This window comes from Streptomyces sp. BK022, assembly GCF_004217355.1.
Taxonomy (GTDB): Bacteria; Actinomycetota; Actinomycetes; order Streptomycetales; family Streptomycetaceae; genus Streptomyces; species Streptomyces griseoluteus.
This window is the reverse complement of the sequence record NZ_SHKU01000006.1, coordinates 228,125-456,521: the sequence shown is the minus strand read 5'-3', so window position 1 is coordinate 456,521 and position 228,397 is coordinate 228,125. Positions and strand designations below refer to the sequence as shown.

The window sequence follows — 228,397 nt, the reverse complement described above, 5'->3', positions numbered from 1 at the left end:
GGGTGGTGACCGCGGTGAGGCGGTCCTCGGTGTCCCACTCGTAGCGCCAGGTGTCCGGGCGGCGGGAGAGGCGGGTCTTCTGGCGGAGGACCGTGCGGCCGAGGGCGTCGTGTTCGTAGCGGATGCCGCCCGCCCGGGTGATGCGCGTGCCGGTGTAGGCGCGCGGGCCCCTCGCCTCGACGCCCGGGTGGGCCGAGGGCCAGCTCGCCTCGGTCTGGTTGCCCGCCTCGTCGTACACGTACCGCTCCGTCCAGCCGGCCGCGTGGACCGCCGTGACCCGGCCGGTGGCGTCCAGGGCGAAGGTGCGGGAGGACAGGTCGTCGTCGATGCGGGTGACATTGCCGTCCGCCCGGTACTCGTAGGCGCGATGGCGGAGGAGGCCGCCGCGCGCCGTCCGTACCGACTGGGCCTGGAGGCGGCCCAGTACGTCGAAGGTGTGCTCCAGGGAGAGTGACTCGCCTATGTGGCGGCCGACTTCGCGGCCCGCCGCGTCGTAGGTGAAGTCGATGCTGTGGCCGGAGGCGACCATGCCGGTGCGGCGGCCCGCCGGGTCGTAGGACCAGGTGGTCGTGGCGCCGGTGGGGGTGGTGCGGCCGGTGCGGCGGCCGAGGGCGTCGTACGTGTACGTCGTCGTGCGGCCGTCGACCGTCTCCGAAACCGTGCGGCCGTAGCGGTCGCGCAGGATGCGGAGAGTGCCGCCGTCCGGGCCGACCGCCTCGGCCAGTTGGTCGGTGAGGTCGAAGGCGTACGTGGTGACCGCGCCCGCCGCGTCCTTGCGGACGGTGCGGCCCAGCTCGTCCCGCTCGAAGGCGATGGTCTCGCCGAGCGCGTCGGTGCGGGCGGTGAGGCGGCTCGCGGGGTCGTAGGCGTAGCTGAGCGTGCGGTCGTCGAAGTCCTTCTCCGCCGCGAGGCGTCCCGCCGGGTCGTACGTGTAACTCCACGTCAGGCCCTGCGGGTTGGTGACCTCCGTCAGCCTCAGCTCGGTGTCGTAGGTGAAGGCGTGCCGTACTCCGTCCGGGCCGGTGCGGGCCGTCAGGAGGTCGAAGTGGGTGTACTCGAAGCGGGAGACCTGGCCGAGGGCGTCGGTGTGGGTGGTGCGGTTGCCCTCACCGTCGTACGTCCACGACTCGGCCGTGCCGTCCGCCGCCGTACGGCGGGCCAGGTGGCCCTCCACCGTCCACTCCAGGCGGGTCACCGCACCCGTCGGGTCGGTGACCGTGACCGGACGGCCGAAGGCGTCGCGCTCGTAGGACGTGGTCGCGCCCACCGGGTCGGTGACGCGCAGCGGGAGGCCGGCGCGGTCGGTGGCGATGGTGGTGGCGTGCCCGAGCGGGTCGGTGACGGAGATCAGGTGGCCGGCGTCGTCGTACGCGAGGTGCGTGGTCTGGCCCGCCGCGTCGGTGATCGAGGTGAGGTTGCCGTGGTCGTCGTAGGTCTGGCGGACGGTGGTGCCGTCGGGGCGGGTCACCTTCACCGGGAGGCCGCGCGCGTCGTACTCGGCGCGGGCCTCACGGCCGTCGGGGCGGATCACCTTCACCGGGTTGCCGTCGGCGTCGCGGTGGAACTCCGTGGTGTGGCCGAGGGGGTCGGTCACCGACAGGAGGCGGTTGCGGCGGTCGCGCCGGTAGCGGATGGTGGCGCCGAGCGGGTCGGTCTCGGCGACGACCTGGCAGCGGCGGTTGACGCGGTAGTGGCTGGTGTGGCCGAGGGAGTCGGTGATGGCGGTGACGGATTCGCCGGTGGCCGGGTCCGGGTCGCCGTAGGCGAAGGTGGAGCGCAGGTGGCCTTCGGCGCCGGACTGGTGGACGCAGCGGTCCTGGTCGTCGTAGCCGTAGGTGAAGTGGCTGTCGTTGGTGTCGGTCCAGGAGGTGATGCGGGCCGAGGCGTCGTAGGTGAAGCGGGTGGGGCGGCCGGAGGAGTTGGTGACCTCGGTGAGGTGGCCGCCGGTGTGGCCGTAGCGGATCAGCTCCTGGTCGGCGCCCGTGAGGCGGAGGGCGGTGACGCGGCCCTCCGCGGTGGCTATCCCCAGGTGGTAGCCGCCGCTGTGGACAAGCGCGCTGGGCGCGCCGTCGGCGTCGTACTCGAAGGTGATCCAGTTGCCGTTGCGGTCGTCGAGCTGTTCCAGGACCGCGAGGGTGTCGGAGCGGTCGGCGAAGTGCCGGGTGTGCCCGGACTCCGGGTCGGTGAGGGTGTAGCCGCCCTCCACCCGGTCCAGTGACCACCGCGGCCCGTGCGAGGGCAGGGTGGGCACGCCGGGCGCGGGGTGCGGAAAGGCCAGGACGAGGCCGTCCTCGCCGACGAACACCACGCCCTCGGTGTCCGTCTCCAGCCGCTGGTCGAGCGTGGAGGACCAGGAGGGGCCGAACCACCCGCCGAGCCGGTACGACGACTCGAACTGCCGCTTGACCAGCAGCGGAAGGACCCCCGGCAGGGCCACGTCGGTCTGCGGCAGCACCATGCGGCCGGTGGCGACGTCGACGGGGTCCTTCTCGCAGATCTTCTCGCCCGGACGCCGGGCCACGTCGTCCGCGTCCTTCTCGACGACGTTCCGTGCGGTACGGCGGATGCCCTGGCTCGCGGCCTCCTCCGCGCCCTCCTTCACGGCGAGCCGGAGCCCGCCGCGTGCCAGCCCCGCCCCCTTGGTGCCGATCAGCTCCGGGATCAGGCGGCCGACGAACTCCGACGGGTCCTTCTTGAAGCCGTCGACGGCCGCCTGGACCGTGCGCTCGGGGTGGGTGCCGGCGGAGACCAGACCGGAGAGCGTCATGCTGACGTTCTGCAGGTAGGCCGCCGGGTGCGTCAGGTTGTAGGGGTCCGTCGGGTTCAGGCCGCGGGCGAAGTTGACCAGGCCGGCCGTGCCCTTCAGGGCGCCCCCGACCACGTGGGTCAGTTCGGTGTTGGCGGCCTGGAAGCCGTCGGTGAAGTCGTGGCCCAGCCGTTCCAGCGGCGGGGGCTCCGCGGGGGCGTGTGCGAGGGCGGCCTTGATCTTGCCCTGGGCCTCGGCGGCGGCGGTGTTGCGCTGCTTGCGTGCCTCGGCCAGCTTGGCCACGGCCGCCTTGATGTCAGCCTTGCCCGCCCCTGTGTCCTGCACCGGCTTCACGCCCGGGTCCTCGCCCGCGCGGGCCTTCGCGTTGTAGGCGTCGGCCTTCTTCTGATAGTCGTCCGCCGCGTCGTCGAACGCCTTCGTGCCCTTCTTGTACAGCTCGACGGCCTCCGCCGCCTGCTTCTGCGCCCAGGTGACCGTGTCGGCGTACCGTTCCAGCGCGCCGGCCGCAGACCCGCACGCCTCGGCCGCGTGGGCCCACTTGGTGGGGTGGACACCGAACTTCTCACGGAAGGCGTCACCGCCCTCGCCCTTCCAGCCCGCCGAGTCGATCTTCTTCAGGCCCGAGCCGACCTTGTCGAACGCCCCGTGGAAGTCCGTCAGGTGCTTCGCGCTCTCGCGGATCTTCTCCGGCTTGCCGTGGACGAGCTCGTCGGCCTGTTCGGTCTGGCCGAGCTGCTGCTCGCCCGGCATCGCGCCCAGGTCGGAGGCGACCTCGTCGCCCCAGTCCTCCACGCCGTCGGCCCAGTCGTGCAGGCCGACGCGGTCCAGCGCACCGCCGAGCTTGTCCGTGCCCTCGTCGACGAGTTCGCCGACCTTCTTCTTGCCCTTGTCGTACAGGTCCTCGGCACCGCCCAGCACCGAGTTGGTGAGGTCCCCCAGCCCCATCAGCCCTCACCGCCCTGCTGCTCGGCCGCCTTGGCGCGGGCTTCCGGGGAGGGGCCGAAGGTGTCGTCGAGGAACTGGTCGTACTCCCCGTCGGACACGCCCGCCGCGCGGCGCACGTACTCCGGGGTGACGGGGATCGTGCCGACCATCTCCGAGGTCATCGCGTCCCGCCCGGCGTCCTTCCAGCCCTGCTTGCTGTTCTCCCACGCCTGCTCGAACGACTCCGGTGAGTAGTCCACCGTGCGGCCGGACTTGGCGATGTCCCCCCAGCCCATCCTCTCCACGTCCTCCTCGGAGGCGTACGGGTTGCCCACCGCCGAGTTCGCCACGATCTTGACGCTGCCCTTGAGGTACTGCTCGGTCTCGTAGTACGTGCCCGCCGAGAGGTTCGTCTTCAGCGCGAACGCGTTGCCCTCCGCGACCAGCGCGCGTACGCCCCACTCCCAGCGCTCGCAGAACGTCTTCAGCTCACCGGTCAGGCCCTCATGGCCCAACTCCAGCCCCGACAGCGCGATTCCGGAGAAGCCGCGCCCCGCCCCGGCCTCGCCGGCCATGCCCAGCTCGCCCAGTTCGCCCAGCGCCTCCGTCAGGCCCTTCGCGATCTCCTCCAGGCCCTGCGCCTGGAGATCCATCCCGCCCTCGCCGCTCATACCGCACCCCCGTGCCGTACCTCGTCGTCCAGGTCCACCGCCGCGCCGTCCGGCACGATGCCCGCCACCGGCGGGAACACCATCCCCTCCGAACCGTCCGCGCAGTCCAGCGCCACCCCGCACGGCACGCCCGCGGCGGGCACGGCCACATCCAGCAACCGCGCTCCCAGCACCCGCTGGTACGTCCACTCCCGCGCCGACTCCCCCCGCGCCGTGGCGTACCGGGCGAGCGCCTGCTCGTCGGAGAAGGCCAGGATGAAACGGATGCCGTTGAAGTCGGCCGTCAACATCGCCTGTTCGCCACCAGGATCACCACCCAGCGGCACGAGCACGGGAGTACGGCGGAACTCCCCCAACAGCTCGGCGAACTCCCGTCTCCGCGCCGCCACTTCCGCCGCCCGAGCGGGCGCTGTGCCCGACTCCGCCATGCGGTCCCCGTTCTCAGACATGCCGCCATCATCACGACCGCGACGAGAGCGGACAAGTTCCTACCCGTCACACCCTTGTCACGTGCGGGATGCGGCGGTCGCCGAAAACTACGCCCGGGGGTGGCCGGCGGCCTGGCCCCTGCTGCCCGGACCTGGTGTGTGGGAGCCGGCCCTGGCCGCCGTCATCCTCGCGCCGACGGACGCCGCGCTCGGGCGGCTCGGCATCACGGCCGGCTGGGCCGGGGCAAGTCTGCTGGGCCGGTCGCTGACCAGAGGGTGGAGCACCTCCGACTGGCGGCAGTTGCTGGTCCTTGCCGTTGCGGGTCGTCCGGGCGCGAACGTCACTCCTGGGCGTAGGCCCTCAGCGCCGCCAGGTAGACGGTCCGGGCGACCGCTTCGAGGGTGATCTCGGGGGCGGTGACGTGTACGGCGACCCCGCCCCCGACCGCCGTGAGGGTGACGTCCGCCGTGATCTCGGTGCCGAAACCGTGCAGGGTGAGGGCGCTCAGGCCGGTGAACGACAGCTCGATCTGCACGGTGTCGAAGCCCTGGGCAGCCCATTTCCGGGGCGGTTCGGCGGGATAGGGCAGGTCGAGGTGGAAGGTGAGGGCGGGGCCCTCGTCGCGGAGGTCGAGCCGGTGCAGGCGTACCGCGGTGAGGGGTGGGGGCGCCGCGCCGTAAACCGCCCTCAGACCCTGGGGGTTGACGAGGTGGGTGAGCCAGGGCTCAGCGGGCATGGGGGCGTCTCCTCCGAGGGATCCGGCGGGCATCGTACGAGTCGGCGTCAACCCCAGACCGCCGCTGCGCACGCCGTGCCCGCGAAAGCCGATCCCAGGCCCGCCACCACGCTCGCCGCCACGTTGGCCGCCGCCAGGAGGCGGGCGCCGTCCTCCGTGAGGCGGAGAGTCTCGTAGGAGAAGGTGGAGTACGTGGTGAGGGCGCCGCACAGGCCGGTGCCTATGAGGAGTTGGACGTGGGAGGAGGCGGCGCCCGCCGCGACCGCGCCGGTCAGCAGGCCGAGGATGAAGCAGCCGAGGACGTTGACGGTGAGGGTGCCCCAGGGGAAGACGGCGTCGTGGCGTTTCTGGACGGCGCGGTCGGTGAGGTAGCGCAGCGGGGCTCCGGCCATGCCGCCGATGATCACGAGGAGCCAGTTCACGCCTTCTTCTCCTTGCCCGGGTGACGCCGGGAGTGGCGGCCCGAGCGGCTGCCGGCGTAGCGGATGACCTGGCAGTCGTCCAGGATCACCAGCCCCGACTCCACCAGTTCGTCCAGTTGCGGCAGGAACGCCCGTACCCGGTCCGGGGTGTCGACGATGACGATCGCCACCGGCAGGTCCTCGTTCAGGGAGAGCAGGCGGGCGGTGTGGATCAGGGAGGACGCGCCGAAGCCCTCGATGCCCCGGAACACGCTGGCTCCCGCGAGGCCGGCCGCGTGCGCGCGGTGCACGATCTCGCTGTAGAGCGGCTTGTGGTGGTGGGTGTCGTGCTCGCCGACGAAGACCGTCACCCGGAGGGCGTCGCCGGTCAGCCGTGTCGCGGTCATCGCTGCCTCCAGGCCAGGACGCGGCGCGTGAGCGCGACCGCGAGTCCTACCGAGCCGAGGGCCGCGAGCAGGGTCGCGGCCAGATAGGCGAGGGCGGTGCGCGCCTCGCCGGCGTTCACCAGGCGCTCGATCTCGACGGCGTAGGTGGAGAACGTGGTGAAGCCGCCCAGCACCCCCGTCCCGAAGAACGGCCTGACCAGCCGGTGCGCCGTCCACACCTCGGTGATCAGCACCATGAAGACGCCGATGACCGCGCAGCCGGTCACGTTGACCAGCAGGGTGGTCCAGGGGAAGCCGGGGTTCGCCACGGGCCACAGCAGCGACGCCGCGTACCGGGCCGTCGCACCGATCGCGCCGCCGGCCGCGACCACCGCCACGACCGGTCCCTGACCGCGCCACGCCTCCTGCCGCTGGGCGGGAGAGCGCAGGTCGAGGTCGGGGTCGACGGGTTCGTTCGCCGTGGGTCGTGTCATGGGCGTACGTCTCCTACTCGCCGGGGCCCGCGCAGGCGGGCGCGCTCAGCCGCAAGTAGGGACTGTCGGCGGCGTCGATGCCGCGGTTCGGGTACGGCGAGCCCCACCGCCGCGCCGCGCGGGTGAGGCGCGGCCGGTCACCAGGGTAACGCGGGGGCGGAACGGGACGCAGCGCGGCGGTCGCGCCTACGACGGGGTCAGCGGGAGGTCGTCCGTGTACGCGTTGACCGGCTGGGCGATGGGGTGGGTCTCCCGGACGTCGAGCGCCGCCTCGGCGGTCTTCGTGCCGAGCCGGCCCGAGGGGTGCCAGGTGCCGGTGACCGCGAGCCAGGTGTCGGCGGGCGGGGCGTCGGTGCCGTGGACGCGGACCTTGACGGTCTGGGAGTCGGCGGCGCAGCAGGTGAAGATGATCCGGGTCAGGTACCAGCCGCCGCCTGCCCCGGCCGGGGTGACGAAACCGGTGAGCCGGACCTGCCGGCCCCTGATCGCCAGCGTGGGGTCCTGCTGGACGCGCTGGGTGAAGCCGGTGAGCGTCAGGGGGAGCGGGGAGGTCGCGGGGAGGTCGGGGAAACGCTCCTTCGGGGTGGTGGCGACCGGTTTCCCGTTGGCGTGGGCCGCCGTGTACGCGCCGAGGGCGGGCGGGGCGTAGAGGAGGAGGCTAAGGGCGGGGAGGGCGAGGAGCCAGGCGACCTTGGGGGCGGTGGAGTGGTCGTGCCCGTGGGCGTGCTCGTGCCCCGCGTGGGACGCGTGGGGCTCCCGGCTTCCGCGCAGGTCGAGGCAGGCGTTCACCGCGCCCAGGAGCAGCAGGACGACGCCGGACGCGATCAGGACGGGGCGCAGGCCCTCCTTGACGTAGCGCAGGTAGAGGTCGGTGAAGAGGGCCGTGTGCAGCAGGCCGGCGCCGACGAGGGCGAGCAGGGCGGTCTGGGGGAGGCGTCTCACAGCAGCGCTCCTCCGATCAGGGCGCTGGCGGCGACGGCGACGACCGTGGTCGCGGCGGAGAACCGTACGGCGAAGGCGCGGCCGAAGGTGCCCGCCTGAAGGGCGATCAGCTTCAGGTCCACCATGGGGCCGACCACCATGAAGGCGAGCCGGGCCGTGGGGGAGAAGCCGGTGAGGGAGGCCGCCACGAAGGCGTCCGCCTCCGAGCAGACGGCGAGCAGGACGGCGAGCCCGGCGAGGAACAGCACGGAGAGCCAGGGCGAGCCGGAGAAGGCGTCGAGCACGGTGCGCGGTACGGCGACGTTGAAGGTGGCCGCGGCCATCGCGCCGAGCACCAGGAAGCCGCCGGCGTGCAGGAAGTCGTGCTGGAAGCCCTGGCGGAACTCCGCCCAGCGGCTGTGCCCGTGCTGGTGGCCGGTGTGCCGTACCGCCGGGCGCAGCCACTTCTCCTTGCCGAAGCAGAGCCACAGCCAGCCCATCACGGCGGCGGTGGCCAGCGAGGCGACCAGCCGGGCGGCGACCATCGCGGGGTTGCCCGGGAAGGCGACCGCCGTGGCGGTGAGCACGATCGGGTTGATGGCGGGCGCGGACAGCAGGAAGGCGAAGGCGGCGGCCGGGGTGACACCCCGCCGGATCAGGCTGTTGGCGACCGGTACGGACGCGCACTCGCACCCCGGCAGCACGGCGCCGGCGACCCCCGCGACCGGTACGGCGAGCGCGGCCCGCTTGGGCAGCACGCGGGTGAACAGGTCGGCCGGTACGAACGCGTTGATCGCACCGGACAGCACGGTGCCGAGGATCAGGAACGGCAGCGCCTGCACGGTGATCGCCAGGCAGACCGTGCGCCACGCCTGGACGGCGGGCCGGTCGAGCACTCCGGCGCGGGCGAGCAGCAGCACCGTGATCCCGACGGCAGCGGCGGCGGTGAGGGCGAGCAGGGGGCGTACGGGGCTGGGGCGGGCCGGTGGAGCGGTGGGGGTGACGACCGTCGCCGCCCTGTCGACCACTCCCACCAGCTCATCCGTTTTTCCCATTTTCACTCCGGATGTCGGTGTGTGGCCGACGATAAGCGAGGGGCGTGCGCGCGGTGAGGTGCACACGCCGTCTCGCCTCCGGATGCCCCAGGAGGTTCCGGCCCCGGCCCGGGTCAGGCCAGCTGGCCGGCCTGGTAGTCGCCGGCGGGCATCCGGATCATGACGTTCATGCGGTTGTAGGCGTTGATGAGGCCGATCAGGAACACCAGGGCCGCGAGCTGGTCCTCGTCGTAGTGCTTGGCCGCGTCCGCCCACGCCTCGTCGGTGACGGCGCCCGGGGTGTCGGCGAGGCGGGTGCCCTGCTCGGCCAGTTCGAGGGCGGCGCGCTCGGCGTCGGTGAAGACGGTGGCCTCGCGCCAGGCGGCGACCATGTTCAGCCGGAGCTGGGTCTCGCCCGCGTGCGCGGCCTCCTTGGTGTGCATGTCGAGGCAGAAGCCGCAGCCGTTGATCTGGCTGGCGCGGATCTTCACCAGCTCCTGGGTGGCGGCGGGGAGGGTGGAGTCCGAGACCACCTTTCCGGCCGCGTTGATGTGCTTGATGATCTTGCCGGTGGCGGGGATGGCGAAGGGGTTGAGGCGGGCGGTCATGGTGCGCTCCCGTGGGTCGGTTCCGGTGGATTCACGGTTACGACGGGCGGGGTGGCGGGGGTGTGACATGCGGGGGTGTGAGCTGGGCCACCATGGGGTCGGGGTCCGGGCACATGGGGTGCGCCGACATGGGGCTCGGCCACATGGGGGTCGGCCACATGGGGGTCGACCACATGGGGGTCGACCACATGGGGCTCGGCCATTTTCCGGGCTAGGAGATCGCCCTTGGCTGTACATGCCGCAGGGCCGGGGCGGCTTCGCGGTCTCTCTCCCCCGCGCCGTTGCCGGTTCCGGGCTGAAACGTCTTCATTTGCGGTCGTTCAGGAAAATAGGGATCTCGTCGCGGGTCGGGTAGTTCGGCAGAGGTGCGGGCTTGCCCTGAAGGAACGCAGTGATGACGGCGACGGCCCGGTCGTTGTTGTCGTCCAGGCCGTTCCACATGTGGTGTCCGACTCCGGGCATGTACTGCGTGCGCTGGATGGCGAGGTCACTGGCAAGGACGGTGGTCTCCCATTGACGAAGCTGGGAGGAGCACTCGGCGATCATCAGCATCGCGGGAGTCCGGGAGTGCCTCAGCTTCGAGGCTATGGAGGGGGAGTCCTTGACCGTCTGCTGGATGCGGAGGCTGGCGGCGGGGCTGAACGAGAAGTTCTGGGCGGTGTCCTCGGCGGGGATGCGGTGCGCGTCGCGAGCGCAGTAGGCGGACGCGGTGTCGCTGCCGAGGTCTGCGGCGGTGAAGGCATTGTCGCCTTCGGCCTGTCCGATCAGTCCGGTGTCGGGGGTGAGGAGTCCGAGTCGCATAAGACCGAACGCCACGGCGTACCGGGGGACGTGCGTCGATCGCGGTCCGGTCATGGCCGGCGCGAGGCCCCGTGCGGATTTTCGGCCCTTGTGCCCGGTGATGCGGGCGGTGGAGCCGTCCATGGGGCCGGGCTCAGCGATGATCGCCCGGTGCAAGCGTGCGGCGATGCCCGGGTCGGCCAGGGCTCGGGTGAGCACGGCCCCGCCTGAAGAGAATCCGAGGATGTCGACCTTGCCCTTGTTCAGGCGGTCGGCGAAGGCTGCGAGGTCGCGGACCGGCCTGGAGATCGTGTACTGGCTCATGGGGATCAGGTCGCTTCGTCCGCCACCGGCCTGTTCGTAGGCGTAGACGTCGTAGCCCTGGCGTGCCAGGAGTTGCAGGAACCGGTGGTCGAGCACCGAGATGCCGCGGACCGGTCCGCCGTTGAGGTACACGAGCGGGATCGGATGCCGGGTGCCGGGGTTCACGGGCGGGTAGTGGTACACCGCTACCCGGCTGCCAGTGGCCAGGCTCCAGTGCTGCGTGGCCACGAAGGGTAGGGCGGGCGGGTATCGCCGGGCCGTCGGCACGGTCGGGATACAGACCGACGCCGTCAACGCTGCCGCGACAACCACCGGCAGGAGCGGCACCAGCCGCGCCGGCCAAGTGCGGCGCCGTCCCAGCCACATTGCCAGGACAGCTCCGATTCCAAGGGTCGTCAACCATGCGGCGAGCCCCGAGCCTGCTCCACCTGTGAGGGCGATCAGTGCGAGAAAGGCAACGACCAGCATCGTCACGGCGGCCAGGGCCAGCAGTAAGCGTCCGGTGAAGCGGACAAGACGTATGGCGGACATGGGCACGGCGGACCTCCGACAGTTTCAGAACACTGTTTCAAAACGACGTTATCAGAGGGAGTAGGCTGCTGGCCGTGGGTAGGCCGAGAACAAACGACGAGGCCGTCAAAGAGCGGCTTGTGGAGTGCGCGACCGAGATGCTCGCCACCCGTCCGCGGGAGTCGCTCACGGTCCGCGCTGTGGCCGCTGCCGCCGAGGCGTCGACGACGGCGGTGTACTCCCTGTTCGGCGGCAAGGACGGGCTGATCGGTGCCGTGCGCGACAAAGCCGTCGCCGGCCTGTTCCAGGACGTGTCGGCGGTGCAGACCTCCGCGGACCCGCTCGCCGACCTCTACGCGCTGGCCGTCGCCTACCGTCGCTGGGGGCGAGGACACAGCCACCTGTACACGGTGCTGTTCGGTGGTGTGCAGTCCTTCGACCCATCGGGGGAGGTCGGTGCCAGTGACCCGATCCGTCCGCTTCTCGCGGCGATCGATCGTGCCGTGACAGCGTCCGTCCTCGCCGGCGAGGCAACGTCGATCGCACTGTCGATCTGGGCCACCCTCCACGGGCTGGTGACTCTTGAACTGGCTGGGGCCTTCGACGCCGCGACGGCCGAGGCCGCATTCCGCTCGACGATTCATGCCACGTTGCGCGGATGGACGACCCCGGCGGTGTTCCGCGGCCTTCGCCAAGCAGAACTCGCTCATTGACAGGATCAGGGCCGGTTATGGGGGCCCGCCCTCCCGGTCCCTGCCGGGTCGAGGGTGCGTGGTCGGTGAAGACCGGCATGCCAAGGGTGACCAGCTGCGGCCGACCATCGGCCGGAGATCGCTGAGGCTGTTGAGCTTGGCCATCGCAGCGTCGAAGCTGACCTGGAGTCCCTCGACCTCGCCGAGCCAGCCGTTGGCGCGGGCTTCGCGGATGCGCTCTCGGAGGTTCTGGATGATCTCGATGAGGCGTGGTCTCTGGCGGGGATCCAGCTGGCCACTCGGAATCCGCTGGGAATGTGTGCAGGAGAGCCACATGGGGCGCACACACTCTGCTGATGGTCCCGTTACGGTGGCGGGCGCTCACCCGCGCCCGTCGACCCAGGAAGACCGCGAATGGACTACTGCTCCGCCTGCCGTCGGCATCTGAACGGCGCCCTGGTCTGCCCCGGCTGCGGCGACTGCGCCTCCCCGGATCTGGCCCCGATGCCGGTGCGCACCAGCCCGTACGCCGTGCGGCGGCCCGGCGGCGAGGACGTACCGGCGCCCCGGCGCGGCAGGTCGGTGCCCCCGCCGGTCGCCGCGCAGCGTCCGGCGGCGGTGCCGTCGGGCAGCGGCCGTGCGGCCCGGCGCCGTGAGCAGTCCCGCTGGAGGAAGACACGTCGCAGGGCCGCCCTGGCGACCGCCGTCGCCCTGGTCGGCGGTGGCTTCACCCTCGCCGCCGCCCTGAACCACCAGCCCGCCGACCGCACCCGCCCCACCGCGGCCCAGGGTGAGCAGCCGATGGGCGGCACGGGTCCCGAGGCCACGGCCGGCCTCCCGGTACCGGCGACCCCCGCGACCGGTCGCCCCACCCCCGCCCCGAGCACCCCGCACCACACGAGCGCCAAGTCCAAGGCCCCGGCCGCACCCCGCTCCAGCACCACCCCCGCCCCGCACAAGGCCACCCCGAAGGCCACCGCCTCCTCCCCCTCCGCGTCCCCCTCGACGCGTCCCCACTCCCGCCCCCTGCTCCCGCTCCCCCACGACCCGATCCCGGCCCCGGCCTCCACCACCCCCCTCACCCCGCCGCAGCAGTCCCCCACCTCCACGAAGCCCGCCCCCGCGACGGACGCCACGACGCCCACCCCCACCGAGCGCACCGGCCCCCCGTCGACCACGCCCTCCGCGCCCTCCGCGCCGCAGTCCCCGACGCCCACCGACTCGCACTCCCCCACGGCGGCCCCCTCCGCCTCCCCCTCCCACGTCTGCCTCCTGATCCTCTGCCTGAGCTGAGCACCCGGCCAGGCCGGACACCGCCGGGGCTGAACCCGGAGCCGCCGGTCAAGAGGTGAGCGAGCCCGGCCGGGCATCAGCCGTCCCTCGTGGACCAACCCCGGCCGGGCAGCAGCCTCTCCCCGCCCCCGGGTGGACCAACCCCGGCCGGGCATCAGCCGCCCCCGGTGGAGCAGCCCCGGCCGGACACCGCCCCACCCCTCCCAGGACGTACCGGAAGAAGACCCGCACCACCGGAACCGGTCACACCCCGACCAAACCAGCCCCAACACCCCTCACCTGTTCCACGTCTCGTCATAGGGGTCGGCCGGAGCGGCCACCGGCCGGGCGGACGTCACCCGGAGGTACGGGATCAGCCCGTTGTTCACCGGGTCCCGCGTCACGCGCGAGGCGTACACCCCCGTCACCTCCATCCACGCGTCCGGCCGCAGGACCGGCGGGAGTTGGCCGGTGAGGCCGATCTTGACCGGCTGGGCGTCGGCGGCGCAGCAGTTGAGGGCCATGCGGACCAGGTACGGGGAGCCGTGGGCGTCCAGGGCGAGGAAGCCGGTGACGCGGACGGTGCGGCCGCGCAGGGAGTGGGTGTAGGCGGCGCGGGAGGCGTAGTCGACGACGCTCAGCCGGACGGGGTCCGAGGAGGGCAACGGGTCGAGGCCGTAAGGGGGTTGGAGTGCCGTACCCGTGCGGATCGCGCTGTAGGAGCCGAGGGCGGGCGGGGCGATGAGGATGAGGGCGAGGACGGGCAGCACCAGGAGCCAGGCCACGCCGGGCTCGGGATGGCCCCCGTGACGTCCGGACCGTTTCCGCTCGTACCAGACCGTCGCCAGCGCGGCCGCGATCAGGACCGCTCCCGCCGCCAGCACCAGCGGCCGCAGACCCGACTTGACGTAGCGGAGATACAGATCCGTCGTCCCCGCGTGCAGCAGCGCCCCGCCGAGGAGGAACATGACGGCGGCCTGCGCCTGCCGGTTCACAGCAGCACCGCCCCGGTGACCAGCGCGCCCGTGACGGCCAGCGCGAACGTGGCCGGGGCGAAGCGCAGCGCGAAGCCACGGCCGAAGGTGCCGGCCTGCATGGCGAACAGCTTGAGGTCGATCATCGGGCCCACCACCAGGAACACCAGCTTGGCCGTCGGGGAGAAGTCGGTCAGCGAGGCGGCGACGAACGCGTCCGCCTCCGAGCAGATGGACAGCACGACGGCGAGCACGGCGAGGGCGAGCACCGCGAGGAACGGGTCGCCCGCGGCCGTGCGCAGCCACTCCGCCGGGGCGACCGCCTTCAGGGTGGCCGCGGCCATCGCGCCGACCACCAGGAAGCCGCCCGCGTGCATGGTGTCGTGGCGTACGGAGTTCCAGAAGGTCTCCGCCCTGGTCTCGCCCTCGTGCGCGCCGTGCGCGGGCGGGCGCAGCCAGTCGGCGCGGCCGAGCCGCTGCCACAGCCAGCCCATCGCGCAGGCGACCAGCAGGCTGGCGGCGAACCGGGCGAGGACCATCTCGGGGTTGTTCGGGAAGGCGACGGCCGTGGCGGTGAGCACGATCGGGTTGATCGCGGGCGCGGACAGCAGGAACGCCAGCGCAGCCGCCGGGGTCACGCCCCGCCGTACCAGCGCGCCCGCCACCGGCACCGAAGCGCACTCGCACCCCGGCAGCACCGCGCCCGCCAGCCCCGCGACCGGTACCGCGAGCGCGGTCCGGCCGGGCAGGGCGCGGGCGAAGAAGGCGGGCGGGACGAAGACGGCGATGGCGGCCGAGAGCAGCACCCCGAGAACCAGGAAGGGCAGCGCCTGCACGGTGACGGCGACGAACACCGTGGTCCAGCTCTGCATCACGGGGGTGCCGAGCGCGCCCCGGATCGGCGCCTGGGCGAGGACGGCGAGCAGCAGCACCAGGGTCAGGACGAGGGGGGAGCTGAGGCGGGTACCGGCACCGGCACCAGCACCCGTGCCGGTACCAGGATCAGCGCCGCCAGTACCCGGATCACTGCCAGGACCGGGCCGGGTACCAGGATCGGTACCAGTACCAGTACCAGTACCGGCACCCCCCGTCCGTTCGCCAGGCGGCGGTACGTCTTCGGTGATGGCCACGGGTGGAGACCTCCGGCTGGATGCGGCTGCCAGGGCGTACGCGGCCGCGGGTGGGGCCGTTCAGGTGATCGCTGGAACCGGGCGCCTTCTTGGGGCAGTCTTTTCCCTCGTGGCGAACAGCGTTCCGTACCAGGGCGGTTCAGGTGGCGCGTCGGCGCCGATGGTGGTGTGCGGGGACGACGGTCTCGCGCACCGGCTGTCCGCCGAGTTGCGCGGAGTCTACGACGAGCAGGTCGTGCTCGTCGTGCCGCCGAACGCCCGTACCGCGCGGCGGCCGGTGGTGGGGCGGCCCAGGTCGGCTCCGGCGGCGCTCTTCGACCGGGTGGTGTCGGTGGCGGTCGGCCGGGGCGGGCCCGTGCCGGGCGGGGGCGAGTCCGCCGCGTCCGGCCGACGGCCGGGCGGGGAGCGGGTGCTGGAGGCCGAGTTCCTCACCGAGCAGGTGCTCGCCGAGGCGGGGGTGGAGCGTGCGGCCGCGCTGGCGCTGGTCTACGAGGACGACGAGACCAACATCCGGGCGGCGCTCACCGCGCGACGGCTGAACCCCCGGCTGCGGCTCGTACTGCGTCTCTACAACCGCCGGTTGGGACAGCACATCGAGGAACTCCTCGATCAGGCGGCCGTGCTGGTGGGCGAGTCGGAGGAGGCGCTGAGGGACGCGGCCACCTCCGTGCTCTCCGACGCCGACACCGCCGCGCCCGCGCTCGCCGCGACCGCCGTCGCCGGTACCGGCAAGGTGATCCAGGCGGAGGGGCTGCTGCTGCGCGCGGTGGAACGGGTGGCACCTCCGGCCGGGAGCCCGGCGCCGCCCGGCCTGTGCACGCTCGCCCTGCTGTCCTCCGACGGGGACGACGAGGGGCCGGTGCTGCTGCCCGACGACGAGAAAGTACAGCGGGCCGGGGCGCGGTCGCGGGTGATGCTGGAGCGGTTCTCGGCGGCGGAGGGCGCGGGGCCGGGGAACGGCCTCGGCGTGGGCGGTGTCCCGCCGCTCTCCTCCCTGTTCTCCAAGCAGTTGAGGTGGTCGCTGGCGGTACTGGCGGGCTGTGTGATCGCGCTCGCGGTGGCCCTGTCGATCGTGACCCGTATCCACCCCCTACAGGCCTTCTACTTCACCCTGCTGGACCTGTTCGCCATCGACGACCCCGCGCTGGGGGAGCCGTTGGGGCGCCAGATCCTCCAACTCCTCTCCGGACTGGTCGGGCTGCTGCTGCTTCCCGTGCTGCTGGCCGCCGTACTGGAGGGGCTGGGCACCTTCCGTACGCAGTCCGCGCTGCGCAAGCCTCCGCGCGGACTGGGCGGGCACGTGGTCCTGCTGGGGCTGGGGAAGATCGGCACGCGGGTGCTGATCCGGCTGCGCGAGCTGCACGTGCCGGTGGTGTGCGTGGAGGGCAATCCGGAGGCGCGCGGGCTCGCGGTGGCGCGGCGGCTGCGGGTGCCGGTGGTGATCGGGGACGTCACGCAGGAGGGCGTGCTGGAGGCGGCGAAGATCCACCGGGCGCACGCCCTCCTCGCGGTGACCAGCGCGGACACCACCAACCTGGAGGCCGTGCTGTACGCGCGGGGCGTCCGCCCCGACCTCCGCGTGGTACTGCGCCTGTACGACGACGACTTCGCGACCGCCGTGTACCGCACCCTGCGCGTCGCCCACCCGCTGGCCACCACCCGCAGCCGGAGCGTCTCCCACCTGTCGGCCCCCGCCTTCGCCGGAGCCATGCTGGGCCGCCGCGTCCTGGGCGCGGTCCCGGTGGAACGCCGGGTCCTCGTCTTCGCGTCGGTCGACGTGGCGAACCGCCCCCGGCTGGAGGGCCGCACCCTGGCCTCCGCCTTCGAACCCGGCGTCTGGCGCGCCCTCGCCGTCGAGAACGCCCCCGACGCCCCACCCGACCGCCTCCTCACGAAGGACGACCGGGTGGTGATCGCGGCGACGCGCCGGGGCCTGGCGGAGTTCGGCTGAACCGTCCCGGCAGAGGCGCTCTACTCCCCGGCTCCCCCCAGGTGCCGCCGGGCGAAGTCCATCTCCAGCCGGACCTGCTTGATCCGCTCGTCCACCACCAGGGAGCCGTGGCCCGCGTCGTACCGGTACACCTCGTGGGGGGCGCCCCGGACGCGGAGGCGCTCGACGTAGTTGTCGATCTGGCGGATGGGGCAGCGGGGGTCGTTGACGCCGGCGGAGATGTAGACGGGCGCCTTGACCTGGTCGACGTAGGTCAGCGGGGAGGACGCGGCGAAGCGGGCCGGGACCTCCTCCGGGGTGCCGCCCAGGAGGGTGCGGTCCATGGCCTTCAGCGCCTCCATCTCGTCGTGGTAGGCGGTGACGTAGTCCGCGACCGGCACCACGGCGATGCCCACCGTCCACGCCTCCGGCTGGGTGCCGATGCCGAGGAGGGTGAGGTAGCCGCCCCAGGAGCCGCCGGTGAGGACGAGGCGCTCGGGGTCGGCGAGACCGGAGGAGACGGCCCACTCGCGCACCGCCGCCACGTCCTCCAGCTCGATCAGCCCGACCCGGTGCTTGAGGGCGTCGGTCCAGGCGCGCCCGTACCCGGTGGAGCCGCGGTAGTTGACGCGGACCACGGCGTACCCCTGGTCCACCCAGGCCGCCGGGCCCGCGGCGAAGGAGTCGCTGTCGTGCCAGGTGGGGCCGCCGTGCAGGTCGAACACGGTCGGCAGGGGACCGGTGGCCCCGGCGGGCTTCTGGACGAGGGCGTGGATGCGGCCGCCGGGGCCGTCCACCCAGACGTCCTCCACGGCGACCGAGGGCGGGCTCTTCAGGCCGGGCGGGTCGAGCACGACGTCACCGCTGGTGGAGCGGACCACCGGCGGCTCGGCGGCCGAGGACCACAGGTACTCGACGCTGCCGTCGGGGCGGGCGGTCGCCCCGGAGACGGTGCCGGGCGGGGTGGGGATGCGGTCCAGCTCGCGGGTGGCGAGGTCGTAGCGGAACAGCTCGCTGCGGGCCTCGAAGCCGTGCGCGATGAGCAGGGCGGAGCCGTCGGGGTACCACTCGGCGGCCACGTCGCCGGGCAGGTCCAGCGGGAGGTCCGTCTCCGCGCCGCTCGCCACGTCCCAGACCAGCGGCTCCCAGCGGCCCCGGCGCTGGTGCCCGATGAGGAGGCGGGTGTCGCCGTCGACGGGGGCGAAGCCCAGCACCTCCAGGCCCAGTTCCTCGGTGCCGCCACGGGTGTCGTCCAGGTCGGCGACGGCCGTGCCGTCGGGGCGCAGCACGCGCAGGGCGCTGTGCATGGCGTCGCCGTGCTCGGTGTGCTCGATCGCGATCAGCGTGCCGTCGTGCGAGAGGTCGCCGACGCCGGCGGACTCGCGGTGCCGGTAGATCTCCACCGGCGCCTCACCGGCGCGCGCCAGGTGGATCGTCGTACCGTCCTCGTCGGTCGACCGGCCGACCACGGCCGTCCGTCCGTCCCGGCCGAGGGCGAGGCCGGCCGGGTAGGAGGGCGCGAGGCCCGGTACGGCCGTCTCGTCGGGGCCGCCCCCGAAGGGCTGGCGGCGCCAGACCCCGAACTCGTCCCCGTCCTTGTCGTCGAACCACCAGATCCACTCGCCGTCCGGCGAGAGCACGCCGTCCGTGGTGCCGTTCGGCCGGTCCGTGGCCTGCCGCTGCGCGCCGCTCGCGCGGTCCCAGGCGTACAGCTCGTAGGTGCCGGTCGCGTTCGACACGAACAGCGAGCGGTCGGGCGCGTCCTCGGCCCAGTCCGGCAGCGAGACCCGCGGCGCGCGGAACCGCTTCTCCCAGTCGGGCATCTCCACAGCTTCGTCAGCTTTGTCCATGCCCCCTAGGATCACCTGTCCGACGCCCTACGGGACACCCCTGAGCTGGGCAAGGAGGTGCGGGGCCGGGCGGGGCCGGGCCCGGAGTGAAGGTGACAAAGGGGGCGCCGTACCTTTGGAGCGTGTACCGGTTTCTGCTGACACCCCGCTGGTGGGGCATCAACGTCTTCGTGCTGCTCGCCATCCCGTTCTGCGTGTTCATGGGGTCGTGGCAGCTCAGCCGGTTCGAGGGGCGGGTGCAGGATCATCGCACCGCCACCGAGCAGGCGGCGGACTCACGCCACGAGCGGGCGGTACCGCTCGCGCGGATGCTGCCCGTGGACAAGGCCACCTCGGGACGGCGGGTCGTGGTCAGCGGCGAGTACGGCAGGCAGCTGCTCTCGCCCGGCCGTGAGCTGGACGGGAAGACCGGCTTCTACGTCGTGACCCTGCTGCGCACCTCCACCGGCGAGTCCCTCCCCGTGGTCCGGGGCTGGCTGCCCGGTACCGCCGACGCGGCGAAGGCGCCCAGGCCCCCGGCCGGGAAGGTCACCGTCACCGGCGCGCTCCAGGCCCCCGAGTCACCGGGCAGCAACGGCGTCCCCGCGACCGGCGGACTGCCCGCCGGGCAGACCAACGCCATCACCCCGGCCTCCCTGGTCAACCTGGTGCCGGACCGGCTGTACGCGGCCTGGGTCACCCTCGACCGGGGTGACGCCGGGATGAAGGCGGTGCCCGCCCTCGCGCCCGTCGGAACCGGGCTCGACCTGAAGGCGTTCCAGAACCTCGGCTACACCGGCGAGTGGTTCGTCTTCGCGGGCTTCGTGGTCTTCATGTGGTTCCGCCTGCTGCGCCGCGAGGCCGAAGCCGTCCGCGACGCCGAACTGGGCCTGGTGACCGAGGGTGCCGGCGCCTCCGAGGACGCCGGCACCCCCACCGCTGTCTAACCCTCGGAGTGCATGCCGGTGTAGTACACCGTGCCCGCGCACGCGTTGGACACCACGGCCGACGACGCCGCACCGGAGGCCGCGCTGTAGGTGACCTGCACGCTGCCGTCGGCCTGGCCGTCGACGGTGAGGAGCTGCGGGGCCGCGCCGACCGTGCCGCCCGTGCCGCCCGTGCCCGAGGTGCCGGTCGTCGTGCCCGTGTCGCCGCTGGGCGAGGGGTCCGGCGAGGGCCCGCCGGTGGCCGAGCCGCCGCCGGTGGTGCTGTCGCCGCCACCCGACACCGGGCAGGTCTCCGAGGGCACGAAGGCGAACTTCTCCGCGTACGCCCCGCCCGGCCGCAGCACCAGCGAGGACACCGCCAGCGACGGATCGGGCAGCCCGCTCGCCGCGTCGCCGGACACATGCGCGACCACGCCCAGCTTGGCCTGGTCGGCCGCGCCCATCGCGATCGCGCCGACCTGGCCCGCGCCGGTGACCGTGCAGGCGGTGCCGGAGACGTTGGCGACCCGGAAGGTGCCGTAGAACACGCCGGCGGAGTCGGGCCCGCCCGCGCTGCCCGTGACGCCCAGCTGGGCCGGGGTGCAGCTCGCGGTGCCGGAGGCGAGGCTCGCCTCGGGGTTCGCGGCGCCCTTCCTGCCGGACTCGCCGCCGCCCTTCTTGCCGGGCGCGTCCTTCTCGCCGCCGTCCTTGCCGGTGCCGGGCTTGTCCCCCGTGGTGCCGCGGGTGTCGCCGGTGGCGCCGTCGGAGGCGTGGCCCTTGCCCTCGCCGCCCTGCGTCGACTCGGACTGGCCGGCCATCGCGGTGTTGGGGTCGGTGCCGCCGGTGTTGGAGACGTGCACCAGGGCCGGGATGGCGGTACCGAGCAGCAGGGCCGCCGCCGCCATGCCGACCGCCGCGTGCCGCTTGCGGGCCCGGCGCGCGGGAACGGCCCGCCGCAGGTGCTCCAGCGAGCCGGTACGGGGCTCCACGTCCTCCACCGCGGAGTGCAGCAGCCGCCGCAGCGCCTGCTCGTCCGCGCCGAGCCCGTCGTCCAGGCCGTCGGCCTCGATGCCCCGGCCGCCCCCGGAGCCGGACGACGGCGTGCCGCCCAGCTCCAGCAGCCGTTCGAGCCCGTCCAGTCCGTCGAACCCGTCGAGCTTTCGTGTCTCCGCGTCGGCGGAGGCGTCCGCACGGGCGGACTCCTCCCCGCGGCTGCCGTCGTTCACAGTTTCGTTCCCAGCGTGCGTCGGCTTGTCGTGTCGGTCTGCCCCCGTGGCGGACTCGTCGGCAGGCTCCTCGTGCTCGCTCACGTCTTCGCCCCCATGGACACCCGCAGCGCGGCGATGCCCCGTGAGCCGTACGCCTTCACCGAGCCCAGCGAGATGCCGAGCGTCTCGGCGACCTGGGCCTCCGTCATGTCCGCGAAGTAGCGCAGCACCAGCACCTCGCGCTGGCGGCGCTGAAGGCCCTTCATGGCCTTGATGAGCGAGTCCCGTTCGAGCTGGTCGTACGCCCCCTCCTCCGCGCTCGCCATGTCCGGCATCGGCTTGGAGAGCAGCTTCAGGCCGAGGATGCGGCGGCGCAGCGCGGACCGGGAGAGGTTGACGACCGTCTGGCGCAGGTAGGCCAGGGTCTTCTCCTTGTCCCGGACGCGTTTGCGGGCCGAGTGGACGCGGATGAACGCCTCCTGCACGACATCCTCACAGGAGGCGGTGTCGTCCAGGAGCAGGGCCGCGAGACCGAGCAGGGAGCGGTAGTGCGCCCGGTAGGTCTCGGTGAGATGGTCGACGGTCGTACCGGCGGCCGCGTCAGCCGCGGTGTCGTCGGCGCCGTCGCGCTGGCCGGGTATGCGGGTGGGACGCGCGGCGGGCATCGGCGCGATCACCGGCATGCCGCCGGGCACACGCGGACGGACCGCACGGGGCGGCCGGAGCGCCGCCGCGCCGCGAGCTGCTGGGGATACGCCCGGCTCGAAGAGAGTCGGTGCGAGTTCGAGTACCTCTGCCACGCCAGTTGGACACGCGTACCCCCGACAGGGTTGTACGTGCCGGGCGTCACATTCGCGACGACCGACAGTTCCTCAAGTGCCGCCATGCGTCCCGCTCTTCCCCTACGCCTAGTTGAAAGGGCGTCACCACGCCCCACCGCGACGCCCCGCGCCCGGAACCCACGTCCCGCCGCACCAGGGTGAGGGCAAAGACGCTCCCGGTGCTCGCGCGGTTGCGGAGGACTGGGAGGGAAATCCTCTGTCGTGACGAAGGCCGGGTACAAGTGGTTTGGACCATGGTTCCGGCCACATTTCCCAGGAGAATCCCACGAACGGCACAGGGTTCTCACATCATTTCAGCGGCCACCAGCTCGGCGATCTGGGCGGTGTTGAGGGCGGCGCCCTTGCGCAGGTTGTCGCCGCAGACGAAGAGTTCGAGCGCGGTGGGGTCGTCCAGCGCCCGGCGCACCCGGCCCACCCAGGTGGGATCGGTGCCCACCACGTCGGCCGGGGTGGGGTACTCCCCGGCGGCCGGGTCGTCGCACAGGACCACACCGGGGGCGGTGGCGAGGATCTCGCGGGCGCCGTCCACGGTGACCTCGTCCTGGAAGCGGGCGTGGACGGTGAGGGAGTGGGTGGTGAGGACCGGGACCCGTACGCAGGTGACGGCGACCGGCAGGGCGGGCAGGCCGAGGATCTTGCGGGTCTCGTCGCGGACCTTCATCTCCTCCGAGGACCAGCCGTCCTCGCGCAGCGACCCGGCCCAGGGCACCACGTTGAGCGCGACGGGCTCGGGGAACGGCCCGGTCAGCTCGCCCACCGCTCGCCGTACGTCGCCGGGCGCGGTGCCCAGGTCGGTGCCCGCGACCAGGGACAGCTGGGCGCGCAGCGTCTCGATCCCGGCCCGCCCGGCCCCGCTGACCGCCTGGTACGAGGAGACCACCAGTTCGCGCAGCCCGAACTCGGCGTGCAGCGCGCCGAGGGCGACGATCATCGACAGGGTCGTGCAGTTGGGGCTGGAGACGATCCCGCGCGGCCGCATCCGGGCCATGTGCGGGTTGACCTCCGGGACCACCAGCGGCACCTCGGGGTCCATCCGGAAGGCACCGGAGTTGTCGACCACGACCGCGCCGTGCGCGGCGGCGATGGGCGCCCACTGGGCGGCCACCTCGTCGGGCACGTCGAACATGGCGACGTCGACGCCCTCGAAGGCGTCCTCGGTGAGGGCGGCGACCTCGACCTCCTCCCCGCGTACGGTCAGCTTGCGGCCGGCCGAGCGCGGGGAGGCGAGCAGCCTGATCTCGCCCCAGACGTCCGCCCGTTGGGACAGGATCTGGAGCATCACCGCTCCTACGGCTCCGGTCGCCCCCACGACCGCCAGTGTCGGGCGACCGGTGCGTGCCATCAGCGGCCCGTGCCCCCGTAGACGACGGCCTCGTCGGTGTCGGAGTCGAGCCCGAAGGCGGTGTGCACGGCGCGGACGGCCTCGGGGACCTCGTCGGCACGGGTGACGACCGAGATGCGGATCTCGGAGGTCGAGATCAGCTCGATGTTGACGCCCGCGTCGCTGAGCGCCTCGAAGAAGGAGGCCGTGACGCCCGGGTTGGTCTTCATCCCGGCGCCGACCAGGGAGATCTTGCCGATCTGGTCGTCGTAGCGCAGGGAGTCGAAGCCGATGCCGGAGCGGTTGCGCTCCAGCGCGTCGATGGCCTTGCGGCCCTCGGTCTTCGGCAGGGTGAAGGAGATGTCGGTCAGGCCCGTGGAGGCGGCCGACACGTTCTGCACGACCATGTCGATGTTGATCTGGGCGTCCGCGATGGTCCGGAAGATGGCCGCGGCCTCGCCCGGCTTGTCCGGCACGCCGACGACGGTGATCTTGGCCTCGGAGGTGTCGTGCGCGACACCGGAGATGATGGCCTGCTCCACCTGCTGTTCCCCTTGCTCGATCGGCTCGCTGCTGACCCACGTGCCGCGCAGCCCGCTGAAGGAGGAGCGCACGTGGATCGGGATGTTGTACCGGCGGGCGTACTCCACGCAGCGGTGGAGCAGCACCTTGGAGCCGGACGCGGCCAGCTCCAGCATGTCCTCGAAGGAGATCCAGTCGATCTTCCGGGCCTTCTTCACCACGCGCGGGTCGGCGGTGAACACGCCGTCCACGTCGGTGTAGATCTCGCAGACCTCGGCGTCGAGCGCGGCGGCGAGCGCGACGGCGGTGGTGTCGGAGCCGCCGCGGCCCAGCGTGGTGATGTCCTTCTTGTCCTGGCTCACACCCTGGAAACCGGCGACGATGGCGATGTTGCCCTCGTCCAGCGCGGTGCGGATGCGGCCCGGCGTGACGTCGATGATGCGGGCTTTGTTGTGGACCGAGTCGGTGATGACACCTGCCTGGCTGCCCGTGAACGACTGGGCCTCGTGGCCCAGCTTTTTGATCGCCATCGCCAGCAGGGCCATGGAGATACGCTCTCCGGCGGTCAGCAGCATGTCGAATTCACGTCCGGCAGGCATCGGAGAAACCTGCTCGGCGAGATCGATCAGCTCGTCCGTCGTGTCGCCCATCGCGGAGACCACGACAACCACCTGGTTGCCGTTCTTCTTGGCTTCCACGATCCGCTTGGCGACGCGCTTGATGCCCTCGGCATCGGCTACGGAGGAGCCTCCGTACTTCTGCACGACAAGGCCCACGTGCGCTCCTCGCTCGGTTCGTTTGTGTCGGCTCAGTCTATCGAGCGTCCGAAATCCACCATCGCGCTCCCGCATGGTGAGACGTCGTCCGCCCGGTCCCGAACCTGCCCAGCGGTACGCGGGCCACGCGGAAAGTGCCCCGCGTCACAGCGTGTCAGTCGACGAACTCTTTCAGGGGGGCAGTGTCGAGGATGATGTCGACGGGGTCGGGCAGCTTGACGGAGGCGCCGAAGGGCGACTTCTCGGCATGGAGGTAGCGGCCGTTCTCCGGCTGGTTGTACACCACGACCGAGCCGTCGTCCCGGTCGATGAGCAGGTATACGGGGATACCTGCTGCGGCATAGCCGCCGGGTTTCTCGACTCGGTCTCGCTGGTTGGTGTCGGAGTCGTGCGACGTGACCTCCACGGGCATCAGTACACCCCCTGCGTCGGACCAGTCTCCGTGCCCCGCCGGGAATCCGAACGGCGCGAGAACACCATCCGGACGTGCCCGCCCCTTCCGATAGCGCTCGACCTTCATCCCTCGGTCTCCGTACAGCCAGAGCTCGGGGCGGTGCTGCATGCACAGCCGCTGCAACCAGGCGATGATGTGGTCGTGGTTGCCATCGGTCACCGGCTTGACCTGGACCTTCCCCTTGATGAACTCCAGCCGCACGGTCTCCGGGGCATGGCGTTCGAGCTCCTCGAACTCCTCGACGGACATCTGCGGCCGGTCCTCGGTCCTGGGGGTCATGGCGTCGCCTCCTCGACTCCATGGTGCCCCGGCCGGTGCCTCCTGCACGCTCATACGTCACTCCCCGCCCTGGGCCGCAGCCCGGCCGCCCTGCGCAGCTCGGCCGCCCACTGGGTCACGTCGACCACCCCGGTGTCGTCGGCCGGGTCGCGCAGGAACGTCTCCGGGAGGTACCCGATCGGCGGACCGCATGCCTCCGCCGCCTCCTCCGCCTCGATCTCGGCATGGCACTCGCGGCAGATCCCGTCGATGATCTCCGTCGTGCGCTCGTCCGCGTCGCAGGTGGCGCAGGCCATGATCACGCGGCTGACGCGGGCGCGGCGCCCACCGGCCTTCTGCCGGATCTTCGCCTTCGTCGGGGGCATCTTGTCCTCCAGTCGTTTACGGGCGAGTCCGCCCGGGTTGGTGACGGCGGGCGGGAGCCCGTCGGTCAGGGCCCTGGTGATCTCCTGCGGCGTCGCGCCGAGGCCCAGCCACTGCGCGGCGAGGGATTCGAGGGAACGGCAGTCCGACGCGGACAGGGACATGCGCGGGTCCGCGTCACGGAGGTCGGCGAGGGTGCGATAGGCGGCGCCGGGCTCGTCCGAGGGCTCCTCGGAGTGCTGCTCGGAGGGCTGTTGCGCGGGTTCCGCCGCGACGGCTTCGGCAGCCGCCTCCTCGGCCCGCGCCAGCCCCGACTCGTACCGGTCGGTGACGTCCAGGCCCTTGCGCCCGCGTACGAACTCCGCCCACCACTCCGGCGACCTGGGCGTACGTGACCAGTACGTCCGCGTCACCCAACGCATCGAGTTGTCCTCGATGGTGAGGTGCTCCCGGATGTGCCGCAGGTGGCCGGCCTCGGTGACGCGCTTCAGTGACGTGCGCACGGCCTGCTGGCCGTAGCGAGGGTGTACGGCGGCGATCGCCTTGTAGCCCATCGCGTGACCGTCGTCGAGATGGTCGACGAAGACGGCGATCTCGCGGTCGCGGGGGCTCAGATGTGCGAAGTCCGGTTCGCCGTGCGGGTTTTCGTCACCGGCAGAGCGCTTGCCGTAGCCCGATCTGGCCATGGGGTGCTGCGGGGACGGCAGGGCAGGGCTAGGGTGGGCGGAAGCCACGATCGAGTCTCTTTCGATCCGTAGGTCTAGGCCCCGGAGCCGGTGTTGGCGCACCGACCGGGGCCGATCTATTGCCGCGAACCTAGGGCGGCTTTACTCTCCAGCGCAAGCCGATCACAGAAAGTCACACTTTCGAGGTAGGCGGCTTCAACTCACCTGGAGATCTGGTTGGTTGGGTTGTTTTCACCCAGCCCGGAAACCCATGGAGAAGCTCGAAGCCCGAGGCTTGAGCCTCGGGCTGAACTGCGGCGACGAGTACGCGGCCGCTGTGTCCACGTCAGACGCGTCAGTTGCCTGTCGACGCCGAGCCGATGTCACCGCCCGCGGCGATGGACCCCGTACCGGAGGCGGTCACGCTGCCGGTTGCCGGTGCGCCGGACGCGGGCGCGCGAGGCGGCAGGGGGGAACCCGGCGAAGCCGCACCACCCGTGGACGCGACACCGATGTTCCCGCCCGCTGCGATCGTCCTCTCGCCGGAGGCGTGGACATCACGCGCTGAGGCCGAGGGGTTGGAGGGTGTGGTGGGGGAGGCGGACGCGCCACCGAACTGCGCGATCACCGCGAGCGCGAAGCCGATGAGACCGACGGCCCCTCCGCCCACACTCGCGACCTGATCCGCCGTGCCGAGATCCACGAAGGCGAAGCCGATCAGTGTGGCCACACCTGCTCCGCAGATCCCAAGTCCTGCCCACGCCCATGGCTTGAGTGTCATGCGGCCATTGTGGTGCAACGTCCGGGCGAGGAGGAGGCGTTGGAAGCAGATGACGTCACTCGTCAGGAGGCCCGGGAAGTTCGTCGATGACCGTGTGCAGTGCACCGAACACACGGAGCATGAAGGCGAGGGCGGACTCGTTCGCGCTGATGACCGAGAGCACTTCCATCAGGAGGTCTTTCGCAGGCTCGGCATAACGCGGATCCCGTGTCGCCGCGTACACCTGAAGCAACACGAGGCGGGCGACCACGGTTTCGGCGTGGTCGTCGCCGAGGACACGTCGACACGTGTCGAGATCCCGCTCCGCCGCGCTCACGTCTTCCTCCGTGGCACGCGTGAACTGCTCCGGGTCCACTGCCCCTATTTGTTGAATCAGGACACGGAGGGCGGCGATCAGACCCTCCTCGTCCCCTTCCCCGACGGAGTGGACCCCCGCCATGAGCTTGATCAGGGTTCCCGGGAGTTCCCGTTGGCCGGCCAGCGCGGTGCGCAGACTTCTCACCGAGAGGGTCGCAGGATCCTCCTCTCCCAAGGCCCGGGTGCAGTCAGCGAGAAGCTCGTCGCACAGGTCTCCGGCTCGCGTCATCTCACCGACCGCCGTCAGCGCCATGACCAGCCTGTTCCGCGCCTCGAAGGTCGAGCGTGCCTCCGCACCCCGCAGCCGGGCAACACCCGCGAGGCACGCTTCTGCCAGTCGCAAAGCTCGTTCCGTGTCCCCCTGCAACGAGGCGACCTGATGCATGTTCGACATGGCCGCCAAGGTCACCTCGTGGTCCGGCCCCAGGACTCGCGTGCAGTCGGCCAGAACCTCCTCCGCGACCGGGGCCGCCTCCTCGGCCGACTTCAGCATGCGTGTCGCCCGAGCCAATAGGACGCGGGCGACAAGCGTCTGCGCCCCTTCCGGGCCGTGATAACGAACGGACGCGACCTCCGCCCGCCCCAGCAGGTCGAACGCCCCGCCCGCGAGCCTCATCCCCGCACCCAGCATGTAGTCACCGGTCCGCGTCAAGAGGTACGCCATCGCGGCCGTGTCCTCCTCCGGCCGGACATGTTCGGCCAGTGCCTGGACATGTGGGAGCAGGGACCGCATCGCGGGCCACGCCGACGGGTCGCCGATGTCTTTGGGCACCGCGCGCGCAAGTGCCTCCACCGCCGCCGCACACGCGTCTCCGATCGCCTCCGGGCTCCGGTGCCGGTCTCCGTCGGCACGCGTGCGGGACACGGCCTGAACCAGTCGATGCACCGCCACCGTGTCACCCGAGAACGTGATCATGCTGTGGGCCGCCAGTCGCCCGAGTGCCCTGCGCACGGCCAGTGGCGTGCCCAGGTGAGCGAAGAGGCCGCGCGGAATGCCGTCGGGGGCGTACCAGGCCATTGTCAGCAGAATCCGGACTGCGAGGGGATCGTTCGCGAGGCGGTCCAGCGTGACGTGCCAGACGCGGGCGATCGTGCGTTCGTGGTCGCCGCCCTCGTGTGTTTCCGCGTACATCTCGCCGGGCGACGCGGCGAGGTCGTCCACATACACGCGGACCGTGCAGTCCGTCTGCAGGCAGTACGCCGCCGCCTGGGTGACGGCCAGCGGAAGAGAGCCCAGCTCCTCGCAAAGCTCGGCGGCATCGGGGTCCTCGCCGCCCCGGATGCGGGTGAAGAGGCGCACCGCGTCGTCGCCGGACAGGACGTCCAGCGGGATCTCTTCCGCGACACCGTGCCATCCGGTCGCTCGTTGGCTCGTGATCAGGAAGCGCCCCGAGGGGGCTCTGGACAACAGGGGCTCCACGTCGGCCGGGTTCGTGACGTTGTCAAGGACGAGGAGCCATCCGCTGTGGGACGCGAGCCATCGACTGCCCCACTCCGTTAGCTGCTCCGGGGGAAGAAGAGGGACGAGTGACGGCTGAAGGGCGGCCGCGAGGGCGGCGACACCCGCGTCGATCGCGCTGCGGCTGCCGGCCGGGATCCACCACACCGGCGCGTGGGTCGGTCCGCACTCGACGGCCCAGCGCGCGGCGAGCGTGGATTTCCCGATGCCGCCAAGGCCACGCAGCACCTGTGCGAGAGGCCGGCCTGGCGGGGCCGGGGCCGCCCGCAGCAGCCCGAGTTCATCGCTGCGCCCGACGAAGAGCTCCGCGCGGAAGGGAAGATTGGTGAGACGGGGCGGACAGCTCACCGACTCCGCGGGTGGGCACGCGTCCGGCAGCAGCATGCCTACGTTCTCGATGTGCAGGGCGATCGCACCCGGTCCCGTCATCGCCTGCGCGATGCTGCCGCCGGCGGCGATGGCACCGGCACCGGAGGCGTCCGTGGCAGGCCCGGGCCGACGGTCGAACAAGGCACTCATGCATCACATCATGACCGCCCGCAGGACCCGTCGTCAGGCGTACGGCGGGAGTTGGGCACCGTGCCCGGCACCGGCGCGCCTAGCGCACCTGGCGGATACCGAGCGGGGTGCCGATCTCCTCGGCCATGACCCGGCCCGCCTCCCGCTCCAGCGCCTCGTCGCCCAGGTCCTGGTCGGTGTCGAGGCCGTCCAGCTCCTCCAGCGGCTGGTTGAGGCGGACGTGGATGAGGACGGACTGCAGGGCGCGCAGCACGGCGGAGGCGGTGGAGCCCCAGTTGGAGAAGTAGGAGAACTGCCACCACCACAACGCCTCGGCGGTGCGGCCGGCCCGGTAGTGGGCCATGCCGTGGCGCAGGTCGGTGATGATGCCGGCCAGGTCGTCGGAGATCCGGGCGGCGACCGGCGCGGTGCGGGGCGCGTACGGGTCGAAGACCTCGGAGTAGACGTCGACCGGGTCCAGCAGGCGGGCCAGGTTCTCGCGCAGGCCGTCCGCGTCCGGCTCGGGGCCGGGGTCGGGCTCGTAGCGCTCGTCGGGGAGGAAGTCCTCGTGCGCGCCGAGGCGGCCGCCGGCCAACAGGAGCTGGGAGACCTCCAGCAGCAGGAAGGGCACGGTGGAACCGGGCTCGTCGCCCTTGGCGACCTCGGTGACGGCGACCAGGAAGCTCTCGATCTGGTCGGCGATCTGGACGGCGAAGTCGTCCGGGTTCTGCGACGTGGCGTGCAGCGTGGCGTCAGACATCTAGGAGTCGTCTCCCCTCGAAGGCGCGGCCGAGGGTGACCTCGTCCGCGTATTCCAGGTCCCCGCCGACCGGGAGGCCGCTGGCCAGGCGGGTGACCTTCAGACCCATGGGCTTGATCATGCGGGCGAGGTACGTCGCCGTGGCCTCGCCTTCGAGATTGGGATCGGTGGCGAGGATCAGCTCCGTGACGGCGCCGTCGGCGAGGCGGGCCAGGAGTTCCCTGATCCGCAGGTCGTCCGGGCCGACGCCCTCGATGGGGCTGATCGCGCCGCCCAGGACGTGGTACTTGCCCCGGAACTCACGGGTGCGCTCGATGGCCACGACGTCCTTGGGCTCCTCGACCACGCAGATGACCGAGAGGTCGCGGCGCGGGTCGCGGCAGATGTTGCACAGCTCTTCCTGCGCCACGTTTCCGCAGGTCGCGCAGAAGCGGACCTTGGCCTTGACCTCCATGAGGGCGTGCGCGAGCCGTTTGACGTCGGTCGGCTCCGCCTGGAGGACGTGGAAGGCGATCCGCTGCGCGCTCTTGGGACCGACGCCGGGGAGCCGCCCCAGCTCGTCGATGAGGTCCTGGACCACGCCTTCGTACAACGGACTGCCTTTCCTTCAAGACCTTGCGGTACGTACGGTAGTTGCCCCGGCGTCAGAAAGGCAGACCGGGGATGCCGCCGCCGCCGAGTCCCTCGGCCAGCGGGCCGAGCTTCTGCTGCTGGAGAGCCTGCGCGTTCTCGTTCGCCGCCTGCACGGCCGCGACGACGAGGTCCGCGAGGGTCTCGGTGTCCTCCGGGTCGACGGCCTTGGGGTCGATCTTCAGCGCGCGCAGGTCGCCGGAGCCGGTCACGGTCGCCTTGACCAGACCGCCGCCCGCCTGGCCCTCGACCTCCGTGTTCGCCAGCTCCTCCTGGGCCCGCTGAAGGTCCGCCTGCATCTTCTGGGCCTGCTGGAGCAACTGCTGCATGTTCGGCTGGCCGCCACCGGGAATCACGGGGTGTCTCCTGTCTGTCTTCGCCGCTTCACTGCTCGGCACGAGCCTACGTGGTCCGGGAGGCCCTCGCGCTGTCACTCTTTCGGGTGAGATCGCCTCCGGCCCCCTACCTGATCAACCCCCTCTTCCGGGCGTACCACCCCGCGAACGCCACTCCCCGCCACCCATTGGGCGGTAGGAAGGACACTTCGCGCCGCCACTGGCTGTGACGGCCGCGCGATCGGTGTTCGTGTTCAGTAGGGAGTACCGGGTGGGTCAGCCGGAGCAGCAACCCGAGCGTCCGCCGCAGGAGCGCCGCGACGGGCCCGCGGGTACTCCGCTTCCGGCGGGCCGGGGAGCCGCGGACCTGGACGTGAGCGGGCCTCTGGCCGGGGATCTGGTGGGGCGGGCGCTGCCGCTCGGGGACTGGGGGGAGCCCGCGGAGCGGTTGGGGGAGCTGTTCCGGTGGGTGGAGGCGGGGGCGCTGCGGACGGCGCAGTGGTACCTCGCGGACCGGGTGTGGCGGCGGCGGGCCGCGCGGGGCCTGCGGGGCGGTACGGCCGCGGGGGTGGTGGTGGGGGCTGCGTTGCCCCTGCTGGACGCGACCGGGGCGGTCGCGGGGTGTGCGCCCTGGGGGTACCTGGCGTTGCTGCTGGGGGCCGCGTGTGCCGGGGTGGACCGGGGATTCGGGCTGACCTCGGGGTGGATGCGGGACCTGGCCACCGCCCAGGCCGTCCAGCGGCGGCTGCAGGCGCTCCAGTTCGACTGGGCGTCGGAGAGCGCGCGTGAGGTGCTGGGTCCGGCGGAGGGCACGGCGGGGGAGGCGGCGGAACGTTGCCTCGGGATTCTGCGGCGCTTCTCGGAGGACGTGACGGAGCTGGTCCGCACGGAGACGTCGGACTGGATGCGGGAGTTCCGGGGCGGCCGTCCCCCGCTCACCCCTCCGCCGCCTCCGTCCCGCCCCGCCGACCCCGCCCCCGTCTCCCGCTACCTCCCCCCGCCTCCGGGCGCCCGCCCCAACATGCCCCGCCAGCGGCCCCCGGACCCCCGCTGACGGCTCCGCCGGGGTGCGGCGGAGCACCCGGTCTCCGGCCGGGGCGGGGTTCCCACCCGCACCCCTTCCGTCGCCGGGTGCGGACGGCCCAGGCGGGGCTGGACGCCGTAGCCGGATGCGGGCGGCCCGGACCCCCGGGGGACGGAATCGCCGTCGCCGCGTGCGAGTGCGCGTGGCCCGGGCCCGGAGGGACGGAATCGCCGTCGCCGGATGCGGGCGGCCCGCGCCCCGGAGGGACGGATTCGCCGCCGCCGCGTGCAGATGCGGGGCCCAGTCAGGCGGAATCGCCGTCGCCGCGTGCGGGTATCCCAGGCCGGGTCCGGTGGGGCGGAATCGTCGTCGGGTGCGGGGGCGGGGTCAGTCGGGGCCGCTCCGGCTGTAGGTCACGGCTCGCGTGCCGGGCTGTCCCGTCCGCTTCAGGTGGTCGTCCGGAGTAAGGGTGAGGGTGGTGGGGGTGGCGGGGGCGCAGGAGGAGAGGGGGGCGCCGGAGGTGACCGTGGCGGCGGAGAGTCGGAGCGTGCCGTCGGCGTCCGGCTTCCGTACCAGGGACGCGGTGAAGACGCAGTGCTGGTCGGCCCCGTCCGCTACCAGGGTGAGTACGCGCTCGCCGACCCGCCCCTGGATCAGGGTGAGCCGATGCGTACCGGCCCCGTCGACGCGCGCTTCCCACCTGCCGAGGTAGCCCTCCGGAACGACCCCTTCAGCGGGGGCCGGCACCACGGTCGCCGTGTCCGACACCCCGCCACCCCGTAACAAGGTGAACAGCGTCCCCCCGGCCCCGAGGGCGACGATCAGCGCGACCACGACGAGCAGCCACGTCGACCGCCGGTCCCGTACCTCGCCGTCCACCTCCGGGTGCCCGTACGCACCGGCCACCCACCCCCGCCCATCGCCCACAGCCCCATGCTCCGGCCCCTCACCGATGCCCCCCGCATCCGACGACGAAGGCCGCACGGGTGGTGCGGGTCGGAATCCGGACCCGGCCGGAGGCCGGGTGTCCTCCCCCGGACCTGGCCCCGGACCCGTACCCGCCCCGAACACCCAGTCCCAGTCCTCCCCCGGCCCCAACTCCCGCATCCCACAACCGCCTTCCCCCGAAGCGCGCCAACGGCCCGAGGATAGTGCGGGCGTCCGGGACAGCACCGCACCCCGCGAAAAGACCCCCACTCACGACAACCTGTCGCGCATCCCGCCCCCGCCCGCAACAGTCCGCCGATGTCGCGACGCCGCCCCCACCCCCTACCCTCACCCGCATGACGCCTCAGCCGAACCCGGAGCAGACCCCCACCCCCGACCCCGAGACCGGTGCCGCCGTGAAGGCCGCCGACCGGGCGCACGTGTTCCACTCCTGGTCCGCGCAGGACCTGATCGACCCGCTGGCCGTCGCGGGCGCGGAGGGCTCGTACTTCTGGGACTACGACGGCAAGCGGTACCTGGACTTCAGCAGCGGCCTGGTGTTCACGAACATCGGCTACCAGCACCCGGAGGTCGTCGCCGCGATCCAGGAGCAGGCGGCGAGGATGGCGACGTTCGCGCCGGCCTTCGCCGTGGAGGCCCGGTCGGAGGCGGCCCGACTGATCGCGGAGCGTACGCCGGGCGACCTGGACAAGATCTTCTTCACCAACGCCGGCGCGGACGCGGTGGAGCACGCGACCCGCATGGCCCGCCTGCACACCGGCCGCCCCAAGGTGCTGTCGGCGTACCGGTCGTACCACGGCGGCACCCAGCAGGCGGTGAACCTCACGGGCGACCCGCGCCGCTGGCCGTCGGACAACGGCAGCGCGGGCGTGGTGCGCTTCTGGGCGCCCTTCCTGTACCGGTCCCGTTTCTACGCGGAGACGGAGGAGCAGGAGTGCGCCCGCGCGCTGGAGCACCTGGAGACGACGATCGCCTTCGAGGGGCCCGGCACGATCGCGGCGGTGATCCTGGAGACGATCCCCGGTACGGCCGGAATCATGGTCCCGCCTCCGGGTTACCTCGCCGGGGTCCGCGAGATCTGCGACCGGCACGGCATCGTCTTCGTCCTGGACGAGGTGATGGCCGGGTTCGGGCGGACCGGTGAGTGGTTCGCGGCGGACCTCTCGGGGGTCGTCCCCGACCTGATGACCTTCGCCAAGGGCGTGAACTCGGGGTACGTGCCCCTGGGCGGCGTCGCCATCTCCGGCGCCATCGCGGAGACCTTCGCCAAGCGGCCGTACCCCGGCGGCCTGACGTACTCCGGGCACCCGCTGGCCTGCGGGGCGGCGGTCGCCACGCTGAACGTCATGGCCCGCGAGGGCATCGTGGAGAACGCCAAGCGCCTCGGCGAGAGCGTCCTCGGCCCCGCCCTCGCCACCCTGGCCGAGCGCCACCCCAGCGTGGGCGAGGTGCGCGGTACGGGCATGTTCTGGGCCCTGGAGCTGGTCAAGGACCGCGAGACCCGCGAACCCCTGGTCCCCTACAACGCGTCCGGCGAGGCCAACGCCCCCATGGCCGCCTTCGCCGCCACCGCCAAGAAGAACGGCCTCTGGCCCTTCGTCAACATGAACCGCACCCACGTGGTCCCGCCCTGCAACATCACCGAGCCGGAGCTGAAGGAGGGCCTGGCGGCGCTGGACGCGGCGCTGGCCACGGCGGACGAGTTCACGACGGCCGGCTGACCGGGCCGGACCCGGCCCACTGACAGAGGGCGGGTTCCAGACCGGCGGGGTCGGTGGTGTCGGAGGCCCACACCACCACCCCGTCGGGGCGGATCAGCGCGCCCGCGACCCCGGCGCCGTCGTCCCGGACGACCCGCGCCCGGCCGTCCGCCGACTCCGCGAACACCGCGCCCGGTGTGCGGTCCAGCAGCAGGAAGCCGCCCTCGTGGGCGTGGTCGGCCAGCCGGGTGCCGTCGCCCAGGGGTACGTCCGGGACGTACCGGCCCGTCCACGGGTGGGAGCCCGGCAGGGGGAGCCGCTGCGTCACGCCCGCGATCTGCTTCACCGCGTACGTCGTGCCGTCGCGCGTCGCCAGCAGGTCCGCCAGCACCCCCCGCAGCGCGCCCGACTTGGGGTCGCCGCGCAGGATGCCGATCTGGGCCCGCGTCCAGTCGAGGACCCACGCGCCCACGGGACGGCGTTCCGCGTCGTAGGTGTCCAGCAGGGCTTCCGGGGAGCGGCCGTTCACCACGGCCGCCAGCTTCCAGCCCAGGTTCACCGCGTCGCCCACGCCCAGGTTCAGCCCCTGCCCACCGAAGGGCGGGTGGACGTGGGCCGCGTCGCCGGCGAGGAACACGCGGCCCGCGCGGTACGCCGACGCCTGACGGGTGTTGTCCGTCCAGCGGGTCGGCGCCGCGCGCAGCCCCGTCAGCGTGACGTCCGTACCGGACACGCGGCGCAGGCTCGACCGGACGTCGTCCAGGGTGACCGGGGCCGAACGGTCGGCCGGGCCCCCGTCGAACTCGACCGTGACGACGCGGCCGGGCTGCGGGCCGTAGCGGTAGACGCCGTGGGGCGACCAGGACCAGCCGTCGGCGAGCTTCTCGGGGTCGGCGATGTCGACGACCGCCTGGTAGCCGGTGATCTCGGGGTCGGTGCCGGGGAACGGGATGCCCGCCAGGCGCCGCACGGTGCTGTGGCCCCCGTCGCAGCCGACGAGCCAACCGGCGTGCACCGGGCCGGAGCCGGTGCCGACCAGGACCCCCGCACCGGTGTCCTCCAGCGAGGTCACCTCCACTCCGCGCAGGACCGTCACGCCCAGCCGTTCCGCGTGTGCGGTGAGCAGCGCCTCCAGCCGGGGCTGCGGAATCATCCGCGCCCCCTCCACGGCGGTGTGCGCGGCCAGCTCGGGGTCGGCCCAGTCCACCAGGCCGGGGTCGAGGGACATCCCCGCGAAGTGCCCGGTGAAGCGGAACCCGGACACCCCCAGCGTCTCCCGCTGGACGCGCTCCAGGGCGGGCAGCAGCCCGCGCCGGTCCAGCGCCTCGGCCGTCGGCACGTTGACCGACTGCGCCCTCGGCGCGGGGTCGGGCTCGTCCCGCCGCTCCAGCACCCGTACCGACACCCCGGCGAGCGCCAGCTCGGCGGCGAGGGTGAGCCCGACAGGTCCGGCACCGACCACGATCACATCCACGTCTGTCACGAACACTGTTCTATGAACGAACAGCGTTCGTGTCAAGTTATAGTTGTCCCGTGAACGCGAGAGAGCGCCGCACCGCCCGCCACCGGCCCGCACCCGCCGAGGGTCCCCGGCCCCGTCGCCGCAAGGACCCGATCACCGTGGACCAGGTGGTCGAGACCGCGCTCGGGATCGTCGCCGCGGAGGGGTACGACGCCCTGACCATGCGCAGGCTGTCCGCCGCCCTGGACACCGGGCCCGCCTCGCTCTACGCCCACGTGGTCAACAAGGCCGACCTGGACGAGCTGCTCATCGGCCGCCTCTGCGCCCGCCTCACCCTCCCGGACCCCGACCCGGCCGGCTGGCGGGACCAGCTGCGCGGGATCTGCGAGGCGCTGCGGGACCAGTACCTCCAGTACCCCGGCATCTCGCGGGCCGCCCTCGCCATGGCCCCCACCGACCCCGAAGCCCTCCGCGTCAGCGAGGGCATGCTCGCGATCCTCCTCACCGCCGGCATCGCCCCGCAGCGCGCGGCCTGGGCCATCGACGCCCTGCTCCTGTACGTGGCCGCCTACTGCCTGGAGCTGGCGGTGGCCCACCGCAGGGCCGAGGAGGGCGACGAGGTCTGGCCCGCCGACCGGAGCGAACTCCTCCACCGCCTCGCCGCCCTCCCCCCGGCGGCCTTCCCCCACACCACCCGGCACGCGGCGGAACTGACGGCGGGCACCGGGCACGACCGCTTCGACTTCACGGTGGGCCTGATGATCGGTGGCCTCGCCTGAAGCGACCCACACAGCATCCCCCCACACATAAAGGGCACCGGGGCTGATGCCCGGCAGGGGTGAACGCGTAAGGTGACGTGCTCGTAAGGGGTTGTGAAGATAGGCACGGACGTACGAGAGCGGCCCCATTCGTGTGAGGAGACTCCGGGACGATGCCCGGCTACGGCGCTGTGACGCGCAGTACCTTGCGACAGCAGATCGCCGACGCGCTGCGCGACGAGGTGCTGGCCGGGCGGCTGCTGCCGGGGCGGGCGTTCACGGTGAAGGAGATAGCGGACCTGTACGGGGTCTCCGCGACGCCGGTACGGGAGGCGCTGGTCGACCTGTCGGCGCAGGCCCTGCTGGAGGCCGACCACCACCGGGGCTTCCGCGTCCCCGAGTACTCCCTCGCCGACTACCGGGGCATGATCGAGGCCCGCTCCCTGGTCACCGAGGGCATGTTCCGCGTCCTCGGCCAGGGCCACCCCGCCTTCGCGGACCCGAAGAACCCCGACACCAAGGCCGCGCTCGCGACGGTACGGCGACGCGGCGAGGAGGCCCAGCGGGCGAACGCGGCCGGCGACCTCACCGTCCTCATCGGCTACGACCTCCGCTTCTGGCGCGAGCTGAGCGTGCTGTTCGGCAACCCCTACCTCGCCGAGTTCCTGCACCGCCTCCGCGTCCGCTCCTGGGTCTGCGCGGTCCAGCACCTCCGCCGCCTCCCCGAGGTCCGCGGCCGCCTGTGGGCCGGCCACATAGACCTGGTCGACGCCCTCGCCGCCCACGACCCCGAGGCCGCCCGCGACATCGTTGCCGCGGCCAACGCCCACGCCCTGGAGATGGTCGAGGAACTCGCCGGGGGCTGACCGGGGAATCCGCGCCGCCGGGAGGGAGTTCCCCAGACGGGGGCTGACCCACAAAGGGACGGGACGCGAATGAGTCTGCGGCAGTTCGAGTACGCCCTGGCTGTTGCCGAGGAGGGGTCCGTCACGGCGGCGGCCGAGCGGTTGCGGGTGGCGCAGCCGTCGATGTCCCAGCAGATCAGGGGGCTGGAGCGGGATCTCGGGGTGGAGCTGTTCGCCCGGACGCCCACCGGGCTGACACCCACCGTGGTCGGGCGGGCGTTCCTGCGGGAGGCGCAGGTCGCCGTGAACGCGGCGCGGCGGGCGACGGCGACCGCGCGGGCCGGGGCCGCAGAGCTGGTCGGCGAGCTGACCGTCGCCGTGCAGATGGGCTTCGGGACGCGCCGGCTCCCCGAGGCGCTCGGCGCGCTGCGCCGCCGCTACCCCCGGCTGGAGATCACCCTCTCCGAGGAGCCCAGCTCCGCCGAGCTGGACCGGCTGTGCCGCCGGGGCGTGCTGGACCTCGCCCTGATGGCGAAGTGCGACCGGACCCCCGCGGAAGCGCACCGCCTCGGCGAGGAGGAGTTCGTCGTGGTGCTGCCCACCGGGCACCCGCAACTCACGGAACAGCGCATCGAGTTGCGCGACCTCAAGGGCGAGCCCTGGGTGCGCTTCGACCGGGACAGCGCGCTCGACGGCGTCCTGGTGGAGGCGCTGCGGGAGACCGACCCGGACCCGGGCACCGTCGCCCGCGTCTCCCAGACCGCGACCGCCGTCCGCTGGGCCGCCCAGGGACTCGGCGCCACCCTCGTCCCCGCCTCGGCGGTCCCCCCGGGCCACGAACACCTCGCCCGCCCGGTCTTCCCCGCCGTGGCCCAGCCCGTCATCGCCGTCGTCCGGAACCCGGCCGGCCCGGCGGAGACAGCTCTGCTGGAATTCCTCCGCCAGGAGAAGTGGGACACGAGGAATTCCCCGGCACCCGCCCCCTGAGAGAAATCCGGCTCAGCCCCTCGGGAATTCCCCGCCGTCGATGACGAAATTGCTCCCGGTCACCCAGCTCGCCTGATCGGAGACCAGGAACAGGACCGCCCGCGCGATGTCGTCGGGCAGCCCGTCCCGCCCGAGCGGTACGAGGGACTCGGGCCCGGCCTGCGTCGGGTCCAGGCGAGCCCACTCCTCCCGCACCTTGTCGCCGCCCGGGGTGGTCACCCGGCCCGGAGTGACCGTGTTGACCCGCACCCCGGCCGGGGCCAGCTCGGCGGCCAGCCCCCTGCTGTAGTTCTCCAGCCCCGCCTTGGCCACCGTGTAGTGCAGGAACGGCGGGAAGGCGACCGGCACGGCGGCGGAGGAGATGTGCACGATCGCCCCCGACCCCCGCTCCCGCATGCCCGGCGCCAGCAGCGAGTCCAGCCGCACCGAGGCCAGCAGGTTCAGGTTCAGCACGTCCAGCCACTCCTCGTCCGGAATGCCGAGCGCGGAGGCGTGCGGCTGGGCCCCGCCCGCGTTGTGGACCAGGATGTCCACCCCGCCGAGCAGCTCCACGGCAGCCGCCGCGAGCTCCTCCGCTCCCTCCCGGCTGCGCACGTCGGCGGCGACGAAGCGCGCCCCCTCCGGCACGGTCCCCGACGAGGACCGCGCGGTGGTGAGCACCTCCGCCCCCGCCTCCAGGAGCCGCCGCACGATCCCCGCCCCGATACCGCGCGTACCCCCGGTGACCAGCGCCCGCTTTCCCTTGAGTTCCGGTGTTCCCGTCCCGTTTTCCGTGGCGCCCATTTCAGCGTTCCTCTCTTGGCCGATTAACGTGGACTTCTCTTCGAGTCGCCTCACCGTAGGCTCGGAAAAGGGGGAGAATCAAAGACCGAATAGCAGCGGAGGCCATAGGGCTTTCCTATGGCCCGCCGTACGGACTACGCTGCCTGGTCCACCCGCGTGCGAGGAGACCCCCCGCACCGGACGATGCGAGGAGTCCTTTCTTGGCCTGTGACCTGTGGCTGGTGCCGCTCGTGGACGTGCTGTGCCACACGCCGGACAACCCGTTCGCCGAGGAACTCGCGGTGTACAACGACGCGTTGGCCGCCGCCGGGCTTCCCCCGGTGCCGGTCTACCAGTACATGCCGGGCCTGAACGGCGAGGTCGCCCCCGTCGCGGGATTCGACTACGACGCGCTGCACTTCCTGCGCCGCGCCCATCTGCTCCAGCTCTGCGGCCTCCCCGTCACCCCCGTGGGGGAACTGGGCGGTGACTACGAGCAGTTGCTCGAAATGTTCGAGTCGACCGCCCAGCAGTCCCACCTGGTCTGGCACTACGACCACGCCGGCGCGTACGTCCCGCTCGACTTCCCGCAGCCCCTCTCCACCGACGAACTCCTCGCCGGTGGCGGACCCTTGGGCTCGGCCCACGCCCTGCTGCGGGAGCTGGAGCAGGTCGCCCCGGCCATCGGCATCGACCCGGCGAACCCGCCCGCCGCACCGGCACCCCCCTCGGCCCCCACCGAGCTGGAGGAGCCGGCCGTCCCGGCGCCCTACGACCCGAGCCCCTTCGCCCGCGAACGGCACGTCTGGCTCGGCCTGCACGCCGCCGCGACCCGTTCCCTCGCCCAGGGCTCGATGATCGTCTTCAGTTGAGCCCGTACGGCTGCGGCGGCCCCTGGCTCCCGTCCAGCAGGGCCGCCCGCAGCAGCAGCGTGTGCACGAACCGGTCCGGCGCGGTCGGCGGGAACCGCCAGCCCAGTGGCCAGGTCTGCCCGTCCAGCGCCGGGATGGGGATGTAGCTCACCCGGTACGGCCCACTCGTGAGCCGGGTGACCTCGGCGGGCCAGGCGTGATGCGCGGTGCTCCCCGGCGCGACCAGGAAGTACACGCTCCTGCGCCCGCTCCCCGACTCCACCACCGGCCCCGGATCACCCCCGGTCATCCGCGCCATCCGGTCCGCGAGGGCGCGTCCGCGATCGCCGTCCAGCCGTACCGCGTCGAACTGCACTCCGGCCCGCCGCAGTTGGATGCCCATGGCGGGAACCCACTGGATGCCCGCGTGACTTTGCGTATTCATGCGATCAGTTTCGGCAGGCGACGCTACGGTTTCCATGACTCTCCGTCGACCCTTCGGAACGGTCGGGAGTCGGCGGCAATCGTTGAAGACCGGTTGAGTTCGGTTGAGTCCGGGGGTGATCGCAATGGCGCGAGCGGCGAACAAGCTGGCGGCGAGCGGGACGGCACGCATGGTCGCCGCCTTCGCCAAGGCACGGCGTGAGCAGATGGGTCTCACTCAGGAAGAGCTGGGCGCCCTCATCGGCTACACCGCGTCCGCGATCAGCGCGATGGAGACGTGCGCGCAGCCCGCGAGCGACAAGATGCTGATGGAACTGGAGCGGGTGCTCGGGGACGGCATGAACATCTTCGAGATGGCCCGCAAGTTCGTCCTGCTGGACAAGTACCCGCCGCAGTTCGCTGACTTCGCCCTCATGGAGGCTGAGGCCGTCACCCTGTCCTCCTACGAGACTTACGTCGTCGCTGGTCTATTCCAGACGGCCGACTACGCGCGGGCGCTGATCGGCGGCAGCTTCCCCAAGTTGCCCGACGAGCAGGTGGAGCAACTGGTCGACGCACGACTCGCACGCCGGGCCCTGTTCGACCGCAGCGACCCAACGGCCATGATCGAGCTGATCCTCGACGAGTCGGCGCTGAGGCGACCGTTCGGAAGCTGGGACACCCTGCGCGGGCAACTTCATTCACTCGCCGAGGACTCGGAGCGCGACAATGTGAGCGTCCAGGTCATGCCTATGGATCGAGGCGCACGGGCCGCTCACGCGGGTGAACGCGGCAACATGGTGCTGGTGGAAACTGCGGAGCACCATCACGTCGCCTACCTGGAAGCTCATGACGAGAGCATGCTGGTCAGCGATCCCGCGAAGGTGGCCCGCCTCGCACACAGGTATGCAAAGATCCGGACACAGGCTTTGAGTCCGGACGACTCGGCAAGCCTCATCCGGAAGTTGGCGGGAGAGCAGCGAACATGACTAGCAACCTGCGATGGTTCAAGTCGAGCTACAGCGACGGCGGCGGCGGCAACTGCGTCGAAGCCGCCTACACCTGGCACCAGCCCACGCGTCCCGCCACCGTCCACGTCCGTGACTCCAAGCAGACCGACGGCCCCCTCCTCGCCGTGACGCCCACCGCGTGGACCACCTTCCTCACGGACGCCCGACGAGGCTGATCTCCGGCGGCCACAGCACGCCCGAGCCCATCAGCAGGGACGGGCCGAGGTGGAGCGGGCACACCGGCAGGGACGGCCGGTTGTGCCGCCGCACCTCGAACACCGCGGGGTCCCCGCACTCGGACACCTCGCCGTAGGGCCCCCCGCACTTCTCCCGATCGCTGCTCATGGAGAAATTGCACCGCGCCGGAACGCGGAACGCCCGCCGAGCGCGCCCATAGGGCGGACCGGCGGGCGTACCCGCGTAAGGACCGTGCGGCCTAGAGGAACGAGTTGATCTCGATCGTCTCGTCACGGCCCGGGCCGACACCGATCGCGGAGATCGGCGCGCCGGACATCTCCTCCAGCGCCTTCACGTAGTTCTGCGCGTTCTTCGGCAGGTCGGAGAAGGACTTCGCCTTGGTGATGTCCTCGGACCAGCCCGGCAGGGTCTCGTAGATCGGCTTCGCGTGGTGGAAGTCGGTCTGCGAGTAGGGGAGTTCCTCGACCCGCTTGCCGTCGATCTCGTAGGCGACGCAGACCGGGATCTGCTCCCAGCCGGTGAGCACGTCGAGCTTGGTGAGGAAGAAGTCGGTGAGGCCGTTGACGCGGGTCGCGTAGCGGGCGATCACCGCGTCGAACCAGCCGCAGCGGCGGTCGCGGCCGGTGGTGACACCGCGCTCGCCACCGATGCGGCGCAGCGCCTCGCCGTCCTCGTCGAACAGCTCGGTCGGGAACGGACCGGCGCCGACACGGGTCGTGTACGCCTTCAGGATGCCGATGACCCGGCTGATCTTCGTCGGACCCACGCCCGAGCCGGTGCAGGCACCGCCGGCGGTCGGGTTGGAGGAGGTGACGAAGGGGTACGTGCCGTGGTCGATGTCGAGCAGGGTGCCCTGACCGCCCTCGAACAGCACGACCTTGTCGTCCTCCAGCGCCTGGTTGAGCACCAGGACGGTGTCGGCGACGAACGGCCTGAGCTGCTCCGCGTAGCCCAGCAGCTCCTCGACCACCTGGTCGGCGGCGATGGCGCGGCGGTTGTACAGCTTGGTGAGCATCTGGTTCTTGACGTCGAGCGCCGCCTCGACCTTCTGGGTGAGGATCGACTCGTCGTAGAGGTCCTGGACCCGGATGCCGACGCGGTTGATCTTGTCGGCGTAGGTCGGGCCGATGCCCCGGCCGGTGGTGCCGATCTTGCGCTTGCCGAGGAAGCGCTCCGCCACCTTGTCCATGCTGACGTGGTACGGCGTGATGATGTGCGCGTTACCACTGATCAGGAGCTTCGACGTGTCGACGCCGCGCTCGTTCAGACCGCTCAGCTCGGAGAGCAGGACCGAGGGGTCGACGACGACACCGTTGCCGATGACCGGCGTACAGCTTGGGGAGAGGATTCCGGAAGGGAGGAGGTGGAGCGCGTACTTCTGGTCGCCCACGACGACCGTGTGGCCGGCGTTGTTGCCGCCCTGATAGCGCACTACATAGTCCACCGAGCCACCGAGCAGGTCGGTCGCCTTCCCCTTGCCTTCGTCACCCCACTGAGCACCGAGCAGCACAAGTGCGGGCACGCGCGTACACCCCTTCCGGGCGGGGCATGTCCATGGTCGGGGTGTGGGCGTATGGTTCATCGCCGCTTAACACCGCGACCGCCTTTGGTCGCACGACCGTCGGACCGGATGCCCCGGAATAGACGAAGCCCCTGGCGCAATAGCGCAAGGGGCTCTTGCACAAAGATGCTACCCGAGGAAGCGAGGCAGGACCGAGGTGGCGACTTCCGCGACGTCCGATCAGCTCCTTGTGATCATCGATCCGATGGCCCGGCACACGGACGGGGAGTCCGTGCGGATAGCGAAAGACGTGCTCAGCGCGGGTGCGACGGCGAAGGTGTGCCTGCCGGACGGGCCGGAGGAATTCGCTCGCGCACTGGGGCGGCGCGGGTCGCGCCGGCCGGTGGTCATCGGGGATGATCGGGCACTTGTTCGAGCAGTGGGGCTGCTGCACCGGCATCGCGAGCTGGCCGGATGCGCGCTGTCCGTGGTGCCGGTCGGATCAGCGGGGCTGGCGCGTTCGCTGGGGGTGCCGGGAGGGCCGGTCGCCTCGGCGCGGGCGGTGCTGGAAGGGGTCTCCCGGCAGCTCGACCTCCTGGTCGACGACAGCGACGGCGTCGTGCTCGGCTCGCTGGGCATACCGCCCGCGTCCATCCCCGCCGAGCCGGTCGGCGCCGGCACCCGCCCGTGGCTGCGCACCCTGGTCCGCACCCTCGCCGCCCGCCCGGCCCGGCTCCGGGTCGAGATCGACGGCGTCACGGTGATCGACCTCGACCGTCCGGTGGAGTCGGTGTCGGTGACGCCGGGGTCGCGCGGGGTGGCGGAGGTGGAGATCCGCCCGGTGTCCCTGGGCGCCGAGTCCACCCCCCTCCGCTCCTGCGGCCGCACGGTCACCGTGACGGGCGAGGACTTCCACTACCGGGCCGACGCGGAGACCTCGGGCCCGGTGCGGCGGCGTACCTGGCGAGTGGCGGAGGGGGCCTGGGGGCTGGTGGTGCCGGGGCCGTGAGTCAGGCGCCGCCGGATGGCCGCGGGGCCCGGAAGCCGCTGGGGCCCGACTCACCGGTTTCCGTCATTTCGGGTGGCCGGATCAAGCCGTTGCTCCTCGGTGGTGGGCGTCGGCTGATACCTCTGGTGGGGGCGGCGGAAATTCAGGGGGACGCATGAAGACGAAGCTGTTGGTGGCCGGGACGGTCGTGGTGGGGGTCGTGCTCGGGGGGTGTGCCGTGCAGGACAAGTCGGCGACGGTCCAGTACGGCATCGACGCGAAGGTGACCGCGCTGAGCGTGACGACCAAGGGCGGGAACATCGACGTCGTGCCTGGCGACGGCGCCGGCGCGCGGGTCACGGAGAAGATCCGGTACGCCGGTGACAAGCCCCGTACCGAGCACTCCGTGAGCAACGGCCGCCTCACCCTCACCGCCCCCCACTGCGACGACTGCGGCGTGAACTACACCGTCTCCGTACCCCCCGGCACGACCCTGACCCTGGACACGGAGGGCGGCAACATCACCGTCCGCGAGGTCGACGGCGCGCTGACGGCACGGACGGGCGGCGGAAACGTACGCGTGACGGACACCGCTCCCCAGACCCTCTCCGCCCGGACCGACGGCGGAAACATCGAGGCGTCCCTGAAGGAGCCCCCGTCCGCCCTGACCGCGGAGACGGGCGGCGGCAACGTCGCGGTCACCCTCCCCCGCGCCCCCTACGCCGTCGACGCCACCACGAGCGGCGGCCGCAGCACGGTCTCGGTCCCGACCGACCCGTCCTCCCCGCACCACGTGACCATCCGAACCGGCGGCGGAAACATCGACGTCAACCTGGCACCTTCCACTTGAGGGTGAAACTCCGGCGGCCGCCCGGCCGGGCAAAAGCCTTTGCCGTGCCGCTGTTCAGCCACCGAGACTGAGCGGATGCTGGTCCGACGAGAAGCCCCCGCCGACGAGCCCGCCGTGCGCGCGGTCACCACCGCCGCGTTCGCCAGGCCGGATACGCCGGAGCCCGTGGAGGCCGGCCTCCTCGACCGGCTGCGGACCTGCGAGGCGTGGCTTCCGGAGCTGTCGATGGTCGCGACCGGTGAGCAGGGGGAGATCGTCGGGCACGTCGTCTGCACCCGGGGGCACGTCGGCACCCAGCCGGTCCTCGCGCTCGGCCCGCTCAGCGTGCACCCGGCGCACCAGCGCCGGGGCGTCGGCCTGGCGCTCGTCCATTCCGTACTGGGCGCCGCGGACGCGACCGGCGAACCCCTCGTCGCACTGCTCGGCAACCCCGCCTACTACTCCCGCTTCGGCTTCCGGCCGAGCACGCGGTACGGCATCACCCCGCCCGATCCCGGCTGGGGCGAGTACTTCCAGGTCCGCACCCTGACCGCGTACGCCCCGGCGCTACGCGGCGCCTTCGCCTACCCCGAGCCCTTCAACGACCTCTGACGCCCCGGCAGTCCTCAGCCGACGGTCACCCTCAGTTCCTCCAGCCCCCTCATCACGAAGCCCGGCTTGCGGGCCGGCTCGGCGGCCAGGGTCAGGGTGGGGGTCAGGGTCAGCAGAGCTCTCATGGACGCCCCCAGCTCCAGGCGGGCCAGCGGGGCGCCGATGCAGTAGTGGGTGCCCGCGCTGAAGGAGATGTGGGGGTTGTCCCTCCGGGTCAGGTCCAGGGTCGTCGGGGCGTCGAAGACGGCCTCGTCGTGGTTGGCCGAGCCGAAGAGGAGGGCGAGTTCGGCGCCCCGGGGGATGGTCGTGCCCCCGAGTTCGATGTCGTCCAGGACCCAGCGTTCGAAGAGCTGGAGCGGTGTGTCGTAGCGGAGCAGCTCCTCCACCGCCGTGGGGATCAGACTCACGTCGGCGCGGAGGGCTGCCAGTTGATCCGGGTGCTCGAACAGCGCCAGCCAGCCGTTGGTCGTGGCGTTCACCGTCGCCTCGTGGCCCGCGTTCAGCAGCAGCACCGCCGTGGAGATCATCTCCTGCTCGGTGAGCCGGTCACCCTCGTCGTGGGCCAGGATCAGGGCCGAGATCAGGTCGTCGCCGGGCTCCGCGCGGCGCGCCGCGATGAGGCCCCGCAGGTACTCCGAGAACTCCACCGACGCCCGCACCGCCCGCGCCGCCGCCTCCGGGGACGGATTCAGCTCGTACATCCCGCAGATGTCCGCCGACCAGGGCCGCAGCGGCCCCCGGTCCCCCTCCGGGATGCCCAGGAGTTCCGCGATCACCGCGACCGGGAGGGGTTCCGCCACGTCCGCGAGGAGATCACCCCCGCCCGCCGCGACCAGGCCGGCCACCAGGGAGTCCGCCAGCCCGTGCACGTACCCCCGCAGCCGCTCCACCGTGCGCGGGGTGAACGCCTTGGAGACCAGGCGCCGGATGCGGGTGTGGTCCGGCGGCTCCAGGTCGAGCATGCCGTGATCGTTGAGCGTGTGGAACGGCTCGTGCTCGGCAGGCGGTGCGGTACGGCCGAACTCCTCGTGGGTGAAACGGTGCTGGTACGTCCGCCCCAGCCGCCGGTCCCGCAGCAGCGCCGACACGTCGGCGTGGTGCGGCACCAGCCACTGGTCCGTCGGCTCGTACCGGATCACCCGCCCGCGCTCGCGCAGCCCGGCGTAGGCCGGGTAGGGGTCGGCGAGGAACTCCGGTGACCAGGGGTCGAAGGTGGGGCCCATGGGGGGACGCTAATGCGTGCGGGCACCACCGGGACAGATGACATGTGTCATCCCCAGGACGTGCCCCCGGGCACTGCCCCCGGGGACCGCCGCCTTCCTAGACTCGTCCTATGTTCAAATCCCGCAAACCCGGACAGGACGACGCCTGGGAAGGCGTCGTCACCGACAAGTCGCGCGGCACGCTCGACGGCGCGAACATGTACCACTTCGCCGAACTCCGCATGGCCGACGGCGCGTCCACGAAGGTGCGGATCGGCCGGCAGCTCTGGAAGTCGCTGGCCGTCGGCGACCGTCTCGTCAAGCGCCCCGGCGAGGACCCGGTCAAGGCACAGCCCTAGAAGGCCAGTTGGGCGATCTCCTCCGCCACCACGGCAGCCGCGTCCGCCGCCGGGTCGATCAGCGGGAAGTGGCCGACGTCCTCCAGCAGCGTCACCCCCACCACCTCCCCGGCCCTGGCCGCCGCGTCCGCGAAGGACTCCGCCACCTCGTAGGGGACGTCCCGGTCGGTACGCCCCTGCACCAGCGTCGTGGCGATGCCGGTCGGGAGGAGCAACGCCGGGTCCGCGTGCGGAGCCCGCTCAGCGAAAGAGTGCTGCCCGCCGAGGAGTTGGGTCGCCGCTCCCTCGCAGACCTCCAGCTTCTCCGCCAGCCCCAGATCCGCGATCGGCGCCAGCGCGACCACCCCGCGCAGGGGCGCCGGCCGGTCCGTACGCCAGGGCGAGTCCGCCGGGAGGACGTGCCGCGCGGCCGCCCACAGCGCGAGGTGCCCGCCCGCCGAGTGCCCGGTGAGGACCATGCGCCGGGCGTCCGCGCCCGGCAGCGCCTCGCGGGCCAGCCCGGGCAGCGCGTCCAGCGCGGCGGCGATGTCGTCGAAGGTCTCCGGCCACCGGCCCGCCGGGGGTACGGAGGCGGGGTCGCCGCCCGCGTTCTGGGCCGGAATGCCGGGTCCACCGCGCCGGTACTCCACGTTCGCCACGGCGAAACCGCGCCGCGCCAGGAAGTCCGCGAACGGCGTGATGTGCCGCCGGTCGTACCGCGCCCGCCAGGCCCCGCCGTGCAGGACCACGACCAGCGGCGCGGACGCCGCGCCGGTGCGCGGGGCGTAGAAGTCGATCACCTGGTCGGGGTGGTCCCCGTAGGGGGCGCTCGCGTCGGGGTCGACGGGCGGATGGGAGAACGCCGACTCCTCCTCGGCGGCGGCACGGGCTGCGCTTGCGTCCTCCGGCATGCTCCAACCTTCCAGCTGTGTAAGGGTTTTGGCGGACCGGGCCAGAGTGGGGATTCGGCCGTTGGCCGGGACGGTATCAGGCCCGTGACGTGCGCGGACACGGGGATGTCACCCAGGGTGAGACAAAAGGGGGCCGTGCGGAGTTCGTCCCTCCGCACGGCCCCCCGGGTGACCCGTTCCGGCGTCTACGCCAGCACCTCTGCGAGCACCCGAGCCGCCCGCTCCGCGTCCGCGAAACCGACGTACAGCGGGGTGAAGCCGAAGCGCAGCACGTCCGGGTGGCGGAAGTCGCCCACCACGCCCCGGTCGATCAGCCGTTTCATCACGTCACCCGCGTCCGCGCAGCGCAGCGCCACCTGGCTGCCCCGCTCCTCGTGCCGCAGCGGCGTCACACACTCCACCCGGCCGGGCTCGGTGTACGCGGCCACGCAGTCCAGGAAGAAGTCGGTCAGGGTCAGCGACTTCGCCCGTACGGCGTCCACCGACACCCCGTCCCACACCTCCAGCGCCGCTTCGAGCGCCAGCATGGAGAGGATGTCCGGCGTGCCGACCCGCCCGCGCCGGGCGCCCGGCACCGGGGTGTACTCGGGGTTCATCCCGAAGGGTTCGGCATGGGAGTTCCAGCCCGGCAGGGGCGAGTCGAACCGGTCCTGGAGGTCGGCGCGGACGTACAGGTAGGCGGGCGAACCGGGGCCGCCGTTCAGGTACTTGTAGGTGCATCCGACGGCCAGGTCCACCCCGTGCGCGTCCAGCCCGACGGGCAGTGCGCCCGCACTGTGGCAGAGGTCCCAGACGACCGGCGCACCGGCGTCGTGGACGGCCGCCGTCAGCGCGGGCAGGTCGTACATGCGGCCGGTGCGGTAGTCGACGTGGTTCAGCAGGACCGCGGCCGTGCGCGGGCCGAGGGCGGCGGGGATCTCGGCGGGGTGCAGGGCGCGCAGTGCGCAACCCGTCATCCGGGCCGCCGAGCCGGCGATGTATCCGTCCGTGGGGAAGGTCGTCGCGTCGACCAGGATCTCGTCGCGCCCCTGCCCCGCCATCCGTACGGCGGCCACCAGGGCCTTGTACACGTTGACGCTCGTCGAATCGCCCACCACGACCTGGCCCGGACCGGCGCCGATCAGCGGGGCGATGCGGTCACCGATCCGCTCCGGGGCGGTCCACCAGCCCGACTCGTCCCAGGAGCGGATGCGCAACTCGCCCCACTGGCGGGCCAGTACGTCCCGCATCCGGTCGGGTACGTGCGCGGGGAGCGCGCCGAGCGAGTTGCCGTCCAGGTACACGCCGTCGTCGAGGACGAACCGGTCACGCAGTCCGGCGAGCGCGTCGGCCGCGTCCAGCTCCTTCGCCCGCAGCGCCAGTTCCGTACGGTCAGACATGGGACCTCGCCGTCCACAGCTCGGGGAACACGTTCTTGCGGGCCCGCTTCTCCAGCCAGGCCACTCCGGCGGAGCCGCCGGTGCCGGCCTTCGAGCCCATCGCGCGGCGGGTCGCCACCAGGTGGTCGTTGCGCCATCGCCACACCAGTTCGGCGACGTTCGTCAGCGCCTCCCCGAGGCGGGCGAGGTCGGTGTCGGGGTCACCGGAGTACACCTCCGTCCAGGCGGCCTCGACCGCGTCGACGGGCTCGTACCGCTGCGACACGTCCCGGTTCAGCACCTCGGCGGGGATCGCGTGGCCGCGGCGGGCGAGCAGGCGTACCGCCTCGTCGTACAGGCTCGGTTCGCACAGCGCCTTCTCCAGCTCGGCGTACGTGCGGGGGGTGCCGCGGTGCGGGACGAGCATCGACGCGGACTTGTCGCCGAGCAGGAACTCCATGCGGCGGTACATCGCCGACTGGAACCCCGAGCCCTCCCCCAGGGCGGACCGGTACGAGTTGAACTGGGCCGGGGTGAGCTGGGCCAGCGGGCGCCAGGAGGCGTTCAGCGCGTCCAGCTCGCGTACGGAACGCTTCAGCGCGGCGATCGCGGTGGGCACGTCGTCCGAGCGGAGCGCCTTCGCGGCGGTCTCCCACTCGTGCGTGATCACCGTGAACCACAACTCCATGACCTGGGTCGTCACCAGGAAGACCATCTCTCCGGGGTCGTCGGAGAGGGTGTGCTGGAGGTGCGTGAGCACGTCGGCCCGGACGTAGTCCTCGTACGGCGTCGTACCGGCGAAGTCGAGATGCGGGGTCTCGGGCTCAGCGGCCTCTTCGGCGGCCTGGGAAGGGGGGTGAGCCTGGTGGGACATCGCTGTCTCCTGTTGAACTCCGGGTAGCGGTCCGCCCCTGCCGATGCCGGCACGGGGGCCCCGGTCCCCAGACCGAATCCTCCGCAATCCCATGGGATACGGCAAGGCGGGGGTGGTAACCCCTAGTGGCAGACTTCACCCATGACTACGCACAAGAACCTGCTCGGCGGCCCGGACCCGACGCACCTGCCCGAGAACGAAGAGGCGTACCGCCTGCTGGACGAGGACGCCCTGGCCCCGGCCGAGGTCGTGGCGAAGTACCCCACGTTCTCCCTGGCCTGGGCGCTGCTCGCGGACGAGGCCTTCGAGGCCGGCCGCGTGGTCGAGTCGTACGCCTACGCCCGCACCGGCTACCACCGCGGCCTCGACGCGCTGCGCCGCGCCGGCTGGAAGGGCCACGGCCCCATCCCCTGGTCCCACCGCCCCAACCGGGGCTTCCTCCGCTGCCTCGCCGCCCTCGCCCGCGCGGCCGACGCGATCGACGAGAAGGAGGAGGCGGACCGCTGCTGGCAGTTCCTCCAGGACAGCAGCGAGGAGGCTTACGCGGAGCTGCGGCGCTGAGTCGCGCGGGGCCGGCCGGGGGGGAGTCCGCTCACCCCCTCGGAGCCGGCTCCGTCTCTCCCGTCTCCAGGGGTGGGGTCGTGATGCTGCCGTGGGTGCGGCACTCGGGGTGGGGGCAGTTCGGGGTGGGGCGGTGGCGGATCAGGGTGGCGGACAGGACGGAAGCCAGGACCAGGACCCCCGCGCAGATCGGCATCGCCTTGTCGAAGGACCTGTTGAAGGCCGCCGGGAGCCGGTATGCCTCCGGGCCCATGCCCGTCAGGAGGGGCAGGGCCGCCACCGCCACCAGGCCCGCCGCGCGCGCCGCCGCGTTGTTGATGCCGCTCGCCAGGCCCGCCCGCGCGGTGTCGACCGAGGCGAGGACGGTCGCCGTGAGGGGGGCCACGAGGGTGACCATCCCCGTGCCCATGACGAGCAGCGCGGGAAGGACGTCCGTCAGGTAGTTCGCGTCGGGGCCCACGCGGAGCATCAGGAGCATCGCCGCCGCGCAGAGCAGGGGGCCGACCGTCAGGGGGAGGCGCGGACCCGTGCGGTCCGCCAGGGCGCCCGAGCGGGAGGAGAACAACAGCATCAGGATCGTCGGCGGGAGCAGGGCCGTACCCGCCGCCAGGGGGGAGTAGCCCGCCACCACCTGGAGCTGCAGCGCGGTCAGGAAGAAGAAGCCGCCGAAGGCCGCGTACACGCACAGCGTGACCAGGTTGACCGCGGTGAACTGCCGCGAGGCGAAGATGTCCGGCGGGAGCATCGGGTTCGGCCGGTGGTGCTCGACGTACACGAAGGCCACCGCCGCCACCACGCCCGCCACCGCCGTCACCCACACCGCGACGGACGCGGAGCGGGCCTCGATCAGCGCGTACGTCAGCAGCGCCAGCGCCACCGCGCCCAGCACCGCCCCGAGCACGTCGAACCGCCCGCGCGCGGGCCCCGCGTCCGACTCGGGCACGTGCCGCAGCGCCACCGGTACGCAGAGCAGGGCGAGCGGCACGTTCAGCAGGAAGACCCAGCGCCAGCCGGGACCCTCCACCAGCCAGCCGCCGAGGAACGGCCCGATCGCCGCCCCGACCCCGCCGAACCCGGACCACAGCCCCACCGCGCGGCTGCGGTCGTCGGGATGGAAGGACGCCTGGATCAGCGCGAGCGACCCCGGCGTGAGCAGCGCCCCGCCCACACCCTGGAGCGCGCGGGCGATGATCAGCACGTTCGGGTCGGGGGCCAGCCCGCACATCAGCGAGGCCGCGGCGAACCAGATCACCCCGATGACGAAGACCCTGCGCCGCCCGTACCGGTCCCCCAGCGAACCGCCCAGCAGGATCAGGCCCGCCAGCGTCACCATGTACGCGTTGACCGTCCACTGGAGCGCGGCGAGGCTCGCGTCGAGGTCGCGGCCGATGCGGGGCAGCGCGACGTTGACGACGGTCGAGTCCAGCAGGGCCATGCTGGAACCGAGCACGGTGGTCAGCAGAATCCACCGGCCCTTGGGGGACGCCAGCCGGACATCGGGCATGCCCCCAGGTATACCCCGGATACCCGTAGGGGGCCCGGCCCCTGCGCGAGACAGGGTGCCGGGCCCCCTACGGGAGACCTCGGGGGGTCACTTCATCTTGTTGCCCGCCGACCGCAGGTTGTTCGCGGCGGTCACGACACGCGCCGCCATGCCCGCCTCGGCCAGCTTGCCCCAGGTGCGCGGGTCGTACTGCTTCTTGTCACCGACCTCGCCGTCGATCTTCAGCACACCGTCGTACTGACGGAACATGTGGTCGGCGACCGGACGGGTGAAGGCGTACTGGGTGTCCGTGTCGATGTTCATCTTCACGACGCCGTTCTCCAGCGCGGTACGGATCTCCTCCTCGGAGGAACCGGAACCGCCGTGGAAGACGAAGTCGAACGGCGACTGCTTGCCGAACTTCGCGGCGACCCCGTCGTTCAGCTCCTTCAGCAGCTCCGGACGGAGCACCACGTTGCCCGGCTTGTACACGCCGTGCACGTTGCCGAAGGAGGCGGCCAGCAGGTAGCGGCCCTTCTCGCCCAGGCCCAGCGCCTCGACGGTGCGGATCGCGTCGTCGACCGTGGTGTAGAGGGAGTCGTTGATCTCGTGCGAGACGCCGTCCTCCTCACCGCCGGTCGGGGTGATCTCGACCTCGAGGATGATCTTCGCGCGGCGGGCCTGCTCCAGCAGTTCCTGGGCGATGGCCAGGTTGTCCGCGAGGGTCTCGGCGGAGCCGTCCCACATGTGCGACTGGAAGAGCGGGTTGCGCCCGGCCTTCACCCGCTCCTCGGACAGCGCGAGCAGCGGGCGTACGTAACCGTCCAGCTTGTCCTTGGGACAGTGGTCGGTGTGCAGCGCGATGTTGACCGGGTACTTCTCGGCGACGACGTGCGCGAACTCCGCGAGCGCGACCGCGCCGGTCACCATGTCCTTGTTGTACTGGCCGCCGAGGAACTCCGCGCCGCCGGTCGAGATCTGGACGATGCCGTCGCTCTCCGCCTCCGCGAAGCCGCGCAGCGCCGCGTTCAGGGTCTGGCTGGAGGTGACGTTGATGGCCGGGTAGGCGAACTTGCCTGCCTTCGCCCGGTCGAGCATCTCGTTGTAGACCTCGGGAGTTGCGATGGGCATCTGTCCGCTCCTCGTGTTGCGGGTTGGCGATCTGCGATATGCGGCCCTGACCTGGACCCTGGGGGGCGACATCGGCGTCGGCCCCATCTTTCCAGACCCGCCCTGCCGGACGGTCTGACGGCCGGGGAGAAGTCCAGCCCGGAAGAGGACCGTCAGTCCAGCCCCAGTTCATCCTTCGAGAAGGCGAACCGGTACGGAACGCCCGCCCCGGCCTCGATCTTCTCCGCGGCACCGGTCGCCCGGTCCACGATCGTGGCGACGCCGACGACCTCCGCGCCGGCCTCCCGTACCGCCTCCACCGCCGTCAGCGGCGAACCGCCGGTGGTGGAGGTGTCCTCGACGACCAGCACCCGGCGGCCCGCGATGTCCGGACCCTCGACCCGGCGCTGGAGACCGTGCGCCTTCGCGGCCTTGCGGACCACGAACGCGTCGAGCCGCTGCCCGCGCGCGGCGGCCGCGTGCAGCATGGCGGCGGCCACCGGGTCGGCACCCATGGTGAGACCGCCGACCGCGTCGAAGTCCAGGTCGGCGGTGAGGTCCAGCAGCACCTGGCCGACCAGGGGGGCGGCCTCGCCGTCCAGGGTGATGCGGCGCAGGTCGACGTAGTAGTCGGCCTCCAGACCCGAGGAGAGGGTCACCTTGCCGTGCACCACGGCCTTGTCCTTGATCTGCTGGAGCAGTTCGCCACGTGTGCCTGACGGCATTACTTCGTTTGCGTCCGTCGTCATACCGCCCAGCTTAGAGGCGGCGCCAGGTCCAGGTGGTGGACGCCTCCAGCGGCTCCAGGGGGGTGACCAGGCGCTGGGCGGTGTTCAGGCCGTTGGGCGGCCCGGTCTGGGGCTCCACGCACACGGCGGCGTCCTGCTCGTCGTAGACGACCGCCCACTGTTCGCGGCTGGCCACCTTCAGTTCGAGCTGTCCGGGCCAGGTCAGGCGTACGTCGACTCCGTCGGGCATGCCGAAGCAGTCGTCCCACGGGCCGGGCTTCGGCTCGACGCGGTTGCCGGTGGGCAGGTGGTCCTCGCCGCGCTCCTCCTGCCACGCCGGGTGGAAGTCGATCGTCACGTCCTCGCCGCCGAGGTTCCGGTTGAACCAGGGGTGCCAGCCGACCTGCGCCGGGAACGAATCCCCGTACGTCTCCACGGACATGGTCAGCGTCAGACTGTCCTCACCGAGGCTCACGATCTGCGTGACCCTGCCGGGGTGCGGCCAGGGATCGGTCAGTTCGTACGTCAGCACCGCCTCGCCGGCCGACTCGCGCGCGACGCGCCAGGCGCCGTCGCGGGCGGTGCCGTGGATGGCGTGCGGCGGGGAGTTGAGCGGCATCTGCCGTACGACCCCGCCGTCCAGGAACTGCCCGTCCCTGATCCGCCCGCACCAGGGCACCATGGGGAAGCACCCGAACCGCTCCCCCTGCCGCAGCAGCTCCGTCCCACCGACGAGCAGCCCTCCGATGCGCCCGCCGTTACCGGGCAGCACCCGTACCTCCGCGTCACCCGCGGCCAACGTGATCTCTCCGTTACTCACGCTGCCGACCCTACTGGTCCCTCCGGGGGTGCGGCGGGGTGGTGCTCAGTGGCGCTTGCGGAGGGCTCTCACGACCACGATCGCCGAGGCGACCGCCACCGCTGCCGCCGGGGCGGCCCAGCGGAGGACCGGGCTGGCGGTGACCGTCTGGGGCGCGGGTACGGGGGCGTAGCGGCCTCGGGGCGGGGCGTGGTCGACCTCCTCCGCGCTGCGGCCGATCATCGTCCGGCGGGCGTGGGCGGCCTCGGCGGGGGGTTCCGCACGGACCTCCAGGCCGTCGGGGACGGTGTCGGGGATCGCGGCGTCCGTCTCGGGGTCGAGGGAGGGCGGGGGGACTTCGCCGTCGAAGACGGAGGGGGACGGGCCGGGCTTCTCGTCCGTGGGCTCGGCCTCGGCCTGCCGGCCCGGCTCGGTGGCCCCGCCCTGTCCGTGCTGCTCCGGTCCGGACGCTTCCCGCCCCTGCTGCTCCGGCTGGGGCGCGCCCTTTGGCTGTGCCGGCCCGGTGCCCTCCGTCGCGGCCGCCGCCAGGGTCTCCAGCGTCCGGGTCAGCAGCCGGTTCGCCGCGGTCGTCACGGCGTCCGCGGGGAGTTCCGCCAGGCGGCCCTCCGCCTTGGCCGTGCCGCCCACGGTGACCGTCGTGCCGGACTCCGCGGGGGCGAGGGTCAGGGTCAGCGAGAGCGTGACCGTACCGGCGCCCCGGGACTCCGTACCGTCCGCGCGCACCGCGTAGGTGCCGTCCGCCCGGGGGCTCACCGTCAGCGTGCCCCGGTACGTGACCGAGTGCCCGCCGACCCGTAGCTTCAGGCGGCCGGCGACGGGAGCCGCACCGGCGTCCTGCTGAAGTCCCGGCACCGCGCGGGCCACCCTCACGGCGTCCGCGAGGGCCTCCCTGAGCCGGTCGGCCGGAACCGGAACGAAGACCTGGAGCTCCATGTTGGCCGAGCCTACCCAGTAGTCCCCGGAATGCACCTGCCCTGGCGGCGAACGGGAGACCGGGCCCCTGGGCCTCCGCCCTGGGAGTCCGGTCCCGCGGGGCCGCGGGCTGCGCGCCCGCGCCGAGGAACCCACCGGTGCCGAGGGGGCCGCACCAGCGCGGAGGGCACTCCTCGCTCGGGACCGCGGAGGGTGCCCGGTCCCGCGGCCGGCGCGGGCGCCCGAAGCCGTGAGGCGCCTCGGCTCGGGTCCTCAGTACTGCGGATGCGCCAGCGTCGACGGGGACAGACCCGGTACGCGGGTGAGCCGGGCCGCCGCGATGTCCGCCGTCAGGTCCGAGTCCGTCAGGGTGGAGGGGTGGCGGCCGAGGCGGGGGCGGGGGGACCTCGGGCCGGGGACGGAGAGGAGGAAGCCCCAGTCGTGGGGGGTCCGGGAGGTGCCTGCCGAGCGGTCGGGGCCGGTGGCGAAGCCGGTGTCGTGGCCGAGGACCCGGTAGGGGGTGGTGGAGAAGCCCGCCGCGCGCAGGGTCGCCTCGACGGTCCAGAAGACGCGGGGCCGCGCCGACACCGGGCCCGCGTGCACCGCGAGGCGGCCGTCCGGGGCGAGGACACGCCGGGTGAGCCCGTAGAACTCCTGGGAGTACAGCTTGGTGCTCGCGGTGATACCGGGATCGGGAAGGTCCGCGAGGACCACGTCGTACCGGCCGGCCGGTGCCCGCCGCAGCCAGGTCAGCGCGTCCGCCGTGGTGACGTGCACCCGAGGGTCGTCGTACGCGTGCGCGTTGAGGGACGAGAGGCCGGGGTCGTGGCGCGCCAACCGCACCAGACCCGCGTCCAGTTCGACCACGTCCACCCGCGAGACCCCCTTGTGCCGCAGCACCTCCCGCGCGGCCAGCCCGTCCCCGCCGCCCAGGATCAGCACCCGCCGGTGCGGCCCCGACAGCGCGGGATGGACCAGCGCGTCGTGGTACCGCCGCTCGTCGCGCCCCCCGACCCGCAGCCGCCCGTCGAGGAAGAGGTCGAGCGGCTTGCCGTCCGTACCCCCGGCGAGGACCACCTCCTGCACATCCGTCTGCGCGGCCACCCGCACGTCCGGCCCGTACACCGCGCGCCGGGCGGCCACCTCGAAGTCACCGGCGAGTACGGCGGCGGAGGCGAGCACGCCGAGCACCGCGAGCCCGGCCACGAGCAGCGTCCAGCGGGCGCGCCGGGTGAGATCGCGGCGGAACAGCCCGAGCACGAGCGCACTCCCCGCGACCACGTTCACCGACCCGGTGAGCAGCGCGCCGGTCAACTGCCCCAGGAACGGCAGGAGTACGAAGGGGAACGCCAGTCCCCCGACCAGAGCGCCCACATAGTCGGCGGCGAAGAGATCGGCCACCGCCCCGCCCGCGTCCTGCCGCCGGATGCGCTGGATCAGCTCCATCAGCAACGGCACCTCGGCCCCCACCAACAACCCGATGGCCAGCGAGAATCCGACCAGCAGACAGCGCGGCCCGTCCGCCCAGACCCCGCCCCACCCACCGGTCCACGCGAACACCGCGTACAGCGCCATCGCACTGCACCCGCCCACCAGCGCGAGCGCGGTCTCGATCGCACCGAACCCCACCGCCGCGTGCCAGCGCAGCCGTTTCGCGCCGAGCGAGCCGATACCCATGGCGAACACCATCACCGACAGCACCACGGACGCCTGGGTGACCGAGTCGCCGATCAAGTACGAGGCGAAGGCGACGAGTTCGAGCTCGTACACGAGCCCGCAGGCCGCGCAGACGAAGACGCACGCGAGCACCAGGAACCGCCCGGTACCGGGCTCGACGGGCAGCCGCGCGGGCTCGGTCCAGGGCGGGGCACCCGAGGACAGCGGGGCACCCCGGGACACGGGAGCGTGCGGATCGATCACGCTGCGACGTTACGTCACCGCAGCGGGACGCTTCGTCACCCACACGTGTGGAAACTCCCCGTCAACCTGGCCCTGTTGGTTTACCAGGCGCCCTGCCCGGCCGGGACCCGCACCCCGACGCGGGTACGGGTCGCCACCAACTGCCCGTCCTGCGGGTACGCGTGCCAGGTGCGCCACCGCACCTGGCCCTCGTGCCGCTGGGCGAGCATCGCGGTGAAGGCGTGCGGGCTGCCGGGGAAGACTCCGGCGAGTCCGTGCGGATGGTCGGAGACCAGCGCCAGCAACTCCTGGGCGCGGCCCGCGAAGGAGCCCGGCGTGAGCATCTCCACGCGCGCCGCGAAGTCGTACTCCCAGTCGCCGACGCGCTTGGCGACGCCGAGGGGCAGCGGGGTGGAGGAGCCGGGGATGCAGGCGACCGTCTCCGAACAACTGCCCCGGTCCTCCTCCAGAAGGACCTGGTGCGAGGCGCCGAGCAGCCTCAACTGCATCTTCACGCCGCTCAGTTCGAGGTCGAGGGTGGCCAGGGCCGGGAGCGGTTCGCGGCCGAGGGCCCAGGCGAGGTCTGCGGCTCGGGTGTCGGTGTAGGACGTGTTCAGGGTCGTGAGCATGGGTCGGCTCCGCTAACACACAAGGAGAGGGTCGGCACACCTCGGTGACACCGGGCGATTCGGCCAGGTCGGCCCGGCTGGAGAAGCGGTGTCCCTAGGACGTCCGAGGGCTTGAGGTGGTGTTTTAGAGGGAATCACGAACACTGGCCGTGCCACAGCGTTTTTACCCAAGTTCGGAGGGTTTCCATCCCTCAGAGGGCTCCACAGCTCAACTGTTCAACTACGGCGTACGCCCAGCGCGGAGCGGGTGGCTCCGCCGGCCCGCGCGCCCTGGGCGCCGCCCCCTGGGCGTTTCCGCCACGCGGGGGCGGCCGCGGACGGCCGGATATCGCCGCTACGACCGCCCGCGCGCTTCGGTGTCCGTGCCTCGGCGTGCGTGCCTCGGTACGCGTGCCTCGGCCTGCGCGCTCCGGTATGCGTTGCCCGGGCTGCGCGCGCTCGGGCTGTGCGTGCCCCGCGTAGCTATGGGTGCCCCGAGAGGCTGGGCGTGCCCCGCGTAGCTGCGTGCCCCGCGAGGCTGGGCGTGGCCCCGAGGGCTCAGTTGCCGCCTCCGCAGCCCCCGCCGCCACCGCAGGAGGAGCCGCCACCGCAGGAGGACCCTCCGCCGCACGACGAGTGACCGCCGCCGCAGGAGTGCCCGGAGTGCCCCCCGTGATGCCCACCGTGGTGACCCCCGCCGGAGGAGGACCCGGAGTCCCCGCCCCACACCCACCAGCTGGCCCCGCCGTCGTACGACCCGGACGACCCCGACGACACCGAGGACGACCGGCCCCGCGAGACGCGCCCCTTCTTGCCCCAGGCCCCCGACGCGCGCCGGCGCCGAGACCGCACCACGACCAGTCCGACCACGATCACCACGACCAGGAAGATGCCGACAACCATGGCGTCCCCCCTCCTTCCGTTCCCCCGAAGCGACCCCCCGTGGGCCCCCTGTCGGTCACCGCGCACCGCGCGGTGACCGGGAAATGCCCGCCCCCGAAGAACCCCAAAGCCGAGTTGAGGAACTCCAGAGCTTGGGCGGAGGATGGCCGGCATGACCTCCACCGCACGTCCGTACCTCAACCGCCGGCTCGCCGAGTTCGGGACGACCATCTTCGCCGAGATGTCCGCGCTGGCCACGGCCACCGGCGCGATCAACCTCGGACAGGGTTTCCCCGACACGGACGGCCCCGAGGAGATCAGGGAGGCGGCGGTACGGGCGCTGCGGGACGGGCGGGGGAACCAGTACCCGCCGGGTCCGGGCGTGCCGGAGCTGCGGCACGCGATCACCGCGCACCAGCTGCACCGCTACGGCCTCGCGTACGACCCCGACACCGAGGTGCTGGTCACGGCGGGCGCCACCGAGGCCATCGCGGCGGCCCTGCTCGCGCTGGTGGAGCCGGGTGACGAGGTGGTGGCGCTGGAGCCGTACTACGACTCGTACGCGGCGAGCATCGCCATGGCGGGCGGGCGGCGCGTACCGGTGACGCTGCGCCCGGCCGAGGACCGCTTCCGGCTGGACCTGGACGAGCTGCGCGCGGCCGTCACCGACCGCACCCGGCTGCTGCTGATCAACACCCCGCACAACCCCACCGGCACGGTCCTCACCCGCGAGGAGCTGACCGCGATCGCCGAGCTGGCGGTCGAGCGGGACCTGCTGGTGGTGACGGACGAGGTGTACGAGCACCTGGTCTTCGACGACGCCGAGCACCTCCCGCTCGCGGGCTTCCCCGGCATGCGCGACCGCACGGTGACGATCGGCTCGGCCGGCAAGACGTTCTCCTTCACGGGCTGGAAGGTCGGCTGGGTGACGGCGGCTCCCGCCCTGGTCAGCGCGGTCCGCTCGGCGAAGCAGTACCTCACCTACGTCTCCGCGGGCCCCTTCCAGTACGCGGTCGCCGAGGCCCTCGCCCTGCCCGACTCCTACTTCGACGGCTTCCGCCGCGACATGCTCGCCCGCCGCGACATCCTCGCCACCGGCCTCGCGGAGGCGGGCTTCGGCGTCTTCCGCCCCGCTGGCACCTACTTCGTCACCACCGACATCCGCCCTCTCGGCGAGAAGGACGGCTTCGCCTTCTGCCGGGCCCTCCCCGAACGCGCCGGCGTGGTGGCCATCCCCAACGCCGTCTTCTACGACGACCGCGAGGCCGGCGCGCCGTTCGTACGGTTCGCGTTCTGCAAGAAGCCGGAGATCCTCCAGGAAGCCACGGACCGCCTGCGCCGTATGGCGTGAGAACGGAACGGCCGAGGGCCGGGGCAGCGAGCTGCGCCCCGGCCCTCGGCCGTGTGCGGGTCAGGCAGTGGGGTGGACTACTCCACGTCCCCGCCCGAGTCCTCCGCGTCGTCGATCTCCTGCTCCAGGCCGAGCTGCTCGGCGAGCCACTTGTCGAACTCGATGGCCGCGCGGACCCAGCTCACCACGGAGGAGACGAAGTGGTTGAGGTCGACGCCCGTGCCGATCAGCATCTGCGCCTCGCCGATGAGGCGGACGGTGCCGTCGTCGTGGGTGTGGGTGTAGACCTTGGGCCACAGGGTGCGCCGGTTCCAGTCGTCGACCGACTCGAGCAGCCGCGTCTTCTCCTCGATCTGGTGCGGGCGGTCGTAGAAGGTCCGCACCGAGAAGACGGCCTGCTCGTCCTCGCCGCGGAACATGAAGTACGTGCGGAACTGCTCCCAGGGCGCCGCGAGGTCGCCCTCCTCGTCCACGACGTACTTCAGCTCCATCTGGTCCAGGAGCTGCTTCACGAGGTCCTGATCCGGGAGGACGGGGCCCGCCGGTCCCTGCGGCTGCTGCTCGGGCTGGCCCCCGAAGTTCGGAATCGAGGACGGGTCGATGCTCACCGTGGTTCTCCTTCGTACGGAATTCCGCCATCCTCCCCCAGAGGGGGAGGTCCGTGGCAAGCCCCGGCGCGGCCTGTCAGCCACGGGCGGACAGCCCTGCGCCGTACGGGGCTCTCAGCGGCGAGTACCACCCTCAGCGCTCTTCCATTCGTTCCACGAGCTGCCATACACCGGTCGACGGGTTCCGGGCGTAATCCTGCCCGCTGGAGTCCAGCCGGCGGGCACGCTCCGTCGCCTCGGTTCGGCCGTCTTGGTACACAGCGAAGTCGATGCGCGTCTTGTCGTACCCCGGCACGTGCTTGCGCAGGATTGGCAGCAGGGCCTTGTACGTCGCCGCGTGGGCCGTGTGCGCGGCGAAGTGGAGCAGCAGCCACAGTTCGAAGCACGGGTGGGAGACCGCCACCCGGATGCCCGCGCGGCGTGCGGTGGCGACGGCCGCCGACACGTCGGGGAACTGGTCCACGTCGAAGACGCACCAGACCTCGTCGAAGCTGTCCTTACCGAGGCTGCGCTGGGTCTTGGCGTAGGCGACCAACTGCGTGGGGGAGCACGCCTTGCCTCGCACGACGACGGACACAGCGGGATTTCGTAACTGTTCGCGCAGGCCCTGGAAGTACTGGCGTTCGGTCTCCTTGCTGCCGCAGACGATCAGCAGCGTGCGCGCCGAGCGCCGGACGGGGCCGCGTCGGCGGCCCGATCCCTCACGCGGAAACGGCCTTGCCACGTGCCCCCCAGTACTGCTTGACCATGTCCTCGAAGGCCCCGTCGGGGAGCAGCGGCACCGCGCCGTAGCTTCCCGCCAGATAGCGCCGCTCGAAGTTCTCCCCCTTGCGCGGCTTGAAGTCACTCAGCGGGTACAGCTCCGAAGCTCCGGTCGCCGCGTCCTTCTCCACGAACCAGATCTGGTCACGGCGCAGCACCTCTTCGCCGAGCATGGTGCCGAGGAGCGATGCGTCGTGTGTGGTGAAGACCAGCTGGGCGCCGAGCGGGTTCATTTCGGCGCTCTGGAAGAGCTTGACGAGCTTGGCGGTCAGCAAAGGGTGCAGGCTGACATCGACCTCGTCGATCCACAGTTGCGAGCCACGGCCGATCGCGAGAAGCGAGAAGGTGACCAAGGTGAGCCAGGTCTTTGTTCCGGCGGACTCGTCCTCGGCCGTCAGCAAGAACTCCTCGTCTTCGACCCGGTGGACGAATCGAAGCGACTTGCTCATGGACCGCGTGAGCGATGCCGTGAACTCGTCGCTGAGGCCCGCCTGAGTCTGCAGTCGCATGAACTCGGCGGCGTAACGCTGGAGTCCTGGATCGTCCTCCTGGCTCGGCCGCACGCCGTGCACTCCGAGATCCGCAGCCGCCAGCAGTTCCTCGGCCCGCGCGATACCCATCCTCTCGAAGAAGTCGAACACTTCCGCGGTGATGGAGCCTGCCGTCGGCAGCGCCTGCCGCATCTTGTCATCGACAACCGCGACCCCCTGCAGGGCCTCCCACACGGCACTCAACCTCGCGTGTCCGGACTGCGCGGCGGCGGAAAGGTACAGACTGTTGGCCCGCATGATCCGCTCAGCAGCGACCCGCTCGCCGGTGAGCGAGGCTCCGAACGTCACCGCGCCGCCCTTGCGCTCGAAGAGGACGCGCTTGCGGGCCTTCGGGTAGGAGTAGAGCCATTCCTCCTCGATAGCCCCGTCACCGGCGCTGAAGCCGTAGACATGGCGGACCCCGTCGATCAGTAGATCCACCGCGTAGCTCGACGGTTCGCGCCTGCTGTCGTGATCCAGGAGGAAGGGACGGCGCTTCACCGGCTCGTCCGGAAGCCAGCGGGCCTGGGAATCCCGCACGACGCGCAGGAAGAACTGGTACGCGTTCATCACCGTCGACTTACCCGAGGCGTTGGCACCATAGATCGCCGCCACGGGCAGTGCGGGGCGGTCAGCGTCATAAGCAGGAACGAAGTTCAGCTCCTGCGGATCACGCAGCGAGCCGTGATTGGCCACTCTGAAACTCAAAAGCACGTCATGACCCCCACTTCCCGCTTTGTGAACAAGTGAATCTCACATCTGCCACTGAACAAATGCTAGCTTCTGGCTCTCCATGCGAAAAGGCCCGCCACCCAAACGGGGAAGCGGGCCTTTTCACGCCATCCGGTCAGAGCGACTTACCCGTCGCCGGGGCCACCTTCAGGCCGCCCTCCGCGCGGTCCACGCGGACCGTGTCGCCGTCCTTGATCTCGCCGGAGAGGATCTCCTTGGCGAGCCGGTCGCCGATGGCCGTCTGGACCAGGCGGCGCAGCGGGCGCGCGCCGTACGCCGGGTCGTTGCCCTCCTCGGCGAGCCAGGCCAGCGCCTCGGGCGTGACGTCGAGGGTGAGGCGCCGCTCCGCCAGCCGGCGGCCGAGCCGGTCGATCTGGAGGCGGGCGATCCGGGCCAGCTCCGCCTCGCTGAGCGCGGAGAACACCACGAGGTCGTCCAGCCGGTTCAGGAACTCCGGCTTGAACGAGGCCCGCACCGTGTCCAGCACCCGCTGCCGCTTCTCCGCCTCGTCCAGCGCCGGGTCGACCAGGTACTGGCTGCCCAGGTTGGAGGTGAGCACCAGGATGGTGTTGCGGAAGTCGACCGTACGGCCCTGGCCGTCCGTCAGGCGGCCGTCGTCCAGCACTTGGAGCAGGATGTCGAAGACCTCGGGGTGCGCCTTCTCCACCTCGTCCAGCAGCACCACGCTGTACGGGCGCCGCCGCACGGCCTCGGTGAGCTGGCCGCCCTCCTCGTAGCCGACGTAGCCGGGAGGCGCGCCGACCAGACGGGCGACGCTGTGCTTCTCGCCGTACTCCGACATGTCGATGCGGATCATCGCCCGCTCGTCGTCGAAGAGGAAGTCCGCGAGCGCCTTGGCCAGTTCCGTCTTGCCGACGCCGGTCGGGCCGAGGAACAGGAAGGAGCCGGTGGGCCGGTCCGGGTCCGCGACCCCGGCGCGCGAGCGGCGCACCGCGTCGGCGACGGCCTGCACGGCCTCGCTCTGGCCGATGAGCCGCTTGCCCAGCTCGTCCTCCATGCGCAGCAGCTTCTGCGTCTCGCCCTCCAGCAGGCGGCCGGCCGGGATGCCGGTCCAGGCGGCGACGACGTCCGCGATGTCGTCGGAGCCGACCTCCTCCTTGACCATGGTGTCCCGCGCGGCCTCCTCCTCGGCCGCCGAGGCGGCCTCCAGTTCCTTCTCCAGCTCGGGGATCTGCCCGTACAGCAGCTTGGAGGCGGTGTCGAAGTCACCGTCGCGCTGCGCGCGTTCGGCCTGGCCGCGCAGGTCGTCCAGGCGCTCCTTCAGCTCACCGACGCGGTTGAGGGACTGCTTCTCCTTCTCCCAGCGGGCGGTGAGCCCGCGCAGCTCCTCCTCCTTGTCGGCGAGGTCGCGGCGCAGCCGCTCCAGACGCTCGCGGGAGGCCGGGTCGGTCTCCTTGCCGATCGCCAGCTCCTCCATCCGCAGCCGGTCGACCCCGCGCTGGAGCTCGTCGATCTCCACCGGGGAGGAGTCGATCTCCATGCGCAGCCGGGACGCGGCCTCGTCCACGAGGTCGATCGCCTTGTCGGGCAGGAAGCGGGAGGTGATGTACCGGTCGGACAGGGTCGCGGCGGCCACCAGCGCGCTGTCCGCGATCTGCACCTTGTGGTGCGCCTCGTACCGCCCCTTCAGACCGCGCAGGATCGCGATGGTGTCCTCGACACTCGGCTCGGCCACCAGCACCTGCTGGAAGCGCCGCTCCAGCGCCGGGTCCTTCTCGATCCGCTCGCGGTACTCGTCCAGCGTCGTCGCGCCGACCATGCGCAGCTCGCCGCGGGCCAGCATCGGCTTGAGCATGTTGCCCGCGTCCATCGCGGAGTCGCCCCCGGCGCCCGCGCCGACGACGGTGTGCAGCTCGTCGATGAAGGTGATGACCTGCCCGTCGGAGTCCTTGATCTCCGAGAGCACGGCCTTGAGCCGCTCCTCGAACTCACCGCGGTACTTGGCGCCCGCGACCATCGCGCCGAGGTCCAGCGAGACCAGCCGCTTGTCCTTCAGGGACTCCGGCACGTCGCCCTTGACGATGCGCTGGGCCAGCCCCTCGACCACGGCGGTCTTGCCGACGCCCGGCTCACCGATGAGGACGGGGTTGTTCTTGGTGCGGCGGCTCAGCACCTGCACGACCCGGCGGATCTCCTGGTCCCGGCCGATGACCGGGTCGAGGCGGCCCTCCCGGGCGGCGGCGGTGAAGTCGGTGCCGAACTTCTCCAGGGCCTTGTACTGACCCTCGGGGTCGGCGGTGGTCACGCGGCGTCCTCCTCTGGCCTTCTGAAAGGCGTCTTGCAGCTTCTTGGCGGTGGCTCCCTGCTCCCGGAGCACGTCCCCGGCGGCGCCGCCCTTCGCGGCGAGACCGGTCACCAGGTGTTCGGTGGAGAGGTAGTCGTCCCCGAGGTCCCCGGCGCGCTCGTCGGCGTCCGCGAGGACGGCGAGCAGCTCCCGGCTGGGCTGCGGGGGCGCGACCGTGGAGCCGGTGACGCTGGGCAGCGCGGCGAGCGCGCGCTCGGCCCCGGCGCGCACGGCGGCCGGGTCGGCGCCGACGGCGGCGAGCAGGTCGGTGATGTTCTCGTTGTCCTGGCCCGCGAGCAGCGCCAGCAACAGGTGAGCGGGCGTCAGGTCGGGGTGCCCCTCCGTCACGGCCCGCTGGCTTGCGGCGTTGATCGCGTCCCGGCTCCTGTTGGTCAGCTCGGCGTCCACGTGCGTGTTCTCCCCTTCCGCCACTGCTCCACTGATGACTTAACCAGTGTACACAAACTTGAGTCGGGTGCGCTCAATTAAGCGCGGGGAACTTCAGGTTGGCTAGGTTTCGGCCATGCCCTCATACTCCGTGGACCTGGACGCACCGGACGAGTCGTACGTCGCCTTCTGGCGGGAGCGGCACCTGAGCACGCTCACCACCCTGCGCCCGGACGGCAGCCCGCACGTGGTGCCGGTGTGCGTGACCTGGGACCCCGAGGCCGGCGTCGCCCGCGTCATCACCAGCGGCACCAGCACCAAGGCGGCGCTGGTCCGCGCGGCCGGGGCGGAGGGCGCGCGGGTGGCGGTGTGCCAGGTGGACGGCCGGCGCTGGGCCACGCTGGAGGGGCGGGCGCGGGTGCGCGAGGACCGCGAGGCGGTCGCGGAGGCGGAACGGCGCTTCACCGAGCGGTACGGCCGCGAGCCCCGGGAGAACCCGCTGCGGGTCGCCCTGGAGATCCGGGTGGAACGCGCGCTCGGACGCGGCTGAAGAGTTCCGGCCACGTGGCCGGAGGGCCGAAACCCCGAAATATGCGCAGAAACTGCAGCGGCGTCACCGTGTTCAGGTCACGGTGACGCCGCTGCGGGGGGAAGTACCTGAGGCGATCTTTTACGACGGGGGAATCGCGTCAGGCACTGCGGGGGGTGGCAGTTGTGGTCCTGAGGTCGGCGACCTCGGGCTCCGCGAGACGGTGGTCCCGCTGGTCCAGATTGACGAAGATCATGCCGTACCGGACGGCACACCGCACCGGCTGCGGCGCGCCGCGTGGCTTGCGCAGGCAGCGGTACGCCCGTACGTCCTCGTCCTCGTCCCGGGTGACCACCACCGGCTCGCCGAACACCGTCACCATCAACGAGTCGCCGCTGTGGGGGATGGCGGTGACCAGGTCGATGAAGTGCCAGCCGGAGCGGTAGGCGGTGGCCATCTCACGACGGAAGGAGCGGTCGTCGGGAGGCGTGGTCATGGTGATCAGTCCCACCGCGTGTCGAGCGGGGCGACGTCCCACCTCGTGTCCGCGGGTGTGGTGTCCCACCTGGTGTCCGCCGGCGTGGTGTCCCACCGGGTGTCCTGAACGCCCGCCGCTCGCACGGCCCCCCCGTCACCCGGCGAGTGCGCGCTCGTCGCACCGGAGAGGCCCGCCAGTGTTCCGACGGCCGCAACGGCGGAGAGAGCGGCAACAAGCGCCGAGCGAAGCATTCTGTTACGCATGGTCGGCTTCGTCCTCACTTGAAAGTCCCCTCTTCCCCCGTCGAATTAGACGATGGCTCATTCAGGCACATCATCGCCACACGATCGGTGCATCATGTTCCTGCATGTTCAGGACCCTGGGGGGTGGAGATTTGGCAACAAACGGGACAGAGGCGACACATCCCCACGCGGTGACAGAGATGTGCGCGGAAGGAAGCCGCCTCTACGCGAGCGCGCTGCGCACCGGCCGCATCCCGCGCGCGGACGCCGAGGCGGCTCCGTGCCTGATGGAGTTCGCCCTGCTCCACCCCGACCCGGACGATCCCGGCTGGCTGCGGCCGGTGGCGCCGGCCGTCGCGCTGGCCCAGCGGCTGACCCCCATCGAGCGGGAGATCGCCGAGCGGCGGCGCCGGTCCATCGTGCTCTCCGAGATCTTCGAACCGTTCATGACGCTGAGCGCCCGCGAGGACGCGCCCACGCACGCCATCACCGTCCTGGAGGGCCTGGACCGCATCAACGCGGCCCTGGACCTCGCCACCGGCCAGTGCCGCACCGAGGTGCTCACCGTGCAGCCCGGCGGCCGCCGCAGCCCCGAGAACCGCCTCCTGGAGGCACTGGACCGCGACCGCCCGCTGATCGAGCGCGGGGTGCGCATCCGCACCCTGTACCAGCACACCGCCCGCTACAGCGCCGACCGCCTCGCCTACGTGGACCGCTTCACCGACGGCAAGGCCGAGTACCGCACCATCGACGAACTGGTCGAGCGGCTGATCATCTGCGACGAGACGGTGGCCTTCATCCCGGTCCGCGAGGACCGCCAGGTCGCCCTGGAGCTGCGCCACCCCGGCCTGGTGCGGTACCTGGTCAAGGTCTTCGAGTTCATGTGGAGCCGCGCGGTCCCGCTGAGCGCCGGCACGCCCTACGGGACCGCCCCGGACGGCATCACCGACATCCAGCACTCCATCGCCAAGCTGCTGGTGGAGGGACATGTCGACGAGGCCATCGCACGGCGCCTCGGGATGAACGTCCGCACCTGCCGCGCCCACATCGCCAAGCTGGCCACGGCGCTGGGCAGCGGCAGCCGGGCCCAGCTCGGCTATCTGATCGCCCGCTCCGGGATGCTCAAGGAAGCGGACTAGGGCCGGTCAGGGGGCGTGCGCGCCCTCCGCGGGGGCGGGCGCCGGTCCGTGCGAGGGACCGTCCAGCCCCACCTGGGCGATCCGGACGCCGAGCTGGGTACGGCTGGCCGCGCCCAGGGTGTCCGAGAGCCGGGCGATGTGCGCGCGGCAGGTGCGCACGCTGATGCCGAGCCGCTCGGCGATCACCGCGTCCTGGTGGCCCTCGGCGAGCAGCGCGGCGATGGCGCGTTCGCGGTGCGAGATGCCCTCGATGCCGGTGTCGGGCAGCGGGGCGGTGAGCGGGATCGCCAGCCGCCACAGCCGCTCGAAGACCGTCACCAGGTACTCCACCAGCGCCGGGTGGCGCAGTTCCAACGCCATCGTGCGGTCGGTGTTGGCGGGGATGAAGGCCACCGTGCGGTCGAAGAGGATGAGCCGGTCGATGACCTCGTCCAGCGTGCGGGCCTCCACCGTGTCGCCCATCAGCTCCAGGTAGTTGAGCAACCCCTGGCCGTGCCGGGCGACATGGGTGTACAGATCGCGCATCCGGACGCCCCGGCCCCGCAGTTCGAGCGCGCGGTGCAGTCCCTCGGTCAGCTCGGCCTCGCGCCGGATGCCGCCGGGCTGCACGGTGAGCACCTCGGTCGCGCACCGCTCGGTCGCCTCGTCCATCGCGGCCTGGATACGGGTGAGTCCGTCCAGCACCCGGATCGCGGAGCCCTCACCCGGTGTGCCGAGGGCGGGCAGGTGACGGCCGAGCCCGGCGTACCGGTCGAACGCGGCGACCGCCGAGCCCATCCGGCGCCGGCTCTCGGTGACCTCGTCGTAGACCCCGCGCAGCAGCCGCGTCATCACCTCCTGCGGGGAGGTGGGGACCAGCCAGTCCATGTCGTCGGGGTCGGGGTGCAGCAGGGCCAGCTCCAGCAGGCAGGGCACCGGCTCCGCGTCCGCGCGGGGCACCCGGCCCCGGCGCACGGCACGGGAGTACACGCGGTCCCCCTGCCCGCACAGCCGGTCGGCACCGTGGGGATGCTCCTCCGTCGCGTGCCCGGCCATCGCCCATTCCACCCCCGGTCGCCGCCACTTCGCAGCGCAACTATGCGCGGCGCCGCCCGCCTCCGCAACACGGCTCCTTCTGCCCCGTGCACCGCGAAACACCGGTATGCCCGGATCGCCGAGGGCCGGACGGCACCCGAAAAGGGAGGCGGCCCCGCCGTCACCGGGGCCGCCTCCCTCACCTGTCTCCGGGTCGCTCCCCGGCCGCGTCTCCGCGCGTCAGCGCAGGCCCGCGGCGGCGCAGGCCGACTTGTAGGGGGCGGTGCAGATCTGGGCGACGGTGTAGATGCCGTCCTCCACGACCGTCTCCTTGATCTTGCTCTTGGTCAGCGCGGTCACCTGGACCAGCTTGGCCGGGATCTGCTTGTCGGTGGGGCTGTCGACGCGGTCCTGGGTGAGGGCGTCGAACTGGATGTCCTTGCCCTGGACCTTGGCGACGGCCATCTGCGCCGCCGCCTCGGCCTCGTCCGGGTAGGACTTGTAGACGCTCATGTACTGCTGGCCCGCCAGGATGCGCTGCACACCGTCCAGTTCGGCGTCCTGGCCGGTGATCGGGGGCAGGCTGGTGACGCCGGCGTTCTTCAGGGCCTTGATGACGCCGGCGGCCATGCCGTCGTTGGCGGAGTAGACGGCGGCGATGTTGTCCTTGCCGATCCGGCCGATCGCCTCGGTCATGTTGGCCTGGGCGTTCTCCGGCTTCCAGTCCTTGGTGTCGAAGCTCTCCGCGATCGTCACCTTGCCGCTCAGCTCGGAGAGCGCGCCCTCCTTGAACTGCTTGGCGTTGGGGTCGGTGGGCGAGCCGTTCATCATCACGATCTTGTCGGAGAGCCCGGCACCCGAACCCAGCCGCTCCAGCAGGGAACGGCCCTGCACCTCGCCGACCAGCTCGTTGTCGAAGGAGATGTACGCCTGGATCGGGCCCTCGGCGAGGCGGTCGTAGGCGATGACGGGGATGCCCGCGTCCTTGGCCTTCTTCACGGTCGGTGCGATCGCGTGCGCGTCGACGGCGTCCAGCAGGATGACGTTGACCTTCTCGTCGATCATCCGCTGCATCTGCTCGGCCTGCTGACCGGCGTCCGCGTCGGCGTTGGCGTACTCGACCTTGCCCTTCTTGTGCGTCAGTTCGGCCACCTTGCTCTTGATGATGGGGTAGTCGAACTTGTCGTAGCGGGTGTTCGCCTTCTCCGGCAGCAGCAGGCCGACGGTGACCTGGTCGCCCATGGTCGGGCTCGCGCTCGCGTCGTCTCCCGCCGCGTTCAGGACGCCGCAGCCGGCGAGCGGGAGGACCATCGTGGAGACGGCCACGGACATGGCGATACGGCGCATTCGGGGGCTCACTTCAGGTGCGTTCCGACGGGGTGCTGCGTGCTACCCGGGTGTCTGAAAAGACAACGCGGAGGCGCCCTGTGGCGTCAAGCAAAACAACTTAACGAGATGGCAACACCACGCTGCGTTCAGCCGGTGAAGACCTGGCGGAACCTTGCGGAACCCGCCGTAAACACCCTTCACAACCTCCCCGCGCGGACCGCGTGTTACGTACACACAGGCGAACGAAGTCAGCCACGCGGTGAACGTCTGCCTCCCGAACGAGCGGAGGGGCCGGGAGGCTTGTGCCTCCCGGCCCCTTCCACGGTGCTCGGATACGTCAGTCCGCGGACTGCTGCCGCTTCGGCCGCCACACCACCAGCGCGCTGGTCTGCTGGACCTCCTGGTACGGGACCAGGTCGCGCCGGTAGGAGGCGTGCACGGCGGCCTCGCGCTGACGCATCGTCGCCGCCGCGCCGTCCAGCGCCGACTCCAGCTCCGCCACGCGGGACTGGAGGGCCGCGACGTGGTTCTCCAGTTCGATGATGCGCTTGATGCCGGCCAGGTTGATGCCCTCGTCCTGCGACAACTGCTGCACCTGGCGGAGCAGTTCGATGTCACGGGCCGAATAGCGCCGCCCGCGCCCCGCCGTGCGGTCCGGGGAGACCAGACCGAGGCGGTCGTACTGCCGGAGCGTCTGCGGATGGAGTCCGGAGAGCTGCGCGGCGACCGAGATGACGTAGACCGGGGTCTCCTCGGTCAGCTCGTACGGGTTACGCCGACGACCTGGTGTGTCCATCGGGCTCATTCTCCCTTCGCGGCCTCGAACAGCTCCGCCCGCGGGTCCTCGTCCGCAGTCGCCTCGCGATACGCCTCCAGCGCGTCACGAGCCTTCCCCGAGAGGTCCTTCGGGACACTCACCTCCACGGTGATCAGCAGATCGCCGTGGCTGCCGTCCTTGCGCGCCGCGCCCTTGCCCCGCGCCCGCATGGTGCGGCCGTTGGGCGTGCCGGGCGGCAGCTTCAGGGTGACCGGGGACCCGCCGAGGGTGGGCACCCGCACCTCGCCGCCGAGCGCCGCCTCGGTGAAGGTGACCGGGACGGTGACGGTGAGGTTGTCGCCCTTGCGGCCGAACACCTTGTGCTCGCCCACATGGACGGTGACGTACAGATCGCCCGCCGGACCGCCGCGCTCGCCGGGCGCGCCCTTGCCGCGCAGCCGGATGCGCTGCCCGTCGGTGACACCCGCCGGGATGCGGACCTGCATGGTGCGCGAGGACTTGGCCCGGCCGCTGCCGCTGCACTCGGCGCAGGGGTGCTCGGCGATCAGGCCGCGGCCCTTGCAGTCGGGGCACGGGTCGGTGAGCGAGAAGCCGCCGCCCGAGCCCCGGGCGACCTGCCCGGTGCCGACGCAGGTCGGGCACACGCGCGGTGTGCCGTTCTTGTCGCCGGTGCCCGAACACGCCTTGCAGGGCGCCTGGGAGGTCATCCTGAGCGGTACGGTCGCGCCCTCGATCGCCTCGGTGAAGCTGAGCGTCACCTCGGTGTCGACGTCCTGCCCCCGGCGCGGCTGGGTACGGGTGGTACCCGCGCCGCCCCGGTTGAACAGGCCGCCGAAGACGTCGCCCAGGCCGCCGCCGAAGCTGCCGCTCTGCGCGCCGCCCGCACCGCCGGCGCCCCCGAAGAGGTCGCCGAGGTCGAAGTTGAACTGACCGCCGCCCGCGCCCGGCCCCGGCCGGAAACCGCCGTTGCCGAACAGGGCCCGCGCGTCGTCGTACTCCTTGCGCTTCTTGGGGTCGCCGAGGACGTCGTTCGCCTCGGAGATCTCCTTGAAGCGCTCTTCGGCGCGGGTGTTGCCCTTGTTGGCGTCCGGGTGGAACTCGCGGGCGAGCTTCCGGTACGCCTTCTTGATCTCGGCCTCGGTGGCGTCCTTGGGGACGCCGAGGACCTTGTAGAAGTCCTTCTCGATGAAGTCCTTGGTACTCATCCCCGACGTCCCTCCTTCCGGACCTGCATGCTTTCCGTGATTACGTCAGCCCTCCTCCGGGCCACCGTTCTCCTTGTCGTCGGCCGCGCTCTCCTCGGCCTCCTCCGCCTTGACGGTCTGCGCGCCGGGCTGCGGCTCGGCGACGGCCACCCGCGCGGGGCGGATGGTGCGCTCACCGATGCGGTAACCGGGCTGGAGGATGGCCACGCACGTCGTCTCGGTGACGTCGGGCGCGTAGGAGTGCATCAGGGCTTCGTGGATCGTCGGGTCGAAGGGCTCGCCCTCCTTGCCGAACTGCATGAGGCCCATCTTGGCCGCCACGGTCTCCAGCGACTCGGCGACCGACTTGAAGCCGCCGAGCAGTTCGCCGTGCTCCCGCGCGCGGCCGATGTCGTCCAGCACGGGCAGCAGCTCGGTCAGGAGGTTCGCGATGGCGACCTCCTTGACCGCGACGCGGTCGCGCTCGACGCGGCGGCGGTAGTTCTGGTACTCGGCCTGGAGCCGCTGGAGGTCGGCCGTGCGCTCACCGAGCGCCGTCCGCACCTGGTCCAGCTGCGCCACCAGACCGGCGTCCGCAGTTGCGTCCCCCGCCGGGGCCGCCTCCTTCTCGGAGGCGGCCTTCGGCTCGGCGTCGTCGGGGTTCGCGCCGGAGGGGACGTCGGGCTTCTCCTCGAAGCCCGGGGTCTCCTCCGTCACGCGGCACCGTCCTTGCGCTCGTCGTCGACGATCTCGGCGTCCACGACGTCGTCGTCCTTGGCCTCACCGGCGTCGGCGGACGGACCGCCGGCGGCCTGGGCGCCCTGGGCGTCGGCGTACATGGCCTGGCCGAGCTTCTGCGAGACGGCCGCGACCTTCTCGGTGGCCGTACGGATCTCGGCGCTGTCCTCGCCCTTGAGCTTCTCCTTCAGCTCGGCGACAGCCTCCTCGACCTCGGTCTTGATCTCGCCCGGGACCTTGTCCTCGTTGTCCTTGAGGAACTTCTCGGTCTGGTAGACGAGCTGCTCGCCCTGGTTGCGGGACTCGGCGGCCTCGCGGCGGGCGTGGTCCTCCTCCGCGTACTTCTCCGCCTCCTGGCGCATGCGGTCGACCTCGTCCTTCGGCAGCGAGGAGCCGCCGGTGACGGTCATCTTCTGCTCCTTGCCCGTGCCCAGGTCCTTCGCGGTCACGTGCATGATGCCGTTGGCGTCGATGTCGAAGGCGACCTCGATCTGCGGGACACCGCGCGGGGCCGGCGGCAGACCGGTCAGCTCGAACATCCCGAGCTTCTTGTTGTACGCCGCGATCTCGCGCTCGCCCTGGTAGACCTGGATCTGGACGGAGGGCTGGTTGTCCTCGGCGGTGGTGAAGATCTCGGACCGCTTGGTCGGGATCGTCGTGTTCCGCTCGATGAGCTTGGTCATGATGCCGCCCTTGGTCTCGATACCGAGGGACAGCGGGGTGACGTCGAGGAGCAGGACGTCCTTGACCTCGCCCTTGAGGACACCGGCCTGGAGGGCCGCGCCGATGGCGACGACCTCGTCCGGGTTGACGCCCTTGTTGGCCTCGTTGCCGCCGGTCAGTTCCTTGACCAGCTCGGCGACGGCCGGCATACGGGTCGAACCGCCGACGAGGACCACGTGGTCGATCTCGCCGAGCTGGATGCCCGCGTCCTTGATGACGTTGTGGAACGGCGTCTTGCAGCGCTCCAGGAGGTCGGCGGTGAGCTGCTGGAACTGGGCGCGGGTGAGCTTCTCGTCCAGGTGCAGCGGGCCCTCGGCGGACGCCGTGATGTAGGGCAGGTTGATCGAGGTCTCCGTGGAGGAGGACAGCTCGATCTTGGCCTTCTCGGCGGCCTCACGGAGGCGCTGGAGGGCCATCTTGTCCTTGGCGAGGTCCACGCCGTGGCCGGCCTTGAACTGCTGGACCAGGTAGTCGACGACGCGCTGGTCCCAGTCGTCACCACCGAGGTGGTTGTCACCGTTGGTGGCCTTCACCTCGACGACGCCGTCACCGATCTCCAGCAGCGACACGTCGAAGGTGCCGCCACCGAGGTCGAAGACCAGGATGGTCTGGTCGTCCTTGTCGAGGCCGTACGCGAGGGCGGCGGCGGTCGGCTCGTTGACGATGCGCAGGACGTTCAGACCCGCGATCTCACCGGCCTCCTTGGTCGCCTGACGCTCGGAGTCGTTGAAGTACGCCGGGACGGTGATGACCGCGTCGGTCACCTTCTCGCCCAGGTAGGACTCGGCGTCGCGCTTCAGCTTCTGCAGGATGAAGGCGGAGATCTGCTGCGGGTTGAAGTCCTTCCCGTCGAGCTGGATCTTCCAGTCGGTGCCCATGTGGCGCTTCACCGAGCGGATGGTCCGGTCCACGTTCGTGACCGCCTGGCGCTTGGCGACCTCGCCGACGAGCACCTCACCGTTCTTCGCGAAGGCGACGACGGACGGCGTGGTCCGGGCACCCTCGGCGTTGGTGATGACGGTGGGCTCGCCGCCCTCCAGAACGCTGACGACGGAGTTAGTCGTGCCCAGGTCGATGCCGACCGCACGTGCCATGGTTGATTCCTCCAGAGGACTTGAGTGGGACTGACTCAAGTGTGCCACTCCGATGGCGCGGGGTCAACAGACATGAGCCGACCGGACTCAACTCTTATATGGCGCTTATATGCAAGGCGGCATTCGGCCTGCGGGGGCGGGTTCCCCCGTCCCGGCGAAGGCAACCCTCAGCGACCCATCTCACCCCGCGCCGTGCTGCATCGCGCAGGAGGATGGGGGTAGTCTCAGACGGACTGCATAAGTTACCGCTTAGTAATTTCGAGGCCGCCTCAGGAGCCCCTCATGCAACTCGCCGCGATCATCGTGTCGCTGGTCCTGACCGTGGTCGGTGTCGCGCTGCTCGCCCGGGCCATCGGACAGTTCGTCCGGTACTTCAAGCTGGGCCAGCCCGTCCCCGCCGGTACCCGGACCGACAACCCGTACCAGCGCAGCGTGACGCTGGTGCGGGAGTTCCTCGGCCACACCCGGATGAACAAGTGGGGCATCGTCGGTGTGGCCCACTGGTTCGTCGCCGTGGGCTTCCTGACGCTGCCGCCGACCCTGGCCCAGGCGTTCGGCCAGCTCTTCAAGGCCGACTGGACGCTGCCCTTCATCGGCGACTTCCTGCCCTTCGAGCTGTACATCGAGTTCATCGGTGTGATGACCGTGCTCGGCATCGCCGTGCTCATGGTCATCCGGCTGCTGAGCCTGCCCAGCCGCCCGGGCCGCAAGTCCCGCTTCGCCGGGTCCAAGGCCGGCCAGGCGTACTTCGTCGAGTACGTCATCCTCACCATCGGCCTGGCGATCTACACCCTGCGCGGCCTCGAGGGCGCCCTGCACCACGTGGACCACTACGAGGCGGCCTACTTCGCCTCGTACCCGCTGGTCCTCGCCTTCAAGGCGCTGAGCGTCACCACACTGCAGAACCTGGTCTACCTGGTCGCCATGATCAAGATCGGGACCTCGTTCATCTGGATGATCGTGGTCTCGCTCAACACCAACATGGGTGTGGCCTGGCACCGCTTCCTCGCGTTCCCGAACATCTGGTTCAAGCGGGAGGCGGACGGCGGCGTCGCCCTCGGCGGCCTCAGGCCGATGACCTCCGGCGGCAAGCCGATCGACTTCACCGACCCGGGTGAGGACGACGTCTTCGGCGTCTCCCAGGTCGAGCAGTTCTCCTGGAAGGGCCTGCTGGACTTCTCCACCTGCACCGAGTGCGGCCGCTGCCAGTCGCAGTGCCCCGCGTGGAACACCGGCAAGCCGCTCTCCCCGAAGCTGCTGATCATGTCGCTGCGGGACCACGCCCACGCCAAGGCGCCCTACCTGCTCGCGGGTGGCGGCAAGACCATGGAGGGCGACGAGAAGGCGTCCGAGGAGCAGCTCGCGAACGTGCCCGCCGCGGCCCTCGCCGAGGCGGAGCGCCCGCTCATCGGCACCGCCGAGGAGAACGGCGTCATCGACCCGGACGTGCTGTGGTCCTGCACCACCTGCGGCGCCTGTGTCGAGCAGTGCCCGGTGGACATCGAGCACGTCGACCACATCGTCGACATGCGCCGCTACCAGGTGATGATCGAGTCCGCGTTCCCGTCCGAGGCGGGCACGATGCTCAAGAACCTGGAGAAGAAGGGCAACCCCTGGGGCCTGGCCAAGAAGCAGCGCCTGGAGTGGACCAAGGAGGTCGACTTCGAGGTCCCGGTGGTCGGCAAGGACATCGAGGACCTGTCCGAGGTCGAGTACCTCTACTGGGTCGGCTGTGCCGGTGCCCTGGAGGACCGCGCCAAGAAGACGACCAAGGCGTTCGCCGAGCTGCTGCACATCGCGGGCGTCAAGTTCGCCATCATGGGCGGCGACGAGAAGTGCACCGGTGACTCCGCCCGCCGCCTCGGCAACGAGCCCCTGTTCCAGGAGCTCGGCATGGAGAACGTCATGTCCCTCAACGCCGCCTTCGGCGAGGAGATGGACGACGACGGCAAGGTGGTCCCCGAGTCGGCGAAGCCGAAGTCGGCCAAGAAGATCGTCGCCACCTGCCCGCACTGCCTCAACACGCTCGGCAACGAGTACCCGCAGCTCGGCGGTGACTACGAGGTCATCCACCACACCCAGCTGCTCCAGCACCTGGTGGACGAGGGCAAGCTGATCCCCGTCACCCCGGTCGAGGGCATCATCACGTACCACGACCCCTGCTACCTGGGCCGGCACAACAAGATCTACACGCCTCCGCGCGAGATCATCGGCAAGGTGCCGGGCCTCAGGAACGAGGAGATGCACCGCCACAAGGAGCGCGGCTTCTGCTGTGGCGCCGGTGGCGCGCGGATGTGGATGGAGGAGCGGATCGGCAAGCGCATCAACAACGAGCGCGTCGACGAAGCCCTCTCCCTGAACCCCGACATCGTCTCCACCGCCTGCCCGTTCTGCCTGGTCATGCTGACCGACTCGGTCAACGGCAAGAAGAATGACGGCAAGGCGAAGGAGTCCATCCAGGTCGTGGACGTGGCCCAGCTCCTGCTGGACTCCGTCCGCACCCCGGCGGACCCCGCGGACGACGACGAGCACGCCACCGAGCCGGAGCCCGAGCCGGTCAAGTAGCGCACCGCTTCGCACACGACGGCGCCCCCCGGTCCACGAGACCGGGGGGCGCCGTCGTACCCGTAAGGGGTCGCGTCGGGGACTACTTCGGGGACGCCTGCTGGACGACCTCGAAGGACCACAGGGTGGAGCCGGCCGCGGCGGGCCGCTGCTTCTCGCCCTCACCACCGCCGGTGCCCTGGTGGGCGGCCTTCATGGGGCCCTCCATCCACGCCTGGAAGGCCGCGTCGTCGCGCCAGCGGGTGTAGACGAGGTACTGGTCGGTGCCCTCCACCGGCCGCAGCAGCTCGAACCACTCGAACCCGTCCGAGCTCTCCACCGTGTGCGCCCGCGAGGCGAACCGCTTCTCCAGCACCTCCCGCTGCTCGTCGGGAACGGTCAGCACGTTGATCTTCACTACGCTCATGCCCCCATCCTGCCCCCATCCAGTCCCGACGGCGGCCCCGCACCACGCGCCCCGGAAGATTCCCCGGCCGGCGCACAACCCTTCCCGCCCGGTGCGGGTCTGATGATCGCCAACCGCCGCGCGGCCCCTGGGTGACCAGGGCCGACGCGGGCTGTCGGCCCCCACCGACCGGATGCCCGTCCCGGCATCCCCGTACGCCGCAGGAGAAACCCATGCGCGCGCACCACAGACTCGTCCTGGCGACGGCCGCAGCGGCCGCGCTCACCGGCGGGCTGCTCACCCTCACCGCCGCCCCCGCCACGGCCGCCGACTCCACCACCGTGGCCAAGGCCGACTTCAACGGCGACGGCATCGGCGACCTCGCCACCTCGGCCTCCAGCGCCTACGTGGGCGGCAAGAAGGGCGCCGGCCAGGTCGTCGTCCTGTACGGCGCCAAGACCGGCGTCTCCGGCGCCAGGCACACCACCCTCAGCCAGGACACCCCCGGCGTCCCGGGCGGCGCCGAGGCGGGCGACGCCTTCGGCGGCACGCTGGCCTACGGCGACTTCAACGGCGACGGCTACGACGACCTCGCGGTAGGCGCCCCGCACGAGAAGGTCGGCAACGACGTCAACGGCGGCGCCGTCGCCCTGCTCTGGGGCTCCAAGAACGGTCTGACCGGCAAGGGCGCCGACCTGCCCGACCCGGCGGTCGCCTCCCACGACGTCTGGGGCCACAACCTGGCGGCGGGAGACTTCGACGGCGACGGCCGCACCGACCTCGTCGTGGGCGCCTCCGGCTCCACCCTGTACCTCTACAAGGGCGGCTTCAGCTCCGCCGGCACCGCCGCGAGCCGCACCACCGTCAAGCCGCCGATCCAGTCGGGCACCAGCGACGACCCCCTCGCCCCGCTCAACCTGACCGCGGGCGACGTCAACGGCGACGGCCGCACCGACCTCGTCGTGGACGGCTACGAGACCAAGACCCGCTACGGGTGGAACACCAACTACTGGCTGCCCGGCACCGCGAACGGCCTGAGCACCGCCTCCGCCAAGAAGCTCAGGTCCGGCATCATCACCGGCATCGGCGACATCAACGGCGACGGCTACGGCGACATCGTCAGCGGCGCCTTCTGGGACGGCGGCAAGCTGGACGACGGCACCCCGGTCCCGGACGCCTCGACCGGCGGGCGCGTCAACATCGCTTACGGGTCCGTCTCCGGGCCGGACCGCAACGCCACGATCGACCAGAACACCGGCAACGTCCCCGGCGCCTCCGAGAAGGGCGACGGCTTCGGCGGCGAGCTGGACCTCGGCGACATCAACGGCGACGGCTACCAGGACCTGGTGATCAGCAGCATCTTCGAGGACCTCGGCAAGGCGCCCGACGCGGGCCTGGTCACCGTGCTGTACGGCTCCGCGAGCGGCGTGAACACCGCCACCAAGGCCCAGTCCATCGCCCAGAGCACCACGGGCGTGCCCGGCAACGACGAGAAGGGCGACCACTTCGGCAGTGACGTCAAGCTCGACGACGTCACCGGCGACGGCCGGGCCGACCTGCTGGTCGGCTCCGACGAGGACGGCGGCGACGGCGCCCTCGTCTACCTGCCGTCCGACGGCACGAAGATCACGACGGCCGGCTCCCGCTTCATCGGCGTCAAGAACGTGGGCGTCTCCGCGACCGGCACGCCCTGGTTCGGCAGCATCATCGCCAACTGAGACCCGGCGCCGGCCCGTACCGACCCCGACGCGAACCCTGACGGTCCCTTAGGGGATGTCACAGGATGGCCGCAATGCCGGGCCCGACCCCCCGGGCCCGGCACGCGGGCGGCCGGGAGCAGGTACGTTCGACGGGTGGCTGGATTCAGGATGGGACGCGGGGACCGGGACAACCGCACCGCGCAAGGACAGCAGGCGCACGCACCCCAGGGCCCGTCGTACGGCGGCCAGGCCCCGCACCACGGGCAGCGGGGGCCCGCCTACGGCTACCCGCAGGGCCGTACGGGGCACCCGCAGGGGAACCAGTACGGGTACCCGGGGCCGGGGAACGACGGACCGGAGTACTTCGGCGATCCCGGCCACGGCGGGCACGACCCGTACGCGGCGAACCAGCCGGGCCACACCCAGGCGTTCTCCATCGACGAGGCGTCCGCCTACTCGCAGGGCGAGACCTACCACGCGGGCTCGGCGCAGCCCTCCGGCCCGTCCGGCCCGGCGCTGCACTGGAAGGAACTGCTGAAGGGGGTCGTCCTCAACCCCGACCCGACCTTCCTCCGCATGCGGGACTACACGATGTGGGGCCCGGCCCTGATCGTGACGTTCCTCTACGGGCTGCTCGCGGTGTTCGGCTTCGACGGCGCCCGCGCGGACGTGATCGGCGCGACGTTCACCAACGCGGTGCCGATCGTGCTGATCTCGGCCGTGGCCATGGTGCTGAGCGCGTTCATCCTGGGCGTGGTCACGCACACGCTGGCCCGCCAGCTCGGCGGCGACGGGGCCTGGCAGCCGACGGTCGGCCTCTCCATGCTGATCATGTCGCTGACGGACGCCCCGCGCCTGGTCTTCGCCATGTTCTTCGGCGGCGACGCGAGCTTCGTCCAGGTCATCGGCTGGATCACCTGGCTCGGCGCGGGCGCCCTGCTCACCCTGATGGTCTCCCGCTCCCACGACCTGCCCTGGCCGAAGGCGCTGGGCGCGTCCGCGATCCAGCTGATCGCGCTGCTGTCGATCGTGAAGCTGGGGACTTTCTGAGTCGAGAACGCTCGAATTCCTCATTCGCGAAAGAGGGGCTCCCGGCACTGTGCCGGGAGCCCCTCTTTCAGTTTGTCGGCGCATAGGCGAGGCCGGCCGCGGCGGGAAAGCGACGAGGCCCATTGCGGTGGGGAGATGCCGGACATCTCTCCACCACAGAAAGACTCGTTCACCGCGGCAGCGGCCTCGTCATCCGTTCAGACCGTCATTGATCAAGGTGAACGTGCGCGTGGCGATCTTCTTCGCCGCGTCCTCGGTGCCCTGCGTGATGCCGCCCTGGGTGTTGGCGATACCGCTCTGCGTTCCGCCCTGGGTGTTGTCGGTACCGCCCTGGGTGCCGCCCTGGGTGTTGCCGGTACCGCTCTGCGTGCTGCCCTGGGTGTTGCCCTTGCCGCTCTGCGTTCCGCCCTGGGTGTTGCCGATACCGCCCTGGGTGCCCCCCTGGGTGTTGCCGGTGCCGCCCTGGGTGTTGAACACGTTGCCGTAATACCCGTGGTTGAAGACAATGGTGACTTCTGCGGGATATCCCGGATAGTTGCGGTTCTCTGCGGAAGCCTGGCTCGCCGTTGCGCCCGTCAGCGCCATGGCAGCGGCAAAAGACAGGGTTGCGTAAATTCCGACCCGCTTCACGGTAGGCCTTTCTTGCGGCAGACAGAAGAGAGAACTTCTTGCGGTTCAAATTAGCCGCAACCTCTCACTGCGTTGCTCCAGCGACACAGGCCATGTCACCCGTACAGGGGGGCCGGGCCGGCATTCCGCACCGGGATGGTGGGGCTCTTCGCACGCCGGGCGGTCGGCGTCGGAGTGCACGGCATCACCCCGCGGGGGTTTCCTCCGCGGGGTGATGAACTCCGTCTATCGACTAGCCCTGGACTCCGCCCTGGGTGTTACCGGTGCCGCCACCCTGCACACCGCCCTGGGTGTTGCCAGTGCCGCCACCCTGCACACCGCCCTGGGTGTTACCGGTGCCGCCACCCTGCACACCGCCCTGGGTGTTGCCAGTGCCGCCACCCTGCACACCGCCCTGGGTGTTGCCAGTACCGCCACCCTGCACACCGCCCTGGGTGTTACCAGTACCGCCACCCTGCACACCGCCCTGGGTGTTACCAGTACCGCCACCCTGCACACCGCCCTGGGTGTTACCGGTGCCGCCACCCTGGACGCCACCCTGGGTGTTACCGGTGCCGCCACCCTGGACGCCACCCTGGGTGTTACCGGTGCCGCCACCCTGCACACCGCCCTGGGTGTTGCCAGTACCGCCACCCTGGACGCCACCCTGGGTGTTGCCAGTACCGCCCTGGACCCCACCCTGGGTGTTACCGGTGCCGCCCTGGACCCCGCCCTGGGTGTTCCCCCTACCGCCGCCCTGGACTCCGCCCTGGGTGTTACCGGTGCCGCCACCCTGCACACCGCCCTGGGTGTTGCCGGTGCCGCCACCCTGGACGCCACCCTGGGTGTTGCCAGTACCGCCACCCTGCACACCGCCCTGGGTGTTACCGGTGCCGCCACCCTGCACACCGCCCTGGGTGTTACCGGTGCCGCCACCCTGCACACCGCCCTGCGTGTTCCCCCGACCGCTGCCCTGCACGCCACCCTGCGTGTTCCCCCGACCGCTGCCCTGGACCCCGCCCTGGGTGTTACGGCCCTGGGCATTGCGGTTGATCTTGCAGTTCTTCTTCTGGCACGGCTTGTCCGGCGTCGTCGCGTGAGTTCCTGTGGGCGCCGGGGTGGCGAAGGCGGTGGAGGGCGTGAGGGCTCCCCCAGCAGCCAGGGCAGCCGACGCGGTCACCAGTGCCGCACGCTTCGCGAAGTTCTGCATGACGATTCCTTTCGGGTGAACGTCAGGACCGGCCGGTTCGCGGGCCCCGCTTCGATTACGGAGGGCGTTCTCCGTAGCCCTGGGGCGCCAGCCGCCTCAACCCCGGGAAATCGAGACGCGGCGGATTGCCACAGTCCTTTCCCGGAGGCGCGGGTGTGCCCGGGTTTGGAACTCCTCGACCAGCATGCGTCGCCGTCTCCGGCGGCACATCGGGCGAACACCCCAACTTCCACCCCGGGCACACCCCAGGTACCGGCGTGGCACCCGGGCAGCCCGGTCCCTGCGGCCCACCTGCGGGGATCGGGCTGGATCTTTTGCGCGGCTCCGGCCGCGGAGAGAAACTGACGTGTGATGGACCTGCTAGAACGAGAGGCCGTTCTCCAGGACCTCACCGGCCACCTGAGGGTGGCAGTGAGTGGCCCCGGACGTCTGGCCCTTGTGCGTGGCGAGACCGGCATCGGCAAGACCGCCGTCGTCCAACGACTGGCGCGGCTGGCCGATCCCCACATCCGGGTGCTGTCGGGCGCCTGTGATCCGCTGGCCACTCCCCGCCCGTTGGGCCCCCTGACAGATCTGGCCCCGAACCTGGGTGCCGCGGCGCGCAACGCCCTGACGGGGGCGCTCGCCGGGACCTGCCGTTCTGACGAGCTCTTCGACTGCCTGCTCGCCGACCTGAGCGCCTACCCGAGCCTGCTGGTCGTCGAGGACCTCCACTGGGCCGACGAGGCCACGATGGACCTGCTGCGCCATCTGACCCGGCGTCTGCCCGGCGTTCCCACGATGGTGGTGGCCACCTACCGCGACGACGAGATCGGCCGGACCCACGACCTGACCGCCCTCCTCGGCACCCTGGCCGGCTATCCGTGGGTGTACCGCCACGACCTGCTCCCCCTCAGCCGCCGTGCGGTGGCCCTGCTGGCCGCCGGCCACGCCGTGGACGCGGAGCAGGTGTACCGCGTGTCCGCCGGGAACCCGTTCATCGTCTCCGCGATCCTGGCCGCCCCCGCCGAGACCGTCCCGGCCACGGTGCGCGAGGCCGTCGCGGGCCGCCTGGCCGGGTTGTCGGCGCCGGCGCGGCGGGTGGTCGACGTGCTGGCCGTCCTCGGGCGCCGGGTCCCGCTGCCGCTGCTGGCCGGCATCCTCCCGACCCCGGAGGAGGCCCTCGACGAGGCCGTGGCCTGCGGCATCGTACGCACCGAGGGGCAGACGGCCGAGTTCCGGCATGAGCTGACCCGGCGGGCGGTGCTGGAGGCCGTACCCGCCGCCCACCGTCTGCGGACACACCGGCAGGCATTGGCGTTGATGCGGTCCGGGCCGGTCGCGGCGGACGACCTGGCGCTGCTGGCCGATCATTCCGAGGGCGCCGAGGACGCGGCCGCCGTGCTGGAGTACGCCCCCGCGGCAGCCGCCCACGCCGCCGCGTCGGGCGCGCACCGGGAGGCGGCCGCCCAGTACGCCCGGGCCCTGCGGTACGCCGACGACCTCCCGGCCGACCAGCAGACCTCCCTGCTGGAGGGCCACTCGCAGGCCTGTCTGCTGTCCAGCCGGCTCGACGAGGGCGTGGCTTCCCGCCGTACGGCGGTGCGGCTGCGCCGGGCACAGGGTGACCGGCTGCGCGAGGGGGAGGACCTGCGTTGGCTGTCGTGCTGGCTGTGGCCGGCCGGGCGTACCGCCGAGGCCAGGCAGACCGGCCTGGAGGCCGTGCGGGTACTCGAAGAGCTGCGGCCGAGCCGGGAGTTGGCGTGGGCGTACCTGAACCTGTGCCAGTTGGCCTGTCACGAGCACGAAGGGGCCGCGGTGGCCGCCGCCTACGCCGAGAAGGCGGCCGCTCTGGGCGAGCGTTTCGGCGACGCGGGGGTGGGCGACCAGGCGCACTTCCACGCCGCGGCGGCACGCGTGCTGAGCGGGGGAGCGGGGTGGGAGGACTGCGAGCGGGCGGTGTCCAGCGCGATGGCGCGGGATCTGCCGGCGGACGCGGGCTTCCTGGCGCTCACCCTGTGCTGGCTCGCCGCGCTGCAGCACGACGCCGCCCGGACCACCGCGGCCGCGAGCCGGGCGGAAGCCTACTTCCTCGATCACGACCTGCTGCCCCACCTGCTGTGCGCGAGGGCCTGGGACAGCTGGGGGCTGCTCAACCGGGGCCTGTGGGATCAGGCCGCCGACACCGCGCAGGAGGTCGTGTCCCACCCCGGCTCACCGCCGGTCGGCGAGGCCCTGGCGCTGACCGTCCTGGGCCTGGTGCGGGCCCGCCGGGGCAGGGACCGGGTTTGGCCGCTGCTGGACCGGGCGGCGGGCCTGGTCGACTCGGACTGCCTGCTGGACACGGGTCTGGGGTGGGAGGCCCGGGTCGAGGCGGCCTGGCTGGCCGGTGACCATGAGCTGGTGCAGACGGAGGCGCGCAGCGGGCTGGCCGCGCTGGCGGAGCGTACGCACCCCTGGCTGTCCGGCCCGCTGGCCTGCTGGATCCGCCGCGCCGGCGGGACGCCCCCGCGGGTGCCGGCCGCCGAACCCTACGCGCTGGAGCTGACCGGCGACTGGGAGGGCGCCGCGGCCCGCTGGGACGGGCTCGGCTGCCCGCACGACGCGGCGCTGGCCCGCCTGTCCGGCGACGCTCCCGCGCTGCGCGAGGCCCTGGCGGCCTTCGAGGCCCTGGACGCCCGGCCGGCCGTGGCCCGCACCCGCGCCGTGATGCGCGCCCGGGGCGTCCGCCCGATCCGGCGCGGGGCGCGGGCGGCCACCCGGGCCAACCCGTACGGACTGACCAACCGGGAGCTGGACGTCCTCAAGCTGCTGAACGAGGGCCTGTCGGACGCCGAGATCGCGGCCCGCCTCTACATCGCGCCCAAGACCGCCGGGCACCACGTGGGCGCGGTGCTGGCCAAGCTCGGCGTGCACACCCGGCACGACGCGGCCCGCAAACTGCACCCGCCCGAGCCGTGACAGGGGGTCCGTGATGCGTGTCGGGAAAGCAGCCGGCCGTCAGGCCGGCGTGGTGACCGCGGCGCTCTGCCTCTGCTGCGTCCCGCTCGGTGCGTGGGGCGCACCGGATGCGTCGGCGAGCGAATCGGGCGCCCGGTGGGAGAACGCGCGGACCGCCTCCCCGGAGTCGGTGCCCCAGTGCTACGCGACGCGCGGTGCTCCGCAGGAGATCGTGTGTTACCGGCGCTCGTGGAAGGCCGAGTTCAGGCACGGGGACGTGGTCTACGTGCCCCGTCTCATCCAGGTCCCGAGGCCCGCGCATCCGTCGTCCGTGGTGATCGTCGACCGCCTGGACGACATTCGTCCAGGTGGCACCTGACGCACACCATCGACCCAGGCAGAGCCGGGCAGACGCGGCCGTACGGAATCGCAACCGGGGTCAGTGATGGGTCAAGGAGGCAGCCCCCGTGAGCGGCCCCGACGCCTTGCCGCGATCACTCTCGTCCTGCACGAGCAGAGAGAGCAGGGACGCCACGGACAGGCCGGCTTCCGCCGGGTGCCGCAGCACCTTGTCCGGCTCGATGCGGTACGTGTTCGCACGCCCCTCCCGGGTGTGCGAGAGGTAACCGTCCTGCTCGAGGTCGGCAATGATGCGCTGGACCGCGCGCTCCGTGAGCCGGCAGTGGGCGGCGATGTCTCGAATCCGGATGTTCGGGTTGTCGGCGATGGCCGCCAGGACGCGCGCGTGACTGGTGACGAACGTCCATCCGCTGTGAGGTTCAGGCACTCCAACCATGCCTCCCATTTTAGGGGACCCTCATTGCCCGAACCCAGATGCATGACATACTTTTCCGGTAATCGCTGGCGTCTCTGCGCCGGCGAGCTCCAAGGTGTCTGCGAGGGAGGCCGTCATGCCAACGCTCACGAGTGGCGTCGGTGGCAAGCGGGGGTCGGTGCGCTCCAGCGAGCCGGGGCCGACGACCGCGTTGCGTCAGTACGAGTGCCGTGGCTCGTGGGTGGTCGCCGCTCACGGCTCTTATGACATGCACTCGACCCCGCCGCTGGCGGAGGCATTGGGCGCCGCCGCCAGGAAGCACGCGAAGGTCGTCCTGGACGCCTCTGGCGTTGACTTCGCGGACTCGGCATTGCTCAACCTGCTGATCCGTGCCAACCACGCGGGAAACCTGCGCGTGGCCGCACCGCCGGCACAGCTTCGGCGGCTGTTGGCGATCTCCGGAATCGACACCGTCCTGGTAATACGGGAGACCGTGACCGAGGCCGCCGCCGCCTGAGCCGTGCCTGCGCCCGCGGGCGTATCGCGCTCATGAGCCCGGGAGCCTATCCGCTCTCGTAGTGGCCCCCTCGGTGCGGCCGGCGGTCCGCTCCGGACGCCATGGACCTTGAGCGATGACGACCACCGGCAGGACTGCCGGACACCGTCTAGAGAGCGTCCTTCGACGGCGTGATCGGCTCGCCGGACTTACGCACGGGAGGCAGGACACTCCACGGGAAGTTGATCCAGTCCTCGGTGCGCTTCCAGACGTACTCGCACTTCACGAGGGAGTGGGACTTCTCGTAGATGACGGCGGAACGCACCTCGGCGACGGTGTCGAGGCAGAAGTCGCGCACCAGCTTGAGCGTCTTGCCGGTGTCGGCGACGTCGTCGGTGATGAGCACCTTCTTGTCGGAGAAGTCGATGCGGTCGGGGACGGGTGCCAGCATCACCGGCATGTCGAGCGTGGTGCCGACGCCCGTGTAGAACTCCACGTTCACCAGGTGGATGTTCTTGCAGTCCAGGGCGTAGGCCAGGCCGCCGGCCACGAAGACGCCACCGCGCGCGATGCTCAGCACGATGTCGGGCTCGAAGCCGTCGTCCGCGATGGTCTGCGCCAGCTCACGGACGGCCGTGCCGAAGCGCTCGTAGGTCAGGTTCTCCCGCGCGTCGCTCATATGGTCGTCGTCCTCATACCTGGGTCCGGTGGAAGTTCAGGAAGGACCGCGAGGCGGTCGGGCCGCGCTGGCCCTGGTAGCGGGAGCCGTAGCGCTCGCTGCCGTAGGCGTGCTCGGCGGGGGAGGACAGCCGGAACATGCACAGCTGGCCAATCTTCATACCGGGCCAGAGCTTGATCGGCAGGGTGGCGAGGTTCGACAGCTCCAGGGTGACGTGACCGCTGAAGCCGGGGTCGATGAAGCCGGCGGTGGAGTGGGTGACCAGGCCGAGCCGGCCCAGCGAACTCTTGCCCTCCAGGCGGGAGGCGAGGTCGTCGGGGAGCGTGATGACCTCGTACGTGCTCGCCAGCACGAACTCACCGGGGTGCAGGATGAACGGCTCGTCGCCCTCGGGCTCGACCAGCCGGGTGAGGTCCGGCTGCTCCACGGAGGGGTCGATGTGGGGGTACCGGTGGTTCTCGAACACCCGGAAGTAACGGTCCAGCCGTACGTCGATGCTCGAGGGCTGAACCATGGAATCTTCGAAGGGATCGATCCGGACCCGCCCGGCGTCGATCTCGGCCCGGATGTCCTTGTCTGAGAGAAGCACGCCCCGAGGATACGCAAGGGGCGCGGACCGCCGACAATCGTGACGGATCCGCGCCCCCTGGTGGTGCGTGTGCGTGCCGCTCGGCGGCGCGTGTGGCCACCGCTCGGCGCGCGTGTGCCTACCGCTTCTGCAGCGTGACCGGCACCGCGCTGCGCAGCCGCGCACAGCGGGGACACCGGACGAGCCGGCCGGGGCCCAGCCGCTCGGCCTGCTGCATCGGGAACGAAGCGGCGCTGAAGACGTGCCCGTCCGCGCAGCGGACGACGGTGCGTTCCATCAAGTCCCTCAAGTCCCTTCCCCAGGAGCCGCGTCGGGCTCACTCCCCCGACGCCGAATGCCACATTACGGGACCAACCGGAACCTACCCCAGACGGCACTCCGGGACCCCGAGGCACCCACCGTAAGGTACAGTGAGCGAGCGTTCGGACGCCGACTGCACCCCAGTCGATATGTCCGTATTGCGCGGGTGTAGTTTAATGGTAGAACATCAGCTTCCCAAGCTGAGAGCGCGAGTTCGATTCTCGTCACCCGCTCCACTATGAACCCCCAGGTCATGGACCTGGGGGTTGTTTGTTGTCCAGACCGGCGGGCGGGATACACACCCAACCGCACCATTGGCTGCCGGTGGCCTCCTCGTGGCGGTGCGCGGGTCCATCGAGGCCGTCCTCACGGTGCTCAGCACGCTCTGCACGGGGTAAATCGTCGAGGCCAGCGTCTTCCTCGCGCTAGCGCTCGTCCAAGAGCTGACACACTGCACCCTTCTCGGAGGATGGGCCGACACTGACCGTCGTGTCGTTGAGGGTGATGCCCGAGCCTGCATCGTGGCTCGTCCGCCAGCCACTCGACCGATCCGCCCCCACCGGGCCGGTGAGGATGAAAATATGGGCGAGTCGAGGGCGGAACGAGGGCCGAGTGGAAGAGAACAGACGCATAGCCCTGCTCATCGGGGTGCGTGAGAATCCGGGGGCGGAACACCTTTTCCCCTCTCTTGCTGCGACGGTCGACGCGGACCTGCGCGTGCTAGGCGCCTCCCTGGAGAGCAGTGGCTACGCGATAGAGACCCTCCTGGACCCCACCCGAAACGCGATCACCGAACGTATCTCCGCCCTCTCCGCGAGCGCGCCGCCCAGCAGTACCTTGCTCCTCTACTTCACCGGGCACGGCATCCGGATCGGCACCACCGACTACTTGGTGCCCTACGACGCCCGCGCCCCTGCCGACCAAAGTAACGACACGGCCGGGTGGGAGCAGCCCCACGTGCAGGAGTCGCTCCTGGAGGCCGACATCAGCCGTTACCTGGCCAACTGCTCGGCCGGCACCGTGCTGTGGTTGATAGACGCCTGCCGCTGGACCGGGAACGAACAAGGAGCCGCCTTCGGCAGTAACGTCGTCAAAGGTCCCCCAGGCAGCGGTTTCGCCATGATGACAAGCTGTGGCCCAGGTGAACCCAGCGGCTTCGCGGAGGCGGGCAGCTTCTTCACGTCGGCGCTCGCCCAGGCCTTCGACCCGCTGACTGAGGCCACGACCGTGGAGCAGGTGTACGAGAAGACCAGACGCGATACTCAGGCCCTCGCGGTACGGGCTCTGGCCGACCCGCAGAAAGTCCTGATTCACTACGGCACCGATCTGGCGGAGCAGACCAGGACCCTGGCAGTCGCCGACGGCAGGCGGCTGCTGGAGGCCTGGCAGGACGCCGTACGCACCTCTGCTCTCTGGGAACTGCTCCCGGATGGCGACGCGCAAGCCGTGGACCACTTTCAGGGATGCCTGTCGGACCTGGCCGCACAGGCTGCCCGCCATGTCCACCGCGCCCAGGAGCGGCTGCCTGATCCATGGGCCGATGAGGACTACCCGGTACGGCTGCTGACCGACCGCCTCCCACAGATCCTGCCCAAAGACGCTGAGCTGTCCGCCCTGGAGGTCACCGCGCTGATCGCCGGTGTCCTGCTGCACGAGACGGCCTGGGCCATGCGGTTGAGCCAGGCCGCCGAGTTCCGTCCACACCTCGTGCGGCGTCGGGTGGACGCCGACGACCAGCGGCGGCACTACGAGCAGATCACCGAGCACTACCCCCAGATCACCGAGAAGCTCGCGGACTGGTACCTGTGGTTGGCGGACCCCGCAGACGACCGCCACGCCGTCACGCTGTGGCTGGTCCATCGCTGGATCGAGGAACGGTTCTCGACCGACGAGGAGGCCGTGCCCGCGGTGCTGGCCGACGGCTTCGTGACCCGCCTCCTCGACGTAGAGCCGCCGATGACGGGCGAGCCGCTCGGCGGCCGGGCGGAAGCACTCTCCACAGCGCTGCGTATGGTCGCCACGGGCCTCGCCGTCGGAGCCCCCGCAGACGACCAGCGGCTGCCGCCGGACCAACACGTCATCCGCAGAACGTCCTGGCGCTTACGGGTACGCCCGCTGGCAGCGCTGCTGCGGCTCGCGGGCCTGCTCGCCTTCGATGCCCGTTGTCTGCCGGAAGTCCTCGCCGAGCATCTCGCCGTCTCCGATCCGGTGGTGCCGAGTGAAGTGGTCACCGTCCTCCGGGACGCTTTCTGGTATCTCGACCAGGACGATAGGGCACAGTATCTGCATCTGGACGCGCTCTGCCCCCATCCGGCGATCCACGCAGCGCTCGCCTCGGTCGTCGAGGGTGCCGACGACCTCGGGCATCTGTTGCGGGAGTCGGCCCGCCGCCTCCCGCACGACGAGGCCGCGCTACTGCGCGGACTTCCCACGCGACTATCCGACCACCGGCTCCGACCCGGCCGCGAGCACGGCATAGACGCGTACGACGTTCCGCTCGCCCGGTTCTCGCTGGCGCAGACGGAAATCCGCCGTCTGCTGATGGGCGAGAAGCTGTACGAGGGCGAGCCCGAACTCGCGCTGCGGGAGCTGTACCAGAACGCCATGGACGCCTGCCGCTACCGGGAGATGCGCGTCCGGTATCTGCGCGACCTCGGCCGGGAACCGGCCAAGTGGGCGGGACACATCCGCATCGAGGTGGGCGAGGACAACCGCGGTCGTTACGTCGAGTGTGTGGACAACGGCGTCGGCATGACGCTCGACCAGCTTAAGAACACTTTCACCCAGGCCGGCCGCCGCTTCGACCAGTCCCATTCCTTCCGCCGGGAGCAGGCAGCGTGGCTTCGCCACGACAGTTCGCTGCGGCTCTATCCCAACAGCCGCTTCGGTATCGGCGTCTTCAGCTACTTCATGCTCGCCGAAGAGATGACTATCGTGACCCGACCGGTCGGCCCGGACGGCCGCCCGGTTGAGAAGGCGCTACGCGTCGAGATCCCGGTCAGCGGCAGTCTCTTCCGGGTACGGGAGGAGGACGAGCGGGGCGGCACGACTTTACCCGAGGGCGGTACACGCGTGCGGCTGCACCTGCGCGATGCGGGGCCACTGTCCGGAGGCTCCGTCGTGTCCGTGCTGCGCTCTCTCATTCTGATCAGTGAGTTCCGGCTGGACGTGTGCGACCAGGACGGCACGAAGGAGACCTGGCTACCCGGACGTCTCAAGTCCGGTGAGGAGCCTGGGTCGTTCACCACCCGGTTCGCCGTCGAGGCCATCCCGGGCACCTTGTGGTGGGTCTCGGGAGACGGGGCGATCGTGTGTGACGGGATCGCCACGGACAAGCGGACCTTCGGGTACGTGCTGAATCTGTCGGGCGCTCACTCCGGCGAACTCAGCATCAATCGCAAGAAGTTGGAAAGATACGACACCTTGTGGGCGCGGAAGCAGTTTCAGCAGGGCGCGCAGGCGCTCACCCACAGCGCGAGGTTGAGCCTTCAGTGGTTGTGGAGCATGGAAGCCCGCGAGCCCTCGATCGCTCGTATTCTTTGGAAGGCCGTACAGGATCAAGGATTGCTCGTGTCGGACAGCCTCGGTCGGCAGGCGAACATCGACGAAGTTGGCTGGTTCAAGCTGGACGCCTCCTTGGACGACCGACGCGGGAGGCGCGAGGAGGAAAAGCTCTCCGAGGCGGTCCGGCCCTGGCGGCTGGCCGTCCTCGGCCCCGAGTTCCGCGCCCAGAAGGAAGCGGCTCCGCTGTCTCTCTCCGGCCACCCCGTTCCGCAGCCGGGCTGGTCGGACATCGCTGCGAAGGTCGAGGGCGACTGGCGTACCGCGGTTCTGGTGGCACACGAACAGGGCAGCACCGTGGCAGAGGTGCTCCGCGCGACGCGGGGCCTACGCATCGTCCATCCGCGGCTGGCGGGGCCGGCCGTCGTCGGTGACGGCGACTTGGAATGGAAACCGGAATTCACCGACTGGTACGTAATGAAGGGGCTCCTGGGCAGCGAGCCGAATCCGCTGGACGGCCTCTCCATCACCGTCTGGGGGCGCCCCCTGCCGTCCAAGCGACGGACCGCCAACGAGATCTACTATCGGCACCCGCCCGAGGATCTCTCCGGCATCGTCCGGGCCTCCGCGAGTTTCCGTGAGCCACTGGGGAAGCTGGCCGAGGCGTGCACCCGGTACGCGCCGTTCGTGGGCGAACCGCTGCGCGCCGTCCCGGAGCATCACCGTGACCACGTCTGCACGGACGCCGAGCTCAAGCTTCTGTACCTCCAGGAGGACAAGAACCACTGGCGACCCGCCATTCACCCCTGGGACGTACCGGTGGTGGCAGCTACGACCGACCTCGACGCGAAAGAAGTACAACGGCGCATAGCCGAGTTCGCCTGGCTGGGCAGGCCCGCACCTGATCCCGTGCTGGCTGCCCGATGGGCTGCCGTGTCGCCGGAGGTATTTCCTATTCTGCGCCACTACATCGTCCACGGCGCCGACGGCAGCCCCACGCTGCCCTGGGCCGCCACTATCGAATTGGCTGCGGAGTGTGACATGTCCGTGTGGGAAGCCGAGCGCGTTCTCGCCCGCGAGGCGGAGCCCCTCGGAGTGGCCCACCGCCGGCGCTACACCAAACGCTCCTCCGGACGTGACGTGGTCCCCTCACTCGAGACGGGAAACCTCGTACGGTGGCTACACCAGGAGAACATCCGCCTGGAGGACGGCGTCTCACTCCGGGACCTCGCCTTCGTCCGCTCGCACGAGACGTCCTCCGAGGAACTGTCCTGGCACCTAACCGAGTTGAGGGAAGCTGCGGTCGATCTTCCGGACGCGGCAAAACTGTTGCGCGCCTGGGACGGTCTGCCAACGCCTAGCAGATACGCGTTCTCCGGGGAGGACCCCAGCTGGGAAGGCGCCGACTATCCCGTACCGGCGACCTCAGCCGTGCTGTTCACCGGAAGCCAGCGACTCCGGCAGCAGCTGTCGGTGCTGTGGAACACCGCGCAGCGGGATGCCCAGAGGCTGGGGCTGGGCACCGAACTCGTTGCCCCACTCCCGCCCAAGATGTTGAGAAAGTTCGTCCCGACGTGGGACGAGGTCGCCGCACTGGTCGACGAAGGCATGCACGAGGACGTGGATTATGTGTGGTTCGAGACCCCTCGCTGGATCCCGCTCACCGCGCAACGGCTGGTGGGCTACGCCCGCGCCCGCACTCTCGGTGCCGGGGCGGCGTACCGGGCTCTGGCGCCCTTCAGGGCCATCGGCGCTCTCGTACCGGAACTGACCACCGAGGCAGAGGCGGCACTGCCCGACGAGGTGCCCACCGTGCACGATGCCGTGGCGGTCGACCCGGCGTACCGCGTCTCCAAGCCCGGCACCCCGCTACTGCCTCTCGACCTGATCAGCATCGCGGGGCGTCTCGGTGAATCGGTACGGCACACCTGGCAACGGCGCATCAGGCCATACCTCGCTCTGGAGGAGACACCACCGGCGATCACCGATGTCCCCGACGTCGTACCCGGCTGGCAGGACCTGGCGCTCCTCTCCGAGAGCCTCGACGGAAAGCTTCCCGCGCTAACCGGTCCCGTCCAGCAGGACTGGATCGAACGCTGTGCCCAGGCGGTGGGTGAGACACCCGAATGGGTGCGCGAGCGCCTTGAGGTGTATGCGGGCCTGTTCGGTCTCCAGCTGAAGTGTGCCGCCGAGAAGGGAGGGAAGCGATGACGCGGTCCCACCGCCACGATCACCGCATGCCGTACGCCGATGAGGATCTCGGTGAACTCGATGGCGCCCTGTTCACCCAGCAGCCGGCCCCAAACGGTGGGGGTGTGATCGTCGCAGGGACGTGTCCACGCTGTCACGGCGCCACCAGAACGCTGTTCCCGTGGGCGCGGCCGGGAACAGGGACGAAGGGCGGACTGAGGCTGCTCTTCGGGAAGGGGAGGACGCAGAGGGAGGAGGGTGCGGAACCGTTGCTGGCAGAGGTACACCTGTGCGAGTGCGGGCACGCACATCCCCACATGCCCCCGGACACGTCGTTCTTCGGGTGCGGCGCGGTTTGGCGAATCCGACGATGAGCAACCGTTCCGAGCGCCGCTGGGCCGAACTCGCCCGTGAACTGGAGTTCACCAGGCTTCCGGAACTGCGCAGACAGGCGGAAGGGTGGCGTAACGGTCTCACAGGACTCACAGCCCTGCTTGCGGTCCTCCTGCTGCTGAAGGGACGCGACAACCTCGACGACCTGCCGGTCTCTGCCCGCGCGACCGCCACCGGGCTACTGATGACCGCCTTCGTGCTGTTGGTCACCGGTTCCCTCCTGGCTGCACGAGCCGCACACGGGGCTCCGGAGCGAGAGATCCTCCTGGGCGGGCAGGCCCTGCGTCGCTGGACCGAGCAGGAAGTGGCCCGAGTGACACGAGCACTGGCTTGGGCCTACCTGTCCTACGTCTTCGGAGTAATCCTCGTCGTTGGCGCACTCATGGTCGCATGGGTGACGACCCGTGATTCCGGTACGCAACCGGTCGTAGTGCAGACGAACACGGGTTTGGTGTGCGGCGAGTTGATCCAGGCAGACCGGCACCACGTGGAGATCAGCTCCGCGACGGACGACAGAGTCTCCTTGCCATGGACCGCCGTGGTGCGCGTGAAACCTGGCAAGACCTGCGATGGAGTCCCGTAGCGTACTGCCGTTTACGCATGACTTACGTGGGTCACGTCCGCGGGAGTGGTGCATCGACGCCACCCGCTGCCGCCCGCCCCGCCCTGGCACTTGACTGCCTAGGGCCCTGCGTCAGAGCGGGAGGTCGTCGGAGAGTACCCGGAACGCCTTGTACCGGCCCAACGCGTCACATTAACGTGGCGGTTCAGCCCGAACGGAGGGGGCCCCCGCTCCCTCGGCACGCGATCCTTGAGCATGGCCACCGAACCCCACGCCGCTCCCTCGACGACCACTCACGTGAGTGCGGTGACCGATGGGGTCACCAGAGTCTTCACATGGGAGGAAGGCGCCCGCATCGAGGTCCGCGACCTGGGCGGCGAAATCGTCATCGAGGCCAACGCCGCCGGTCTGAGGACACTGGCCGGCCACTTCCTCACGCTCGCCGAGGACGGCACACCGGACGGTGCTCATCTCCACCTGGAGGAGAACAACGGACTCGAAGCGGGCTCCGTGGGCCTGGTCCTGGAGCGGTGTGACGACGAATGACGGGCCCGGTCGTCGACGGGGGCCCTTTCAGTGCTCACGTCCTCCCTCGAACTCCACGACCAGCTCCGGGCGATACGTCGCTCGGTAAGCGTCCAGTGTCCGGCGAAGCATGGCGGCTCCGAGGGGGACGTCCTCCGCGAGCTGGTCCCAGCCCAGAAAGCGCAGATGGCCCGGAATCCAGACCAGGCCGGTGATCGCGTCCCAGAAGGCAGCCCAGTTGTTTCCGTAGAAGTCCGGGAACCCCAGCTCCCGCCGCAGCACCCGGTGCAGGGCGCGCTCGTCGTGGAGTCCGCTGACGTCGATGGTGATCACGACCGCATGCTTTCACCTCGGTCGGAGTGGGTGGGCGGCAGGCGCAGCGTCGAGGGGCCCAGGGCATCGGCCTGCCCCCTCGTACTCCGGGATCTCACGCGTCCCGGTACCAGTGCGTCCCGCCCACCAGGAACTCGTACACCGGGCGTCCCCGGCTCCCGCTGGTGCGGAAGGGCCGGCCGTGGTCGTTGAGGCGGATCGTGCCCTGGCGGCCGGCGCTGTTCCACTGGAGGTCCACGTACCAGTGGACGTCGTGGGTGTCGGCGTGGGCGGTGATGTAGAGGACCTCGGGGTCGGTGCGGCTGACCTTGTAGGGGAAGCCGCGCTGGCCGGCCTTCGGGGACAGTACGGGGTGGGGGGCGTCGAGGTTCGTGTCGAAGGACCTCGTCTCCACGCCTCCGCCGCAGCCGGAGGAGCCGAGGTAGGCGTTCCAGGACGGGGGCGGAGCGGAGTCGGCCACACCGACGTGCATGGACTCGATGACGACGGCCTCGTCGCCGGTGCCCTGGACGGTCAGCGCCACACGCTGCTCGTCGGCGGCGACGGCCCGGTGTGCCTTCACCCAGCCCGGTACGTCCTGCCCCATCACCGGCGGGGCGACCTCGGCGGGAGGCCGGTCGACGAGGTACTTCCCCTCGCACTGGGGGTCGTCCCAGCCGTAGGTGCGGGTGCTCACGGTGAGGGGCGCGGCGGTTGCCCGGCCGGGGGCGGTGCCGTGGGCCGAGGGGGCGCCGTCGTCGCGGTCGAGCGTCAGCGCGGTGGCCACCGTGACGACCAGGGCGACGGCCGCCGCGATCAGGGGCCAGTGCTTACGGCGGGGGCGGTGGGCCGGCTCCTCCACCGAGGTGGGGGCGGGTACGGAAACAGGTGGAGTGCCCTCCTGCGGTGCGGGCGCGCCGCCTGCCCCCGGCGCCGGAGCGACCGCCCGCCGCCCCCGTTCCCGCGCCGCGTCCGCCAGCACCCACCGCCGGTGCAGCTCGACCAGTTCCTCCGGCGTCGCCCCGCACAGCCGGGCCATACGGGAGACGACCGCGTAGTCGGCCGGTACGCCGTCGCCGCGGCAGTAGCGGTGCAGGGTCGAGGTGCTCATGTGCGCACGCTTGGCCAGAGCCTCGTAACTCAGCCCGGACCGCTGCTTCAACTCGCCCAACAGCGCGGCGAACTCGGCGATCTCCTCAGCCGCCCCCACCCGTCCCCCATTCCGTCCGGCATCCCATGCCGGGCGCGTTTCACCAGGTCAGAGCCGATGCCGGCATCCCAGCGTTCCAAAGATCCCGATGGAATGGCGGGCGGAACGCGGGGTGGCACAGGCTGAGGTCATCCAAGCACGGCACCCCACCGGTCACCGTGCTGGCCCAGCTTCCCCCGCGCTCCGGGCGCGTTGAACCGGCGGAAGCTCAACTCCTCTACAGACAGGGCGACTCACTCATGCGCAGCACCACCCGCACCACCACCGCCGCCTCCCTGACGGCCCTCGCCGCACTCGCCCTCGTGGGCGTCCAGGCCGGCGCGGCCCACGCCGCCACCTCGGCCACCTCGGCCACCTGCACCACGGCCAACACCAAGCTGACCGTCACCGAGGTGTCCCGTCCCGTCAACCACCTGCTGCTGAAGGCCACCAACACCGGCACCGCCACCTGCGACGCCTACTACGCCCCCCTGCTGCGCGCCGGCGCCGACGCACAAGCCCCGCTCGCCTGGTTCGAGGACAGCAAGCCGCAGGCCGTGGTGACGCTCAAGCCGGGCGAGTCCGCCTACGCCGGCATCGCCACGTACTCCCCCGACGGCGAGGGCGGCGCCACCGAGAAGACCCTCGGCGTGTTCTTCACCGACCGGAACGCGGGCGGCACCGGCAAGGAGAAGACGCTGAACCTGCCGAACGGCGGGGTCTTCTTCAACAGCGCCGCCGCGGTGACGTACTGGCAGGACAACGCGGCCGACGCCCTCACCTGGTAGGGACGTTGTCCGGGAACTCCCCCGGAATTGTCCGTGATCGGTAACACACGCATCCGCCCGCTCCCGCCCTCCGTCCTGACAAGTGGTCGCGACGCGGCCGGGCTTGGACGGGCGAGAGTGGGGGCGGGCATGGCGCGGCACAACGGGACGCGGGGCTGGTACGGCAAGGTGGTCGGGGCGGCGCTCGGGGTGACGATGCTCGCGGTCGGCGCCTCCCTATGGACCGCGCAGGCCGACACCGCCGGCGGACCGGCGCCGAAGCCCGCGACGAGCAGCGTCAAGCCGGTCGACGTGACCATCGCGCACTCCTCCGACCAGGGCGCGCGCGGCGTCAACATCACCATCGACGACGGACCCGACCCCACCTGGACGCCTCAAGTGCTGGCCGTGCTGAAGGAGTACGGGGTGAAGGCGACGTTCTGCATGGTCGGCACCCAGGCGCAGGCGCACCCCGATCTGGTGAAGCGGGTCGTCGCCGCCGGGCACCGGCTGTGCGACCACACGGTGTCGCACGACACGGCGATGGACAAGAAGCCCGTGGCCTACCAGTCGCAGCAGATCCTCGACGCCGAGCGCATGATCACCGAGGCGTCCGGGGGCGTACGGCCGATGTACTACCGCGCTCCCGGCGGCGCCTTCACCCCCGCCAGCCGCAAGCTCGCCGCCTCGCGGGGGATGCGCCCCCTGGGCTGGAACGTCGACACCAAGGACTTCGAACTGCCGGGCACGGAGGCCATCGTGGCCACGGTCGAACGCGAACTCCCGAACGGCCCGACGCTGTTGTTCCACGACGCGGGCGGCGACCGTTCGCAGACGGTCGAGGCGCTGCGCCGGGTGCTGCCCGAACTCAAGCAGCAGGGCTACTCGTTCGGCTTCCCGGTGCGCTGAGAGCCGTTCGCCGCCTCTCGCGAAACCCCATCTCGAAAGGAACCTCCACTGATGAACCGCCACCTGCGCACGGCCGTTGCCGCCGCTGCCGCGCTCACGGCCGGACTGCTGATGACGGCGTGCCAGAGCGGCTCGGACTCCGCCACCGCCTCCGGCACGAGCACCACGTCCGCCGCCGGAACGGCCACGGAGAGCCCCGGGTCCCAGGAGTCCGGCGGGTCGGAGCGGCCGGCCGCGCGGCAGGGCTCCGGCGCGGACTCCTCCACCGGCACGGGCTCCGCCGCGTCCACGGGCACGGGCTCCTCCACCGTCTCGCCCTCCCGTGGCACCGCCGTCGAGGGCATCGACAAGGGCGAGGGCGTCAACGGCACCTGGTTCGGCAACGTCTCCTACCTCGCTCCCGGCAAGTACACGGTCAGCGGCCAGCGGGGCAGCGAGCAGGAGTTCCTCCTCGCCGAGGACACCGAGATCATCGGCTACGACGACATCTGCGGCGACCCGAGCGCGGCCGGCGGCACCAAGTGCACCGAGGCCCAGCTCGAGACGGCCGCGAAGAAGGGCGTCTCGGCCGAGGTCGTGATCAAGAACGGCATCGCCACGAGCATCCGCGACGACCACTGAGCCCGGCCGCGAGGAGGTCTCACGCCGGTTCGAGCTGCGGCTCCGGGCGGGGCGTCGGCGGGGCGGGGGTCGGTTCCCAGCGGGCGGTGGTGCGGACGTAGCCGTAGATCACCGCGGCCGTGGTCAGGAGGACGAAGGGGCCGACCGTCCAGGGGTGGTGGGCCATCTGAACGGGCAGGAAGCGGACCGCGAGCAGGAGGGCGCTGAAGAACACCACTCCGGCGGCGACCTGCTGCACGGCCAGGCGGTCCCAGCCGTGGTCGTGTGCGCGCAGGGCCGTCTCGATGGTGAGCGTGAACACCACGCCGGCGACGAGGTCGATGCCGTAGTGGTAGCCGAACCCCAGGGTCGCTGTGAGGGTGGCCAGGAGCCAGAAGGTGCCCGCGAGGCGCATGAACCGCGGGGCCCGGCGGGAGTGGATGAAGATCGCGGTGGCCCAGGCGGTGTGCAGGCTGGGCATGCAGTTGCGGGGCGTGATCGCGTCGTAGACCACCGGGTGCGGGGACCCGACCGACGGCGGGATGTGCGGCCAGATCTCGGCGACGGCCCAGTGCGCGCTGCCCGTGCCGAAGGCGCCGGTGCCGTAGGCGAACACGGGGCCGACCACCGGGTAGATCATGTAGACGGCCGGTCCGACCAGGCCGATCACCAGGAACGTACGCACCAGGTGGTGGGCCGGGAAGCGGCGCTCGGCCGCCACGTTGCGGAGCTGGTACAGCGAGACGACGACCGCGGCCACCGCGAGCTGGCCGTAGACCGCGTGGAGGATGTGCCAGCCGACCGGGCCGGAGGCTTCGACGATCCGGCCCGCCACCCACGAGGGATTGCCCAGCGCGTGATCGGCGGTCGCCACGTACGGGTCGAGCACCTGGGGACGGCTCTTGGCGGTGATCAGCAGCCAGGTGTCGCCCGTCTTGCGGCCGGCCACCAGCAGCAGGCCCAGGCCGACCCCCTTCAGCAGCAGGACGCGTTCCCGGCCGGTGCGACGGGTGAGCGCGATGACCCCGCAGCCCAGCACCACCCACAGCGCGCCGTTGCCGAACGCGCGGCCCTCGTCGTCGCCGACGCCACCGATGTCGAACGCCCAGCGCGTCAGCGCGAGGACGACGTCGATGCCGAGCGCCACTCCGACCGCGACGAAGCGCTGCCGCCAGGTGAGCACCACCAGGGTCAGCGCGAGGCCGGCGTACAGCAGGGCCCCCGACTTGGGGCGGTACACCAGCTCCGCGACCTGGTGGGTGAGCGGCCCCGGCAGGCCGTAGCGACGCGCGGCCAGCTCCAGCGCGACGAGGAAACCGAGAGCCGTCACACCCGCGGCGGCCCAGAGTCCTGTCCGCGCCCGACCCTTGGGGGTGGACGCGGTCAGGCCGGATATTCGCGAAAACCCCCGTGACAGCATGCGCCTCAACTTATCGGCACAGGGCACTGAAAAGCGCCCCTATGGACGTAACTGATCAACAACGGGCGGACCTGGGCGGGGATCGGACGCGAGCAGGCCCGGACGAGAGATCGTCCGGGCCTGCTCGGGGTCATACGGGACGGGCTGTGGCCCGGGTCGCACCGGGCGGACCGTGGCCGTCGTCCGGGGTGGCCGTCGCCTCAGCCGCACGGAGTCGGCCGGCAGCTCGGCCCTGCGGTGCCGCCACGGCCTCCGGCGGCGTCAGACCGCGGCGTTTCCGCCCTCGCTGCGACGGCGGCGGACGACGAAGACCGCGCCGAGGCCGAGCGCCACGGCCGCGCCACCGGCCAGGGCTATCGCGGGAAGAGCCGAGCTGGAGCCGGTCTCGGCGAGGTGGCCCTGGGGCACGACCTGGGTGTTGCCGGCGGGCTTGGTGGTGGGCAGGGGCTTGCTGCCACCCTGCGGCTTCGGGGTGGAGTCGTCGACCGGGCCGGGGGTGACGCCGGCGGCGAGGATGTCGAACTCGTAGAAGTCGTCGTCCGAGGCGTAGACGCAGTTGCCCTCGTCGTCCACGTACGAACCGATGCTGATGGCGAAGCCGGCGCCGGCGGGAGCCTTCTTGTCCACCGACAGACGCAGGTCGATGGAGAACGACTCCTTGGCCTTCACGTCGGTGTAGCCGAGGTAGCCGGCGGCGTCGTCGTCGCCGTCCACGGAGATGTCGTTCCACGTGCCCGAGGTCGGGTCCTGGTACTGCAGGGTGAGGTACTGGGTGGCGTCGGAGAAGTCGTCCTCGCCCATCGCGGCGGCGAAGACACCGAGGTCGACCCGCTTGTAGGCGTGCTTGCCCGAGTTCTTCACGTTCAGCTTGAAGCCGTGGAAACCACTGCCCGCGACGATCTTCGACGGCAGCCCGGAGAGGCTGGTGGTGAGCTCCTTATCGAGCTTCGGGTCGGTGTCGTCGCAGTCCTCCGGACCGGTGGACGCGGACGCCGACGCCGACGCCGACGCCGACGCGGAAGCGCTCGGCGAGGTGGAGGCGGAGGTGGACGCCGAGGCGGAGGTGGTGTCCTTGGCGGGCGCGGACGAGGTGGAGTCGAGGGCGGGCGGGGTGGAGGTGTCCGCCTCGGCCGGGGTGGAGGTGCCGGTGGCCGGGGTGGAGGTGACGCCGCCCTCGGGCTCGGTCTCCCCCGACGCGACCGACTCGGAGGCCGAGGGCGAGGGGCTCTCCTCCGCCTGCGCCACCGAGGCCGTCATGAGCACGACCGGAGAGAGGACGGCCGTCGCAGCAGCGAGGGCCAGGGAACGACGCAGCTTCATTACGAACCTCTGGGCAGCAGGGATCAAGGTGTGCGCATGACAGACCTGCCTGCGGCACAAAGGGTTGCCCAAAAGGTTTCGGAATCTCTACGCGAACTGTCCCAGTTCAGGGCACAGATGGGGCACCGCTGACCAATTACGGATGAGGCGGGCGGGACTCAGGGGGCAGGCGTGGCGATCGGTACGGCCTGCCCCGTGACCCTCACGGGAGTCTCGTACGGGTCCACCTCGATGGTGAGATCGCTCGGGCGGCCCATGTCCTCGCCCTGGCGGATGGTGATCGTGCTGGGGGCGGTCACCAGGCCGACGGTGCGCAGGTAGCCGCCGAACGCCGCCGCTGCCGCACCAGTGGCCGGGTCCTCGACGACACCGCCGACGGGGAAGGGGTCGCGGGCGTGGTAACTGCCGTCGTTCTCCCGCCAGACGAGGTGGACGGTCGTCCACCCGTGGGTGCGCATGACGGTGGCGAGGCCGTCGAAGTCGTAGGCCAGGTCGGCCAGTCGGGCACGGGAGGCGGCGGCGAGGATCAGGTGGTCGTTGCCCGCGGAGGCCACGTGCGGCGGCAGGGCCGGGTCCAGGTCGGTGGCCTCCCAGCGCAGGGCGGCGAGCGTGGCGGTCAGCTCGGTGGCGTCGGCCGGGCGGGAGTGGGCGGGGACGCTGGTGAGGGTGGCCCGTACGGTGCCGTCCCGGTCGGCCGTCGTCTCGACCCTGATCTCCCCCGCGGTGGTGTCGAAGTGGAGTTCACCGGTGCCGAGGCGTTCGCCGAGGGCCACCGCGGTGGCGACCGTGGCGTGACCGCAGAAGGCGACCTCGGCGAGGGGGCTGAAGTAGCGGAGGGTGAACCGGCGCCGGGCCTCGTCCCGTCCGGTGACGAAGGCGGTCTCGGAGTATCCGACCTCGGCCGCGAGGGCGAGCATGCGCTGCTCGTCGAGGCCGGTCGCGTCGAGGACGACCCCTGCGGGGTTTCCCCCCTGGGGGTCGGGGGTGAAGGCCGCGTAGCGCAGGACGTCGGGTGCCGTGGTGTGAGCCATGCCCTCATGCTGGCGCCTCCAGGCCCATCAACACCAACGATTGTTTTTTATACGAGCCATCGGCACATTCGATGGCTGGCTACTCTTCCGCCATGGAAACCCGGCTCCTCCAGACCTTCGCCACGCTGGCCAGAACGGGCAGCTTCACCGCTGCCGCGACCGAGCTGCGGCTCGCGCAGTCCACGGTGACCGTGCAGATCAAGGCGTTGGAGAAGGCGCTCGGCACGCGGTTGTTCGACCGGGTGGCCAGGGGGGCGCTGCTCACCGAGGACGGGCGGCGGCTGCTCGACACGGCCGAAGAGGTGCTGGCGGCGGAGTCCCGGCTGTTCGCGGCCGCCGCCGAGGACGGGCCCGTCACCGGGACGGTGGTGGTGGGCGCGGGCGAGACCCTGTGCTCGGCTCATCTGCCGCTCATCGTGGCCGCGTTGCGTGCGCTTCACCCCGAGGTGGAGGTCCAGCTCGAACCCCGCGGCACCTCCGCCGCACTGACCGGCCTGCGCTCCGGCCAGCTGGACATCGCCCTGCTGCTGGAGGAGCGCGTCGACCACGCGGACATCGCCGCCGAACGCATCGCCGCCCAGCCGCTGGACCTACTGTGCGCCCCGGGCCACCGGCTGGCGGACCGGGCCGAGCCCGCGACCTGGGCGGAGCTGGCCAAGGAGGACTTCTTCCTGCACGAACAGGGCTGCTCCTACAGCGACTGGCTCGCCGGCCAACTCCAGGCGGTGCCCGGCGCCCACCCCCGCATGACCCGCTTCGGCAGCATCGAGGCGGCCCGCTCCTGCGTCAGCGCGGGCCTCGGCCTGACAGTCCTCCCCCACGCGAACGCGTCCCGCGCGCTGGAGGAGGGCCGCCTGACCCTGGTCGCGGGTCCGCCCCTGCCGGACGTGCCCATCCACCTGGCCCACCACCGGCGACGGCAACCGACCCGAGCGGCACGCGCGGTGGTACAGGCGGTCGTACGACACTTCGAGCAGGCGTGACCGCCTACGGAGCCGGGCTCGGTGTTCCGCGTTCGCATTAGGCTTTCCAGGGTTCGGGGGCAGGGGCTCGGTTGTCGGAGGGGAGCGCGTCTCGTATGCCGGTGCTCAGTGTCCTGACGCCCGTTCATGACGGGGGGCACCGCTATCTGCGGGAGCTGTACGACTCGTTGTGTGCGCAGCGGTTGCCCGGCGGGTGGGCGCTGCAGTGGGTGGTGCAGGAGGACGGGGAGACGGGGCGGCCGGCCGGGGTGTTGCCGCAGGAGGCGTGGATCTCCACCGGGACCGGGCGGCACGGTGGGGCCGCGCGGGCGCGCACGCTCGGGCTGGCTCGGGTCGGCGGAGCCCTGCTGCGGTGCGTGGACGCCGATGATCTGCTGCCCGATGCCGACGCGCTGGCCCGTGACATCGAGGTGCTGGTCGCCCGGCCGGGCTACGGGTGGACCGTGGCCCCCTGTCTCGACCTGCATCCCGACGGGCGGCTCGAACCCGGACCCTACGATCCCGAGCCCGGTCCGCTGCCCGCTCGGGCCCTGCTGGACGGGGCCGCGCGCGGAACCATGCCGGTGGTCGGCACCACCCAGACCGTGCACACCGAGCTGGTCCGGCTCCTGGGCGGTTGGCCGGCGCTGCCCGCGTTCGAGGACGGCGCGCTGCTGCTGAGCTGCGAGGCGGTCAGTCCGGGCTGGATGCAGAGCGAGCCCGGCACCCTCTACCGCAAGCACCCCACCCAGCACACCGCGTCCGAGGCCTTCCGGGACCGCGCCGAGGCCCGGCTCCGCGTCCAGATCGCGGTCCAGCGGGCGGAGGCGCTGCACGCGGCGGGATGGCGCTGGCGGCCTGCCGCGCTCAAGGACTGACTCGCCTCCGTGTTTCACGTGAAACCACCCGATTGCCCCTCACATACGGCTGGACGTCCTGCTCGGCATCGGCGTGTCCGTCCGAGGTGCCGGCACCGTGGCTCGCGGGGTCCGGACGGCCTCGATGTCGGTGAGCAGCCGGCGCAGTGAGGCGCGTACGGACGGGATGTCGGGGGAGTCCAGGGGGCTCGGCAGGGGGACGCGGGCGTCCAGCGTGGCCAGGGTGCGGTGGGCGCGGTGCCAGGCGCGGGCGGTGTGGCCCTGGTGGTGGTCGGTGTAGGCGCGGGCGTAGCGGGCGAGGGCCGTCGCCCAGGCGTCGTCCCGTACGCCGGGGGAGGACAGCGCCCGGCGCGCGCTGCGCCCCGCCGCGCCCGGTGCGGTGGGCGCCTGGGCCACGGCCAGCGCCGCCAGGCTCACGGCGGGGGCCGGGCCGCCGGGGGCGAACGCCGGGACCGTGTCGGCGGCCTGCCGGAAACACTCGGCCGCGGTACGGGCGTCCCCGCGCTCCCACGCCACCACGCCCTGGACGTGCGCGACCCAGCCGATCAGCGCGTCGTCACCGGCGAGGACCGCCACCGGCCAGACCTGGCCGAGCAAGGTGCGGGCGGTGGCCGGGTCGCCGGGGGCGTGCAGCCACGCGGCGAGCCAGCGGGCGCGGGCGGTGAGGTGGTCGTCGGCGGTCGCGCGGGGCAGCAGGCGCGCCAGATGGGCGCGGCCCTCCTCACCGTGGTCGTGCACCGTCCACCAGAACCACAGGTCGGCCACCGTGGCCAGCGCCGCCGTCACCTGCGCGGCCGGTGCCTGGGGGCGGGACGCGTACTCCACCAGCGCCGTCAGCTCGGCCGCGTTGTCCCGGACGAGACGGGCCGCCTGGCGCTGGTCCCCCGCGTGCCACAGGTGCTCGGCGACCTCCGCGAGGCGGCGGTGGTGCAGTACATGGCGTTCCACAGCCACCTCGAACTCACCGGCCGCGTGCAGGCGTTCGGCGCCGAAGTCGCGGGCGGCGCGGGTCATGCGGTAGCGGGGCGGGCGCAGGCCACCCGGTTCGTCCAGGGTCTCCAGCACTCCGGCGGCGGCCAGGCGGGCGAGGCAGGTCGGGACCTGGTGCGGGGCGAGACCCGCACCCGCGCACAGGTACGCCGCCGTCGGCTCGGTGAACGCCCCCCGGAAGACGCTGCTCCTGCTCCACACCGCGCGCTCCGGCCGCTCGCACAGCAGGTACGCCGCGCCGACGGCCGACCGCAGCGAGCGGTGCCTGCGCAGTGCCGGGCCGGGTGCGGCCAGCCAGCACTGGCCCTGCTCCAGCCGGTCGGCCAGCGCCCGGGCGGAGGATTCCGCCGCCAGCTGGGAGGCGGCCAGCTCCACGGCGAGGGGTACGCCCTCCAGTACGCGGCAGATCCGGGCCACGGCGGCCGACTCGGTGCCCTCCGCGCGGAAACCGGGGGCGGCGTCGCGGGCCCGCGTGAGGAACAGTTCCACCGCCGCGTCCGGGGCCAGCGGGGCCAGCCGCAGCACCCGTTCCTCACCGAGCCCGAGCGCCTGACGGCAGGTCACCAGCATCCGCACCCCGGGTACGTCCATCAGCAGCCGTTGCACCAGCCCCGCGCACTCGGTGCGCACCGCGTCGGCGTCGTCGAGCAACAGGAGCACGGACCGCCGCCCGGCCGTGCCCCGCAGCGCGGCGACCAGGTCGGTGAGGGCGGGCCGGGCCTTGGTGCGGGCGCCCCGCGCGTCCGGTACGGCCGTCGGCCGCCCACTCGCGCCCGCGCCCGTAGCCGCAGCCCGCGGCCCCAGCACCGCCTCCGACACCCGGGCGGCGAGCGCCCCCACGGCGACGGGCCCGCCCCCGCCGGGGCACCGCACATAGATCACCCGAGCCCAGGCGGGCGCGCCCTCCGCACCGTCACCTCCCTCACCGCCCACCGCGACAGCGGCCAGCGCGCTCTTCCCGATCCCCGCGGCCCCCGTCACCGTGACCAGCCGATGCCGGGCCAGCTCTTCCCTGAGGGTCCCGGTCTCCTCCGCCCGCCCGATCAGCCCGTCCGGCCCGCAACGCCGTGCTGCGGACGCCCACTCGGTGTCCTCGGCATATGCCCACACTGTTCTGCGCTCCGTAGCTCGCGGCGGTGCGGCACCCCGTGGCCGCACGCTCAGAGAGAGCAGCCAAATCGTTCCTGCACAGCGCTGCCCTCACGCAGAGTCCAACGGCCGCCCGTCACCTCGGGTGCGGAAGCGGGCCAGGGATCACACGCCGCACTGAACCCTCGTACACAGGTGCACATAGCGGTGGGCGGCCCGGATTCCGGGCCGCCCACGCGTTCAGCCTGCCGGGGGCACCTAGTAGTCGTCGTCGTCCTCGTCCGGCCTCTTCCGCTTGTCGCCGCCGCTGCCCGTCTCGTCTTCCCGGTCGATCGTCCTGACCGGGCGGGTACGGCCGGGCTCGGGGAGTTCGCCCAGGTGGTTGCGGAGGTAGAGGACGTCGCCGATGAAGAGGTCGTAGAGGAAGATGCCGACCAGGCCGCCGATCAGCGGGCCCACGATGGGAATCCACCAGTAGCCGCTGAACTGGCCCGCCTCGCTGCCCGGGAAGGCGAGGCTCCCCCAGCCCGCCACCCAGGTGAACAGCCGGGGGCCGAAGTCGCGGGCCGGGTTGATGGCGTAGCCCGCGTTGGCGCCGAAGGACATGCCGATCGCGGCGACCGCGAAGCCCACGATCAGCGGGGCCAGGTTCGCCTTCACCGCCTGGTTGCGCAGGTCCAGGATGGCGACCACGAACATCACGAGGAAGCCCGCGCCGGCGATCTGGTCGATCAGCGGGCCCCAGATGCCGCCGTGGAAGTAGGGCGCCGGGAACGTGGCGAAGATGGAGAACGAGGCCAGGGTGTGGCCGTCGGTCTTGGGCCCGGGCACCGCCGCGTCGAAGGTGTCGATCGCGTTGTGGTAGACGAGGTACACCAGCGCCGCCCCGGCGAACGCGCCCACGACCTGGGCGAACCAGTACGGCAGCACCTTCAGCCAGGGGAAGCCCCGGCGTACGGCCATGGCGAGGGTGACCGCGGGGTTGAGGTGGGCGCCGCTGACGCCGCCGGCCACGTACACGCCGAAGGTCACGGCCAGCGCCCAGCCCCAGGCGACGAGCAGCCAGTCACCGGCGGCCAGGAAGATCGTCGTGGTGGTGGCGGCACGGCCGGAGCCCGGCAGCGCGGCGACCGCCATGGCGACCACACCGCAGCCGAACGAGATGAGGACGAAGGTCCCGATGAACTCCGCCATGAGCTCGCCCGCCAGACCACCCCGGTGCCGGAGCCGGGACGGCTTGATGAGCGGGGGAATGTCTACAGCAGCCATTGAGGCCCCCTAGCAGAGGAGCGGTAGGGCAAACATCCTCATATTCACCCACTCCACCCAGGCCCGCAGGGCGGGAAACCCGTCTGGCCTAAGGGCTCTCGCCGGGGCGCCCCCCAGGACCGGCGCCCCCGGCACTCCTCCTCACGGTCTGTCAGACCGCCGCGAGACGCGCCGTCTGTGCCGCCGTCACCGTACGCACCATCAGCGCCCCCGCCACGGCCGCGCCCACCACGGCCAGGTCGGCCACCAGCAGTGGCCCGATCTCCGAGTAGGCCCGGCCGATCACGGAGTCGGTGTCCTCCCCCTCGAGGAAGCCACCGAGCAGACCGGCCAGCCACAGCCCCCACCACACGTTGACCACGGCGGGCAGCCGCCGCTCCGGCGCGCTCGCCCGGTAGGCGTCGGCCACGATGCCGCGCGGGAACCAGAGGTTGACCACCGGCACCACCCAGCCCAGGTACACCCAGATCCCCGCGTACTTCGGCGGCCGCCCCGACAGCGCGCGGGCGTTGTCCCGGACCCGCCGCAGCCACATCAGGAAGGCCGCCGCGCACAGCAGGGTGAGCACGGAGCCGGCCGTGCTCACCAGGTGGTACGAGTTCTCCAGGGAGGTGAGCGGGCGGTGCACCCCGTCGCCCTGGTCCGGGAGCCCGGCGGCGGGCTCGCCCGCGCTGTACAGCCGTGCCTCCCACACCGCCCGGGCCAGCCAGCCGGCCCCGGACAGCAGGAGCGCCCCGGCGGCCAGCCGGGCGGCGGAGTCCGATGGCCGGGGGGCGGGGGGCGCGGCAGGGGTGTCGAGAGCGTCGTCCATGGTCACGGGGCTCATCCTCGCCCGCTCGGCAGGCCCGGCACCAGGGGCTTTTGAGCCCGGGAAACCGGAGAGGCCCGGACAAGAGGCCGGTGCCGCGCGGGAGAGCGCTGCGGCACCGGCCGACAGGGGGAGGCGGTGGTCAGACGACCGCACGGCCCTCCGGGTGCCAGGTCGCCAGCGCCCAGATGATGAAGAAGTCGAGGGCGATCAGGATCAGCGACCAGATGGGGGAGTACGGCAGGAACAGGAACTGCAGGATCAGGCCCAGCGAGGTGATCACGATGCCGACCACCCGCGCCCAGGACGCTCCCATCAGCACCCCGGCCCCGGTCGCCACCACGATCACACCGGCCACCAGCAGGATCCAGCCCCAGCCGGTCAGGTCGATCTTGTAGACGTAGGCGTTGATCCGGGCGTACACGTCGTCCAGGGCGATCGCCGAGATGCCCTGGAAGATGTGAAGGATGCCGTTCACCAGCATCAGCACACCCGCGAAGACCGCGCCTCCCTCGGCCAGCCCGTTGTGCTCGGACCGCGCCGACTGCGTCTGCTGGGTCATGGCCGTTACCTCCGACGTCTCGTCCCCCGTGAACCCCGGACGGGTCCGTAGGTACGACGATCCGACGCGCGGCGCCCGGCGACCACGGGGACTAGGCCGTACGGGTGACGCCCCGGCGCGGTCCGGGGCGTCTCACGCCATCCAGAAGAACACCGCCGTCATCCGCTTCTCCTCCAGCGTGCGGCCGGTGTAGGCGGTCGCGCTGTGCACCAGGTTGGCGTGGTAGAGCAGCAGCCGGTTGGCGCGGTGCGGCACGCGGACGTCCTCCTCGAAGGCGTCGGGGGCGACGAAGCGGGTACCGAGGGCGTCGACGAGGTTGTTGTGCGGGGCCTGGACGACATTGCCGCCGAGCCGCCCGCCGGGAAGGGACTGGCGGTGGAAGCTGGTGCCGCAGTGCTTCGGCACGGCGGGGTTGAGGTAGAGCACGGCCGCGTACCGGCACAGCGCGCGGGAGTCGGTGTGCGGGCGGGGCTCGCTCTCGCCCTCGCCGACCACCTGGACGCAGTTGTGGTTGAGGGTGCCGCCGCCGGGCGCCCGCTGCACCCACAGCTCCTTCGCCCCGGTCGCCCTCTTCACCAGTCGCTCCACGCGCGCCAGTTCACCGGGTTCGAGACCGGGCATCGCCCGCAGTCCGGGCCAGGTCTCCGAGGTGTACGGGTGTCCCTCGGCCCAGTCCTCCTTGGCGAGACACCGCTCGCGCACCGCGCCGGCGTCGGGCAGCGCGTCGTCCAGCACCCAGTAGTCGCGGCCCTCGGTGGGCCTGCGGTAGGGCAGGACGGGCAGGGCCGAGGGCGTCCGTGGCGGTGACTGTGGGGGCATGCGGCGAAATCTAGGCCGCTGACCTGGGCCGCTTCGCCCGAGGAGAGGTCAACCTTTGGCCAACGTCCGCTCATACACTGGTCGTTGGCAGGCCAAGGACGCACCCGTCGCACAGCACCGGAAACCGGCGCGGAATCTTCACGGCGAAGGTCGAGACGAATCGGCTCCGCGTCCGTACTGCTGTGTGTCTGAACCGCCTGTCGGCGGAAACCACGACCGGGCAGGAGGAACAGTGCGCTTTTCGCGGAACGCGACGGGAACTCTCTTCGTGGGCGGTGCCATGGCACTGACCCTCGCGGCGCTGGCCTACCCGAGCATGCTCGGGCTGGACACCGTCTCCAGTTCGCAGACCCGTATCGTCGCCAACACCCAGTGGGGTCCGCTCACCGAGCAGGACCGGGACTTCGTGGTGAAGGTGCGCGCGGCCGGGCTGTGGGAGTACCCGCTCGGGCAGATCGGGCTCCAGAAGGGCTCCTCCGAAGGGGTCAAGATCGCGAGCAAGCACCTGATCGACGGGCACGCGGCGCTGGACGCCTCCTGCCGCAAGATCGCGCCGATGCTGAACATCACGATCCCCAACGTGGCGAGCCCCCAGCAGGAGGGGTTCGTGACCCAGCTCAAGGGCGAGACCGGCAAGGCGTTCGACACCGACTTCGCCAACATCCTGCGGATGACGCACGGTTCGATCTTCAACGCCATCGCGAAGATCCGGTCCACCACCAAGAACTCGCTGATCCGCTCGCTTGCCGACCAGGCCAACGACACCGTGCTCGACCACATGACGGTGATGGAGAAGACCGGCCTCGTCGACTTCGACCAGACCATCTTCAACCAGACCACCCCGCCCAAGCTGCCCTCGGACAACCTCACCCCGCCCGCGCCGGACCCCGGTCAGCCGCAGGTCGTGCTCACCCCGCCGCCGAACGCCACCTCGACCCCGCTGGCCATCCCCGGCGAACCGGGCTCGAACAGCACCCGCGAGGACCCGGCCCCGGCCGAGCCGAGCCCCACGCCGACGATCGGCTAGCCCAGCCACACCGTGGTGTCCGGCGGGAGTACGTCCGGCTCGCTCGACGGCGTGCTGGACAGCAGGAGTTCGCCCGCCGGGCGCTCCACCGGCTCCGCGGTGAGGTTGGTCAGGCAGCGCCAGCCGGGGGCGCGGGTGAAGTCCAGGACGCCGGGGGGCACGCCGGGCGTCCAGGTCAGCTCCTCGCCCTGGAGCAGTTTGCGGCGCAGCCGGAGCGCGGTGCGGTAGAGCTCCAGCGTCGAGCCCTCGGCGCCGGCCTGTGCCTCGACGGCGTACCGGGCGAACGTCTCCGGCTGCGGCAGCCAGGCCGGGCCCGGGCCGAAGCCGTACGAGGGTCCGGTCACCGTCCACGGCAGCGGTACGCGGCTGCCGTCCCGGCCCTTGCGGGTGTGCCCCGACTGTTCCCAGACCGGGTCGCGCAGCGCCTCGGGGGGCAGGTCGGCGACCTCGGGCAGGCCCAGTTCCTCGCCCTGGTAGAGGTAGGCCGAGCCGGGCAGCGCCAGCATCAGCAGGGTCGCGGCGCGGGCGCGGCGCAGTCCCGCGCCGGGGTCGGTGGCGGGGTCGGTGCCGCCCGAGCGCAGCCAGGCGTCCAGGTCGGTGCCGGGCGGCAGGACCAGGCGGGAGGCGTGCCGGACGACGTCGTGGTTGGAGAGCACCCAGGTCGCCGACGCGCCGACGGTGCGCGCCTCCGCGAGGGAGGCGGTGATGGCGCGGCGCAGTCGCTCTGCGTCCCAACCGGTCTCCAGGTACTCGAAGTTGAACGCCTGGCCCAGTTCGTCGGGGCGGGCGTACAGGGCGCGGCGGGTGTCCGGGACCCAGGCTTCGGCGACGGCCGTGCGGGGCGGGTCGTAGGCGTCCAGCAGGGTGCGCCAGTCGCGGTAGATCTCGTGGACCTCGTCCCGGTCCCAGTAGGGGTGGCTGCCGGGGGCGAGCAGGGGCAGGGCCTCCTCGCCGGTGGCGCCGATGCCCCCGACGTCCCGTAGGGGTTCGGTGAGGTCCTTGGCCAGGCCGTGGGCGACGTCCACGCGGAAGCCGTCCACGCCCCGGTCGGACCAGAAGCGCAGGGTGGTGCGGAAGTCCTCGCGGACCTCGGGGTGGGACCAGTCGAGGTCGGGCTGCTCGGGGGCGAACAGGTGGAGGTACCAGTCGCCGTCCGGGACGCGGCTCCAGGCACTGCCGCCGAACACGGACTGCCAGTCGGTGGGCGGGAGTTCGCCGTACTTTCCCCGGCCACGGCGGAAGACGTGGCGGGCGCGGGCCGCCGATCCGGGGGCGGAGAGCAGGGCCTCCTGGAACCAGGGGTGGCGGTGCGAGGTGTGGTTGGGGACCAGGTCGACGATGACCTTCAGGCCCAGGCGGTGGGCCTGACCGACCAGGGTGTCGAAGTCGTCCAGGGTGCCGAGGCGCGGGTCGACGCCCCGGTGGTCGGCGACGTCGTAGCCGCCGTCGGCCAGTTCGGAGGGGTAGAAGGGGCTGAGCCACAGGGCGTCGACACCGAGCGTGGCCAGGTGGTCCAGGCGGGCGGTGACGCCCGCGAGGTCGCCCAGGCCGTCGCCGTCGGCGTCCGCGAAGCTGCGCGGATACACCTGGTAGACGACGGCCTGCCGCCACCAGTCGGGGTTCCTGGACGAGAGGTCCGCCATGCGGGCTCCGTTCGTACGGTTCGCCTCAGGCCAGGAATCTGCCCCACTCGCCCCGAATCGGAAACGTGGCCCTCGGCAGGACACCCCCTAGGGCCGCTCCACCGTCTTCAGGTAGAGGTCGACGTACCGGGGCACGTCGACATCGAGCGCCACGTCCACCAGGGGCCGCGCGCGGGCGCCCCCGTGGATCTCGGACTCGCCCGGCCGGTGCCTGCGGTCCACGACGGTCTGGCCGCGCGCCGGGCCGGGGGCGAGGCTGACCTCGACCGGGAGCGGACGGGTGGTGAGTCCGGCCGGGTCGGCGACCGCGCACACCGCGCCCGCGTCGCCGAGGCCGCCCGCCTCCTCGTCGTCCGGGGTGGTGCCGGGGGCGCTGGGGCGGTGGGACAGCAGGTCGCCGGCGAGCTTCGCGCCGGGTTCGGTGGAGGCGCGCAGGCGGCGCACCTCGGTGCCGGGGACCACGACGCGGGTGAACACGTCCAGCCCGTACATCGTGATCGGCACGTCCGCGCCGAGCAGGATCGCGGCCGCCTCGGGGTCGTGCCAGACGTTGAACTCCGCGACCGGGGTGGCATTGCCGACGCCAACCGCACCGCCCATGAAGACGACGCGCTCGATGTTGCGCGTCACCTCCGGGTGGGTGCGCAGCAGCAGGGCGATGTTGGTCAGCGGCGCGGTGGGGATCAGGGTCACCGGGCGCGGGGAGGCGAGGATCTCGCGGCGCAGCAGGGTGACGGCGTCCACGGCGGCCGGGGCGCGGGTGGGGGCGGGCAGGCCGAGGTCGCCCATGCCGTCGCTGCCGTGGACGTGGCGGGCCGGGCGGGCGGGCTCCAGCAGCGGGCGCTCGGCGCCCCGGGCCACCGGGATGTCGGGGGCACCGGCCCGCTCCAGCACGGTGAGGGTGTTGCGGACCACGCCGTCCACGTCGGTGTTCCCGGCCACGCAGGTCACCGCGCGCAGGTCGAGGCCGGGGTGGCGGACGGCAAGGAGCAGGGCCAGGGCGTCGTCGACGCCGGTGTCGCAGTCGATGATCACGGGCACCACGGGCTGCACGGCGGCCTCCTGCCGGGCGTCGCTGCGTACGGACGCCTCGACCCTAGAGGAGCGCCCGCCCCCGGTCTCCATGCCCTCACCCGAACGGACCGTTGCGCTGGTGGGCGGTGATCGCCGGTGGTGCCGTAGGAGCAGGCAGCGGCCGGAGCGATCAGGAGGCACACCCGATGACCGGAGGCATACGTACCCGCGGCGCCCGTGTCCTCCTGCCGCTCGGCTCCCTGCTCGCGCTGAGCGGCTGCGCCACCCTCGGGCTGGAGCATCCGCCGACCGCGACGTACTCCCTGCCGACGGTCGAGAAGCCCTCGGCCACCTCCAGGGCGCCGGCCGCCGGGGACTCCGCGCTCACCGACGCGCAGGCGCAGGCCGCGCTGGTCACCGAGTCCGACCTCGGCTCGCCGTGGGCGGCGGCGGGGGGCATCGCGACCTGGCGGGACAGTCTGCTGAAGGCCACGTCGGAGGTGGCCGAGTGCCAGCGGCTGCTGGACGCGCTCTACTCCGACCAGGTCCTCGGCGCCCCCGCCCGCGTCGCCGTCGCCCTGGACGACCCCGGCACCCAGGCCCAGCTCCGCTACCAGATCGGCGCCCGCCGCCCCTCCGACGTGGACGCCGACCTGAAGTGGCTCGGCGAGATGCCGGCCAAGTGCGCCCGTTTCACCGCCACCACCCAGACCGGCTGGACCGAGGACGTCCGCATCTCCGACCTCCCCCTCCCCGAGGTCGGAGACAAGCGCCAGGGCCTGCGCGTCACCCTCACCGCCACCGACCCCGAGAACCCCGACGCCGACGAGCAGGACCTCACCCTCGAACTCGCCGCCGCCCGCGTGGGCGAGGACGCCTTCGCCCTGACCAACGGCGGCCAGGGCGACGTCCCGAACGACGCGACCCAGGCGGCGGTCCAGATCGGCGCACTGCGCCTGGCCGACGTACGGCGGCAGGGGCGGGCGCAGGTCTAGGGGGTGTCTTGTCGATCAGGCCGGATCAGGGAGCGGCGTCTGGTGCCGTGCATCGCAAGGCGGAGGAGGGAGCCGATGCGGAGCATCGGGGACCGACGACAACGCGGCGAGGTGCGGTGCCAGACGCCGCGAGCCCGGCGTGATCGACAAGACACCCCCTAGGGGCTCGCGACGGCGGGGCTAGAAGGGCGGCCCCGCCGGGGCAGGCCCCAGGGTGGTCGTGCCCGGTACGGTCCGGTGGCCCAGTCCCGTGCGGTACGCGTCCAGGGCCGCTTCCGTGCGCCCCGTGCGGCGCAGGAGGTCGCCCAGGAGGCGGCAGAGGTCGGCCAGGTCGCCCGCCGCGCCCGCGCGTTCGAGGAGGCTCAGGGCGCGTACGTAGTGCTCTTCGGCCGAGTCCGTCTCGTCCGCGTCCTCGGCGATGATGCCGAGGAGGCGGTGGGCGGCGGCCGCGTGCACGGCGCCGCGTTCGGAGGAGAAGTCGCCGAGGACGCCGTCGAGGAGGGCGGCGGCCTCGGCGGGTCTGCCCCGGCGGTGCAGGACGTCGGCCAGCTCGACCGCGGCCTGGCTGCGGTACAGGGCGGCGCGGGTCTCGGCCAGCATGTCCAGCGCCTGGCGCAGTTCACCCTCGGCGCGGTCCAGGTCGCCCGCCTGGGCGTGGACATAGCCGCGCATCCAGTGGCAGTTGGCCAGCTCGGTGCGCAGCCGGAGCTGGCGGTAGAGCCCGGCGGCCTTGGCGAGGGAGGCGTCCGCCTCGGCGTGCCGGCCCTCGGCGAGCAGCGTACGGGCCACCGAGCGGTGCATCCGGGCGATCAGCGCCGGGTCGGCGGCGCGCGGGGCGAGCGCGAGCGCGAACTCGGCGGCCTGGGCGGCGCGGGCGTGGGCGCCCATGTCCATGTAGGGGCCGATGACGGCGGTGTAGAGGTGCAGCAGGGCGTCCGGGTCGTGCAGTCCGCCCCGGTTGAGCTCGTCGAGGGCGGACTCCAGCAGGTAGACCGCGTACCGCAGTTCACCGGCCAGGTAGTGCGCCACGGCCCGGCCGCGTACGGCGGGTACCCGTACCGGGAGGGTCTCGCCGGACAGGAGTTCCTCCGCCCGCTCGAAGTGGCCGTGTGCCGAGCGGAGTTCACCGGTCTCCAGCGCGCACTCGCCGAGTCCCATGAGCGCGGCGGCCTGTTCGTGGCCGAGGCCGTGTTCCGCCGCCTCGGCCAGCAGGGCCGCGTACCGTCCGGCGGCCTCTTCGGCGCGGCCGTCCGCGAGCAGGCGCTGCGCCTCGGTGAGCCGGAGCCGGAGGGCGGTGGCGAGTCCCGCGGGGCGGCCGGAGGCCAGCTCGTCGTAGGTGACGCCGAGCCGGTCCGCGATGTGCCGCAGGGCGTCGTCGGAGGCGCGTACCCGGCCCGCCTCCAGGGTCGAGATGTAGGCGGGGGTGTAGGCGGGCTCGGCCAACTGTCGCTGTGTCATACCGCGTTCGGCGCGCAGCCGCTGCACGCGCCGTCCGACCACCTCCGGCCCGTCCCGCTCCGGCATGCCTCTGCCTCCCCAACTCCCCTGGGCCCCCTTGTCGTTGGGGTCCCGCAGCCCTAGGTTAAACGGCGGCTCAAGTCCGCTTGACCCGTCGCTGATGTTGCGAGGTAGCCGTGCCAGGTCGCACCCCCGCCGCACGCCCCCCTGCTCCCGCCCGCACCCGGCTCCGCCTCGCGGACGCCGGACCGTTCGCCAGAGGGGCCGTGGCGGCCGTGGTGGCCGTGGCCGCCCTCGTGATCGCCGGTCACGCCTGCCCGGCCCGCGCGGCGGGCGCCGCTCCCGCACCCGTCGCCCGGCACGCCCAGCCCTGATCACCCCCAACGCCCGCTCCCGCAAGGGGGTTTCTCGCCCAACCCCGAGTAAAACCCACCCCAAGCAAGGCGGCGAATCCCGCCAAACCCCGCCATAAGACCGGTTGTACGGGAGTGGAATATCTCACCGTCAACAGTTGACAGCGGACCCCGCCATTAGGGTGAGCCACGATCCGGCCGGGCCCTTCACGAAGCGCGAACCGCCTTGCCGCTGAACGGGGTTTCTTTTCGGTGGCCGGGGTCGGGGGGCCAGGGCGGAAGGGCACGGGGGATGACGGGTAGCAGCCTGCGCACGGAGGACACCGGGGCGCCGGACACCACCGGCGAGACCGTGCCGCCGCCGGGAAGGCGGCGCGGACGCGTCCTGCGCTGGACCGCCCTCGCGCTGGCCCTGCTCCTGCTCGGCACCGCCGCCGCCGGCTACCTCTACTACCGGCACCTCAACGGCAACCTCGCCAAGGCCCCGCTCAACCTCGGCGACAGCCCCAACCCCTCGGCCACCCCGGACGCGGCGGGCCGTACCCCGCTGAACATCCTGCTGATCGGCTCGGACAGCCGGAACACCGCCGACGACCTCGAACTCGGCGGCTCCCGGGGCGATGTGGGCCGCCCGCCGCTGGCGGACGTACAGATGCTGCTGCACGTCTCGGCGGACCGGAACGACATGTCGGTGATCAGCCTGCCCCGCGACACCATGGTCCCGATCCCCCGCTGCACCGACCCCGTCACCAAGAAGGTCTACCCGGAGCTGAGCCTGGCGATGGCCAACGAGTCGCTGGGCCGGGGCGGCCCCGGCTGCACGGTCGCCACCTGGATGCGGCTCACCGGCATCCCGGTGGACCACTTCATGATGGTCGACTTCTCCGGCGTGGTCGCCATGGCCGACGCCATCGGCGGCGTCCCGGTCTGCGTCGAGCAGAACGTCTACTCGCACACCGCGAGCGGCCACGGCTCCGGCCTCCGGCTCAGGGCGGGCACCCACCCGGTCAAGGGCAAGCAGGCCCTCCAGTGGCTCCGCACCCGCTACGGCTTCGAGGACGGCACCGACGTCGGCCGCACCCACGCCCAGCACATGTACATGAACTCGATGGTCCGCCAGCTCCGCGCCGACGCCACCCTCGGCAACCCCGCCGAGATGCGGCGCCTCGCGGAGGCCGCGACCAGCGCGCTCACCGTCGACGAGGGCCTCGGCACGGTCAAGAAGCTGTACGACCTCTCGATGGAGCTGCAAAAGGTGCCCACCGAGCGGATCACCATGACCACCCTGCCGACCACCCCGTGGTCGCAGGACCGCAACCGTCTGGTGCCCGCCGCCGACGACGCCGACAAGCTCGTCTCCATGGTCCGCGACGACGTCCCGCTGGACGGCCGCGGCACCAGGGACCCCGGTCCGAAGGCCACCGACCCGGCCGCGCCCCCCGCCGAGATCACCGTCCGGGTCGAGAACGGCACCGGCGCGGGCCTGGAGTCCCCCGCGCCCGGCCGCGCCGGGGAGGTCGCCGGCATCCTCCGCGACCAGGGCTTCACCCACACCGTCGAGGAGAAGACCCCCGCCGCCGAGCCGGGCACCTCCGTCCTCTACTCCGGCACCACCCTGAGAGGGGACGCCCTGGCCGTGGCCAAGGAGCTGGACATCCCCGCCGCCCGCGTCCGCGCGGTGGACGACGCCCGGGACATCACCCTCGTCGTCGGCGCCGACTGGCCCTCCGGCGACCGCTTCCCGGAACCGGCCAAGCGCGAGGTCCCGAAGTCGGCGGCCGTCCTGGGCGGTGCGAGGACGGATGCCTGCATGAAGATCCAAGAGGGCTTCACCTGGTGAGCACCGTCTGACGCCGTCAGCGGTATGACGACCAAGTGACGTCAGCCGTCCTGGAGTTGCTCCAGACGCTCCCGCACGGCATCCAGGGCGCCCTCCCGGCGTCCTGGTACGCGGGCCCGCAACTCGGCGAGTTCACGGCCCAGTTCGCGTATCCGGCCGGCGTCCTCGATGCGGCCCCACTGGTGGTGGGCGCGGTCCACCGCGGACTCCACGGCGGGGGCGTCCGGGGCGTGGCCGGAGGCGAGGCGGAAGCCGGCCACGCCGAGCCAGGCGCGGCAGCTGCGCACCGGGTCGCCCGCGAACATCGCCAGGTCGGCGCGGACCTCCGCCCAGTGCAGGGCGTCCTCGGAGGCGGGCCCGTGCCGCCGCACCGCCGCCTCCTGGTGGCGGGCGGCCAGCCGGTCGGCCTCGGCGTGCCGCCCGGCCCGGACGGCGGCGCTCAGCGCGGCGTGCGGGTCGCCCTCGTCGTCGGGGGCGGTGAGCACCAGGTTGGACCGCAGCTCGGCCGCGATCCGGTCCAGCGCCCGCCGGTGCAGCTCCGCGACCGGCGGGCGGTGCCCGCCGCGCAGCAGTGCCGCCACGGCCCGCATGTACGTCGGCTCCGCGATCCGGCGCCGGCCCGGCGGGGGCGCGATCCGGCCGTGCACGACGGCCGTACGGCCCGAGTCCAGCGGGCGCGTGGCCAGAGCGGCCCAGGTCTCGGCGTCCGTGTGCAGGTCCACCAGCAGATGGGTGGTCCCGGCCGGGCGCAGCCGCAGCTCGTCCTTGAGCCAGTGCCAGGGCAGCGCGGTGTAGCGGGCGGTGGCCGGGGTGGTGCGGGCGAGCGCGAGGTGGGGGAGCCGCTGGCGGCGGTCCAGCAGCAGCTGCCCGGCGACGTACACCGTCAGCGGGCCGGAAGCGGCGGCGGCCGCGCGCAGCCGGGTCAGCACCGCCTGCGGGTCGAGCGGGTCGGCGAGTTCGACCACGTGCGCGGTGTCGGTGCCCGCCAGCACGGACGGCGCGACCGCGCCCAGTACGGGCAGCACGGCCGCCGCGTCCACCAGCCGGCCGCGGCCCAGCGGTGCGGCCGCGAGCAGCAGCACGGTTCCGGGCATGGCGCCTCCCCCTGTGTTCGGCCGGCCGGTTACGCCGGTCAGCCAGCACCGTAACCGCTGGACGCGGGCGGGCGCGGCTCAGGACGGCGAAGGTCGCCCGGTCGTGGAGGCGGGGCCCGGGTCGGACTGCGGCTCGGGGAGCCTGCGCAGCGCGAAGACGGTGGTGTCGTCGTCCAGCCGGCCCCGGGTGTGCCGCAGCACGCCCTCGCGGACCAGGCGGACCAGCCGCCGGGGCGCGGCCCGGCCGTGGTCGGCGGCCACCGCGCGGGCCACGTCGTCCAGCAGCGGGTAGAACACGTCGGCGCGGTCGCGGGCCTCGGTCACCCCGTCCGTCACCATCAGCAGCGTCTCGTCCTCGTCCAGCCGCTCCCGGCAGGCGGGCGGTCCCGGTCCGGTGCCGGGCTCCGCGGCCCCCGTGAGGTCCCCGAAGCCGATCGGCAGCCGCTCCCCGCCGGGCAGCGGGCGCACTCCGCGCGGGCCCACGGCGAGCGGCGGCTCGTGCCCGAAGTTGATCACCTCGACGGCGTCCCGCGCGTCCTTGGGGAAGCCCAGCAGCAGCGCGGTGGCGAACCGGTCGCCGTCGTACCGGCCCAGCGCGGCGGTGTGCCCCCGGTGCCGGCACATCCGCACCTCCAGCCGGTCGGCCACGGTCACCAGGTCGGGCTCGTGGTACGCCGCCTCACGGAAGGTGCCCAGCAGGGCGGCGGCCGTCTCCACCGCGCCGAGGCCCTTGCCCTGCACGTCCCCGAGGAGCACCCGGGTGCCGTTCGGGCCGGGCTGGATGTCGTAGAAGTCACCGCCCACCCGCGCGTCCACGTCGGCGGCCAGGTAGACGCCCGCGTGCTCCAGACCGGCCCAGTTCGGCGGCAGCGGGCGCAGCACCGTACGGCGGGTGGTCTCGGCGATGTCCCGCATGTGCAGGCCCTGCCGCTCCCGGCGCATCCGCACCACGGAGGCGGTCACGGCGAGCGCGCCGCCGAACGCGAGCAGCACGAAGTCGGCGGTGCCCGCCCGGTACCGCTCGGGGAAGGCGGTGTCCACGGCCAGGTAGGTGGCCAGGGACAGCAGGGCGAAGGTGATGGTCGCGCCGACCCCGCAGATCGCGGCGGCGATGCTCGGCACCAGGATGATCCAGGAGACGACGCGGAACGTCTCCCCGGTCTGGAAGTCCACCGTCACGATGGCGGCCAGCAGCACCAGCGGCACCAGCCAGGCGGTGCCCCGGCCCGCGATCCGCCGCTGCCCGCGCCGGTCGCCGTACTCCATCTCGGTCACGAGCCCCATCTCCGTCCCGAGGCCGCGCGAAGGTCGCGGCGGGCCGCCGTCCTCGGAAAACCCAGGGGAACACGGGCCGGTTCCGGCCGCATCCGGGCCCCGTCACCCGCCCGGCCGAGTTGCCGGGCCGTCGCCGCAGGTGTGCCCTGGAAGCCGGGCCGTCACCTCAGGCCCGAAGCGGCGAGAGAAGGAGCGCTCTCATGGCTCACGCGGCACCCGCGCCCGGCACGCCGATCCGAGGCGGCCGCAAGGACGCCCCGAAGGCGATCACCCCGCCCCCCGATGTCTTCGACACCCGCACCCACCGCATGGCCAGGGTCGCGGTACCGGTGCTGCTGGCGCTGGTCTACGGCTACTGGGCGGCCGCGAACCGCCGCTCCGGCGGCCCGGTCACCGGCTGGAACCTGCTCTTCGGGTTCCTCACCGCGCTGGTCTTCGGAGTCGTGTTCTACGCCGTGCTGACCATCGCGCCCCGGCTGCGGCGCGAGCTGCACGCGCTGCTGTGGGCGGTGTTCGTCGGCGCGTCCTTCGGCTTCCTCTACAACCAGGCGGGCGCCTCGCTCGTGCGGTCGGTCGGCATTCCGCTGATCGTGGCGGCGGTGACGTTCATCGTGTTCTTCTACCGCTTCTACACCCATGAGGACGCGGCGGGTCGCCGGGTGAGGTGAGGGCGGCCGGCCGAGGGGCCCGTCCCCCGAACGCACCCCCACCGCTCGCGCCGGAGGCCCGGGGGGACTTGCCTGTAAGGCGTGCACCCCCGACTGAGGAGTGCCCTGTCGGCCGCGCTGATCGCCCTGGCCTGCCTTCTCGTGCCCTTCGGCGCACCGGCGGCCTGGGCGGCGTACACGCTCACCGACACGGGCCGGTACGTCACCACGATGGCCCCGCTCGCCGCCGACCCGGCCGTGCGGGACGCCGTCGCGGACACGGTCGGCGACGGCATCCTCCGCGAGGTCGACCAGCACGCGGACATGACACCGGTACGCGGCTCGGTCGGCCCCTTCGTCCGGGACGCGGTGCGCTCCTTCACGCACACCCGCGCCTTCCGCCTCGCCTGGGACACCGGCAACCGGGTCACCCACGACGCGGTGCTGCGCGCGCTGCGCGAGGACAGCCCGGCGGGCGGCGCCCCGCGCGCGGTCACCGTCGACCTCGCCCCGGTGACCGCCGAGGTCAAGGCCCAGCTCACCGAGGACCACATTCCGCTCGCCGCCCGCATCCCGGTGCGCCACACCGAGGTCCCGGTGCTCCCGGCGGGGGAGCTGACCCGGTACCGCAAGGGATTCCACATGCTCGAAGTCGCCGGTCTGTGGCTGCCGGTGGCAGCCGTCCTGTTCGCCGCCGCCGGCATCGCCCTGGCCGTGCGCCGCCGCCGCGCGATCGTCGCCACCGCCCTCGGCACCGCCCTGGGCGGCGCCCTCCTCGGCCTGGCCCTCACGGCAGGCCGCGCCCTCACCCTCGCCGACCTCCCCGCCGACGTCCCCCACCCGGTGGCCGCCGCCGTCTACGACACCCTCACCTCCGGCCTCCGCACGGTCTCCTGGCTCCTGCTGGTCCTCGGCCTGGCGGTGGCGCTGACGGCGTGGCTGACCCGGCGCCGGTCGGCGCGCCGGCGGGGGGAGGGGGGAGGGAAGTCCGCGGGGTCGCCCGCGCGGACCAGGGCGCGGGTCTGAGGGGCCCGGGTCCCCCGGTGGTGAGTGCCGTCAACCTTTCCGCCTGGCGGGCCGGTTGGGGGAGCCGGGGAGCACAGCGGACATAATGGGCACATGTTCCGAGAGCTGCCCAACGGCCTGGCGCCGCCCGACTGGCTGGTCCGGAACCTCCGGCCGCATCCGGCGCCGGTCAACTGGGCCGCTGTGGCGCGGGCCTCCGTGGCGATGGCGTCGCCGCTGGCCGCCGGGTTCGCGGCCGGGCAGCCGGCACTCGGGGCGCTCGCGTCGATGGGGGCGCTGAACGGGGTCATCGGCGACACCGCCGACGCGTACCGGATGCGGGTCATCACCATCGCCGTACCCCAGCTCACCGGTGCCGTCGGGGTCATCCTCGGACAGCTCGTGTTCGGGCAGGGCTGGGCGGCCGTCGCCGTGGTCACCGGGGTCGCGCTGGTCTCCGGGATGATCTCGACCATCGGCACGGTGGCCTCCGTGTCGGGACTGCTGCTCCTGCTCAACTGCGTGGTCGGCGCCGGGCTCCCGCTGCCCCACCCCTGGTGGCTGGCGCCGCTGCTGATGACCGGGGGCGGTCTGCTGGTACTGGCCCTCGCCCTGCTGGCGTGGCCCCTGCGGGCCGGGGTGCCGGAACGGGCGTCGGTGGCGAACGCCTACCGCCGGGTCGCCGACCTGCTGGACACCGCGTGCGACGAGGACCGCTACATCGGCACCCGTTTCGACGTCACCCGCGCGCTGGACCAGGCGTACGACCTGATCCTCGGACACCGCGCCCGGCACCACGGCCGCAGCGAGGAACTCACCCGGCTGCTGGCCCGGTTGAACGCCATCACCCCGCTCGTCGAGGCCGCCCCCGCCGTCCACCTCACCGGCCGTCCGCTGCCCCCCGAGATCCCCCGTGCGGTACGGGAACTCGCCGACGCCGTCGAGACCGGCGACACCGCCCGGCTGCGCCTGCCCAGGCTCCCCCTCGCCCTCACCGAGACCGAACGCGCCGTCGACCACGCCCTGCGGCACACCGCGGAGGTCGTCACCGCCCCCTCGGTGGACCCGCGCGGCATCGACGAACGCACCATCGCCCTGCACGTACGCACCGCCCGGGCCGCCCGCGACGCCGTGCTGTCCGCGGGCTCCTGGCGCTACGGGCTCCGCCTCGCCGTCTGCATCGGCATCGCGCAGTCCCTCGTCTCCCTCGTCCCGATCTCGCGCTCGTACTGGGTCGCGCTGACCATCACCTTCGTCCTCAAGCCCGACTTCGGCTCGGTCTTCTCCCGCGCCCTGCTGCGCGCGCTGGGCACCGTGGCGGGGCTGGCGATCGCCGCGGCGGTCCTGGCGGAGGTGCCGATCGGCTGGTGGGACGTACCGGTGATGATGCTGCTCGCCCCGCTCGTCCCGGCGCTCACCCCGCGCGGCTACGGCTTCCAGACCGCCGCGATCACCCCGGTGATCCTCCTGCTCTCCGACATCCTCAACCACCAGGGCACCGGCCTGCTGCTGCCCCGCCTGCTGGACTCCCTGATGGGCTGCGCGATCGCCCTGGTCGCGGGATACCTCCTCTGGCCGGAGAGCTGGCACACCCGCGTCGGCGACCGGCTCGCGGACGCGGTCGAGGACACGGCGCTGTACGTCGAGACGGCGTTCGGCACCGAGACGGACCCCGTCCGCCGCACCCGGATGCGACGCCGGCTCTACCGCGATCTGTCCACCATCCGGACGGAATTCCAGCGCGCGCTCACCGAACCGCCGCCCACCGGACGGCGCGCCGCGGCATGGTGGCCGCTGGTGGTCGCCGTGGAGCGGATCGTCGACGCGACGACCGCGGCGCGCGTCCGCGTCCACCACGGCGCACCGCCCCCGTCCGCCGCCGAGGTACACCAAGTGGTGCGCCAACTAGGTGAATTGGCGGAGGGGGTGCGGGAGGCCGACATCCTCACCGGCTTCCCCACCCACCTGACCGGCCCGGCGGGCAGCGTGCTGGAACCGGTACGACAAGAAGTGGCGGCCGCGAGAGCCATCGCCACACCGCACTGACGGGCCGCTAACCTAACGTGGCCGTCCTGGCCAGGGATCTACGGCGACAACTCATGCGAAGGGGTGCGCACATGGGCATTCTCACTCTCCTGCGGAACGCGTTCGGCCGAGGACGCAAAGGGCGTCCCGCCGAGGCGGAGAGTGCAGACCACCTCCCGACCCCTCGCCAGGAGCACGACCTGGTAACGGAGGCGTTCGACAACCCGAAGGTCCCCTCCCAGGGAGGCTCGGAGTCGCCGAAGGCGGAACCTGCACAGAAGACACCGGCCGAGTCGGAGACGGTGGAGTCACCTGAGCCGGCGGATGCCGAGGCCGCGGACGAGTCGCCGGAGACGGACGGCGCGGCTGCGGCGCAGACGGCCGCCCCGGAGAAGTCGGCCGAAACGGCCGCGCCGGAGACGGCAGCGGCCGAGAACACGTCCGTGTCGGAAGCCCCCGCCACGGCGGAGGCGCCGAAGGCGGAGCCCACGCCCGTGTCCGAGGCGGCCCCCGCCTCGGAGAAGTCGACGGAGGCGGAGACCGCGCCGGCGGCCGACGCCCCGGTCACTCCGGCCCCCGAGGCCGACAAGTCCGGGACGGCAGAGGCTCCGGAGGAGAAGGCACCGGAGATCGAGCCCCTGCTGATCGAGCCGGCCTTCCTCGACGCGGACCCGGAGGTGGTGGTCCCCCAACAGCGCACCGAGCCCCTCCCCGAGGCAGCGGCGGAGCACGACCAGCCGGCCATCCCCGAACAGTCCACGGAACCGCCCGCCGGCACCGTCGCGGAGCCCGCCCCGGAGGGCACCCCGGCCCCCGAGGCCGACGCCGACCAGGACACCGTTCCCGCCCAGGAGAACCCCTCCACCCCGGCGGCGAAGACTGACCGCGAGCCCGAGCCCACCCCGGCCCCGAAGGCGGAACCCGCGGCCGACCCGCAGGCCACCCCCGCGCCGGAGGCGAAGGCCGAGCCCAGCGCGAAGGCCATTGCCGAGCCCGAGGCGAAGGCTCCCGCCGAGCCTGAGGCGAAGGCCGAGACGGAGGCCGAGGCCCAGCCGAAGGCCGCCGCCCAGCCGAAGGCCGCCGCCCAGCCGAAGGCCGACGCCCAGCCGAAGGCCGACGCCCAGCCGAAGGCCGACGCCGAGCCGGAGGCCGACGCGAAGACCGCCCCCGAGGCGAAGGCCGAGCCCCAGCCCGAGGCCAAGGCCGACCTGGAGTCCGCACCCACCCCGGAAGCCGACACCGCGCCGGAGACCACCCCCGCGCCCAAGGGGAAGGCCGAGCCCGAGGCGAAGGCCCCGGCCGAGCCGGAGGCCGAGACCGAGCCCGAGGCCAAGGCCGACCCGGAGTCCACCCCCACCCCGGAAGCCGACACCGCGCCGGAGACCGCCCCCGCGCCGAAGGCGAAGGCCGAGCCCAAGGCGAAGGCCGAGCCCGAGGCGAAGGCCCCCGCCGAGCCGGACGCCGCTCCCGCCCTTGAGGCCGCCGCAGGCGACCGCGCGGGTGGGGACACGGCCGGGGCCGGGGCGCTCGCCCGGACTCCCTCCCTCACCACCGCCCACACCGCCGCGGCGGCGGCCCTCGCCGCCGCCGGGCTCGCCGGCACGGCGGCGAAGCTGTACCTCGTGCTGGACCGCTCCGCGAGCATGCGTCCGTACTACAAGGACGGCTCGGCCCAGGCCCTCGCCGACCAGACCCTCGCGCTCGCGGCCCACCTGGACAAGGAGCCCACCGTCCACGTGGTCTTCTTCTCCACCGAGGTCGACGGCACCACCGACCTGACCCTCACCGAGGACCACGCCACCAGGATCGACGACACGCACGCGGAGCTGGGCCGCATGGGCCGCACCAGCTATCACGCGGCCGTGGAGGCCGTACTCGCCCACCACGACAAGCACCACACCCCCGAGGACGACGTCCTCGTCGTGTTCCAGACGGACGGCGCCCCCGACGCCAAGACCCCCGCCACCCAGGCCCTCACGAACGCCGCGAAGAGCCACCCCAAGGTCTTCTTCTCGTTCGTCGCCTTCGGTGAGCAGGACAACAAGGCGTTCGACTACCTCCGCAAGCTGAAGACCGGAAACACGTCCTTCTTCCACGCGGGCCCCAGCCCCCGCGAGCTCACGGACGCGGAGCTGTACGAGGGCGTACTCGCCGCCTGGCGCCCGTAACCCCCCGCTGCACCCCGATGCCGCCCGCGTCCCACCCCGTAAAACGGGAGGCGGGCGGCATACACACGTCGGCTACGATTTCAAGGTTCGTACCCGTAGCGACCTGGGAGCAGCCCCCGATGGCTCGACACCTCATCACCAGCGCCCTTCCGTACATCAACGGGATCAAGCACCTGGGCAACATGGTGGGGTCCATGCTCCCGGCGGACGTGTACTCCCGGTACCTCCGCCAGCGCGGCCACGAGGTCCTGTACATCTGCGCGACCGACGAGCACGGCACCCCCGCCGAGCTGGCCGCGAAGGAGCGGGGCCTGCCGGTGGACGAGTTCTGCGCCCAGGCGCACGACGCGCAGAAGGCGGTGTACGACGGCTTCGCGCTGGCCTTCGACTACTTCGGCCGCAGCTCCTCCGCCGAGAACCGCGACATCACCCAGCACTTCGCGCGGAAGCTGAACGAGAACGGCTTCATCGAGGAGCGGGCGATCCGCCAGGTCTACTCCCCCGCCGACGGCCGCTTCCTGCCGGACCGCTACGTGGAGGGCACCTGCCCGCACTGCGGCTACGACAAGGCCCGCGGCGACCAGTGCGAGAACTGCACCCGCGTGCTGGACCCGACCGACCTGATCGAGCCGCGCAGCGCGATCTCCGGCTCCACGGACCTGGAGGTCCGTGAGACCAAGCACCTCTTCCTGCTGCAGTCCAAGCTCCAGCACGAGGTCGAGGAGTGGGTGGCCCGGCACGAGCAGGACTGGCCGCAGCTGGCCTCCTCCATCGCCCGCAAGTGGCTGACCGAGGGCCTGCACGACCGCGCGATCACCCGCGACCTGGACTGGGGCGTGCCCGTCCCGGCCGACACCTGGCCGGAGCTGGCCGCCGAGGGCAAGGTCTTCTACGTCTGGTTCGACGCCCCGATCGAGTACATCGGCGCGACGAAGGAGTGGGCGGACCAGGACGCGGAGAACCGCGACTGGAAGTCCTGGTGGTACGAGGCGGACGACACCGTCCGCTACACGCAGTTCATGGCGAAGGACAACGTCCCGTTCCACACGGTGATGTTCCCGGCGACCGAGCTGGGCGTGCGCGAGCCGTGGAAGAAGGTCGACTACGTCAAGGCCTTCAACTGGCTGACGTACTACGGCGGCAAGTTCTCCACCTCGCAGAAGCGGGGCGTCTTCACCGACCAGGCCCTGGACATCCTGCCCGCGGACTACTGGCGCTACTTCCTGATCGCCAACGCCCCCGAGTCGGACGACTCGTCCTTCACCTGGGAGCACTTCACCGCGACGGTGAACAAGGACCTGGCGGACACGCTGGGCAACTTCGTCAACCGCGTCCTGTCCTTCTCCCGCAAGCGCTTCGGCGACGAGGTCCCGGCGGGCGGCGAGCCCGGCGAGGCGGAGACCCGCCTGGGCGAGGAGATCGCCGGGCTGCTCGCGGAGTACGAGAACCAGATGGAGGCGCTCCAGTTCCGCAAGGCGGCCTCCGCCCTGCGCGCCCTGTGGTCGGCCGGCAACTCCTATCTGGAGGAGAAGGCCCCCTGGCTGGAGATCAAGACCGACAAGGACGCGGCGGCCCTCACCCTGCGCACCGCGATGAACCTGATCCACCTCTACGCGGTGGTCTCCGAGCCCTTCATCCCGTCCTCGGCGGCGGCGATGCGCGCCGCCTTCGCCCTCCCGGACGACACCGCCACCTGGATCACCGAGGCCGAGGCCAGGTCCCTGACGACCCTCGCCCCCGGCATCCCCTTCACCGTCCCCCCGGTCCTGTTCGCCAAGCTGACGGACGAGGACCTGGAGACGTACAAGGAGCGCTTCGGCGGTCAGCCCGCCTGAGACACGGCCAGGGCCCCGGCGCGTCGTGCGCCGGGGCCTTCGCCGTGCCCGGGTCGGTGCGTCGGCCCGGGCGCCGGATCACTTCACCAGGTAGCGGGCGAAGTAGCGGTACTTCGCCGTGGGCAGCCCGACGGACCGGGGGCCCACCGAGACGACGCCCTTCGTGGTCAGCCCGGCGCTGCCCGACTTGAAGTACCAGAGGTTGCCCTCGCTGCCGTTCTCGCCGTCCGTGCCGACGGCGAGTTCGCTGCGCCGGTCGCCGTTCATGTCGACGAGACGCGGTGCCCAGCCGAACTCGTCGTACTTCTCGTTGACTCCCGGCACACCGGGCGTGTTCTGGTTGTAGGAGACCGAACCGGTGCCCGTGAGCCCCTTCGGGGAGCCGCGCAGCACCGTCACCGTGCCCGTCGCGGTGACCCCGGAGACGTTCTCCTGCATCACGCCGATCGCGATGTCGGCGTATCCGTCGCCGTTCACGTCGCCGGCGTCCAGGTCGAAGCCGAACCGGTCGTACGTCTCCCCGACGCCGGGAACACCCGGTGTGTCCTGGCTGATGCGCACCGGCTTGCGGGTGGCGCTCAGGCCGCCGGAGCCGCCGTACATGACGACGACGGAACCGCCCACGACACCCTTGGGCTGGTAGCCCTCCAGTCCGGCACCGAGGACCACGTCCCCGTGTCCGTCTCCGTCGACGTCCGCGATCGTGCCCGAGTTGACCATGGTGGGGATGACCTTGGGGGCGCCGAAGCCGTTCTTGGAGCCGAGGAGCAGGGACGCTTCGGCCCTCATGCCCGCGTCCCTGCCGATCAGCAGCAGGTCGGCCACGTGATCGCCGTTGACGTCCCCGGCGGCCCTGGGACCGCCGGTGGCGAGACCGGTGTCGAGCCGGGTGGACGAGACGGACGAGCCGTCGCGCCCGAACGGTCCCCGCAGCAGCTCGGTGCCGGTCGAGGCCGACACGACCAGGTCGTTCCGGCCGTCGCCGTCGAAGTCGCCCGCGACCACGCTCACGTCGCTGGTGAACTTGAGGGGGGTGCGGCCGGACAGGCCCTTCGGGCCGCCCCAGACGATCGCCAGGCTGGGCCCCTGGGGTTCGGCGCCGACGGCGAGATCGTCGTATCCGTCGCCGTCCAGGTCTCCCGTGGCCATCGTGTTGCCGAAGCCCCAGTAGCTGCCGTCGTCCAGGTCCTTGACGGGGGTGATGAGCTGGTTCCGGCCGGCGCTCAGGCCGGTCTTCCCCCCGTACAGCACCGTGACGGCGTCCCGCGAGGTGACGGCCAGGTCGGCGTAGCCGTCCCCGTTGAAGTCGGTCCGCTTGCCGGTCGCCGGGGCCTTCGCGGCCGAAGCGGCACCGGCGGGGGCACCCGAGCCGAGGACGACCGCGCCCAGGGAGACCACCGTGGCGGTGGCCAGCACGGCCAGCCTCCTGCCTGCGTTCATTCGCCTGTCCTTCCGCTGCTCTCCAGGCGGTGTCCATCCGCTCCTCGGACGGACACCGCGCCACACCAGACCCTCGAAGGAGACCTACGGTTGTAGCGGGCAGGGATCTGGCAGAGTACGGATGCCGTGAGCATCCCCGAACCACACCAGCGCCTCCTGGGCGACGTCGTCAGTGCCGGGAGTCCGTACGGCCTCGTGCTCGCCGGGGGGCACGCCCTCGAGGCGCATGGCCTGCTCCGGCGGAAGCACGGCGACCTCGATTTCGCCACCGAGAGCGCCGAGGCCATGGAGGGCATCGCCGACGGGCTCGCCGCCGCGCTGGAGGCGCGGGGGCGGGGGGTGCGGGTGGAGGCGGTCACCGCGCGGACCGCCCAGCTCCGCGTCGTCGACCCGCCCACCGGCGCGTCCGTCCCGCTCGCCCTGCACAAGGAAGCCTTCTGGCAGCCGCCCGAACTGACCGCGTACGGGCCGGCCCTCTCGCTCGCGGACTCCATCGGTACGAAGATCCGGGCGCTGTACGACCGGGGAGCGGCCGTGGATCTGATCGACGCCCGCGCCGCCGCCGAGCGCCACTCGCTGCCCGAGCTGGAGGCGCTGGGCCGCCGGCACGCGTACGACGCCTTCGACCTGCCCACCCTCCAGTCCCGCCTGACCGGCACCGACTTCTACTCCGACCTGGAGTTCCTGCGGTTCGGCCTCCCCCGTCACGAGGTCGGCCCCCTGCGCGCCTGGGCCCAGCACTGGTCCGACGACATCGCGGAACGGCTGCTGGAGGACGGCGCGTCCCCGGACTACGGGACCGAGGAGCCGGAGGCTCGGTAAGAGCCCGGCAAGTGGCTGGTAAAGTTCGCTCACTTGAGCGAGGGGGGACCCTCGCGGGGAGGGACTTGAAGTGGGCAGACGCGCCCTGCGACGGGGCGGTCTGACCGCCGCCGTCTCCGCACTCGCGGTCGCCGTGGCGACCGGCATCACGCTCTCCGGGGGCGGGGAGGCCGCCCAGGCGGCCGGCACCCCGGGCGCCGGGACCACGGAGATCGTGCTGGACGACCCGCGCACCGAGACACCACGCGCCGAACGGCTGCTCGCGGCCGGGACGACCGGCTTCCTGCACCGGCAGAGCGGTGTCGCGGGCCTGCTCTGGACGAGGTACGCCGACGGCGACACCACGCCGGTCGACGGACCGCCCAACGGGCCCGGCTACCAGCCGTACCAGCCGGCCACCGCCAACTGCGGTGACATGGCCGTCTCGTGCCCCTCCGGCATGTTCGGCCAGGGCGCCGACACCGTGGCACTGCCGCACCGTTCGTACACCGAACCGGTGTCGCTGTGGACTCCGGGCGGCGGCGCGCCGCGCACCCTGGACATGCCGCGCACCGAGTACGTCGGCACCTACGGCACCACCGTCGTCGCCGCCCACTGGGACACCCCGGTCGACGCCGAGCCGCGGGCCTGGCTGCAACTGCTCGACCTCACCGACGGCGGCCAGCGCGACCGGGCGGTCACCGGCTGGCCGGCCGGCCAGGAGTGGGGCGCCGGCACCTCCAGGCGCACCGGCGACGCCAAGGGCGCGCTGATCGCCCGCCCCGCCCCCCGCGACGCCTCCGGCGGCCCCGCCACCTACGACGTCGGTTATCTCGACTTCGCCACCGCCGAGTTCACCGAGGTCTTCCACGGTGCCGACGCCGGCCTGACGCCGGTGCTCACCGGCGACCGGATCGGCTGGTACAGCCCGGGCGGCGGCCTGCATCTGAAGTCCCGTGCCGATCTCACCGCCGCCGAAGAGGTACCGGTGGCCGCCACCGGCGCCACCGGTACCCCGGTGCTCGTCGGGGACTGGCTCGTCCTGGTCGCGGACCGCGGTGCCGTCACGGCCGTCTCCCTGGCCGACGGGTCCCGCAGGACCCTGCTCACCCGCTCCTACGGCGACCCCGTGGCCACCCCGGACGGCGGCGCGCTCGTCACCGGCGGCACGGGCGCGGCCGACTGGTGGGTGCACCGGGTCGGCCGGGGCGCCGACGGCACGCCACGGCTGGAGAAGCTGTACAAGGTCGCGCCGTGGGAGAACCCCAAGACCGGCCTGGCGCTCAGCCGGGGCAGCCTGCGGGTGGCCGAGGACAACCCCTCCGGCACCTCGGACACCACCTCCGTCACCACCCTGGCCACCGACGGCACCACCACGCTGACCGCGTCCGCGCCCACGGCGGGCGCCTCCGTCAGCCCCAAGTGCCCCTACCCGGGCACCACCTGCTCGGCGATGTGGGGCAACAAGGGCACCAGCCCCAAGGACGTCTACCTCGACACGTTCGACGACATCGACGAGGGAGGCACGGGCCTGAACGACGCGGACCGGCTGGTCGCGATCGGCGACCCCCCGTCCTCCGGCTGGGACCTGAAGTTCGGCACCCAGGGCGGCTCGATCGTCGACGTCTCCGACGGGTACGTGGTGTACAACTCCGGCGGCGCCAAGCCCGAGCAGTACGTGGCGCGGTTCGGCTACACCACCAAGCTGAAGCGCCCGGTCCGCACCGCCGCGCTGAACGGCTCCGTCCTCTGGAGCGCGGGCACCGGCAACGGCCAGGTCACGTCGTACAGCCTCACCACGGACAAGACCCTGAGCACGGTCACGATCCCGGGCGCCGGCTGCGTGCCGAGCGAGCTCCAGGCCGCGGGCCGCTGGCTGTACTGGGCCTGCGGGACGGCCTCGGCGGGTGTGTACGACACCAAGGCGGGCACCTCGGTCGCCGTCAGTCCTGGTGACGTCCTGCTCGGCGACGGTTTCACCGTCCGCCACGACCACGCGGCCGACACCCTCGTGCTCACCGACGCGGCCACCCGCGCCACCCGGGTGATCGCCGAACGGGTACCCGACACCGGCCTGGCCGCCGACCGCCGCCACCGCTGGACGGTCGACGAGTACACCGGCCTGGTCGCCTGGTTCGACACGAACGAGCAGACGCATGTCGCGACCACCGGCGTGACCCCGTCCGCCCTGACGGCCTTCGAGTCCGACACCGACAGTCATGCCACGCCTGCCACGTCCGACTCCTGGCACGGCGAGTGGCTGCTGTCGCGCCCCGTGACCTCCTGGTCGCTGACCCTCACCTCGGTGCAGAGCGGCGAGACCGGCAAGGCCGCCCGGACGTTCACCGGCACGGCGGCCACCGCCCGGCTGGGGGCCGGCTGGAACGGCAAGACCTCCGGCGGGAGCAGGTTCCCGAGCGGCGGGTTCACCTGGACGCTGAAGGCGACCGGCCTGGGCACGTCCGGCGCCGTCACCGTGGCCTCGGGCAGCGGCCTCCTCGACCACGGGGCGCCGGTCCGGCACGACTTCGGCAGCCTGGAGGGACCGGACGGGGTCGGTGACCTGCTGACCCTCAACTCCGCGGGGGCGCTGACCTATCAGGTCGGCACCGGCCGCGGGACGTTCTCGCAGAAGATCTCCAGCAGCGGCTGGGCGGCCGGCACCAAGGCCGTCCCCTTCGGCGACCTCAGCGGGGACGGCTGCAACGACGTGCTGATCCGCCCGACGAATGGCGCCCTCCAGCTCTACAAGCCGGCCTGCGGCACCGCGCCCAGGCCGACGACGTCCCACACGACCCTGGGGACCAGCGGCTGGAACCAGTACGACGTGCTGACCTCGCCCGGTGACATCAGCGGCGACGGCAGGGCCGACCTGGTCGCCCGCAACGCCTCCACCGGCACGGTGTACCTCTTCAAGGGCACCAGCACGCACACGCTGTCCGCCCGGGTGAAGCTGTACGACAGCTGGAAGGGGTACCGGAAGATCGTCGGCACCGGCGACCTGACCGGCGACGGCATCGGCGACCTGCTCGTCCAGGACACGTCGAACACGCTGTACCGGTACGCCGGCACCGGCAAGGGCACCTTCGGCGCCCGCGCCAAGGTGTTCAGCGCATGGGGCGCGGCGTACGACACCGTCGTCGGCGCGGGGGACCTCGACCGCGACGGCAAGGCGGACATCGTCTCGCGGGACACCGCGGGCAAGCTGTACCGCAACAGCGGTGACGGGAAGGGCTCGTTCGGGGGACGCACCCAGATCGCGACCGGATGGGGCGGCTACAAGCTCCTGGCCTGACCGGCCTCCGCCCGCCCCGCCGGAGCGGGCGGGACGGGAAAAGGGAAGGGGCCCGGAACCGACTGTCGGTTCCGGGCCCCTTCCCTGTGCCCTACTTCGGCTGCGGCTTCCTGATGCTCAGGTGCAGCTCGCGCAGGCGGGACTCGTCCAGCTCGGTCGGGGCGCCCATCATGAGGTCCTGGGCGTTGCCGTTGAGCGGGAAGGCGATGGTCTCGCGGATGTTGGGCTCGTCGGCGAGAAGCATGACGATGCGGTCCACGCCGGGGGCGATGCCACCGTGCGGCGGGGCGCCGAAGCGGAACGCGCGGAGCATGCCGGCGAACTTGTCCTCGACCGTGTCGCGGTCGTAGCCCGCGATCTCGAACGCCTTGAGCATGATGTCCGGCTCGTGGTTCCGGATGGCGCCGGAGGAGAGCTCCACACCGTTGCAGACGATGTCGTACTGCCAGCCCAGGATGTCCAGCGGGTCCTGGGTCTCCAGGGCCTCCAGGCCGCCCTGCGGCATCGAGAACGGGTTGTGGGAGAAGTCGATCTTCCCCGTCTCCTCGTCCCGCTCGTACATCGGGAAGTCGACGATCCAGCAGAAGCGGAAGACGCCGTCCTCGAACTGGTCCGCGCGCTTGGCCGCCTCGACGCGGACCGCGCCCATGATCTTGGAGACCTCGTCGAACTCGCCCGCGCCGAAGAACACCGCGTGGCCGGGGGCCAGCGACAGACGCTTGGTCAGCTCGGCGACGTTCTCCTCGGTGAGGAACTTGGCGATCGGGCCGGTCAGCGAACCGTCCTCGCCGACGCGGACCCAGGCCAGGCCCTGCGCGCCCTGCGAGACGGCGAACTCGCCGAGGCCGTCGAAGAACTTGCGGCTCTGGCCCGCGACGTCCGGCACCGGCAGGGCCCGCACGTGCTTGCCCGCGAACGCCTTGAACGCCGAGCCCTCGAAGACGTCGGTGATGTCCACGAGCTCCAGCTTGGCGCGCAGGTCCGGCTTGTCGGAGCCGTACTTGAGCATCGCCTCGCGGAACGGGATGCGCGGGAAGGGCGAGGTGACGTGGCGGCCGCCGCCGAACTCCTCGAACAGCTCGGTCATGAGCTTCTCGATCGGCTGGAAGATGTCCTCCTGCTCGACGAAGCTCATCTCGACGTCGAGCTGGTAGAACTCGCCCGGCGAGCGGTCCGCGCGGGCGTCCTCGTCGCGGAAGCAGGGCGCGATCTGGAAGTAGCGGTCGAAGCCCGAGATCATCAGCAGCTGCTTGAACTGCTGCGGCGCCTGGGGCAGGGCGTAGAACCGGCCCGCGTGGACCCGCGAGGGCACGACGTAGTCGCGGGCGCCCTCGGGGGAGGTGGCGGACAGGATCGGCGTGGCCATCTCGTTGAAGCCCATCGCGGACATCTTCTGCCGCATGGCGGAGATGACCGCCGTGCGCAGCATGATGTTGCGGTGCATGCGCTCGCGGCGCAGGTCCAGGAAGCGGTACTCCAGGCGCCGCTCCTCGTTGACCCCGTCCTCGGCGTTGATCGTGAAGGGCAGCGGGGCGGCGGCGCCCAGCAGCTCGACCTCCGCGACCTCGACCTCGATCTCACCGGTGGGCAGCTCGGGGTTCACGTTCTCGGTTCCACGTGAAACAACGCGGCCGTCGATGCGGACCGTGGACTCCTTGGTGATGGAGTCCAGCGCCTCGTACGCGGGGGTGCCGGGGCGGGCCACGAGCTGCGTGATGCCGTAGTGGTCACGCAGATCGATGAAGAGGATGCCGCCCAGGTCGCGCCGATTGTGCAGCCAGCCACTCAGCCGGACGTCGGTACCGACGTCGGAGGCGCGGAGCTGGCCGCAGGTGTGGGACCTGTACCGATGCATCGTCGTTCATCGTCCTTCGTTGGGGTTCTTCGCCGGGTGTGTGCTCTCCCCGGCCAGAACGGGCACGGGGCCCGGACCCATCAAGGGTACCGGGCACCCCGTGATCGCCTCCCCACCATTACCCCTGGGCGAACCAGGGTGGCAGTAGTGGGGATGACCTTCTTAAAGTGGGGCAATGCGCACAGGTGAGCCACTGCCGTCCCTGGGGGATGTCCTCGTCTCCCTCGCCACGGGGATCTGGCAGTGGGACACGTCCACGGAGATGGTCACCGTGGACGCGGAGGCGGCGCGGCTGCTCGGGCTCCCGGCCCGTCCCACCACCCTCACCGAGCACCAGGCGCGTGCCCGGATGCACCCCTCCGACTGGCACGAGATCACCGGCGTCATCCCGCTCGCCGTGGCCCGCGGCACGCTCGCCGAGGTACGCATCCGGGTGGTGGACGCGGAGGGCCGTACCGTCCGGGTCGTGCGCAGCCGGTCCAAGCCGGCCTACGACCGGGAGCGGCGGGCGTACGAGCTGGTCGGCACCCTTCAGGAGGTCATCGAGCCGGCGCCGGGCACGTCCTCGGCGCGTAGCGCGATCACCGGAGACTGGCGGCGCTCGCGCGAGGCGTTCCTGCTGGACGCGGGACGGGCGCTGGCCGAGGCGCGGTCGACGGCGGAGGTGCTGCGGGTGGCGGCCACGCTGTCCATGCCGGGCTTCACCCCGGACGGGCTCGCGGTGTTCGGCGTGGAGGGGGACCGGCTGACCATCATCGGCCAGCACGGCTACCTCCCCGGCGACAGCGGCCCCTTCAGCCAGATGCCGCTGGCCACGGACTATCCGGCCGCCGAGGTGGTCCGTACCGGCCAGGCCGTCTATCTCTCCACGCCCGGCGAGTACCGGGACCGCTATCCGGCCACCTGGCCGCTGGCCGAGCGGTTCGGGCGCTGTTCGTGGGCGTTCCTGCCGCTGACGCTGGGCGGGCGGACGCGGGGCGCGTGGATGGCGGCGTTCAGCGACCGGGTGGCGTTCACCCCGGACGAGCGGGCGGTGCTGACCACGGTCGCCCGGATGCTGGCCCAGGCGCTGACGCGGGCGAGCGACGCGGAGACCCAGCGGGAGCTGTCCGAGGGGCTCCAGCGCTCGATGATGCCGTCGCTGCTCCCCGAGATCCCCGGCATGGGCGTGGCCGCGCGCTACATCCCGACCGGCGGCGGCCTCCAGGTGGGCGGCGACTGGTACGACATGATCCCGCTGCCCGGCGGGGTCTCCCCGACCACCGCGCAGGGCGGCAGGTTCGCGCTGGTCATCGGGGACGTGCAGGGGCACGACGTACGGGCGGCGGGCCTGATGGGCCAGCTCCGGATCGCGCTGCGGGCCTACGCGGCCGAGGGGCACCGCCCGGACGCGGTGCTCTCCCGCGCCTCCCGCTTCCTGCACGGCATCACCCACGACGAGCACATGACCGACCTGCGCTTCGCCACCTGCCTGTACGCGGAGGCCGACCCGGCGACCGGGCGCCTGGAGGTGGCCCGCGCCGGGCACCCCGAGCCGGTGATCCGCCTGCCCGACGGCACGGTGGTGCTCCGGCCGACCGCGGGCGGCCTGCCGCTGGGCGTCGACCCGGACGGGGACTACCCGACGACGCGGTTCACGCTGGAGCCCGGCGAGACGATGATGCTGTGCACCGACGGCCTCATCGAGACCGGCGGCCACGACATGGAGAGCGGCTGGCGGCGCATCCGGACCATCCTGGAGCGGTACGGCGCCAAGGAGTCGGAGCGCGAGAACGGTCTGGAGGGGCTCGCTGACGCGCTGGTACAGGGGGTGCACGGGCCCTCCTCGCACCACACCACCGGCCCGCTGACCGACCGCCGCGAGGACGACATCGCGGTGCTGCTGCTGTTCCGCAGCGGGGAGAGCTGGGGGCTCAGCGGTCCGGCGGCCACGACCCGGACCCGGGTACGCAGCACGCTGCTGTCGGTGGCGCAGGACGAGCCCGAGCGGATCGCGGAGGCCCGCCAGCACCTGCGGGAGCTGCTGCACGACTGGACGCCGGCCGAGCAGGTGGACGCGGCGGTGCTGCTGGTCTCGGAGATGATCACCAACGTGCTGGTGCACACCGACGACGACGCGCTGCTGCTCGCGGAGATCTTCGGCGAGCACGACCAGCGCCGGCTGCGTGTCCAGGTCACCGACGGCGGCGACGACCTCCCGCACAAGCGCCGCCCCGGTGAACTGGCCTCCTCCGGGCGCGGCCTGATGCTGATCGAGATGCTCGCCGACGCCTGGGGGGTCGAGCCGCGCGGCGAGGGCAAGAGCATCTGGTTCGAGCTGTACGAGCGCCCGGAGGAGGACGACGAGGCGATGGACGCCTTCTAGGGCTGCTCGTGCGGGGCGCCGTACCGCTCGCGGAGTTCCTGGACGACGCCGAAGACGGCCGCGGTCAGGGGGACGGCGAGGAGCATGCCGAGGATGCCCGCGACGGAGGCGCCCGCGGTGATCGTCAGCATCACCACCGCCGGGTGCATCTGCACGGTGCGGCTCTGGATGGCCGGCTGGAGCACGTGCCCCTCCAGCACCTGGACGGCGAGCACCACCCCGAGCGCCCAGAGCGCGATCACGACACCCCGGTCCGCGAGGGCGACCAGGACGGCGACCGCGCCGGAGAGGAAGGCGCCGAGGTAGGGGATGTAGGCGGAGACGAAGACGAGCGCGCCGAGGCCCACCGCGCCGGGCACGCGCAGGATCAGCAGGCCGACGGTGATGCAGACGGCGTCGATGAGCGCGATGATCGTCGTCCCGCGCATGAACCCCTCGACCGCCTCGAAGGCCCGGCGCGCCATGGCCTCCACCACGTCGGCGGTGCCCGCTGGGGCGAAGCCGCGCAGGGAGCGCAGGGCGCGGTGGGAGTCGCGCAGGAAGAAGAAGACCAGCAGCAGGGCGAGTACGGCGATGGCGATGGTCTCGCCGACCACGCTGACGCCGCTGATGACGTTGGAGACGGCGGTGCCGCCGAACTTGCCCAGCAGTTCGCGGGCGTTGCCCGCCAGGTCGTCCAGGCCGGTGCCGGCGGCGCCGAAGTGCCGGGCGACGGCCTTGGCCGCCTCGCGGAGGGACGCCACGATCTCGTCCCCGGTGTCGACGAGGGCGGCGACCACGATGTAGACCGCCCCGCCGACGACTGCCACGACGGCCACGCAGGTCAGCGCGGCGGCGAGGCTGGCGTTCAGCTTCATCCTGAGCAGCCAGCGGTACAGGGGGCCCAGCAGGGCGGTGCCGAGGAGGGCGAGCAGTACGGGGGTGACCGCGGTGCGCAGCTCTCCGCACAGGCGGATGCCCACCCAGCCGAGGGCTGCCGCCAGCAGCAGCACGGCACACCAGGCGGCGAACCGGCGCACGGGTACGGGGAGAAGCGGCACCCTCCCAGCGGAGCACGCCGTGGGGCCGGGTGCCCTGCTGGGCGGGCCGGGTGGGTGAGTGGACCGGTGCCGGGGTGCTGTCCCAGGGGGCTCCCGCCCCCTGGGCCGGCGTCAGCCCTGCGGGCCGCTCTCCGTCATGCCGTGCACCGCCGGAACCGTGCCCAGGCGGCCCTTCTGGAAGTCCTCGAAGGCCTGCATGAGCTGGTCCTTGGTGTTCATGACGAACGGACCGTAGTGGGCCATGGGCTCCCGGATGGGCTGTCCGCCGAGGAGGACGACCTCGAGGTCCGGGGTGTGGGAGTCCTGCTTCTCGTCCGCACGGACGGTCAGCGCGGATCCGGCGCCGAAGACCGCGGTCTGTCCGGTGCGCACCGGACGGCGCTCCGCGCCCACCGAGCCGCGCCCGGCGAGCACGTAGGCGAGGCCGTTGAAGTCCTCGCGCCACGGCAGGGTGATCTCGGCGCCCGGCGCCACCGTCGCGTGGATCATGGTGATCGGCGTGTGGGTGATGCCGGGACCCGCGTGCCCGTCCAGCTCGCCGGCGATGACCCGCAGCAGCGCGCCGCCGTCGGGGGTGGTGAGCAGCTGGACGCTGCCGCCCCGGATGTCCTGGTAGCGCGGCGCCATCATCTTGTCCTTGGCGGGGAGGTTCACCCAGAGCTGGAGCCCGTGGAAGAGACCGCCCGACATGACCAGGTGCTCCGGCGGGGCCTCGATGTGCAGCAGGCCCGAGCCGGCCGTCATCCACTGGGTGTCGCCGTTGGTGATGGTGCCGCCACCGCCGTTGGAGTCCTGGTGGTCGAAGATCCCGTCGATGATGTAGGTGACGGTCTCGAAGCCGCGGTGCGGGTGCCAGGGGGTGCCCTTGGGCTCGCCCGGCGCGTACTCCACCTCACCCATCTGGTCCATCATGATGAACGGGTCGAGGTGGCGGTAGTTGATCCCGGCGAAGGCGCGGCGCACCGGGAAACCCTCGCCCTCGAAGCCGCTCGGCGCGGTCGTCACGGTCAGCACCGGACGCGACACGGCCTCGGCGGACGCGGTCACACGGGGCAGCGTCAACGGGTTCTCGACGGTCACTGCAGGCATGGTCGGTACCTCCTTGTGGACTCACTTTAGTTGAGCGTTGAACTTTTCGCCAGCCACAACACGAGAGGCCCGGAGGTAATTCCCTCCGGGCCTCTCCACCGACGAACAGGGACTATCCGTACATCCGGCGCATGGCGAACTCCACCATCTGCTCCACCGCCTTGGCGTCGAACACCATCCGGTGCTCGCCCTCCATGTCGACCACGAAGCCGTAGCCGGTGGGGAGCAGGTCGATCACCTCGGCGCCGGTGATCACGAAGTACTTGGACTCCTTGCCCGCGTACCGGCGCAGCTCCTTCAGCGAGGTGAACATCGGGATCACCGGCTGCTGGGTGTTGTGCAGGGCGAGGAAGCCGGGGGTGTCACCGCGCGGGCAGTACACCTTGGAGGTGGCGAAGACCTGCTGGAAGTCCTCGGCGGGCATCTGCCCGGTGGTGAAGGCGCGCACCGCGTCCGCCAGCGAGGGCGCGGACGGCTCCGGGTAGAGCGGCGGCTGCTGGCCGTACCCGCCGACACCACCCGGCTGCTGCTGCTGCGGCGGCACGTAACTCTGCTGGGCGCCCACGTTCTGGTCGTAGCCGTACATGCGCGCAAGAGTACCGAGCCCGGGCGGCGGGGTCAGGAGAGCGGTAGAGCCTTCTCACACCCGCCGGGGTTGCGTCTTATTACCGACGGGTAGCATCATCGTAGTCACTTGTTGGTACGTGATCAGCCGCGAGGAGTCAGTGCCTCGCCGAGTCCGTGATGGAGTCACCATGGGGCACTACAAGTCCAACCTGCGCGACATCGAGTTCAACCTCTTCGAAGTCCTCGGCCGCGAGAAGCTGTACGGCACCGGCCCGTTCGAGGAGATGGACACCGACACCGCGAAGTCGGTCCTCGCGGAGCTGACCCGCCTCTCGGAGAACGAGCTGGCGGAGTCCTTCGTGGACGCCGACCGCAACCCCCCGGTCTTCGACCCCGAGACCAACACCGCGCCGGTGCCGGCCTCCTTCAAGAAGAGCTACAAGTCCTTCATGGACTCGGAGTACTGGCGGCTCGGCCTGCCCGAGGAGATCGGCGGCACCAACACCCCGCCGTCCCTGATCTGGGCCTACGCGGAGCTGGTGCTCGGCGCCAACCCGGCCATCTGGATGTACTCCTCCGGCCCCGCGTTCGCGCGCATCCTCTTCGAGGAGGGCACCGAGGAGCAGAAGCAGTGGGCGAAGATCGCGGTCGAGAAGACCTGGGGCTCCACCATGGTCCTCACCGAGCCGGACGCCGGTTCGGACGTGGGCGCCGGCCGCACCAAGGCCGCGCAGCAGGAGGACGGCTCCTGGCACATCGAGGGCGTGAAGCGCTTCATCACCTCCGGTGAGCACGACATGGAGGAGAACATCCTCCACTACGTCCTCGCCCGCCCCGAGGGTGCCGGCCCCGGCACCAAGGGCCTCTCCCTCTTCCTGGTGCCGAAGTACCACTTCGACGGCGAGACCGGCGAGCTGGGCGAGCGCAACGGCGTCTACGCCACCAACGTCGAGCACAAGATGGGCCTGAAGGCGTCCAACACCTGCGAGATGACGTTCGGCGACCGCCACCCCGCCGTGGGCTGGCTGATCGGCGACAAGCACGACGGCATCCGCCAGATGTTCCGCATCATCGAGTTCGCCCGCATGATGGTCGGCACGAAGGCAATCTCGACCCTGTCGACCGGCTACCTCAACGCGCTGGAGTACGCCAAGGAGCGCGTCCAGGGTCCCGACCTCGCCAACTTCATGGACAAGAAGGCGCCGAAGGTCACCATCACCCACCACCCCGACGTGCGCCGCTCGCTGATGACGCAGAAGGCGTACGCGGAGGGCATGCGCGCCCTCGTGCTGCACACGGCCTCCGTCCAGGACACCATCGCGGTCAAGGAGGCGAACGGTGAGGACGCCTCCGTCGAGCACGCGCTGAACGACCTGCTCCTGCCGATCGTGAAGGGCTACGGCTCCGAGAAGGGCTACGAGCAGCTCGCGCAGTCGCTCCAGACCTTCGGCGGCTCCGGGTTCCTCCAGGAGTACCCGATCGAGCAGTACATCCGCGACGCCAAGATCGACACCCTCTACGAGGGCACCACCGCGATCCAGGGCCAGGACTTCTTCTTCCGGAAGATCGTCCGCAACCAGGGCGCCGCGCTGAACGGCCTGGCCGAGGACATCAAGAAGTTCCTGGCGCTGGCCACCGGCGGCGAGGAGCTGGCGGGCGCCCGCGAGCACCTGGCCAAGGCGGCCGTCGAGCTGGAGGCGATCGTCGGCCTGATGCTGACCGACCTCGCGGCCACCGAGCAGGACGTCAAGAACATCTACAAGGTCGGCCTCAACACCACCCGCCTGCTGATGGCCTCCGGTGACGTGATCGTCGGCTACCTGCTGCTGCGCGGCGCGGCCGTCGCCGCCGAGAAGCTGGAGACCGCTTCGGCGAAGGACAAGGCGTTCTACACCGGCAAGATCGCGGCGGCGAAGTTCTTCGCGGCCAACGTCCTGCCCGGCGTCACCCTGGCCCGCAAGGTCGCCTCCGGTGTCGACCTGGACCTGATGGAGCTGGACGAGGCCGCGTTCTAGTCCGCGTCCTGCTTCCGAAGACCCCGCGCGGGCCCGCTTCCTCCTGTCGGAGAGCGGGCCTGCGCTCGTCGTTAAGGTAAACGCCATGAGCGCACCGTCCCGTTTCGACCGCGGCCACACCGACGACCTGATGGCCTTCCTGGCGGCGAGCCCGACGCCGTACCACGCCGTGGCGAACGTCGCCGCGCGGCTGGCGGAGGCAGGCTTCACCCAGGTCACCGAGACCGAGGCGTGGGACACCCCCGCGGGCACCGGCGCCGGGGGGCGGTACGTGCTGCGCGGCGGCGCGGTCATCGCCTGGTACGTCCCCGAGGGCGCCACCCCGCACACGCCGTTCCGGATCGTCGGCGCGCACACCGACTCCCCGAACCTGCGGGTCAAGCCCGAGCCGGACAGCGGCGCGCACGGCTGGCGCCAGGTCGCCGTGGAGATCTACGGCGGCCCGCTGATGAACTCCTGGCTCGACCGCGACCTCGGTCTCGCCGGCCGGCTCACCCTGCGCGACGGCAGCTCGGTCCTGGTCGACATCGACCGCCCGCTGCTGCGGGTGCCGCAGCTCGCCATCCACCTGGACCGCTCGGTCTCGGTGGACGGCCTCAAGCTCGACAAGCAGCGCCACCTCCAGCCCGTCTGGGGTCTCGGGAACGACGTCCGCGAGGGCGACCTGATCACCTTCCTGGAGGAGGAGGCCGGGCTGGCGCCCGGTTCGGTCGCGGGCTGGGACCTGATGACCTATCCGGTCGAGGCGCCCGCCTACCTCGGCCGGGACCGCGAGCTGGTCGCCGGGCCCCGGATGGACAACCTGCTCTCCGTGCACGCCGGTACGGCCGCGCTGATCGCCGCCGCCACCTCGGGGGAAACGCTCACCCACATCCCCGTACTGGCCGCCTTCGACCACGAGGAGAACGGCTCCCAGTCGGACACGGGCGCCGACGGCCCGCTGCTCGGCAGCGTGCTGGAGCGTTCGGTGTTCGCGCGCGGCGGCTCCTACGAGGACCGCGCCCGTGCCTTCGCCGGCACCGTCTGCCTCTCCTCCGACACCGGGCACGCCGTGCACCCCAACTACGCGGAGCGGCACGACCCCACGCACCACCCGCGGATCAACGGCGGCCCGATCCTCAAGGTGAACGTCAACAACCGCTACGCCACGGACGGTTCGGGCCGCGCGGTGTTCGCCGCCGCGTGCGAGCGGGCCGGGGTGCCGTTCCAGACGTTCGTCTCGAACAACTCGATGCCCTGCGGCACCACCATCGGCCCCATCACCGCCGCCCGCCACGGCATCAGCACGGTGGACATCGGTGTCGCGATCCTCTCCATGCACAGTGCGCGCGAACTCTGCGGCGCGGACGACCCGTTCCTCCTCGCCGAGGCCCTGACGGCCTTCCTGGAGGCGTAGTTGACAACCCGGCCGGGTGGCTAACCGGCCGGATGGGGGGTATCCGCCGAACGGGACCGGAGATTCCGGAACCGGAAGGGGAGGCGAGATCTCATGGGCCTCGGCGGATGCATCATCCTGATAGCCGTGGGAGCGATCCTCACATTTGCCACCGACTGGCACATGAGCGGCGTCAACCTCGACCTGGTCGGCATCATCTTCATGGCCGCCGGCCTCATCGGCCTGGCGACCTTCAGCGGCATCGCCCGGCGCCGCCGCGTGGTCGTCCCGCCCACCCGCGTGGTGGAGGAGGAGCGGCCCGCGCCGCGCGACGGCTACTCGGACGGCTACGGCGCCTGACTCAGCGCGCGTCGCCCGCGTCGAGGCCGGCCAGCACCAGCGGCAGCCGGTCCGCCGCGCCCACGACGAGGCGCACCGGGACACCCCAGTCCTGCTGGTGCACATGGCAGGCCGGGTACTCGTTCGCCGGGTCGTCGTCGCAGGAGGCGGCCATCGCGGAGACGTGCAGCACGCCCTCGGTGACGGCCGGGTCCAGCTCCAGCTCCCGGCTCAGGTCGCTGTCCGCGCCCTCGCCCTTGAGCAGCAGCTCGGGCGGGGTCGCGGAGACCAGCAGCCGGGTCGAGGGGCCGTAGCGGGTGTCCAGCTTCTGGCCGGCCGGCGCCTGGAAGATCACGTCCAGCCGCAGCCGTCCGGGGGCCACCTCGGTGGCCGCGCGCCGCGTGCGGTGGGCGACCGCCTCCACGCGCACCGCCTCCTCGGGCAGGCGCAGCCGGGTCAGCCGGTGGCGGGCGGACTCGACCACCACGATGTCGTCGCCGACGAGCACCGCGTCGCTGGGCTCGCGCAGGTCGGTGGCGAGCGTGGTGACCTCGCCGGTGGCGGGGTCGTAGCGGCGCAGGGCGTGGTTGTAGGTGTCGGCGACCGCGACCGAGCCGTCCGGCAGCGCGGTGACACCCAGCGGGTGCTGGAGCAGTGCCTGCCCGGCCTCGCCGTCCCGGTGCCCGAAGTCGAACAGGCCGGTGCCGACGGCGGTGTGCACGGCGCCGTCCGTGTCGACCCAGCGCAGCGCGGAGGTCTCGGAGTCCGCGAGCCACAGCCGGTCGCCGGCCGCCGCGAGCCCGGAGGGCTGCGCGAACCAGGCCTCGGCGCCGGGTCCGTCCACCAGACCCTCGTTGGTGGTTCCGGCCGCGACCTGGACGGTCCCTGCCACCGGGTCGTACGTCCAGAGCTGGTGCACGCCCGCCATGGCGATCCACACCCGGCCGCCGAAGAGGGCCACGTCCCACGGTGAGGACAGGTCGACCTCGCGGGCCGGTCCCGAGGCCGGGGCGCCCTGCATCCACTGCCTGCCGGTGCCGGCCAGGGTGGTGACCGCGCCGGAGGCGAGGTCCAGGCGGCGCAGGGCGTGGTTCACGGTGTCGGCGACGACCACGGAGCCGTCGTCCAGCAGCGCGAGACCCTGCGGCTCGTTGAAGGACGCCCGCTCGGCGGAGCCGTCGGTGAAGCCGCGCGCACCGGTGCCGATCCGGCGCACCACGCTCTCGCCGTCCTCGGCCAGCTCGACCAGCTGGTGCCGGGTGGTGTCGCTGACCAGGAAGGTCCCCGAGGGCAGCAGCAGCGCCTTGCCGGGGAAGCGCAGCACGGTCGGCTCCGGTTCCGGCGCCACGTAGGGGCCGTCGCCCCGGCGCAGGGTGCCCTTGGCCTCGTGCTCGGCCTCCAGCTCGTCCACCAGCCGCTCGATGGCGTGCACATGCCCCTCACCGGCGTGCTGGGCGACCACGTACCCCTCCGGGTCGATCACCACCAGCGTCGGCCAGGCGCGCACCGCGTACTGCTTCCAGGTGGCCAGCTCCGGGTCGTCCAGCACGGGGTGCTCCACGCCGTACCGCTCGACCGCGTCCACGACCGCCTGGTGCTCGGCCTCGTGCACGAACTTCGGGGAGTGCACACCGACCACGACCACGGTGTCCCGGTGCCGCTCCTCCAGCTCACGCAGCTCGTCCAGGACGTGCAGGCAGTTGATGCAGCAGAACGTCCAGAAGTCGAGGATGACGATGCGTCCGCGCAGGTCGGACAGGGTGTACTGCTGATCGCCGGTGTTCAGCCAGCCGCCCTTGCCGACCAGCTCGGGAGCGCGGACACGGACACGTCGAGAAGCGGAGTCGTTCATGCTTCAAGGGTGCCACCCGGAGGCGCGGCCCTCAGTCCAGGGTGTGCCCGGTGGTGGCGTCCACATGGTCCGGGACCTCTTCGTGCCGGTCGCCCACACTCAGGGTGCCGGTGGGCTCAAGGAGCAGGATCTCGGTGGGGACGGGGGCGTACGGCTTGTGCTCGGTGCCGCGCGGGACGGTGAAGACCGAGCCCTGGCGCAGGACGACCGTGCGCTCACCGGCCGGCTCGCGCAGCGCGATGTGGAGCTCGCCGGTCAGGACGAGGAAGAACTCGTCGGTGTCGTCGTGCGCGTGCCAGAGGTGCTCGCCCTCCACCTTGGCCACGCGCACGTCGTAGTCGTTGACCGACGCGACGATACGGGGGCTCCAGCGGTCGCTGAAGGAGGCGAGGACGTCGGGGAGGGAGCGGGGCTGTTCGGTTGCCATGTGCTCATCGTGGGGTGTGCGGGCGGCCCGTACGAGTGCTAGGAATCGCACATGGCGCAAGATTCCTCGCAGGTGCCGCGCACCCACCGGGTCACCGTGCTGGTGGACGCCGGCACCAACCCGTTCGAGGTCGGTGTCGCCACCGAGCTGTTCGGCCTGCCCCGCCCCGAACTCGGCCTCTCCGTCCCGCTGTACGAGGTCACGGTGTGCGCGCCGACCAGCGAGGTGCGGATGAACCACGGCTTCTTCACCCTGACCGGCCTGGCCGGGCTGGACGCGGTGGACGGCGCGGACACCCTGATCGTGCCCGGCCGCCCGGACACCGTGGTCCCGCGCGAGACCCCCGTACGGGAGGCGATCCGGCGGGCGCACGCGCGGGGCACCCGGATCGTGAGCTTCTGCACCGGCACCTTCGCGCTCGCCGAGGCCGGGCTGCTCGACGGGCGCCGGGCCGCCACCCACTGGCGGTGGGCCGACACCTTCCGGCGGCTGCACCCGAAGGTGCTGCTGGAGCCGGACGTGCTGTTCGTCGACGACGGGGACGTGCTCTCCGCCTCCGGGAGCGCGGCCGCGCTCGACCTAGGGCTGTACCTGTGGCAGCGGGACCACGGCGCCGAGATCGCCAACACGGTCTCCCGGCGCCTGGTCTTCGCCGCCCACCGGGACGGCGGCCAGCGCCAGTTCGTGGAACGTCCGCTGCCCGAGGTGCCCGACGGCTCGCTCGGCCCGCTGCTGGCCTGGGCACAGGAGCGGCTCGGCGAACCGCTCACCGTGGCCGACCTCGCCACCCGCGCGGCCGTCTCCCCCGCCACCCTGCACCGCCGCTTCCGCGAGCGCCTCGGCACCACCCCGCTGGCCTGGCTCACCGGTGAACGGGTGACGCTGGCCCGCCGGCTGATCGAGCGTGGGGAGACCAGGCTCGACGTGGTCGCCGCCCGCAGCGGCCTGGGCACCGCGGCCAACCTGCGGGCGCGGCTGCGCCGGGAGACCGGCCTCGGCCCCGCCGCCTACCGGAAGCGGTTCGGACCCGGCTCGCGGTGAGGAACGCCGGCCGCCGGGGAAGCCCTTCACCCATGAGACTCCTCGTGCGCGACCGGCTGCTGGGCATCGGCGACGACTACTGGATCGAGGACGAGAACGGCCGCAAGGTCCTCCTCGTCGACGGCAAGGCCATGCGGCTGCGGGACACCTTCGAGCTGAAGGACACGGCGGGCAACGTCCTGATCGACATCCACCAGAAGATGTTCGCCCTGCGCGACACCATGGTGATCCAGCGGGACGGCGAGGACCTCGCCACCGTCCGCCGCAAGCGCCTCTCCCTGCTGCGCAACCACTACCGCGTCGACCTGGTCGACGGCACCGAACTCGACATCAGCGGCAAGATCCTGGACCGCGAGTTCGCCGTCGAGTACCAGGGCGAACTCCTCGCGGTGATCTCCCGCCGGTGGCTCACCGTCCGCGACACCTACGGGGTCGACGTCGTACGGGACGACGCCGACCCGGCGCTGCTCATCGCGGTGGCGGTGTGCGTGATCCACCTGGCGGAAAAGGAGCGGGAGGACGACTGAGGCCCGGTGGCCGGGGCTCAGCGGCGGGGCGGCGCCAGGCCGAGGACGCGGTCCTTCAGCGCCGGGAACTGCTCACGGGTGGCCACGACCTTCGCCGGGTCGAACTCCACCCTGAGCACCTCCTCGTCCGGCCCCGCCTCGGCCAGCACCTCGCCCCACGGGTCCACCACGATCGAGTGACCCGCCTGGGGTACTCCGGCGTGCGTACCGGCCGTTCCACAGGCGAGGACGTACGCCTGGTTCTCCACCGCGCGGGCCCGGGCCAGCAGCGTCCAGTGGGCGCGGCGGCGCTCGGGCCAGCCCGCGGAGACGACCAGGGTCTCGGCGCCGGCGTCGGTGAGGGTGCGGAAGAGTTCGGGGAAGCGGAGGTCGTAGCAGGTGGCGAGACCGAGGGTGGTCCCGGGCAGCGGGACGGTGACGGGTTCGCGCCCGGCGCCCATCAGCACGGCCTCGCCCTGGTCGAAGCCGAACCGGTGGATCTTCCGGTAGGCGGCGGCGAGTTCGCCGGAGGGCGAGAAGACGAGCGCGGTGTTGTAGAGGGTGCCGTCGGGGTCCCGCTCCGGGACGGAACCGGCGTGCAGCCAGACACCCGCGTCCTTGGCGGCGCGCGCCATCGCCTCGTGGGTGGGGCCCTGAAGCGGCTCGGCCTCGGTGGCGAAGGTGTCGTAGGCGAACGCCCCGGTGGTCCACAGCTCGGGCAGCACCACCAGGTCCGCGTCCGCCTCGGCGCGTACGAGGTCCGCCGCGCGCGAACGCCGTTCGGCCACGGATTCGCCCTCGTCCACACGGATCTGGATCAGCGAGGCGCGCACACTACCACCGTCCTGGCATTCGAGTCGTTCCCACGGGCCTACGATCGTCACACGAAAGCACTGCCGGGGGGTATCGGAGCAGCGTAACTTGGGGGTCCCCCCTCCTCGCGCAAGCCGAGAGCGTGGGGGAGTTTCCAGACACCCGCCCAGTGCAGCCGCCGATTCTGCCCGTGTACCGACCGCCGAGGGGTCCTGTTCCGTGAGTCTGCATCCCACCCTCCAGCCCTACGCCGACGCCTGGAACCACTCGATCGACGCGATATCCGAGCTGGTGAACCCGCTGGCCGAGGCCGAGTGGAACCGGCGTACGCCGTGCCCCGGCTGGTCGGTGCGGGACGTGGTCTCCCACGTCATCGGGCTGGACTGCGAGATGCTCGGCGACCCCCGGCCGATCCACGCGCTGCCCCGCGACCTCTTCCACGTCACCAACGAGGCGCAGCGGTACATGGAGATGCAGGTCGACGTGCGCCGCCATCACACGGCGCCGGAGATGACGTCGGAGCTGGAGTACACGGTGATCCGGCGCAACCGGCAGATCCGCAACGAGTCCCGGCAGCCCGACACGATCGTCCGGGGGCCGATGGGCAAGGAGATCACCCTCGAACTCGCCATGCGGATGCGGGCGTTCGACGTCTGGGTGCACGAGCAGGATCTGCGCACCGCCCTCGGGCGGCCGGGCAACCTCGACTCGCCCGGCGCGCTGGTCGCCCGTGATCTGCTGCTGGCCGGGCTGCCCAAGGTGGTCGCCAAGAAGGCCGAGGCGCCGCGCAGTTCGGCGATCGTCTTCGACGTGCACGGGCCGGTGGAGTTCCTGCGCACGATCCGCGTCGACATCCAGGGCCGGGGCACGCTGGAGACGGCACCCGCGCTCGGGCCCGCCGCGAGCTTCAGCCTCGACTGGGAGACGTACTTCCGGCTGGCCTGCGGGCGGATCAGCGCCGAGGCGGCCGGTGACCGCGTCAAGACCGAGGGCGACCCGGACCTGACGGCGGCGATCCTGCGGAACTTCGCGGTCACGCCGTGACCTTCCACGCCGCGGCCTTTTAATCGGATGCCGGTGGTCCGGGGCGCGGTTACGGTCCCCGGCATGACCACTCGGCTCACCTTCCACGGCCCGCTCTCCTCCGCCCGCGCCGACGCGATCGTCGGCCGCCTCGCCGCGAACCGCCCCGGCACCGTCCTGGACATCGGCTGCGGCTGGGGCGAAATGCTGCTCCGGGTTCTGGAGGCGGTCCCGGAGGCACGGGGCACGGGCGTCGACCTCGACGAGACGGACCTCGGCCGGGGCCGCAGCTCGGCCGAGGAGCGGGGCCTGACGGGACGGGTGGCCTTTCTGGCGGGGTCCGCCCGCGACACCGCCCGCGGCCCCGCCGACCTGGTCCTCTGCCTGGGCGCGACCCAGGCCCTGTCCGACGCCGGCTGCCCCACAGCTGAGGCCCTGCGCGCCCTCCGCCGCCTGGTCTCCGACCACGGCCGGGTCATCCTGGGCGAGGGCGTCTGGGACCGCAGGCCCACTCCCGCCGACCTGGCGGGCATGTGGCCGGGCGCCGCCGAGTCCGACCACCTCACCCTCCCCGCCCTCCTGGACCTCGCCGTCTCCTCCGGCTTCCGCCCGGAGTGGACGGAGACGGCCACCCTCGCGGAGTGGGAGGAGTTCGAGTCGGGTTATCAGGCCGACCAGGAAGTGCGGCTGGCCGCCAACCCGGACGCGGTCGAGGTCCGCGAACGCCTGGACCGCCACCGGGCCCAGTGGATGAGCTACCGGGGAATCCTGGGAATGGCGTACCTGACGCTGGTCCCGGTGCGGGGCTGGACCGCCTGACCGCCCGGGGTGGCGACGGCGGGAACCCAGCCAGGGGGCCCGAGGTTCCGCACCCGCGCGGAACCTCACCCCGGGTCCGGCCGCAGGCCGGCAGGGCTCGGGCGGCGTACCGCGTCGCAGCTCAGCCCGGCTGACGTACCCGGCCCGCCGAAGCCCCGCAGGCTCACGCCGCGGGCACGTGCACCGTTTCCACCCTGCTCGCCACCAGCCGCTCCCGCTCCCGGCGGGCCGCCCGGCCGCGCAGGCGGAGGATCTGGGTGAGGCCGAGGGCCTGGAGGACGAAGACGGCGCAGAAGGCCACGGAGTAGTCGTCGCCGGTGGCGTCCAGGAGGACCCCGATGGCGAAGAGGGTGGTCATGGAGGCGATGAAGCCGCCCATGTTGGTGATGCCGGAGGCGGTGCCCTGACGCTCGGGCGGGTTGGCGGGGCGGGCGAAGTCGAAGCCGAGCATCGAGGCGGGGCCGCAGGCGCCGAGCACCACGCACAGCACCACCAGCAGCGCCATCGGCGCGTGCGCGCCCGGCCAGGCGAGGGTCAGCGCCCACATGACGGCGGTCGCGGCGACCGTACCGAGGGCCAGCGGGAGCCGGGCCGCGTGGTGCCGGGCGACGACCTGGCCGAAGACGAGCCCGATCACCATGTTGGAGAGCACGACCAGGGTCAGCAGCTCACCCGCGGTGGCCCGGCTGAGCCCCTGCGCCTGCACCAGGAACGGCAGCCCCCACAGCAGCAGGAAGACCATTGCCGGGAACTGGGTGGTGAAGTGCACCCACATCCCCAGCCGGGTACCGGGCTCCCGCCACGCCTCCGCGATCTGCCGGCGTACATAGGCGGCACCCTGGTGCGGGAAGGGCTCCGGCTCGTGGCCCTCGGGGTGGTCCTTGAGGAACAGCAGCGTCAGCACCAGGACGACCACACCCGCGAGCGCGCTGCCCGCGAACGCCGGGGTCCAGCCGAGCCCGTGCAGCAGGCGGGCCAGCACCAGGGTGGAGACCAGGTTGCCCGCCATACCGACCAGCCCGGCGAGCTGCGCCACGAAGGGCCCGCGCCGGGCCGGGAACCACCGGGTGCCGAGCCGCAGCACGCTGATGAAGGTCATCGCGTCCCCGCAGCCCAGCAGCGCGCGGGAGGCGAGGGCGGTGCCGTACGAGGGGGAGAAGGCGAAGCCGAGCTGTCCGGCCGTGAACAGCACCGCGCCCAGGCACAGCACCTTCTTCGTGCCGAGCCGGTCCACCAGCAGGCCGACGGGTATCTGCATGCCCGCGTACACGAGCAACTGGAGGATGGAGAAGGTCGACAGCGCGGAGGCGTTCACATGGAAGCGGTCCGCCGCGTCCAGGCCGGCCACGCCGAGCGAGGTGCGGAAGATGACGGCGACGAAGTAGACCGCGACGCCTATGGACCACACGGCGACGGCCCGGCGGCCGCCCGGGGGGTCACCCGGCAGGGTGGTCGTGGGCCGGTTCACCGGACCTCCCCGCGCGCCAGCCCGGAGAACCAGCCGACGTGCCGGTGCACCAGCCCGACCGCCGCCTCCGCGTCCCCGGCGCGCAGCGCGTCGAGGATCTCGGCGTGCTCGGTGAGCGTCTTGGCGATCCGGTCGGGGTGCGAGTGCATCACGGCGACGCCCATCCGGAGCTGGCGGTCGCGGAGCTGGTCGTAGAGGCGGGAGAGGATCTCGTTGCCGCCGCTGCGCACGATCTCGGCGTGGAAGCAGCGGTCGGTGACGGCGGCGGCGGCGAAGTCGCCCGCCGCGGCCTGCTCCCGCTGGCGCTGGAGCAGCTCGGCGAGCCGGTCCAGCAGGGCGGGGGGCGCGGGCACCGCCTTGCGGGCGGCGTGCTCCTCGACCAGCAGCCTGGTCTCCACCACGTCGGCGATCTCCTGCGCGGAGACCGGCAGCACCAGCGCGCCCTTCTTCGGGTACAGCCGGATCAGCCCTTCGGCCTCCAGCCGCAGCAGCGCCTCGCGGACGGGGGTACGGGACACCCCCACCGCCTCGGCCAGCTCGCCCTCGGTGAGGAGGGTGCCGCCCTCGTACCGGCGGTCGAGGACGCCCTGCTTGACGTGGGTGTAGACGCGGTCGGCGGCGGGTGGCTGCCTGGTGGCCGTTTGCATGCCTACAGGATAGATACAACAGGCGGGGGCGGGGCGGCGCGGTCCAGCATGCGGACCCACTGAGGGGATGTCAGCGGAGCGCCGGAAATTTCCTCCCCGGAGAGTGCAACCATGGGGGCCGTTCACTTGTCACTCACGTGCGGCCCTCCTTTCAGGGCACCTCAACTAGGCCGCACCCCAGGGCATTTCAGACAATCGAGGTATTTCGCTTTGATTACCGGCATCAAGGGCTCCTCCCTCCGCAGGGCCGCCGCCGTCGCCGTCGCGTCCGGCGCGCTGCTCACCACCAGTGCCCTCACCGCAGCGCCCGCGCAGGCCGCTTCCGCGCCTTCGATCGTGGCCGCGGGCGGCTACGTGATGAACAACTCCAGCGGTGCGTCGCTGTACACCAAGGCCGCGGACACCCGCCGCTCCACCGGCTCCACGACCAAGATCATGACCGCGAAGGTCGTGCTGGCGCAGCCGAACCTGAACCTGGACGCCAAGGTCACCGTCCCCAAGGGCGCCAGCGACTACATCGTCGCCAACAACGCGTCCTCGGCCGGCCTGATCGTCGGCGACAAGGTCACCGTCCGCCAGCTCCTCTACGGGCTGATGCTGCCGTCCGGCTGCGACGCCGCGTACGTCCTCGCGGACAAGTACGGCTCGGGCAGCACGCACTCCGCGCGCGTGAGCTCCTTCCTCGGCAAGATGAACTCCGCCGCGAAGGCCCTCAACCTGAAGAACACGCACTTCGATTCCTTCGACGGCATCGGCAAGGGCTCGAACTACTCGACCCCGCGCGACCTGACGAAGATCGCCAGCAGCGCGATGAAGAACGCCAACTTCCGCGCGATCGTCAAGACCAAGTCGTACACGGCGAAGACGGTCACCAAGACCGGCAGCACCCGCACGATGAAGGCGTGGACCAACACCAACACGCTGCTGAGCAGCTACAGCGGCACCATCGGCGTGAAGACCGGCTCCGGCCCCGAGGCGAAGTACTGCCTCGTCTTCGCCGCCACCCGCAACGGCAAGACGGTCATCGGCACGGTCCTCGCGTCGTCCTCCGTCACCCAGCGCGGCACGGACGCCACGAAGCTCCTGAACTACGGCTTCACGAAGTAGGCTGCGCCGCTTCGGCGAAGGGCCCGCCCCGTACGGTTCACGCCGTGCGGGACGGGCCCTTCTCGTTGCGCCAACTCGCCTTCCGTATACCGGGATCAGCGACTTCGTCTACGCGGCGACCGGAGACCGCGTACGGAGGCTGACGATGCCGGACGGGACGCACTGGTTCCCGGCGGTGGACGTGTGCAGGAAGCTCGGTCACAGCAACGCCAGCAAGGCTCTCTCGGACCATGTGCCGGATGCCCATCGAGAGACGATTGAGACCCTAACTGGAGGTTACACTCTCGGCGTTCCCGCAGGTCGGGAGTGGCGTCGAGACATGAACTTGATCGACCTTCAGGGGCTGATCCTTCTCGTCAACGCCTGCACCAAGCCCGCCTGCGCGCCCTTCAAGCAGTGGGTCGCGGAGGTCATCGCGACGGTCCAGCGGGAGGGGTTCTACGCGCTGGAGGAGGCCGAGGTACAGCCCGTCGCGCCGGGGGCTCCCGTCGCCTACTCCATGCCGGAGCAGGTCGCGGAGGCCATCGTCCGGCTGGAGGCGCACAACCTGCAGCTGGACGAGGAGTTGGCGGGCGTACAGCGTCAATCCCTCGCGCTGCAAAGGGAGATGCTCACCGCGCAGACGGCGATGGCCGAGGCGATGGTGCGGATCGCGGACCGGATCGATGGGCTGGGCCTGCGCCCGGCCATCCCTGCCCGAGGGCCCGCCGCCACCGCCTCCCTGCTGGCCGACTGGCGCGAGCGGTTGTCCGTGACGGAGGACGTGTGGACAGTGGCCGTGGTCATCGCACCCGTGCTCGTGGAGAAGGGCGAGCTGCGGGAGTCGCTCGGATCGATCGCGGCGCGTACCGGATTGACCGTGCGCCGGGTCAATGAATGCCTGCGGATGCTGCGGCGGCACGCTTGCATTCGGTCCCGGGGCGGAGCCGAGGACGGGGCGCCGGTTTATGTGCTCGGCGAGAAAATTCTGAGACTGTGACTGGAAGTCACAGTCTCAGAATTCTCTGGAGGCTGAGACCGTAAGCAGGGCTTACGGTCTCAGCATTTCCGCAGGTCAAAAGGGCCCACTACGCCCAGGAGATCAATCGCTTCGGCTGTTCCAGAATAGCCGCGACATCGGCCAGGACCTTGGAGCCGAGTTCGCCGTCGACCAGGCGGTGGTCGAAGCTGAGGGCGAGGGTGGTGACCTGGCGGGGCTTGACCTTGCCCTTGTGGACCCACGGCTGGAGCTTGATCGCGCCGACGGCGAGGATCGCGGACTCGCCGGGGTTGAGGATCGGCGTACCGGTGTCGACGCCGAAGACGCCGACGTTGGTGATGGTCACCGTGCCGCCCTGCATCGCCGCCGGGGACGTCTTGCCCTCGCGGGCCGTGCTCACCAGCTCGCCCAGCGCCGCGGACAGCTGCGGGAGCGTCTTGTCCTGCGCGTCCTTGATGTTGGGCACGATCAGCCCGCGCGGAGTCGCCGCCGCGATGCCCAGGTTGACGTAGTGCTTGAGCACGATCTCCTGGGCGGCCTCGTCCCAGGACGCGTTGACCTCGGGGTTGCGCTTGATCGCGACCAGCAGGGCCTTGGCGATCAGCAGCAGCGGGTTCACCCGCAGCCCCTGGAACTCCTTGTCCTGCTTCAGCTCCTCGACCAGCTTCATCGTCCGCGTCACGTCCACCGTCACGAACTCCGTGACATGCGGCGCCGTGAACGCCGAGCCGATCATCGCCTGCGCGGTCGCCTTGCGGACCCCCTTGACCGGGATACGCGTCTCCCGCGCGGAGTCGTACCCCGCCACGGCGGGCGCGGGAGCGGGCATGGCGGCCGGGGCCGGAACGGGGGCCTCCACCACGGGCTCCGCCGGAGCCACCGCCGCGTGCACGTCCTCGCGGGTGATGATGCCGTCCGGCCCGGACGGGATGACCTGCGCCAGGTCGACGCCCAGGTCCTTGGCCAGCTTGCGCACCGGCGGCTTGGCCAGCGGGCGCTCCCTCACCGGAGCGGGAGCGGGAGCGGCGGGGCCGTGCCCGTTCAGCTCGGCCGGTGCGGCGGCCACCGCGACCCCGGGCCCCTTGCGGGGGCGCCGCTTGGTGGAGGAGGCGGCCACGCCGTACCCCACCAGCACCGGCGTACGGCCCTGCGGCTCGGCCTCGGCGGGCGCCGGCGCTGGCTCGGCGGGCGCGGCCGGCGCCGGCTCGGGAGCCGCCCCGCCCGACACGTCCACCGCGATGATCGCCGTACCCACGTCGACCGTCGTGCCCTCGGCGAAGCGCAGCTCGCGCACCACCCCGTCGTAGGGGATGGGGAGTTCGACGGCCGCCTTGGCGGTCTCGACCTCGCACACCACCTGGCCGTCGGTGACCGTGTCCCCGACCTGCACGTACCACTTGAGAATCTCGGCCTCGGTGAGCCCCTCGCCCACGTCCGGCATCTTGAACTCGCGCACGGAAGCTTCCGTCATCGTCGTCACGAAACCTTCCTCAGTACGCAAGGGCGCGGTCGACGGCGTCGAGCACCCGGTCCAGGCCCGGCAGATACTCGTCCTCCAGGCGCGCCGGCGGGTACGGGGCGTGATAGCCGCCGACCCGGAGCACCGGGGCCTCCAGGTGGTAGAAGCACCGCTCGGTGATCCGCGCGGCGATCTCCGCGCCGGAGCCGAGGAACACCGGCGCCTCGTGGACGACCACCAGACGGCGGGTCTTCTCGACCGAGGTCTGGATGGTGTCGAAGTCCAGCGGGGAGACCGAGCGGAGGTCGAGCACCTCCAGGGACTTGCCCTCCTCGGCGGCCGCGTCGGCCACCTGCAGGCACAGCTTGACCATGGGCCCGTACGCGGCCAGCGTCAGATCGGTGCCCTCGCGGGCCACGCTCGCCTTGTGCAGCGGGCCGGGGATCAGCTCGGGGTCGACCTCACCCTTGTCCCAGTAGCGCCGCTTGGGCTCGAAGTAGATCACCGGGTCGTCGCTCTGGATGGCCTGCTGCATCATCCAGTAGGCGTCCGAGGAGTTGGACGGGCTGACCACCTTCAGGCCCGCCACGTGCGCGAACAGCGCCTCGGGGGACTCGGAGTGGTGCTCGACCGCGCCGATGCCGCCGCCGTAGGGGATGCGGATGACGACGGGCATCTTCACCTTGCCCAGCGAGCGGGCGTGCATCTTCGCGAGCTGGGTGACGATCTGGTCGTACGCCGGGAAGACGAAGCCGTCGAACTGGATCTCGACCACCGGGCGGTAGCCGCGCAGGGCGAGACCGATCGCGGTGCCGACGATGCCGGACTCGGCGAGCGGGGTGTCGATGACCCGCTCCTCGCCGAAGTCCTTCTGGAGGCCGTCGGTCACCCGGAAGACGCCGCCGAGCTTGCCGACGTCCTCGCCCATGACGAGGACCTTCGGGTCGGTCTCCAGCGCGCGCCGCAGCGATTCGTTGATCGCCTTGGCCAGAGCCATTTTCTCCGCCATGTCAGTTGCCCCCCTCAGCGTCCGCGAACGACGCCTGGTAGGCGGCGAACTGGGCGCGCTCCTCGTCGACGAGCGCGTGCCCGTCCGCGTACACGTTCTCGAAGATGGCGAAGCGGTCCGGGTCCGGCATGGCGCGGACCGCTTCCCGCACGCGCTTGCCCAGCGCCTCGGACTCGGTCTCCAGTTCCGCGAAGAACTCGTCGTCCGCGTGGTTCGAGGACTCCAGGTAGGCACGCAGGCGCAGGATCGGGTCCTTCGCCTCCCAGGCGACGCGCTCGTCGTCGTGGCGGTAGCGCGTGGGGTCGTCGGAGGTGGTGTGGGCACCCATCCGGTAGGTGAACGCCTCGACCAGGGTCGGGCCCTCGCCGTTGCGGGCGCGCTCCAGCGCCCAGCGAGTCACGGCGAGGCAGGCCAGCACGTCGTTGCCGTCGACCCGGACGCCGGGGAAGCCGTAGCCCTGGGCGCGCTGGTAGAGCGGGACGCGGGTCTGCTTCTCGGTCGGCTCGGAGATCGCCCACTGGTTGTTCTGGCAGAAGAACACGACCGGGGCGTTGTACACCGCGGAGAAGGTGAACGATTCCGCCACGTCGCCCTGGCTGGACGCGCCGTCGCCGAAGTAGGCGATCACGGCCGAGTCCGCGCCGTCCTTGGCCACGCCCATCGCGTAGCCGGTGGCGTGCAGCGCCTGCGAGCCGATGACGATCGTGTACAGGTGGAAGTTGTTGCCGTTGGGGTCCCAGCCGCCGTTGTTCACACCCCGGAACATGCCGAGCAGGTTGGTCGGGTCGACCCCGCGGCACCAGGCGACGCCGTGCTCGCGGTAGGTCGGGAAGACGTAGTCGTCCTCGCGGGTGGCGCGGCCGGAACCGATCTGGGCGGCCTCCTGGCCGAGCAGCGAGGCCCACAGGCCCAGCTCGCCCTGGCGCTGGAGGGCGGTCGCCTCCGCGTCGAAGCGGCGGGTGAGCACCATGTCGCGGTACAGACCGCGCAGCTCGTCGGGGGTGATGCCGGCGACGTAGGCGTCGAACTCGGCGTTCTTGACCCGCTTGCCCTCCGGCGTCAGGAGCTGCACCAGCTCCGGCTCGGTGCCCTGCTTCGCGGTGCTGCGGGTGCTGCGCCCGGTACCGGCGGTACCGGTCTTGCCTGCGGCGCTGCGTCGCGGCTTGCGCGCGGCACTGCTCTCCACGGTCACGTGTGCTCCTCCGTCGTTCCGGCCCACGGGGTTGCCGGTGAGCCTGGGTTCCCCCTTGCTCGGTCGGAGCCGGGGGGAGCGGCCACCTCTTCTCGACCACCGGGCACGGGGTGGGTGCCGCTCGGCCGGGAACAGGCGTGACAGGTGCCCCGGCGAGCGCCTGCGGCTTTTAACGTTACCCAGTGCTCCACATTTCTGTGAAACCCCACCTGACCTGCGATTTTGCTTGGATATCCAAGTAAATCGACAAGGCCCGGAAGTTCGCTGGTCACAGCCTTGCAGGAGGCCGGAGCAACGGCACGTTATCCCGCCCACCCAGCCCAAAGGAAGAGTCCCGGCGCGTCACCGGGGACGGGCGGGGATTTCTTTCGCGCCGCGCGCGAATTGCACTTCCGTGTGCACCGGGACGTTCACCGGGGCACGCCGGGTGACCGAATGCGACCGCCGACGACTGCCTGTGACAACCCCCAGCTCACGGGGTCTTTTCGTGCCCTAGCATCGGCGCGTGCAGCGCCTTCGTGTACCACCCGTCGTGCCCCACGCGCCCCCGCTCGGCACCTTGTTACCCCTGTACGGAGCCGGTACGGCCCTCGCCTGCGAACCGGTCGACCAGGGTCTGCTCAACCGGGGCTACCGGGTGCGCACCACCCGGGGGCGGTACTTCCTCAAGCACCACTTCGACCCCGACACCGCCGACCCCGACGCCATCGAGCGCCGCCATCTGGCCACCCAGCGCCTCGCCGAGGTCGGTGTCCCCGCCGTCCCCCCGCTCACCCACCGCGAGGGCCGTACGGTCGCGGTCGTCGGCGGGCACGCCTACGCCCTGCACCCCTGGGTCGAGGGCGGGCATCTGCACGGCGGTCAGCTCACCCGCTCCGAGAGCGCGCGCCTGGGCGCGCTGCTGGGCGCCGTGCACGCCTGCCTGGAGCGCGTGATGCCACCCAAGGGGCGCACCCGCCCGGCCACGAGCCCGCACCCGGTGGAGAGCGCCGACCCGGCCGACACCTTCACCCTCATCGACGACCTGCTCGGCCACGTCCACCGCCACAGACCCGCCGACGCCTTCGACGACCTGGCCCGCCACCGCCTGCTGGAACGCCGGTCGCTGCTGGAGCAGCACACCCACCGCCGCCCGCCGCGCGGCGGCCCGGTGGGCTGGGTGCACGGCGACTTCCACCCGTTCAACCTGCTCTACCGGGGCGGTACCCCCGCCGCCATCGTCGACTGGGACCGCCTGGGGGTGCAGCCCCGCGCCGAGGAGGCCGTACGCGCCGCCGCGATCTTCTTCGTACGGCCAGCGGGCATGCTGGACCTGCCCAAGGCGCGGGCGTACGCGCGGGCGTACCGGCGCGCGGCACGCGCCACCCCCGCGGAGCTGGCGGCGGCCGTGCACCGGGTGTGGTGGGAGCGCCTGAACGACTTCTGGATGCTGCGCTGGCACTACGAGCGCGGGGACACCCGCGCCGACTGCCAGTTCCCGGCCGCCTCCGCGCTCGCGGTGTGGTGGACACGGGAGTACGACGCGGTGTGCGACGCCTTCACGAGCTGAGCGCCCCGAGAGCGGTCAGCCGCCGGCCGGCCCGTCCGGGCCCGTTGCGGGGGCCGGCGGGGTCGGCCTTCAAGTGCCGTCGGCGCCGCCCGCGTCCGCCCCGGCCGCCGCACCGGCGTCCGCACCGCCGGCACCAGCCGTGGTGCCCTGGTCGGTGCCGCCCGCGCCCGTGCCGTCCGTGGTGCCCGCGTCCGTACCGCCGCCGGCCGCGCTGCCCGTCGCGGGCGGCGAGGTCTGCGGCTTGCTCGGCTGCGGCTTGCTCGGCTGCTGGTCGGTCGGCTCGTCCGACGGCTCCGTCGTACCGGGGTCGGACGGGCTGCTGGAGGGCGTCCAGCTCGAACCGTCGTTCCAGCCCGAGCCGCCCTGGGTGGCCGGGTTGTCCGTCGGCTGCTGGGTGGTGTCGTCGGTCGGCGTCTCGGACGCCTTGTCGTCCTTGTGCGTCCGGGAGTGCGTCGGGGTCGGCTTGGTGCCCTTGCCCTCGTCGCCGCCGGAGTTGTTCAGCGCGAGCGCGACACCGGCCACGACCGCCACCAGGGCGAGCGCGGCCAGCACCAGGAGCTTGCCCCGGCCGCTGCCCTTGTTGCCGTGGCCCTCGAAGCCGCCGTCGTCGCCGCTCCCGTACCCGCCCGGCAGGATCGGCTGCGGGATCTGCGTGGTGCCGCCGCCGTAGCCGCCGGACTGGGGCATCACGGTGGTGCCCGCGTAGCCGCCGGGCGGGGTGGGCGCGCCCACGGCGGCGTCCACCGGCCCGGTGTTCCAGGTGCCGGAGTGGGCGCCCTGGTCGTACAGCATCTGCAGGCCGTACTGGATCAGGCCGCGCATCTCCTCGGCCGTCTGGAAGCGGTCGTCCGGCTCCTTGGCGAGGGAGCGCATGACCAGGCCGTCCAGCTCGGGCGGGCAGCCGGCGGTGACCTGCGAGGGCGGCACCGGCATGTCCTGGACATGCTGGTAGACCACCGACAGCGGGGTCTCACCGGTGAAGGGGGGCCGCAGCGCGAGGAGTTCGTAGAGCAGGCAGCCGGTGGCGTACAGGTCGGAGCGGTGGTCGACGGCCTTGCCGAGCGCCTGTTCCGGGGAGAGGTACTGCGGGGTGCCCATGACCATGCCGGTCTGGGTCATCGTCGTGGAGGCGCCGTGCAGGGCGCGGGCGATGCCGAAGTCCATCACCTTGACCGCGCCGTTGTCGGTGATGATGACGTTGGCGGGCTTGATGTCACGGTGCACGATGCCGTGCTGGTGCGAGTAGGCGAGCGCGTCCAGCACCCCGGAGACGATGATCAGGGCCTGCTCGGGTCCCGGCGCGTCCGCGTCGACCAGCAGTTCACGGATGGTGCGGCCCTCGACCAGCTCCATCACGATGTACGGCACGGCCTGGCCGTTGACCTGGTCCTCGCCGGAGTCGTACACGGCGACGATCGAGTGGTGGTTGAGCCCGGCCACCGACTGGGCCTCGCGCGTGAAGCGGGCCTTGGAGGTGGGGTCCTCGGCGAGGTCGGCGCGCAGCAGCTTGACCGCGACCGTGCGGCCGAGCCGGACGTCCTCGGCCGCGAACACCTCGGCCATGCCGCCCCGGCCGAGCCGGTGGGTGAGCCGGTAGCGGCCGTCGCCGACGAGCCCGCCGTTGCCCCAGTTCTCCGGCGCCTCCGCCATGCCGCCGCCGGCCGCCGCCTCGGGGTCGGACGGGCCTTGGGCGCCGTGCGTCTGTGCCATCGGTCCTCGCCGTCGTTTCTGCCCGCGATGCGCGCGGTGTTGATACGGACTCCGTCGGCCACGCTACAGCCTCGCCGGTGGCCGCCGGTCCCGATCCGGCACCGGGACGGGCCCAGGACGGACCGGCCATGAAACCCGCAGCACAGGCCCACGTGCAAATTCCGTGCACCGGTCGTACGACTGCTGTAACGCTTGCGCGACGCTTCTTTCGCGTACGGTCACGGAACGGGCACCGGGCTTGACGTGTCCGTGCCCTCGGGCAGACTTGGCCGGGAATGACACATTCGATCAAGACAGGTGCCCGCGGCGCGTGTCCGGTCGATGACGGCTCCGACGGGCCAGTGGGGGACACGGAACGATGAGCCAGGACGGCGCACAGGGCGGCCGGTACACGGGGCGGGCACTGGCCGGCGGCCGTTACCGGCTCCAGGACCTGCTCGGCGAGGGCGGTATGGCCGCCGTGCACCTGGCCCACGACTCGGTGCTGGACCGCCAGGTGGCCATCAAGACCCTGCACACCGAGCTGGGCCGGGAGCAGGCGTTCCGCGAGCGGTTCCGCCGCGAGGCCCAGGCCGTGGCCAAGCTCACGCACACCAACATCGTCTCCGTCTTCGACACCGGCGAGGACGAAGCGGACGGCATGCCCTACATCGTCATGGAGTACGTCGAGGGCCGCCCGCTCGGCTCCGTGCTCGCCGACGACATACGGCAGTTCGGCGCGATGCCCGCCGACAAGGCCCTGAGGATCACCGCGGACGTGCTGGCCGCGCTGGAGATCAGCCACGAGAAGGGGCTGGTCCACCGGGACATCAAGCCGGGCAACGTGATGACCACCAAGCGCGGCGTGGTCAAGGTGATGGACTTCGGCATCGCGCGGGCCATGCAGTCCGGGGTCACCTCGATGACGCAGACCGGCATGGTCGTCGGCACCCCGCAGTACCTCTCCCCCGAGCAGGCCCTCGGCCGCGGCGTGGACGCCCGCTCCGACCTGTACTCGGTCGGCATCATGCTGTTCCAGCTCGTCACCGGCCGGCTGCCGTTCGACGCGGACTCCCCGCTGGCCATCGCCTACGCGCACGTCCAGGAGGAGCCGGTCGCGCCCTCCTCGATCAACCGGGCGCTGCCCCCGGCGGTGGACGCCCTGGTGGCCCGCGCGCTGAGGAAGAACCCGGGCGAACGCTTCCCCACCGCCGAGGCGATGCGCGAGGAGTGCCTGCGGGTGGCCGCCTCCCTCCAGCAGGCGGCGCCGAGCATCGTGCCGGGCGCAGGTCCGACACAGAGCGGCGCGGGCGTGGGCTCGGCGGTGTTCCCGCCGGTCGGTCACACGGCCCCGCAGCCCCACCCCGGCCAGGTGCAGCAGCCGTACCAGCCGACGCCGAACCCGTACGGCACCCCGCCCCCGTCCTACGGCTACCCGCAGCAGGGCGGCTATCCGACCCCGCCCGCGTACGGCGGCCAGCCGGCACCCGCCTACGGGGCCCAGCCGCCGACCGCGGTGCCTTCCTCCGGGACCGGCGGCGGCCGGAACAGCAAGCCGGTGCTGATCGGCTCGGTCGCGGTGGCCGCGGTGCTGATCGCGGGTCTGCTGATCGCGCTCAACATGAACAAGAAGGACGACACCACGGGCGGCGGCGGAGGCTCCCCCCGCGCCTCCACCTCCTCGCACGCCGCCGGCTACCGGGGCCCGGACACCTCGCGCACGATCGACGACACCGAGTGCACCGAGCCGCAGGAGTCGTACAACGACGAGAAGAAGATCCGGCTGCCCGACTTCCGGTACAAGAACATCGACTCCGTGAAGGCGTGCTTCCAGGCCGCGAGCTGGCAGTACAAGGTGAAGAAGGAAGACAACAACACCTGGGGCGACGGCACGGTCCTCGACCAGTTCCCCGCGCCGGGCACGGATGTCGACCCGAAGAACATGGGCGAGGTCTCGCTGAACGTCTCCACGGGCGAGCCGCCGCAGTAGGCGGGTACGAAAAGGGCCCGGCGGATCTCTTCCGCCGGGCCCTTCCCGTCCGTCGTGCCTACAGGTAGGGGCCGCCCGAGCGGCCGCCGGTGTGCTGCTCCTCGGGGCCCTCCGGGACGCTGCCCGGCGGCAGCGCGCGGCGCATCTGCTCCAACTGGGCGCGGGCGGCCATCTGCTGGGCGAACAGCGTGGTCTGGATGCCGTGGAAGAGGCCCTCCAGCCAGCCGACCAACTGGGCCTGGGCGATCCGCAGCTCGGCGTCGCTCGGCGTCGCCTCGTCGGTGAAGGGCAGCGACAGCCGCTCCAGCTCCGCCACCAGCTCCGGCGCGAGGCCGTCCTCCAGCTCCTTGACCGAGCTGGCGTGGATCTCCTTCAGCCGGACCCGGCTCGCCTCGTCCAGAGGGGCGGCGCGCACCTCCTCCAGCAACTGCTTGATCATGCTGCCGATCCGCATGACCTTCGCCGGCTGCTCCACCTGGTCCGTCACCGGGATCTCGCGGGAGCCCTCGTCCGTGCCGCCACCGAGCGCCATCCCGTCCTGGCCCACGACGAGGATCTGGGGGTTCTCGGGCGACCGTTCGTTCCTCGGCATCTCCATGCCGTCATTCTCTCGCACCCGCCCACCCCATCACCGCCGCACCCCCGCGCGCCGGTGATCCGGCGTACCGCCCCCTACGGCCCAACCCGGAATGCCGGGTGCGCCATGAAATGTGAGGCTGGATTCCTTCTTCCCCGGCATTTCCCCGGAGGTCACCGACGTGACTCCAAGGCTGCGACTCACGCTCCGCCTGGTGCGGGTGCTGCTCGTCCTGATGGCGACGGCCGCGCCCGTGTACGGCACCGCGACCGCGTACGGCGCGGAGAGCGCCCCGCCGGGTTCGCCCAACCCGTCCGGCCGCTCCTCCGCCCCCGCCGTGCGGGCCCGCAACGCCGCCGACACCGCCTCGGCGTCCCCCACCGCCTCCAAGCCCGCGCGGGCCGGCAGCCGGGGCGGGGAGGGGCGGATGCGGCCGGGCCGCCCCGAGCTGCCCGACCCGGCGCAGGACCCGGCCGGCAGCGCCGCACCCACCACCCCGGAGGCCGCCTACCCGGAGGAGCCGGAGACCGCCGACAGCCCCGCCGCGCCCACGCCGACCGCCGCCTCCGCCCCGGCCTCGCGGCCCGCCGCCGTACGCCAGGGGGAGAGCACCACGGCGCGGGCGCCGCACATCCTCCCCCTGGGCAGCGGCCTGGTCCTGCTGGGCCTCGGCCTCGCGCTGGCCCGGCTGGGCCTGCGCATCCGCCGCACCTGAGGGTCGTCGCGGTTACGGCGCGACCAGCAGCACCTTGCCGATGTGGCCGCTGCCCTCCACCACCCGGTGACCCTCGGCCGCGTCCGTCATCGGCACCTCGCGGTCCACGACGGGACGGACGACGCCCGACTCGATCAGCGGCCAGACGTGCTCGCGTACGGCCGCCACGATGGCCGCCTTCTCGCTCAGCGGGCGGGCCCGCAGCGAGGTCGCGCTGACCGCGCCGCGCTTGCCCAGCAGCAGGCCGATGTTCAGCTCGCCCTTGGTGCCGCCCTGCATCCCGATGATCATCAGGCGCCCGTTGACGGCCAGCGTCTCCACGTTGGGGCCCAGGTACTTGGCTCCCATGTTGTCGAGGATGACGTCGGCGCCCTCGCCGTCCGTGGCCCGCTCGATCTCGGCGACGAAGTCCTGGTCGCGGTAGTTGATCAGGATGTCAGCGCCCAGCTCGGCACAGAAGTCCAGCTTCTCCTTGGTCCCGGCGGTCACCGCGACCCGCGCCCCGATGGCCTTGGCCAGCTGGATCGCCATGGTGCCGATGCCGCTGGAACCGCCGTGCACCAGCAGCAGTTCGCCGGGCCGGAGGTGGGCCAGCATGAAGACGTTGGACCAGACCGTGCAGGCCACCTCGGGCAGCGCCGCCGCCTGCTTCAGGTCGATGCCCTTGGGCACGGGCAGCAGTTGCCCGGCCGGGACGACGACCTTCTGGGCGTAACCGCCGCCCGAGAGCAGGGCGCACACCTCGTCGCCCACGGACCAGCCGGAGACACCGGGGCCGAGGGCGGCGATCCGGCCGGAACACTCCAGGCCGGGATAGGCGGAGGCGCCGGGCGGCGGGTCGTAGTAGCCCTGACGCTGCATGATGTCGGCCCGGTTGACGGCGCTGGCCACCACCTCGACCAGTACCTCGCCCTCGCCGGGCACCGGATCGGGCACCTCGGTCCAGGTCAGGTTCTCGGGCCCGCCGGGTTCGGAAATCGTGATCGCATGCATGCCCGCGACGCTACTCCCCGACCGTGCCGCGGGCCCGACGGCCCGCTCAGTCGCCCGGCAGCGGACGCGCGTGCGGGGCGACGTGCGCGGTGGGGGTGGCCCGCACGATGGTGATCAGCCGGTCGGTGAGCTGCAACTCCCCGACGGCCGGGTCGTCATACCCGAGGACACGGTGGCCGCGTACGACGCTGACCACGAGGTCCTCCGTGTCGCGCGGGCTGCGGCCCACCTCGGAGCGGACCACCGGGCGGTCCACGATGTCCAGGCCGCTGCCCTGCTGGATCAGGTCCTCCATCACCATGCCGGCGGCGGGGCTGAGCACGGAGAGACCGAGCAGCCGGCCCGCCGCTCCGGAGCTGGTGATGACCGCGTCGGCTCCGGACTGCTTGAGCAGCGGGGCGTTCTCCTCCTCGCGGACGGCGGCCACGATCTTGGCGCTCCGGTTGAGCTGGCGCGCCGTCAGGGCCACCAGCACCGCGGTGTCGTCACGCTGGGGGGCGATGATGATCTGCCGCGCCTTGTGCACCTCCGCCCGCCGCAGCACCTCGCTGCGGGTCGCGTCACCGGTGACACCGGCGTACCCCTCGGCCGTGGCCGCCTCGATCGCCTTGGAGCTGGGGTCGACCACGACGACCTGTTCCTTCTTCAGCCCGGTCGCGCAGACGGTCTGGATCGCCGAACGGCCCTTCGTGCCGAAGCCGATGACGACGGTGTGGTCGCGCAAGGTGGACCTCCAGCGGTTGAGACGCCATTCCTCCCGGGTGCGTTCGGTGAGGACCTCCAGCGTGGTGCCGACCAGGATGATCAGGAAGAGCACGCGCAGCGGGGTGATGACGAGGATGTTGATGAGCCGGGCACCGTCGCTGACCGGGGTGATGTCGCCGTAACCCGTGGTGGAGAGGGTGACCGTCGCGTAGTAGAACGCGTCGAGCAGGTCGACGGGACCGTCGGAGTTGTCGCGGTACCCGCTACGGTCCGCGTAGACCACGAACGCGGTGGCCACCAGCACCACCAGCGCCATGACCAGGCGCTTGGCGACCTGGCGTATGGGGCGTTCCACCGCCTTCCTCGGCAGCTTCACCCGCGAAGGCACCAGATGTTCGCCGGCCTGGCGGGCTATGGCGTCATGGCCCGGAAGTTTCACGTGAAACACACCCCGATTCCGGCCGTGTCCCACGGCAGGTCCAGCAATTCCAGTCCGGCACCCTGGGCCGCCCCGCCGGGCGGGACGACGGCCAGCGCGTCGGCGGTGGCGATCCCGCGCAGCATGGCGGGCCCGCTGTAGCGCAGCGGTACGGCCCGCTCCCCCCGCAGCACCACGGGCACCAGCCGCGTGTCGTGCGCGTGCCCCTGCACCGCTTCCCTCAGCGGCATCCGGTACGGCTCGGGCACGGGGTGGGCGGCCAGCGTCCGCAGCAGCGGCTCGGCCAGCGTGACCAGACCGGAGACGGCCGCGAGCGGATTGCCGGGCAGCCCGACCAGGTGCTGGTCCGCCTTGGTACGCGCCAGCAGCATGGGGTGGCCGGGGCGCACCCCGACGCCGTCGACGAGGAGTTCGGCGCCGATCCGCTCCAGCGTGGGGTGGACGTGGTCCACGGGTCCGGCGGCGGTGCCCCCGGTGGTGACGATCAGGTCGGCGCGGGAGGTGGTGATCGCCCTGCGCAACGCCTTGGCGTCGTCGCCGAGCCTGCGGACGGCGATGACCTCGGCGCCCAGTGCGCGCAGCCAGGGCGCCAGCATCGGGCCGAGCGCGTCCCGGATCAGCCCGTCGTGCGGGAGTCCCTCGGTGAGGAGTTCGTCGCCGAGGACGAGGACTTCGGCGCGCGGGCGCGGGACCACGGTGAGGGTGTCGTACCCGGCCGCCGCCGCGAGGCCCAGCACGGCCGGGGTGACCAGGGTGCCGCTGGGCAGCAACTGGTCGCCGCGGCGGCACTCCTGGCCGCGCGGGCGGATGTCCTGGCCGTGGCTCATCTCCCTCGTGGAGTGCAGCCGGTCCTGGGGTCCGGTGCGCCCGTGCTCGCTGCGCAGGACGGCGGTGACACCGGTGGGCACACGGGCACCGGTGGCGATCCGGACCGCCTCGCCGTCGGTGAGGGGCTCGGGGGGCGCGTGTCCGGCGAGTACTCCGCCGTCCCGGATCTGCCAGGGCCCGGGTCCGGCGACGGCCCAGCCGTCCATCGCGGAGGTGTCGAAGGAAGGGAGGTCGCTGAGCGCGTCCAGGGGAGCGGCCAGGACCAGGCCGAGGGCGTCGCTCAGGGCGACGGAGACATGCGGGCGCCGGGTGGCCCGGCGGGCGGCTCGGGCGGCGGCCGCACGGGCCTCGGGCCAGGGGGTGGCGCGGGGGTGGGGGTGCTCGTGCCCGGCCGGGCGGGCGGGCGCGTGGCCCGGCCGCCCGGTCTGGTCGGACCGGTCTGTCCCGCCTGTCCGGTCGCTCTGGGGGGCGCGGACGAGTGCCAGGGCTTCTTCCACGTCGAGGTCTTCGGCGTCGCCGCGCCCGGCGTGCGGTCCCGCGTGGGTGCCGGAGGCGGTCATCCGGCGTCCGGGGCGGACCCGCCCCCGCTGTGCTCGGCTTCCCAGCGGGCGGCGAGGTCAGTGACCTTGGCGGACGCCTCCGCGATGGACTCGGCGTCGCCCTTGCCCTGGGCGGCGGCGTAGCCGATGAGGAAGGTGGTGAGCGGGGCGGCGGGGCGGGCCACACCGTGGGCGACGTCGCGGGCGGCGTCCAGGAGGACGCGGGTGTCGACGCCGAGCTCGATGCCCAGCTCGTTCTTGACTGCGGTGATCCATTCGTTCAGCACGTGCCCATGCTCCCTGATCCGTGCCCTGGCGTGGGCGATGTCCTCCCAGGTGTCGCAGTCGAAGGAGGCCAGCGGGTCGGTGAGCCGGGTCAGGCGCAGGGCGCCGGTCAGGCGGCGCAGGGGCAGCCCGGTCAGGCCGCCGCGCTCGGCGTGCCCGCTCGGCTCGGCGTGCCCGGCGGCGAGGGCCGCGAGGGCGCCGCGCAGGGCGGCGGTGCGGTACGCGGCCACCAGCGGCTGGTCGCGGCCGTCGTCGTCGGTGAGCATCGCCCCGTCGGCATCGCCGTCCCGCAGCGCGGCCAGCAGCCGGTGCACGGTGTCCGCACCGAGGAACGGCAGGTCGGCGGAGAGCACCACCGCGTACTCGGCCGTGGTGAGCCGCAGGCCCGCGTCGAGCGCGGCGACGGGACCGCCCCCGGCCGGCTCCTCCCGCGCCCAGCGCACCGGCCGGGCGGTGGCCCGGGGGTCCGCCACGACGACGGTGGTGGCCGCGTCGGCGCAGGCGGCAAGCACCCGGTCGAGCAGCGCCCGGCCGCCGACCTGGACACCGGGCTTGTCGGCCCCGCCGAGCCGCCGCGCCCCGCCGCCGGCCAGCACGACGGCGTCGTACGGTGCGCCGGTCGCCGGGCCGGACCCGCTGGACTCGGAGGATGCGGCCGGCGGGGGGCCGGCCGGGGCGTTGTCGGTCACCCTTCGAGTATGGCTGGTGGGCCTTCGGGAGCGGATGCCGCCCGGCGGGAACCGGGCGGCGCGTGTCGAACGGCCGGGCTCACACGGTGCGCAGCAGTACGGCCGGCTGTTCCACGCAGTCCGCCACGTACCTCAGGAAGCCGCCCGCCGTGCCGCCGTCGCAGACCCGGTGGTCGAAGGTGAGCGAGAGCTGCACGACCTGGCGCACGGCCAGTTCGCCCCCGTGCACCCACGGCTTGGGGACGATGCGGCCGACGCCGAGCATGGCCGCTTCGGGGTGGTTGATGATCGGGGTGGAGCCGTCCACGCCGAAGACGCCGTAGTTGTTCAGCGTGAAGGTGCCACCGGTGAGTTCACCCGGCGTCAGCCGTCCGGCGCGGGCGGCCTCGGTGAGCCGGGCGAACTCGGCGGTCAGCGACTCGGCGTCCCGCGTGTGCGCGTCCCGGACGACGGGCACGACCAGCCCGCGCTCGGTCTGCGCGGCGAACCCCAGGTGCACGCCGGGCAGCCGGACGACCTCACGGGCCTCGGTGTCGACGTAGGAGTTCAGCTCCGGGAACCGGGCGAGAGCCGCCGCGCAGATACGGGCGAGCAGGGCGACCAGGGAGATCTTCGGGGCCCCGGCGGCGTTCATCGCCGCCCGCGCGCGCAGGAGTTCGGTCGCGTCGGCGTCGACCCAGCAGGTGGCGTCCGGGATCTCCCGGCGGCTGCGGCTCAGCTTCTCGGCGACGGCGCCGCGCACACCCTTGAGAGGAATGCGGGTGCCTTCGGGGTCGGCGGTGGGGGTGGAGGCCGGGGCCGGCGCTGTGGCTTCGACGCGGAGGGCCGCTTCGACGTCCGCGCGCAGGATGAGGCCGTCCGGGCCGGTGCCGCGCAGGGTGTGCAGGTCCACGCCGTTGTCCCGGGCGAGCTTGCGGACGAGGGGGGAGATGACGGGGACGGGCCCCGAGGGGGCGGGTGGCTCGGGTGCGACCGGCGCGGGTGTGGGCGCGGGTGCGCGTGCGGGCACGGGTGCCGGGGCCGCCGGCGCGGTGCCGTTGGCCATGGTGACCTGGGCGCGTACCCGGCGTCGGCGGCGGGCGGGAGCCTGGGTGCCGTAGCCGACCAGGACATTGCCGGAGCCCTCGGCCTCGGCGGCGGGTTCCCCGGCCGGGCCGACGGAGTCGGGGGAGCCGACCGCGACGGTGATCAGCGGGGCGCCCACGGGCAGTTCGGTGCCCTCCTCGCCGTAGCGGGCGGTGACCACGCCACCGTAGGGGCAGGGGACCTCCACCATCGCCTTGGCCGTCTCGACCTCGACGACCGGCTGGTCGACGGCGACCACGTCGCCGACGGCCACCAGCCAGCGCACGATCTCCGCCTCGGTGAGCCCTTCACCGAGGTCGGGCAGCTTGAACTCCAGTACCTGGGCCATCAGTTCTCCGCCTCCCACTGGAGACGGGCCACCGCGTCCAGCACACGGTCGACACCGGGCAGGTGGTGCCGCTCCAGCATCGGCGGCGGGTAGGGCAGGTCGAAACCGGCCACGCGCAGCACCGGTGCCTCCAGATGGTGGAAGCAGCGCTCGGTGATCCGGGCCGCGATCTCCCCGCCGGGACCGCCGAAGCCGGTGGACTCGTGGACGACGACCGCGCGACCGGTGCGCCGGACGGAGGCGCAGACCGTCTCGTCGTCGAAGGGCACCAGCGAGCGCAGGTCGACGACCTCCAGATCCCAGCCCTCGGCGCGGGCGGCCTCGGCGGCCTCCATGCAGACCGGCAGGGACGGTCCGTAGGTGATCAGGGTGGCGCTGGTGCCGGGGCGCCGGACCACCGCGCGCCCGATGGGCTCCACCTCGGTGGGATGGTCGGCGTTCCAGGCGTCCTTGGACCAGTAGAGCCGCTTGGGCTCCAGGAACACCACGGGGTCGTCGGAGGCGATGGCCTGCCGCAGCAGTCCGTAGGCGTCGGCGACGGTGGCCGGGGTGACGACGTGCAGGCCGGGGGTGGCCATGTAGTACGCCTCGGAGGAGTCGCTGTGGTGCTCGACGCCGCCGATGCCGCCGCCGTAGGGGACGCGCACGGTGATCGGCAGGGGCATACGGCCCCGTGTGCGGTTGCGCATCCGGGAGACATGGCTGATCAACTGCTCGAACGCCGGGTAGGCGAACGCGTCGAACTGCATCTCCACCACGGGCCTCAGGCCGTACATGGCCATGCCCACGGCGGCGCCGAGGATGCCGGCCTCGGCCAGCGGGGTGTCCGTGCAGCGGTCCTCGCCGAACTCGGCGGCGAGGCCGTCGGTGACCCGGAAGACACCGCCGAGGGTGCCGACGTCCTCGCCCATGACGTGGACCGCGGGGTCGGCGGCCATCGCGTCGCGCATCGCGCGGGTGAGGGCCTGCGCCATGGTGGCGGGCTTGACGGCGACGGTGGTCATCGCGGGTCGCCTTCCTGGTCGTCCTGTTCGGCGGCCAGCTCGGTCCCGAGCAGCGCGCGCTGCTCGCGGAGCTGCGCGGTCGGCTCGGCGTACACGTGGTCGAAGAGGTCCATCGGGTCGAGCCGGGGGTCCTGGTTCATGCGTTCCCGCAAGGATGCCGCCATCGCTTCGGCGTCCTCCCGGACCGCGTCGAGCGCCGCGCCGTCGAGCAGCCCGCGCGCCGTCAGCTCGCGCTCCAGGAGCTGGACCGGGTCGTGCCGCCGCCACGCCTCGACCTCGTCGTCCTCGCGGTAGCGGGTCGCGTCGTCGGCGTTGGTGTGCGCCTCCACGCGGTACGTCACCGCCTCGACCAGGGTCGGGCCGCCGCCCGCGCGGGCGCGCCGTACAGCGTCACCGAGCACCTCGTGCACCGCGACCGCGTCGTTGCCGTCGACCAGGCGGCCCGGCATGCCGTACCCGACCGCCTTGTGGGCGAGGGAGGGCGCGGCGGTCTGCTTGGCGAGCGGGACGGAGATCGCGAAGCCGTTGTTCTGCACCAGGAAGACGACCGGGGCCTGCCAGACGGCGGCGAAGTTCAGCGCCTCGTGGAAGTCGCCCTCGCTGGTGCCGCCGTCGCCCACCATGGCGAGCGCGACCACGTCGTCCCCCTTGAGCCGCGCGGCGTGCGCGAGGCCCACGGCGTGCGGCAACTGGGTGGCGAGCGGGGTGCTGAGCGGGGCGACGCGGTGGGCGTGCGGGTCGTAGCCGTTGTGCCAGTCGCCGCGCAGCAGGGTGAGCGCCTCCACCGGGTCGACGCCCCGGGCGATCACGGCGAGGGTGTCCCGGTAGCTGGGGAAGAGCCAGTCGCGCTCCTCCAGGGCCAGGGCGGCGGCGACCTCGCACGCCTCCTGCCCGGTGCTGGAGGGGTAGACGGCGAGCCGGCCCTGCTTGGTGAGCGCGGTCGCCTGCGTGTTGTAGCGGCGGCCGCGGACCACCTGTGCGTAGAGCCGGCGCAGCAGGTCCGGGTCGGCCTCGGCGGCCTGGTCGGTGCCGAGGACGCGGTAGGGCTCGGCGTCGGGCAGCAGCGGCGCGGGGTCCGTGCGGGGCTGCCAGGCGGGCGGCGGCGATGGCCGATACGCGCCCCGCTGCTCCATGACCGTCATGACGGCACCTCCTCGTGGGAGCGGCTACGAGAGGCGGGTCGGCTGTGACCCGTCTCACCTACCGATTGTTCGGTCGTCGGCGCATTTTGGCTACTGGCCCCCTCAGGCTGTGGACAAACGGTTTTGCACAGCCTGGAATGAACGCAGGACGTCCACGGCGATGAAGCGGGGGGACATGACACCTGAACAAATGGCCCAGGCGGTGGAGGCGAACGGCGCACCTCCGCCCCGTCCGCTGGATGCCATAGATCAGGACATCCTCAAGATCCTCCAGGCGGACGGCCGCGCCTCCATACGCGCGGTCGCCGAGCGGGTCCACGTCTCCCGCGCCAACGCCTACGCGCGGATCAACCGGCTGGTCGAGGACGGGGTGATCCGCGGCTTCGGCGCCCGCGTCGACCACGAGCGGGCCGGGCACGGCACCTCGGCGTACATCACGCTGAACATCGTCCAGAACACCTGGCGCACGGTCCGCGAGCAACTGCGCCGCCTGCCCGGCGCGTCCCACATGGCGCTGGTCGGCGGCGACTTCGACGTGCTGCTGCTGGTGCACACGCCGGACAACAGGGCGCTGCGCGAGCTGGTGCTCACCCGGCTCCAGTCGATCCCCGAGGTGCTGGGCACCCGCACGCTGCTGGTGTTCGAGGAGGAGGACCTGGAGCCGGACGCGTGACTCCTGCGCGCGGTCCCTATTCGCCGCGCAGCCCCGCGAAGACCAGCCGCACCACCGCGTCGGCCACCTCGCGCCCGCTGGCCCCCCGGATCTCGGGCCGGTACCACTCGACGATCGAGTTGATCATTCCGAAGACCAGCCGGGTCGCGAGCCGGACCTCCACGTCGCCGCGCACGTCCCCGTCCTCGGCGGCCGCCCGCAGCAGGTCGGCCACCCGGTGGTCGAAGTCCCGGCGCCGCTCCAGCGCCCACCGCTCCGCCTCGGTGTTGCCCCGGACGCGCAGCAGCAGCGTCACGTAGGGCAGCTCGGCTATGAGCACCTCGACCATGCGCCGCACGACGTGCTCCAGCCGGTCCACCGGCCGCCCCACGCGCGCGTGCTCCTCGTCGAGGATGGCGAACAGCCCGTCCAGCGCCCGGCTGACGGCCCGGCGCAGCAGTTCCTCCTTGCCGCTGACGTGGTGGTATATCGAGGACTTGGAGATGCCCGCGGCTCTGGAGAGGTGCTCCATGGAGGTGCCGTCGTAACCGCGCTCGTTGAACACCCCCACGGCGACCGACAGGAGCGTCTCCGGGGTGTACGTGTCGCGCTTGGCGGTGGTCATGAGGTGCCCTCCCGCTTGTCGGTGGCGTACGCGTGGCGGTAGAGCGCGAGGGACGGCGCGTACCGGCCGGAGGGGTCGCGCACGTGCAGGTCGTCCAGCAGCTCGTAGGCCCAGCTCCGGCCGAGCCTGCGGCTCCACTCGAAGGGGCCGAGGGGGTAGTTGACGCCCAGGCGCATCGCCGTGTCGATGTCCTCCTCGGTGGCCACGCCCTTGGCGACGGCGTCGTGCGCGAGGTCGACGATCCGGGCCACCGTGCGGGCGACGATCATGCCGGGCACGTCCCCGATGACGCTGACGTCCTTGCCGAGCGCCTGGAAGAGGCCGATGGCCTCGGCGAGGGTGCGCGGCGAGGTGTCCTGGGAGGCGGAGAGCGCGATCCGGGTGGCGGCGCGGTAGTCGAGGGCGAGGTCGAAGTAGACGACGTCCCGGAACTCCACGGCGGTCTGGCCGTCCGCGAGGACCAGCTGGCCGCCGCTCGGCAAGGCCAGCCGGCTGCCCTGGTCCTCGTCCTCCTCGTGGACGGCGATCCCCGCCTCGCGGATCAGCGGGAGCAGCCCGGCGGCGGGGCCGAGGTCGCCCTCGACGGTGACGTGCGCCGGCGGCTTCTCCTTCTCGGCGGTGTGCGGCTCCGGGCGGTCGGCGTCCTCGGCGTAGTCGAACCAGCCCTGCCCGCTCTTGCGGCCGAGGCGACCGGACTCCACCAGGCGGCGCTGGGCGAGCGAGGGCGTGAAGCGGACGTCCTGGAAGAAGGAGTTCCACACCGAGTGGGTGACGGATTCGTTGACGTCCTGCCCGATGAGGTCGGTCAGCTCGAACGCGCCCATGCGGAAGCCGCCGCTCTCGCGCAGGACCGCGTCGATGGTCGCCGGGTCGGCGCCCTGGGCCTCAAGCACGGCGAACGCCTCGGCGTAGAAGGGCCGGGCGATCCGGTTGACGATGAAGCCGGGGGTGTCCGCGCAGGCCACCGGCGTCTTCCCCCAGGCGCGGGCGGTCTCGTACGCGCGCGTGACGGACGTGACGTCGGTGGCGTACCCGGAGACGACCTCCACCAGGGGCAGCAGCGGGGCCGGGTTGAAGAAGTGCAGGCCCAGGAGACGCCCGGGGGAGGCGAGCGCGCCACCGACGGCGGTCACCGACAGGGAGGAGGTGTTGGTGGCGAGCAGGCAGTCCTCGGAGACGATTCCCTCCAGCTCCCGGAACAGCTCCTGCTTGACGTCCAGTCGCTCCAGCACGGCCTCCACGACGAGCGCGCAGCCGGCCAGTTCACCCAGGTGCTCGACGGGGGTGAGCCGGGCGCGCGCCGCGTCCCGTTCGTCCGCGCCGAGCCGGCCCTTGGCCACGAGCCGGTCGAGACGGGCGCCGATGGCCTCGGCGGCCTCCCGCGCCCGGCCAGGCAGGGCGTCATGCAGCAGGACGGGGTGGCCGGCGGTCAGCGCGACCTGGGCGATGCCCTGGCCCATCGTGCCGGTGCCGACCACGGCCACGGGGCTGCTGAGGTCGATAGCTGTCATGTGCGCGATCCTCCCGCACGACGTTGTCCACAGATGCGGCGGACCCCCTTGTCCCGACCGATCGTTCGGTTACTCTAGCCCTGACCGCCCGCGGCCCACCACCGTCCGGCGGAAGGCTCCGCGGGCCGCGCCCGCCGCAACCCTGCCGTCTCTCCAAAAGCCCAGGTCACGAGCTCGACGACGAGTTCACGCAGACGAGGAGTTGGTCCCGGATGACCGCCCGACCGACCGCACACGAGCTGATCGCCAAGCACCGCCCCACCCTCGACCAGGCCCTTGAGGCGATCCGCACCCGCGCGTACTGGTCCCCCCACCCCGAGCACCCCAAGGCGTACGGCGAGCACGGCAGCCTGGACGCGGGCGCGGGCAAGGCCGCCTTCGACGCCCTCCTCGGCACCCGTCTCGACCTGGGCCAGCCCGGCACGGACGACTGGGTGGGCGGCGAGGTCTCGCCGTACGGCGTCGAGCTGGGCGTGAGCTACCCGCACCCCGACCTCGACGTACTGCTCCCCGCCATGCGCGCCGGGCAGGCCGCCTGGCGCGACGCGGGACCGGAGACACGCGCGGCGGTCTGTCTGGAGATCCTGAAGCGGATCAGCGACCGGACCCACGAGTTCGCGCACGCGGTCATGCACACCAGCGGGCAGGCGTTCATGATGGCGTTCCAGGCGGGCGGCCCGCACGCACAGGACCGCGGCCTGGAGGCGGTGGCGTACGCGTACGCGGAGCAGACCCGCACGCCCGGGACGGCCGAGTGGAGCAAGCCGCAGGGCAAGCGCGACCCGCTGACGCTGACCAAGAGCTTCACGCCGGTCCCGCGCGGCATCGCCCTGATGATCGGCTGCAACACCTTCCCGACGTGGAACGGCTATCCCGGCCTGTTCGCCTCCCTGGCGACCGGCAACGCGGTCCTGGTCAAGCCGCACCCGCGCGCGGTCCTGCCGCTCGCGCTCACCGTCCAGGTGGCCCGCGAGGTGCTGGCCGAGGCCGGGTTCGACCCCAACCTGGTCGCGCTGGCCGCCGAGCGGGCCGGTGAGGGCATCGCCAAGACCCTCGCCACCCGTCCCGAGATCCGCATCATCGACTACACCGGCTCCACCGCCTTCGGCGACTGGCTGGAGGCCAACGCCCGCCAGGCGCAGGTCTACACGGAGAAGGCCGGCGTCAACACGGTGATCGTGCAGTCCACCGACGACTACCAGGGCATGCTGGCGAACCTCGCCTTCTCGCTCTCCCTGTACAGCGGCCAGATGTGCACCACCCCGCAGAACCTGCTGATCCCGCGCGAGGGCATCAGCACCGACGAGGGCCACAGGTCCTTCGACGAGGTGACCGGCGACCTCGCCCGCGCGGTCGACGGCCTCCTCGGGGACGACGCCCGCGCGAACGCCCTGCTGGGCGCCATCGTGAACCCGGACGTGAAGGCCCGCCTGGAGGCCGCCGCCGACCTCGGCGAAGTCGCCCTGGCCTCCCGCGAGATCACCAACCCGGAGTTCCCGGACGCGGTGGTCCGCACCCCGGTGATCGTGAAGCTGGACGCCGCCAAGCCGGACGACGAGGCCGCCTACCTCGGCGAGTGCTTCGGCCCGGTGTCCTTCGCGGTGGCCGTCGACTCGGTCACCGACGCCGTGGACCTGCTGCGTCGCACCATCCGCGAGCAGGGCGCCATGACGGTCGGCGCCCACACCGTCGACCCGGAGGTCGCCCGGGCCGTCGAGGAGGTCTGCCTGGAGGAGCCCGCACAGCTCTCCCTGAACCTGACCGGCGGGGTGTACGTCAACCAGACCGCCGCCTTCTCCGACTTCCACGGCTCCGGCGGCAACCCGGCGGCGAACGCGGCCCTCACCGACGGCGCGTACGTGGCCAACCGCTTCCGCGTGGTGGAGGTCCGCAAGGAGGCGTAGCGCTCGGCTCAGGCGGTGCGCAGGCTCCAGTGGTACAGCGTCATGGCCACGCTGGTGGCCAGGTTGTAGCTGGAGACCTGCGGCCGCATGGGCAGCGCCAGCAGCCGGTCGGCGCGGGCCCGCAGCGGCGCCGAGAGCCCGCTGCGCTCCGAGCCGAAGGCCAGCACCGCGTCGTCGGGCAGCTCGACCCCCCGGATGTCGTCGCCCTCGGGGTCGAGGGCGAACAGCGGCCCGGCGGGCAGCTCGCCGACGCCGAGGCGCTCCACGGCGGTGGCGAAGTGCAGCCCCGCCCCGCCGCGCACCACGGTGGGGTGCCAGGGGTCGAGGGTGCCGGTGGTGACGACCCCGGTCGCGCCGAACCCGGCGGCCAGCCGGATCACCGCGCCCGCGTTGCCGAGGTTGCGCGGCTCGTCCAGCACCACCACGGGCGCGCTGCGCGGCCGGTGGGCCAGCGCCTTGAGGTTGGCCTCGCGGGACGGCCGTACGGCGAGCGCGGCCACGCCGGTCGGGTGCGGGCGGGGCACCAGGGAGGCGTAGACCTCCCGGGGCACCTCCGTCAGCAGCGCGTCCAGCGGGTCCCTGACGTCCCCGGCCAGTTCACCGGCGAGCGCCAGCGTGGCCTCCCGGTCGGTGGTGACCGCCACGGGCACCTCGGCCCCGAAGCGCAGCGCGTGCTTGAGGGCGTGAAAGCCGTCCAGCAGCACGGCGTCCCCGGCGCGCTCGCGCCAGCGGTTCAGGGGGTCGGTCATGCCCTGAACCCTACGTGCCCGGCGGTGGACTCCTCCGGGGCGCGGGGCGGGGGCACCCGGCCCGGCCCGCCGGGCCGTATCAGCCGTCCACGCGCGCGTGCCGCCCAGCCACCGAGGAGCAGCAGGAAGGCGGTCGGCAGGAAGACGGCGTCCGCCGTGATCATCGCCAGGGAGAAGAAGGGCAGTCCGAGGACGACGGCGATCACCGCGTGCTCGGTCATCATCAGCACCAGCAGGACGTTCTTCACCCGCCGGTTGAACAGGGTGAAGGGGAAGGCGACCTGCACCATGACCGTCCCGTAGGTCACGATCATCATCAGGACGCCGCTGGCGGACATCAGGTCGGCGAGGGCGGGCCAGGGGGAGAAGTAGTCCAGGTGCAGCGGGTAGTAGACGGCGGTGCCGTCCTGCCAGCGCGAGCCCTGGATCTTGTACCAGCCGGCCGTGGCGTAGATCAGGCACGCCTCCGCCATGATCACGACGAGACCGGCGTTGTGCAGCACGTTCGCCAGCACGTCGAGCAGCATCCGGGGCTGGGGCGACCGCGTCCACCGGCCCGCCGCCCACCACAGGCCGAGCCCGGCCCAGGCCGCCCACAGCAGCGCGGGCACCAGCCAGCCGCCGCTGAACCGGCCGGTCACCGCGGCCGTGAGCAGCACCGCGCCGGACAGCGTCCACAGCACCGGGCCCACCCGGTCGGCGGGGAGACGCTCCCCACGCGCGCGTGCCGCCTCCGTGCGCCCGGCCCGGCTGGCGTCCAGGGACCACACCTGGCCGCAGCGGGTGAACACCAGGTAGAAGGACATCAGGTGCAGCACGTTGTCGCCGCCGTCCCCCATGAACACGCTGCGGTTCTGGAGCGAGAGCACCCCCACCATGAACAGCGCGGCGGCGGTCCGGGTGCGCCAGCCGACCAGCAGCGCGGCACCGGCCAGGAGAGCGAGGAGGTAGCAGAGCTCGAACCAGAGCCGGCTGTCGGACCACATCAGCACGGTGAAGGCGTGGTTGTCGGCGATGAGCTGGTGGGCCAGGTTCCAGCTCCAGGGGCCGGCCGGCCCGTACAGCTCCTCGCGGTGGGGGAACTCGCGCAGCAGGAAGAGCAGCCAGGTCCCGGCGAACCCGATCCGGATCACGGCGCTCTGGTAAGGACCGAGGGCCGCGCCGGTGACGCGCTCGACGCCCCGGGCGAAGGTCTGGGAGAGCCGGTTCATCGGGCACCCGCCCCGGTCTCGTCACCGGTCACCGTCCACCAGGGCAGCTCGCGGTAGGCGGGACTGGTGGAGACCTTCTCCCGGCTCCACTCGGGCGGGGGCACGTTGACGGTGCGGGAGCGCACTTGCACGCGCTCGATGGTTCCGGCGCGGTCCAGGCCCTCGTCCCGCCGCAGGCGCAGCACCACTATCCGGCGCACGTACTGCTCGGAGAGCGCCCCGCGCACGCCCACGGGCCGGTTGTCGGTGCCGTGGGTGGTGCCGAGGAAGTCCCAGGCGCGGCGCAGCTCGTTCTGCTGGGTGTGGCTCGGCAGGAGGTTGCCGTCGATGGCGGCGCCGTCCTCGGCGGACAGGTCGGTCCAGCCGGTGGTGCGCAGGTCACCGCCTCCGACCCGGATCTGGGCGCGGACCTGTACGGCGACGTTCTGCTGCAGCGGGTTCGGCGCGAACAGCTTCCAGTTCTGCTCGAACTCCGGGTACACCCATCCCTCCACCGCCTTGGCGTGCCGCTTGCTCACGGTGTTGGCGGGGGCGAGGCTCAGGAACACCATCCCGAGGTGCACGGCGGTGACGGCCGCCACGGCCGCGAGCGCGCCGCCCGCGACGAGGCGGTAGCGGGGGGAGAGGGCCGCGAGGCCGGCGCGCCGCGCCTGGTCCGGAGCGCCGTCGCCCGCGGTGTCCTCACTTCCGGTGCCCGCCGGTCCGGCGCCTCCGGGCCCGGTGTCCTCGCCCGGTGTGCCGGGGCCGCCCGCGCGACGCGCCCCGGCCGGGCCGTCCGGCCCGTACTGGGCCTCCGGCTCCTCGTCGTACGCGTCCATCCCCGCCCCGTCCCGCTTCCGCTCCGGCATCGACGCGCCCGTGTGGCGGGCGCCCCCTGGTCCTCGGGCGCCTTTGCTTCCGCTTGGCACCCGCACGGAACGGTACTCAGCCCCACCCACCCCGCGCAGCCCCGGCCCCGGCCTTCGCCGCGCGGCCGCGGCCGCCGCACACCGGCCCGGCATCGCCCGCGACGCGGACTGGCCACGGCGGTTTCCACAGGCGCCCCACGGCGTTGTCCACAGCGGTTGACACCCGACGACGCCCCGGCACACCATTGACACGCACGAACCGAACGATCGGTCGGGGCGTGTTTCCGGCAGAGTCCTAGGTCAGGGGGACCGCATGGCCACAGCAGCCGCGCCTCGCACGGACCGCACACCCGCGGACGGCGCACCCGGCGCCACCGCGGACATCGCGGCGCACCAGCACGCCTTCGACACGGCGGTGGCCGCCGAGGAGCGCATCGAGCCACGCGACTGGATGCCGGACGCCTACCGTGCCACTCTCGTCCGTCAGATCGCCCAGCACGCCCACTCCGAGATCATCGGCATGCAGCCCGAGGCGAACTGGATCACCCGCGCCCCCAGCCTGCGCCGCAAGGCGATCCTGATGGCCAAGGTCCAGGACGAGGCGGGCCACGGCCTCTATCTCTACAGCGCGGCCGAGACCCTCGGCACCAGCCGCGAGGAGCTGCTCGACAAGCTGCACAGCGGCCGCCAGAAGTACTCCTCGATCTTCAACTACCCCACCCTGACCTGGGCCGACGTGGGCGCCATCGGCTGGCTGGTGGACGGCGCCGCCATCACCAACCAGGTCCCGCTGTGCCGCTGCTCCTACGGCCCGTACGCCCGCGCGATGGTCCGCATCTGCAAGGAGGAGTCCTTCCACCAGCGCCAGGGGTACGAGCTGCTGCTCGCCCTGAGCCAGGGCACCCCCGAGCAGCACGCCATGGCACAGGACGCGGTCGACCGCTGGTGGTGGCCCTCGCTGATGATGTTCGGGCCGCCCGACGACTCCTCCCAGCACTCGGCCCAGTCCATGGAGTGGAAGATCAAGCGCCACTCCAACGACGAGCTGCGCCAGCGCTTCGTCGACATCGCCGTCCCCCAGGCGAAGTCCCTCGGCCTCACCCTCCCCGACCCGGACCTGAAGTGGAACGAGGAGCGCGGGCACCACGACTTCGGCGCCATCGACTGGACCGAGTTCAAGGAAGTACTCAAGGGCAACGGCCCCTGCAACGAACAGCGCATCTCCCAGCGCCGCCGCGCACACGACGAGGGCGCCTGGGTCAGGGAAGCCGCAGCCGCCCACGCGGCCAAACACGCCGGGAACACCGGCCGGACAGGAGCGACGCGCGCATGACCCACACCGACTGGCCCCTGTGGGAGGTCTTCGTCCGCTCCCGCCGCGGTCTCTCCCACACCCACGCCGGCAGCCTGCACGCCCCCGACGCGGAGCTGGCCCTGCGCAACGCCCGTGACCTCTACACCCGGCGCGGCGAAGGCGTCTCCATCTGGGTCGTCCCGGCCACCGCGATCACCGCCTCCTCGCCCGACGAGAAGGACCCCTTCTTCGAGCCGTCCGCCGACAAGCCCTACCGGCACCCCACCTTCTACGAGATCCCGGAAGGGGTGAAGCACCTGTGACCGCCACCGTCCCCACCGCCGCGGCCCTCGCCCTCGGCGACGACGCCCTGGTGCTCTCCCACCGCCTCGGGGAGTGGGCCGGGCACGCCCCCGTGCTGGAGGAGGAGGTCGCTCTCGCCAACATCGCGCTCGACCTGCTCGGCCAGGCCCGCGTGCTGCTCTCCATGACGGGCGACGAGGACGAACTCGCCTACCTCCGCGAGGAACGCGCCTTCCGCAACCTCCAGTTGGTGGAACAGCCCAACGGCGACTTCGCCCACACCATCGCCCGGCAGCTCTACTTCTCCACCTACCAGCACCTTCTGTACTCCGAACTGGCTTCGCGGGAAGGCCCGTTCCAACCGCTCGCCGGCAAGGCCGTCAAAGAGGTGGCCTACCACCGCGACCACGCCGAGCAGTGGACCGTACGCCTCGGCGACGGCACCGATCTCAGCCATGACCGGATGAGCCGGGCCTGTGACGCGCTGTGGCGCTTCACCGGCGAGATGTTCCAGCCGATCCCCGGCGTGGAGGTCGACTGGGCCGCCCTGGAGGCGAGTTGGATCGCCTCCGTCACGGACGTGCTCGGGCGCGCCACCCTGACCGTGCCCGAGGGTCCCCGCACAGGCGCGTGGGCGGCGGGCGCGGGCCGGCAGGGCCTGCACACGGAGTCGTTCGGGCGGATGCTCGCCGAGATGCAGCACCTGCACCGCAGTCATCCGGGGGCGTCATGGTGACCGCCACCGCGCTGGAGACCGAGCTGCTGGAGCTGGCCGGCTCGGTGCCCGACCCCGAACTCCCCGTGCTCACCCTGCACGAGCTGGGCGTCGTACGCGCGGTCCACCTCACGGACACCGGCGCGGTCGAGGTCGACCTCACCCCGACCTACACCGGCTGCCCGGCGGTGGAGGCGATGAGCGCGGACATAGAGCAGGTCCTGCGCGCCCGCGGGATGCGCGAGGTCACCGTCCGCACGGTCCTCACCCCGGCCTGGTCCACGGACGACATCACCCCCGAGGGCCGCCGCAAGCTCCAGCAGTCCGGCATAGCTCCGCCGCGCACCCAGCGCCCCACGGGACCGGTCACCCTCACCCTGGGCCCGACCCGCACCGGGCACGCCGTAGAAGCTTCGACCGGGACGGCGCCGGAGGCCGTCCGCTGCCCCCACTGCGACTCCGCGGAGACCGAGCTGCTGAGCCGCTTCTCCTCCACGGCCTGCAAGGCCCTGCGCCGGTGCCTCGCCTGCCGTGAACCCTTCGACCACTTCAAGGAGTTGTGATGGCACGCTTCCACCGGCTCCGGGTGGCCGAGATCGACCGGCTGACCGACGACTCGGTCGCCGTCACCTTCGCCGTGCCGCCCGAGCTGCGCGAGGAGTACCGGCACAAGCCGGGCCAGCACCTCACCCTGCGCCGCCGCGTGGACGGCGGGGACATCCGCCGCACCTACTCGATCTGCTCCCCGGGCCCCGACCCGGCAGGGCCCGGCCCGAGCACGCTGCGGGTGGGGGTGCGCCTGGTCGACGGGGGCGCGTTCTCGACGTACGCGTTCAAGGAGATAGCGGCCGGGGACGAGCTGGAGGTGATGACCCCGGCCGGGCGCTTCACCCTGGACCCGGCGCCGGGTCTCTTCGCGGCCGTCGTCGGCGGCAGCGGCATCACCCCGGTGCTGTCGATCGCCGCCACACTGCTGTCCCGTGAGCCCGGAGCGCGGTTCTGTCTGATCCGGGCCGACCGTACGGCCGCCTCGACCATGTTCCTGGAGGACGTGGCCGACCTGAAGGACCGTTACCCCGAGCGGTTCCAGTTGGTCACGGTGCTCTCCCGCGAGGAACAGCAGGCGGGCCTGCCCTCCGGCCGCCTCGACCGGGACCGGCTCACCGGGCTGCTGCCCGCGCTGCTGCCGGTGGACCAGGTGAAGGGCTGGTTCCTGTGCGGCCCCTACGGCCTGGTGGAGGACGCCGAACGGGCCCTGCGCGGCCTCGGCGTCGACCGCTCCGGCATCCACCAGGAGATCTTCCACGTGGACGGCGGCACCGCCCCGGCCACCACGGCCCCGGCGGCCGCCCACAGCACGGTCACCGCACGTCTCGACGGCCGCGGCGGCAGCTGGCCGGCCCAGCAGGGCGAATCCGTCCTGGACACCGTCCTGCGCAACCGCCCCGACGCCCCCTACGCCTGCAAGGGCGGCGTCTGCGGCACCTGCCGCGCCTTCCTGGTCTCCGGCGAGGTCCGCATGGACCGCAACTTCGCCCTCGAACCCGAGGAGACCGAAGCCGGCTACGTCCTCGCCTGCCAGTCCCACCCCATGACGGAGAAGGTGGAGGTGGACTTCGACCGGTGAGCGGGCCGGGGGTCAGGCGTCGTGATGCGAGGCGGCGCCATCCCACCAGGCGCGCAGCCGGGCGGCCATCGACTCCGTGCCCATGAAGCGCGGATCGAGCCCGAAGTGGTGCGTCAGATCGTCGCGCAGGAATTTGTCGATCCGCAGCTGGTCCGCGCCGGTCCGGAGCAACAGGAACAGATGGCCGAGCATGCAGTCGTACTCGTCCTGCACGTCCTCGGCGACGTCGAGCGGGTCCCACTCGTTGAGCAGACGACGCAGGCCGTCCTCGGACGCCTCCGGCACGACCGTCACAGCCGGATCCCCGATCCTGGCAGCCCCTGCTAGATCACGACACCGGACTGCCCCGCGTCGGTGACCACCGGGCGCCCCGCGGCCTCCCAGTGCTTCATGCCGCCGTCGACGTTCACCGCGTCGACACCCTGCTGGACGAGGTACATGGTGACCTGGGCGGAGCGGCCGCCGGAGCGGCAGATGACGTTGACGCGACCGTCCTGGGGGGCGGCCTCGGTCAGCTCGCCGTAGCGGGCGACGAACTCGCTGATCGGGATGTGCAGCGCCCCCTCGGCATGACCGGCCTGCCACTCGTCGTCCTCGCGGACGTCCAGCAGGAAATCGCCGTCCTTGAGGTCCGTGACCTCGACCGTGGGCACACCAGCTCCGAAATTCATGCTCCCGACGCTACCCGAAGCGCCGCGTACGGCGCGGGGGCCTCACTCCTGCGTCAGCAGCGCCGCGAGGTCGGACTCGCGGCGGGCGATGTCTCCGTGCAGCCGCTCGGCGATCTCGGTGAGGAGGCTGTCGGGGTCGTCCGGGGCGAGTCGGAGCATGCCGGCGATGGCGCCGTTCTCCAGTTCGCGCGCGACCAGGGTGAGGAGTTCCTTGCGCTGGGCCAGCCACTCCAGGCGGGCGTACAGCTCGTCACTGGGGCTGGGCTGCCGCTCGGGCGGCACCGGGCCGGCGGCCCACTCCGCGGCGAGTTCCCGCAGCAGGGCCTCGTCACCGCGGGCGTAGGCCGCGTTGACGCGGGTGATGAACTCCTCACGGCGGATGCGCTCGGCGTTCTCCTGGGCGAGGTCGGGGTGGGCCTTGCGGGCGAGGTCGCGGTAGAGCTTGCGGACCTCCTCACTGGGCCGGACCCGCTCCGGCGGCCGCACCGGCTGGTCGGTCAGCATCGCGGTGGCCTCGGGGAACAGCCCCTGGCCGTCCATCCAGCCGTGCAGCAGTTCCTCGACACCGGGGATGGGTGACAGGTTGGCGCGGGCCTCGGCGGCGCGCCGGATGTCCTCGGGGTCCTGGGTACGGGCGGCCCGCGCCTCGGCGATCGAGGCGTCCAGCTCCTCGATGCGGGCGTAGAGCGGGCCGAGCCGCTGTTCGTGCAGCCGGGCGAAGTTCTCGACCTCGACGCGGAAGGTCTCCACGGCGATCTCGAAGTCGATCAGCGCCTGCTCGGCGACCCGGACGGCCTTTTCCAGCCGTTCCTCGGGCCGCGGCGACTGGGACTGCTCGGTCTGCTCAGCTTCCGGGGTCGTCACCCGACCAGCCTAGGCCACGCCCACAAGGCACTGCCGCGACGGAACGGAACGCCGGCCCCAACGCGCCTTCCCCGCCTAAGGACCCGTCTCCGGGCGACCGGCCGGAATCCACTCGGCCACCAGATCCCGGCACGCCACCACCAGCCGGCCGGGCCGGCAGGCCACCTCGTGCGTACAGCCACCCGGCAGCGGCAGGATCTCGTCCAGGATCACATCGCCCAGCGAGGCCGGATCGCACACGTCCAGCACGTCCGACTGGAAGTCGGACACCCCGGTGTAGCGCACCAGCAGGTCCTCCTCGTGCCGGAAGCGGTTGTGCCGGAAGCGGATCTCGACGTCGCCGTCGGCCGTGCGGCTCACCCGCGAGGGCAGCAGGTCGCGGACACAGCGCTTGGCCTCGGGGTCGTAGTGCGCCGGGTCGGTGGCGAAGGCACGGGCGCCGGGCGGCAGTCCGGCGGCGATGCCGGGCAGCCGGGCGAGATAGGGGCGGGGGTCGGCGAGCACGGGTTCCTCGCCGCCGCCCCCGCGCAGTTCGACGTACTTCATCTCACCACTCCGCGCGCTCTCTTCTCCACCACGGCGGCCGCCCCTCTCCTGCCGGCATCCCCGCTCACACCCCCGTCTCGGCCGCGATCCGTCCCGAGCGCACCGCCTCCACCAGTCGCGCGTGGTCGGCCTCGGTGAGGTCGGCGTAGGCGGTGGCGAAGTCGGCCACGGCGTCGTCCAGTGCCTCGTTCTTGCCGCAGTACCCGGCGATGAGGCGGGGGTCGGCACTGTGGGAGTGGGCGCGGGCCAGCAGGGCGCCGGTCATCCGGCCGTAGTCGTCCACCTGGTCCGGCGCGAGGGCGGCCGGGTCGACGCTGCCCTTGCGGTTGCGGAACTGCCGTACCTGATAGCCCCGTTCGTCGACGGTGGTCCAGCCCAGCAAGATGTCACTGACCACCTGCATCCGCTTCTGCCCCAGCACCACGCGCCGTCCCTCGTGCTCGGCGGGCGGCACTGGGAAGCCCGCGGTGGCCAGATGCGGGGCGAGCGCGGAGGGCCGGGCCTCCTTCACCTGGAGGACGAGCGGCTCACCGCGATGGTCGAGGAGCAGCACGACGTAGGACCGGGTGCCCACGCTGCCGGTGCCGACGACGCGGAAGGCGACGTCCTGCACCGCGTACCGCGCGAGCAGCGGCAGCCGGTCCGTGCCGAGCGTGGAGAGATACGGCTCCAGCGAGGCGGCGACGGCGGCGGCCTCGGCGTCCGGGACACGGCGCAGCACCGGGGGCGCGTCCACGAAGCGACGCCCGCCGTCATCGCACTCCTCGGTCGACCTGGCGGCGAACCGGCCGCTGGTGTTGGCCCGCGCCTTCACCGCGACCCGCTCCAGGGTGCCGAGCAGGTCGTGGGCGTCGGTGTGGGAGACCAGTTCCTCGTCCGCGATGGCGTTCCAGGCGTCCAGTGCGGGCAGCCCGGCCAGCAGCCGCATGGTGCGCCGGTACGCGCCGACGGCGTCCCGCGCGGCCGCGTGACAGGTGTCCTCGTCGGCCCCGGCCTCGCGCCCGGCCAGCACCAGGGACGCGGCGAGCCGCTTCAGGTCCCACTCCCAGGGGCCGTGCACCGTCTCGTCGAAGTCGTTGAGGTCGATGACCAGGCCACCGCGCGCGTCCCCGTACAGACCGAAGTTGGCCGCGTGGGCGTCCCCGCAGAGCTGGGTGCCTATGCCGGTCACCGGGGTGCGGGCCAGGTCGTACGCCATGAGGCCGGCCGAGCCGCGCAGGAAGGCGAAGGGGGAGGCGGCCATGCGGCCCACCCGTATCGGGGTCAGCTCGGGCAGGCGCCCCGCGTTGGACTCCTCGACCGCGGCCACCGCGTCCGGACGCGCGTCGTCCACCACGAGGACCCGGTGGGCGGCGCGGGGCACCTCGGCCCGCAGCGCCTTGCCCTGATGCTTGGCGGTACCGGCCGGCGGCCACTGCGCGAACCCCCGCAGCCTCGGCACCCTGCCCGCCGGCCTCACCTCGCCCGGCTCCACCCCGACTCCGGCCACCAGGACCGCCTCCCCCGCACCCCGAACGCCCCCGCACGAGCGTCTCGAACATCAACTCGTGCCGAAGGTACATGCGGTGGCCGAAACGCGTCAGACCCTGTGGACAACTCACCACTTGTGGACATCCACGGCGTCTGCAACACCACCGACCCGGCGCCCGCCCGTTCCCTCCGCCCTCCTCCGCATCTCCCGCAGCATCGTCACCGTCTCCTCCTGGAGATCCCGGCGACCGGACCACCAGGAGCCTGGCCCAGCGCCCTGCGCAGAAGAAGGCGCCCTGCGCACAAAGCCCCGCGCGCAAAAAAGGAGACTCACGGCCACAGCGCACGACAGGGCCACCCAGAAGGTTCGACCACGGGAACACCGAGCCCCAGCAGCGCCCGGCGCGCGGAGGCCGGGGTAAGGGGGGAGGATGCGCGCCCGACTCCCGCCGACCGCTTGCTCTCAGGAGACACCGGCCACACCGCTCGGCCACGGCAACCCCGAGGCCGCCCGGCGCACATGCCCCCGCCTCCGGGCACTCTTCGCCAACTCCGTTGAATGGAGCGCCGACGACGCCCCCGCCACCTGAGACCTTCCTCACAGAGGGCGGCATCCGGCTCCGCACTCCGCGCGACCCCGGAAACGCCGAAGTGGGCGGCATCTAAACGATGCCGCCCACTTGGGTGTTGTGCGCGAGGGGGGAGTTGAACCCCCACGCCCTTTCGGGCACTGGAACCTGAATCCAGCGCGTCTGCCTATTCCGCCACCCGCGCATTGGGTGCGTCTTCCGGTTCGGCCCTTGCGGGCTGGCCCCTTCCGACATGCAGAACATTAGCACGGCCCACGGGGTGGAATCACATCCCTTTCCCAGGGCCCCCACCAGGCCATCTGTCCCGCCGCGCCCGAGAACCGGCACCGCACGGGCGTCCCGCCGGGACCTCCCGCAACCCCCGCCCCTGTGGACAAAGCTGTTCAGGTATCAACCTCGTACCGGTCCCGGCCATCTCATCCACAGGGGGACCGGACCGGACGCCGGGTGCGGGACACTGGACCAGGACCACCTCTACGATCCTCCTCCGAAGGAGTTCGAAGGGGGTCCGCTGGGGGAACCGGCTGATTGCCGGGCGCGTAGATACGATCAGTGAGCAGTACCGGCGAGGCTGCCGCGCCGAGCACGGCACGGCAGAACGGCAGCGACGGAGGAGGTGCCCCATGGGAGTCCTGAAGAAATTCGAGCAGCGTCTCGAAGGTCTGGTCAACGGCACCTTCGCCAAGGTGTTCAAGTCCGAGGTCCAGCCGGTGGAGATCGCCGGCGCGCTCCAGCGGGAGTGCGACAACAACGCGACGATCTGGAACCGCGACCGGACCGTGGTGCCCAACGACTTCATCGTGGAGCTGAGCACGCCCGACCACGAGCGGCTCAGCCCCTACTCCGGGCAGCTCGGTGACGAGCTGGCCGGAATGGTGCGCGACTACGCCAAGCAGCAGCGCTACACCTTCATGGGGCCGATCAAGGTCACCCTGGAGAAGGCCCCCGACCTGGACACCGGTCTGTACCGGGTGCGCAGCCGCACCCTCGCCTCCTCCAGCAGCCAGGAGCCCCAGGCCCCGCACTCCGGCGGCCCGGGCCCCGCGGCACCCCAGTCCCCCCAGGGCGGATACGGCTACCCGCCCGCCGGAGCCCCCCCGATGCCGTCCGCGCCGCCCCCCGGCGCCCGGCCCGGCGGCTACGGCTACCCCCAGCCCGCCACCCAGCGCCCCGCCGCCGCTCCGATGGGCGGCGCCGCGACCCGGTACTGGATCGAGGTCAACGGCACCCGCCACCAGATCTCCCGCCCGACCCTGGTCATGGGCCGCAGCACCGAGGCGGACGTACGGATCGACGACCCCGGCGTCTCCCGCAGGCACTGCGAGATCCGCACCGGGACGCCCTCGACGATCCAGGACCTCGGGTCCACCAACGGCATCGTGGTGGACGGGCAGCACACCACCCGCGCTACGCTCCGCGACGGCTCGCGGATCGTCGTGGGCAGCACCACCGTTATCTATAGGCAAGCCGAAGGGTGAAGCGGGGGCAATGTCAGAGCTGACCCTCACGGTCATGCGGCTGGGTTTCCTGGCCGTACTGTGGCTGTTCGTGATCGTGGCCGTGCAGGTCATCCGCAGCGATCTGTTCGGTACGCGTGTCACACAGCGCGGAGCGCGCCGGGAGGCCCAGCGACCGCAGGCCGCCGCGCGGCAGCAGTCCGCGCCCCCGCAGCAGCGCGGCCAGCGCGGACAGCGGGCCCAGCAGAGCGGCGGAGGCCGCCAGCGGCGCAACGCGCCCAGCAAGCTCGTCGTCACCGAGGGCACCCTCGCCGGGACCACCGTGGCGCTCCAGGGCCAGACCATCACCCTGGGCCGCGCGCACGACTCCACGATCGTGCTGGACGACGACTACGCCTCCAGCCGGCATGCCAGGATCTACCCCGACCGCGACGGCCAGTGGATCGTGGAGGACCTCGGGTCCACCAACGGCACCTACCTGGACCGGTCCCGGCTGACGACCCCGACGCCGGTCCCGCTGGGTGGGGCGATCCGCATCGGCAAGACCGTCATCGAGCTGCGGAAGTAGTGCTACACCAATGAATGAGCGCGAGCGGAGCGAGCACGCGGCGGCGGATCGCAATCCGGTCCCCGGCGCGCTCCCGACCGGAGGGTGGGCAGTGTGGCTCGACACGACCGGCTGTACCCGGAGCCGACTGGCGAGGTGCGCATGAGCCTGTCACTGCGCTTCGCCGCCGGATCGCACAAGGGCATGATCCGGGAGGGCAACGAGGACTCCGGTTACGCCGGTCCGCGCCTGCTCGCCATCGCCGACGGCATGGGCGGCCAGGCCGCCGGTGAGGTCGCCTCCTCGGAGGTCATCTCCACCCTGGTCACGCTCGACGACGACGTGCCCGGCTCCGACATCCTCACCTCGCTCGGCACCGCCGTACGCCGCGCCAACGAACAACTGCGCTCCATGGTCGAGGAGGACCCCCAGCTCGAAGGCATGGGGACCACCCTCACCGCGCTGCTGTGGACCGGCCAGCGGCTCGGCCTCGTGCACGTCGGCGACTCGCGCGCCTACCTGCTGCGCGACGGCATGCTCAGCCAGATCACCCAGGACCACACCTGGGTGCAGCGCCTGGTCGACGAGGGCCGGATCACCGAGGAGGAGGCCGGCGCCCACCCGCAGCGCGCCCTGCTGATGCGCGCCCTCGGCAGCGGCGACCACGTCGAGCCCGACCTCTCCATCCGCGAGGTCCGCGCCGGCGACCGCTACCTGATCTGCTCCGACGGGCTCTCCGGCGTCGTCTCCCACCAGACGATGGAGGAGGCGCTCGCCAGCTACCAAGGCCCGCAGGAGACCGTGCAGGAGCTGATCCAGCTCGCGCTGCGCGGCGGCGGCCCCGACAACATCACGGTGATCGTCGCCGACGTGCTCGACCTGGAGACCGGCGACACCCTCGCCGGGCAGCTCTCCGACACCCCGGTCGTGGTCGGCGCCGTCGCCGAGAACCAGCACCACCTGAACCACGACAACGGCATCATGCAGACCCCGGCGGGCCGCGCCTCGCACCTCGGCCGCCAGGGCCGCAGGCAGTCCGGCGGCGGCCGGCACGGCGGGCCCTCCGGTGACACCGAGGAATACGCCCCCGAGGGCAGCTTCGGCGAGTACTCCGAGGAGGACTTCACCAAGCCCCGCAAGGGCCGGCGCTGGCTGAAGCGTTCCCTCTGGAGCGCGCTGGCCCTCGCGGTCATCGGCGGCGCGGTCTACGGCGGCTGGCGCTGGACCCAGACCCAGTACTACGTCGGGGTCAACGGCGAGCACGTCGCCCTCTACCGGGGCATCAGCCAGGACCTCGCCTGGGTGTCGCTGTCCAAGGTCGAGCAGGACCACCCCGAGATCGAACTCAAGTACCTGCCGTCGTACCAGCAGAAGCAGGTCAAGAACACGATCGTGGTGGCGGGCGGTCTGTCCCAGGCCCGTTCCAAGGTGCAGGCGCTCTCCGTGCAGGCGTCCGCCTGCCGCAAGGAGGCCGAGCGCACCGCCACCGAGCGCGAGCAGCAGAACTCCAAGACGGGCCAGGGCGCGACCGGCGGCACCACCGGTGCCACCAAGACCGCCTTCACCAAGGCCAGCCCCTCGCCGGACCCCTCGGCCTCCGGGTCGAAGTCGCAGGCGTCGCCCTCGAAGTCCCCGACCGCGTCCGCCACTCCCCGGCCCGGCCCCAGCCTCTCCGAGGATGAGCAGAAGGTCGCCGATCAGTGCGGCAAGCAGTAGGCAAGCCGTGAGAGGCCCCGTCACACGATGAGCAGTACTACCAACACGCCGACGCACCACACGTCCACGATCGGCTCGATCGGTGCGCCGAGCCGCCGCAACACCGAGCTGGCCCTGCTGATCTTCGCCGTGGCCATCCCGGTGTTCGCCTACGCCAACGTGGGCCTGGCCCTCAACGACCAGGTCCCCGCGGGCCTGCTCGGCTACGGCCTGGGCCTCGGCCTGCTGGCGGGCGTCGCCCACCTCGCGGTGCGCAAGTTCGCGCCGTACGCCGATCCGCTGCTGCTGCCCCTGGCCACCCTGCTCAACGGGCTCGGTCTGGTGGCGATCTGGCGCCTGGACCAGTCCAAGCGGCTCCAGGCCATGCACGCGGCCGGCGACAAGGCGACCAACCAGCTGATCTACACGGCCCTGGGCATCGCGCTCTTCGTGGTCGTGCTGATCTTCCTCAAGGACCACCGCACGCTCCAGCGCTACACCTACATCTCCATGGTGGTCGCGCTGTTCCTGCTGCTGCTGCCCCTGGTCCCCGGTCTCGGCGCGGACGTCTACGGCGCCAAGATCTGGATCCAGATCGGCAGCTTCACCATCCAGCCCGGTGAGTTCGCCAAGATCGTGCTCGCGGTCTTCTTCGCCGGCTATCTGATGGTCAAGCGGGACGCGCTCGCGCTGGCCAGCCGCCGCTTCATGGGTCTCTACCTGCCGCGCGGCCGCGACCTCGGCCCGATCCTGGTCGTCTGGTTCATCTCGATCCTGATCCTGGTCTTCGAGACCGACCTCGGTACCTCCCTGCTGTTCTTCGGCATGTTCGTGATCATGCTGTACGTGGCCACCGAGCGGACCAGCTGGATCGTCTTCGGTCTGCTGATGTCGGCGGCCGGCGCGGTCGGCGTCGCCAGCTTCGAGCCGCACGTCCAGACCCGTGTCCAGGCGTGGCTCGACCCGATGGGCGAGTTCAAGGCCAGCCGGTCCGGCATCCAGGACGGCCTCCTCCACTCCGAGCAGGCCATGCAGGCGCTGTGGGCGTTCGGCTCCGGCGGCACTCTCGGCACCGGCTGGGGCCAGGGCCACTCCGAACTGATCGGCTTCGCCGCCAACTCCGACTTCATCCTCGCCACCTACGGCGAGGAGCTGGGTCTCGCCGGCATCATGGCGATCCTGCTGATCTACGGCCTGGTCGCCGAGCGTGGTGTGCGTACCGCGCTGGCCGCCCGCGACCCGTTCGGCAAGCTGCTCGCCATCGGCCTCTCCGGCGCGTTCGCCCTCCAGGTGTTCGTCGTCGCCGGCGGTGTGATGGGCCTCATCCCGCTGACCGGTATGACGATGCCCTTCCTCGCGTACGGCGGTTCGTCCGTCATCGCCAACTGGGCGCTCATCGGCATCCTGATCCGCATCAGCGACACCGCCCGGCGCCCGGCGCCCACCCCGGCCGCCAACCCCGACGCCGAGATGACGCAGATCGTGCGGCCCGGCACCTCCGGGCCCGACCCGCAGTGAGCACGGCGGGCGGCGGGACCGTACCTCAGGGCGGGTCCCGCCGGGCCTCAGGAGCGTCCGCGTCCACAGGCAGTGCCCCTAGACTGTGGGCGGCCATGGACGGGGGCCAGCCCCAGCGACACCGAGAGACCGAAGCGACAGGCGCCCCTGTCAGCTCGTGGAAAGGCCGGACGTGAACAAGCCCCTGCGCCGCATCGCCATCTTCTGCGGACTGCTCGTGCTGGCCCTGCTGATCCGCGACAACTGGCTCCAGTACGTCCAGGCCGACAAGCTCCGCACCGCGAGCGACAACCGCCGCGTCGCCATCGAGCGCTACGCGGCCCCGCGCGGCGACATCATCGTGGACGGGGAGCCGATAACCGGTTCGGTGGAGACCAAGGCCGGCGACTACAAGTACAAGCGCACGTACAAGAACGGGCCCATGTGGGCGCCGGTCACCGGCTACTCCTCCCAGGCGTTCGACAGCACCCAGCTCGAGAAGCTCAACGACGGCATCCTCACCGGCAACGACGACCGGCTGTTCTTCCGCAACACCCTGGACATGCTGACCGGCAAGCCCAAGCAGGGCGGCAACGTCGTCACCACGCTCAACTCCGCGGCGCAGAAGGCCGCGTACTCCGGGCTGAAGAACCAGGGCGGCAAGGGCGCGGTCGTCGCGCTGGAGCCCTCCACCGGCAAGATCCTCGCGCTGGCCTCGTACCCCTCGTACGACCCGTCGTCCTTCGCGGGTTCCCGGGACAGCGACGCGGCGGCCTGGTCGAAGCTGCAGAAGAAGAGCGACGCCTCCGACCCGATGCTCAACCGGGCGCTGCGCGAGACCTACCCGCCCGGCTCGACCTTCAAGGTGGTCACCGCCGCCGCGGCGCTGGAGAGCGGCAAGTACTCCTCGGCCGACCAGAAGACCGACAGCCCGCTGCCCTGGGTGATGCCCGGTACGCAGACCGAGCTGAAGAACGAGGGCAACATCCCCTGCAAGGACGCGACGATGCGGGTCGCGCTCCAGTACTCCTGCAACACCGTCTTCGGCAAGATCGGCGCCGACCTCGGCAACGAGAAGATGCTGGAGGAGGCGAAGAAGTTCGGCTTCGACTCCGAGCAGTTCACGCCGATCCGCGCCAACGCCTCGGTGTTCTCCAAGGACATGAACGACTCGCAGACCGCGCTGTCCTCCATCGGCCAGTTCAACACCGCCGCCACCCCGCTCCAGATGGCCATGGTGGCCTCCGCGGTGGCCAACGACGGCAAGCTGATGAAGCCGTACATGGTCGACTCGCTGCAGTCCTCCAACCTGGACCCGGTGGAGAAGAGCGAGCCGCAGGAGATGAGCCAGCCGCTCTCGCCGGGCAACGCGCAGATCCTCCAGTCGATGATGGAGACCGTCGTCAAGGACGGCACCGGTAAGAACGCGCAGATCAACGGCGTGACGGTGGGCGGCAAGACGGGTACCGCGCAGCACGGCGTGGAGAACAGCGAGAACCCCTACGCGTGGTTCCTCTCCTACGCCAAGCTGGCCGACCACAGCTCGCCGGTGGCCGTCGCCGTGGTCATCGAGGACGACAACGCGGTCCGCGACGACATCTCCGGCGGTGGCCTGGCCGCCCCGATCGCGAAGAACGTCATGGAGGCGGTCATCAACGCCAAGAAGTGAACCCGCTCACGTGCCCTTCACATCGCCGCACGTTGCGATACCGGTCCGGTATCGGGTTACCGGCTTGGCCAGGTCACACAGAGCGAGCCGGGTACGGTAGGCCCGGACGGAAGCTCCGGCCGCGCACACCCGTGCCGGGCGGGACCGACGGAGAGGGCTGGTAAGTAGCTATGGAAGAGCCGCGTCGCCTAGGCGGCCGGTACGAGCTGGGCCACGTACTCGGCCGTGGTGGCATGGCAGAGGTCTACCTCGCGCATGACACCCGCCTCGGCCGCACCGTGGCGGTGAAGACGCTCCGCGCGGACCTCGCGCGTGATCCGTCCTTCCAGGCCCGGTTCCGCCGGGAGGCCCAGTCTGCCGCCTCGCTCAACCATCCTGCGATCGTCGCGGTCTACGACACGGGCGAGGACTACATCGACGGGGTCTCGATCCCGTACATCGTCATGGAGTACGTCGACGGCTCCACGCTCCGCGAGCTGCTGCACTCCGGGCGCAAGCTGCTGCCCGAGCGGTCGATGGAGATGACCATCGGCATCCTCCAGGGTCTGGAGTACGCCCACCGCAGCGGCATCGTCCACCGCGACATCAAGCCGGCCAACGTCATGCTGACCCGCAACGGCCAGGTCAAGGTGATGGACTTCGGCATCGCCCGCGCCATGGGCGACTCCGGGATGACGATGACGCAGACCGCGGCCGTGATCGGCACCGCCCAGTACCTCTCGCCGGAGCAGGCCAAGGGCGAGCAGGTCGACGCCCGGTCCGACCTGTACTCCACGGGCTGCCTGCTCTACGAGCTGCTGACCGTCCGTCCGCCGTTCGTCGGCGACTCCCCGGTGGCCGTGGCCTACCAGCACGTGCGCGAGGAGCCGCAGCCGCCGAGCGTCTTCGATCCCGAGATCACGCCGGAGATGGACGCGATCGTCCTCAAGGCGCTGACGAAGGACCCGGACTACCGCTACCAGTCGGCCGACGAGATGCGCGCCGACATCGAGGCGTGCCTCGACGGCCAGCCCGTCGGCGCGACCGCGGCCATGAGCGCGGTCGGCTACGGCTACGCGGACGACCAGGCGACCACCGCGCTGCGGCAGGAGCCGGCCGGGGCGACGACGATGCTCCCGCCGATGAACCCGGACGACGGCGGCTACGGCTACGACGACCGGCCCGACCGGCGGCGCCAGCAGAAGAAGAACAGCAACAACACCTCGACGATCATGCTGGCGGTCGCGGGCGTGCTGGTGCTGGTCGGCGCGGTCCTCATCGGCATGTGGATGTTCCCCGGCAAGAGCGACAAACCGTTCAAGGCGCCGAACTTCGTGGGCAACACCGTCGACGACGCCCGCAAGATGGCGGAGGCGTCCGATCTGAAGCTGGGTGACATCACGCGCAAGCCGTGTGAGAACCAGCCCAAGGACAAGATCTGTTCGCAGAGCCCGACGCCCGGCTCGGACGTCAACAAGAACGACACCATCACCCTGGTCGTCTCCACGGGCGCGCCCAAGGTGACGATCCCGAGCGTCATCGGACTCTCCTTCGACGAGGCGCGGGACAAGCTGGAAGGCGACGACTACCAGCTCACGGTGAAGAAGGAGACCCGCGTCTCCAGCGACACCCCGGACAACGTCGTCGACCAGAACCCCACCGGCGGCAAGCAGGTGCAGAAGGGGTCCACGATTACCCTGACCGTGGCCAAGGCCGAGGAGAAGGTCACCATCCCGGACGTCAGGGGCAAGTCCTGCGACGAGGCCAAGGCCGCTCTCCAGGAGGCGGGTCTCGTCCCGACCTGCACCGACCAGCCCGTTCCCGACCCGGCGCAGAAGGACAAGGTCCAGGGCACCAACCCCGAGATCGGCCGTCAGGTCAAGAAGGGCACCCCGGTCTCCATCGGCGTCGGCAAGAACGACGCCCCGGAGCAGGTCCAGGTCCCGGACGTCACCAAGCAGTCCCTCAAGGACGCGCGCAACGCCCTTCAGGGCCTCGGCCTCCAGGTGAACGCCCAGGGCCCCGGGGCCGGCGACGAGAACTCCACCGTGCTCACCCAGAGCGTCCCGCCCGGGACCGCGGCCAACAAGGGCGACACCATCACCCTCATCTCCGCGAGCCAGGGCAACGGCAACAACGGCGGCGGCCTCGGCGGAATCTTCGGCGGCCCCAACGGCTGACCCCGCTCCGCTCTGATCGACGCACAGTCCCCCGGCACCTGTGAGTGCCGGGGGACTGTGTCGTTTTCCGATCGTGCCCTCATATGCCCGCAGGTCGTTGACCGTGCATGATCGACGAATCCGTACTCCTGGAATCCAGGACGCTGCGCGCCAGCGCGCTGGACCGTGTCGAGGTACTGGACCGGGTGAAGACCCTCTCCCTGCTTCCGGACGGCCTGCACGTGACGACGGCGATGGTGGCGACCTACTTCGGAGTCACCGTGGAGGCTGTGCGCCAACTGACCCGTCGGCATCGGGAGGAACTCGCCGCCAATGGCATGGCGGTGCTGCGCGGCGCTGACCTGCGGAAATTCGAGAGTGACAACGTGTCACTCTCGCTGGGAAGTTATCCACAGGCCCGTCGGAGCCTCACGGTCTACTCCCGCCGCGCCGTCCTCAACATCGCCATGCTCCTGCGCGACAGCGAGGTCGCCCGGCGGGTGCGCACGTACCTCCTGGACGTGGAGCACGCCTCCCGTGCCGAAGTCGACGGCCCCGCGCTGGACGACCGTATCGACCGGCGGATCGCGCACGTCCTCGGCAAGACGGTCGTGCCGATGTTCAACGCGCTGATCGAGACCTCGGGCGAGCATCAGCGGGAGTTGGTGGCGATGCGGGACGGGGTGTGGCGGATCGAGCAGCGGCTGCGGACGCATCACGCGCGGCTGCGGCGGCTGGAGGTCCGTAAGGGGTGATCAGCGGAGTTCCGCCGGCGGGGTGCGCTTGGCGTCGACCTTCTCCGTGCGGACCAGCTCGGCCCAGACGACGTAGCGGTAGCGGCTGGTGTACACCGGGGTGCAGGTCGTCAGGGTGATGTAGTGGCCCGGCTTGGTCTTGCCGGACTCCTTGGGGACCTGGGCCAGGACGTCGACGTTGTACTTCGAGGTCTCGGGGAGGATCGAGTAGATCTTGTAGACGTACCACTTGTCCTTGGTCTCGAAGACGACCGGGTCGCCCTCGCGGAGCTTGTCGATGTTGTGGAACTTGGCGCCGTGGCCGTCGCGGTGGGCGGCGAGGGTGAAGTTGCCCTCCTTGCCGGCCGTCGGAAGCACGGCCTTGGCCGGGTCGGTGTAGTAGCCGGCCACACCCTCGTCGAGGACGTCGGTGGAGGTGCCCTTCTCCACCAGCACGGCGCCGTTGCGCATCGCGGGGACGTGCAGGAAGCCGATGCCGTCCTTGGTGTCCAGCGCGCCGGGGCCGGTCGCGGAGTCGGCCCAGTGGTCCCGGACCCGGTCGGCCTGCCGGTCGGCGTGCCGGTCGGCGACGACGTTGGTCCACCACAGCGAGTAGACGACGAACAGCCCGAGCACCACCCCGGCCGTGATGAGGAGTTCCCCGAGGAAGCTGACCGCCCGCGCGATCGGCCCCTGCCCCCGCGGCGGGCCCCCGCCCGTGCCGGACGCGGCCGTGTGCTCTTCGGTGCCGTCGGCGGTCGCTGCCACAGATCCCCTGCCCATGTTCGGCTCTTCGGCTGGTGAGACGGACCGCCGCTACTGGATGAGCGCGTCCGGCTTGCCCTTGCTGCGCGGGCGTTCCTCGACCATCTTGCCCCAGACGATCAGCCGGTACTTGCTGGTGAACTCGGGCGTGCAGGTGGTGAGCGTGATGTACCGCCCCTGCCGGGTGAACCCGGACCCCTGCGGCACCGGATTCAGCACGCCGGTGTTGGACGGCGGAGTCACCGGCAGCATCGACGCCACCTTGTACACGAAGTACTCGTCCTGCGTCTCCACCACGACCGCGTCGCCCGCCACCAGCCGGTTGATGTAGCGGAACGGCTCCCCGTGGGTGTTGCGGTGCGCCGCGAGCCCGAAGTTGCCGGTCTTGTCGTACGGCATCGCCGTCTTCAGCGGCGCTTCCCCGTAGTGCCCGACCATCCCCTTGTCGAGCACCTTCTTGTTGCTGACGCCCTCCGCGATCGGCGCGACCACGTCCAGCTTGGGGATGTGCAGGATGGCGAACCCCTGCCCCGGCTCGAACACCCCCGGCGCCCGCTTGCCGTTCGCCCAGTCGTCCTGGAGCTGGTTCGTCTCGCTGCCGGCCTCCGCGTGGGCCCGGATGTTGGTCCACCAGAGCTGGTAGGTGACGAAGAGCAGCATGACCACGCCGGTGGTGATGAAGAGTTCGCCCACCGCCCGGCTCACCATGACCGCCGCCCCCGGCTTGCGCGCCCGCGCCTGCTGCCGGGCCTCCACCCGTGACAGCGGCCGTGCCGGGGCGTCCGCGGCGGCCGACGCCCCCTCGCGCCCCGCGCCGCGCCGCCCGCCGCCGCGCTTGGCGGCCTTCCTGCGGGCCGCGCGCCCCCCGGTGGCTCCCCCGGCGCCCGCCGCGCCCGCGGAGGCGCTCAGCGAGCCGTACGCGCCCTCCGCCGCACCGGGCATCCTGAGGGCCATCGTGTGGTCGTCCAGGGGGAGTTCGGGGCGCTGGCCGCCGTACTCGCCGTACTGGTCCACGGCCGGCATCCGCGCCGTCCCCGGATCGCCCGCGCCCGCGAACGCCGGACCGTAGGACCCGTACGGCGCCCCGCCGTACGCGTCCTCGCGTTCCGGGCGCGGGGTGGTCACGCCGTGGCCCTGCCCACCACCGGGGCGAGCCCCGCCGACCTCGCCACCGCGTCCTGGTCGCCGCACTCGGCGAGCCAGTTGGCCAGCATCCGGTGGCCGTGCTCGGTCAGTACCGACTCGGGGTGGAACTGCACGCCCTCGACCGGGAGTTCACGGTGGCGCAGCCCCATGATGATGCCGTCCTCGGTGCGGGCGGTGACCTCGAGATCGGCGGGCACGGTGGCCGGCTCGGCGGCCAGCGAGTGGTACCGGGTGGCGATGAAGGGCGTCGGCAGTCCCGCGAAGACGCCCCGCCCCTCGTGGATCACCGGCGAGGTCTTGCCGTGCAGCAGCTCGGGCGCCCGGTCCACCACCCCGCCGTAGGCGACCTGCATCGACTGCATGCCTAGGCAGACCCCGAACACCGGGACACCGGTCGCCGCGCAGTGCCGGACCATGTCCACACAGACCCCGGCCTCCTCGGGCGTACCCGGGCCGGGCGAGAGGAGGACGCCGTCGAAGCCGTCCTGGGCGTGCGCGGTGGTCACCTCGTCGTTGCGCAGCACCTCGCACTCGGCGCCGAGCTGGTAGAGGTACTGGACGAGGTTGAAGACGAAGCTGTCGTAGTTGTCGACGACGAGAATCCGGGCGCTGCTCACTGGTTGTCCACCGTCACATCGTTGAAGGGCAGCAGCGGTTCCGCCCACGGGAACACGTACTGGAACAGGACGTAGACCGCGGCCACGACGAGCACGAGCGAGATCAGTGCCCTCACCAACGCGTTGCCCGGCAGATGCCGCCAGATCCAGCCGTACATGCCGTCCCTTCCGTTCCTCCACGGCTCCTGACTCACGCCGTACGGCACCAGACTAACGGCGCCGGGTCCGTCACCGGCGTGCCTGGAGCACACCTGGACTTACGGGGCCGGGCGCCGATCACCTCAATGACGGGCGGAACGGTTTCGCGCCGCGAACACGCGGTCGGCGGGTGAGGTGGGGCTGCCTCGGGGGGTGCTACTTCACGGGCGTCGCGTAGTGCAGGTCGACGGTGCCGGTGTAGCCGGGCAGCGTGACGGTGCCCTGGTCGGCGACGTCCCAGCCGAGGCCGTAGACATTGACGTACACCATGTAGTTCTGGATCGCCTTGCTCGCGGCCAGCGCCTGCTTCAGCCGCTCCGGGTCACCCACGGCGGTGATCTTGTACGGGGGCGAGTAGACACGGCCCTGGAGGATCAGGGTGTTGCCGACGCAGCGGACCGCGCTGGTGGAGATCAGCCGCTGGTCCATGACCTTGATGCCCTGGGCTCCGCCGCGCCACAGCGCGTTGACGACCGCCTGGAGATCCTGCTGGTGGATGACCAGGTAGTCGGGCTGCGGCGGGGGGTAGCCGGGGAGCTTGGCGGTAGCGTTCGGCGGGGCGTCGTTCAGGGTGACGGTCACCGCCTTGCCAGTGAGCCGCTCGGTGCCCGCGCTCTTCTCCAGCCCGCCGAGCCGCCGGTCCTGGGCGCGGGTGCTGCCGTCGTCGCCCTCGGCGAGCGACTCGACCCGGTGCCGCAGTGTGGCGTTGGACTCGTCCAGGCCCTGGTTCTTCCGGCTGCGCTCCTGGATGAGGTCCGACAGCTTCAGCAACGAGGTGTCGGTGCGCAGGTCGGTGCCCTTGGCGGTGTTGAAGCTGGTGACGAAGATGAGGCCGGCCAGAGCGAAGACACCGGCGGTGAGAATCCGCACCGGCCGGAAACGGGGACGACGGGCGGGCGCGGAACCCATTGCTCCCGTCCCTGGGGAGTCGGCAGAATTGCTCAACGTACCCTTATCTCCTTCGGCGCCGCGGAAGCACTACGCTAACGGACGTCCGGGGGAGCACTCGGTGTGCCCTTGCCGTCCCCTTGTACGCTGCCCCGAGCTCGACCCAGACACCTGCGCGGTCACGCAGCGCATCGACAGGAGAGACCTTCGTGCCGAAGTCACGTATCCGCAAGAAGGCCGACTACACGCCGCCGCCGGTCAAGCAGGCGCAGGCCATCAAGCTCGCCAACAGCGCCTGGGTCGCGCCCGTCATGCTGGCCATGTTCCTCATCGGCCTGGCCTGGATCGTGGTGTTCTACGTGACCGACGGCTCGCTGCCGATCGACAGCCTGGACAACTGGAACATCGTCGTCGGCTTCGGCTTCATCGCGGCGGGCTTCGGCGTCTCCACCCAGTGGAAGTGACCGGGCTCCGAGCCCGGTTCCGGCGACCTCTGCCCACGGCCCTCCACTGAGTTATCCACAGGCCAACGAAGTATCCACACCCCCCTGGGGAAAAGGAATACGATCTGTGGATAACTAATCGCCGGTTGACGCCGGAAACACCATCCGACGACCGGTGCCTCACCTAATGCCCCCTGTCTGACCTGCGGATTCACATCCGAGCGACAGGGGGCACGGTTGTTCCCGCACTGTGTGCACAAGATCGGGCACAGACTGTGGACAACGGTTCGGGCTCAGGTGAGCTGGAGGGTTCTCACCAGGGTGAGAACGGCCACCACCAGGAGCACCAGCGCACAGGCCCCGTACTGGATGAGCGCCCGCCGCTCACGCGGGGCGTGGATCATGGCGTACCCCACGACGACACCGGCGACGAGTCCGCCGATGTGGGCCTGCCAGGCGATGCCCGGCACCCCGAACGTGATGATCAGGTTGACCACCAGCAGCACGATGACCGGCCGCATCTCGTACCGGAGGCGGCGCATCAGCACCGCGGTGGCCCCGAACAGCCCGAAGATCGCCCCGGAGGCCCCGAGCGAGGGCTGGTTGGGCGCGGCCAGCAGATAGGTCAGCGCGCCGCCGGCCAGGCCGCAGACCAGGTACAGCGTGAGGTAGCGGGCGCGGCCGAGGGCGGCTTCGAGCGGGCCGCCGATCCACCACAGGCTGAGCATGTTGAAGAGGATGTGCACATAGCCGCCGTGCAGGAACATCGAGGTCAGCAGGCGGTACCACTGTCCCTCGGCGACGCCCTGGATGCCGGTGAGGTGAGGGGCGTAGGCCCGGCCGATCAGGTCGAGCTGGTTGGTGAAGACGTCGCCCAGGGAGAGCTTCACCAGGAAGAGGGCCAGGTTCAGCCCGATGAGGATCTTGGTGACCAGGCGGGGGTCGCGGGTGAGGGTGCCGCCCGCGAGGGTGCGGGGGCGGTTGTCGGACGAGGCGGAGGCGGTGGCGCCCGAGGCGGGGGTGCCGCCGCGCGCGCAGTCGGGACACTGGAAGCCGACGGAGGCGTCGACCATGCACTCGGGGCAGATCGGCCGGTCGCAGCGGGTGCAGCGCACGCCGGTCTCGCGGTCCGGATGCCGGTAGCAGACGGGCACGCTGCGGGCACCCGGGGCGTCGGCCGCTGCCTGTTCCATGAGTTTTCCTTCGTCCCTCGTGTCGTCCGTCGTCACTCCGGGGGCACGGCACCGCCCCCGCCCATCCTTACGGACAAGGGGGGCGTTTGGTTCCCTCCTCGGAAGTCACCGGCCGCCGATCAGCGCTCGGTCTTCTCCACCACCACGGACTCGATCACCACGTCCTCGACCGGGCGGTCGTTGCGGCCGGTGGGGACGGCGGCGATGGCGTCGACGACCTTCTGGCTGGCCGGGTCGGCGACCTCGCCGAAAATGGTGTGCTTGCGGTTCAGCCAGGTGGTCGGGGAGACCGTGATGAAGAACTGCGAGCCGTTGGTGCCCGGCCCGGCGTTGGCCATGGCGAGCAAGTAGGGCTTGTTGAAGGACAGGTCGGGGTGGAACTCGTCCGGGAACTGGTAGCCGGGGCCGCCGATGCCGGTGCCGAGCGGGTCGCCGCCCTGGAGCATGAAGCCGCTGATCACCCGGTGGAAGGTGGTGCCGTCGTAGAGCGGGTCCGTGCTCTCGACGCCGGTCGCCGGGTGCTTCCAGGAGCGCTCACCCTGGGCCAGCTCGACGAAGTTCCTGACCGTGGCCGGCGCGTGGTTCGGGAACAGCCTGATCTTGATGTCGCCGTGGTTGGTCTTCAGGGTGGCGTAAAGCTGCTCGGCCACGATCTGCCTTCCGTTGTCTTTCCGTTCGCCCCCGATCCTCGCACGCTCGTGGCGGCCCGGAACCGGGCGGGCGAGGGCGAGTTCGGCCCGTATGGGCGGCGCCCGACGGCGAATCGTGGCAGGGTCGTAGACGGGGCCGGTTCCCCGGAATTTCACCGCTTCGCCAGAGATCGGCACCCGTATGCCCGCCCACACATGCTGTGTGGGCCACTCACAGGCATGATCCGTAACAGGGTGGACAGTCGAAATACCGTACCGCCACCGAGGAGGAGGTTCCCGTGACCCGCATCGACAGCGTGCGCGCCGCGACCGGTTCGGCCAAGGACAGCGTGCTGCACGCAGCGGACGTGGTGGCGCCCTATGCCGACACGGCCAAGGAGCGTGCCGCTCATTACACGCAGGAGGCACGTGTACGGCTGGCGCCCGTGGTCTCGCAGGCGGCCGACCAGGCCCGCCTTCAGTACGACGCCAAGCTCGCCCCGCAGGTGGAGCGAGCGCTCTCCCACGTGCCGCCGAAGGTCGATCAGGCGGCACAGGACGCCGCCAAGCTGACCCGCAAGGCCGCCAAGCAGGCGGCGGTGTACTCCCGCCCCAGGATCGAGCAGGCCGTGGCCGCCGCCACCCCGGTGTACGACGAGGCCGCGGCGCGCAGCGCTGCCGCCCTGGTCGCGCTGCGGGGCAATGTGTCGGCTAAGGAGATCAAGAAGCTGGCCCGCCGCAACGAGCGTCGCGGCCGCACCGGCCGGGCGCTGAAGTACGTGGCCCTGGCCAGCCTGCTCGCGGGCGGCGCCTACGCCGTCTGGCAGTGGTGGGACCGCCAGGCCAACCCGGACTGGCTGGTCGAGCCCCCGGCCGCCACGGAAATGCCGGACTCCGCCCGCCTCCACTCGGTCGACGGCACCGGCGCCTCCGTCCTGGACCCGGAGGTCCAGGCCAAGCAGGTCGAGGACGACGTCGAAGGTGACGAGAACCGCTGACCTGACGTCCCAAGTCACGGGCACCGCACGCTGTTTCACGTGAAACAGCGCCCGCCCCGCCCCGGGCCCCCGTCCCCACGGTGGCACGAGAAAACCCCCTCCGCACTGCGTTTCCGCAGCTCGGAGGGGGTTTTCGTGCGTGGAGCCTAGGGGAGTCGAACCCCTGACATCTGCCATGCAAAGACAGCGCTCTACCAACTGAGCTAAGGCCCCGGAAGGGGACGGCCGACGGGAGAACGGGCTCCTGGCGGGCGTCGCAGACCAGAGTACCGGTTCACCCCCCGTATCCCGCAAAAAGATTGGGGGTCCCCGCGAATCATCCCGCTCCGTAGGATGCTCGGCGTGGTTCGCTTCAGCGAACCACGGTTTCTGGGGAAGCGATGGGGAGACGCAATGGATGCCGCACAGCAGGAAGCCACCGCGAGAGCGCGGGAGCTCCAGCGGAACTGGTACGGGGAGCCGCTGGGGGCGCTCTTCCGTAAGCTCATCGACGATCTCGGGCTCAATCAGGCCCGGCTCGCCGCCGCGCTGGGGCTGTCGGCTCCGATGCTGTCGCAGCTCATGAGCGGCCAGCGGGCCAAGATCGGCAATCCCGCGGTGGTGCAGCGGGTGCAGCTGCTGCAGGAGCTGGCCGCGCAGGTGGCGGACGGCAGTGTGAGCGCGGCCGAGGCGACCGATCGCATGGATGAGATCAAGAAGTCCCAAGGGGGCTCGGTGCTGAGCAACACCACTACCACGACGAGCAGTTCGGGCGCGCCCACGGTCAAGCGTGTCGTGCGCGAGATCCAGTCCCTGCTGCGTTCCGTCGCCGCCGCCGGGGACATCATCGACGCCGCGGACACCCTCGCCCCGACCCACCCCGAACTGGCAGAGTTCCTCCGGGTCTACGGCGCCGGCCGCACCGCCGACGCGGTCGCGCACTACCAGTCCCACCAGAGCTGACCCCCGGCCCGGTCCGGAGGTCCGGCACCGGGCCCGGCCGCAGGGCCGGGGCAGCGCACCAGGGGGAGGAGCTGCACGGTCATGGGCGAGGTCTTCGCGGGGCGGTACGAACTGGCCGACCCGATCGGGCGTGGCGGTGTGGGCGCGGTATGGCGCGCCTGGGACCACCGCAGACGGCGCTATGTCGCCGCCAAGGTGCTTCAGCAGCGCGACGCCCACACCCTGCTGCGCTTCGTGCGCGAGCAGGCGCTGCGCATCGATCATCCGCATGTGCTCGCGCCGGCCAGCTGGGCGGCCGACGACGACCAGGTCCTGTTCACCATGGACCTGGTGTCCGGTGGCTCCCTGGTCCATCTGATCAACGACTACGGTCCTCTTCCGCCGGTGTTCGTGTGCACCCTGCTGGATCAGTTGCTGTCCGGGCTGGGTGCCGTGCACGCCGAGGGGGTCGTGCACCGGGACATCAAGCCCGCCAACGTGCTGCTGGAGGCCACCGGCACGGGCCGGCCCCGGCTGCGGCTGTCCGACTTCGGCATCGCCATGCGGTTCGGGGAGCCCCGGCTGACCGAGACCAACCTGGTGGTCGGTACACCGGGCTATCTGGCGCCCGAGCAACTGCTGGGGGCCGAACCCGACTTCCCCGGTGACCTGTTCGCCGTGGGGCTGGTCGCCCTGTATCTGCTGGAGGGGGCCAAGCCGGACGGCAAGGAGATCGTCCGGTACTTCCTCGAGCACGGGACGCCGGGCGCGCCCGCGCGGGTGCCGGAGCCGCTGTGGCAGGTGATCGCCACCATGCTCCAGCCCGATCCCTCGGCCCGCTTCCGCACCGCCACGGGCGCCCGCAAGGCCCTGGCCCTCGCCCGGGAACTCCTCCCCGAGCCCGGCCCCGACGACGAGCCGATAGAAATCTTCGACCAGCTGGGCCCCCTGCCCCCCGGCTTCGGCCCCGAGGGCCCTCGCAAGCCCGCCGCCGCGGTGGACACCCGCTGGGGCCGGCGTCCCGTCGGCGCCCCGGAGACCAGCGGCACGACGACCGACGCCCCCCTGCCCGCCTCCACTCCCACAGCCGACCTGGGCGCCCGGCCCCCGGCCGTCACCGCCCCGTCGATGTCCGACACCGGCAGCTTCCACCTCCCGCCCCCACCGCCACCCCGTCCCCCGGCCGAACCCCACACGGCCGCGTACACGGCCCGCGACCCGCGCACCCCCGGCCTCCCCACCGAGACCCCCCGCGCCCCCGGCCACCGCGCCCACTCCCGCTCCCGGCCGGGCCCTCCCGCCAAGGTCGCGGTCCCGGTGCTGCTCCTGGCACTGGTCTGTTATGCCGTCGGCTTCTGGGCCCTGACCCGCGTCTGAGACCGGCCGTGCGGCATCCGGACGCCCAGCGCCCCCGTCGCCCGGGCTCACGGCGGCCTGCCGTACGACCGCCGGCGTGGGCTCAGGCTCCCGACCCCACCCGGGACCGCCGAGCCAGCACCGTCCACGCCCCCAGCCCCAGCAGCAGCGCCGTACCGCCGCCAAGTCCGCCGTACGCCAGCACCCGCATCGCCGGATCAGCACCGGCGCCCCCGGTGTCCTCGCCCGGAGCCGGCCCCCAGTCCCCTGTGCTCACGGAGAAGAGGTCCGTCGGCTCGGTGCGCCCCCGGTACTTCGGCCCGGCGTGGGCGGTCCCGTCCAGCCGTACCCGGAGCGTCACCGGGAAGGGGCCCGCGCCGAAGGAGTCCGCCAGGCGTTCGCTGAGGTGGAGGACCACGTAGTAGTCCCCCGCGAACCGCACCCCGTTCTCCGCGCTCGGCACCGCGTAGCGGTTGGCGTACTCCACCGGCGGCACCGGGGCGAGGGACACCGCGCGGCGGGTGCCGGTGTAGCCGAGGGCCGCGTCGTCGACGGGGGCGCGGGCGGGGTTGAGGAGGGAGAGGGTGAGGGCGCCGCCGACGTACCCATGGCCGGTGGCCGCGGCCAGTTCCGCGCCGGCATGCACCTGGCGCCCCCAGTCGACCGGCACCCGGTAGAAGGCGGTGTCGCCGGGGGCCAGGCGGGTGCGCCAGACTCCCTGGCCGAGCAGGCGGGCGGAGGAGAAGCCCGCGCCCCCTTCTCTCTCGCGCGGGGTGTCGCCGGGCGGCTGGGGCGTGGTGGAGTCCCAGGCGCCGGGCGGCGCGGTGGGGCCGGTGGCGGCGAGGCCGGGCTCGGTGGCGGGGGCCAGCTCCAGGTCCCAGCGGCCGGGGTCGGAGTTCTTGGCGTCCAGCCGCTCCACCAGCAGGTAGTACACGGCCGCGCTCTGGCACAGCGACTTGCCGGTGTCCCGCTGGCCGACGGCCGTGACGGGCCGGGGGCTGAGTCCGGCGCCGAAGGACGCGGAGGAGTAGAAGCAGGGGTTGCCGTCGGCGTCCTGGAGCGAGACCCGTATGCCGTCCGTGGCGGCGACGGTCGCGCCGCGCGGGGGTACGGCGGTGACGGGGACGTAGGCGTTCGCGGTGGCGGTGAGGGTGAGCCGGTAGTAGAGCCGGCCGTGCGCGGGGAGCGAACTGCGGTAGGTGTGGCCGGGTACGAGCGTCCGAGCCCCCGCGGTGTCCGGGGACCCGGCGAGGTGCTCGGCACCCGGTGTGAAGGCGTACCCGTCCGGGGCGGCCACCGCGGGTGTCCCGGCGAGGGCCCACACCACGGCCCCCGCGCACAGCCCCCGTACCGCGTTCCGCAACCCCCGCCGCATCAGCCGCCCCCTGCCCCTAGGTCACCGCGCCGGGGCCCATACTGCCCGGTACCGCTTGCGCCATCAGGGTTTTCGCGCGGCCGTCCGAAACACCAGGGCTCTCCAGGGCGAGGCGTACCTCAGGTTCCGGGGCCCGGCAACACAGAACCCCGGCCGCTCGAGCGACCGGGGTTCGTTCAGAGAAGTGGTGCCGGGGTTTCAGGAACCGGTGGGCACGGAGTCGGTGGCCTCCGTCCACAGGTCCTGCTCGGCGCGATCCGCCTGGATCTGGCGGTACACAAGGAGACCGCCGATGGCGGCCAGTGCGACCAGGAGCAGCTTCTTCACCGCGCGACCTCGTCTTTCGTTGACGTAGGGGACCTCTGGCGCCCGACTATACACACCGGCCGAGACCGATCGGTGACCTGCGCCGGGCCCCCAACTCCCGTCTCCCGACGGCCCGGAGCCGTTGCGATCGGAGGGTGATCACACCCGCACGGAGGGTTGCGTTCCTCCCGATCAGGCATGGTTGCGGGGGTTTTTCGCCGCCTTGCGCCCATCCGAGTGGTGTTCATCTGAACATCGACGCGCCACGGGCGTCGGTCCACCACTTCGCCGCCCACATACACATCATGAGGAAAGTACGCAAATCGCCCAACCTGAAAGTGAGGGGCCATGGCCAGGAACAAGGTCATGACGTTGTGGACCGCCATCGTCACCGCCTTCCTCGCGCTGTGCACGGCGCTCGGACTCGTCACCGCGACCGCCCCGGTCGCCTCGGCCAAGACCGAGAGCCCGAGTCACGGCAGCACGGAGCACAGCGCACCGGAGGCACCGGCGGCCGTCAGCCACCAGGTCTGGCCACAGGCCAGGTCCCTGCCCCCCACGATGAAGCAGCGCATCCGGGCCGAGGCCCACGGGAAGTCCCCCAACTGCCGGCACCGCTCACCGGCCGGACGGGAAGCGGGCGCCCTCGCCCCGCACCGCGTGAACGCCCCGGACCGCACCGAGACCACGCACCGGCAGGAGAGCACCGAGCAGTACGCGTCCCACCTGGACTGCTGAGACCGCCCGGCCCCACCGCAGGCATGCCGAGACCGCCGGGCCCCCGGCAGGCATCCAGCACCGCGGACGTCTCGACACACTGGCGACTTGCGTACCCGACCGTCGACACGGAAGCCCCCCGGCCACCGGCCTGGGGGCCCGCACCACGTCCACTCACTCCCCCAGCAGCACGGCCTGCGAGGGACACCTCTCCACGATCTCGCGCACCAGCGGATCGTCCCCCGAGTCCTCCCGGCCGGGCCTGACCACGCCGTACCCCTCGACGAAGTCGAAGACCTCGGGAGCGCGGTACGCGCACTCGGCCGAGCCGTAACAGACCTCCCGGTCCACGGACACCTTCACGCGGCCTCCCCTGCTCGCACGGGCGACCCCGGACCCCTCGACGGCCCGCGCCCAGGACGTCCCTGCCCCGCGGGCCCGTGCCCGAACCGGCCGTGCCACCGCCCGTCCGGCACCGGTCCCTCCCCTCGTGGGGACCGGTACCGAACGGAGCGGGGGGTCTTCGCCCCGAGCCGTGCCGGTGTGCCCGGCGCGGTGGGTCCGTGGATCTCGTGGCGTCCCGCCACGCCGCGCGCCGCTCCCGGCGAACTTTGACCGAGAACGTTCGGCGCCCGGCGGGACTCGCTCGCGGACCGGGCCGGTGGCCTGTCCGGACGGTGTGTGACAGCTCCGCTACTGCGGTGCGATCCTGCCATCTGTGGCAACCGGCGAGGAGATCCGGACCGCCGGACCAGGGCTTTCCCGCAGGTCAGCCGTATAGGGTGAGTTTTCCGGTCCGGACGCATCAGATGGGGGAAGTGAGGGGTGGGACCTTGGGTTCCGACTCAGGGGCACGCACAGCCTTCGCCGAACGCCTCGCCCTGCTGTACCGGGAAGCCGGGAATCCGCCCCTGAAAAGCGTCTCGGAGGCGGTCGTCCGGCTCCAGCGGGTGGACGAGCGGGGCCGTCCGGTACGGGTCTCCGCGCAACGCATCAGCGACTGGCGGCGGGCCAAGAACGCGCCCGCCCAGTTCGCCGCCTTGGCCGCCGTCCTCCAGATCCTCATCCCCGAGGCCCGCCGCGCCAGCCCCACCCCGGTCTCCAGCGGCCTGTACGACCTGGCCCAGTGGCAGCGGCTGTGGGAACGCGCCCTGGCCGACCCGGTGGGCGAGCGCCCCGAGGGCCCCGCGGCCGAACCCCCTCCCGCCGAGTCACCGGTGTGCCCGTACCGGGGCCTCGCCTCCTACCGGCAGCAGGACGCCCGCTGGTTCTTCGGCCGGGAGCGGGGCACGGAGGCGCTGGTGGCACAGTTGCGGGCCGCCGAGCGCGGCGGGGGACTGGTGATGCTGGTCGGTGCCTCGGGCGCCGGGAAGTCCTCCCTCCTCAACGCCGGCCTGGTACCCGCGCTGGAGGAGGAGGGCGCGCGCACGGTCCTCCAGCTCGTGCCGGGCGCCGATCCGCTGGGGGAGCTGACCCGCCTGGTCCCGGCCCTCGCCCCGCTCGCCGCCGAGGCGCGGGCCGCCGGGGAGGAGGACCGGAGCCCGGCCGCCGGGGCGATACGGGAGGCGGTCACCGAGTGGGCCCACGACCGGCGGCCCCCGGGCACCGTCACCATCCCCGGCCCCCGCTCCTCCCCCGAGTCCCCGGCGCCCGCCGCCCGCGGGGCGGCCCGGCCGGTGCTGATCGTGGACCAGTTCGAGGAGACCTTCACCCTCTGCCCGAGCGGAGCCGACCGCCGGGCCTTCGTCCAGTTCCTGCACGCCGCCTGCACCCCCGGACCCGCCGGCCCCGCCCCCGTCCAGGTCGTCCTCGGCATCCGCGCCGACTTCTACGAGGAGTGCCTCGGCTACCCCGAACTCGCCGACGCCCTCCAGCACCGGCACATGGTGCTCGGCCCGCTGACCACCGCCGAACTGCGCGAGGCGGTGACCGGACCCGCTCGGGCGGTGGGGCTGGAGCTGGAGGCGGGCCTGACCGAGCTGATCGTCCGCGAGGTCAGCGCCGACGGCCCGCGCGGCGCCCATGACGCGGGCGTGCTCCCGCTGCTCTCCCACGCCCTGCTCGCCACCTGGCAGCGCCGCAGGGCCGGCCGGCTGACCGTGGCCGGGTACCGGTCGGCGGGCGGCATCCAGGGCGCGGTCGCGGCCACCGCCGAGCGCGCCTGGTCCGGGCTCGACCCGGCCGCCCGCACCGCCGCCCGGCTGCTCCTGCTGCGCCTGGTCCGGCTCGGCGAGGACACCCAGGCCACCCGCAGGCGCGGCACCCGGCGCCAGCTGGCAGCCGAGTCCACCGACCCGGACAAGACCGAGGAGTCGCTGGAGGCGCTGGTCCGCGCCCGGCTGGTCACCCTCGACGCGGAGACCGTGGAGATCACCCACGAGGCGCTGCTGCACGCCTGGCCCCGGCTGCGGCACTGGATCGACGACAACCGGGGCGACCATCTGCTGCGCCAGCGGCTGGAGGAGGACGGCCGGGCCTGGGAGGACTCCGAGCGCGACAGCTCCCTGCTGTACCGGGGCTCCCGTCTCGAGCAGGCGCGCGGCTGGGCGGAGACGGCCGGGGACACCTATCTGACGCGGGGCGCGCTGGACTTCCTGGCCGCCTCGGTACGGCTGCGCAGGCGCACGGTGCTGATCAGCAGGGCCGCGGTGGCCGCGCTCACCGTGCTGGCGGTGCTCGCCGCGGGGGCCGCGGTGGTGGCCTGGCAGCAGCGGAACGACGCGGTGTTCGAGCAGGTCCTCGCGGAGGCCGACCGGGTCCAGCACACCGACCCCTCGCTCGCGGCGGGCCTCGACCTGGTCGCGCACCGGCTGCGCCCGGACGACGAGGGCGCCTACAGCAGGCTGATCTCCATCGTGAACGCCCCGCTCGCCACCCCGCTCACCGGCCACACCGGCGCCGTCTACCTGACCTCCTTCAGCCCCGACGGCAAGGTCCTCGCCACCGCCAGCTACGACCGCACCGTCCGCCTGTGGAACGTCGCCGACCGGGGGCGACCCAAGCCGCTGGGCGCCCCGCTGCGCGGGCACCGCTCCTGGGTGAGCAGCGCGGTGTTCAGCCCGGACGGGCGCACCCTGGCCAGCGCGGGCGACGACGGCACGATCCACCTCTGGGACGTCACCGACCCCGCGCACCCCATGTCCCTGGGGAAGCCCCTCACGGGTCACGACGGCACGATCTACCTGGTCGCCTTCAGCCCGGACGGCCGCACCCTGGCCAGCGCGGGCGAGGACCGCACCGTCCGGCTGTGGGACGTGGCCGATCCGCACCGGGCGAAGCCGCTGGAGGCCCTGCGCGGGCACTCCGCGCCGGTGCGCTCCGTGGCGTTCGGTCCGGACGGGCGGACCCTCGCCTCGGCGGGCGACGACGACACCGTACGGCTGTGGGACGTGGCCGACCCCCGGCATGCCAAGGCCCGGCGCGGGGTGTTGCGGGGGCACACCGATCTGGTGCATTCGGTGGCGTTCAGCCCCGATGGCAAGGTGCTGGCCAGCGGCAGCGCGGACGACACCATCCGCCTGTGGAACGTGGCCGACCCCGCGCGTCCGGCCCCGCTGGGCGCGCCGCTGACCGGGCACACCGGACCCGTGTGGTCGGTGGCGTTCAGCCCGGACGGCGGCAGGCTCGCGGCGGCCAGCGCCGATTCCACGGCCAGCCTCTGGAACGTCACCGACCCCGCCTCCCCGTCCCAGGTGGGCGAGCCGCTCGCGGGGAGCAGCGGGGAGATGTACGCGCTGGGGTTCAGCCCGGACGGCCGTACCCTCGCCACCGGCAGCGGAGACGGCCGGGCCCGGCTGTGGGCGGTACCGACCTCGGACATGACCGGGCGCAGCGCCGCGTTCCGCGGGGACGGGAAGGTGCTGGCCACGTCGGCGCGCGACGGCCGGGTCCGGCTGTGGCGGGTGACGGCGCCGGAGCGGCCGGTGGCGCTGGGCGCGCCGTTCATGCCGGCGGACGGCGGGCAGCGCACCCTGATGTTCGCCCCGGACGGCCGCACGCTCGCGGTGCTGACCGGGAACCGCTCGGTGTACCTGTGGGACGTGTCGGACCCCGCTCGTCCGGTGGTCGCCGGACCGCCGCTCAAGCTGGAGACCCGCTTCATGGGCTCCGACGCGCTCGTCTTCAGCCCCGACGGCCGCGTCCTGGCCACGGCCTACGACGACCACCGTTTCCGGCTGTGGAACGTGACCGACCCCGCGCGTCCGGTGCCCTACGGGGCGCCCGTGGCCGGACACCGGGGGTACATCAACGCGCTGGAGTTCACCCCGGACGGGCACACCCTGGCCAGCGGCAGCGCGGACGGCACGATCCGGCTGTGGAACATGTCCGATCCGGCCCGGCCGGTCCCGCGCGGCCGCCCCCTCACCGGCCACTCGGGCCCGGTCAACGCGCTGGAGTACAGCCCGGACGGCCACACCCTGGTCAGCGGAGGGGACGACGACACGGTCCGCCTGTGGGACGTCACCGACCCCGGCTCGGCCGCGCCCGTCGGCCACACCCTGACCGGCCACACGGAGTCGGTGACCTCGCTGACCTTCAACGCCGACGGCCACACCCTGGCCAGCGGCGGGAACGACAACACCGTCCGCCTCTGGGACGTCACCCACCCCGGCTCGGCGGCGCCGATCGGCCAGTCGATGAGCCCGTACGCCAAGACGGGCAACTTCCTCGCCTTCAGCCCCGGCAGTCACGTCCTCGGCGTCTCCAGCGGCGCGGACACCGTACGGCTGTGGAGCCTGGACGCGGACGAGGCGGTCCGGCACATCTGCGCGGTCACCCGGGGTGTCCTCACGCCCCAGAAGTGGCACGAGTACCTCCCCCGCCTCTCCTACGACCCCCCGTGCCCCCGCTGACCCACCAAGATCAGCCAACTCCCCTACCGATCAACCCCGTTGGCCCCGCAACGCCCTCAACCTTGTTACCCTTGGCCATAGCCCGATCGCTGGTGCATCCCCCGTCGCCAGCGATCGGGTCCTTTGCGTGCCCGGAGACCTCACAGGGCATACGCCCGCGAACGCCGAAGACCCCCAGCCGATACCGGCTGGGGGTCTTCGAAAACGTGGGGCTAACAGGATTTGAACCTGTGGCCTCATCCTTATCAGGGATGCGCTCTAACCAACTGAGCTATAGCCCCGCCCGCTTCGCGGAGTGTGTCCCGCGCGCTGACTCCTGAAGATTAGCGCACGACCGGGGCAGTCCCAAAATCGGTTGTCGGGGGATCGTCAACCGAGGCGGGAGGCACCCTCACTCGTCCTCCGCGAGGGTCAGCTCGACGCCGCCCACGAAGCCCGCGGAGAGGTTGTAGATGAAGGCACCCAGCGTCGCCAGAGCCGTGGCCAGGACGACGTCGATGACCGCGATGATCGTCGCGAACATCAGGACGTGCGGCAGCGAGAGGTAGGACTGGAGGTCGAAGCCGCTCGCCTCGGTCGCCCCGGTCGCCTCCGAGATCGTGCCGCCCACGGTGGAGAACACGCCCATCGCGTCCAGCACCATCCACAGCACCGCGGACGCCACGATCGTGCAGATGCCGAGCGCGATGGAGAGCAGGAAGCTGACCTTCATCACCGACCACGGGTCCGCCTTGGCCACCCGCAGCCGCGCCTTGCGGGTGCGCGGCGCCGTGCCGACCCCCGTGCGCGGACGGCGTACCGCGCCGGCCGGCGGCTGGGCCGCGTACGCCTGCGGCGGGTGGTAGGGCCCGGCCGGCTGCTCGGGATCGCGCTCACCGGGCAGCGGAGAGGCCGCCATGCCCTCGGTCGTACCGGCGCCGGCCCGCGCCCCACGGGTGTCCGTCACGGTTCCCCCCTGGGAACTCGAAGAATCAGGAGTAGAAGCAGAAGAAGCATCGGCGGAGGCCGCCTGCGCGGCGGAGCCACGGCCGCCGCCGTCCGTCTCCGTACCCGTGGAGGTACCGGCCGATCCGGCGCCCGTGGCTCCGCTCACGTGATTCACTCCTCGTGCTACTCGGCCGAGGGCGCCTCACCCTCGTCCGTGGCGATCGTGGTGATCTCGACGGTCTCGTCGACGACGATCTCGCCGTCGACCTCCTCCGCCTCACGCCCCGCTTCGGCGTTGCGAGCGATACCGACCACGGCATCGCGCTTGCCCAGGTTGATCAGTTGGACGCCCATGGTGTCACGGCCCGTCTCCCTGACCCCGCTGACGCGCGTACGAATCACACCGCCGCCGAGGGTGATGGCGAGGATCTCGTCACTCTCCTCGACGATCAGCGCGCCGACGAGCGAGCCGCGGTCCTCCACGATCTTGGCAGCCTTGATGCCCAGACCGCCACGCCCCTGGACGCGGTACTCGTCCACGGGCGTCCGCTTGGCGTAGCCGCCGTCCGTCGCGGTGAACACGAACGTACCCGGACGCACCACGTTCATCGACAGCAGTTCGTCGCCCTCGCGGAAGCTCATGCCCTTCACACCGGAGGTGGCACGGCCCATCGGACGCAGCGTGTCGTCCGACGCGGTGAACCTGATGGACTGCGCCTTCCGGCTGACGAGGAGCAGGTCGTCGTCGGCGGAGACCAGCTCCGCGCCGATCAGCTCGTCGTCCGTGCCGTCCTCGCTCGCCCGCAGGTTGATGGCGATGACACCGCCGGAGCGCGGCGAGTCGTAGTCCTTCAGCGGGGTCTTCTTGACCAGACCCGCCTTCGTGGCCAGCACCAGGTACGGCGCCGCCTCGTAGTCGCGGATCGCCAGGATCTCCGCGATCGCCTCGTCCGGCTGGAAGGCGAGCAGGTTGGCCACGTGCTGGCCGCGCGCGTCCCGGCCGGCGTCGGGCAGCTCGTACGCCTTGGCCCGGTAGACCCGGCCCTTGTTGGTGAAGAACAGCAGCCAGTGGTGCGTGGTGGAGACGAAGAAGTGGTCGACGATGTCGTCCTCCTTCAGCTTCGCGCCCCGCACCCCCTTCCCGCCGCGCTTCTGCGCCCGGTAGTCGTCCGTCTTGGTGCGCTTGATGTAGCCGCCGCGCGTGACGGTGACGACGATGTCCTCCTCGGCGATCAGGTCCTCGATGGACATGTCGCCGTCGTAGGGCACCAGCGTGCTGCGCCGGTCGTCGCCGAACCGCTCGACGATGGTGGCCAGCTCGTCGTGGACGATCTGCCGCTGCAGTTCCTCGGAGGCGAGGATGCGGTTGTACTCGTTGATCTTCGCCTGGAGCTCGTCGTGCTCCTGGACGATCTTCTGGCGCTCCAGGGCGGCCAGCCGGCGCAGCTGCATCTCGAGGATGGCGTTGGCCTGGATCTCGTCGATCGCGAGGAGGTCCATCAGGCCGCCGCGGGCGATCTCGACGGTGTCACTGCGCCGGATCAGCGCGATGACCTCGTCGATGGCGTCCAGGGCCTTCAGCAGACCGCGCAGGATGTGGGCGCGCTCCTCGGCCTTGCGCAGCCGGAACCGGGTCCGGCGGACGATGACCTCGATCTGGTGCGTCACCCAGTGCCGGATGAACGCGTCCAGCGACAGGGTGCGCGGCACCCCGTCGACCAGGGCCAGCATGTTGGCGCCGAAGTTCGTCTGCAGCTCGGTGTGCTTGTACAGGTTGTTCAGCACGACCTTGGCGACCGCGTCCCGCTTGAGGACGATCACCAGACGCTGACCGGTGCGGGACGACGTCTCGTCGCGGACGTCGGCGATGCCGCCGATCTTGCCGTCCTTCACCAGGTCGGCGATCTTCTGCGCCAGGTTGTCGGGGTTCACCTGGTACGGCAGCTCGGTGACGACCAGGCACTGCCGGTTCTGGATCTCCTCGACCTCGACGACCGCGCGCATCGTGATGGAGCCGCGCCCGGTGCGGTACGCCTCCTCGATGCCCTTGCGGCCCACGACCAGCGCGCCGGTCGGGAAGTCCGGGCCCTTGATGCGCTCGATGAGGGCGTCCAGCAGCTCCTCCTGCGAGGCCTCCGGGTGCTCCAGGTGCCACTGGGCGCCGGCCGCGACCTCGCGGAGGTTGTGCGGCGGGATGTTGGTCGCCATGCCGACCGCGATACCGGCGGAGCCGTTGATCAGCAGGTTGGGGAAGCGGGCGGGCAGGACGGTCGGCTCCTGGGAGCGGCCGTCGTAGTTGTCCTTGAAGTCGACGGTGTCCTCGTCGATGTCGCGGACCATCTCCATCGACAGCGGCGCCAGCTTGCACTCGGTGTACCGCATGGCGGCCGCGGGGTCGTTGCCCGGCGAGCCGAAGTTGCCGTTGGAGTCGACGAGCGGCATGCGCATCGACCACGGCTGGGCCAGGCGGACCAGGGCGTCGTAGATCGAGCTGTCGCCGTGGGGGTGGTAGTTACCCATGACGTCACCGACGACGCGCGCGCACTTGTAGAAGCCGCGGTCGGGCCGGTAGCCGCCGTCGTACATCGCGTACAGCACACGGCGGTGGACGGGCTTGAGGCCGTCCCGGACGTCGGGCAGCGCGCGCGACACGATGACGGACATCGCGTAGTCGAGGTAGGAGCGCTGCATCTCGGCGTCGAGGCCCACCGGCTCGATCCGGAGGGTGACGGTCTCGCCCGTCTCCTCCTCCGGGGTCACCGGCTCGGGCATGAACTCGGGGGTTTCGTCGGTCATTGCTGGTGAAGATCCTTCCCTGGTGCGGTCAGCCGGACCGACTCAGATGTCGAGGAAGCGGACGTCCTTGGCGTTGCGCTGGATGAAGAGGCGGCGGGCCTCGACGTCCTCGCCCATCAGGACCGAGAACAGGTCGTCGGCCTGAGCGGCGTCGTCGAGGGTGACCTGGCCGAGGACGCGGTGCTCCGGGTCCATCGTGGTCACGCGCAGCTCCTCCGCGTTCATCTCACCCAGGCCCTTGAAGCGCTGGATGGAGTCCTCGCGGATGCGCTTGCCGCGCTGGCGGCCCATCTCGATCAGCGCGTCGCGCTCGCGGTCGGAGTACGCGTACTCCACGTCGTCCCGGCCCCACTTGATCTTGTACAGCGGGGGACGCGACAGGTACACGAACCCGGACTCGACCAGCGGCCGCATGAAGCGGAACAGGAAGGTCAGCAGCAGGGTGTTGATGTGCTGGCCGTCGACGTCGGCGTCCGCCATCAGGATGATCTTGTGATAGCGGAGCTTCGAGATGTCGAAGTCCTCGTGCACACCCGTGCCGAAGGCGGAGATCAGCGCCTGGATCTCCTGGTTCTGCAGGATCTTGTCGATCCGCGCCTTCTCGACGTTGAGGATCTTGCCCCGGATCGGGAGGATCGCCTGGAACTGCGGGTTGCGGCCGGACTTGGCCGAACCGCCGGCGGAGTCGCCCTCGACGATGAAGATCTCGCACTTGGACGGATCGTTCGACTGGCAGTCGGACAGCTTGCCCGGCAGCGCGCCCGACTCCAGCAGACCCTTGCGCCGGGTGAGGTCACGGGCCTTGCGGGCCGCCACGCGCGCGGTGGCCGCCTGGATGCCCTTGCGGATGATGTCCGCCGCCTCGACCGGGTTGCGGTCCAGCCAGTCGTTGAGGTGCTCGTAGACCGCGCGCTGCACGAAGGTCTTGGCCTCGGTGTTGCCCAGCTTGGTCTTGGTCTGGCCCTCGAACTGCGGCTCGCTCAGCTTGACCGAGATGATCGCGGTCAGGCCCTCGCGGATGTCGTCACCGGTGAGGTTGTCGTCCCGCTCGCGCAGCAGCTTCTTGTCGCGCGCGTACTTGTTGATCAGGGAGGTCAGCGCGGCCCGGAAGCCCTCCTCGTGGGTGCCGCCCTCGTGGGTGTGGATGATGTTGGCGAAGGAGTAGACACCCTCGCTGTATCCGCCGTTCCACTGCATCGCGACCTCGAGGGACAGGCTCTTGTCCTTGTCCTCCGCCTCCAGCGAGACGACGGTCGGGTGCACGACGTCGCCCTTGCGGGAGTTCAGGTACGTCACGAAGTCGACGATGCCGCCGTCGTAGCGGTACGTGACCGACTTGACCTCGGCCTTCTCGTCCGCGCCCGCCTCGTCCGCACCGCTCGTGGCCTTCGCCGACTCGCGCTCGTCGGTGAGCCTGATCGTCAGGCCCTTGTTGAGGAACGCCATCTCCTGGAAACGCCGCGACAGCGTCTCGAAGGAGTACTCCGTGGTCTCGAAGATCTCCGGGTCGGCCCAGAAGGTGACCGACGTGCCGGTCTCCTCGGTCGCCTCGTTCTTCACCAGCGGCGCCGTGGGGACGCCCATCTTGTAGTCCTGCGTCCAGCGGTAGCCGTCCGTCTTCACCTCGACGGCGACCTTCATGGACAGCGCGTTCACCACGGACACGCCCACACCGTGCAGACCGCCGGAGACGGCGTAGCCGCCGCCGCCGAACTTGCCGCCCGCGTGCAGCACGGTCAGCACGACCTCGAGGGCCGGCTTGCCCTCGGAGGCCACGATGCCGACCGGGATGCCTCGGCCGTTGTCCACCACGCGCACCCCGCCGTCAGGCAGGATCGTCACGTCGATGGTGTCCGCGTGACCGGCCAGCGCCTCGTCGACGGAGTTGTCGACGACCTCGTACACCAGGTGGTGCAGACCGCGCTCACCGGTGGAACCGATGTACATGCCGGGGCGCTTGCGGACCGCGTCCAGCCCTTCGAGCACGGTGATGGCGCTGGCGTCGTACGAGGCGACGACTGCCTCGCCGACGACGCCGGCGTCGGTGGAAGGAATGTTCTCGTTGGGGTTGCCGGAATCGGCCACGAAGCGCCCTTTCTGGCACAGCACGAGCGCTCCTTGCGGGTGCGCGCCCTCCGGAAGGAGGGTTGCCGGAGCGGCTGCGGCATGTTGCGTTGGTAAGCCCTGAATCAGCGTTGCTCAGCTTTTCCCGGACGGTCCCCACGATTGGGGCGGGATCGCCTTCCAGTCTACCGGTAGCACCGACAATGATGGGGGCTTGCGGGCACCTGAGTACGCATGTGCCGCCCTGAACCGGCCCCGACCGGGTCCCGATATGGGGAAGGGGGCTGCGAGGGGCTCACAGCGGCGCTCAGGGCTTCGGGCCGTCAGCCCTTGTCCATCGGGGGGTCGGGCCATGATCGGCCGGTGATCCGCACACCCGTACGGCTGCGGAGTGCCCTTGCGCCTCACTGGTCAGACGTGAGGTACGTCACCCGTAGGTGTCGCCCGGACCGGCGCTTCCGGGGGCCCTGAGAGGCCCGTAACGGCGTACCGGGGCGCCCGGACCGTTCACCTTGATCATCCGGACCGTGCCGTGGCCGAGGTCCTCGTTCAGCCGGGCCACGAGCGTCGGCGCCAGCAGCCGGAGCTGCGTCGCCCACGCCGTCGAGTCACAGGAGACCGACAGCACCCGCTCGTCCTCGTCGTACCGCTGCGGCACGCAGTGCTTCGCCAGGTCCTCGCCGACGATCTGCGGCCAGCGGCCCATGACACCGCCGACCGCCGCCGGTGCCTCCCAGCCGCGCTCGTTCAGCAGCCGGTTGATCGCCGCGCCCAGCACCATCGGGTCCCGGCCGTCCGCCCGCGCGCCCGAACGCAGGCCGCCACCGCGCCGCGCCTGCTTCTTCTGCCGCGCCGCGTCCCCACGCGCGCGTGCCTGCTCCTTCGCCGCCCGCAGCGCCACGCGCGCGAGGTCGACACCGGACGGCTCCGGCGCCTTGCGGTCCTGCCCGTCCCCGTCGCTCATGCCGGCTCCACCGTGCCGTCGGACACCGCGTACCGGGCGCCCGCCAGGACGTGCGGCACGTCGTCGTCGACCGCGGCCGTCACCAGCACCTGCTCGCCGGGGGCCACCAGCTCGGCCAGCCGCTCCCGGCGGCGCGCGTCCAGCTCGGCGAAGACGTCGTCCAGGATCAGCACCGGCTCGTTCCCCTCGGCCCGCAGCAGGTCGTAGGAGGCCAGGCGCAGCGCGAGCGCGTAGGACCAGGACTCGCCGTGCGAGGCGTACCCCTTGGCGGGGAGGCGGCCCAGGCGCAGCACCAGGTCGTCGCGGTGCGGGCCGACCAGGGTCACGCCCCGCTCGATCTCCTGCTTGCGCGCCTCGGCGAGCGCGTCCAGCAGTTGTCCGGCCAGCTCCTCGCGGGTGTGCGCGGTGCCCGGCGCGGAGGACTTGTACTCCAGCGCGAGGGGCCCGCCGCCGGGGGCGAGCTGCTCGTACGCCTTGTCGGCGAGCGGCTGGAGCACCCCGATGAGGTCCAGGCGCTGGGCCAGCAGCTCGGCGCCCGCGCGCGCGAGGTGCTGGTCCCACACGTCGAGCGTGGAGAGGTCCATGGAACGGCCGCCGTGCCGGCGCGCGAGGGCGGCCGACTTCAGCAGGGTGTTGCGCTGCTTGAGCACCCGCTCGTAGTCGGAGCGGACGGCCGCCATGCGCGGGGCGCGCGCGGTGATCAGCTCGTCCAGGAAGCGGCGGCGCTCGCCGGGGTCGCCCTTGACCAGCGCGAGGTCCTCGGGCGCGAACAGCACGGTCCGCGCGATGCCGAGCACGTCACGCGGCCTGACCTGCGAGGACCGGTTGATCCGGGCCCGGTTGGCGCGGCCGGGGTTCAGCTCCAGCTCGACCAGCTGCTGCCGCTCGCCCTGGCGGACCTGTGCCCGGACGACGGCGCGCTCGGCGCCCATGCGGACCAGGGGGGCGTCGCTGGAGACCCGGTGGCTGCCGAGGGTGGCCAGATAGCCGACGGCCTCGACGAGATTGGTCTTGCCCTGCCCGTTGGGGCCCACGAAGGCGGTGACGCCCGGGCCGAGCGGAACCTCGGCCCGGGCGTACGAGCGGAAGTCGGCCAGCGAAAGATGCGTGACGTGCATGGTCGTTCGCCGACCTCCCTCAACAGCCTGTGGATCGCCGGAACGACCCTGTGGACTACTTCTTCTGCCTGGTTACGGCTTCTTCTCGACGGCGTGGCCGCCGAACTGGTTGCGCAGCGCGGCGATCATCTTCATCTGCGGCGAGTCGTCCTGCCGCGAGGCGAACCGCGCGAACAGCGACGCGGTGATCGCGGGCAGCGGCACCGCGTTGTCGATCGCGGCCTCCACCGTCCAGCGTCCCTCACCGGAGTCCTGCGCGTAGCCGCGCAGGCCGTCCAGGTGCTCGTCGTCGTCCAGGGCGTTGACCGCGAGGTCGAGCAGCCAGGAGCGGATGACCGTGCCCTCCTGCCAGGAGCGGAAGATCTCGCGGACGTTCTCCACGGAGTCGACCTTCTCCAGCAGCTCCCAGCCCTCGGCGTACGCCTGCATCATGGCGTACTCGATGCCGTTGTGGACCATCTTCGAGAAGTGGCCCGCGCCCACCTTGCCGGCGTGTACGGAGCCGAAGTCGCCCTCGGGCTTCAGCGCGTCCAGGACGGGCCGCACCTTGGCGACGTTCTCCTCGTCACCGCCGTACATGAGCGCGTAGCCGTTCGCCAGGCCGTGGACGCCGCCGGAGACGCCGCAGTCGACGAAGCCTATGCCCTTGGCCGCCAGCTCCTCGGCGTGCTTCTCGTCGTCCGTCCAGCGGGAGTTGCCGCCGTCCACGACCACGTCGCCGGGCTCCAGGAGCTCGCCGAGCCGGTCGACGGTCGCCTGGGTGGCCTCGCCCGCCGGGACCATCACCCAGACCACGCGCGGGGCGCTGAGCTTGCCCACAAGCTCTTCGAGGCTGTGGACGTCCGCGAGGTCCGCGTTGCGGTCGTATCCGATGACGGTGTGGCCTGCGCGGCGGATGCGCTCGCGCATGTTGCCGCCCATCTTGCCGAGGCCGACGAGACCGAGCTCCATCAGTTGTTCCTTAGGTCGCTTGTGTGGCGTGCCGGGCACATGGGTGCCCGGCACCGAGCCTAACGGCGACCCGTCCTGCACAACTGTGGGTATACGCGCTCATACGTACGCCCCCACCTGGGCTTTTGCCACCGGACCCGCCCTCGGCCCGGTGCCGGTGAGTCCGGCTCAGCCGCTCAGGCGCACCGGCATGATCAGGTACTTGTAGGCGTCGTCCGCCTCCGCGTCCAGCGCGGGCTTGCCGCTGAGCAGCGCCGGCTTGGTCGAGGTGGTGAACGAGAGCTGGGCCACGGGGGAGTCGATCGCGCTCAGGCCGTCCAGCAGGAAGGTCGGGTTGAAGGCGATGGAGATGTCGTCGCCGTCGAGCTGGGCGTCGACCCTTTCCACAGCCTGTGCGTCGTCGCTGGAGCCGGCCTCCAGGATCAGCACGCCCTGCTCGAAGCTCAGCCGCACCGGGGTGTTCCGCTCGGCGACCAGGGCGACGCGCTTGACGGCCTCCACGAAGGGGGCGGTCTCGATCACGGCGACCGAGTTGAACTCCGTCGGGAACAGCGTGCGGTACTTCGGCAGGTCGCCCTCGAGCAGCCGCGTGGTGGTGCGGCGGCCGGCGCCCTCGAACCCGATGAGGCCCTCGCCCGAGCCGGAGCCGGAGAGCGCCAGGGTGACGCTGTCACCGGCGCCGAGCGACTTGGCGGTGTCCAGCAGCGTCTTGGCCGGGACCAGGGCGACCGCGGAGGCGTCCGGGTTCTCCGGCTTCCACAGGAACTCGCGGACCGCGAAGCGGTAGCGGTCGGTGGAGGCCAGGGTGACGGTGTCGCCCTCGATCTCGATGCGCACACCGGTGAGGACGGGCAGCGTGTCGTCGCGCCCGGCGGCGATGGCCACCTGGGACGCGGCGGCCGCGAAGACCTCGCCGGGGACGGTACCCGTGGCGGTCGGCATCTGCGGCAGCGTCGGGTACTCCTCCACCGGCAGGGTGTGGAGGGTGAACCGCGAGGAGCCGCAGACCACGGTCGCCCGCACACCGTCGGTGGAGATCTCCACCGGGCGGTTGGGCAGCGCGCGGCAGATGTCGGCGAGCAGGCGGCCGGAGACCAGGACGGTGCCCTCCTCCTCGACCTCGGCCTCGACGCCCACCCGGGCGGAGACCTCGTAGTCGAAGCCCGACAGGCTGAGCTGGCCCTCCTCGGCCTTCAGCAGCAGCCCGGCGAGGACAGGCGCCGGCGGACGGGCCGGGAGGCTGCGTGCCGCCCACGCCACTGCCTCCGCGAGTACGTCGCGTTCCACCCGGATCTTCACCGTAAGCCGCCTCCTGCTGTTGCCTTCTGAGTCCTCCGACTCGGTGTCGCCTCCCGTTGCGAGGGGAAGGACACCGGTGACCAGTCTGACGCACCGCGCTGACAGCAGGTGCCGGTCGGGGTCAAGTCGGTCCGAGCGGCAGCCGAGGGCGAAACAGCGAGTTGTGCACAGGCCCCGCTTCGAAACGGATTCCTAGCTCTCTCTAGTCGGGAGTAGTAGTAGGGCCTGTGGATACCGTGGATAACCCCGTTTTCGCAGGTCAGGCCCCAAATTTTATCCACTGCCCCTGTGGGCGGAGCCCGTGGACAACTTGGCCTATCTGTGGAGAACAGAAAGTTCTGCACACACCGTCCCCAGGACAGGCCTAGTTCTCCCCAGCTGCGTCCCCAGGTTTGGCGTCGTTTCCCACAGGGGCTGTCGGCAGTTTCGTGTGACGGCTTTCACTCGACGCAGTGACCGGCCCCGTGATGTTGCCGAACAGTGGACAGTGATGTGGAGAAGCTGGCTTCTGCTGGGGACAACCGCCCCCAACCTGTGGGGCGACTCGTGGACAACGTTACGCACAGGGTGTGGACGGAGTCTTTGTCCACACCCTGTGGAGATCGTTCGTCCACGAATCCACAGCCCTCTGAGCTGCGCAGATGTCCAACCCCCAGGCTCCCTGTGGACGCAGCTTGGGACAACTTCGCAGTCCCCAGCCTGTGGGCGGAAGAAAGTCGGGAAATCTGTGGAGGACGGCCGTAACCCGACGGGGAATCGAACACAAGGTTGCTGGTGGGACACGGGGGTTGAGGGGTGGGAAGCGCTCTGACGGCCCGGATCGGGGGTCGGACAGGGCCCCCGGTGCTCGTCATGAAGCCCCGCGAGCGTCGCTCGACGCCTTGCACCTCCGGCTCCTCCCCGGCAGCCCCTCACGCCCCGCGCCGGCGGCTGTCGGCCCCCGCCGGGGCCGCGTCGCGACCCTCCGCCTCGTAGAGGCTCTCCCCCCAGGAACGCCGAAGGGCGCCCCGGAAGAACTCCCGGAGCGCCCTCGAGGGCCCGTACGCGGCCGGTGTCAGCCGTTCTTGATGCGGTTCGTCAGCTCCGTGACCTGGTTGTAGATCGAGCGCCGCTCGGCCATCAGCGCCCGGATCTTGCGGTCCGCGTGCATGACGGTGGTGTGGTCGCGGCCGCCGAACTGCGCGCCGATCTTCGGCAGCGACAGGTCCGTCAGCTCGCGGCACAGGTACATGGCGATCTGCCGGGCGGTGACCAGCGCGCGGCCACGCGAGGTGCCGCAGAGGTCGTCCACCGTGAGCCCGAAGTAGTCCGCGGTGGCCGCCATGATGGCCGTGGCCGTGATTTCGGGCGCGGAGTCCTCGCCGCCCGGGATCAGGTCCTTCAGGACGATCTCGGTGAGGCCCAGGTCCACCGGCTGCCGGTTGAGCGAGGCGAAGGCCGTCACCCGGATCAGCGCGCCCTCCAGCTCACGGATGTTCCGCGAGATCCGGGAGGCGATGAACTCCAGCACCTCCGGCGGGGCGTTGAGCTGCTCCTGCACCGCCTTCTTGCGCAGGATCGCGATCCTGGTCTCCAGCTCGGGCGGCTGGACGTCAGTGATCAGGCCCCACTCGAAGCGGTTGCGCAGCCGGTCCTCCAGGGTGACGAGCTGCTTGGGCGGCCGGTCGGAGGACAGCACGATCTGCTTGTTGGCGTTGTGCAGCGTGTTGAAGGTGTGGAAGAACTCCTCCTGCGTCGACTCCTTGTCCGCGAGGAACTGGATGTCGTCGACGAGCAGGATGTCCATCTCCCGGTACCGCTTGCGGAAGCTGTCGCCCTTGCCGTCGCGGATCGAGTTGATGAACTCGTTGGTGAACTCCTCCGAGCTCACGTACCGCACCCGCGTACCCGGGTACAGGCTGCGCGCGTAGTGCCCGATCGCGTGCAGCAGGTGCGTCTTGCCGAGCCCCGACTCCCCATAGATGAAGAGGGGGTTGTACGCCTTCGCCGGCGCCTCGGCGACGGCCACCGCGGCCGCGTGCGCGAAGCGGTTGGAGGCGCCGATGACGAAGGTGTCGAAGAGGTACTTCGGGTTCAGCCGCGCGGTCGGCTCACCGGGGCCCGGGGCGCTCGGCGACGGGGAGGACGACGAGCCGGAGCCGCCGCGGCCGGTGGACGGCAGCTCGGGACGCCCGGTCCCGCCGCCGCGCCGCCCGGCACCGCTGTCGGAGGGCGGCTCGGGCCGCTCC

General features: G+C 71.8%; 203 protein-coding genes and 4 tRNA genes (2 of these 207 cut by a window edge). 79 read left to right on the top strand and 128 right to left on the bottom strand.

All coding sequences use genetic code 11. The annotated features are described in order from the left end of the window. The 11 genes from EV284_RS25880 to EV284_RS25830 all read right to left on the bottom strand — a co-directional run. Window positions 1-3,712, bottom strand: the 5' portion of a protein-coding gene (locus EV284_RS25880; protein ID WP_130338195.1) for a putative T7SS-secreted protein. It extends 920 nt beyond the left edge of the window; 3,712 of the gene's 4,632 nt are visible here — the first part of the coding sequence; its start codon is at window positions 3,710-3,712; the stop codon falls past the left edge of the window. Next, window positions 3,712-4,362 (bottom strand): hypothetical protein, encoded by a 651-nt coding sequence (locus EV284_RS25875; protein WP_130338193.1) that lies wholly within the window; start codon window positions 4,360-4,362, stop codon window positions 3,712-3,714. The genes EV284_RS25880 and EV284_RS25875 overlap by 1 nt, the downstream gene beginning before the upstream one ends. Then, window positions 4,359-4,790, bottom strand: a complete 432-nt coding sequence (locus EV284_RS25870) for a hypothetical protein (protein ID WP_130338481.1) — start codon at window positions 4,788-4,790, stop codon at window positions 4,359-4,361. Before EV284_RS25870 ends, EV284_RS25875 begins: the two co-directional genes overlap by 4 nt. Before the next feature lie 341 nt (window positions 4,791-5,131). Further along, the gene (locus EV284_RS25865) at window positions 5,132-5,527 is read right to left on the bottom strand and encodes an Imm50 family immunity protein (RefSeq protein ID WP_165425642.1); all 396 of its coding nucleotides are present in this window, start codon (window positions 5,525-5,527) and stop codon (window positions 5,132-5,134) included. Window positions 5,528-5,574: 47 nt separating this feature from the next. After that, window positions 5,575-5,949, bottom strand: a complete 375-nt coding sequence (gene crcB / locus EV284_RS25860) for a fluoride efflux transporter CrcB (RefSeq protein WP_130338189.1) — start codon at window positions 5,947-5,949, stop codon at window positions 5,575-5,577. Then, entirely contained in the window at window positions 5,946-6,335 is a 390-nt protein-coding gene (locus tag EV284_RS25855) for a DUF190 domain-containing protein (protein ID WP_130338187.1), read from the bottom strand. The genes crcB and EV284_RS25855 overlap by 4 nt, the downstream gene beginning before the upstream one ends. After that, a complete protein-coding gene (locus EV284_RS25850) occupies window positions 6,332-6,808 on the bottom strand; it encodes a CrcB family protein (protein WP_130338185.1) in 477 nt (158 codons plus the stop codon). The genes EV284_RS25855 and EV284_RS25850 overlap by 4 nt, the downstream gene beginning before the upstream one ends. A gap of 186 nt (window positions 6,809-6,994) precedes the next feature. After that, on the bottom strand, window positions 6,995-7,750 hold the full coding sequence (locus tag EV284_RS25845) for a TIGR03943 family protein (RefSeq protein ID WP_130338183.1): 756 nt from the start codon (window positions 7,748-7,750) through the stop codon (window positions 6,995-6,997). Next, window positions 7,747-8,784 (bottom strand): permease, encoded by a 1,038-nt coding sequence (locus EV284_RS25840; RefSeq protein WP_242625819.1) that lies wholly within the window; start codon window positions 8,782-8,784, stop codon window positions 7,747-7,749. Before EV284_RS25840 ends, EV284_RS25845 begins: the two co-directional genes overlap by 4 nt. A 113-nt stretch (window positions 8,785-8,897) precedes the next feature. Next, the gene (locus EV284_RS25835; protein ID WP_130338181.1) at window positions 8,898-9,371 is read right to left on the bottom strand and encodes a carboxymuconolactone decarboxylase family protein; all 474 of its coding nucleotides are present in this window, start codon (window positions 9,369-9,371) and stop codon (window positions 8,898-8,900) included. 306 nt (window positions 9,372-9,677) lie between these two features. Next, on the bottom strand, window positions 9,678-11,006 hold the full coding sequence (locus tag EV284_RS25830) for an alpha/beta fold hydrolase (RefSeq protein ID WP_130338179.1): 1,329 nt from the start codon (window positions 11,004-11,006) through the stop codon (window positions 9,678-9,680). 74 nt (window positions 11,007-11,080) lie between these two features. Here EV284_RS25830 and EV284_RS25825 point away from each other — a divergent pair, with 74 nt between their 5' ends. Continuing rightward, entirely contained in the window at window positions 11,081-11,698 is a 618-nt protein-coding gene (locus tag EV284_RS25825) for a TetR-like C-terminal domain-containing protein (RefSeq protein ID WP_130338177.1), read from the top strand. A 393-nt stretch (window positions 11,699-12,091) separates the two neighbouring features. After that, window positions 12,092-12,970 carry a hypothetical protein gene (locus EV284_RS32835; protein ID WP_165425641.1) on the top strand — a complete coding sequence of 293 codons (879 nt, stop codon included), beginning with the start codon at window positions 12,092-12,094 and terminating at the stop codon, window positions 12,968-12,970. Between the two features lie 275 nt (window positions 12,971-13,245). On the opposite strand, the gene EV284_RS25805 is transcribed toward EV284_RS32835, so the two are convergent. Together EV284_RS25805 and EV284_RS25800 are read right to left on the bottom strand one after the other, a co-directional pair. Further along, window positions 13,246-13,944, bottom strand: coding sequence for a TIGR03943 family protein (locus EV284_RS25805; protein WP_130338171.1), 699 nt, complete (start codon window positions 13,942-13,944; stop codon window positions 13,246-13,248). Next, window positions 13,941-15,047 (bottom strand): permease, encoded by a 1,107-nt coding sequence (locus tag EV284_RS25800; RefSeq protein ID WP_130338477.1) that lies wholly within the window; start codon window positions 15,045-15,047, stop codon window positions 13,941-13,943. The genes EV284_RS25805 and EV284_RS25800 overlap by 4 nt, the downstream gene beginning before the upstream one ends. A 166-nt stretch (window positions 15,048-15,213) precedes the next feature. On the opposite strand from EV284_RS25800, the gene EV284_RS25795 reads away from it, so the two are divergent. Beyond that, window positions 15,214-17,004 (top strand): NAD-binding protein, encoded by a 1,791-nt coding sequence (locus EV284_RS25795; protein WP_130338475.1) that lies wholly within the window; start codon window positions 15,214-15,216, stop codon window positions 17,002-17,004. Between the two features lie 20 nt (window positions 17,005-17,024). On the opposite strand, the gene EV284_RS25790 is transcribed toward EV284_RS25795, so the two are convergent. Further along, entirely contained in the window at window positions 17,025-18,833 is a 1,809-nt protein-coding gene (locus EV284_RS25790; protein ID WP_130338169.1) for a prolyl oligopeptidase family serine peptidase, read from the bottom strand. 122 nt (window positions 18,834-18,955) lie between these two features. Between EV284_RS25790 and EV284_RS25785 the strand changes: the two genes are divergently transcribed. After that, window positions 18,956-19,759, top strand: coding sequence for an SURF1 family protein (locus EV284_RS25785; RefSeq protein WP_130338167.1), 804 nt, complete (start codon window positions 18,956-18,958; stop codon window positions 19,757-19,759). On the opposite strand, the gene EV284_RS25780 is transcribed toward EV284_RS25785, so the two are convergent. The 11 genes from EV284_RS25780 to EV284_RS25730 form a co-directional block, all read right to left on the bottom strand. Beyond that, complete coding sequence (locus EV284_RS25780; RefSeq protein WP_242625818.1) at window positions 19,756-20,964, bottom strand: hypothetical protein; 1,209 nt, start codon at window positions 20,962-20,964, stop codon at window positions 19,756-19,758. The two genes, EV284_RS25785 and EV284_RS25780, sit on opposite strands and share 4 nt — an antisense overlap. An 80-nt stretch (window positions 20,965-21,044) precedes the next feature. Then, entirely contained in the window at window positions 21,045-21,629 is a 585-nt protein-coding gene (locus tag EV284_RS25775; protein WP_130338165.1) for a SigE family RNA polymerase sigma factor, read from the bottom strand. A 442-nt stretch (window positions 21,630-22,071) separates the two neighbouring features. Beyond that, on the bottom strand, window positions 22,072-23,130 hold the full coding sequence (locus tag EV284_RS25770; protein WP_130338163.1) for an aspartate-semialdehyde dehydrogenase: 1,059 nt from the start codon (window positions 23,128-23,130) through the stop codon (window positions 22,072-22,074). Then, a complete protein-coding gene (locus EV284_RS25765; RefSeq protein ID WP_086695469.1) occupies window positions 23,130-24,407 on the bottom strand; it encodes an aspartate kinase in 1,278 nt (425 codons plus the stop codon). Before EV284_RS25765 ends, EV284_RS25770 begins: the two co-directional genes overlap by 1 nt. A gap of 154 nt (window positions 24,408-24,561) precedes the next feature. Then, window positions 24,562-25,140, bottom strand: a complete 579-nt coding sequence (locus tag EV284_RS25760; RefSeq protein WP_130338161.1) for a Uma2 family endonuclease — start codon at window positions 25,138-25,140, stop codon at window positions 24,562-24,564. 50 nt (window positions 25,141-25,190) lie between these two features. After that, a complete protein-coding gene (locus EV284_RS25755; protein WP_347402205.1) occupies window positions 25,191-26,237 on the bottom strand; it encodes a hypothetical protein in 1,047 nt (348 codons plus the stop codon). Between the two features lie 286 nt (window positions 26,238-26,523). Next, entirely contained in the window at window positions 26,524-26,898 is a 375-nt protein-coding gene (locus EV284_RS25750) for a hypothetical protein (protein ID WP_165425639.1), read from the bottom strand. 106 nt (window positions 26,899-27,004) lie between these two features. Continuing rightward, a complete protein-coding gene (locus tag EV284_RS25745) occupies window positions 27,005-29,284 on the bottom strand; it encodes a tetratricopeptide repeat protein (RefSeq protein WP_130338157.1) in 2,280 nt (759 codons plus the stop codon). A 79-nt stretch (window positions 29,285-29,363) separates the two neighbouring features. After that, the gene (locus EV284_RS25740; protein WP_130338156.1) at window positions 29,364-30,023 is read right to left on the bottom strand and encodes a DUF5063 domain-containing protein; all 660 of its coding nucleotides are present in this window, start codon (window positions 30,021-30,023) and stop codon (window positions 29,364-29,366) included. Beyond that, window positions 30,016-30,615 (bottom strand): recombination mediator RecR, encoded by a 600-nt coding sequence (recR, locus tag EV284_RS25735; RefSeq protein WP_130338154.1) that lies wholly within the window; start codon window positions 30,613-30,615, stop codon window positions 30,016-30,018. The genes EV284_RS25740 and recR overlap by 8 nt, the downstream gene beginning before the upstream one ends. Before the next feature lie 52 nt (window positions 30,616-30,667). Further along, entirely contained in the window at window positions 30,668-31,009 is a 342-nt protein-coding gene (locus EV284_RS25730; RefSeq protein ID WP_130338152.1) for a YbaB/EbfC family nucleoid-associated protein, read from the bottom strand. A gap of 250 nt (window positions 31,010-31,259) precedes the next feature. Here EV284_RS25730 and EV284_RS25725 point away from each other — a divergent pair, with 250 nt between their 5' ends. Then, window positions 31,260-32,042 (top strand): SLATT domain-containing protein, encoded by a 783-nt coding sequence (locus tag EV284_RS25725; RefSeq protein WP_130338150.1) that lies wholly within the window; start codon window positions 31,260-31,262, stop codon window positions 32,040-32,042. 357 nt (window positions 32,043-32,399) lie between these two features. Here EV284_RS25725 and EV284_RS25720 read toward each other — a convergent pair whose 3' ends face one another. Then, window positions 32,400-32,939, bottom strand: coding sequence for a hypothetical protein (locus EV284_RS25720; RefSeq protein ID WP_130338147.1), 540 nt, complete (start codon window positions 32,937-32,939; stop codon window positions 32,400-32,402). Window positions 32,940-33,295: 356 nt separating this feature from the next. Here EV284_RS25720 and EV284_RS25715 point away from each other — a divergent pair, with 356 nt between their 5' ends. Further along, window positions 33,296-34,681 carry an aspartate aminotransferase family protein gene (locus EV284_RS25715; RefSeq protein WP_130338145.1) on the top strand — a complete coding sequence of 462 codons (1,386 nt, stop codon included), beginning with the start codon at window positions 33,296-33,298 and terminating at the stop codon, window positions 34,679-34,681. Here the strand turns inward: EV284_RS25715 and EV284_RS25710 are convergent. Beyond that, complete coding sequence (locus tag EV284_RS25710; protein WP_130338469.1) at window positions 34,665-36,134, bottom strand: FAD-dependent oxidoreductase; 1,470 nt, start codon at window positions 36,132-36,134, stop codon at window positions 34,665-34,667. The two genes, EV284_RS25715 and EV284_RS25710, sit on opposite strands and share 17 nt — an antisense overlap. Before the next feature lie 59 nt (window positions 36,135-36,193). On the opposite strand from EV284_RS25710, the gene EV284_RS25705 reads away from it, so the two are divergent. The 3 genes from EV284_RS25705 to EV284_RS25695 all read left to right on the top strand — a co-directional run bounded on the left by EV284_RS25705 (window position 36,194) and on the right by EV284_RS25695 (window position 38,712). Beyond that, entirely contained in the window at window positions 36,194-36,901 is a 708-nt protein-coding gene (locus EV284_RS25705) for a TetR/AcrR family transcriptional regulator C-terminal domain-containing protein (RefSeq protein ID WP_242625817.1), read from the top strand. Window positions 36,902-37,053: 152 nt separating this feature from the next. Then, entirely contained in the window at window positions 37,054-37,746 is a 693-nt protein-coding gene (locus tag EV284_RS25700; protein WP_130338143.1) for a GntR family transcriptional regulator, read from the top strand. A 69-nt stretch (window positions 37,747-37,815) separates the two neighbouring features. Further along, window positions 37,816-38,712: a LysR family transcriptional regulator gene (locus EV284_RS25695; RefSeq protein ID WP_130338141.1), complete on the top strand. Its 897-nt coding sequence runs from the start codon at window positions 37,816-37,818 to the stop codon at window positions 38,710-38,712. 12 nt (window positions 38,713-38,724) lie between these two features. Here the strand turns inward: EV284_RS25695 and EV284_RS25690 are convergent, their stop codons facing one another. Then, window positions 38,725-39,495: an oxidoreductase gene (locus tag EV284_RS25690; RefSeq protein WP_130338139.1), complete on the bottom strand. Its 771-nt coding sequence runs from the start codon at window positions 39,493-39,495 to the stop codon at window positions 38,725-38,727. Window positions 39,496-39,695: 200 nt separating this feature from the next. Between EV284_RS25690 and EV284_RS25685 the strand changes: the two genes are divergently transcribed. Continuing rightward, on the top strand, window positions 39,696-40,346 hold the full coding sequence (locus tag EV284_RS25685; RefSeq protein ID WP_130338137.1) for a hypothetical protein: 651 nt from the start codon (window positions 39,696-39,698) through the stop codon (window positions 40,344-40,346). Here EV284_RS25685 and EV284_RS25680 read toward each other — a convergent pair. Further along, on the bottom strand, window positions 40,339-40,770 hold the full coding sequence (locus EV284_RS25680) for a hypothetical protein (RefSeq protein ID WP_130338135.1): 432 nt from the start codon (window positions 40,768-40,770) through the stop codon (window positions 40,339-40,341). The genes EV284_RS25685 and EV284_RS25680 overlap by 8 nt on opposite strands. A 124-nt stretch (window positions 40,771-40,894) precedes the next feature. Between EV284_RS25680 and EV284_RS25675 the strand changes: the two genes are divergently transcribed. Both EV284_RS25675 and EV284_RS25670 read left to right on the top strand, forming a co-directional pair. Further along, entirely contained in the window at window positions 40,895-41,737 is an 843-nt protein-coding gene (locus EV284_RS25675) for a Scr1 family TA system antitoxin-like transcriptional regulator (protein ID WP_130338465.1), read from the top strand. Next, the gene (locus EV284_RS25670) at window positions 41,734-41,934 is read left to right on the top strand and encodes a DUF397 domain-containing protein (protein WP_130338133.1); all 201 of its coding nucleotides are present in this window, start codon (window positions 41,734-41,736) and stop codon (window positions 41,932-41,934) included. The genes EV284_RS25675 and EV284_RS25670 overlap by 4 nt, the downstream gene beginning before the upstream one ends. Here EV284_RS25670 and EV284_RS25665 read toward each other — a convergent pair. Beyond that, complete coding sequence (locus EV284_RS25665; protein WP_130338131.1) at window positions 41,912-42,103, bottom strand: hypothetical protein; 192 nt, start codon at window positions 42,101-42,103, stop codon at window positions 41,912-41,914. The genes EV284_RS25670 and EV284_RS25665 overlap by 23 nt on opposite strands. A gap of 91 nt (window positions 42,104-42,194) precedes the next feature. After that, a complete protein-coding gene (locus EV284_RS25660) occupies window positions 42,195-43,478 on the bottom strand; it encodes an adenylosuccinate synthase (protein WP_130338129.1) in 1,284 nt (427 codons plus the stop codon). Between the two features lie 196 nt (window positions 43,479-43,674). On the opposite strand from EV284_RS25660, the gene EV284_RS25655 reads away from it, so the two are divergent. The 3 genes from EV284_RS25655 (at window position 43,675) to EV284_RS25645 (ending at window position 45,886) form a co-directional block, all read left to right on the top strand. Continuing rightward, window positions 43,675-44,466 (top strand): diacylglycerol kinase, encoded by a 792-nt coding sequence (locus tag EV284_RS25655; protein WP_130338127.1) that lies wholly within the window; start codon window positions 43,675-43,677, stop codon window positions 44,464-44,466. A 154-nt stretch (window positions 44,467-44,620) separates the two neighbouring features. Next, window positions 44,621-45,295 carry a DUF4097 family beta strand repeat-containing protein gene (locus tag EV284_RS25650; protein ID WP_130338125.1) on the top strand — a complete coding sequence of 225 codons (675 nt, stop codon included), beginning with the start codon at window positions 44,621-44,623 and terminating at the stop codon, window positions 45,293-45,295. A gap of 75 nt (window positions 45,296-45,370) precedes the next feature. Next, window positions 45,371-45,886, top strand: a complete 516-nt coding sequence (locus EV284_RS25645) for an N-acetyltransferase (RefSeq protein ID WP_130338123.1) — start codon at window positions 45,371-45,373, stop codon at window positions 45,884-45,886. Window positions 45,887-45,900: 14 nt separating this feature from the next. Here the strand turns inward: EV284_RS25645 and EV284_RS25640 are convergent, their stop codons facing one another. Beyond that, on the bottom strand, window positions 45,901-47,109 hold the full coding sequence (locus EV284_RS25640; protein ID WP_130338121.1) for a cytochrome P450: 1,209 nt from the start codon (window positions 47,107-47,109) through the stop codon (window positions 45,901-45,903). A 110-nt stretch (window positions 47,110-47,219) separates the two neighbouring features. Here EV284_RS25640 and EV284_RS25635 point away from each other — a divergent pair, with 110 nt between their 5' ends. Further along, the gene (locus EV284_RS25635) at window positions 47,220-47,447 is read left to right on the top strand and encodes a hypothetical protein (protein WP_130338119.1); all 228 of its coding nucleotides are present in this window, start codon (window positions 47,220-47,222) and stop codon (window positions 47,445-47,447) included. Here EV284_RS25635 and EV284_RS25630 read toward each other — a convergent pair. The 3 genes from EV284_RS25630 to EV284_RS25620 all read right to left on the bottom strand — a co-directional run bounded on the left by EV284_RS25630 (window position 47,444) and on the right by EV284_RS25620 (window position 50,569). Further along, a complete protein-coding gene (locus tag EV284_RS25630) occupies window positions 47,444-48,337 on the bottom strand; it encodes an alpha/beta hydrolase (protein ID WP_130338117.1) in 894 nt (297 codons plus the stop codon). The two genes, EV284_RS25635 and EV284_RS25630, sit on opposite strands and share 4 nt — an antisense overlap. Window positions 48,338-48,522: 185 nt before the next feature. Further along, window positions 48,523-49,716, bottom strand: a complete 1,194-nt coding sequence (gene kynU, locus EV284_RS25625) for a kynureninase (RefSeq protein WP_130338115.1) — start codon at window positions 49,714-49,716, stop codon at window positions 48,523-48,525. Next, entirely contained in the window at window positions 49,709-50,569 is an 861-nt protein-coding gene (locus EV284_RS25620; protein ID WP_130338113.1) for a tryptophan 2,3-dioxygenase family protein, read from the bottom strand. Before EV284_RS25620 ends, kynU begins: the two co-directional genes overlap by 8 nt. 141 nt (window positions 50,570-50,710) lie before the next feature. On the opposite strand from EV284_RS25620, the gene EV284_RS25615 reads away from it, so the two are divergent. Then, window positions 50,711-51,130 carry a DUF3151 domain-containing protein gene (locus EV284_RS25615; protein WP_130338111.1) on the top strand — a complete coding sequence of 140 codons (420 nt, stop codon included), beginning with the start codon at window positions 50,711-50,713 and terminating at the stop codon, window positions 51,128-51,130. A 31-nt stretch (window positions 51,131-51,161) separates the two neighbouring features. Here EV284_RS25615 and EV284_RS25610 read toward each other — a convergent pair whose 3' ends face one another. The 7 genes from EV284_RS25610 to EV284_RS25580 all read right to left on the bottom strand — a co-directional run bounded on the left by EV284_RS25610 (window position 51,162) and on the right by EV284_RS25580 (window position 58,711). Then, complete coding sequence (locus EV284_RS25610; RefSeq protein WP_130338109.1) at window positions 51,162-52,634, bottom strand: MFS transporter; 1,473 nt, start codon at window positions 52,632-52,634, stop codon at window positions 51,162-51,164. Window positions 52,635-52,721: 87 nt separating this feature from the next. Continuing rightward, window positions 52,722-53,744: a class II fructose-bisphosphate aldolase gene (gene fbaA / locus EV284_RS25605; RefSeq protein ID WP_130338107.1), complete on the bottom strand. Its 1,023-nt coding sequence runs from the start codon at window positions 53,742-53,744 to the stop codon at window positions 52,722-52,724. A gap of 152 nt (window positions 53,745-53,896) precedes the next feature. Further along, on the bottom strand, window positions 53,897-54,448 hold the full coding sequence (gene pyrE, locus EV284_RS25600) for an orotate phosphoribosyltransferase (protein WP_030817046.1): 552 nt from the start codon (window positions 54,446-54,448) through the stop codon (window positions 53,897-53,899). Window positions 54,449-54,482: 34 nt separating this feature from the next. Then, window positions 54,483-55,271: an aldose 1-epimerase gene (locus tag EV284_RS25595; RefSeq protein ID WP_130338105.1), complete on the bottom strand. Its 789-nt coding sequence runs from the start codon at window positions 55,269-55,271 to the stop codon at window positions 54,483-54,485. Window positions 55,272-55,316: 45 nt separating this feature from the next. Continuing rightward, window positions 55,317-56,204, bottom strand: coding sequence for an SRPBCC family protein (locus EV284_RS25590; protein WP_130338103.1), 888 nt, complete (start codon window positions 56,202-56,204; stop codon window positions 55,317-55,319). A 252-nt stretch (window positions 56,205-56,456) separates the two neighbouring features. Then, on the bottom strand, window positions 56,457-58,103 hold the full coding sequence (locus tag EV284_RS25585; RefSeq protein ID WP_130338101.1) for a polyamine aminopropyltransferase: 1,647 nt from the start codon (window positions 58,101-58,103) through the stop codon (window positions 56,457-56,459). An 80-nt stretch (window positions 58,104-58,183) separates the two neighbouring features. Then, window positions 58,184-58,711: a DUF2617 family protein gene (locus EV284_RS25580; protein ID WP_130338099.1), complete on the bottom strand. Its 528-nt coding sequence runs from the start codon at window positions 58,709-58,711 to the stop codon at window positions 58,184-58,186. Between the two features lie 1,024 nt (window positions 58,712-59,735). Between EV284_RS25580 and EV284_RS25570 the strand changes: the two genes are divergently transcribed. After that, window positions 59,736-60,923 carry a pyridoxal phosphate-dependent aminotransferase gene (locus tag EV284_RS25570; RefSeq protein WP_130338095.1) on the top strand — a complete coding sequence of 396 codons (1,188 nt, stop codon included), beginning with the start codon at window positions 59,736-59,738 and terminating at the stop codon, window positions 60,921-60,923. 77 nt (window positions 60,924-61,000) lie between these two features. Here EV284_RS25570 and EV284_RS25565 read toward each other — a convergent pair whose 3' ends face one another. The 4 genes from EV284_RS25565 to clpB all read right to left on the bottom strand — a co-directional run bounded on the left by EV284_RS25565 (window position 61,001) and on the right by clpB (window position 66,268). Continuing rightward, a complete protein-coding gene (locus EV284_RS25565) occupies window positions 61,001-61,531 on the bottom strand; it encodes a YbjN domain-containing protein (protein ID WP_030816547.1) in 531 nt (176 codons plus the stop codon). 133 nt (window positions 61,532-61,664) lie between these two features. Continuing rightward, window positions 61,665-62,255 (bottom strand): RloB family protein, encoded by a 591-nt coding sequence (locus tag EV284_RS25560; RefSeq protein WP_130338093.1) that lies wholly within the window; start codon window positions 62,253-62,255, stop codon window positions 61,665-61,667. Next, on the bottom strand, window positions 62,233-63,519 hold the full coding sequence (locus tag EV284_RS25555; RefSeq protein WP_130338091.1) for an ATP-binding protein: 1,287 nt from the start codon (window positions 63,517-63,519) through the stop codon (window positions 62,233-62,235). Before EV284_RS25555 ends, EV284_RS25560 begins: the two co-directional genes overlap by 23 nt. Before the next feature lie 151 nt (window positions 63,520-63,670). Beyond that, window positions 63,671-66,268, bottom strand: a complete 2,598-nt coding sequence (gene clpB, locus EV284_RS25550; protein ID WP_130338089.1) for an ATP-dependent chaperone ClpB — start codon at window positions 66,266-66,268, stop codon at window positions 63,671-63,673. A gap of 115 nt (window positions 66,269-66,383) precedes the next feature. Here clpB and EV284_RS25545 point away from each other — a divergent pair, with 115 nt between their 5' ends. Then, the gene (locus tag EV284_RS25545) at window positions 66,384-66,797 is read left to right on the top strand and encodes a TIGR03618 family F420-dependent PPOX class oxidoreductase (RefSeq protein ID WP_130338087.1); all 414 of its coding nucleotides are present in this window, start codon (window positions 66,384-66,386) and stop codon (window positions 66,795-66,797) included. A 139-nt stretch (window positions 66,798-66,936) separates the two neighbouring features. Here EV284_RS25545 and EV284_RS25540 read toward each other — a convergent pair whose 3' ends face one another. Beyond that, window positions 66,937-67,272: a hypothetical protein gene (locus tag EV284_RS25540; protein WP_030816552.1), complete on the bottom strand. Its 336-nt coding sequence runs from the start codon at window positions 67,270-67,272 to the stop codon at window positions 66,937-66,939. 349 nt (window positions 67,273-67,621) lie between these two features. Between EV284_RS25540 and EV284_RS25530 the strand changes: the two genes are divergently transcribed. Further along, complete coding sequence (locus EV284_RS25530; protein WP_165425638.1) at window positions 67,622-68,635, top strand: helix-turn-helix transcriptional regulator; 1,014 nt, start codon at window positions 67,622-67,624, stop codon at window positions 68,633-68,635. Between the two features lie 6 nt (window positions 68,636-68,641). Here EV284_RS25530 and EV284_RS25525 read toward each other — a convergent pair whose 3' ends face one another. The 6 genes from EV284_RS25525 to dnaK all read right to left on the bottom strand — a co-directional run bounded on the left by EV284_RS25525 (window position 68,642) and on the right by dnaK (window position 75,495). Continuing rightward, a complete protein-coding gene (locus EV284_RS25525) occupies window positions 68,642-69,670 on the bottom strand; it encodes a helix-turn-helix transcriptional regulator (RefSeq protein WP_165425637.1) in 1,029 nt (342 codons plus the stop codon). A 219-nt stretch (window positions 69,671-69,889) separates the two neighbouring features. Continuing rightward, on the bottom strand, window positions 69,890-70,996 hold the full coding sequence (locus EV284_RS25520; protein ID WP_130338463.1) for a substrate-binding domain-containing protein: 1,107 nt from the start codon (window positions 70,994-70,996) through the stop codon (window positions 69,890-69,892). A gap of 319 nt (window positions 70,997-71,315) precedes the next feature. After that, a complete protein-coding gene (locus EV284_RS25515) occupies window positions 71,316-71,774 on the bottom strand; it encodes a helix-turn-helix domain-containing protein (RefSeq protein ID WP_030816557.1) in 459 nt (152 codons plus the stop codon). 5 nt (window positions 71,775-71,779) lie between these two features. Then, window positions 71,780-72,961, bottom strand: a complete 1,182-nt coding sequence (gene dnaJ / locus EV284_RS25510; RefSeq protein WP_130338079.1) for a molecular chaperone DnaJ — start codon at window positions 72,959-72,961, stop codon at window positions 71,780-71,782. Between the two features lie 45 nt (window positions 72,962-73,006). Continuing rightward, complete coding sequence (gene grpE / locus EV284_RS25505) at window positions 73,007-73,657, bottom strand: nucleotide exchange factor GrpE (protein ID WP_130338077.1); 651 nt, start codon at window positions 73,655-73,657, stop codon at window positions 73,007-73,009. After that, complete coding sequence (gene dnaK / locus EV284_RS25500) at window positions 73,654-75,495, bottom strand: molecular chaperone DnaK (RefSeq protein WP_086692773.1); 1,842 nt, start codon at window positions 75,493-75,495, stop codon at window positions 73,654-73,656. Before dnaK ends, grpE begins: the two co-directional genes overlap by 4 nt. A gap of 282 nt (window positions 75,496-75,777) precedes the next feature. Between dnaK and EV284_RS25495 the strand changes: the two genes are divergently transcribed. Next, the gene (locus EV284_RS25495; RefSeq protein ID WP_130338075.1) at window positions 75,778-78,060 is read left to right on the top strand and encodes a 4Fe-4S dicluster domain-containing protein; all 2,283 of its coding nucleotides are present in this window, start codon (window positions 75,778-75,780) and stop codon (window positions 78,058-78,060) included. Between the two features lie 82 nt (window positions 78,061-78,142). On the opposite strand, the gene EV284_RS25490 is transcribed toward EV284_RS25495, so the two are convergent. Then, entirely contained in the window at window positions 78,143-78,466 is a 324-nt protein-coding gene (locus EV284_RS25490; protein ID WP_130338073.1) for an antibiotic biosynthesis monooxygenase, read from the bottom strand. Window positions 78,467-78,678: 212 nt separating this feature from the next. On the opposite strand from EV284_RS25490, the gene EV284_RS25485 reads away from it, so the two are divergent. Continuing rightward, on the top strand, window positions 78,679-80,163 hold the full coding sequence (locus EV284_RS25485; RefSeq protein WP_130338071.1) for a VCBS repeat-containing protein: 1,485 nt from the start codon (window positions 78,679-78,681) through the stop codon (window positions 80,161-80,163). Between the two features lie 135 nt (window positions 80,164-80,298). Next, window positions 80,299-81,195 carry a Yip1 family protein gene (locus tag EV284_RS25480; RefSeq protein ID WP_130338069.1) on the top strand — a complete coding sequence of 299 codons (897 nt, stop codon included), beginning with the start codon at window positions 80,299-80,301 and terminating at the stop codon, window positions 81,193-81,195. 189 nt (window positions 81,196-81,384) lie between these two features. On the opposite strand, the gene EV284_RS25475 is transcribed toward EV284_RS25480, so the two are convergent. Next, window positions 81,385-81,825, bottom strand: coding sequence for a hypothetical protein (locus EV284_RS25475; protein ID WP_130338067.1), 441 nt, complete (start codon window positions 81,823-81,825; stop codon window positions 81,385-81,387). Window positions 81,826-82,057: 232 nt separating this feature from the next. Continuing rightward, on the bottom strand, window positions 82,058-83,014 hold the full coding sequence (locus EV284_RS25470) for a hypothetical protein (protein WP_130338065.1): 957 nt from the start codon (window positions 83,012-83,014) through the stop codon (window positions 82,058-82,060). A 351-nt stretch (window positions 83,015-83,365) separates the two neighbouring features. Between EV284_RS25470 and EV284_RS25465 the strand changes: the two genes are divergently transcribed. Together EV284_RS25465 and EV284_RS25460 are read left to right on the top strand one after the other, a co-directional pair. Continuing rightward, on the top strand, window positions 83,366-85,954 hold the full coding sequence (locus EV284_RS25465) for a LuxR family transcriptional regulator (protein ID WP_130338461.1): 2,589 nt from the start codon (window positions 83,366-83,368) through the stop codon (window positions 85,952-85,954). Window positions 85,955-85,967: 13 nt separating this feature from the next. Further along, on the top strand, window positions 85,968-86,312 hold the full coding sequence (locus tag EV284_RS25460; protein WP_130338063.1) for a hypothetical protein: 345 nt from the start codon (window positions 85,968-85,970) through the stop codon (window positions 86,310-86,312). A 60-nt stretch (window positions 86,313-86,372) separates the two neighbouring features. On the opposite strand, the gene EV284_RS25455 is transcribed toward EV284_RS25460, so the two are convergent. Continuing rightward, window positions 86,373-86,729, bottom strand: a complete 357-nt coding sequence (locus EV284_RS25455; protein WP_130338459.1) for a helix-turn-helix domain-containing protein — start codon at window positions 86,727-86,729, stop codon at window positions 86,373-86,375. A 115-nt stretch (window positions 86,730-86,844) separates the two neighbouring features. Between EV284_RS25455 and EV284_RS25450 the strand changes: the two genes are divergently transcribed. Next, a complete protein-coding gene (locus tag EV284_RS25450; RefSeq protein WP_130338061.1) occupies window positions 86,845-87,225 on the top strand; it encodes an STAS domain-containing protein in 381 nt (126 codons plus the stop codon). 148 nt (window positions 87,226-87,373) lie between these two features. Here the strand turns inward: EV284_RS25450 and EV284_RS25445 are convergent, their stop codons facing one another. The 3 genes from EV284_RS25445 to EV284_RS32830 form a co-directional block, all read right to left on the bottom strand. Next, window positions 87,374-87,883: a phosphoribosyltransferase gene (locus EV284_RS25445; protein WP_130338059.1), complete on the bottom strand. Its 510-nt coding sequence runs from the start codon at window positions 87,881-87,883 to the stop codon at window positions 87,374-87,376. A 13-nt stretch (window positions 87,884-87,896) separates the two neighbouring features. Further along, window positions 87,897-88,472 (bottom strand): dCTP deaminase, encoded by a 576-nt coding sequence (dcd, locus tag EV284_RS25440; protein ID WP_130338057.1) that lies wholly within the window; start codon window positions 88,470-88,472, stop codon window positions 87,897-87,899. Between the two features lie 118 nt (window positions 88,473-88,590). Then, window positions 88,591-88,749, bottom strand: coding sequence for a hypothetical protein (locus EV284_RS32830; RefSeq protein WP_165425636.1), 159 nt, complete (start codon window positions 88,747-88,749; stop codon window positions 88,591-88,593). Between the two features lie 185 nt (window positions 88,750-88,934). Here EV284_RS32830 and EV284_RS25435 point away from each other — a divergent pair. The 4 genes from EV284_RS25435 to EV284_RS25415 all read left to right on the top strand — a co-directional run bounded on the left by EV284_RS25435 (window position 88,935) and on the right by EV284_RS25415 (window position 95,964). Then, window positions 88,935-89,008: transfer RNA gene (locus EV284_RS25435), tRNA-Gly, on the top strand. Window positions 89,009-89,384: 376 nt separating this feature from the next. Further along, window positions 89,385-94,484 (top strand): caspase family protein, encoded by a 5,100-nt coding sequence (locus EV284_RS25430; RefSeq protein WP_130338055.1) that lies wholly within the window; start codon window positions 89,385-89,387, stop codon window positions 94,482-94,484. 349 nt (window positions 94,485-94,833) lie between these two features. Further along, window positions 94,834-95,439: a hypothetical protein gene (locus EV284_RS25420; RefSeq protein ID WP_130338051.1), complete on the top strand. Its 606-nt coding sequence runs from the start codon at window positions 94,834-94,836 to the stop codon at window positions 95,437-95,439. A 285-nt stretch (window positions 95,440-95,724) separates the two neighbouring features. Further along, window positions 95,725-95,964 (top strand): hypothetical protein, encoded by a 240-nt coding sequence (locus tag EV284_RS25415; RefSeq protein WP_130338049.1) that lies wholly within the window; start codon window positions 95,725-95,727, stop codon window positions 95,962-95,964. Between the two features lie 27 nt (window positions 95,965-95,991). Here the strand turns inward: EV284_RS25415 and EV284_RS25410 are convergent, their stop codons facing one another. Together EV284_RS25410 and EV284_RS25405 are read right to left on the bottom strand one after the other, a co-directional pair. Then, window positions 95,992-96,276, bottom strand: coding sequence for a barstar family protein (locus EV284_RS25410; RefSeq protein ID WP_130338047.1), 285 nt, complete (start codon window positions 96,274-96,276; stop codon window positions 95,992-95,994). 94 nt (window positions 96,277-96,370) lie between these two features. After that, the gene (locus EV284_RS25405) at window positions 96,371-97,465 is read right to left on the bottom strand and encodes a helix-turn-helix transcriptional regulator (protein WP_242625816.1); all 1,095 of its coding nucleotides are present in this window, start codon (window positions 97,463-97,465) and stop codon (window positions 96,371-96,373) included. A gap of 239 nt (window positions 97,466-97,704) precedes the next feature. On the opposite strand from EV284_RS25405, the gene EV284_RS25400 reads away from it, so the two are divergent. The 3 genes from EV284_RS25400 to EV284_RS25390 all read left to right on the top strand — a co-directional run bounded on the left by EV284_RS25400 (window position 97,705) and on the right by EV284_RS25390 (window position 99,741). After that, window positions 97,705-98,232 (top strand): DUF4232 domain-containing protein, encoded by a 528-nt coding sequence (locus EV284_RS25400; protein WP_130338045.1) that lies wholly within the window; start codon window positions 97,705-97,707, stop codon window positions 98,230-98,232. 129 nt (window positions 98,233-98,361) lie between these two features. Beyond that, window positions 98,362-99,120 (top strand): polysaccharide deacetylase family protein, encoded by a 759-nt coding sequence (locus EV284_RS25395; RefSeq protein ID WP_130338043.1) that lies wholly within the window; start codon window positions 98,362-98,364, stop codon window positions 99,118-99,120. A 51-nt stretch (window positions 99,121-99,171) separates the two neighbouring features. Next, the gene (locus EV284_RS25390; RefSeq protein ID WP_130338041.1) at window positions 99,172-99,741 is read left to right on the top strand and encodes a hypothetical protein; all 570 of its coding nucleotides are present in this window, start codon (window positions 99,172-99,174) and stop codon (window positions 99,739-99,741) included. A gap of 19 nt (window positions 99,742-99,760) precedes the next feature. On the opposite strand, the gene EV284_RS25385 is transcribed toward EV284_RS25390, so the two are convergent. From EV284_RS25385 to EV284_RS25375, 3 genes are all read right to left on the bottom strand, one after another. Beyond that, complete coding sequence (locus tag EV284_RS25385) at window positions 99,761-101,140, bottom strand: phosphatase PAP2 family protein (RefSeq protein ID WP_130338039.1); 1,380 nt, start codon at window positions 101,138-101,140, stop codon at window positions 99,761-99,763. A 261-nt stretch (window positions 101,141-101,401) separates the two neighbouring features. After that, window positions 101,402-102,460 carry an LAETG motif-containing sortase-dependent surface protein gene (locus EV284_RS33425; protein ID WP_130338037.1) on the bottom strand — a complete coding sequence of 353 codons (1,059 nt, stop codon included), beginning with the start codon at window positions 102,458-102,460 and terminating at the stop codon, window positions 101,402-101,404. A gap of 158 nt (window positions 102,461-102,618) precedes the next feature. Continuing rightward, window positions 102,619-103,491, bottom strand: a complete 873-nt coding sequence (locus EV284_RS25375; RefSeq protein WP_130338035.1) for a PhzF family phenazine biosynthesis isomerase — start codon at window positions 103,489-103,491, stop codon at window positions 102,619-102,621. Window positions 103,492-103,583: 92 nt separating this feature from the next. On the opposite strand from EV284_RS25375, the gene EV284_RS25370 reads away from it, so the two are divergent. Both EV284_RS25370 and EV284_RS25365 read left to right on the top strand, forming a co-directional pair. After that, window positions 103,584-104,474 carry a LysR family transcriptional regulator gene (locus tag EV284_RS25370; protein ID WP_130338033.1) on the top strand — a complete coding sequence of 297 codons (891 nt, stop codon included), beginning with the start codon at window positions 103,584-103,586 and terminating at the stop codon, window positions 104,472-104,474. A gap of 95 nt (window positions 104,475-104,569) precedes the next feature. Continuing rightward, window positions 104,570-105,331 (top strand): GltA, encoded by a 762-nt coding sequence (locus tag EV284_RS25365; protein WP_130338031.1) that lies wholly within the window; start codon window positions 104,570-104,572, stop codon window positions 105,329-105,331. Window positions 105,332-105,370: 39 nt separating this feature from the next. Here EV284_RS25365 and EV284_RS25360 read toward each other — a convergent pair whose 3' ends face one another. The 5 genes from EV284_RS25360 to EV284_RS25340 all read right to left on the bottom strand — a co-directional run bounded on the left by EV284_RS25360 (window position 105,371) and on the right by EV284_RS25340 (window position 110,868). After that, window positions 105,371-107,431: a hypothetical protein gene (locus EV284_RS25360; protein ID WP_130338029.1), complete on the bottom strand. Its 2,061-nt coding sequence runs from the start codon at window positions 107,429-107,431 to the stop codon at window positions 105,371-105,373. A 237-nt stretch (window positions 107,432-107,668) separates the two neighbouring features. Further along, window positions 107,669-108,679, bottom strand: a complete 1,011-nt coding sequence (locus EV284_RS25355) for an MIP/aquaporin family protein (RefSeq protein WP_242625815.1) — start codon at window positions 108,677-108,679, stop codon at window positions 107,669-107,671. Between the two features lie 151 nt (window positions 108,680-108,830). Continuing rightward, complete coding sequence (locus tag EV284_RS25350) at window positions 108,831-109,490, bottom strand: DUF4328 domain-containing protein (RefSeq protein ID WP_130338453.1); 660 nt, start codon at window positions 109,488-109,490, stop codon at window positions 108,831-108,833. Window positions 109,491-109,629: 139 nt separating this feature from the next. Continuing rightward, complete coding sequence (locus EV284_RS25345; protein ID WP_130338027.1) at window positions 109,630-110,049, bottom strand: hypothetical protein; 420 nt, start codon at window positions 110,047-110,049, stop codon at window positions 109,630-109,632. 132 nt (window positions 110,050-110,181) lie between these two features. Further along, window positions 110,182-110,868 carry a DUF6445 family protein gene (locus EV284_RS25340; protein WP_130338025.1) on the bottom strand — a complete coding sequence of 229 codons (687 nt, stop codon included), beginning with the start codon at window positions 110,866-110,868 and terminating at the stop codon, window positions 110,182-110,184. A gap of 268 nt (window positions 110,869-111,136) precedes the next feature. Between EV284_RS25340 and EV284_RS25335 the strand changes: the two genes are divergently transcribed. Further along, window positions 111,137-111,895, top strand: coding sequence for a DUF4142 domain-containing protein (locus EV284_RS25335; protein WP_130338451.1), 759 nt, complete (start codon window positions 111,137-111,139; stop codon window positions 111,893-111,895). On the opposite strand, the gene EV284_RS25330 is transcribed toward EV284_RS25335, so the two are convergent. Both EV284_RS25330 and EV284_RS25325 read right to left on the bottom strand, forming a co-directional pair. After that, a complete protein-coding gene (locus EV284_RS25330; protein WP_130338023.1) occupies window positions 111,892-113,538 on the bottom strand; it encodes a glycoside hydrolase family 13 protein in 1,647 nt (548 codons plus the stop codon). The two genes, EV284_RS25335 and EV284_RS25330, sit on opposite strands and share 4 nt — an antisense overlap. An 87-nt stretch (window positions 113,539-113,625) precedes the next feature. Beyond that, complete coding sequence (locus tag EV284_RS25325) at window positions 113,626-114,573, bottom strand: nucleoside hydrolase (protein WP_242625834.1); 948 nt, start codon at window positions 114,571-114,573, stop codon at window positions 113,626-113,628. 185 nt (window positions 114,574-114,758) lie between these two features. Between EV284_RS25325 and EV284_RS25320 the strand changes: the two genes are divergently transcribed. Then, a complete protein-coding gene (locus tag EV284_RS25320; protein WP_130338019.1) occupies window positions 114,759-115,547 on the top strand; it encodes a hypothetical protein in 789 nt (262 codons plus the stop codon). A 180-nt stretch (window positions 115,548-115,727) separates the two neighbouring features. Here EV284_RS25320 and EV284_RS25310 read toward each other — a convergent pair whose 3' ends face one another. Continuing rightward, on the bottom strand, window positions 115,728-117,071 hold the full coding sequence (locus EV284_RS25310) for a tetratricopeptide repeat protein (protein WP_130338017.1): 1,344 nt from the start codon (window positions 117,069-117,071) through the stop codon (window positions 115,728-115,730). Window positions 117,072-117,181: 110 nt separating this feature from the next. Between EV284_RS25310 and EV284_RS25305 the strand changes: the two genes are divergently transcribed. Both EV284_RS25305 and EV284_RS25300 read left to right on the top strand, forming a co-directional pair. Further along, window positions 117,182-117,379, top strand: coding sequence for a hypothetical protein (locus tag EV284_RS25305; protein ID WP_130338015.1), 198 nt, complete (start codon window positions 117,182-117,184; stop codon window positions 117,377-117,379). Window positions 117,380-117,650: 271 nt separating this feature from the next. Further along, on the top strand, window positions 117,651-119,198 hold the full coding sequence (locus tag EV284_RS25300) for an LCP family protein (RefSeq protein ID WP_207229132.1): 1,548 nt from the start codon (window positions 117,651-117,653) through the stop codon (window positions 119,196-119,198). A gap of 41 nt (window positions 119,199-119,239) precedes the next feature. Here EV284_RS25300 and EV284_RS25295 read toward each other — a convergent pair whose 3' ends face one another. After that, the gene (locus EV284_RS25295) at window positions 119,240-120,292 is read right to left on the bottom strand and encodes a hypothetical protein (RefSeq protein ID WP_130338013.1); all 1,053 of its coding nucleotides are present in this window, start codon (window positions 120,290-120,292) and stop codon (window positions 119,240-119,242) included. A gap of 78 nt (window positions 120,293-120,370) precedes the next feature. Further along, window positions 120,371-121,558, bottom strand: a complete 1,188-nt coding sequence (locus tag EV284_RS25290) for a PP2C family protein-serine/threonine phosphatase (RefSeq protein ID WP_207229142.1) — start codon at window positions 121,556-121,558, stop codon at window positions 120,371-120,373. 209 nt (window positions 121,559-121,767) lie between these two features. Between EV284_RS25290 and EV284_RS25285 the strand changes: the two genes are divergently transcribed. The 5 genes from EV284_RS25285 (at window position 121,768) to metG (ending at window position 129,247) form a co-directional block, all read left to right on the top strand. Beyond that, entirely contained in the window at window positions 121,768-122,235 is a 468-nt protein-coding gene (locus tag EV284_RS25285; protein ID WP_207229131.1) for a hypothetical protein, read from the top strand. A gap of 81 nt (window positions 122,236-122,316) precedes the next feature. After that, window positions 122,317-123,240, top strand: coding sequence for a hypothetical protein (locus EV284_RS25280; protein ID WP_130338009.1), 924 nt, complete (start codon window positions 122,317-122,319; stop codon window positions 123,238-123,240). 93 nt (window positions 123,241-123,333) lie between these two features. Next, window positions 123,334-125,265: an FUSC family protein gene (locus tag EV284_RS25275; RefSeq protein WP_130338007.1), complete on the top strand. Its 1,932-nt coding sequence runs from the start codon at window positions 123,334-123,336 to the stop codon at window positions 125,263-125,265. Window positions 125,266-125,336: 71 nt separating this feature from the next. Next, window positions 125,337-127,412: a VWA domain-containing protein gene (locus tag EV284_RS25270; RefSeq protein ID WP_207229130.1), complete on the top strand. Its 2,076-nt coding sequence runs from the start codon at window positions 125,337-125,339 to the stop codon at window positions 127,410-127,412. Window positions 127,413-127,531: 119 nt separating this feature from the next. After that, window positions 127,532-129,247: a methionine--tRNA ligase gene (metG, locus tag EV284_RS25265; protein WP_130338005.1), complete on the top strand. Its 1,716-nt coding sequence runs from the start codon at window positions 127,532-127,534 to the stop codon at window positions 129,245-129,247. A 78-nt stretch (window positions 129,248-129,325) separates the two neighbouring features. Here the strand turns inward: metG and EV284_RS25260 are convergent, their stop codons facing one another. After that, a complete protein-coding gene (locus EV284_RS25260) occupies window positions 129,326-130,687 on the bottom strand; it encodes an FG-GAP and VCBS repeat-containing protein (RefSeq protein WP_130338003.1) in 1,362 nt (453 codons plus the stop codon). A gap of 126 nt (window positions 130,688-130,813) precedes the next feature. Here EV284_RS25260 and EV284_RS25255 point away from each other — a divergent pair, with 126 nt between their 5' ends. Both EV284_RS25255 and EV284_RS25250 read left to right on the top strand, forming a co-directional pair. Beyond that, window positions 130,814-131,509 carry a nucleotidyl transferase AbiEii/AbiGii toxin family protein gene (locus EV284_RS25255; protein ID WP_130338001.1) on the top strand — a complete coding sequence of 232 codons (696 nt, stop codon included), beginning with the start codon at window positions 130,814-130,816 and terminating at the stop codon, window positions 131,507-131,509. A 70-nt stretch (window positions 131,510-131,579) separates the two neighbouring features. Continuing rightward, on the top strand, window positions 131,580-134,783 hold the full coding sequence (locus tag EV284_RS25250) for a VCBS repeat-containing protein (RefSeq protein ID WP_130337999.1): 3,204 nt from the start codon (window positions 131,580-131,582) through the stop codon (window positions 134,781-134,783). Between the two features lie 91 nt (window positions 134,784-134,874). On the opposite strand, the gene aspS is transcribed toward EV284_RS25250, so the two are convergent. Further along, the gene (gene aspS / locus EV284_RS25245; RefSeq protein ID WP_130337997.1) at window positions 134,875-136,638 is read right to left on the bottom strand and encodes an aspartate--tRNA ligase; all 1,764 of its coding nucleotides are present in this window, start codon (window positions 136,636-136,638) and stop codon (window positions 134,875-134,877) included. A gap of 175 nt (window positions 136,639-136,813) precedes the next feature. Between aspS and EV284_RS25240 the strand changes: the two genes are divergently transcribed. Further along, window positions 136,814-139,003, top strand: a complete 2,190-nt coding sequence (locus EV284_RS25240; protein ID WP_130337995.1) for a SpoIIE family protein phosphatase — start codon at window positions 136,814-136,816, stop codon at window positions 139,001-139,003. Here EV284_RS25240 and EV284_RS25235 read toward each other — a convergent pair. The 3 genes from EV284_RS25235 to EV284_RS25225 all read right to left on the bottom strand — a co-directional run bounded on the left by EV284_RS25235 (window position 139,000) and on the right by EV284_RS25225 (window position 141,718). Beyond that, window positions 139,000-140,043, bottom strand: coding sequence for an AI-2E family transporter (locus tag EV284_RS25235; protein WP_130337993.1), 1,044 nt, complete (start codon window positions 140,041-140,043; stop codon window positions 139,000-139,002). The two genes, EV284_RS25240 and EV284_RS25235, sit on opposite strands and share 4 nt — an antisense overlap. A gap of 111 nt (window positions 140,044-140,154) precedes the next feature. Beyond that, a complete protein-coding gene (locus EV284_RS25230; protein ID WP_130337991.1) occupies window positions 140,155-141,132 on the bottom strand; it encodes a pirin family protein in 978 nt (325 codons plus the stop codon). Window positions 141,133-141,244: 112 nt separating this feature from the next. After that, entirely contained in the window at window positions 141,245-141,718 is a 474-nt protein-coding gene (locus tag EV284_RS25225; protein ID WP_130337989.1) for an SseB family protein, read from the bottom strand. 169 nt (window positions 141,719-141,887) lie between these two features. Between EV284_RS25225 and EV284_RS25220 the strand changes: the two genes are divergently transcribed. The 3 genes from EV284_RS25220 to EV284_RS25210 all read left to right on the top strand — a co-directional run bounded on the left by EV284_RS25220 (window position 141,888) and on the right by EV284_RS25210 (window position 145,449). Next, window positions 141,888-143,714 (top strand): acyl-CoA dehydrogenase, encoded by a 1,827-nt coding sequence (locus tag EV284_RS25220; protein ID WP_130337987.1) that lies wholly within the window; start codon window positions 141,888-141,890, stop codon window positions 143,712-143,714. An 85-nt stretch (window positions 143,715-143,799) separates the two neighbouring features. Continuing rightward, window positions 143,800-145,110, top strand: a complete 1,311-nt coding sequence (locus EV284_RS25215; protein WP_130337985.1) for a M18 family aminopeptidase — start codon at window positions 143,800-143,802, stop codon at window positions 145,108-145,110. 93 nt (window positions 145,111-145,203) lie between these two features. Next, the gene (locus EV284_RS25210) at window positions 145,204-145,449 is read left to right on the top strand and encodes a DUF6458 family protein (protein WP_130337983.1); all 246 of its coding nucleotides are present in this window, start codon (window positions 145,204-145,206) and stop codon (window positions 145,447-145,449) included. A gap of 1 nt (window position 145,450) precedes the next feature. Here EV284_RS25210 and EV284_RS25205 read toward each other — a convergent pair whose 3' ends face one another. Then, entirely contained in the window at window positions 145,451-147,280 is a 1,830-nt protein-coding gene (locus EV284_RS25205; RefSeq protein ID WP_130337981.1) for an NHL domain-containing thioredoxin family protein, read from the bottom strand. Window positions 147,281-147,311: 31 nt separating this feature from the next. After that, window positions 147,312-147,707: a cupin domain-containing protein gene (locus EV284_RS25200; protein ID WP_130337979.1), complete on the bottom strand. Its 396-nt coding sequence runs from the start codon at window positions 147,705-147,707 to the stop codon at window positions 147,312-147,314. 51 nt (window positions 147,708-147,758) lie between these two features. Between EV284_RS25200 and EV284_RS25195 the strand changes: the two genes are divergently transcribed. Beyond that, window positions 147,759-148,748 carry a helix-turn-helix domain-containing protein gene (locus tag EV284_RS25195; protein WP_130337977.1) on the top strand — a complete coding sequence of 330 codons (990 nt, stop codon included), beginning with the start codon at window positions 147,759-147,761 and terminating at the stop codon, window positions 148,746-148,748. A 32-nt stretch (window positions 148,749-148,780) separates the two neighbouring features. Beyond that, entirely contained in the window at window positions 148,781-149,275 is a 495-nt protein-coding gene (locus EV284_RS25190; RefSeq protein WP_130337975.1) for an LURP-one-related family protein, read from the top strand. A 17-nt stretch (window positions 149,276-149,292) separates the two neighbouring features. Here the strand turns inward: EV284_RS25190 and EV284_RS25185 are convergent, their stop codons facing one another. Continuing rightward, window positions 149,293-150,087 (bottom strand): carbon-nitrogen family hydrolase, encoded by a 795-nt coding sequence (locus EV284_RS25185; RefSeq protein ID WP_130337973.1) that lies wholly within the window; start codon window positions 150,085-150,087, stop codon window positions 149,293-149,295. A gap of 199 nt (window positions 150,088-150,286) precedes the next feature. Here EV284_RS25185 and EV284_RS25180 point away from each other — a divergent pair, with 199 nt between their 5' ends. Together EV284_RS25180 and EV284_RS25175 are read left to right on the top strand one after the other, a co-directional pair. Further along, window positions 150,287-151,111: a maleylpyruvate isomerase family mycothiol-dependent enzyme gene (locus tag EV284_RS25180; RefSeq protein ID WP_130337971.1), complete on the top strand. Its 825-nt coding sequence runs from the start codon at window positions 150,287-150,289 to the stop codon at window positions 151,109-151,111. Between the two features lie 63 nt (window positions 151,112-151,174). Next, entirely contained in the window at window positions 151,175-151,909 is a 735-nt protein-coding gene (locus EV284_RS25175; RefSeq protein WP_242625814.1) for a class I SAM-dependent methyltransferase, read from the top strand. Between the two features lie 163 nt (window positions 151,910-152,072). Here EV284_RS25175 and EV284_RS25170 read toward each other — a convergent pair whose 3' ends face one another. Both EV284_RS25170 and EV284_RS25165 read right to left on the bottom strand, forming a co-directional pair. Further along, window positions 152,073-153,377 carry an MFS transporter gene (locus tag EV284_RS25170; protein ID WP_130337967.1) on the bottom strand — a complete coding sequence of 435 codons (1,305 nt, stop codon included), beginning with the start codon at window positions 153,375-153,377 and terminating at the stop codon, window positions 152,073-152,075. Further along, on the bottom strand, window positions 153,374-154,024 hold the full coding sequence (locus EV284_RS25165) for a GntR family transcriptional regulator (RefSeq protein WP_130337965.1): 651 nt from the start codon (window positions 154,022-154,024) through the stop codon (window positions 153,374-153,376). The genes EV284_RS25170 and EV284_RS25165 overlap by 4 nt, the downstream gene beginning before the upstream one ends. 210 nt (window positions 154,025-154,234) lie before the next feature. Here EV284_RS25165 and EV284_RS25160 point away from each other — a divergent pair, with 210 nt between their 5' ends. Both EV284_RS25160 and EV284_RS25155 read left to right on the top strand, forming a co-directional pair. Next, on the top strand, window positions 154,235-155,131 hold the full coding sequence (locus EV284_RS25160) for a D-alanyl-D-alanine carboxypeptidase (RefSeq protein WP_130337963.1): 897 nt from the start codon (window positions 154,235-154,237) through the stop codon (window positions 155,129-155,131). Window positions 155,132-155,276: 145 nt separating this feature from the next. After that, window positions 155,277-156,110, top strand: a complete 834-nt coding sequence (locus tag EV284_RS25155) for a Bro-N domain-containing protein (protein ID WP_130337961.1) — start codon at window positions 155,277-155,279, stop codon at window positions 156,108-156,110. 88 nt (window positions 156,111-156,198) lie between these two features. Here the strand turns inward: EV284_RS25155 and EV284_RS25150 are convergent, their stop codons facing one another. The 3 genes from EV284_RS25150 to pdhA (EV284_RS25140) are packed head-to-tail and all read right to left on the bottom strand — an operon-like array spanning window position 156,199 to window position 159,770. Beyond that, window positions 156,199-157,590 (bottom strand): dihydrolipoamide acetyltransferase family protein, encoded by a 1,392-nt coding sequence (locus EV284_RS25150; RefSeq protein ID WP_130337959.1) that lies wholly within the window; start codon window positions 157,588-157,590, stop codon window positions 156,199-156,201. Window positions 157,591-157,600: 10 nt separating this feature from the next. Further along, complete coding sequence (locus EV284_RS25145) at window positions 157,601-158,578, bottom strand: alpha-ketoacid dehydrogenase subunit beta (RefSeq protein ID WP_130337957.1); 978 nt, start codon at window positions 158,576-158,578, stop codon at window positions 157,601-157,603. Between the two features lies 1 nt (window position 158,579). After that, a complete protein-coding gene (pdhA, locus tag EV284_RS25140; protein WP_130337955.1) occupies window positions 158,580-159,770 on the bottom strand; it encodes a pyruvate dehydrogenase (acetyl-transferring) E1 component subunit alpha in 1,191 nt (396 codons plus the stop codon). A gap of 532 nt (window positions 159,771-160,302) precedes the next feature. Between pdhA (EV284_RS25140) and EV284_RS25135 the strand changes: the two genes are divergently transcribed. Beyond that, window positions 160,303-161,319, top strand: a complete 1,017-nt coding sequence (locus tag EV284_RS25135) for a phosphotransferase (RefSeq protein WP_130338443.1) — start codon at window positions 160,303-160,305, stop codon at window positions 161,317-161,319. Window positions 161,320-161,388: 69 nt separating this feature from the next. Here EV284_RS25135 and EV284_RS25130 read toward each other — a convergent pair whose 3' ends face one another. Continuing rightward, a complete protein-coding gene (locus EV284_RS25130; protein ID WP_130337953.1) occupies window positions 161,389-163,029 on the bottom strand; it encodes a protein kinase in 1,641 nt (546 codons plus the stop codon). A gap of 358 nt (window positions 163,030-163,387) precedes the next feature. Here EV284_RS25130 and EV284_RS25125 point away from each other — a divergent pair, with 358 nt between their 5' ends. Continuing rightward, window positions 163,388-164,998, top strand: coding sequence for a protein kinase (locus EV284_RS25125; protein WP_130337951.1), 1,611 nt, complete (start codon window positions 163,388-163,390; stop codon window positions 164,996-164,998). A 58-nt stretch (window positions 164,999-165,056) separates the two neighbouring features. On the opposite strand, the gene EV284_RS25120 is transcribed toward EV284_RS25125, so the two are convergent. Further along, entirely contained in the window at window positions 165,057-165,596 is a 540-nt protein-coding gene (locus EV284_RS25120; RefSeq protein ID WP_130337948.1) for a bacterial proteasome activator family protein, read from the bottom strand. 112 nt (window positions 165,597-165,708) lie between these two features. Here EV284_RS25120 and EV284_RS33025 point away from each other — a divergent pair, with 112 nt between their 5' ends. Continuing rightward, a complete protein-coding gene (locus EV284_RS33025) occupies window positions 165,709-166,290 on the top strand; it encodes a hypothetical protein (protein ID WP_242625813.1) in 582 nt (193 codons plus the stop codon). Between the two features lie 12 nt (window positions 166,291-166,302). Here EV284_RS33025 and EV284_RS25110 read toward each other — a convergent pair whose 3' ends face one another. The 7 genes from EV284_RS25110 to pdhA (EV284_RS25080) form a co-directional block, all read right to left on the bottom strand. Beyond that, window positions 166,303-167,283, bottom strand: a complete 981-nt coding sequence (locus EV284_RS25110; RefSeq protein WP_130337946.1) for an NAD(P)H-quinone oxidoreductase — start codon at window positions 167,281-167,283, stop codon at window positions 166,303-166,305. 46 nt (window positions 167,284-167,329) lie between these two features. Next, window positions 167,330-168,427 carry a potassium channel family protein gene (locus EV284_RS25105; RefSeq protein WP_130337944.1) on the bottom strand — a complete coding sequence of 366 codons (1,098 nt, stop codon included), beginning with the start codon at window positions 168,425-168,427 and terminating at the stop codon, window positions 167,330-167,332. Next, complete coding sequence (locus tag EV284_RS25100; protein ID WP_130337942.1) at window positions 168,424-169,815, bottom strand: molybdopterin molybdotransferase MoeA; 1,392 nt, start codon at window positions 169,813-169,815, stop codon at window positions 168,424-168,426. Before EV284_RS25100 ends, EV284_RS25105 begins: the two co-directional genes overlap by 4 nt. After that, on the bottom strand, window positions 169,812-170,675 hold the full coding sequence (locus EV284_RS25095) for an NTP transferase domain-containing protein (protein ID WP_242625833.1): 864 nt from the start codon (window positions 170,673-170,675) through the stop codon (window positions 169,812-169,814). The genes EV284_RS25100 and EV284_RS25095 overlap by 4 nt, the downstream gene beginning before the upstream one ends. Before the next feature lie 172 nt (window positions 170,676-170,847). Next, a complete protein-coding gene (locus tag EV284_RS25090; protein ID WP_130337938.1) occupies window positions 170,848-172,182 on the bottom strand; it encodes a dihydrolipoamide acetyltransferase family protein in 1,335 nt (444 codons plus the stop codon). After that, window positions 172,182-173,186: an alpha-ketoacid dehydrogenase subunit beta gene (locus tag EV284_RS25085; RefSeq protein WP_130337936.1), complete on the bottom strand. Its 1,005-nt coding sequence runs from the start codon at window positions 173,184-173,186 to the stop codon at window positions 172,182-172,184. Before EV284_RS25085 ends, EV284_RS25090 begins: the two co-directional genes overlap by 1 nt. Continuing rightward, window positions 173,183-174,328, bottom strand: coding sequence for a pyruvate dehydrogenase (acetyl-transferring) E1 component subunit alpha (gene pdhA / locus EV284_RS25080; RefSeq protein ID WP_130337934.1), 1,146 nt, complete (start codon window positions 174,326-174,328; stop codon window positions 173,183-173,185). Before pdhA (EV284_RS25080) ends, EV284_RS25085 begins: the two co-directional genes overlap by 4 nt. A gap of 190 nt (window positions 174,329-174,518) precedes the next feature. On the opposite strand from pdhA (EV284_RS25080), the gene EV284_RS25075 reads away from it, so the two are divergent. Beyond that, on the top strand, window positions 174,519-175,001 hold the full coding sequence (locus EV284_RS25075; protein ID WP_130338441.1) for an Lrp/AsnC family transcriptional regulator: 483 nt from the start codon (window positions 174,519-174,521) through the stop codon (window positions 174,999-175,001). A gap of 16 nt (window positions 175,002-175,017) precedes the next feature. On the opposite strand, the gene EV284_RS25070 is transcribed toward EV284_RS25075, so the two are convergent. Together EV284_RS25070 and EV284_RS25065 are read right to left on the bottom strand one after the other, a co-directional pair. Continuing rightward, entirely contained in the window at window positions 175,018-175,605 is a 588-nt protein-coding gene (locus EV284_RS25070) for a TetR/AcrR family transcriptional regulator (RefSeq protein WP_130337932.1), read from the bottom strand. Further along, window positions 175,602-177,116 (bottom strand): 3-hydroxyacyl-CoA dehydrogenase, encoded by a 1,515-nt coding sequence (locus tag EV284_RS25065; protein ID WP_130337930.1) that lies wholly within the window; start codon window positions 177,114-177,116, stop codon window positions 175,602-175,604. Before EV284_RS25065 ends, EV284_RS25070 begins: the two co-directional genes overlap by 4 nt. A 212-nt stretch (window positions 177,117-177,328) precedes the next feature. Between EV284_RS25065 and paaN the strand changes: the two genes are divergently transcribed. Next, window positions 177,329-179,020: a phenylacetic acid degradation protein PaaN gene (gene paaN, locus EV284_RS25060; protein WP_130337928.1), complete on the top strand. Its 1,692-nt coding sequence runs from the start codon at window positions 177,329-177,331 to the stop codon at window positions 179,018-179,020. Window positions 179,021-179,028: 8 nt separating this feature from the next. On the opposite strand, the gene EV284_RS25055 is transcribed toward paaN, so the two are convergent. The 3 genes from EV284_RS25055 to EV284_RS25045 are packed head-to-tail and all read right to left on the bottom strand — an operon-like array spanning window position 179,029 to window position 181,798. Beyond that, a complete protein-coding gene (locus tag EV284_RS25055; protein WP_130337926.1) occupies window positions 179,029-179,769 on the bottom strand; it encodes a TrmH family RNA methyltransferase in 741 nt (246 codons plus the stop codon). Beyond that, entirely contained in the window at window positions 179,766-180,980 is a 1,215-nt protein-coding gene (locus EV284_RS25050; protein WP_130337924.1) for an HTTM domain-containing protein, read from the bottom strand. Before EV284_RS25050 ends, EV284_RS25055 begins: the two co-directional genes overlap by 4 nt. After that, window positions 180,977-181,798, bottom strand: coding sequence for a DUF5819 family protein (locus EV284_RS25045; RefSeq protein WP_130338439.1), 822 nt, complete (start codon window positions 181,796-181,798; stop codon window positions 180,977-180,979). The genes EV284_RS25050 and EV284_RS25045 overlap by 4 nt, the downstream gene beginning before the upstream one ends. A gap of 343 nt (window positions 181,799-182,141) precedes the next feature. Between EV284_RS25045 and paaA the strand changes: the two genes are divergently transcribed. Genes paaA through paaE form a run of 5 tightly spaced genes read left to right on the top strand, consistent with a single transcriptional unit; the run spans window position 182,142 to window position 185,767 of the window. After that, the gene (paaA, locus tag EV284_RS25040) at window positions 182,142-183,161 is read left to right on the top strand and encodes a 1,2-phenylacetyl-CoA epoxidase subunit PaaA (RefSeq protein ID WP_130337922.1); all 1,020 of its coding nucleotides are present in this window, start codon (window positions 182,142-182,144) and stop codon (window positions 183,159-183,161) included. Beyond that, the gene (paaB, locus tag EV284_RS25035; protein WP_130337920.1) at window positions 183,158-183,445 is read left to right on the top strand and encodes a 1,2-phenylacetyl-CoA epoxidase subunit PaaB; all 288 of its coding nucleotides are present in this window, start codon (window positions 183,158-183,160) and stop codon (window positions 183,443-183,445) included. Before paaA ends, paaB begins: the two co-directional genes overlap by 4 nt. Beyond that, the gene (gene paaC, locus EV284_RS25030; RefSeq protein WP_130337918.1) at window positions 183,442-184,161 is read left to right on the top strand and encodes a 1,2-phenylacetyl-CoA epoxidase subunit PaaC; all 720 of its coding nucleotides are present in this window, start codon (window positions 183,442-183,444) and stop codon (window positions 184,159-184,161) included. Before paaB ends, paaC begins: the two co-directional genes overlap by 4 nt. Then, window positions 184,155-184,703: a 1,2-phenylacetyl-CoA epoxidase subunit PaaD gene (gene paaD / locus EV284_RS25025; protein ID WP_130337916.1), complete on the top strand. Its 549-nt coding sequence runs from the start codon at window positions 184,155-184,157 to the stop codon at window positions 184,701-184,703. The genes paaC and paaD overlap by 7 nt, the downstream gene beginning before the upstream one ends. Further along, the gene (paaE, locus tag EV284_RS25020) at window positions 184,703-185,767 is read left to right on the top strand and encodes a 1,2-phenylacetyl-CoA epoxidase subunit PaaE (RefSeq protein WP_130337914.1); all 1,065 of its coding nucleotides are present in this window, start codon (window positions 184,703-184,705) and stop codon (window positions 185,765-185,767) included. The genes paaD and paaE overlap by 1 nt, the downstream gene beginning before the upstream one ends. A gap of 12 nt (window positions 185,768-185,779) precedes the next feature. Here the strand turns inward: paaE and EV284_RS25015 are convergent, their stop codons facing one another. The 6 genes from EV284_RS25015 to EV284_RS24990 all read right to left on the bottom strand — a co-directional run bounded on the left by EV284_RS25015 (window position 185,780) and on the right by EV284_RS24990 (window position 190,092). Continuing rightward, complete coding sequence (locus tag EV284_RS25015) at window positions 185,780-186,061, bottom strand: hypothetical protein (protein ID WP_130337912.1); 282 nt, start codon at window positions 186,059-186,061, stop codon at window positions 185,780-185,782. A gap of 29 nt (window positions 186,062-186,090) precedes the next feature. Further along, a complete protein-coding gene (locus EV284_RS25010; protein WP_130338437.1) occupies window positions 186,091-186,420 on the bottom strand; it encodes a rhodanese-like domain-containing protein in 330 nt (109 codons plus the stop codon). 60 nt (window positions 186,421-186,480) lie between these two features. Then, a complete protein-coding gene (locus tag EV284_RS25005; protein WP_130337910.1) occupies window positions 186,481-187,302 on the bottom strand; it encodes a J domain-containing protein in 822 nt (273 codons plus the stop codon). 75 nt (window positions 187,303-187,377) lie between these two features. Next, a complete protein-coding gene (locus EV284_RS25000; RefSeq protein WP_130337908.1) occupies window positions 187,378-187,848 on the bottom strand; it encodes a hypothetical protein in 471 nt (156 codons plus the stop codon). Between the two features lie 64 nt (window positions 187,849-187,912). Then, a complete protein-coding gene (locus tag EV284_RS24995) occupies window positions 187,913-189,337 on the bottom strand; it encodes a DUF2252 domain-containing protein (protein WP_347402204.1) in 1,425 nt (474 codons plus the stop codon). A 671-nt stretch (window positions 189,338-190,008) separates the two neighbouring features. After that, a tRNA-Leu gene (locus tag EV284_RS24990) sits at window positions 190,009-190,092 on the bottom strand. A 439-nt stretch (window positions 190,093-190,531) separates the two neighbouring features. Here EV284_RS24990 and EV284_RS24985 point away from each other — a divergent pair. From EV284_RS24985 to EV284_RS24955, 7 genes are all read left to right on the top strand, one after another. After that, complete coding sequence (locus tag EV284_RS24985; protein ID WP_130337904.1) at window positions 190,532-191,386, top strand: DUF3662 and FHA domain-containing protein; 855 nt, start codon at window positions 190,532-190,534, stop codon at window positions 191,384-191,386. A gap of 10 nt (window positions 191,387-191,396) precedes the next feature. Continuing rightward, entirely contained in the window at window positions 191,397-191,933 is a 537-nt protein-coding gene (locus tag EV284_RS24980; RefSeq protein ID WP_086693586.1) for an FHA domain-containing protein, read from the top strand. Between the two features lie 141 nt (window positions 191,934-192,074). Further along, complete coding sequence (locus EV284_RS24975; protein WP_207229129.1) at window positions 192,075-193,628, top strand: Stp1/IreP family PP2C-type Ser/Thr phosphatase; 1,554 nt, start codon at window positions 192,075-192,077, stop codon at window positions 193,626-193,628. A gap of 27 nt (window positions 193,629-193,655) precedes the next feature. Beyond that, complete coding sequence (locus tag EV284_RS24970) at window positions 193,656-195,125, top strand: FtsW/RodA/SpoVE family cell cycle protein (RefSeq protein ID WP_130337902.1); 1,470 nt, start codon at window positions 193,656-193,658, stop codon at window positions 195,123-195,125. A gap of 172 nt (window positions 195,126-195,297) precedes the next feature. Continuing rightward, a complete protein-coding gene (locus EV284_RS24965; RefSeq protein ID WP_130337900.1) occupies window positions 195,298-196,773 on the top strand; it encodes a penicillin-binding protein 2 in 1,476 nt (491 codons plus the stop codon). Between the two features lie 170 nt (window positions 196,774-196,943). Then, complete coding sequence (gene pknB, locus EV284_RS24960; protein WP_130337898.1) at window positions 196,944-198,932, top strand: Stk1 family PASTA domain-containing Ser/Thr kinase; 1,989 nt, start codon at window positions 196,944-196,946, stop codon at window positions 198,930-198,932. A gap of 107 nt (window positions 198,933-199,039) precedes the next feature. After that, on the top strand, window positions 199,040-199,666 hold the full coding sequence (locus EV284_RS24955) for a restriction endonuclease (RefSeq protein ID WP_130337896.1): 627 nt from the start codon (window positions 199,040-199,042) through the stop codon (window positions 199,664-199,666). Here the strand turns inward: EV284_RS24955 and EV284_RS24950 are convergent, their stop codons facing one another. From EV284_RS24950 to EV284_RS24930, 5 genes are all read right to left on the bottom strand, one after another. Continuing rightward, window positions 199,667-200,413 (bottom strand): class E sortase, encoded by a 747-nt coding sequence (locus tag EV284_RS24950; RefSeq protein WP_130338433.1) that lies wholly within the window; start codon window positions 200,411-200,413, stop codon window positions 199,667-199,669. Window positions 200,414-200,461: 48 nt separating this feature from the next. After that, entirely contained in the window at window positions 200,462-201,535 is a 1,074-nt protein-coding gene (locus EV284_RS24945; protein WP_130337894.1) for a class E sortase, read from the bottom strand. Next, the gene (locus EV284_RS24940) at window positions 201,532-202,173 is read right to left on the bottom strand and encodes an aminodeoxychorismate/anthranilate synthase component II (protein WP_130337892.1); all 642 of its coding nucleotides are present in this window, start codon (window positions 202,171-202,173) and stop codon (window positions 201,532-201,534) included. The genes EV284_RS24945 and EV284_RS24940 overlap by 4 nt, the downstream gene beginning before the upstream one ends. Further along, window positions 202,170-202,331, bottom strand: a complete 162-nt coding sequence (locus EV284_RS24935) for a hypothetical protein (protein ID WP_030805941.1) — start codon at window positions 202,329-202,331, stop codon at window positions 202,170-202,172. The genes EV284_RS24940 and EV284_RS24935 overlap by 4 nt, the downstream gene beginning before the upstream one ends. Window positions 202,332-202,527: 196 nt before the next feature. Beyond that, on the bottom strand, window positions 202,528-203,316 hold the full coding sequence (locus tag EV284_RS24930) for a DUF881 domain-containing protein (protein ID WP_130337888.1): 789 nt from the start codon (window positions 203,314-203,316) through the stop codon (window positions 202,528-202,530). Between the two features lie 152 nt (window positions 203,317-203,468). Here EV284_RS24930 and crgA point away from each other — a divergent pair, with 152 nt between their 5' ends. Beyond that, complete coding sequence (gene crgA / locus EV284_RS24925; RefSeq protein WP_130337886.1) at window positions 203,469-203,723, top strand: cell division protein CrgA; 255 nt, start codon at window positions 203,469-203,471, stop codon at window positions 203,721-203,723. A gap of 272 nt (window positions 203,724-203,995) precedes the next feature. On the opposite strand, the gene EV284_RS24920 is transcribed toward crgA, so the two are convergent. Together EV284_RS24920 and EV284_RS24915 are read right to left on the bottom strand one after the other, a co-directional pair. Then, window positions 203,996-204,895, bottom strand: coding sequence for a rhomboid family intramembrane serine protease (locus EV284_RS24920; RefSeq protein ID WP_130337884.1), 900 nt, complete (start codon window positions 204,893-204,895; stop codon window positions 203,996-203,998). Window positions 204,896-205,014: 119 nt separating this feature from the next. Further along, a complete protein-coding gene (locus EV284_RS24915) occupies window positions 205,015-205,545 on the bottom strand; it encodes a peptidylprolyl isomerase (protein ID WP_130337882.1) in 531 nt (176 codons plus the stop codon). Between the two features lie 278 nt (window positions 205,546-205,823). Between EV284_RS24915 and EV284_RS24910 the strand changes: the two genes are divergently transcribed. After that, window positions 205,824-206,522: a DUF5324 family protein gene (locus tag EV284_RS24910; protein WP_130337880.1), complete on the top strand. Its 699-nt coding sequence runs from the start codon at window positions 205,824-205,826 to the stop codon at window positions 206,520-206,522. Window positions 206,523-206,662: 140 nt separating this feature from the next. Here the strand turns inward: EV284_RS24910 and EV284_RS24905 are convergent. Then, window positions 206,663-206,735: transfer RNA gene (locus tag EV284_RS24905), tRNA-Ala, on the bottom strand. 180 nt (window positions 206,736-206,915) lie between these two features. Here EV284_RS24905 and EV284_RS24900 point away from each other — a divergent pair. Next, window positions 206,916-207,464, top strand: coding sequence for a helix-turn-helix transcriptional regulator (locus EV284_RS24900; RefSeq protein ID WP_086695219.1), 549 nt, complete (start codon window positions 206,916-206,918; stop codon window positions 207,462-207,464). 81 nt (window positions 207,465-207,545) lie between these two features. Continuing rightward, window positions 207,546-208,820 carry a serine/threonine-protein kinase gene (locus EV284_RS24895; protein ID WP_130337878.1) on the top strand — a complete coding sequence of 425 codons (1,275 nt, stop codon included), beginning with the start codon at window positions 207,546-207,548 and terminating at the stop codon, window positions 208,818-208,820. 82 nt (window positions 208,821-208,902) lie between these two features. Here EV284_RS24895 and EV284_RS24890 read toward each other — a convergent pair whose 3' ends face one another. After that, on the bottom strand, window positions 208,903-210,174 hold the full coding sequence (locus EV284_RS24890; RefSeq protein ID WP_130337876.1) for a hypothetical protein: 1,272 nt from the start codon (window positions 210,172-210,174) through the stop codon (window positions 208,903-208,905). A 198-nt stretch (window positions 210,175-210,372) separates the two neighbouring features. Further along, complete coding sequence (locus tag EV284_RS24885) at window positions 210,373-210,501, bottom strand: DLW-39 family protein (RefSeq protein WP_003999697.1); 129 nt, start codon at window positions 210,499-210,501, stop codon at window positions 210,373-210,375. Window positions 210,502-210,828: 327 nt separating this feature from the next. Here EV284_RS24885 and EV284_RS24880 point away from each other — a divergent pair, with 327 nt between their 5' ends. Next, window positions 210,829-211,218: a DUF6344 domain-containing protein gene (locus EV284_RS24880; RefSeq protein ID WP_130337874.1), complete on the top strand. Its 390-nt coding sequence runs from the start codon at window positions 210,829-210,831 to the stop codon at window positions 211,216-211,218. Between the two features lie 153 nt (window positions 211,219-211,371). On the opposite strand, the gene EV284_RS24875 is transcribed toward EV284_RS24880, so the two are convergent. Next, complete coding sequence (locus tag EV284_RS24875; RefSeq protein ID WP_031179064.1) at window positions 211,372-211,560, bottom strand: ferredoxin; 189 nt, start codon at window positions 211,558-211,560, stop codon at window positions 211,372-211,374. A 446-nt stretch (window positions 211,561-212,006) separates the two neighbouring features. On the opposite strand from EV284_RS24875, the gene EV284_RS24870 reads away from it, so the two are divergent. Then, window positions 212,007-216,050, top strand: a complete 4,044-nt coding sequence (locus EV284_RS24870; protein ID WP_130337872.1) for an AAA family ATPase — start codon at window positions 212,007-212,009, stop codon at window positions 216,048-216,050. Window positions 216,051-216,257: 207 nt separating this feature from the next. On the opposite strand, the gene EV284_RS24865 is transcribed toward EV284_RS24870, so the two are convergent. From EV284_RS24865 to dnaA, 9 genes are all read right to left on the bottom strand, one after another. Further along, window positions 216,258-216,331: transfer RNA gene (locus EV284_RS24865), tRNA-Ile, on the bottom strand. Window positions 216,332-216,441: 110 nt separating this feature from the next. Continuing rightward, complete coding sequence (locus tag EV284_RS24860; protein WP_130337870.1) at window positions 216,442-217,143, bottom strand: DUF3566 domain-containing protein; 702 nt, start codon at window positions 217,141-217,143, stop codon at window positions 216,442-216,444. A gap of 17 nt (window positions 217,144-217,160) precedes the next feature. Then, on the bottom strand, window positions 217,161-219,749 hold the full coding sequence (gene gyrA, locus EV284_RS24855) for a DNA gyrase subunit A (RefSeq protein WP_130338431.1): 2,589 nt from the start codon (window positions 219,747-219,749) through the stop codon (window positions 217,161-217,163). A gap of 66 nt (window positions 219,750-219,815) precedes the next feature. Further along, window positions 219,816-221,882: a DNA topoisomerase (ATP-hydrolyzing) subunit B gene (gene gyrB, locus EV284_RS24850; protein ID WP_130337868.1), complete on the bottom strand. Its 2,067-nt coding sequence runs from the start codon at window positions 221,880-221,882 to the stop codon at window positions 219,816-219,818. A 382-nt stretch (window positions 221,883-222,264) separates the two neighbouring features. Continuing rightward, on the bottom strand, window positions 222,265-222,801 hold the full coding sequence (locus EV284_RS24845) for a DciA family protein (RefSeq protein WP_130337866.1): 537 nt from the start codon (window positions 222,799-222,801) through the stop codon (window positions 222,265-222,267). Further along, complete coding sequence (recF, locus tag EV284_RS24840) at window positions 222,798-223,919, bottom strand: DNA replication/repair protein RecF (RefSeq protein WP_130337864.1); 1,122 nt, start codon at window positions 223,917-223,919, stop codon at window positions 222,798-222,800. Before recF ends, EV284_RS24845 begins: the two co-directional genes overlap by 4 nt. Window positions 223,920-223,991: 72 nt before the next feature. Continuing rightward, window positions 223,992-224,870 (bottom strand): phosphogluconate dehydrogenase (NAD(+)-dependent, decarboxylating), encoded by an 879-nt coding sequence (gene gnd / locus EV284_RS24835; RefSeq protein WP_086690353.1) that lies wholly within the window; start codon window positions 224,868-224,870, stop codon window positions 223,992-223,994. A 168-nt stretch (window positions 224,871-225,038) separates the two neighbouring features. Further along, window positions 225,039-226,169 carry a DNA polymerase III subunit beta gene (gene dnaN / locus EV284_RS24830; RefSeq protein ID WP_130337862.1) on the bottom strand — a complete coding sequence of 377 codons (1,131 nt, stop codon included), beginning with the start codon at window positions 226,167-226,169 and terminating at the stop codon, window positions 225,039-225,041. Between the two features lie 1,054 nt (window positions 226,170-227,223). Then, a protein-coding gene (dnaA, locus tag EV284_RS24820) for a chromosomal replication initiator protein DnaA (protein ID WP_130337860.1) crosses the window boundary here: on the bottom strand, window positions 227,224-228,397 show its 3' portion. The gene runs 800 nt beyond the window's last position; only the last 1,174 of its 1,974 coding nucleotides appear in the window; its start codon lies off the right edge, out of view; the stop codon is at window positions 227,224-227,226.

What these genes read in the sequence shown, in the direction of transcription:
- EV284_RS25875 (WP_130338193.1), bottom strand. Translation starts at nt 4,362, where the DNA reads ATGAGCGGCGAGGGCGGGATGGATCTCCAGGCGCAGGGCCTGGAGGAG.
- EV284_RS25870 (WP_130338481.1), bottom strand. Translation starts at nt 4,790, where the DNA reads ATGGCGGAGTCGGGCACAGCGCCCGCTCGGGCGGCGGAAGTGGCGGCG.
- EV284_RS25865 (WP_165425642.1), bottom strand. Translation starts at nt 5,527, where the DNA reads ATGCCCGCTGAGCCCTGGCTCACCCACCTCGTCAACCCCCAGGGTCTG.
- EV284_RS25855 (WP_130338187.1), bottom strand. Translation starts at nt 6,335, where the DNA reads ATGACCGCGACACGGCTGACCGGCGACGCCCTCCGGGTGACGGTCTTC.
- EV284_RS25850 (WP_130338185.1), bottom strand. Translation starts at nt 6,808, where the DNA reads ATGACACGACCCACGGCGAACGAACCCGTCGACCCCGACCTCGACCTG.
- EV284_RS25840 (WP_242625819.1), bottom strand. Translation starts at nt 8,784, where the DNA reads ATGGGAAAAACGGATGAGCTGGTGGGAGTGGTCGACAGGGCGGCGACG.
- EV284_RS25835 (WP_130338181.1), bottom strand. Translation starts at nt 9,371, where the DNA reads ATGACCGCCCGCCTCAACCCCTTCGCCATCCCCGCCACCGGCAAGATC.
- EV284_RS25830 (WP_130338179.1), bottom strand. Translation starts at nt 11,006, where the DNA reads ATGTCCGCCATACGTCTTGTCCGCTTCACCGGACGCTTACTGCTGGCC.
- EV284_RS32835 (WP_165425641.1), top strand. Translation starts at nt 12,092, where the DNA reads ATGGACTACTGCTCCGCCTGCCGTCGGCATCTGAACGGCGCCCTGGTC.
- EV284_RS25795 (WP_130338475.1), top strand. Translation starts at nt 15,214, where the DNA reads ATGGTGGTGTGCGGGGACGACGGTCTCGCGCACCGGCTGTCCGCCGAG.
- EV284_RS25790 (WP_130338169.1), bottom strand. Translation starts at nt 18,833, where the DNA reads ATGGACAAAGCTGACGAAGCTGTGGAGATGCCCGACTGGGAGAAGCGG.
- EV284_RS25775 (WP_130338165.1), bottom strand. Translation starts at nt 21,629, where the DNA reads ATGCCGGTGATCGCGCCGATGCCCGCCGCGCGTCCCACCCGCATACCC.
- EV284_RS25770 (WP_130338163.1), bottom strand. Translation starts at nt 23,130, where the DNA reads ATGGCACGCACCGGTCGCCCGACACTGGCGGTCGTGGGGGCGACCGGA.
- EV284_RS25760 (WP_130338161.1), bottom strand. Translation starts at nt 25,140, where the DNA reads ATGACCCCCAGGACCGAGGACCGGCCGCAGATGTCCGTCGAGGAGTTC.
- EV284_RS25745 (WP_130338157.1), bottom strand. Translation starts at nt 29,284, where the DNA reads ATGAGTGCCTTGTTCGACCGTCGGCCCGGGCCTGCCACGGACGCCTCC.
- EV284_RS25740 (WP_130338156.1), bottom strand. Translation starts at nt 30,023, where the DNA reads ATGTCTGACGCCACGCTGCACGCCACGTCGCAGAACCCGGACGACTTC.
- EV284_RS25715 (WP_130338145.1), top strand. Translation starts at nt 33,296, where the DNA reads ATGACGCCTCAGCCGAACCCGGAGCAGACCCCCACCCCCGACCCCGAG.
- EV284_RS25700 (WP_130338143.1), top strand. Translation starts at nt 37,054, where the DNA reads ATGCCCGGCTACGGCGCTGTGACGCGCAGTACCTTGCGACAGCAGATC.
- EV284_RS25695 (WP_130338141.1), top strand. Translation starts at nt 37,816, where the DNA reads ATGAGTCTGCGGCAGTTCGAGTACGCCCTGGCTGTTGCCGAGGAGGGG.
- EV284_RS25690 (WP_130338139.1), bottom strand. Translation starts at nt 39,495, where the DNA reads ATGGGCGCCACGGAAAACGGGACGGGAACACCGGAACTCAAGGGAAAG.
- EV284_RS25680 (WP_130338135.1), bottom strand. Translation starts at nt 40,770, where the DNA reads ATGAATACGCAAAGTCACGCGGGCATCCAGTGGGTTCCCGCCATGGGC.
- EV284_RS25675 (WP_130338465.1), top strand. Translation starts at nt 40,895, where the DNA reads ATGGCGCGAGCGGCGAACAAGCTGGCGGCGAGCGGGACGGCACGCATG.
- EV284_RS25670 (WP_130338133.1), top strand. Translation starts at nt 41,734, where the DNA reads ATGACTAGCAACCTGCGATGGTTCAAGTCGAGCTACAGCGACGGCGGC.
- EV284_RS25665 (WP_130338131.1), bottom strand. Translation starts at nt 42,103, where the DNA reads ATGAGCAGCGATCGGGAGAAGTGCGGGGGGCCCTACGGCGAGGTGTCC.
- EV284_RS25650 (WP_130338125.1), top strand. Translation starts at nt 44,621, where the DNA reads ATGAAGACGAAGCTGTTGGTGGCCGGGACGGTCGTGGTGGGGGTCGTG.
- EV284_RS25645 (WP_130338123.1), top strand. Translation starts at nt 45,371, where the DNA reads ATGCTGGTCCGACGAGAAGCCCCCGCCGACGAGCCCGCCGTGCGCGCG.
- EV284_RS25640 (WP_130338121.1), bottom strand. Translation starts at nt 47,109, where the DNA reads ATGGGCCCCACCTTCGACCCCTGGTCACCGGAGTTCCTCGCCGACCCC.
- EV284_RS25635 (WP_130338119.1), top strand. Translation starts at nt 47,220, where the DNA reads ATGTTCAAATCCCGCAAACCCGGACAGGACGACGCCTGGGAAGGCGTC.
- EV284_RS25630 (WP_130338117.1), bottom strand. Translation starts at nt 48,337, where the DNA reads ATGCCGGAGGACGCAAGCGCAGCCCGTGCCGCCGCCGAGGAGGAGTCG.
- kynU (WP_130338115.1), bottom strand. Translation starts at nt 49,716, where the DNA reads ATGTCTGACCGTACGGAACTGGCGCTGCGGGCGAAGGAGCTGGACGCG.
- EV284_RS25620 (WP_130338113.1), bottom strand. Translation starts at nt 50,569, where the DNA reads ATGTCCCACCAGGCTCACCCCCCTTCCCAGGCCGCCGAAGAGGCCGCT.
- EV284_RS25615 (WP_130338111.1), top strand. Translation starts at nt 50,711, where the DNA reads ATGACTACGCACAAGAACCTGCTCGGCGGCCCGGACCCGACGCACCTG.
- EV284_RS25610 (WP_130338109.1), bottom strand. Translation starts at nt 52,634, where the DNA reads ATGCCCGATGTCCGGCTGGCGTCCCCCAAGGGCCGGTGGATTCTGCTG.
- fbaA (WP_130338107.1), bottom strand. Translation starts at nt 53,744, where the DNA reads ATGCCCATCGCAACTCCCGAGGTCTACAACGAGATGCTCGACCGGGCG.
- pyrE (WP_030817046.1), bottom strand. Translation starts at nt 54,448, where the DNA reads ATGCCGTCAGGCACACGTGGCGAACTGCTCCAGCAGATCAAGGACAAG.
- EV284_RS25590 (WP_130338103.1), bottom strand. Translation starts at nt 56,204, where the DNA reads ATGGAGCTCCAGGTCTTCGTTCCGGTTCCGGCCGACCGGCTCAGGGAG.
- EV284_RS25580 (WP_130338099.1), bottom strand. Translation starts at nt 58,711, where the DNA reads ATGCTCACGACCCTGAACACGTCCTACACCGACACCCGAGCCGCAGAC.
- EV284_RS25570 (WP_130338095.1), top strand. Translation starts at nt 59,736, where the DNA reads ATGGCCGGCATGACCTCCACCGCACGTCCGTACCTCAACCGCCGGCTC.
- EV284_RS25545 (WP_130338087.1), top strand. Translation starts at nt 66,384, where the DNA reads ATGCCCTCATACTCCGTGGACCTGGACGCACCGGACGAGTCGTACGTC.
- EV284_RS25540 (WP_030816552.1), bottom strand. Translation starts at nt 67,272, where the DNA reads ATGACCACGCCTCCCGACGACCGCTCCTTCCGTCGTGAGATGGCCACC.
- EV284_RS25530 (WP_165425638.1), top strand. Translation starts at nt 67,622, where the DNA reads ATGTTCAGGACCCTGGGGGGTGGAGATTTGGCAACAAACGGGACAGAG.
- EV284_RS25525 (WP_165425637.1), bottom strand. Translation starts at nt 69,670, where the DNA reads ATGGCCGGGCACGCGACGGAGGAGCATCCCCACGGTGCCGACCGGCTG.
- EV284_RS25520 (WP_130338463.1), bottom strand. Translation starts at nt 70,996, where the DNA reads ATGCGCCGTATCGCCATGTCCGTGGCCGTCTCCACGATGGTCCTCCCG.
- EV284_RS25515 (WP_030816557.1), bottom strand. Translation starts at nt 71,774, where the DNA reads ATGGACACACCAGGTCGTCGGCGTAACCCGTACGAGCTGACCGAGGAG.
- dnaJ (WP_130338079.1), bottom strand. Translation starts at nt 72,961, where the DNA reads ATGAGTACCAAGGACTTCATCGAGAAGGACTTCTACAAGGTCCTCGGC.
- dnaK (WP_086692773.1), bottom strand. Translation starts at nt 75,495, where the DNA reads ATGGCACGTGCGGTCGGCATCGACCTGGGCACGACTAACTCCGTCGTC.
- EV284_RS25495 (WP_130338075.1), top strand. Translation starts at nt 75,778, where the DNA reads ATGCAACTCGCCGCGATCATCGTGTCGCTGGTCCTGACCGTGGTCGGT.
- EV284_RS25490 (WP_130338073.1), bottom strand. Translation starts at nt 78,466, where the DNA reads ATGAGCGTAGTGAAGATCAACGTGCTGACCGTTCCCGACGAGCAGCGG.
- EV284_RS25485 (WP_130338071.1), top strand. Translation starts at nt 78,679, where the DNA reads ATGCGCGCGCACCACAGACTCGTCCTGGCGACGGCCGCAGCGGCCGCG.
- EV284_RS25470 (WP_130338065.1), bottom strand. Translation starts at nt 83,014, where the DNA reads ATGCAGAACTTCGCGAAGCGTGCGGCACTGGTGACCGCGTCGGCTGCC.
- EV284_RS25465 (WP_130338461.1), top strand. Translation starts at nt 83,366, where the DNA reads ATGGACCTGCTAGAACGAGAGGCCGTTCTCCAGGACCTCACCGGCCAC.
- EV284_RS25460 (WP_130338063.1), top strand. Translation starts at nt 85,968, where the DNA reads ATGCGTGTCGGGAAAGCAGCCGGCCGTCAGGCCGGCGTGGTGACCGCG.
- EV284_RS25455 (WP_130338459.1), bottom strand. Translation starts at nt 86,729, where the DNA reads ATGGTTGGAGTGCCTGAACCTCACAGCGGATGGACGTTCGTCACCAGT.
- EV284_RS25450 (WP_130338061.1), top strand. Translation starts at nt 86,845, where the DNA reads ATGCCAACGCTCACGAGTGGCGTCGGTGGCAAGCGGGGGTCGGTGCGC.
- EV284_RS25445 (WP_130338059.1), bottom strand. Translation starts at nt 87,883, where the DNA reads ATGAGCGACGCGCGGGAGAACCTGACCTACGAGCGCTTCGGCACGGCC.
- EV284_RS32830 (WP_165425636.1), bottom strand. Translation starts at nt 88,749, where the DNA reads ATGGAACGCACCGTCGTCCGCTGCGCGGACGGGCACGTCTTCAGCGCC.
- EV284_RS25420 (WP_130338051.1), top strand. Translation starts at nt 94,834, where the DNA reads ATGAGCAACCGTTCCGAGCGCCGCTGGGCCGAACTCGCCCGTGAACTG.
- EV284_RS25400 (WP_130338045.1), top strand. Translation starts at nt 97,705, where the DNA reads ATGCGCAGCACCACCCGCACCACCACCGCCGCCTCCCTGACGGCCCTC.
- EV284_RS25395 (WP_130338043.1), top strand. Translation starts at nt 98,362, where the DNA reads ATGGCGCGGCACAACGGGACGCGGGGCTGGTACGGCAAGGTGGTCGGG.
- EV284_RS25390 (WP_130338041.1), top strand. Translation starts at nt 99,172, where the DNA reads ATGAACCGCCACCTGCGCACGGCCGTTGCCGCCGCTGCCGCGCTCACG.
- EV284_RS25385 (WP_130338039.1), bottom strand. Translation starts at nt 101,140, where the DNA reads ATGCTGTCACGGGGGTTTTCGCGAATATCCGGCCTGACCGCGTCCACC.
- EV284_RS33425 (WP_130338037.1), bottom strand. Translation starts at nt 102,460, where the DNA reads ATGAAGCTGCGTCGTTCCCTGGCCCTCGCTGCTGCGACGGCCGTCCTC.
- EV284_RS25375 (WP_130338035.1), bottom strand. Translation starts at nt 103,491, where the DNA reads ATGGCTCACACCACGGCACCCGACGTCCTGCGCTACGCGGCCTTCACC.
- EV284_RS25370 (WP_130338033.1), top strand. Translation starts at nt 103,584, where the DNA reads ATGGAAACCCGGCTCCTCCAGACCTTCGCCACGCTGGCCAGAACGGGC.
- EV284_RS25365 (WP_130338031.1), top strand. Translation starts at nt 104,570, where the DNA reads ATGCCGGTGCTCAGTGTCCTGACGCCCGTTCATGACGGGGGGCACCGC.
- EV284_RS25355 (WP_242625815.1), bottom strand. Translation starts at nt 108,679, where the DNA reads ATGGCTGCTGTAGACATTCCCCCGCTCATCAAGCCGTCCCGGCTCCGG.
- EV284_RS25350 (WP_130338453.1), bottom strand. Translation starts at nt 109,490, where the DNA reads ATGGACGACGCTCTCGACACCCCTGCCGCGCCCCCCGCCCCCCGGCCA.
- EV284_RS25345 (WP_130338027.1), bottom strand. Translation starts at nt 110,049, where the DNA reads ATGACCCAGCAGACGCAGTCGGCGCGGTCCGAGCACAACGGGCTGGCC.
- EV284_RS25340 (WP_130338025.1), bottom strand. Translation starts at nt 110,868, where the DNA reads ATGCCCCCACAGTCACCGCCACGGACGCCCTCGGCCCTGCCCGTCCTG.
- EV284_RS25330 (WP_130338023.1), bottom strand. Translation starts at nt 113,538, where the DNA reads ATGGCGGACCTCTCGTCCAGGAACCCCGACTGGTGGCGGCAGGCCGTC.
- EV284_RS25320 (WP_130338019.1), top strand. Translation starts at nt 114,759, where the DNA reads ATGACCGGAGGCATACGTACCCGCGGCGCCCGTGTCCTCCTGCCGCTC.
- EV284_RS25310 (WP_130338017.1), bottom strand. Translation starts at nt 117,071, where the DNA reads ATGCCGGAGCGGGACGGGCCGGAGGTGGTCGGACGGCGCGTGCAGCGG.
- EV284_RS25300 (WP_207229132.1), top strand. Translation starts at nt 117,651, where the DNA reads ATGACGGGTAGCAGCCTGCGCACGGAGGACACCGGGGCGCCGGACACC.
- EV284_RS25295 (WP_130338013.1), bottom strand. Translation starts at nt 120,292, where the DNA reads ATGCCCGGAACCGTGCTGCTGCTCGCGGCCGCACCGCTGGGCCGCGGC.
- EV284_RS25290 (WP_207229142.1), bottom strand. Translation starts at nt 121,558, where the DNA reads ATGGAGTACGGCGACCGGCGCGGGCAGCGGCGGATCGCGGGCCGGGGC.
- EV284_RS25285 (WP_207229131.1), top strand. Translation starts at nt 121,768, where the DNA reads ATGGCTCACGCGGCACCCGCGCCCGGCACGCCGATCCGAGGCGGCCGC.
- EV284_RS25275 (WP_130338007.1), top strand. Translation starts at nt 123,334, where the DNA reads ATGTTCCGAGAGCTGCCCAACGGCCTGGCGCCGCCCGACTGGCTGGTC.
- EV284_RS25270 (WP_207229130.1), top strand. Translation starts at nt 125,337, where the DNA reads ATGGGCATTCTCACTCTCCTGCGGAACGCGTTCGGCCGAGGACGCAAA.
- metG (WP_130338005.1), top strand. Translation starts at nt 127,532, where the DNA reads ATGGCTCGACACCTCATCACCAGCGCCCTTCCGTACATCAACGGGATC.
- EV284_RS25260 (WP_130338003.1), bottom strand. Translation starts at nt 130,687, where the DNA reads ATGAACGCAGGCAGGAGGCTGGCCGTGCTGGCCACCGCCACGGTGGTC.
- aspS (WP_130337997.1), bottom strand. Translation starts at nt 136,638, where the DNA reads ATGCATCGGTACAGGTCCCACACCTGCGGCCAGCTCCGCGCCTCCGAC.
- EV284_RS25240 (WP_130337995.1), top strand. Translation starts at nt 136,814, where the DNA reads ATGCGCACAGGTGAGCCACTGCCGTCCCTGGGGGATGTCCTCGTCTCC.
- EV284_RS25230 (WP_130337991.1), bottom strand. Translation starts at nt 141,132, where the DNA reads ATGCCTGCAGTGACCGTCGAGAACCCGTTGACGCTGCCCCGTGTGACC.
- EV284_RS25225 (WP_130337989.1), bottom strand. Translation starts at nt 141,718, where the DNA reads ATGTACGGCTACGACCAGAACGTGGGCGCCCAGCAGAGTTACGTGCCG.
- EV284_RS25220 (WP_130337987.1), top strand. Translation starts at nt 141,888, where the DNA reads ATGGGGCACTACAAGTCCAACCTGCGCGACATCGAGTTCAACCTCTTC.
- EV284_RS25215 (WP_130337985.1), top strand. Translation starts at nt 143,800, where the DNA reads ATGAGCGCACCGTCCCGTTTCGACCGCGGCCACACCGACGACCTGATG.
- EV284_RS25210 (WP_130337983.1), top strand. Translation starts at nt 145,204, where the DNA reads ATGGGCCTCGGCGGATGCATCATCCTGATAGCCGTGGGAGCGATCCTC.
- EV284_RS25205 (WP_130337981.1), bottom strand. Translation starts at nt 147,280, where the DNA reads ATGAACGACTCCGCTTCTCGACGTGTCCGTGTCCGCGCTCCCGAGCTG.
- EV284_RS25200 (WP_130337979.1), bottom strand. Translation starts at nt 147,707, where the DNA reads ATGGCAACCGAACAGCCCCGCTCCCTCCCCGACGTCCTCGCCTCCTTC.
- EV284_RS25195 (WP_130337977.1), top strand. Translation starts at nt 147,759, where the DNA reads ATGGCGCAAGATTCCTCGCAGGTGCCGCGCACCCACCGGGTCACCGTG.
- EV284_RS25190 (WP_130337975.1), top strand. Translation starts at nt 148,781, where the DNA reads ATGAGACTCCTCGTGCGCGACCGGCTGCTGGGCATCGGCGACGACTAC.
- EV284_RS25175 (WP_242625814.1), top strand. Translation starts at nt 151,175, where the DNA reads ATGACCACTCGGCTCACCTTCCACGGCCCGCTCTCCTCCGCCCGCGCC.
- EV284_RS25165 (WP_130337965.1), bottom strand. Translation starts at nt 154,024, where the DNA reads ATGCAAACGGCCACCAGGCAGCCACCCGCCGCCGACCGCGTCTACACC.
- EV284_RS25155 (WP_130337961.1), top strand. Translation starts at nt 155,277, where the DNA reads ATGCCGGACGGGACGCACTGGTTCCCGGCGGTGGACGTGTGCAGGAAG.
- EV284_RS25145 (WP_130337957.1), bottom strand. Translation starts at nt 158,578, where the DNA reads ATGGCGGAGAAAATGGCTCTGGCCAAGGCGATCAACGAATCGCTGCGG.
- EV284_RS25130 (WP_130337953.1), bottom strand. Translation starts at nt 163,029, where the DNA reads ATGGCACAGACGCACGGCGCCCAAGGCCCGTCCGACCCCGAGGCGGCG.
- EV284_RS25125 (WP_130337951.1), top strand. Translation starts at nt 163,388, where the DNA reads ATGAGCCAGGACGGCGCACAGGGCGGCCGGTACACGGGGCGGGCACTG.
- EV284_RS25120 (WP_130337948.1), bottom strand. Translation starts at nt 165,596, where the DNA reads ATGGAGATGCCGAGGAACGAACGGTCGCCCGAGAACCCCCAGATCCTC.
- EV284_RS25110 (WP_130337946.1), bottom strand. Translation starts at nt 167,283, where the DNA reads ATGCATGCGATCACGATTTCCGAACCCGGCGGGCCCGAGAACCTGACC.
- EV284_RS25100 (WP_130337942.1), bottom strand. Translation starts at nt 169,815, where the DNA reads ATGACCGCCTCCGGCACCCACGCGGGACCGCACGCCGGGCGCGGCGAC.
- EV284_RS25090 (WP_130337938.1), bottom strand. Translation starts at nt 172,182, where the DNA reads ATGGCCCAGGTACTGGAGTTCAAGCTGCCCGACCTCGGTGAAGGGCTC.
- EV284_RS25085 (WP_130337936.1), bottom strand. Translation starts at nt 173,186, where the DNA reads ATGACCACCGTCGCCGTCAAGCCCGCCACCATGGCGCAGGCCCTCACC.
- pdhA (WP_130337934.1), bottom strand. Translation starts at nt 174,328, where the DNA reads ATGACGGTCATGGAGCAGCGGGGCGCGTATCGGCCATCGCCGCCGCCC.
- EV284_RS25075 (WP_130338441.1), top strand. Translation starts at nt 174,519, where the DNA reads ATGGCCCAGGCGGTGGAGGCGAACGGCGCACCTCCGCCCCGTCCGCTG.
- EV284_RS25070 (WP_130337932.1), bottom strand. Translation starts at nt 175,605, where the DNA reads ATGACCACCGCCAAGCGCGACACGTACACCCCGGAGACGCTCCTGTCG.
- EV284_RS25065 (WP_130337930.1), bottom strand. Translation starts at nt 177,116, where the DNA reads ATGACAGCTATCGACCTCAGCAGCCCCGTGGCCGTGGTCGGCACCGGC.
- paaN (WP_130337928.1), top strand. Translation starts at nt 177,329, where the DNA reads ATGACCGCCCGACCGACCGCACACGAGCTGATCGCCAAGCACCGCCCC.
- EV284_RS25055 (WP_130337926.1), bottom strand. Translation starts at nt 179,769, where the DNA reads ATGACCGACCCCCTGAACCGCTGGCGCGAGCGCGCCGGGGACGCCGTG.
- EV284_RS25050 (WP_130337924.1), bottom strand. Translation starts at nt 180,980, where the DNA reads ATGAACCGGCTCTCCCAGACCTTCGCCCGGGGCGTCGAGCGCGTCACC.
- EV284_RS25045 (WP_130338439.1), bottom strand. Translation starts at nt 181,798, where the DNA reads ATGGACGCGTACGACGAGGAGCCGGAGGCCCAGTACGGGCCGGACGGC.
- paaA (WP_130337922.1), top strand. Translation starts at nt 182,142, where the DNA reads ATGGCCACAGCAGCCGCGCCTCGCACGGACCGCACACCCGCGGACGGC.
- paaB (WP_130337920.1), top strand. Translation starts at nt 183,158, where the DNA reads ATGACCCACACCGACTGGCCCCTGTGGGAGGTCTTCGTCCGCTCCCGC.
- paaD (WP_130337916.1), top strand. Translation starts at nt 184,155, where the DNA reads ATGGTGACCGCCACCGCGCTGGAGACCGAGCTGCTGGAGCTGGCCGGC.
- paaE (WP_130337914.1), top strand. Translation starts at nt 184,703, where the DNA reads ATGGCACGCTTCCACCGGCTCCGGGTGGCCGAGATCGACCGGCTGACC.
- EV284_RS25000 (WP_130337908.1), bottom strand. Translation starts at nt 187,848, where the DNA reads ATGAAGTACGTCGAACTGCGCGGGGGCGGCGGCGAGGAACCCGTGCTC.
- EV284_RS24985 (WP_130337904.1), top strand. Translation starts at nt 190,532, where the DNA reads ATGGGAGTCCTGAAGAAATTCGAGCAGCGTCTCGAAGGTCTGGTCAAC.
- EV284_RS24980 (WP_086693586.1), top strand. Translation starts at nt 191,397, where the DNA reads ATGTCAGAGCTGACCCTCACGGTCATGCGGCTGGGTTTCCTGGCCGTA.
- EV284_RS24975 (WP_207229129.1), top strand. Translation starts at nt 192,075, where the DNA reads ATGAGCCTGTCACTGCGCTTCGCCGCCGGATCGCACAAGGGCATGATC.
- EV284_RS24970 (WP_130337902.1), top strand. Translation starts at nt 193,656, where the DNA reads ATGAGCAGTACTACCAACACGCCGACGCACCACACGTCCACGATCGGC.
- pknB (WP_130337898.1), top strand. Translation starts at nt 196,944, where the DNA reads ATGGAAGAGCCGCGTCGCCTAGGCGGCCGGTACGAGCTGGGCCACGTA.
- EV284_RS24955 (WP_130337896.1), top strand. Translation starts at nt 199,040, where the DNA reads ATGATCGACGAATCCGTACTCCTGGAATCCAGGACGCTGCGCGCCAGC.
- EV284_RS24935 (WP_030805941.1), bottom strand. Translation starts at nt 202,331, where the DNA reads ATGTACGGCTGGATCTGGCGGCATCTGCCGGGCAACGCGTTGGTGAGG.
- EV284_RS24920 (WP_130337884.1), bottom strand. Translation starts at nt 204,895, where the DNA reads ATGGAACAGGCAGCGGCCGACGCCCCGGGTGCCCGCAGCGTGCCCGTC.
- EV284_RS24900 (WP_086695219.1), top strand. Translation starts at nt 206,916, where the DNA reads ATGGATGCCGCACAGCAGGAAGCCACCGCGAGAGCGCGGGAGCTCCAG.
- EV284_RS24895 (WP_130337878.1), top strand. Translation starts at nt 207,546, where the DNA reads ATGGGCGAGGTCTTCGCGGGGCGGTACGAACTGGCCGACCCGATCGGG.
- EV284_RS24890 (WP_130337876.1), bottom strand. Translation starts at nt 210,174, where the DNA reads ATGCGGCGGGGGTTGCGGAACGCGGTACGGGGGCTGTGCGCGGGGGCC.
- EV284_RS24880 (WP_130337874.1), top strand. Translation starts at nt 210,829, where the DNA reads ATGGCCAGGAACAAGGTCATGACGTTGTGGACCGCCATCGTCACCGCC.
- EV284_RS24870 (WP_130337872.1), top strand. Translation starts at nt 212,007, where the DNA reads ATGGGGGAAGTGAGGGGTGGGACCTTGGGTTCCGACTCAGGGGCACGC.
- gyrA (WP_130338431.1), bottom strand. Translation starts at nt 219,749, where the DNA reads ATGCCCGAGCCGGTGACCCCGGAGGAGGAGACGGGCGAGACCGTCACC.
- EV284_RS24845 (WP_130337866.1), bottom strand. Translation starts at nt 222,801, where the DNA reads ATGAGCGACGGGGACGGGCAGGACCGCAAGGCGCCGGAGCCGTCCGGT.
- recF (WP_130337864.1), bottom strand. Translation starts at nt 223,919, where the DNA reads ATGCACGTCACGCATCTTTCGCTGGCCGACTTCCGCTCGTACGCCCGG.
- gnd (WP_086690353.1), bottom strand. Translation starts at nt 224,870, where the DNA reads ATGGAGCTCGGTCTCGTCGGCCTCGGCAAGATGGGCGGCAACATGCGC.